Source organism: Lentzea sp. HUAS TT2 (assembly GCF_051853195.1).
Classification (GTDB): domain Bacteria; phylum Actinomycetota; class Actinomycetes; order Mycobacteriales; family Pseudonocardiaceae; genus Lentzea.
Genome location: NZ_CP196667.1, coordinates 8425386 through 8652248, shown reverse-complemented (window position 1 = coordinate 8652248; position 226863 = coordinate 8425386). Strand labels below are relative to the sequence as shown.

Here is a 226863-nt window from a genome sequence, read left to right as displayed (position 1 = left end):
TGCTTGGCCACGGCACCGTCCACATCGGACAGCAGCGGGTAGTCGAAGCCGTTGGCCGCGGAGAACCGGCGTTGCGTGCCCACGGCGTCGGGGCTGATGCCGAGGCGGTGGGCGCCGAACTCGGCGAACTCGTCGGCCAGGTCGCGGAAGTGACAGCTCTCCGCGGTGCAGCCGCCGGTCATCGCGGCCGGGTAGAAGAACAGCACGACCGGGCCGGAGGCCAGGAAGTCCGACAGGGTGCGGGGTGCGCCGGTGTCGTCGGGCAGCGTGAAGTCCGGGGCGGTGTCTCCTCGTTTCATGCCGGGTCTTCGTGCCCGAGGCCGGTGCGGATTGGTCTGAAGACGCCGGAAGGCCGCCCCGGAGCGCGGTCGGGGCGGCCTTCCGGACGTGGGGTCTAGAGGCTCAGGTCGAGGTCGTTCAGCACGCCGCCGACGTTGACGTCGCCGAGCTCGCCGGACAGGTCGCCGATCTTGCCGATGTCGCCGATGTGGCCGACACCGGTCACATCGCCGACGTTGCCCACGTGGGACACGACGTCGCCGACGTTGCCGACCTCGTGGAGCGACAGGTCGTTGCCGGTCACGTCGCCGACGACGGAGCCGATGTCGCCGACACCCAGGTCACCGGTGTGCGCGGTGCCGGTGACGTCGCCGACGACGTCGGTGATGTGGGTGGTGTCGAGCACGTCGGTGCCGTTGCTGATGTCGCCGACGGTGTCGGTCACCTCGAGGTCGGTGACGGTCCTGGTGACGTCGGTGACCGTGCTCGTGCCGACGACGTCCAGCGCGCCGGACGGGTCGCTGAGCACGTCGAACCCGGTGGTGACGCCGTGCACGGCGGCGGTCAGGCCCGAGACGGCGCCGAGGACCGTGTTGTCGTCGACCTGCTGGCCGACCGTGTTCTGCAGCGTGCTCATCAGGTCGAGCTGCTGGTCCAGGTCGAGGCCGGAGATCGTCGACCCGAAGTCGCCGAGGTGGGTGACCGGGGCGAAGTCGAGCACGAGCGGCAGCAGCTCCTGGATGTCCGCCGGGTGCACGTCACCGAGTCCGGCCGCGTCGAGCGAGCCCTGCGGGTCGAGCTGGAAGGCCGACCGGGCGTCGGGGTCGCCGAGCAGGTTGAGGGTGAAGTCGTGCAGCGTCTGCGGCAGGTCCACGTCGAACTCCTGGTGCGTCGTTGTGCTGATGCCACAGAAAGCTACGGAGAGCAGAGGTATCACCACATCGGGTGATGCGCAGGGTCTTGTTCGCCGGGGACCGATCGGGGATTGCTGCCACTCCGAGTAGGGGAATAGGGGTAACTCCCGATCTTGGTGCCGTGACCAAACCTGAACGGGTGATGCACCGAAGTAGAGATGCAGGAGTCGGTCACCAGGAGGTTCACGCGCTCATGTCCCCGATGTCGGACACGCCCTTGTTGCTCGACGGAGGGACCACCCGGACGCTGGAACGCGCGCGCACCGCAGACCACGTCGTGCTGACCGGACCGGCCGGGTGCGGCAAGACGACGTTGCTGCGCACCTTCGACCAGGCGATCGTCGTCGACGACGGGCACGCGCTCGCCGACGCCGAGGCCGACCGGTTGCTGGCCGAGGCGACCGCGGGCGGCCGGCTCGTCATCGCCCACCGGCTGTGGCCGGACAACCGGGCGCTGACCAGGCTCATCGGCGCACTGCCCGGCTCCGTGGGCCGGGTGCGGCTGCGGCCCCTGTCCCGCGAGCACGTCCGGTCCCTCGCCGCGCACGTCCTGGACGCCGAGGTGAGCGAGGAGCGCGCAACCCGCCTGCACGAACGGACCGGTGGCACGCCGGGGTTCGTGCTGGACGAGCTCTCACCGGATCCGCGCGCCGCGTTCGCCCGCCACTTCGACGACCTGCCGCCCGAGGCAGGCGATCTGCTGCTGGCCCGCGCTCTCGGCGCCCCGTTCGACGTGGGGCTGCTCGCGTCGGTGCTGGTGCTGGACCTGCACGCGGTCTCGGAGTCGATCGACGCGCTGAGGTCGGCCGGCCTGCTCCAGATCGACGGCGCCCCGCTGCCCGCCGCCGCCGACGCGATCGAGGCGCTCGCGCCCGTCGAACAGCGGGCCGGCCTGCTGCGCACGCTCGCGCTCACCCAGTTCGAACGCGCCCAGCCGGTGTCGGCCTACGCGCGGCCGTTGCTGGAGCTCGGGGTGCGGGATCCCGGTCTTCTCGACGTGTTCTCGTCGGCGGCCCACGAAGTGATCAACGACGACCCGGCGCTGGCGGCGCGGCTGTTCACCGCCGCGGGCACCGGGCCTTCCGCGCACCTGGCGCGGGCTCGCGCCCTCAGCGGTGACCTCGACGGCGCCGTGGACGCGGTGGACCTCGAACACGCCGACGCGGACGCGTTGCTGGTCGCCGCGACCGTGCTGACGTTGCGCGGGCAGGTCGGCCGCGGGGGAGAGCTGCTCCAGCGCTCGGACAGCGGACTCGCGCTCGGCTTCGCGGTCACCGGTCTGCTCGGCGCCGGACGGCTCGGCGAGGCCCGCACGGTCCAGCTCGGCGCGCGTTCGCAGCCGGCCAGGTCGCTGAACGACACCCTCGGGCACCGGCTGGCCGGCGTGGTGCTCGACACCGTCACCGGTCCGCCGATGGCCGCCGTCGCTGCCGCGGTGGCCACGGCGGGGGTGAACCGGACCGGGTCCCGCGCCTCGGTGCAGCCGGACAGCCCGACCGCGCTCGCCGCGCTGATCTGCGTCCACGCCGGTGAGCTGACCGTGGCGAAGTCGTTGCTGGCCAAAGCTGTCCAGGGCGACGAAGGCAGGGGACTGCACGCGGACCGGCACCAGTTGCTGCTCGCGAGCGCGGAACTCTTCGGCGGCGATGTCGAAGCGGCCCAACGACTCGTGCGCCCGGACGTGCCCAGAGAACCGCGCGAGGCCCTGTTCGCCGCGGCGCTGGAGCTCGGGATCACCCGCCGCGCAGGCGATCTGCGGGCACTGAGGTCGGCGTGGGAACCGGCCCAGCAGGCACTCGTCGTGCACCCCGTCGACCTCTACACCCTGGTCCCGCTGACCGAGATCGCCGTCGCCGCGGCCAGGATCGGCCAGTTCCACCGCATCGAGACGCACCTGGACGAGGCGTGGTCGCTGCTCGACGGGCTGGGCAACCCGCCGCTGTGGTCGGCGCTCCCGCGCTGGCACGCCTTCCACGCCGCGTTGCTCGTCGGCGACCACACCGCGGCCGAGAAACACCTGGCAGCACTGGAAGAAGCGGCGGACGCCATGCCGTTCGCCCGCGCGCTCACCGCCGCCGCGCGGTGCTGGAGCCTGGCCGGCCGCGGCGAGGTGGACCACGCGCAGGTCGAGTCGGCGGCGCAGGAGCTGCAGGCCCACGGCATGCCGGCGGACGCGGCGAGGCTCGCCGGGCACGCGGCCATGCACACCACCGACCGCAAGGCGATGACCCAGCTGCTCGACATCGCCCGGCAGTTCCAGGGCACGAACAGCGGGCAGGGCGGCGCGGAAGTCCTGAGCGACCGCGAGCAGGAGGTGGCCGCGCTGGTGCGCGACGGGCTCACCTACCGCGAGGTCGGCGACGCGCTGTTCATCTCGGCCAAGACCGTCGAGCACCACGTCACCCGCATCCGCAACAAGCTCGGCGCGAAGAACCGCCGGGAACTGGAGCGGGCGCTGGAGGACATGGCCACGAAGTAGCCACTCCATCAGGTGAATCGGCTCATCGCACCGATCCGCCGTGGTCGTTCGGTGCGGATGTAGAGGGCGCGGATCCGCCAGATGCGGTTCAGCCGGCTCGGGACGGCGCCACGCACGTCCCTGTGCGTCCGTGAAACTGACACCGGACGCACAGGGACGCGGCCGTCACTTCCTCCAGAAGAGGTGGTGCGTCACGCCGCTCGAACTCGGCACCACGTCGACGTGGAACCGGTCGAGCAGCTCGTCGGGCGACTTCCACAGCGGCACGCCGTGACCGAGCTCGACCGGCGCCACCGCGACGTGCAGGGTGTCGATCAGGTCGGCGTCGAGGAACGACCGGATCGTCGTGGCGCCGCCACCGATCCGCACGTCCTTGCCCTGCGCGGCCTCCTTCGCGAGCCGCAGCGCGTCGGCCGGCTCGCCGTTCACGAAGTGGAACGTCGTGTCGGAGAGCGTGAACGACGGCCGTTCGTGGTGGGTCATCACGAACACCGGGGTGTGGAACGGCGGCTCGTCGCCCCACCAGCCCTGCCAGTCGTGGTTCTCCCACGGACCGCGGTGCGGGCTGAACTTGTTGGCACCCATGATCTCCGCGCCGATGTTGTGCGCGAAGTCGCGGGTCAGGTAGTCGTCGAGGCCGCGGCTGCCACCGGGGTCAGTGCGGTTGGGCCAGCTCGCCGTCGCACCCGCCCACGCGAACATCGTGCCGGGATCGGCGTGGCCGAACGGCCTGTCGAGGGTCTGGTCCTCGCCGGCACCGAACCCGTCCCGCGACACGACGAAGTTCTGGACCTTCACCAGCTGGGTCATGGGGTTTCCTTCCGTTCTCGGTCGATGGTTGGACTGCGGCGGCAGCGTCAACTCATCGGCCTCACTCCTCCGGATCTGACCCAGAGCCCTACTGCGCGGTCGGGACGGGGTGACCCTCCGACGCCTGCACGACGACGATCCCCTGACCCGACAGCGCGAGCTGGTACGCCTCGCCGGAGCCGCGCCCGATGACGGCGCCGAGCTTGGCCGTCTTGCGGATCGAGGACTGCAGCGAGGTGGACCACAGCACGGCGGACTGCATGTCGACGTACGTCGGCACGTCCACGTTCAGCACGACCGGCGTCCCGTAGGCGGTGACGGCCAGCGCACCGGTGCCGGTGAAGGTGGTGTTGAACAGGCCGCCGCTGAGCATCGACGCGCCCTCGGTGCGGTTGATGTCCCACTTGAGCGAGCTGTCGAACGCGAGCACGTTCTTGCCGTTGACGGTGACGCCCTCGTTCTCGAGGTACAGCACGAAGATCTCGTCGGCGTCCTGGGCGAGGAACACGTCGCCGCTGCCCGACACCTTCATCAGCGACATGCCCTCACCCGTGAAGGCCTTCTTGAAGAGCTTGCCGAGACCGCCGCTGCCCTCGTAGGAGAAGTCGACGTCGCCCTGGTAGGCGACCATCGATCCCTGCTTGGCGAAGAAGTGCCCGCCGCTGCCGGTGAGGTCGACCTTGAGCATGCGGTCGTTCTGCAGTTGGAAGCTGCCCGGTTCGACGGACCGTTCCTGGTGGTTGAACAGTGAGCTGCGCATGCCCGGAATCATGCAGGTGATCATGGGCATGCGCATCCCTGGGGGTGTCTGCTCAGGCTTCTGGCAGGTGCACGTCGGCGACGCGGACGTCGACACCCGCGACGTCGAAGCCCAGGAACTCCTCGACGGCCTCGATCACGTCGATGCGGACCTGCTCGGCCAGCTTCCTGACCGCGTGCCCGAACTCGACCACCAGCGCGACCGTGATCGTGGCGACGTCACCGTCGACCTCGACCGCGATGCCGTCCGCGGCAAGGCTGTGCACACCTTCGACCTTGCCGGCGACGAGGGTGACGACCTTCGCGACGACGCCGTCGTCCACCGAGACGGTGCCGCGGGTGCCGGCGGCGGCGCGCAGCGGGGCGGCGGGTTCGGTCTCCGCGACCGGCTCGCTCGCGGGGGCGGTCAGAACGACAGCCTCGACCTCGGGTTCGGTCTCGGACTCGGGGGCGGACAGCACGATGGGCTCGACCTCGGCGACCGGCTCGACCTCGGGCTCGGCGTCTTCAACCGGCTCGACCTCGGCGACCGGCTCGGCGTCTTCAGCGGCCTCGGTCTCGGCGGCGGGTTCGGCCTCGTCCACTTCCTCGTCCACAACGGTTTCCGCCGTGTCGTCCTCGGTGTCGTCGTCGGTCTCGGCAGCGGCTTCCGCCTCGGTCTCCTCCGCCTCCGCGTCGTCAGCCTCGTCGGTCGCGGCCTCGTCGGTCACCTCCTCAGCACCCTCCTCGGTCTTCACCTCGGCGTCGGCAGCGGTGGCGTCGGTGGACTCGATCGCTTCGGTGCCAACGGTTTCGGTGGTGGCGTCCTCGGCGGGAGCCGTGTTCTCGGCCTCGTCGTTCCTGGGCCGGCCGAAGAAGGAGCTGATGATCTCGGTCATGGGGGTTCCCGTCTCGCGTGCGAAGGGGGCAGGGAAGGAGCGAACAGACGGGCGTGATGATAGGCAGCCGGCCGAAGCTGCCGATCATCATCGCCAATTCGAGATTTCCCTGTGTCCCAACAATGTTCAGCTCGTGACGAGAAGGTAAAGGTGATCATCACGACGTGGTAGGACGGGATCATCGGAGGTCTTGCCCTGCGCTACCTCTGCGGCAGCAGAACCGCGGACGGGTGCTCGGCGTCGTGGAAGATCTCCACCCTGGTGGCCAGCGGCTCGGCCGAGGTGCGCTGCGGCCCGCCGTCGCCCATGTTCCTGGCGAAGCGGGGGAACGCCCCTGCCGACACCTGCACCCGGATCCGGTGCCCGCGCCGGAACACGTGCGCGGTCGGTGACAGCTCCACGGTCACCTTCGTGATCCCGTCCGGCCGAACCTTGACCAGGTCGTCGCAGATGTTCACGGACTTGCCGCGTCCGTCCACATCGCACAGTCGGACGAACAGGTCGCACGACGGCCGGTCCGACCGCAGCCACACCTCGGCCGTGACCTCGCCGATCACCTCGACGTCGGCGTCCAGCACGGCCGAGGTGAAGACCAGGACGTCCGCGCGCGCTTCGAGCCTGCGGTTGTCGACGGGCCCTGCGCCGCGGCTCTCCAGCTTCGGCCCGCCCAGCGACGGCGTCGGGTCGGCGGGGTCGTAGGTGAACGACGTCGGAGCCGCCGGACCGGGCGCCGAACCGAGCTCGCCGCCGGGCGCGAGGTGCCAGCGCCGCGGGGTGTAGCCGGCGGGCGGCCACTGGTCGAAGTCACGCCATTCGTCCACGCCCATCACGAAAAGACGCACCGGCGGCTTGCGCGGCGGCTCGGTTCCGCGGGCGTGGGCTGCGGCCCAGCCGACGGTGTCACCGAGCACCGCCGCCATCCCGCCGGTGTGGGCGTGCCACCACGGCCCGACCGTCAGGTGCGCGTCGCGCCCGGCCTCCCTGAGCACCTGGAAGTCGCGGAGCTGGTCGGCGAGGAAGATGTCGTACCACCCCGCGATCGAGCTGACCGGCACGGTCACGTCACCGACGGAGGGGGAGTGGTCCTCGTTCTTCCAGAACGGGTCGTTCTGGTCGTGGTGCACGCAGTCCTGGTAGAACGGCCAAACGTGGCCCAGCGCGGCCGTGTCGGCGTCCACCAACGGCAACGTGCCCATGGCGGCCTTGACGCGCTTGCGCCCGAAACCCAGCAGCGTGCGCCAGACGTTGCCCGGCCGCTCCTGCGTCGCCGTGCTCACCGACCACCCCAGCAGCGTCTCCATCTCGACGCGCTCCGGCCTCAGGAAGGCGAGTGCGAGTCGCGCCGAAGTCACGTGCGGCACCATCGCCTTGACTCGCACGGGAGCCTCCGCGGCGATGGCCCACTGCGTGTACCCGAGATAACTGCTCCCGGTCAGCACCACGTCGTTCGCCCAAGGCTGCTCGGCGAGCCACTTCAACGTGGACAGGCCGTCCTCCCGCTCGTGCCGCATCGCCCGGAAGTCGCCGTCCGAACCGAACGTGCCCCGGCAGCTGACGGTCAGCACGTGCATCCCGCGCTCGGCGAGCGCCCGCCCGTACAGCCAGTCCAGCGGCCCGGAGCGGCCGTACGGCGTCCGCACCACGGCCGTGGGCGCGCCGGGCAGGTCGGCCGGCGCCCAGTGGTTCGCCAGCAAAGTCTGCCCGTCGTGGGTGGGGATCCGCAGATCCCGCTCCACGGTGACGTTGCGCGAAGTGGCAGGGGGAAGCTTCAGCAGGCGCTGGCCGAGCAGTCCGGCCGCCCTGCCCGCGAGGTCGAACCGAGGTCGTGTGGCCACGGTGATCTTTCCTATCAGGGCGAACGCCGGACGGCGAGCGCGACGCAACCCGCGGCAGGTCTGTCTTCAGTCACTATTGCTTCAGTGTTGACCAAAACAAACCGTCAGAACCGCTTCCCGGGATTGAGGATCCCGCGCGGGTCCAGGGCGGCCTTGATCGAGGCCTGCACGTCCGCCCCGGCCTCCCGCGCCAGGCAGTCCCGTGTCAGCAGCCCGATCCCGTGCTCGCCCGTGACGGTGCCGCCTAGCTCCAGCGCCAGGGCGAAGACGTCGTCACCAGCGAGCCGCACGGCTCCCGGCGGCGTCGCGCCGGGGTAGGAGATGATCGGGTGCACGTCGCTGTCGCGGGCGAAGGAGTAGATGTCGACGCCGCCGACCGCGCCACCGCCGATGATCACGTATCTCGTCATGTGCGGGTCTCCCGAGGCGGTCGCACAGTGCACTGTGGACGGAAGGGGTTCCTTTCCGGTCAGGGCAAGGCTTGTCGTGACCGGGGACGGTGTCAACGGCTTCCAGCTGCTGGGAGGGGCTTGGTCGGCGGTGCCGGGTAGCATCGCGGAAGCCTTGTCCTTCCTGGCTTCCCACCCAACTCCGGCGGAGAAGTGACATGCCTTTTGCCGACGAACTGATCGGTGCTCCCGCCGTTCGCGCCCTCGTGACCTCCCTGCGCGCGGTGACTCCGCGAGCCCGCCTGCCGCGGCTCAGCGCGGCCGAGACCGCGTTGGCGCCGCTGGCTCTGAGGGAGCGCAGCGACCTGATCCGTGACGCGCTGCTCGCCGACCTGCCGGGCGACTACGCGTCGTTCGCCCAGACCGTGCGCGCCGCGGCGGAGAAGGCGCCGTCCTTCACCGGATGGCTGATCTGGCCGGTCACCAGTGCCGTTGCCGCGAAGGCGATCGACGAGGGCGGGGTGGACGCGTTCGACGACGCGCTCGCGCTGCTGGCCGAACTGACGCCCCGGCTGACCTCCGAGTTCGCGCTGCGTTCCCTGCTCAACGCCGACCTCGGGCGGGCGCTGGGCGCGATCGTGCACTGGACCCGTTCGGAGTCGGCGGACGTGCGCCGCCTCGCCTCGGAGGGCACGCGCCCGGTGCTGCCCTGGGCGATCCGCGTGCCCGGCATCCTCGCCGACCCCAAGGCCACGCTGCCGATCCTCGACGCGCTGTACCGCGACGAGAGCGAGTACGTGCGGCGCTCGGTCGCCAACCACCTCAACGACATCAGCCGCAGCGACCCGGACCTCGTCGTCGCGACCGCGGGCGCGTGGCTGGCCGAGCCCGGCGAGAACACTGAACGCCTTGTGCGCCACGCGCTGCGCACGCTCGTCAAACAAGGCAATCCCGGCGCGCTGGCACTGCTGGGGTTCACCGCCGCGGAACTGGACGTCACGGGCCCGGTGCTCGGCGCCGACACGGTCGCGATCGGGGAGACGCTGTCGTTCACGGGTTCGGTGCGCAACCTCGGCCAGGAACCCGCGCGGTTGGTGATCGACTACGTCGTCCACCACCGCAAGGCCAACGGCACGCTCACCGGCAAGACCTTCAAGCTCACCACCCGGACCGTCGAACCGGGCGAGACCTACGAGCTCAGCCGCGAGCACTCGTTCCGGGTGATCACCACCCGCCGCTACCACCCCGGCCGGCACGCGGTCGAGCTGCAGGTCAACGGTGTGCGGTCCGGTCGCGCGGAGTTCACCGTGGTGGCCGGGTAGTTTGCGCTGGTGAGTCTCCTCGATGACGTGGCAGAGCGCGACGGCTGGCGCTGCTGGGTGTGCGACGAACCGGTCGACCCCGGCATGTCCGTGAACGACGCGCGCGGGCCCAGCGTCGACAGCCGCACCGCCGACCGCAAGGCCAAGATCGCCGAACGGCTCGCGCACCGCGGGTGCAACAGCCGCAAGGGCGCGGTGAAGATCGTCATCTCCTGGCCGGACCGCCTGCACGTCGCCGAACCCGCGCCGCTGATCACCGTGGCCGGGAGGCTGGAACGCAAGGGGGGCCGCGAGATGGTCGCCCGCTGTCCGTCCAGGCAGGACGCCCAGGAGACGGCGGAGTGGCTGGAGGACCGGTTCTCCCGGCTCGTGCCGGGGCTGCCGGTGACCGCCTCCGTCGAGGCGGGCGGCGGGCAGTTCCTCGTCGTGCTGGCCACCGGGCGCCGCTGACCGGAGCGCTGCCGAGCTCGTTCATGTGATCAGGAACATCGCCCGCGTTGTTGAAGTTTCAACATTGAAGTTGCACACTCGTATGTGAAACTTCAACAACGCGGAGGCACCGATGACGAGCACGGAGCTGAAGGCACCTGCGGCGACGGTGCGCACGCAGGTCACGGTGCCGCTGGAGTTCCCGGACGGGTACGCCACGACGGCGGAGGTCTTCACCTTCACCGGTCTGGGCGACGGCCTGGAGCACCTGGCACTGGGGCTGGGCGACTGGCGGGCCTCGGTGACCCGCGCCGCCGCCGGGGACGTCGCGCCGTTGGTGCGGCCGCACAGCGAGTGCCTCACCGGTGACGTGTTCGGGTCCCAGCGCTGCGACTGCGGTCCCCAGCTGCGCGAGGCCGTGGAACGCATCGCGGGCGAAGGCGGGTTCCTGCTGTACCTGCGGCAGGAAGGCCGCGGCATCGGGCTGTACGCCAAGCTCGACGCCTACGCGCTGCAGGACTCCGGGCTCGACACCTACGAGGCGAACCTGGCTCTCGGACGTGGTGAGGACGAGCGCGACTACACCGCGGCGGCGCAGATGCTGCACGCGCTCGGTGTCGACCGGGTCCGGTTGCTGAGCAACAACCCCGACAAGGCGCTGCAGCTCGACGCGCTCGGCGTCGAGGTCACCGACCGCGTTCCGACCGGGGTGCACCTGACCGGTGCCAACGCCGCCTACCTGACCGCCAAGGTCGCCCGCACCCACCACACCCTCGACCTGCCGCTGGCCGGCTGACCACCCTGAGAGGAAAGACATGACCCCGACCGTGGACAAGACCGCTTCGACGGTGGTGCCGCTGCACCCGCTGCTGGCCGACCGCTGGAGCTCGCGGGCGTTCGACCCCGATCACGAGGTCACGGACGAGCAGCTCACCGCGTTGCTGGAGGCTGCTCGCTGGGCGCCGAGCGCGTCCAACACCCAGCCGTGGCGCTTCGCGGTGACCAGGCGCGGCACCGCAGAGCACGCGGCGGTGCTCGAGACGCTGGCCGGCGGCAACCAGGTGTGGGCGCGGGCCGCGTCGGCGCTGGTCGTCGTGGCGGCACGGACCACGGGTGCCGACGGCGGCGCGGTGCCGTGGGCGGTCTACGACGCCGGCCAGGCCGTGGCGCACCTGTCCGTGCAGGCCCAGGCCGAGGGACTGGCGGTGCACCAGATGGGCGGGTTCGACCGCGACCGCCTCACCACCGTGCTCGCCGCTGCCGACGTGGTGCCGCTGGTCGTCGCCGCCGTCGGCCTGCGCGACGAGCCCTCCCGGCTCGCGGAGCCCTTCGCGCAACGGGAAACCGCCGCGCGCGTGCGCCTTTCCGTCGACGAACTGCTGCTGCCGGTGCGCACAGCTTCCGCGTGATCGAACCCGGCGCGGCCGGAGGAGGGAGGATGACGTGGTGACCGACGCTCGACCCGACGCCGTGACCGAACCGCGCTGGCTGACCGGCACCGAGATGGCCGCCTGGCTCAACGTCACGCAGCTGCTGATGCTGCTGCCCACCGCGCTCGACCGCCAGCTGCGTGACGACGCGGGCCTGCCGCACGCCCACTACCGCATCCTGACCATGCTCAGCGCCGAGCAGGACGGGAGCATGCGGATGACGCAGCTCGCGCGCAGGGCGGGCACCACCACGACCAGGCTCTCGCACGCGGTGTCCGTGCTGGAGGAACGGGGCTGGGTGGAGCGGTCCGCCTGCCCGACCGACAAACGCGGCCAGGTCGCGCGGCTCACCGACGAGGGCTGGGCCTTCCTGCGCGTCGCGGCGCCCGGTCACGTCGCCGAGGTCCGCCGGCTCGTCTTCGACCACCTGACCGACGACGACGTCACCCGCCTGCACGAGATCACCGCGAAGATCCTCCCGTCGCTCACCGACCAGTGAGCGCGGACCTAGGATGCGGACCATGCCGCGATATGTCGACGAGGACCTGCACGGTGCCGAGTTCCGCGAGTGCGACCTGACCGGCGCGCGCCTGATCGGCGTCGTCATGCAGGACGCCGTGATCGACGGCTTCGTCACCAACCTCGTGGTGAACGGCGTCGAGGTCACCGAGTACGTCGAGGCCGAGCTCGACCGGCGTCATCCGGTGCGGGTGCTCCTCCGCTCCGACGACCTCGCCGACCTGCGCGAGGCAGCGCGCCAGCTCCACGCCGGCTGGGCCGCCACGATCGAACGCATCCGCCGCACGCCCGGTATCGAGCGCCGCAGCGTGAACGACGAGTGGTCGGCCGCGCAGACGTTGCGCCACCTGGTCTTCGTCCACGACTCGTGGTTCCGCCGCTGCTGCCTGGGCTCGACAGAGCTGTTCACGCCGATGGGCATCGGTCCGGCGGTCGAGCCCTACCGTGAAGCGCACGGGCTGGACCTCTCCCTCGACCCGTCGCTCGACGAGATCGTGAGCGTGCGTGCCGCGCAGACCGCCGAGCTCGAAGCGTGGCTCGACGAGGTCACCGCCGAGCAGCTCGCCGCGGACGCCCCGGTGCCCGACGACGACGTCTGGCCGCCGTACGCGCGGGGCCGCTCAGTGCGGAAGTGCCTCGGCACGGTGCTCAACGAGACCTTCGAGCACCACGGCTTCTGCGTCCGCGACCTCGACCTGGCCGAGTGATCGAACGGGCAGATTTCCCCACCCTGACCACCGGTTATTCCTGAGGGCAATATCAGGGCGGAGGTCAGGGGGAAACCCTGATGGCAGCCGGCCGGAACACGGGCAGTCTGGAGTCGTCAGGGAGATCCGCAGTTCGAGGAGAGTCATGAGCGAATCCAAGCCCGAGTCCGCCCGTACCGCCGTCGACTCGGTGGTCGACGCCGTTCGCGGGTTGGTCAGCGAGGGCATCAACCGCCGTGTGGTGGTGCGGGACAGCAAGGACGACGTGGTGCTCGAGGTGCCGGTGGCACTCGGCCTGGTCGCGGCGTTCGCCGCCCCGGTGGCCACGACGATCGGTGCCGGTGTCGCGCTCGTCGGCAAGTGCGGTATCTCGGTGGAGGACCGCCGGCAGGCCGGCAGCGAGCCGTCGACGACGGTCGAGGCCGACGCCGAGCGGATCTAGTTGTCGCGGCGGTGCCGTTGCCAGGGGGCGACGGCACCGCGCCGGTGCCGGGCGTTACGGCGACGGGGTGAGGCGCGATAGCTTGGCTGGCCGCGACAGCGCCGGTGTCGAGCGGATGGGCAGCCTCGGGTGACGAAGAAGGCGGACGAGACCTACGACTTCGCGCTGTCGTTCGCCGGGCAGGACCGCGACTTCGCGCGCGATCTCGCGGAGGCGTTGGCGGCCAACGGGTTCACGGTGTTCTTCGACGAGAACTTCCAGGCCATGTTGTGGGGCAAGGACCTGTTCAAAGTGCTCCTGGAGGTCTACGGCAAAAAGGCGCGGTACATCGTGCTGATCGTGTCCGAGCACTACGTGCGCAGTCCCTGGACGACGTGGGAGCTGCTGTCCGCCCTCGAGACCAGGCTCCGCGGCAGGGACGACGCCGTGTTGCCGGTGCGTCTCGACGACACCGAGGTGCCGAGCCTGCCGAAGGGCATCGGCTGGATCGACGTGCGCCGGCACGAGGATCGGGCGATCGAGACCTTGGTGGGGTTGCTGACCGCCAAGAAGACCTCAATCGCACCAGCGCCCGCCCCGGTGAAGCGAAGACGGGTGTTGCTGCTCGGCTCCGGTGGCCTTCTCGCCGCCCTGGGGACCTACTTCGGGGCCAGCCTGTTCAGGCGTGCGGAGCCGGGGGACGAGCGGTGGCGCCGGGGTTTCGAGTCGGCGTGCTTTCCGGTGGTCAACGGGGACGACGTGGTGCTGTCGTTGCGCGACGGCAGTGTGGTCGGGCTGCGGCAGAGCGATGGTGTGCAGAGCTGGCGGGTCGATGCCGGTGGGGTGATGACAGGGCCGTGCACCGTCATCCGCGGGCTCGTGCTCGCCAGTGCGGCGACGACGCAGACCGAGGGACGGCTGACCGCGATCGACACGGGTGGTGCCGTGCGGTGGACGTTGGTCACGGAGGGAATGCCGTGGCGCCAAAGCGAAGCGGCCGACAACAAGATCCTCGTGGGCACGAGCGCGGGATGGGTGCTGAGCGTTGACGGCCGCACCGGTGAGGTGGTCGAACGCGTGCGGGTGTCCACACAGGTCAACGACGTCGTGGAACTGCAGGGGTTCGTGTACTCGGCGACGGACGTCGACGGGCTGCAGGTGCACCTGCGCGGGAAGCAGGCGTGGAGCCGCACCACCGCGGGGAACGTCGTCGGCCTCGCGACCGCCGCGAACCGCATCTTCCTGACGGTCAGCAACTCGAGGCAGCGCACCGGCCAGGTGCAGGCTCTCGACGCTGCCACAGGTGAGATCGAGTGGCAGCACAGCATCGACGCTCAGATGTCGACGGGACCAACGCTGGTGCGTGGTCAGGTCCTTGTGCCCGACATCCTCGGGGTGATGCACTCGCTGGACGCGACGAGCGGCGCGGTGCGGTGGCAGCAGGACGTTGGCGCCGTGTCCATCAACCGGGTCACCTGGGACGGGGACACGCTGTACGTCGGCACGCGACGTGGGCTCGCGGTGCTGGACGCGCGTTCCGGTGCGGTGAAGTGGACCAAGAACGTGACTTCGGCTTGGCCGTCGGATGCGTACGGGGGAGCGCAGCCGGTGCTGGGAGAGAAGACGGTCTTCCTCGGGTACGGCGACATGCAGGTCTCCAGCAAGAACGGTGACGTCTACGCGTTCGTCCGCTGAGCCTGGCTCAGGGCCGGGACATCCACTCGGTGAGCAGGGTGCGCTCGGCCTCCGTCAGTCGCAGCTCCGGCAGTCCTCGCCGGACCGCATCGGCAGCCGTCTCCTCCGGTAGCGACTCCTCGTGCAGGATCGACCGCAGGACCGTCTCGTACATCGCGTCGGCAAACCCGGGATCCTGCTCCTGAGGCGGCGTGGACAACAGGGTGAGCACCGTGCCGGTACCGGCGGCATGCAGCAGCTCGATGGCCCGCCGCTCAGTGACTCGAAGCCGTCCAGTGGCGGCAACGCGCTGCATCCGCGCCCTCAGAACCTCCATCCCGGTGTTCATCGACGGCGAACGGGCCGCGCGCACCGGGTCCAGCAGCAGGCTGATCAGGCCGGGGTTGGCCAGACCGAAGCCGAGGTGCGCCTCCCACCCCGCGCGGAGGTCGGCCAGCGGGTCGTCGCTGGGTTCGGCGGCCTCCTTCCCGGCCACGTACGCGGCGAAGACGTGCTCGGCGACCGCGTCGAGCAGCGCGTCCTTGTCCTCGAAGAACCGGTAGATCGTCGGCGCCTGGGTGTCCGCCTCCTGCGCCACCGCGCGGATGGTCACCGCGCCGGCGCCTCGTTCCCGCAGCAGCCTCGCCGCTACCTCCACGATGCTCGCGCGTGCCTTGCCGCGGGTGCTCTCCATCACGACGCCCACTCTATCGCAGCGTTGCTCACGTGGTTACTATCGCTGTTACTACCAACGTTAGCGAGGCGGGGAAATGATCATCATCACCGGAGTGACCGGCAAGCTGGGCTCCCAGGTCGTCGACCAGGTGCTGGCACGGGTGCCGGCGGAGCGCGTCGGCGTCAGCGTGCGGGACGTCGACGGGGCGGCCGCGGTGGCGGCACGCGGGGTGCGGGTGCGGCGCGGCGACTTCTCGGACCCGGACTCGCTCGCCGGGGCGTTCGAGGGCGCCACGCAGGTGCTCGTCGTCTCGACCAACGAGACCGGCCCGGCCGCGCTCGCCCAGCACGTCACCGCGATCGACGCCGCCTGCGCCGCGGGAGCGGATCGCGTGCTGTACACCAGCCACCAGGGCGCGGCGAGCGACTCGCTCTTCGCGCCGATGCCCGATCACGCGGCCACCGAGCAGCACCTGGCCCGCACCGGGCGGCCGTTCACCGCGCTGCGCAACGGTTTCTACGCGAGCACGGTGCCGCTGCTGCTCGGCCAGGCGCTGGCGACCGGCGAGCTCGTCGCACCCGAGGACGGCCCGGTGTCCTGGACCGCGCACGCCGACCTCGCCGAGGCCGCGGCGATCGTGCTGGCCGAGGGCGACCTGTTCGACGGACCGACCCCGCCGCTCACCGCGCCGGACGCGTTCGACCTCGGCGACGTCGCCGCGATGCTGACGGACCTCACCGGCCGCACGATCCGCCGGGTCGTCGTCGCGGACGAGGAGTGGGCCGCGTCCCTGGTCGGGCACGGCGTGCCCGAGGACCAGGCGAACCTGTTGCTCGGCATGTTCCGCGCCTCCCGCCGCGGCGAGTTCGCGACGACGGGGGACCAGCTGGAGAAGCTGCTGGAGCGCCCGGCGACCTCGTTGCGTTCGGTGCTGGAGGCGGCTGTCAGGGCGTGACGAGCTGGCTGACCGTGTCCACGACGGCGCGGCGGCGTTCCGCTCGCCGCTCTCCGCGACCAGGCCGCGGCCCGGTCGCGGGTCACGACGCCCCGGCACTGCCCGCGTGCCACTTCAGGTTGCATCTGGGGTCGATGTGACGATGTACCCGGCGAGGGAGGCGTGGTGGCGAAGTCGATCAAGGTGAAGTCGGGGACCGGCCGGTTCGTGTCGGGACTCGTGCTGGTGGGCGCGATCTGGGGGCTGACGCTCGTGATCGGCGCGTACACCGAGCAGAACTCCTGGGCCAGCAGTGAGGGGACCGTGCAGGAGCGGCTGAAGTCGGGCAAGAGCGCCTCGGTCAAGGTCGAGTACTCGCTGCCGGACGGCTCGAAGCAGACCGCGACCCTGTCCGAGAACGGCCCGATCCGGAACCCGGGCGACCGCGTGACGGTCCGCTACGACCTGGAGAACGGCAAGGTCGTCGACGCCGCGCTGGCCGACAACGACGAGGCGCTCTGGGTGACGGGCGTGATGCTGGGCGTCCTGGGGCTCGGCGCGCTCGTCATGAACCTCATGGCGTGGGTGCCCGCGTCACGACGGGAGTGAGCAAGCGCCCGTCTCGTACTTCGGGCTGGTCCGCCGCGTCTCGCGAACTCGTACGATGAGCCCGTGTTCGCCCTTCTGCGGTCGGTGTGGGAAGAACCGCCGCCGGCGCGCGCGGCGGCGAGACTGTGGTGGGACTGGGCGCTCGTCGCCGTGCTCCTCCTGGTCGCGGTGCTGGAGACGGTGCTGCGGACGGACCTGAGCTCGCGGGCCGGCGCGTTGGCCGTGACGGTGGTGCTGCTGCCCCTGCTGTTGCTGCGCCGCAGCAGGCCGCTGGTCGCCGTCGCCCTCGCGTTCGGCGTGGCCGCGGTCGCGTCGCTGGTGTTCTGGGGCGAGCCCGAGCTCAACGTGACGGTGTTCATGCTGCTCTTCCCGTTCTCGTTGTTCCGGTGGGGTTCCGGGCGCGAGGCGGTGATCGGGCTCGCGATCATGCTCGGCAAGGTCGGGCTGTCGGCGGCGCTCGGGTTCATCAGCGTGGGCGAGGCAGGGAGCGGAAGCGCCGTGCTGGGGACGGCCTGCGCGGTCGGAGCCGCTGTGCGGTACCGGGGCCGGGCGCGAGCCAGGGAACTCGACCAGGTCAAGCTGCTCGAACGGGAACGGCTGGCACGGGATCTGCACGACACGGTGGCGCACCACGTGTCGGCGATGGCGATCCGGGCCCAGGCGGGGCTCGCGACCGCGGCGTCCCGGCCGGAGGCGGCGACGGAGGCACTCGGGTTGATCGAGTCGGAGGCGTCGCGGGCGCTCGCCGAGATGCGCACGATGGTGCGTGCCTTGCGGCACAACGAGTCCGCGGACCTCGCACCCAGCCCGACCGTCGCCGACGTCGCACTGCTGGCGAGTCCCGGCAGGCCAGGACCCGAGGTGGACGTGCTGATCGACGGGCCGGTCGACGACCTCCCGAAGTCGGTGGGAACCGCGATCTACCGGCTCACCCAGGAGTCCGTCACCAACGCGCGGCGGCACGCCCGGCACGCCACCCGCATCGAGGTGCGGGTGGTCGTCGGTGACTCGTCGGTGCACGTGAGGGTGAGCGATGACGGGGACACCGGAGGCAATGTCGTGCCAGGGCACGGGTTGATCGGCATGACGGAGCGCGCCGAACTGCTCGGCGGCAGCTGCGAGGCGGGCCCGGACCCCGGCCGGGGCTGGACCGTCACGGCCGTGCTGCCGCTGGCGGTGGGCCGATGAGCGTCAGAGTCGTCGTCGCCGACGACCAGGAGATCGTCCGCACCGGACTGTCGATGATCCTCGACGCCCAGCCGGGCATCGAGGTCGTCGGCGCGGCGCCGGACGGACGACAGGCCGTGGAACTGGCCAGGAGCCTGCGTCCCGACGTGTGTCTGTTCGACATCCGGATGCCCGGCATCGACGGCATCGAGGCCACCCGCCTGCTCGCCGGGCCGGGTGTCGCCGACCCGATCGCCGTCGTCGTGATCACCACGTTCGACCTCGACGAGTACGTCTACGCCGCGCTTCGCGCCGGCGCCAGGGGTTTCCTGCTCAAGGACGCCGGACCCGCCCTGCTCGCCCAGGCCGTGCACGCCGCGGCGTCCGGTGACGCCCTGATCGCTCCCAGCGTCACCGCCCGGCTGATCGAGGCGTTCACGGACGTCGAGCCCGGCCGGGTGGTGCAGCCGATCGAGCCGCTCACCGAACGGGAGGAGCAGGTCCTCGCGGCCGTCGCGGGAGGGCGCACCAACAGCGAGGTCGCCAAGGAGCTCTACATCACGCTCAGCACGGTCAAGTCCCACATCGCCAGCCTGATGGCCAAGATCGGGGTCAGGAACCGCGTCGAGATGGCCATCTGGGCCTACGAGACCAAACGCGTCCGCAGCGGGTTCCGCACGTAGTCAGCCGAAAGTACGACGACCGCGGCGCACCATCGGCCAGGACGGTCGAAGCCCTTCTGCCGATGAGCCGGCACCCCTGCGCGCGCCACGATCTGTGCATGACCTCCTCGACCAAGTGGGACAAGCTGATCCCCGCCGCGATCATCCTGTTCAGCGTGATCCCGGTGCTCGGTGGCGCTCTCCGGCTGGGCGAGCTCGGCGGTGGCGCGGAGATCACGCCGGACAACGCGCGGTTCTTCGCCTCGCCCGTGCCCGTGGTGGTGCACGCCATCACCGCGAGCGTGTACTGCGTCCTCGGGGCCTTCCAGTTCTCTCCCGGCTTCCGCCGCAGCAGACCGTCCTGGCACCGAACGGCAGGGCGCATCCTGGTCCTTTGTGGACTTCTGGGAGCGTTGTCCGGTCTGTGGATGACCGTGTTCTACCCGAAGCCCGACGACGTGGGCGTCCTGCTCACCGGCACCCGGCTGGTGTTCGGCACGGCGTGGGTGGCGTTCATCGCCCTCGGGTTCGCCGCGATCCGCCGCCGGGACGTCACCGGGCACCGCGCCTGGATGATCCGCGGTTTCGCGATCGGGCTCGGCGCGGGCACCCAGGCCGTGACGCTCAGCGCGTGGCTCGTGGCCGTCGGCACGCCCGACCGGCTCAGCAAGGCGTTGCTGATGCTGGCTTCTTGGCTCATCAACCTCGCCGTGGCCGAGTGGATCATCCGCCGCCAGGTGAAACCGTCCCGCGCGACCGTCCAGGTCCGCGCCGCGCTCAGGGAGTCCCGATGAAGGCGATCGTCCAGGACCGGTACGGATCACCGGACGTGCTGGAGTTCCGCGACGTGGAGCCGCCCGCGGCCTCGGGCAGCGAGGTGCTCGTGCGGGTCCGCGCGGCCTCGGTCAACGCGTACGACTGGCACGTCATGCGTGGAGACCCCTACCTGGCACGGGTTTCCGGTATCGGGCTCACCGGTCCTAGAGCGAAGATCCGCGGCCGCGACTTCGCGGGCACGGTGGAGGCGGTGGGCCGCGACGTGCGGCGCTTCCGGCCCGGTGACGAGGTGTACGGCGACCTCGGCACCGCCGACGGGGCGTTCGCCGAGTACGTGTCCGTGCCGGAGGACCTGGTGGAGACCAAACCGGCCAACCTGACGTTCGAGCAGGCCGCCGCGGTGCCGCTGGCCGGTCTCACCGCGCTGAAAGGACTGCGCGACAGCGGAAAGCTCCGGCCGGGCCAGCACGTCCTGGTCAACGGGGCGTCCGGCGGTGTCGGCACGTTCGCCGTGCAGATCGCGAAGTCCATGGGCGCCACCGTGACCGGTGTGTGCCGCACGAGGAACGTCGAACTGGTTTCGTCGCTCGGTGCCGACCACGTCGTCGACTACACCGAGGCTGACTTCACCAGGAGCGGCCAGCGCTACGACCTCGTCCTCGACCTGGTCGGCAACCACTCGCTGACCGGGCTGCGGCGCGCGCTCGCCCCTGGCGGGACGATCGTGCTGTCCGGTGGGGGAGTGTTCAGCGGAGGCAGCCTCGCCGGGCCCATGTGGCTCATGGTCAGGGCGAAGCTGCAGGCTCCGTTCGTGCGCGACCGGGTGCTCGTGCTGACCACGGCGCCCGACGCGGAGATCCTCGCGACGCTGCGGCGCCTCGCTGAGTCGGGTGGCCTCACGCCGGTCGTCGACCGCACCTACTCGCTGGGCGAGGTGCCCGAGGCGATCCGGTACGTCGAGACCGAACACCCCCGCGCGAAGGTCGTCATCACCGTCTAAGCACACGGCGAGAAGTTCTGTCCCGGGCCCGTCGGGTCCAGTTCCCGATGGGTCACAAGGGGCCCGGCACGCCCTTTTTTGCGGTACGCGGGGTCCCCGCGTGTGCTCTGACAGTACGAAAGGTCCCCGCGTGCGGTTCTAGACTTGAGCCGGGCACGCTCAAGTTCGGGGTGGGCGTAGCCCGTGGTTTCGGACAGGACTTCCGGTCAGGTGCTTAGAAGGCGTCCTCGGTGAAGTCGCTCGGCATGTCGTCGTCGAAGTCACCACGTGACGGCCTGGTGCGCTGCTGACCCGCCGTGATGACGTCGTCGAGGTTCTGGCCCTCCTTGATCGCCGTGTACGCGCGCTTGAGCGACGGCATGCTGGTCTGCATCGCGCGTTGCACGTCGGGATCGTTGACGGCCCGGCCGGACGCGATGTCCTGCCAGGACATCGCGCCCGAGTCGACCTTGCGCTGCAGGTCCTTCAGCGCGTTCGGCGCGTCCTTCGACTTGGCGAACTTCTCGATCGCGGCGATGTCCGCGGGGGACAGGTCGGCGCCGCGGGTCTGCACCCTTGACGCCTCCAGCGCGACCTTCTCCAGCCGGGCGCCCCTGGCGTCGAGATCCTGTTGCCACGTCTGCAACTGCTGGCGCGCGCTGTCGTACGGGAACGTCATTCCCCACCGCCCGAGCTCGACGTGCTGGGTTCGGCCCAGCGCTCTTCCTTCGCCGCGTCGATGTACTTGCCGCGCGCCTTGTACCCGCTCTTGGCCATGCCCCACGCGCCGCTGCCCACGGCGGCCGTGCCGTCGCCGAACTTCTCCGTGCCGTCCTGCCACGTGTCGACCACGTCGAAGAAGTCGTTGACGTCGCGCACATCGGGGATCCGCGACAGTGCGGTGCCCATCAGCTTGATGCCGTTGATCATGCCCTGGACGCCCTCGATGAGCGTCTGCATGGACTGGATGAGCTTGCGCACCTGGTCGACGATGTTGACCACGTCGTAGACCATCCACACGGCACGGCCCCAGCCGACGAGCGGGATCCACGCCGTCATCGCGGCCTTCATCAGCTTGTCGCAGATCTTGTCGAGCAGGGTGAGCGCGAGCTTCGCGGCCGAACGGCAGGAGCTCGCCATGTTCTTGAAGCGGTCGCCGATGAACTTCGCGACCTGCGAGTCCCATTCGATGGCCGTGGTCCAGGTGCGGCGCATGCGGTTCTCGAAGCTCTGCGCGGCGCCACCGTCCCAGCTCGGCGAGAGCTCGCCGATGCCGTTGTTGACGTTGTGCCGCACGTTGTCCAGCGCCTTGGCGATCCGGTCCCACGCGGCGGCGTTCGCGTCGATCTTCTCGAAGTCGCCCGCCAGCGGCATGACCAGGTCGCGCACCAGGTCGTCGCCGGTGACCTGCTGGTAGATCCAGTTGACGCCCTGGATCTTCCACCCGGCGGCCTCGATCAGCTCCTTGACGGTCTGCCGGCCCGGCCGGTTGTCCGGCGTGGCGCGCAGAGCGACGTTCGGATCCTCGATGTCCTGGTAGCCGTTGCTGACCCCGCCGGTCATTCGTTCACCCCCAGGAACCGCTCGAGCCAGGACGGGGCCTCCATCTTGCCGCCCGCGGTGTCGATCAGGCAGACCCCGACCGCGTCCGCCTTCTCGTAGACGTCGGCCGACTTCACCAGCGACTCGGCGTCCTGGCCCATCTTCTTGCTGGCGGCGTCCAGCGTCTCGCCGTAGAGCTGCGCGACCCCGGTCACGACGGGGTCCAGCAGCGACAGCAGCCCGGTGAACCCGGACGTGTCCCCACCCTTGGAGATCGCGTGCTCCCGGATCGTCAGGAAGTGCTCTGCCTGACGTTCGAGCAGCCCGCTGTAGCCGCGCAGCTCATCCGGCACGACGTGGAACTTCTCACCCATGGCGGTCATGATGCATGACGGCAATGTGCGGATCCGTCGGATTTGGAGAAAAGGTTCCAATCACGTTGTCAGCGATCGCGCGTGCGCCGGGAGCACCTCCTCCAGTTCGCGCAGCAGCGGCAACGGAACCGTGGAGTACTCCGGAAAGCGGTGGTATGGCTTGATCATGGGATGAAAGCGCTCCGGCAGCTCGCCCGAACGGACCAGCGCCGCCAGTGCCGTGCCGATGCGCTGACCGGGGACCTTGAACGCCAGGTCGTATCCGTCCACTTCGGACACTTGGGGTAGCCACCCGTCGAGGAACGCCTCCGCCTGAATGCGATGAGCGCTCAGTGCGTCGGCGAAGACCGAGCACAGTGCGAGCGTCACCGCGTTCTCGCGTTCGTCGCCGTGGAAGTGGCGCACGGTCAGGCTGATCGACTCCTCGGTGCTGTCCGGCCGCCGACCGGCGAACACCTCGCCGAGCGCGGCCCACGCGTCCACCTCGGCCAGGGCGGCGAGTGCGGACTCCCTGTCGTCCCTGGCGAGCAGACCGTCCTCCAGCACGAACCACAGCAGACCCCGCGACGTGCGCCGGCTCAGTTCGCCGGTCGCGGTGCCGAGCAGCCGGTGTGCGGCGGCCACCGTCCCTGGCACGTCGACCCACAGGTAGTCCACGTCCGCGCCGGTGATCGTCTCCAGGGAGGAGCGCAGCGCGGTCTCCAGGGTCGTGCGCTGCGCCGCCGTCAGCTCGTCCGGCGACAGCGGGCGGTAGACCTCGCCACTGGGGCGGAACTGCCTTGCCACCCGTTCGAGCAGCCGCGAGTGCAGGTTCGGCCGACTGTTCCCCGGAGCCGTCAGCAACGCGTCGTCGCTCGTGCCGAAACTCCACGCCGAGGCGGCCAGGTCGGCGAGGTCGCCCGTCCACGCGTCGTGCACCGGGTACTCGCCCTGCGCGAGGTGGTGCAGCAGCGCGAGCGAGTCGTCGTTGGCGAATCCCGAGTAGACGACGCACGCCGCGGCGGCGCCCCGCACGTGCAGCGACGGGCTGTTCGCCATCAGATCTCGTGCCACAGCAACATGTTCCACCCTGGCGTCGGCTTGCTTCGTGGCGCCAGGGGTGACGCCGTTGTCCCGCGCGGCGAGGAAGCCGTGGGCCAGGCACAGACCCGCGGTCGCGTCCGGTGCGAGGGCAGGGAGTTCCTCCGGTTCGCGGCCCAGCAACACCAGCAGCCGCAACGCCTCGTCGTCGCGAGTGCGACTCCACATCGCCTCGACGTCGGCGGCGAACTCCGCGACCACGCCCGCGTACTGGCTGGTGGCCTTGGCGACGTCGTCGGGCCGTGCCACGAAATGCGTCTCGCCGACGGCGATCCTGGCCAGGAACGTCAACGCCATCGGGTTGTCCCGCCGGACCAGCTCGGCCAGGAACGGGATCGCGGCCTCGGACGCCGTGTAGACCGAACCCTGGTGCGTGGTGGCCGAATACAGGCCGTACACGCCGAAACTCTGGTCGCCGGCGTCGTCGCTCGTGAGCGCCTCGATGAACAACGGCGTCTCGTCGGCCGTGCCGTAGGCGTCCTCCAGGGCCGCCCAGTCCACGTCGTGCAGCCCGGCGGGCGGTGTCGTGGTGCCGAGCAACGGCGGCCGCTCCACGTCGCCCTCGTCCGGGTGCTCGTCGAACTGCGGCGGCTCGAAGGCAGGTAGGTCGTCAGCGTCGAACACGTGTCATCCCGCGAGGTCGAAGTGGAGTGGCGTGGAGGCTAGCAGGGCGGCCTCGGCGAGACGGCCCTGTCCACTGTGGATGATCCGGCTCACCGCGGGGGCCGGGGACGGCGACGCACTCCGAACACCGCGGCCGCCAGCACCACCACCAGCATCTCGATCACCCGCGCCGACAGCAACGAGGTCTCCACCGTGATCTGCATCGAGGTCTCCTGTCTCCTGGTCCTCCGGTGCTCTCACGATGGGGCTCGAGATACCCCGCGTCATCCTCCTGTTCAGGACGGTCCGGCACCGTTGCCCGTGCCCGGCCCCTGTGCTGCAATGAAAGTGATCTCCAGGGGGTCCTGTGCACTTCAACGACGAAGTCGACTGGCCGCAGGTGTTCGGGGAGCACATCTCCCGCTCCAGCCTCGCCGATCCGCGCAACCCGCGCCGGTCGGCCTACGTCAAGACCATGCTGCTGCTCGAAGGCGGGCTCAAGGAGATCGACGACCAGCTGTCCGGCCGCAACTCGCGCAGCCGTGACGAGCTCGCGGGCGCCCGGCTGACGCGGAAGATCGTGGTGCGCCGCGCCGGCGAGCTGCCCGGTGCCGCCCGCGTCGGCGAGGGTGCGTTCCGCGATCGCTGGCCCGGGTCGGGTGGCATGGCGAACTTCTTCATGTGCCTCATCAAGTACACGTGCACGGCACCGCGCTGGAGCAACTTCCTCGACTACGGTCCGCGCCGCGCGCTCGCCGAGCTGCCCGAGGTGCGCGAGGGCACGCTGGAGCTGACCGACCTCATCGCGAAGATCGCCACCCACGACCTGCGGATGCGCAGCCGGCTGGCGAAGTACTGGCTGTTCCAGCTCTCGCTCACGATCGACGCCAAGTGGCAGTCCGTTGCCACGAAGGCGTATCGCGAGATGATCGACGCCTATTCGACGCGATGGGTCCCGGTGTACGAGGAGGGCCTGCGGCTGCTGGGTGTGCGGTTCCGCCCGGGCGTCACGGCGCGCAAGCTCAGCCTGATGGTGTCCGCGCAGACGTCGGGTTTCGCGCAGCAGGTCGCCGGTGCCGGTGACGACACGAGGGAGAACCGCGACCTCTTCGTGGCGTCCGTGCAGGCGCTGATCTACGCCGCGCTCGACCCCGGCGACGGGCATCCGATCACGGAGGCGTTGCGCCGACGGCTGCAGGGGTGAGGCCGAACGGGCGAAGATCAGGACTGTCGGTGCACCGCGTTACGGTCCCGCCCGTGAACCCCAGGAACGAGAAGATCCTCGACCAGATCCGCACCGAGGCACTCGCGCGCGACATCCCGGAGCCCGACGTGGAGCGGTGGATGGGGCTCGTCCGGCCGGCGGCGCTGCTGACGCTGGACGGGGACGGGCCGGTCGTGGGCACGTTCGGCGGTCCGATCCTGCTTCCCGCCGACGTCGAGACGCACGACCTCCCCCTGGTCGCCACCATCGACTGCGCCGCCTTCCCGAGGGAGGCGACGGACCTCGCGCTGCCGGCCGACGGCAAGCTGATGTTCTTCGGTTATCCGGAAGAGCACGGCATGGGCCAGGTCGTGCTCGTGCCGGAAGGCGCGGCGGTCGTGGAACGGGAGCTGGACCCCGAGTCCTACCCGGCCTGCGACGACAGCTTCGAGGAGAACTACGACGAGTACCCCCAGGGCGACATCCACCTCACCTTCGACGTGTCGCTGCCGTTCGTCGGCACGGTCGACGCACCGGCGCCCGTCTACCGCGTGCCGATGCCGGGGCATCCCCACTCCGAGGTGCTGGCCGAGGTGTGGTCGGACCAGTGGGGTGGCGCGAGCATGCTGCTGGGCGGGTACGGCACGGACTGCAACGGGATCGACGCGACCGAGATGGCCGTCCTGTGCGCGGCCTCGGACGCGAAGCAGGGCCGGCGGCCCGGCGGTGGCACGCCGTCGTCCGACCCCGCCGACTGGGTGCTGCTGCTGGAGTTCAACGTCTACCGGACAGGCGGGGGCGCTGCCATGTTCTGGGTGATCGAACGCGAAGACCTGGCCGCGCAACGCTTCGAGCGCACCCAGGTCCTCGTGGACTGGAATCCCTGAGCCGCGATCAGGCCGAGTCGCGCAGCACCAGTTCCGTGGGCAGTATCAGCGACGTCGGCTGCTCGTTGTTCAGCAACCGCAGGAGCATCCGGGTCATCTCGCGGCCCAGTGCCTCGATCGGCTGCCGGACCGTGGTGAGCGCGGGCCGGGTGTGCGCGGCCGTGGCGACGTCGTTGAAGCCGATGACGGCCACGTCCTCGGGCACGCGCTTCCCGTTGTCCCGCAACACGCCCAGCGCCCCGGCGGCCATCGAGTCCGAGGCCGCGAACACCGCGTCCAGGTCCGGGTGGTCGTCGAGCAGCAGCTTCATCCCCGCCGCGCCGCTGTTCTCGCTGAAGTCGCCGTGCGCCACCCGCTGGTCGCCGAGCCCCGCCAGCACGACGGCCTCGCGGAAGCCGAGGTAGCGGGCCTGGCCGGCGTGCGTGTTGAGCTCGCCGGTGATGGTGGCGATGTTGTGGCGGCCCGTGGCGATCAGGTGCTCGACGGCCGTGCGGGCGCCTCCCCGGTTGTCCGCGTCGACGTACCACTGCGGGGTGCGGTCGAGCGAGCGGCCGCCGTGGACGGTGGGCAGGCCGCTGTCCTCCGCCAGCTTCGAGAGCGGGTCGTTCTCCTTGAGTGCCAGCAGCATCACGCCGTCCGCGCTGCGCGACTGCAGGATCTTCGCGAACCGTTCCCTGCCCCGTGCCGAGGCGGCCAGGACCAGCATGAGGTGCAGGTCGGTCTCCTCGAGAGCGGCGTTGACGCCGGTGACCGCCTCGGCGAAGAACAGGTTCGCGAACAGGGCCGGGTCGTCACTGGAGATCGCCAGCACGACGGCGCCCCTGCGCTGGGTGGCGAGGGAACGCGCCGCGGTGTTCGGTACGTAACCGAGCTCCGAGATGGCGCTCTGGACCGCGTTCTTCGCCTTGTCGCTGACATGGCGGGCGTTGTTGATGACGCGCGACACCGTGCCGGTGGACACCCCGGCACGCTGGGCCACCTCTTCGAGCGTGGGCGGGCGCGTGTTCATGGGCGCAGCCTATCAAGCCTGTAAGCGCTCACAGGCCACTCCTTCGAATGACGCCGGCGTACCAGCGGGCGCTGTCCTTGAGCGTGCGGCGCTGGGTCTCGTAGTCGATGTGGACCAGGCCGAACCGCTGGGCGTAACCGAAGGACCACTCGAAGTTGTCCAGCAACGACCACGCGAAGTAGCCCTTCAGCTGGACGCCCGCCGCGACGGCCTCCGCGCAGGCGAGGACATGTCCCTCCAGATAGGAGATGCGGCCGGCGTCGTGCTTCTCGTCGTCGAAGGCCGCGCCGTTCTCGGTGATGTACAACGGGATCGCGGGGTAGTCGCGGTGCAGGCGCACCAGCAGGTCGGACAGGCCCTGCGGATCGATCTCCCAGCCGATCGACGTGCGACTCCGGCCGCCGTCGGCGTGTTCGACGTGCTCGGAGCCCACGTACGCGGACGGGCCCGACGCCGTGCCGTGGCCGACGAGCATGGGGGAGTAGTAGTTCACGCCGAGGAAGTCGATCGGTGCGGCGATGGTCTTGAGGTCCTCGTCCTGCACGTGGCCGAAGTCGCTGATGTGGGCCAGGTCGTCGAGCACGTCCTGCGGGTACGCGGCGAGCAGGACGGGGTCGAGGAAGATCCGGTTCTGCAGACCGTCGATGCGGCGGGCGGCGTCGCGGTCCTGCCTGGCGGACGAGACGGGGGTGACGTGGGTGAGGTTCAGCGTGACGCCGACCTGCGCGCCGGGCATCGCGCGGGCGGCGAGTCCGTGGCCCAGCAGCAGGTGGTGGGCGGCGCGGAGGGCGGCCTCCGGTTCCTGGCGGCCCGGTGCGTGCCTGCCGGTGGCGTGGCCGAGGAACGCCGAGCACCACGGTTCGTTGAGCGTGGTCCAGTGCGTGACCCGGTCGGCCAGCGCCTCGTGGACGATCTGCGCGTACTCGGCGAAGCGGAGCGCGGTGTCGCGTTCCGGCCAGCCGCCCGCGTCTTCGAGAGACTGGGGCAGGTCCCAGTGGTAGAGCGTCGGCCACGGCTGGATGTCGTTGTCCAGCAACGTGTCCACGAGCCGCCGGTAGAAGTCGAGGCCTCGCTGCTCCGCCTTGCCCGTGCCGAGCGGCTGGACCCGCGGCCAGGCGACGGAGAACCGGTAGGCACCGAGCCCGAGCTCGCGCATGATCGCGACGTCCTCGGGGTAGCGGTGGTAGTGGTCGGCCGCCACGGCACCGGTGTCGCCGTTGTCGACCTTGCCCGGTGCCGCGCAGAACGTGTCCCAGATGGACGGTCCGCGTCCGTCCTCGGCCACCGCGCCCTCGATCTGGTAGCTGGACGTGGCCGCGCCCCAGAGGAAACCGGGTTCGAACGTGGTCATGCCTTGACCGCCCCTTCCATGATGCCGCCGATGATCTGGCGACCGAACGCGAGGAACACGAGCAGCAGCGGAACCGTGGCGATCAGCGCTCCGGTGAACATGAGCGTGTAGTCGGTGTAGTAGGTGGTGGAGAGCTGCGACAGCGAGAACTGGACCGTCGGGTTGTCCGCCTCGAGGACCGCGAGCGGCCACAGGAACTCGTTCCACGCGCCCATGAACGTGAACAGGCCGAGCACCGCTGCGCCGGGACGCAACGCCGGCAGCACGATGCTCCAGAACGTGCGGAACGTGCTGCACCCGTCGATGCGCGCGGCCTCGATCAGCTCGTCGGGCACCGCCTGCTCGGCGTACTGGCGCATCAGGAAGACGCCGAACGCGGACACCAGCGCCGGCACGATGATCGCTTCCATCCTGTTCTGCCAGCCCAGCTCCACCATGATCATGTACAGCGGGATGATGCCCATCTGCACCGGGATCATCATGGTGGCGAGGATGACGAGCAGCAGTCCGTTGCGGCCGCGGAACTTCAGCTTGGCGAACGCGAAACCGGCCAGCGACGAGAAGAACACCACCGAGACCGTGATGACCGTCGAGCTCAGCAGCGAGTTCCCCAGGCCGAGCAGGAAGTGCGCGTCCTCGGCGGCGAAGAGCCTGCCGATGTTGTCGCCGAGGTTGCCGCCGGGGGCGAGCGGCGGCGGCCAGTCGCCGACGACGTCGTTGGCGCGCGTGGCGACGACGAAGAGCCAGTACAGGGGGAAGGCGGAGAGCAGGATGCCCGCGAGGAGCGTGAAGTAGACGAGGGGATGGGTCTTGCGCATGGCTACCTCGACCTCCGCGTGATCAGGAAGTTGACGACGCCGAGCAGGGTGATCAGCAGGAAGATCATCCAGGCCACGGCGGAGCCGTAGCCGTAGTCGAAGTCCCGGAACGCCTTCTCGAACATGTACATCGACACGGTCTGGAACTGGCGCAGGCTGCCGCCGGAGATGGCGAAGCTGCCCTGGCCGAAGATCAGCGGCTCGGTGAAGAGCTGCATGCCCGCGATGGTGGACATGACGACGGTGAAGACGATCGCGGGCCGGATGTTCGGGACGGTGATGCTCCAGAACTGCCGGACCTTGCCCGCACCGTCCACGGTGGCCGCCTCGTACAGGTCCTTCGGGATCGCCTGCATCGCGGCGAGGTAGATCAGCGCGTTGTAGCCGGTCCAGCGCCAGTTGACCATGGTGGCGATGGCGGTCCAGGACGACCACTTGTCGGCGCGCCAGTCGACCGCGTCGACGTTCACCAGGCCCAGCAGGCCGTTCACCATGCCGGCGTCGCGGTCGAAGATCTGGCTGAACACGATGCCGACGGCCGCGACCGACGTGACGATCGGCAGCAGCACGCCCATCCGCAGGAACGTCACGGCGCGCAGCTTCTGGTTGAGCAGGCTCGCGAGCACCAGCGCCCCCAGCAGCTGCGGCACCGTGGCGAGCACGAGCATGCCGAGGGTGTTGTAGACCGAGTTCCAGAAGTCCGGGTCGCCGAAGAGCGCGACGTAGTTGTCGAGCCCGACGAACGCGCCCGCGCCGGTGATGTCCCAGTCGTGCAGGGACACCCAGGCCGTGTAGACCAGCGGGAACAGCCCGAAGACCGCGAAGATCACGAAGAACGGCGCGATGAACAGGTACGGCGACCACTTCACCTCGACGCGCGAGATCCGGTCGCGCAGCCGGGAGCGTGGCCGGCCGGGCGGCCTGTTCCCGGCCGCCGGGGTGCGTGGGGCCGTCCTCGGCCGCAGATCAGTCACCAACGTGTGTCCTCAGGTGGTGGGGATGGCGGCCGGGGCGGAGATCTCCGCAGCGCCCCGGCTGCCAAGTCGCTACTTGGCCAGGCGCTTGGCGTCGTCGACGGCCTTGGTCCAGGCGTCGGCGGGCTGGAGCTTGCCCTGCTCCACGGCGAGCAGCGCGTTGCCGACGCGGTCGCCGATGGCGTTGTTGTCCGGGCCGAGGTAGACCGGCTTGAGCGCCTTGACGCTCTCGCCGAAGATCTTGCCGACGGGCGCGTCGTTGAAGTACGGGTTCTTGAAGTCCTGCACGAGCGGGTCGTCGATGGCCTGCGGCGAGGACGGGAAGTTGTTCTTCGCCTTGAACGCGGCGGTCTGGCCCTTGGCGCTGGTCAGGAACTTCGCGAGCTCAGCGGCCTGCTTCTGGTGCGTGCTCTGCGTGGGTACCGCGAGGAACGAACCGCCGCGCACCGCGCCGTTGCCGGGGACCTTCGTGACGTCCCACTTGCCCTTGTTCTCCGGGCCTGCCTGCTTCTCGATCGTGCCGAGCATCCAGGACGGGCAGGGGATCGTGGCGAACGTGCCGTTCTTGAAGCCCGCGTTCCACTGTGGACTCCACATCTCGATGTTGGCCGAGAGTCCCGACTTCACCATCTCGATCGACTTGTCCCAGGTGTCCTTGACGGCGGAGTTCGAGTCGATGACGAGCTTGTTCGCGGAGTCGTAGTAGGTGTGGTCGCCGGACTGCATCAGCATGTTCAGGTAGACGCCGCCGGTCGAGTCGTAGAAGCCGACGGCCGGGGTCTTCGCCTTGAACCTCTTGCCGGTGGCGAGGTAGTCGTCCCAGGTGGGCCAGAGCTTGCCGACCTCGTCCCGGTCGGTGGGCAGGCCCGCCGCTTCGAAGAGGTCCTTGCGGTAGCACATGCCCTGGGCGCCGACGTCCGTGCCGAGGCCGATGACCTTGCCGCCGTCCGAAGTGGACGCCTGCTTCCACTTCCACGGCAGGAAGTTCCCCGACAGCTCCTTGGTGCCGTGGTCGAGCAGGTTCACGAACTGGTCGGGCTTCGCCATGAACTGCGAGAGGATGCCCTCCTCGATCGCCACGACGTCGCCCGCGCCCTTGCCGGTGGCGAGCCACTGCTGCAGCTTCGGCGTGTAGTCGCCGAGCTTGCCGATGTTCTCCTCCTTGATCTTGATGCCGGGATGGCTCGCCTCGTACTCCTTGTACAGCTCGTCGTAGCCGAACTGGCTGAACGTCTTGACGACCAGCGTGACGTCCCCCGACGACGCGGGGTCGGCGCCGCCACCACACGCGGACACGGCCACCAGCGAGCTGAGCAGGGTCGTGGCGAGCAGAGCGCGCCTCGGTCGAACACCCATCGAAGAACCTCCAGTTGGCGGATGGTCTGCAAGCGCTAACACTTGGAACTGGTTAGTTTTCAGACCACTGGAACACCGTTCACCTGCTGCGACGCTGCGGCTTCGGCCGGTGTGCGCCCATCGGGGTCGGGGGAGACTGTGAGCGCTTACAGGACTGTAACCACGAGGCCATCCGGATGTGAAGAGGTAGCGCCGGTCACATTTCGATGACGCGGGATCGTTGACACACGGGGTCGGGTGGGTGAACATTCGCTCGACGCTGCGGTCCCGCCGGGAGACCTTCGACTTGTAAAGGGCTCCGGTATGTCCGTGAAGACCAGGCTGGTGGCAACCGGCCTTCCGCTCGTGCTCCTCGCAGGTTTCGTGACGCCGGCGACTGCCGCCGACGCCTACGAGCGCGTGCTCAACGGCAAGTTCGACACCGTGAAGACTCCTTGGTGGAGCAGCGGAATCGCTCCGTCCACAGTGGTCGACGGCCGGCTCTGCGCGCAGATCCCCGGCGGCACGGCCAACCCGTGGACCGCGATGATCGGCCAGAACGACATCCCGCTCGAGGCAGGCCAGCCCTACACGCTGCGCTTCACCGCGACCGCGACGAAGAACGTCACGGTGCGGGCGGCGGTCGCGCTCGGCGTCGCGCCGAACACCACGGTGCTCAACAAGGCGGCCGCGCTCACCAGTACTCCCAAGACGTTTGAGTTCACCGGTACGTCCACAGTGGCCACCCGCACCGGTGGTCAGGTCGCGATCCAGGCGGGAGCGGTGTCCGCGGAGCCGTTCACGCTGTGCATCGACGACGTGTCGCTGACCGGCGGGATCGTGCCGCCCGGTGGTGGCTGGGACTACGGCTCGCCGGTGCGCACCAACCAGCACGCCTACCCCACCGCCGGCACCAAGCGCGCCTCGATCGTCTCCTCGTCCACCACGCCGCTCGACTGGCAGCTGCGCGACGCCGCCGGTGTGGTCGTGCAGACGGGGAAGACGCAGGTCAAGGGCCTGGACGCGATGACGCGCGACGACGTGCACATCGCCGACTTCTCGTCGTACAAGAAGGCTGGAAGCGGTTACAGCCTGACCGTCGGCGACCAGGCCGGCTACCCGTTCGACATCACCGACAAGCCCTACGACCAGCTGCGACGCGACTCGCTCGCGTACTTCTACCACAACCGCAGCGGCATCCCGATCGAGGCGAAGTACGTCGGCGACGCCTACGCGCGACCGGCGGGCCACGTCGGTGTGGCGCCGAACAAGGGCGACATCTCCGTGCCGTGCCTGCCGGGGGAGTGCGACTACTCGCTCGACGTGAGCGGCGGCTGGTACGACGCGGGTGACCACGGCAAGTACGTCGTCAACGGCGCTCTGGCCGCATGGCAGCTGATGGACACCTACGAGCGCTCGCTGTACACGTTCGACGTCGAGGGCTTCCGCGACGGCCTGCTGTCCATTCCCGAGCAGGACAACAGGCGGCCCGACGTACTCGACGAGGCGCGCTGGGAGATGGAGTTCCTGCTGAAGATGCAGGTGCCTGCGGGCAAGCCGCTCGCGGGCATGGCGCACCACAAGATCCACGACCTCGCCTGGACCGCGCACCCGATGCTGCCGGGCAACGACCCGCAGCCGCGTTACCTGCACGCCCCTTCGACGGCCGCCACGCTGAACCTCGCCGCCGCCGGCGCCCAGTGCGCCCGCGTCTACCGGATCTGGGACCGTGCGTTCTCCGACAAGTGCCTGGCCGCGGCCGAGACGGCGTGGAAGGCCGCGCTGGCCAACCCCGCGAAGTACGCCCCGCGGGAGGACGGCGTCGGCGGCGGTGCCTACGACGACACCAACGTCACCGACGAGTTCAGCTGGGCCGGCGCCGAGCTCTACGCGACGACCGGCAAGCGCGAGTACCTGAACAAGGTCACCACGAAGCTGACCGCGGCAGGGTTCTCCTGGAAGGACACCGGCGCGCTCGCCGATCTCACGATCATGCGCCTGCCGCTGAAGTTCCCGCTGGACCGCGTGATCACCGCCCGCGCGCGGCTCATCAACGTCGCCGACGGCCACCTGCGCGACCTGAGGTCGCAGGGCTACCCGAACCCGTCCAAGCCGGCCGACGGCCAGTACGCCTGGGGTTCGACCAGCGCCACGCTCACCGCGTCGATGATCATGGCGATGGCCTACGACACCACGTTCGACCGCAAGTACAGCGACGCCGTGATCGAGTCGATGGACTACCTGCTCGGCCGCAACGGCCTCAACCAGTCGTTCATCAGCGGCTACGGCGAGAAGGCCAGCAAGAACCAGCACCACCGCCACTGGGCCAACCAGGTCGACGCCCGCCTGCCCAACCCGCCTGCGGGCTCACTCGCCGGCGGCCCGAACTCCGGCCTGCAGGACCCCGTGGCCCAGCAGAACCTGCCGGGCTGCGCCCCCGCGAAGTGCTACCTCGACGAGCTGGGTTCGTGGTCCACCAACGAGGTCGCCGTCAACTGGAACTCGGCCCTCGCCTGGGTCGCGGCGTTCGCCGACAGCCGCTGACCCCCTGACAACTCCCACCGCCCCCGCCCGCACACCGCCGTGCGGGCCGGGGTGATGGGTGAGAACGGTCCCCATCCGAGAGGAGATCCACAGTGCGGTGGATAACCCGTTCCGCGGTCGCCGTCTGCGCGGTCATGTTGCTGTCACCCGCAACCCATGCCACAGCAGCCAGCCCGCTGGACCTGACCAGCGGCTTCTACGTCAACCCCAACTCCGCGCCCGCAACCTGGGCGCGCACCAACCCGAGTGACTCCAGGTCGTCCCGGATCCAGTCCTCGATCGGCTCGAAGCCGATCGCCCGCTGGTTCGGCAACGACGCCACCATCGGCTCGACCGTGGCCGACTACGCGGGCGCGGCCGACGGCCAGGACAAACTGCCGGTCCTCGTCGCCTACAACATCCCCAACAGGGACGCGTGCGGCGGCCACTCGGGCGGCGGCGCCGGCAGCGCGTCGGCCTACCGGACCTGGATCTCGGGCTTCGCGGCCGGCATCGGCACCAAGCCGGCCGTGGTGATCATCGAACCGGACGCGCTCGCCGCCTACGGCTGCCTGACCCAGGCACAGCGCGACGAGATGGCGGGCCTGCTGAAGTACGCCACCGAACAACTCAAGGCCAAGGCCCCCAACACCTACGCCTACCTCGACGCGGGCAACGCCGGCTGGGGCACCCCGTCGACCATGGCGTACCGGCTGAACGAAGCCGGCGTGGCCAACATCCGCGGGTTCTCGGTCAACGTGTCGAACTACTACACGACCAGCCAGTCGATCAGCTACGCCGGCGCGGTGAACAGCTTCCTGCCCGCCGCGAGGCCGTTCGTGGTCGACACCAGCCGCAACGCCAACGGCCGCAACTCCGATCCGAACGGCTGGTGCAACCCGGCCGGGGCGAAGCTCGGGGTCGCGGCTCAGGCCGGTGGTGGGGCCGACATGGTGTTGTGGGTGAAGACGCCCGGTGTGTCGGATGGACCCTGCGGGATCGCGCCCGGTACTCCTGCTGGGACGTTCAACCCGGATCTGGCGATTCGGTTGATCAACGGAACCTGACGAACTCGAGGGTCATGAGTTGGACTGGGAGGAGGCCGTCCGCGCACTGCGGACGGCCTTGCCTAGCGACTACCGCCGACTGGTCGAGCGGTACGGGGGTGGCCAAGCCGGCGTTGCTCGATGGTCCGAGGCCCGCGGCGAGGAGTGGGAGCACTTCGAGATGGGGTGCGCGGAGTTCCTCGCAGGGACGCTGACCGGTGAGGTGCGGTCGGACCTGCTCTGGTCGCGGCACCCGACCGACCCCACACGTTCCTGCCGAGCCGGCTGATCGAGTAAGTCCGGCTGTTCAACACCCGAAGTGCTCCTGGCCGTCCGACGCTCCACGGGTACCTCCCCGAAAACCGGGGTATAGTCCGCTTCGTAGGGATCGCGTCACGACTAAGGACACGAACATGCCTTTGACCGGTGAGTACGTACCGAGCACGTTCGACATGGCCCGCGAGCAGGTGGAGCTGATCGAACGGTCCGGCGGGACCGAGGGCACGGACAACCGGGGCAGGCCGGTGATCGTGCTGACCTCGTTGGGCGCCAAGAGCGGCAAGCTCCGCAAGACGCCCCTGATGCGGGTCGAGCACGACGGTGAGTACGCCGTCGTGGCGTCGCTGGGTGGTGCTCCCAAGCATCCGGTCTGGTACTTCAACCTCGTCGGGCACCCGCACGTCGAGCTGCAGGACGGCCCGGTGAAGAAGGACTACACGGCACGCGAGGTCGACGGTGCCGAGTACGACACGTGGTTCCAGCGTGCGGTGGAGGCGTGGCCGGACTACGCCGAGTACCAGAAGAACACCACCCGGAAGATGCCCATCTTCGTGCTGACGCCGGAGGTCTGAACGGCGCGGAGGTCACGCCGGCAGGATCAGCTGCCGGTCCTGACGCAGCTGCCGGGCCATGTTCCAGCCCAGCACGCCGACGACCCGGCCCTGCACCAGGTAGTGCGCCACGAACTTCCGCTCGGCGATCCCGCCGTGGGCGACCACCATCTCCGCCCCGGCCGGGAACACGCCGTACGCCTGGATCTTCGCGTCGAACTGGTCGGTCCAGAAGTACGGCACCGGGGCGAACGGCGTCCGTGCGCCGAGCAGGGTGCGGGCCACGGCCATGCCCTGCTCGGTGGCGTTCATCCGGTGCTCGACCCGCATCAGGCCGCCGAAGTGGGGGTTGAACCAGCGGGCCACGTCGCCGGCGGCGTACACGCCCTCGGCCGCGCGGCAGGTGGCGTCGCACACCACGCCGTCGTCCACCGGCACGCCGGAGCCGTCCAGCCAGGCGGTGGCGGGCGCGGCGCCGATCGCGACCAGCACGACGTCCGCCGGCAGCACGGTTCCGTCGGTCAGTTCGACGCCCGACACCGCGACCGAGCCGTGCAGTGCGGCCACTCCGACTCCGGCCAGCAGCCGCACCCCCTCTTCCTCGTGGAGTTCGGCGATCGCCGTGGCGACCCGATCGCCGAACTGGCGGACCAGGGGGAGTGGCAGCGGGTCGACCACCGTCACGTCCAGGCCCAGCCGACGGGCCGACGCCGCGGCTTCAGTACCGAGGAAGCCTGCGCCGACGACCACCACCGAGGACGACCGCAGGAGGTCGCTGCGCAACGCCAGTGCGTCGTCGATGGTCCGCAGCACGTGCACGCCGGCCAGATCATGGCCGAACGGCAACGAACGCGGGCTCGTGCCGGTGGCGATCACCAGCGCGTCGTAGCCGATCTCCTCGCCGCTCGACAGCGCCACCGTGCGCCGAGCGAGGTCGAGGCCGGTCGCCGCGCTGCCGAGTTTCAGCTCGATGTCGGATTCGACATACGCGGAATCGGGGCGCAGCAACGTCTTCGAGGGGTCCCAGGTGCCCGCCAGGACCTGTTTGGACAGTGGCGGGCGGTCGTAGGGGAGCGCCTTCTCGTCGCCGACCAGGGTGAGCCTGCCGGTGTAGCCCTCGCGGCGCAGCGTCTCGGCGGTGGTGACGCCTGCCGCCGAAGCGCCGACGACGACCACCCGTTCGAGGTGCCCCACTACTTGTCCACCACGATCGCCAGCGCCGGGCACAGCAGGGCGGCGTGCTCCGTGGCCGCTTCGAGGTGGGCGGGCGGCGACTCCAGCAGCAGGACCACCATGCCGTCCTCGTCGCGCTGGTCGAACACGTCCGGTGCCGCGAGCACGCACTGGCCCGCGCCCACGCAGGCGTCCACGTCGATGCGGACCTTCATCGGTTGTCAGCTCCGTCCCAGGTGACAGGCAACGAGCGCACGCCGTAGACCAGCGCGTCGTCCTTGAACTCGATCTCCTCGAACGGCACGGCGAGCCGCAGGGTCGGGATGCGCTGGTGCAGGCGGGCGAACACCTCCTGCAGCTCGACCCTGGCCAGCTGCTGGCCGAGGCACTGGTGGATGCCGTAGCCGAACGCCAGGTGCGCGGTCGCCTCGCGCCCCAGGTCGATGCGGTCGGGGTCGGGGAACACCGACTCGTCGCGGTTGCCGGCGGACAGCGCGGCCACGAGCCACTCGCCTGCCTTGATCGTCTCGTCGCCGATCGTCACGTCGCCGGTGGCCTGCCGCAGGACGCCGAACTGCACGATCGACAGGTACCGCAGCATCTCGTCGACGGCGGTGCCCGCGAGGCCGGGGTCGGCCCGCAGCGCGGCCAGCTGGTCCGGCTGGCGCAGCAGTGCCAGCGTGCTGAGGCCGATCATGTTCGCGGTGGTCTCGTGCCCGGCGATCAGCAGCGTGATGCCCAGGGTCACCAGTTCCTCGACCGACAGCTCCTGGCCACTTTCCCGGGCTCGCACGATCAGCCTGCCCAGCAGGTCGTCGCCCGGTGCCGCCAGCTTGGTCAGCACGAGCTGCGTCATGAACCCGACGACCTCGAGGTTGGCCTGCTCGAGCGCGGCGGGGTCGCTGTTGGTGCCGATGAGCACCGCGGTCTGCTCCTGGAACCGGTCGCGGTCGGCGTAGTCGACGCCCAGCAGCTCGCAGATCACCAGGGACGGGATCGGCAGCGCGAAGTCCGCGACCAGGTCGACCGGGCCGGTGCGGGCCAGCAGTGCGTCCAGGTGGTCGTCGACCAGGCCCTGGATGTACGGGCGCATGGCCTGGATCCGCTTGACGGTGAACTCCGGCGTCAGCAGGCGACGCAGCCGCGCGTGGCCGGCGCCGTCCATGTTCAGCAGGCTGCCGGGCGCCACCGGGCGGTCGAGCAGGCCACCCGCCACGACGTGCGTGGACGGTGCCGCGTGCGAGCTGAGGTTGGGGTCGCTCAGCGCCGCGCGCACGTCGGCGTAGCGGCTGACGACGCGGGCCTCGACGCCGACCGGACACGCCAGCGACGCCGTTCCCTCCTGGGCGCGCAGCTCCTTGTACTCGGCGGGCGGGTCGAACGGGCAGCCGGAGTCGCGTGCGGTGGGGAAGCCGGGAGCTAATTTGGCAGTCGCTGTCATGTGACCGAGACTGCCAGATGACATGGAGTGCCGCAACTGCGTGTCATATGGCAGTTACTGCCAAGTGGCAGTGCTACGGTTCGCGGGAGACCGGGGCAGGGAGGGCGCTGTGGGCTTGCGCGAGACGAAGATGGAACGCACGCGGCGGTTCATCGCCGAGTCGGCGTTCGACCTGTTCGTCGAGCAGGGGTACGACGCCACCACGATCGAGCAGATCGCCGCCGCGGCCGAGGTCGGCACCCGCACGCTGTACCGCTACTACGCCACCAAAGAGGCGCTGGTGGTCAGCTTCGTGGAGAACGGCCTGGACGCGGCGATGGACGCCTTCCTCGCCCAGTCCGACGAGACGCCGCTGTCCGAGGCGCTCTACGCCGTCATCGACAGCGTCGAGCGGACGATCAGGGCGAACCCGGCCCGTCTGCTCGCCCTGTACGACATCTTCGACAAGACCACGGGCCTGCGGGCGGGCCTGGCCGACCTGTGCTGGAGCTGGCGGCAGCGGCTGGCAGGGGAGATCCTGCGCCGCGAGGGCGGCACCGGGGACGTGTTGCACGCCGCGCTGACCGCCGCGGGCACCATGAACGTGATCGAGGTCGTCGTGCAGACGTGGACCGCGAACGCCGGCGGGGTGGAGGTCGCGGACATCACCCGCGACACGCTGGAACTGTTGCGCACCAAGGCGATCCCGTTTCCCACCCCCGCCGGCTGACCTCGGTCAGCTCTGCGCGGCGCGCGCCTTGAGCATGGGCGACATGTCGAACACGCTGATCACGTGGCTGATCTTGCCGTCGGTGACGGTGAGGTACTCGGCGCCGTGGAGGTTCTGCACGAACGGTAGATCGACGGAGTAGACGGTGACGGCGCGGGTGTCGTGGCCGAGCACGTCGAGGACCTCTCCCTTGACGAGCGTGCCCACGAACGGCGCCAGAAACCGCCGGTAGCCGTCGATGCCCTCGATCCGTCCGCTGGGGGCGTCGCACACGACGTCGTCGGCCACGAGGCTCAGCGCCTTCTCGGCGTCGCCGCTGGTCCAGGCCCGGACGTACTCGCCGGCGATCGTCTGTGCGGCACCGGTGATGGTGGTCATGACTGGTGGTTCCTCTCCGGAGGTGACTCGATGACCAGAGTGTCGTCGGGGATATATGTCACCTCCTGTCATGTACGTGGAGGAGATTTGAGGACATGAGGTCCGACCGCCTGCTCTCGATCCTGCTGCTCCTGCAGACCCACGGGCAGCTGTCCGCGGCCGCGCTGGCCGGACGGCTGGAGGTCTCCGCGCGCACGATCATGCGCGACGTCGAGGCCCTGTCCACGGCAGGCGTGCCCGTCTACACCGTGCGCGGTCCTCAGGGCGGCATCGCGCTGCTGCCCGGCTACCACACGGACGTCACGGGCCTGACCGCCGACGAGTCCCGCGCCCTGTTCGTGGTGCTGACCGGTTCCGCGCACGCCGAGCTTGGGCTCGGCCAGGCCCTCGGTTCCGCGCTGCGCAAGGTCATGGCCGCGCTGCCCGTCCCGCACCGCGACGGCGCCGACCTGACCAGCAGGCGCGTGCTGATCGACCCCGTTCGCTGGCGCGGCGCTCCCGGGGCCTCGGACCTGGAGGTCTACCAACGGGCCGTGTTCGCGGACCTGCGGCTGGAGCTGCGCTACCGGCACGGCCGCGACAACCGGGTGCGCACCTACACGGTCGATCCGTACGGCCTCGTCAACAAGGCAGGCGTCTGGTACCTGGTCGCCGACCACCAGGGCGAACCCCGCCTCTACCGCCTCGACCGGGCGCAGTCGGCCACCGTCCTCGGCGAACCCGTCCAGCGCCGCGACGGTGTGGAGCTCGACGACGCGTGGGAGGCCCTGCGCCGCCGCATCGACGACCTGCCGACGCTGGTGGCCGTCACCGCGCTCGTGCAGGACGACGTCCTGGCGCTGTTCCTGCGCGTGCACCAGGGCGACCTCGCCGAGCCTCCCGTGCCGCACAAACCCGGTTGGAGCGAGGTCGGACTGCGCTTCCGTTCCCTGCGCGCCGTCGAGACCCTGCTCGCCTTCGGCCCCGGCGTAGAGGTGCTCGCCCCGGACGAGGCGCGCGAGGCCCTCGCCCGGCAGGCCAGGGCGATCGCCGACCTCTACGAGCAGCGACGTTCGTCGCACGGCGAAGCAACCTGAACGCTTTCGGCGCGCGTTGGCAAAGACGGGGTGCAAGGGAGAAGCAGAAACCCCGAGGAGCTTCATGTCGTCAGACGCGGAACTGATCGACAGATCGCTGCGCGGAGACACCAACGCCTTCGTCGAGGTGATCAGTCGCCACGAGACCGCGATCGGGAACTACCTCGCGCGCAGGGTGGGGCGGCAGGCCGCCGAGGACGTCCTCGGCGACGTGTGGGTGGCGGCCTACGAGTCCCGTGCGAACTACGACAGTTCGTATCCCGAGGCCAGGCCTTGGTTGTACGGCGTCGCGCTGAACAGGTTGCGACGGCACTGGCGGTCGGAACCGGCCGAGGACCCGGCGCCGGACCTGACGCGCCTGGCGAGCGACTGGGACCCCTGGCCGGAGGTGGACGCCCGCGTGGACACGCAGGCCCCGCTGCGCAGGGCACTGGCCCGCCTCAAACCGGAGGAACGGGAAGTGCTGGGCCTGGTCGCCTGGGAGGACCTGACCGTCGCGGAGGCAGGGCGAGTGCTCGAGATCCCCGCGGGCACGGCCCGGCGCCTGCTGCACCAGGCGCGCAAGACGTTGCGTGAGACCCCCGAGGTGGCCGCGCTGCTGCAAGTCCCGACAACGTGAAAAGACACCCCATGGATGAAATGGACCTGATGAAGAATCTGCGTGAAGTGCCGACTCCGAGTCCGGAGGCCTATGACCGTGCCCGCACGGCGCTGCACACGGCGATGACCGAACCCGTGGCCGCGGTCGTGCGACCGAAGCGCTGGTTCTCCTGGCCGAGGGTCAGCGTCGCGGCGGTCGGCGCGGCAGCCGTCGCGGTGGCCGTGGTGCTGGGCACGACCGGCGGCACCGTCCCGGCCGGACCCTCCGTCGCGGCCCCGCAGGTGGTGGTCGAGTCGCCGCTGGTGAAGCTGGCCTCCGACATCACGGCCGCCGCGCAGCCCGGTGACTCGTCGCTGGTCATCACCAAGAAGGTCGCGCCGGACGGCTCGCTGTACGTCGTCTACACCGTCTACACCGACAAGGGCCAGGTGTTCACCGGGGACTCGGTGCGGACCCTGGCGGCCACGGCCGGCAAGAACGACGACGGCGCCCGCCCGTTCGACGGCAAGGTGATGGCCGCGGCCCGCCTCGCCGCGACCGGTGACGTGGAGAAGGCGCGGACCGCGATGGTCACCGCCGCCGGCAACTTCCTGGGAATCGGCCTGAGCCCCGCCGAGGCGGACAAGGCCTGGGCGGACGCCCAGGCAGAGGTCGCCGAGACGTTCCGCGAGCACGGCAAGCCGGTGCCCGCCCCCAGGCCACGCCCGACGGGTGCGGAACTCGAGAACCTCATCGGCAACCACCTGTGGAGCAACACCACGTACGCGTTGTTCGTCGGCGCCGCCAACGCCGAGGTCCGCTCGGGTGTGCTGAAGCTGCTCGCGACCATGAAGGACGTGACCGTCGGCGAGACCAGCGTGGGCGGTCAGCGCGCGCTGACCCTCACCGGCGGCCCGGCCATCCAGGGCGGCGGAGGGTCGCAGGTGATCACCGTCAACGCCGACAACGGCCTGCCGTTCAGCTCGGAGGTCGTCCCCGACAAGAACTCGGCCGACCCGTCGAAGCCGTCGATGGTGAAGTACGAGTCGTCGCGCGTGAACCTCGCCGACGTGGTGGCGGGCAAGATCTGATCGTCGCGCCGGAACGTCCTGGGAGGGCCGAGATCACGTCGGTCCTCCCAGGACGATGTTCAGGCGCAGACGTTCGAAGAGCTGTTGTTCAGCGTGAGGTTGCGGAACGTCGTGTTGGTCCCGCAGGGGCTCTCGCGCACCGACGAGTTCGTCACCGTCAGGTTCTGCACGGTGATGTCGCGGTTGTTCGGGAACTCCGAGCGCGCGGCCAGCCGGATCTCACCGCCGCCGGTCACCGTGCCGCTCTGCGCCGCGAGGGTCACGTTGGTGCAGTTCTCGATCAGGACCGCGTTGTTGCCGGTGTTCGCGAGGTCGATCCGGTCGATGGTCAGACCGCCGCTCTCGGACACGCAGAACACGCCGCGGCCGCCGCCGCGGGCGCGGACCGTGCCGACCCGGATGTTGGTGGGGTAGCCGGTGCCGATGCGGCCGTTGCGGTTGGCGGTGCGGAACGCCGCGTACCCGGTGCCGGCGCCCGCGTTCTCCGCGTCGACCGTGCCGACGGTGGCGTTGATGGTGTCGTTGAGCAGCAACCCGGACTCGCCGACGTTGCGAGCGGTCACCGTGCCGACCGTGAGGCCGTCCACGCCGTAGGTCTCGACGGCGTGGCTGCTCGCGCCGGACGCGAAGACGGTGTCGATCCTGATGTTGCGGCTGCGGACGCTGGTGTCGCCGCGGTTGTCGACGCGCACACCGAGGCCGCCGGACAGCCGCAGGTCGATCTGCCCGAGCACGACGTTGTCGACGTTGCGCAGGAAGATCCCGTACAGCGGACGGCCCGTCACGCTGAGGTGGCGCACCTCGACGTCGCGCGTGCCCCTGGAGTAGATCGGGGCCTGGTCGCCGGAGCCGGTGCCGGTCACGTTGACCGTGCCGCAGACGTCGATGCCGGTGTAGCTGGGCAACGAGATCCGCGAGTCCGCGCCGATCGACCCGCTGCCGCGCACCACGACCCACTGCTTCGAGGTGCGTCCGCTGGAGAGGCTGTTCACGGCGGCCTGGACGGCGGACCGCATGTCGGCGCCGGTGTAGACGGTCCGGCTGCCGTTGCGGGAGGTCCACGTGCCACCGTTCAGCACCGCCTCGGCGTTGAACGTCAGGTCACCGCAGGCCATGATCCGCGGCGTGGCGGTGGCAGGTGCGAGACCTCCGAGCACGGCCGCCACCGCCACTGCCGCGCCGATGCGCCATCTTGTCGAGAGCATGCGAGATCTCCTTTCGGTGGGTGCGGCGGCGGAGGGGTGCGTGCTGTCCTGCCGGAGATCACCCGGCCGGTTCGCCCGACGGCGCGGGGAGCTGCGCACCGAGCGGGACCGGGGTGCCGAAGTTCGGGGTGCCGTCCGAGTTCCAGGTGAACCTCTGCGCGCGCGTGGACCGTTCCATGCCGCAACCGGCCGACGCGCTCGTGTTGCCGTGGTAGACGATCCAGTCCTCGGAGCCGTCAGGGGACTTGAAGAAACCGTTGTGGCCGGGACCGAACACCCCGTGGGCGTCGTCGCGCTGGAAAACAGGGTTGGGCGACTTCGTCCAATGCGCGCGGTTGAGCGGATCGGACCCGGTGAGGGTGAGCAGGCCGAGCTTGTAGTCGGGGCCCCAGCAGGCGCTGGCCGAGTACACGATCATGGTGCGGCCGTTGCGGTACAACGGTTCCGCGCCCTCGTTGACCGGCGCGGTCTGCCGCTCCCACGCCAGGGTGGGCTGCGAGATGGTGCGCCGCGCACCGCTGATCGTGTAGGGGTTCGACAGCGGGGTGATGGTCAGGCTCTGGGTGCCGTCCATCGCGCTGCCCATCAGGTACAGCTTCCCGTTGTGCTGCAGGATGCTCGGGTCGAGCTCCCAGGTGCTGCCCAGGTCCGCCTTGAACGTGTACGGGCCCATCGGGTCGGTGCCCGCGCTCTCCAGCACGTGCAGGCGCTGCGTGGGGTTGTAGTCGGAGACGTTCTGCCCGGCGACGTAGTAGAGGTACCAGCGGCCGTTCAGCAGGTGGAACTCCGGCGCCCACATGTTGCAGCACCCGTTGGGTCGGCCTGACAGGGTGAACACCACGGTGTCCGCCGCGCTCGACAGACCCGCCAGCGTGCGGGAGCGGCGCATGGTGATCGTGGAGTTCCACGTCGTGGTGGCCAGGTGGTAGTAGCCGTTGTGGAACTGCAGCCACGGGTCGGGGCCGCTGCCCTTGATCGGGTTGGTGACGTTGCCGGGGGCGCCGATCCTCACCAGCCGCCACTGCTGGTTCGTGCCGCCGGTGTCGGGCCACTGGATCACCTGCGCGCCGTTGGCGGAGGAGAAGTCGAGGACGTCGACCGCCTTGCCGCTCGCACGGCTGACCAGCCGCACGTGCCCGTCCGGCGAGTCCGCCAGCCGGAACTGCTGCCCGGTGCGGCCTGCGTCGGTCGTCTGCACGAGCCCCGCCCGGTCCGCGGTCGAGCTGAAGTCCAGGACCTTGCCGCTGTGCCGGGACCTCACCCGGTAGTAGCCGCCGCCGGAGTCGACGAACTGCCACTGCTGCCACGCGCCGTCGTTGCGCGCGTACTGCGAGATCCGCGCTCCGTCCGCAGTGGACAGTTCGTAGACGTCCAACGCCTTGCCGCTGTTGCGGTTGACCAACGCGTACGACGCGCTGGTGTCCACGACCGCGGCGGCGGCCACTGCCGGGACGGCGGTGGTGAGGCCGATCAGCAGGGAGACGGTGGCGGCCAGGACGGTGCCACGCGAGTTGATCGAGGTCAAGGTCTGCTCCCTAGCGCAGGAACGGCCAGCCCGCGGAGTCGAAGGCCAGCAGGTTGATGCCGAGCCGCGACGCGCCGGTGTCCGTGTAGTAGTGGTAGACGAGGAGGTCGCCGTCGACGTCGGCGAGGACGTCCTGGTGCCCCGGCCCGTGCACGCTGCCCTGACCGGCCAGGATCTCCGTGCCACCGCCGGAGTTCAGGGCGGTGCCGTTGCGGGCGACGTAGGGGCCGGTGACGCTGCTCGAACGGCCGGCCATCACCCGGTAGGTGCTGGACGCGCCCCGGCAGCACAGGTCGAACGAGACGAAGAGGTAGTAGTAGCCGCCGCGTCTGACGATGTTCGGCGCCTCGATCGCGCCGCCGTTCCTGCTCGCGATGGAGCGGACGACCGAGTCGGACCGCAGGCCGGTGGACGGGTTCAGCGCGACCATCTTGATGCCGGACCAGAACGAGCCGAAACTCAGCCACCAGCGGCCCTGGTCGTCCACGACGAGATCCGGGTCGATGGCGTTGAAGTCGTCCGAGGTCCGGGTCTCGACGACCAGGCCGCGGTGGGTCCACGTGCCGGAGTCGCCGCTGGTGCTGGTGGCGAGGAAGATCGCCGACCGGTTCGAGCCGAACGTCGAAGCCGAGTAGTACAGCCAGTACCGTCCGTCGCGATAGGACAGATCAGGTGCCCAGAGGTTGGTGCCACCGCCGGTGTAGGGCGTGGTCCACGACGCGCCACCGGGGAAGGCGGAACCCGCGTTGCGGAACGCGATCCGGTCGGCGGAGGTCTTGAGCGCGACGTTGGGGCCGGTGTGCGCCACCAGGTAGCTGCCGTCGGAGCGCTTGACCACGCTCGGGTCGTGCACGCTGATGTCACCGGTGACCCGGCCCGGCAGGGGATAGGCCCACGCGGGCGGTGCGGTCGTGACAGTGGCCAGGACCACCGCCACGAGCAGTGCGATCTTCTTCATGCTCTCGTCACTCCAACACGAACGTCGCGTCCGCCCGTCCCTGCGCGTCACTGACCGCCTGCAGGTACAGCAGCCCGTTGCTGACGCGGATGTGGCGGCCGGGGAAGTTGACCGACTCGAACGACACGGCCGAGCTCGCGGCCAGCCCGGCGCGTTGCGAGAAGCTGGCGTCGTTGCGGAACAGTGTGCTGCCGTCGCTGCGCTCGACCCACAGCTCGTTGTTGCGGTGCCGCAGGTAGTAGCCGGGGAAGTTGACCGACTCCAGTGACACCGCGCCGGAACCGGTCAACCCCGTGACGAGCTTGAACTGGGAGTCGGCCAGCGGGGCCACGCCTGCCTCCATGCGCGCGCGGTACTCCCAGTGCCGCACGAAGCGGTCGGTGGCGGCGTAGGACCTGAGCCTGACGGGCGTCGGTCCGTCGGCGACCGGGATGCCGAAGTCCGGTGTGCCGTCGGCCTTGTAGTAGACCTTCTGCACGCGTGTGCGGCGGTTCGGGTCGTTGAGCGGGTCGCCGCTGATGTCCCGGTAGTTGCGGTCGTGGTAGACCATGACGTCGCTGCTGCCGTCCTCGGACACCGTGAACGAGTTGTGGCCGGGTCCGTACTGACCGGTCGCGTCGTTGCTGGTGAACACGGGGTTGGGGCTCTTGGTCCACGACGCCGGGTTGAGCAGGTCCGCCGACGCCGACGCGGACAGCAGGCCGAGGCAGTAGTTCGCGTCGGTGGCGCTGGCCGAGTAGGTCAGGAAGACCTTTCCGTTGCGCTGCAACACCGCCGGACCCTCCGCCACCTTGAACCCGCGGGTCTCCCAGGCGAGCGCCGGCACCACGAGCCGGGTCACCGTGCCGGTGATCGTCCACGGGTTCGCGCCCATGCGGGCGAGGTAGACGTTGGAGTTCGTGGAGATGCCCGGTTCCTGCTGCGCCCAGGTGAGGTAGCGGACCCCGTTGTGCACGAACGTCGAGGCGTCCAGGGAGAAGGTGTCCCACGGGGTCGTGATGCGGCCGCGCTCGGTCCACCCTCCGGCCAGCGGGTTGGCGCTCGAGGTCTCCAGCACGTACATCCGGATGCGCCAGATGTCGTCGCTGCGGCCCGCCGCGAAGTAGACGTACCACCTCCCGTTGATGAAGTGGATCTCCGGTGCCCAGATGTGGGCGGCCATCTCGCCACTGGAGTGCTTGCGCCAGATCACCGTCTCCTGTGCGGAGGCCAGTCCCTGGATCGTGGTCGCGCGGCGCAGGACGATCCGGTCGTACTCCGGCACGGTCGCGGTGAGGTAGTAGAAGCCGTCGGTGTGCTTGAAGACGTGCGGGTCGGCACGCCGTTCCGCGATCGGGTTGGTGTACCGCACCGCGGGCGACGCACCCGCCTGCGGTGCGGGCGATCCGGCCACGACGGTGACGGCGGCGAACACGAGTGCGGCCAGGCGGAGGAGAACCGTCTTCATCGACTGTCCTTTCAGGCCAGTGGCGCGGTGACGGTGAAGGACGCGTCGCCGGCGAACGCCGAGTCGGGGGTGCGCCAGTCGACGCGCAGTTCGTGGTTCAGGTGGCGCAGGTACCGGCCGGGGTGGGAGTAGGACTCGAACGACGTGCTCCCGCCGCCCGCGAGCCCTGCCCGGCCGCAGAAGGTGGCGTCGCGGGCGAACACCGCGTCACCGCTGTTGGTGTCCAGCCGGACGCGGAAGTCGTAGTGCCGCAGGTAGCGGTCCGGGAAGTTCACCGAGCGCAGCGAGTAGCAGCCCGCGTTGGCCAGGCCCGCCACGACGGTGAACGTCGCGTCCTGGCGCGCCGTCAGGGGGCTGGACGAGCTGACCGGTTCGACGTAGCCGAGGTTGTCGCGGTGGCGGGCGTACCGGTCGGGGAGGTTGGCCGAGCGCAGCGACCGGGTGCCCGTGGCCACCGCGGTGCCGTCGCCGGAGTCCTCCCGCAGCACGGTGAAGTGCCGTGCGACGCCGGACAGCCCTGCCAGCTCGACCTTGGCTCCGAAGCTGCCGAGGTTCGTGCTGTCGGCGTAGAAGTACCGCCGCTGGCCGTACTGGTCGAAGTAGATCCGCCACCGGCCGTCGGGCAGCCGCACCAGCGCGGGCCCTTCGAGCCCCGAGCCCCAGCCCGCCCAGTTGCCCGTGCCGACGAAGGTCCACGGCCCGTTCAGCGACGTGGCGGTGGCGTGCTCGACGTACTTCGTGGTCTCGTTCTTGAGGAAGTTGTGGTACGTCCCGCCGACCTTGACCAGGAAGCTGTCGATGAAGTTGGCCGGGATGCCGAGCGCGACCGGGCTGCTCCACGCAGACAGGTCCGCGTTCGTCGCGGTGATCCGGTACGGGCGGAACTGTCCCGCCGTTCCGCCCGTGGACGCGGAGAAGATCACGTGCACGCTGCCGTCGGAGTCCTTGAACCACTCCGGCGCCCACGTGCTGCCGGTGGCCCCGTTGAGTCCTACCCGGACGGTGCGCAGGAACGTCCAGTTCACGTAGTCGGCGCTGCGGGCGAAGCCGATGGTGTCGCCCGTCCAGTTCGTCGTGTGAACGATGTAGTAGTAGCCGTCGGTGTGCCGCAGGACGCTGGGATCCCGGATCAGTCCCGACGGCGGCGTGTAGGCGTTGGCTGTCACCTGGGTGAAGCCGGTCGCGTTCGCCGAGTCGAAGACGTACATGTTCGACTCGCTGCTGTTCGTGAACGCGGTCATCAGGTAGTGCGGCACCGGACCGGCGGCCGAAGCCACCGGTCCGGTGCCGACGAGACTCGCCCCGGCGGCGAACGCGGCTGTGACAGCGATCAGCACGCGCCTTCGGAGAGTGCGGACGCGCGGCAGGGTGAAACGCATGGACCGGCTCCTTGAGGCAGGGGAGGCTCCGGAGTGTGAGCGTTAACACTATGGCGGGACACGACCGTCGAAATCCCGTTCGAACCCGTAGTTCGATGATCGTTCGACAGTTCTCGCGCCCGGCGGCGGTCAGAGTGCGACGGTCTTCCCGCCGAGGGTGACGACGAGCCTGCCGTCGGAGGCGAACGACCAGCCGAGGGCCCCGGCGTAGCCGGAGCACCGGGAGCCGTTGGTGCCCGCCCAGAACTGGTTGGAGGAGTCGGAGTTGCCGACGACCTTGTCGTTGCTGCCGCTGCCGCCGCGGCAGGAGGTGTTGGTGCGGAACACCGAACTGCCCGCGTCGAAGGAGAAGTTGCGTTCGTCGTTGTCGATGCCGAGGTTGCTCGACACGGCCATGGAGCCGGGGTTGCGGTTGTACGTGAAGCCGTGTTTGCCGTTGTCGTAGGCGATCGTGCGGCTGATCGTGTGGTTGACGCCGATGTCCTCGCCGCCCAGCTTGAAGCCGTTGCGGTCGCCGTTGCCCGCCTGGCCGCCGTTGCTCAGGGTGCCGTTCTCGTAGGCCAGCGAGTCCTCGATGGTGACGGCACCGATCGCTCCGGTGTCCGGCTTGGTGTAGAGGTCCCAGCCGTCGTCGATGTTGTTGTGCGCGACGGAGTAGCGGAACACGTTGCCCGGCCCCGAGGTCAGCTTCGCCGCGAACCCGTCGGCGTCCTCGCCGTCCGAGTCGGCGTTGTCGTGCGACTCGGCGCTCAGGATCAGGTTGTTGGCCGGCCACTGCTCCTTCGGGGTGCTCGACAGCATCCGGGAGAGCTGGAGGCCGGTGTCGCGGTTGAAGCGGGTGATCGTGCGTTCGAAGATGTTGTTGCTGCCGCTGACGAAGATGCCGTTGTCGCCGGCGCGCTCGACGATGATGCCGTGGACGTGCCAGTACGAGCCGTTCACGGCCAGACCGCGGTTGGCTGGATCCTCGGACTGCGCCGAGAAGTTCAGCACCGGCTTCTCGCCCTGGTAGGCAGTCAGCTTCTTGCGGGCGCTGGACGTGCCGTTGTTGGTGGGTGGGATCGTCACCGTCTGCGAGAAGCTGTACGTGCCACCGCGCAGGAAGATCGTGCCGCCCGCGGCCACGCGGGAGAGTGCGGACGTCAGCGTGGTCGGGTCGGAGATCGTGCCGGCAGCGCTGTCACCCCCGGTCGGCGACACGTACAACGCGTTGGCCGGCGGCGTGCCGGTCGTCGTGGTCGTCGTCGGGCCCGTGGTCGTGGTGGTGGTGGTGGTCGTCGTGGTCGGGCCGCCGGGCGGTGTGAGCGTCCACTGCTTGGTCGCGGCGCTGTCGCAGGAGTTGGTCTGGATCAGCGCGCCCGCCGTGGTGGCGTTGTCCTTGACGTTGAGGCACTTGCCCCCGTTGGCGTTGGCCAGGCGGTAGTCACCGCCACTCGCCGTCAGTGCCCACACCTGGCTCGTGGCGCCGGTGCACGTCTCCAGTTGGACCGGCTTGCCCGCGCTGGTCGAGGCGTCGCGCACGCCGACGCACAGGCCTCCGGCGGTGATCCGGACCCCGCCGCTGACGTCGGTCAGCACCCACTCCTGGCCGGCGCACGCCTGTTGCCGCAGCTGCGTTCCGCTCGACGGGCTCGTTCCCGCGTCGAGGCACTGGCCGCTGCCGGCGTTCTTCAGCAGATAGGTGCCGGCGGCGTTCGCGTTCGCGGCGGCACCGGGCCACGCGGCGAGCGCGGTCACCAGTGCGACGACGGCGCCACCCGACACCAGCCCGGTGCGAACGCGGCGTTGTCGGGCCAGGCGCGCGGGCTGTTCTGGAATGCCCATGAGAACTCCACTTCTCAACGCTGAGAGAAAGGGTTTCCGGTCGGATGAGCGACGGGTTCTCGCCGGATGCTAGGAGCGTTCTCCGTGTGAGGTCAAACGTCGAAATTCAGCGCACCCCGTCGATTTGCATTGTCGAATCGATCGAATGTCCAGGTCGCTGCCGGTCGACTCGATCAACGGGTCTGAGCAGGAAATATCCTCTGGTCACACTCGTGAACAGAATGTGTGATTCCCGGGTTCACGACCATGAATCTTCTGGCATCCCGGTGTTCCGCATTGCGTATTTCTTGCGGCTGGCGTCAACGTGCAGACGAGTGCTAGCGGATCGCGCCAAACCCTGTCTGTCGACGAGTGGATCCACGGAGACTTCCCATGCGGGTAAAACCTCTTGTCATCTGTGCCGTCTTTTTCGCGGGTGCGCTGGCCGCGCCGGCCCGGTCCTGGACCGAGACCTCGCCGGAGGCCTGCTCGGGCACGGTCGATCGGCTACGCGGACTCCGATCCCGGCCGGCTGGTCGCGCGTGACAACTCGCTCACCGGCTCCGGTCCGTGCGAGGTCGACGGCACCGTGAAAGCATCCGTCACAGCGACTCAGGGGTGAGCGTCGATCCCTTCCCTGGGCAGCAAGACCTGGAACCGCGTGTCGCCGGGCACCGACTCCACCCTGATGGCGCCGTGGTGCTTGTTGACCACGATCCGCCACGAGATCTCCAGCCCGAGCCCGGTGCCCTCGCCGACCGGCTTGGTGGTGAAGAACGGTTCGAAGATCCGGTTCTGCACCGCCGCCGGGATGCCGGGGCCGGTGTCGCCGATCTCCACGACGAGATGCTTGTCCTCCAAGAAGGTCCGCACGGTCAGCGTGCCAGAACCGCCCATCGCGCTCAGGGCGTTGTCGATCATGTTCGTCCACACCTGGTTGAGCTCGCCTGCGTACGCGGGGATCTGGGGGAGCGTCCGGTCGTAGTCCTTGACCAGCCGGACGTCCCCGAGCTTCCCGCCGAACATGACCAGCGTGGAGTCGAGCAGCTCGTGCACGTCGACCACCTGGAACGGCGCGCGGTCCATCTGGGAGTACTGCTTGGCCGCACCGACCAGAGTGGATACCCTGGTGGTCGCGTCCTCGATCTCGTTCATCAGCATCTCGGTCTCGACCGTGTACCGGAGCCAGTGCACGGCGGATCCCGTGACCGCGGCCGGGCACGCGGTGAGCGAGTTCTCCAGCCACTCGACGTCCAGCCCGGCGGCGACGAGGACGGGCGCGACGTCCCAGCCACCGCTGATGCCGTGGTCGTCGAGCCAGTCGGAGACCTCGTCCTCGGCGTCGCTCGTCTCCAGCGGGCTCAGCTTCGGTGCCTTGGCGACCCGTTCGACCGCCTTCTCCTGCAGCTTGACCAGGGACGGCAGCACCTCCGGGTCGATCGCCCCCTGTGCCAGCAGGGCGAGCTTGTGCCGCATGCCCGCGACCCGTTCGCGCAGTGCCGCGGTCGCTCGGACGGCGGCCGCGGCCGGGTTGTTGAGCTCGTGGGTGAGGCCCGCGGACAACGCGCCGAGCGCCGTGAGCCGTTCGTGCTGACCCACCGTCGCCTGGGTGTTCCGCATGCCCCAGAACAGGCCCTCCAGCAGGTGCATCGCCATCGGGAACCACGCGCGGACCATCGGCCCGAACTCGTCGGCGTCGAACTGCAGCATCGACGTGGCGGTGATCGACTCGACGGTCATCTGGTAGGTCGGCTGGTCGAGCTCCAGGTAGGCCTGGGTGGCACCGAAGTACGAGCCGCGCAGGTTGCTGCGGCTCACCTCGATCCGCTGGCCGCCGATGGTGCGGCACAGGGCGACCGTGCCTTCGAGCAGCACGAAGAAACACGTCGCGGGCTCGCCCTCGGTGAGCACGGGCGTGCCGGCCTCACGTGTCTCGACGTGGCCGTGCGCGGCCAGCCAGTCCAGCTGTTCCTGGCCGAGCTTCTCGAACAGGAACAGTTCGCACAGCTCGGCTGCGGTGAGCTTCTCCATCACGACCTCGCCAGATAGCGGTGGACCAGGGTGACGGCCATGGCGCCCTCACCGACCGCGGACGCGACGCGCTTCACCGAGTCCGCCCGGACGTCGCCCGCCACGAACACGCCGGGCACGTTCGTCTCCAGGTGGTACGGCGCCCGCTCGAGGTCCCACCCGGGAGGTGAGCCGCCGAGGTCGGGGCCGGCCAGGAGGAACCCGTGGTCGTCGCGTTCCAGCGTGCCGTCCAGCCAGTCCGTGCGCGGGGCGGCGCCGATGAACGCGAACAGCCAGCTCGCCGGGACGGTCGTCGTCTCGCCGGTCTTGTTGTGCAGCAACGTCAGCGTCTCGAGGTGGTCCTCGCCGGCGCCGCCGCAGATCTCGGTGTGCGTGCGCACCTCCACGTTCGGGATCGCGTCGAGCTGGTCGATCAGGTACCGCGACATCGACTGCTCCAACGAGTCGCCCCGCACCAGGATCACCACCTTGCGCGCGTGCCCGGAGAAGTAGACGGCCGCCTGGCCGGCGGAGTTCGCGCCACCGACCAGGTAGACGTCCTGGCCGGCGCAGTTCGGGCCCTCGGTGGTCGAGGCGCCGTAGTACACGCCCCGCCCGGTCAGCTCGCCGAGTCCTGGCGCGTCGAGCAACCGGTACGACACCCCGGTGGCGAGGATGACGGTGTGGGCGGCGAGCTCGGTGCCGTCGCCGAACCGCACGATGCGTGCGGCACCCCGGCGTTCGAGTGCCACGACGTCACGGGTGGTGAGCAGCTCGACGCCGAACTTGACGGCCTGTCTGCGGGCCCGTTCGGTGAGCTGCCCGCCGGACACCCCGTCGGGGAAGCCGAGGTAGTTCTCGATGCGGCTGCTGGTCCCCGCCTGGCCACCCGTCGCGATCCGTTCGACCAGGACGGTCCGCAGTCCCTCCGACCCGCCGTACACCGCGGCACCGAGCCCGGCGGGCCCGCCGCCCACCACGATCAGGTCGTAGAACTCGGCCGACGGCTGCGTGCTCAGGCCCACCTCGGCCGCGAGCTCCGCGTCCGTCGGGTCGACCAGGGCCGTGCCGTGCGCCGTGACGACGACCGGCAGCGTCGTCCCGTCCTGATGCGCCGCCGTGAGCAGACAGCGGGCCTCCGGCTCGTCGAGCGCGTGCCAGCGGAACGGAACGCTGTTGCGCGCCAGGAAGTCCCGCACCTCGTAGGACCGCGGCGACCAGCGGTGCCCGATCACCCGCACCCGCTGCGGTGGCTGCCGATCGCTCACCGCCCACGCGCGCAGCTGCTCGTCGAGCACCGGGTAGAGGTTCTGCTCCGGCGGGTCCCACGGCTTGAGCAGGTAGTGGTCGAGGTCCACGACGTTGATCGCCTGGATCGCGGCGTCGGTGTCGGCGTACGCCGTGAGCAGCACCCGGCGTGCCTGCGGGAACACGTCCATGGCCTGTTCGAGGAACTCGATGCCGCTCATCTGCGGCATCCGGTAGTCCGCGAGCAGCGCCGCGACCTCCTCGCCGCGCAGCTTGATCTCGTGCAGGGCCTCGAGGGCCTGGGGCCCCGACTCCGCCCGCACGATGCGGTAGTGCTCGCCGTACATCCGGCGCAGGTCGCGCGCCACCGACCGGGACACGGCCGGATCGTCGTCCACCGTGAGGATCGAGGGCCGCGCGACGCGGTCGGCAGTCGTCATGTGCCCAGTCAAACACCAGAACTTGTCGATGACAGCAACAGAGGTACCGTCGTGCCGTGCCAACTACTTGCGAACACGTCGCCGAACTGGGCGCGGAGCCCACTCCCAGCACGCTGGAGGGCTGTGAGGACTGTCTGGCCGCCGGCGGCAGGTGGGTGCACCTGCGCCTGTGCCTGGGCTGCGGCAAGGTCGCCTGCTGCGACTCCTCGCCCGCCAAGCACGCCTCGAAGCACTTCGCCGACGAGGGCCACCCCGTCATCCGCTCGTTCGAGCCGGGGGAGACCTGGCGCTGGTGCTTCGTGGACAACACGCTCGTGTGACCTGCGGGCCGCCGGTGGAGCTGTGCACCACCGGCGGCACCTCATCGCCGCGCGGCCGCTCCTTCTGCGGCGATCCGCAGAGCGGTGGCCAGCCAGTGCAGTTCCTCGGTCGAGTCCGGGGCGCCTTCCCGCCCCCGCACGCGACTGACCAACCGGCGGTACCGTTCCGCGCCCGCGTCGATCCCCGCTTCCAGGGACACCAGCACCGCGCTCAGATCGGCGTTGCCGAACATGGTGGAGATCAGCTCCGCCGCGCCGGGATCGCCGGGGCCGACGCCTTCCTCCCTGGCCTGTGCGACGGTGTTCACCACCTGCCGGGCCCACCAGATGGTCGCGCCGGGTGGTTTCTCCCGCCCCGGCGCGGGCGTGTTCAGTTCCAGGAACGTTCCCAGCCGGGCGCGGAAGCCCGGGTCCTGCAGGAGTTCCGCCAGCTCGATCCAGGCGTCCACCTGGTCGGGCGTGGGATCCTCCGGCAGGTCGATGCTGAGCTCTCGTACCCGTTCGCGCAGTCCGGGGTCGATGTCGAGGCGACCGAACACGTCCGCCTTGAAGTCGTCGACGATCTGCGCGCGTTCGGCGGCGGAGAGCCGTGCCAACCGGTTCATCAGTGCTGTCTCCTCGGGAGTGGATCGACGTTGGGACACCGTGGACAGCACGGCCCTGCTCACCTTCAGGGCGCGGATCCGCGCGTCGATCGCGGCCACGTGCGCCGCGGCGACCTCGGCGACCGTCACCTCGCGTTCGAGCACCCGGCGCACGTCGTCGAGCCCGAAGTCCAGCTCCCGCAACGTGCGGATGAGCTCGACGCGGGCCACGCACGCGGCGTCGTAGAGCCGGTAGTCGCCCGATGTGCGACCTACCGGCGCGATGACGCCCTCGTTCGACCAGAAGCGCAAGGTACGAGCCGAGATGCCCGTACGGCGCGCGAGCTGGCCGATGGTGAGCAGGTCCGTGCTTTCGTCCATGGGTCGATCCTCAACGTTGCAGCCACTGGAAGGTCAAGCGCCGCTCAGCCCGGTACTTCGTCCAGATAGGCCTGTGCCTGCAACGTGAACAGCTCGGCGTACCCGGCCTTGGCCGCCATCAGCTCCTCGTGCGTGCCGTACTCGGCGACCTTCCCGTGCTCCAGCAACAGGATCCGCTCCGCCTGTCGCACGGTCGAGAACCGGTGCGAGATGTACAGCGTCGTCCGGCCCTCCGACAGCTCCCGCAGCCGCGAGAACAGGTCGTGCTCCGCCCGTGCGTCCAGCGCGGACGTCGGTTCGTCGAGCACCAGGATCGGTGCCTCCCGCTGGAACGCCCTGGCCAGCGCGATCTTCTGCCACTCGCCGCCGGACAGGCTGACGCCCTGGTCGAACCAGCGGCCGAGGGGACTGTCGTAGCCCTGCGGCAGCCGTTCGATCCGCTCGTCGGCACCGGCGCGGCGGGCCGAGTCCTCGACGTGCGCCCGGTCCTCGAGCCGGGTCAGGTCGCCGAGGCCGATGTTCTCCGCGGCCGTGCCCTGGTAGGTCACGTAGTCCTGGAACATCGCGCTGATCCGCGTGCGCAGCTCGACCGGGTCGTACTCGCGGATGTCGACGCCGTCGAGCAGGATGCGCCCGCCGGTCGGGTCGTAGAGCCTGCAGAGCAGCTTGAACAACGTCGACTTGCCCGCGCCGTTGCGGCCCACCACGGCCACCGTCTCGCCGGGCAGGATCTCGAAGGTGACGTCGTCCAGCGCGGGCTCCTCGGCGCCGGGATAGCTGAAGGTCACCGAGTCGAACCGGATGTGACCCTCCACTGTGGACGGCATCGGCCGTGGTGACGCCGGTGCCGTGATCTCCGGCTTCGTGTCCAGGAACTTGTACAGCGTGTCGAGGTAGAGGTTGTTCTCGTACATCCCCGAGAGCGCCGTGAACAGTCCGGACACCGAGGCCTGCACGGAGGCCGCGGCGGCCGTGTACAGCGCCAGGTCTCCCAGCGTGAGCCGCCCGCCGACCGCTTCCAGCGCGATGTACAACGTGATCGCCGACCCCGCGGCGGTGCTCAGCAGGCCCCAGGACGTCGAGCTGATGTTGCGGTTGACAGTCAGCTTCCGCTGCCGCTCGTAGGAGACGGTGCCGAGCCGGCGGAACCGGTCGACGAAGTACGGTCCGAGCCCGAAGAGCTTCGTCTCCTTGGCGTAGGTGTCCGTCGTGACCAAAGAGGACAGGTAGTCCATCCGCCGCTTGATCGGCGACATCATGAAGGTCAGCCAGAACGCGCGCGAGCCGTACTTCGACTGCGAGATGAACGCGGGGATCGGCGCCAGCAGCGCGACCAGGGCCAGCAGCGGGCTGATCGAGACGAGCAGCGCGATCATGCTGCCGAACGTGATGAGCGTCCGCAGGAGCCCCAGCGCGGAGTTCATCATCGACAACGGCCGCGTCGGCGCTTCCTGAGCGGCCTGGCGCAGCATGTCGTACGACGTCGAGCCCTCGAAGTAGGCGAGGTGCAGGTCGCTCGCGTGCCCCATCACCCGGTGGCGGATGGTCAGCGTCATGCGTTCCTGCAGCAGCGTCTGCGCGATCGACGTCAGCGCGCTGCTGACCGCCGTCGCGGCGAGCACGCCGAACTGGAACAGCGCGATCCTCGCGATGTCACCCGTGGTGCCGGTGTGCTGGATCGCCGCGACGACGGAGTCCAGCAGCAGCTTCGCGATGTACGCGGTCACCGTCGGCAGGAGTCCCGACAGGAGCGTGATCAGCGCGAGGACGACGGTCAGGACCGGACTGGCCTGCCACGTCAGCCGCACGACCTTCGGCAGGCCGCGGACGGTGCCCGCCACGGACGTCCTCAGGCGCTTCAGCCGGGAGCGCAGGTCCTGTGGTTCGTCGTCCTGCTTCGGTTCGGGGATGTCGACCGGTCCGGTGAGCCCGCTGTCCGGCACCGTCGTGGCACGCCGCCGGCGGCCGCGCCGGGCCATCACGAACTCCATGCCGCCCCCGCCGCCCGGCATCATCCAGCCTCCACGGCGCCGTGCAGGAAGAAGTCGACCACCTGGCGCGTGGTGGGCGCGTCGTCCGTCGCCAGCCGGCGGCCGCCGAACAGCAGGGTCAGGAAGAGGGCGGCGAGCTGTTCCGGTGGCAGCCGCAGCCGGTCCTTCTCCGGGGTGAACAGCTCGACCATCGCTCCTCGGATGGCGGTCATCGACTCGCGGCGCCCGCCCTTCCACGTGCCGCGGCGCTGCTCGGGGTCGCGCTTGGCCCGGCCGGACGCGTGCAGCGCGCTCATCAGCGCGCCCATCCGTTCGAGGTGTGCGCCGAGCGCTTCGGCGGCTTCGACGAGCCGGTCCTCGAGGGGCTGGTCGACGGGGATCTCGGCGATCGCGTCGAGCACGTGGTCGGGCCTGAGGGCCTCGGCCGTGCAGGCGTCGAACAGCTCGTCCTTGTCCTTGAACGCGCGGAAGATGGTGCCCTCGCCGATGCCGGCGGCGCGAGCGATCTGGCTGCTCGTCACGTTGGCGCCGTGCTCCACCAGGAGGGGCAGCACCGCGTGCACGATCATGGCGCGCCGGTCCTCGGCGCTCATGCTCGGCGCTCTGCGCCGAGTCTCGGGTGCTGGTGTCATGCTCCCATAGTGCGGAGTGAGCGCTCACTCCGTCAAGCGAGTATGGGCTCCGTCGCGTTTCGCGAATTCGTATTTCGTGCCCTCAGCCGCAGGTCGATAGCGTCGAGATCATGGAATGGAGCTTTCACCCGGCCGAAGGGCTCGTGGCCGCGTTGCGCGCCGGTGCGGTGACGTCGGTGGAGCTGACCGACGAGGCGATCGCCCGCATCGAGCGCGACGACGAGGTGGTCAACGCGATCTGCGTGCCGGACTTCGACCGGGCGCGGGCCGCCGCACACCACGCCGACCAGGCACGCGCACGTGGCGAGGACCGGCCGCTGCTCGGCGTGCCGGTGACGGTCAAGGAGTCGTACGACATGGCCGGGCTGCCCACGACGTGGGGCATGCCGCAGCACCGGGGCTTCGTGCCGGCCGAGGACGCGGTCCAGGTGTCGCGACTCCAGGCCGCGGGCGCGGTGGTGCTGGGCAAGACCAACGTCCCGTTGGGACTGCAGGACATCCAGAGCTTCAACGAGATCTACGGCACCACCACCAACCCGTGGGACCCCGGCCGCACGCCGGGCGGATCGTCCGGTGGATCGGCGGCGGCCCTGGCGTCCGGGTTCGGCGCGCTGTCCATCGGCTCCGACATCGCCGGCTCGCTGCGCACTCCCGCGCACTTCTGCGGCGTCTACGCGCACAAGCCGACGCTCGGACTGGCGGCCAGCCGCGGCATGGTCGCGCCGACCGAACCGGCGTTGCCGGTCGACCTCGACCTCGCCGTCGTCGGCCCGATGGCGCGCACCGCCCGCGACCTCACGCTCCTGCTCGACGTCATGGCCGGACCGGACCCGCTGACGTTCGGCGTGGCGCACCGGCTGGTCCTGCCGCCCGCACGCCACGAGCGGCTCAGCGACTTCCGGGTCCTGGTCCTCGACGACCACCCGCTCATTCCGACCGGCTCGGCCGTGCGGGCAGCCGTGAACCTGGTGGCCGGCGCGCTAGCGGACGGCGGCGCCCGCGTCGAACGCCACAGCCCGTTGCTGCCCGACCTGACCGAGGCCGCGACGCTCTACATGCAGTTGCTGGTCTCGGGCTCGGTCGTGCGCTTTCCCGTTGGACTGCACGAACTGCGCGCGGACGACCAGAGCCTTGACGCCGTGCGGCTGCGGGCCATGGCGTGCAGCCACAGCGACTGGATCGAGGCGAACAACCGCCGCGAGGTCCACCGCCAGGGCTGGCGGCGGCTGTTCGCCGAGTTCGACGCGGTGGTGTGCCCGATCACGCCGACGCCCGCGTTCCCGCACGACCACACCCCCGACCCGATGGCGCGGAAGATCGACATCGACGGCGTCGAGCACCCGTACTTCGACCAGCTCGTCTGGGCCGGTCTGGCCACCATGCCCGGCCTGCCCGCCACCGCCGCCCCCGCGGGCCGGTCACCCGAGGGCCTGCCGGTCGGAGTGCAGCTCATCGGTCCGATGTTCGAGGACCGCACCCCGTTGCGGCTGGCCGAACTGCTGGAGCAGGAGATCGGCGGCTTCGTGCGGGCCGGTGATCGCTGAGGTGGCCGTGCTGGAGATCTCGGACCTGGTGGCCCAGTGGGATGAACGCACTGGCGAGCGCGTTCCGGTCCGCCGGGCGGAGGTGGTGGACCGCCTGCACGCGGCCGGGGACGCACGGGCCGCCCGGATCGTGCGGCGGATGCCCGTGACGGGGGAGTTCCTGGACCCCGTCGCGGTGGACCGCCTGCTGATCCGCGTCCACACCGAACTGCAGCGGCTCAACGAGGAACTGCACATGGCGCAGCGGTTCGCCGAGCTGCTGGTGCCGATGCTCGACGTCATGCGGGCGCGCGGAAGCCGCCTGCGGGTGGTGGACATCGGGTGCGGGGTGGGGTTCACGGTGCGCAGCCTCGCCGCGTCCGGGGTGCTGGGACCGGACGTCGAGCTGGTGGGTGTGGACTTCAACCACGCCCTCGTGGCCGAGGCGTCCAGGTTGGCGCAGGACGAGCGGCTCCCGTGCACCTTCGTCCGCGCGGACGCGTTCGCGCTGGCCGAGGCGGCCACCGTCTACCTGTCGTGCGGGGTGCTGCACCACTTCGCGGCCGACCGGCTGCCCGCGTTCTTCCGCGCCCAGGACCGCGCCGGTGCGCTGGGGTTCGTCCACTACGACATCGCCGCGACCCGGCTGGCCCCGCTGGGCGCCTGGCTGTTCCACCGCGCCCGGATGCGGGAGCCGCTCGGCCGTCACGACGGCGTCGCGTCCGCCCGGCGCGCTCACGGCGACTCGGTGCTGTTGTCCGCTGCCGCCGCGGCGGAGGGGATGGACGCGTTCCTGTACGAGTCGTTCCGGCACACCAACCCGTTCTGCGCGGCGATGAGACCGGTCGTCGGCCTGCGCCCGGAACTGGTGGGCGACTTCCGCCGAGCCCTGGGCCGTCGCGCACGACGTCTGGTCGCCGGCTGATGGCCGTGGTGGTGCCGCTCGTGCTGGGCCTGCTCGCCCTGGCCGACGCAGGGCTCGCGGGTTTTCGCGCCGCGACCGGCCGCAACGCCCGGATCGACAAGCGCGCCTACTACCTGCGGGCGGCGCGCAGGGGCCTCGCGGGCGGGACGATCCTCCTGGGGCTTGTGGCGTTGCTCGTCGTGGTGACCCTGGGCAGTTCGGCCGACCCCGGCGCCCGTTACGACGAACTGGTCCGCGCGGGCACGCGCATGCTTCAGGTCGTGGTGCCGTTCGCGGCGCTCGTGATCGTCTCGCTGCTGGCGTACTGGCTGATGCCGATGAGGGAGAGCACGTTCGTGATCTTGATCGGCCTCGGCCCGTTCACCCTGGTACGGCCGGTGGTCGTGCTCGGCGCCGCGGTGTGGACGGTGCTGGGGTCGGCCGACGGACTCGCCTGGGCGGTCGCGATCGCGGCGGCCGTCGGCGTGCTGGCGGTCGAACCGGTCGTCCACCGCCGCTGGTACCGGGCTACCGAGGGGTCTTGACGGGTCCGGGGAAGAACATGTTGGTGGTGGCCTGGTACCGCGCGTAGTCAGGGCGTTTGCGCAGGCTGTAGTACTCGGCGGGGCGTGCGCCGGTGTGCTTGGTCAGCGTGACGTACAGCGTCCAGGAGGCGAAGAACAGGCCCAGGGTCAGCAGCACCCACACCACTGGCGAGGTGTCGTGGAACCGGGCCGGCAGTGCCGGCAGCGCGACCAGCACCAGGGCGTTCCACTGCATCCACTGGAAGAAGTAGTTGGGATGCCTGCTGTAGCGCCACAACCCCTGGTCGCAGGTACCCCGCTTGCCGAGCGCGGCGAACCGCTGCTTCTGCCGGTCGGCCACCGACTCCAGGACGTAGGACGCGGCCCACAGGACCAGCGCGACGCCGGACAGGACGGTCAACGACCCCTGGTCGTCGGCTGCGACGACGAACGCGGGGACGGCCAGCACCGACGCGTTCGCCAGGCCCTGCAACCAGATCTCGTACTGGACGGACCACGCCTCGCTGCGGAACCCCTGCCGCTCCCAGCGTCGCCGCTGGTACTGGTACCGGGGCAGTTCGACCTTGCGGGAACCGGGCGTCCACCAGCCGTGCTTCACGCTCAGCGCCAGGCCCCACAGTCCCATCCGCAGCCCCATGGCCAGGTAGGCGAGTGCGACCGCGACCGTCACGACGCCGAGGTCGTCGGCCGTGACCAGGGTGACCACGCCGATCGCCACCAGGCCCCACGGCCAGGCCACGTCGACGTACGACACGTGCCGCGTGAGGTGTCCGGGGATCGCCGCCGCGAGGGTGAACAGCACGACCTGCGCCCCCAGGTTCCACCAGGCGGGCCCCGCGGTGCCCGGATCCAGCAGCAACGCGACCCCGACCAGGGCGAACGGCAGCATCGACCAGACCCGCCGCATGCGGTCCTCCTCGCAGGGTGAGACATTCCTTCTGATTGTCTCAGTGAGACACTTTATACATGCTGTCTCACGCTGCGGCCACCGTGGACCTGACCACCGAGCCCGAGGTGGACCCGGTCATCGCTCACGCGCTGCGGCAGTTCCTGCGCGAGAGCCGCATCGACATGGGCGAGCTCGCCACCGAGGCCGGCATCGGCCGCGCCACCCTCTACCGCAGGTACGGCGATCGCGACCGGGTGCTGGGCGAGGTGCTGTGGGCCATCACGCAGCGGGCGTGGGCGCGCCTGTGGCGAGCCAGCCCGCAGCGCGGCATGGCCAGGGTGGTCGCGGTGCTGGACCAGGCGATGCGTGACACCGTCGCCTCCCCGGCCCTGCGTGCCCTGCTCGAACGCGACCCCGAGACCGCGCTGCGGGTGCTGACCTCCCAGCAGGGCGTGGTGCAGCACCGCCTGGTGACCGGGCTGGCCGACCTGATCCGTGCCGAACGAGGCGACTCGTCCGAGATCCCGCTGACCAAGCTCGCCTACGCCGTGGTCCGGCTCGCCGAGTCGTTCTGTTACTCCGACGTCATCACCGGTGCCCCGCCGGACATCGACACCGCCACCGAGATCATCCGGAAGCTCCTCGCCTAGGGACGGGAACCTTGCCGGTTCCCGATCGTTGGCCTTGGTGAAGCCCTGACCAGCCCACCGGGAGGACCGGACATGAGACTGCCGGACCGCGAGCAGCAGGAACTGGACGAGATCGAGCGCCGCCTCGCCGAGGACGACCCGAAACTGGCCGCCAAGCTCAACCGCCCCGCACCCAGGGTGCCCCGCAGGACCCTGGTCCTCGCCGGGCTGCTGCTGACCTACGCCGTCGGCCTGATCGTGGTGGTGGCGGGCGTCACCTTGTCCTCGGTGGTGCTCATCGCGCTCGGCGCCTGCGTGGTCCTCGGGGTGTTCGCCTGGTTCGCCGTGCGGGCCTGGCGCGAGCACCGGGAGTAGCGGGTCACCCTCCCACGTGCACGAACGGCTCGCACCGCACTGCCGGATAGGTGGCGCGGATCCTCAGGACGGCCGTGTGCAGCGCGACCGCGGGGGAGGAGGTCTCGGCCAGCGCGTCGTAGTAGTGGCTCGCGACCAGCTGGGCGGCGCGGTCGCCGACCCGCCAGAGCGTTCCGACGACGTGGCGGAAACCCGCCATGTGGAAGGCGCCGGTGATGTGCAGCGACTCGTCGGTCAGCTCCGGTGGCGCCGCGCCGGTCTCGCACGCCGACAGGAACGCGATCTCGGCGCCGGCCAGGCGCAGACGGGCGATGTCGTTGACGCTCAACGGGTTCTCGGCGTGGTCCCAGAGCACCAGGCGACCTTCGCCGCTGGCGCTTTTGGCATGACACGCGAAATGCACCCAGCGGTGGCGTGGCAGGGCTTTCAGCACTGACTGTCGCAGCGCGCGGTCCGCGGTGAGGACGTGCGGGCTCGCGAACTGCGCCGCGACGTGGTCCGCCTCTTCGCGGGCGGCGGGGAGGTCGGGCATGCCCGGCGCCGACGGCACGGCCACGATCAGCGGGTTCTCCGGCCGGGTGATCGCCGGCGCCTTCCACGCCGCGGCAAGGCTGCGCAGCGTTGGTGTGTAGGACGAGACGAACCTGTCCATCACGTCGCCGGCGGCGTGCAGGGGCAGCGCGGTCAACGGGCCCGTCGGCATCCACCACAGCCGCGCCGGAGCGCTGTCGCCGAGCGGCAGCCGGTCGACGATCACCCGTTCCAGCCAGGAGAGCACGGAGTCGATCTCGTCCGCCGGGTCGAGGCGGAACCGCTCCGCGCGGTTCGCGAGGTCGAACAGTTCCAGCTCCGGCAGGGCCACCGGCACGACGGCCGGTCCGGCGATGAGCAGCGCGTCGCACCGCAACGCGCTCACGTTCACCACGACCACCAGGCCGCGGGCCGGGTCCACGAGCTCCTCCACCGCGGGAGGCAACAGGAACCGCTCGAATCCCGGGAGCTCCCGGACGGAGCCGACCAGCTCGTGCCACTCCTCGGTCAGCGCGTGCCGGCGTTCGCCGCTGAGTCCGGTGTCCTGGGCGTACGACGCGCCGCTCGGGGCGTCGAGCACGGTCCGCAGCTCGTCCAGCCGCCGTGCGAGCTCTGGGTGCTGCTCCGCGAGGTCGGTCAGCTCGGTCCTGGCGTCGAGCGCGTGGCCGATCATCACGCCGCGGCCCTGTTCCAGCAACGCCACCGCGAGCAGCGGGTCACCGGCCTGGAGCGCGCAGGCGGCTGCGTCAGAGGCGAGCCCGGCGAACGCGGCGAGCGCCCGTTCCCGGTCGGCCTGGGTGACGTGCCGGGGAGCGGTGCGCGGCAACAGTTCGACGGCCAGCCGGAACGCCTCCAGCGCACCCTGCCAGTTCCGCTGCGTCACCATCTCGTACGCCCACAGCCGTGCCGCCTCCACGCGCGCACGCGGCGGGAAGTCGGCTTCCCCTGCGACCTGCCGGTACAGCGCGAGTGCCGCGAGACGATCGCCGACGAACGCGAGCGTGATGGCGTGTTTCAGCATCGCGTCGGCGCGGGTGGGATGTCCGTGCGGCGTGGACCGGACCGCGTCCTCTGTGGCGCGGGCCAGCCGCTTTCCCTTGCTTCGCAACAACAACGGCAGACCGCGAACCCGGGCGGCGGTCGTGAGCCGGTGCGGCTCCCCGCCGGTGCCGTACAACGACACCAGCGCCAGTCGTTCGCACTCCGCCAGCACCGCGGAGCGTTCCGCGCGGTTGGGATGACCGGGCGGACTCTCCTTCAGCGCCTGGCGCACGAGGCCGGTCGCGGTGCGAAGGTCCTGCCGCTGTCCGGTCGCGCTGTGGCGGGCGAGCAGGACGAGCGCGAGGTTGGACTGGAAACGGGCTCGCAGCGCGGGAGTCCGCGCCTGCGGCACCACCGTGCCGGCCAGCGTCACGGCCTCGTCGATCAGGGCGACGTCGCGCGTCGACTGGAACCGCAGCCGCAACGCCTCCGCCAGGTTGGACTTCGCGTTGACCCGGTCGTCGCTGCCCGCGTCGGCGGCGTCGAGCGCCTGGCGGAACAACGAGATCGCGTCGTCGAGCGCGGAACTGTCCCCCGAGTGCACGTGCACGGTGAGCAGTCCGTCGGCGTGGTTGTTCAGCCGCGCGGAACGTCGCCGGTGCCGTGCCGGTGTCACCTCCACCGCGCGACGGCTGGCCTCGGCCGACTCCGCGAGGTCGTCACCCGACCCCGTCGCCTTCCACCGCAGCCGCAACGCTCCCGCGAGGTTGGCCAGGTACGACGGCAGGCGCTCTGCGTCGTGGGGGTAGTTGTCGACCGTGTCGCGCAGTGCGGTGATGGCCTCGTCCAGGTCGTCCCGGGTGCCGAGCACCTCGTAGCGCGACCACAACGCGATGGCGAGCCCGTTCGCCACGGCTCCGTCCCACCGAGAAGACGCCAGCACGCGGAACACGCTGATCGCGGCCTCGAGCTCGGAGCGCAGTCCCGTCCGTTCGAAGGCGCGGAAGTGGGCGCACGCACGCTCGTAGTCGCTGTCCTCCCACAGGATCATGAGCGGCGGTGCCGGGCGCAGTCCGCCGCCGTGCCGGGGTCGCCGCGCCCGACGTGGCACTCGGCCATCCACCCGCCGACGCCGATCATCAGCGGCATCTCGCCGAACGGCGTGCTCATCGACGGCGACTTGCCGATCGCCGGACAGGGCAGCAGCCGTTGCCCGATCACCGACAGGTACTCGTGGCGCACCCGTTCGACCCTGTCGTCACCGAGCGGGAGCACCTCGCCGATCCGCGAGATCGCGAGCAGCACGGCGCAGTGCGGGCAGGCGTTGCCGTCCTCGTCCGCCACGATCCGGAACGGCTTCTTCCGGTCGCCGCGGCGTTCCTCCCACTTGACGATCACGGTGCCGCCCACCTGGTACATCAGGTAGAGGTGCGTCATGTCGGGCCGGATCCCCTGCGCCACCGCGTCCGCGAAGCCGCGCACGGTGACCTTCCGCGCTCCCCGTCCGAACATCGGCGGTCCCCTCTCGACACCGGCCAATCACACTACGTGACCGCCCGGGTCGTGCGGCACGAAACGGATGAAGCCGGTGCACACCAGCCGAATGGCCTACGCGGGCCTGCTATCGGTGGACAGTCGCTCTCCCGGAGGACGGATCCTTGACGCGCCACTCCTTCACGACGCTGGTGGAGCTCAACGGCAAGACCGCGACCGGGCAGGGCAGGAAGCCCAGGGTGCTGGTGACCATCGGCCCGCGCACCTACCGCAGCACGGTGGCGGTCTACGACGGCGACTTCATGCTGCCGCTGAGCGCCGCCAACCGGGAGGCCGCGGGGGGTCGGCGCCGGTGAGACCGTCGAGGTGACGCTGGAGCCGGACCTGGCGGAACGCGTCGTCGAACTGCCGGAGGACCTCGCCGCGGCACTGGACCGGTACGCCGTCCGCGCCGCGTTCAGCGCGCTCTCGTACAGCAACCAGCGGCAGCGGGCCGAGGCGGTGGCGGCGGCGAAACAACCCGAGACGCGTGCCCGGCGGATCGAGAAGATCATCGCCGAGCTAGCTGGTGGGAAGGATCTCGACGAACCCGTCGGTCCCGTTCACCCGGATCCGCTGACCGTCCTGGATCGTCCGGGTAGCCTGGGCGACGCCGACGACCGCCGGCAGGCCGTACTCCCGCGCGATCACGGCGCCGTGCGTCATCATGCCGCCGACCTCCGTCACCAGGCCCGAGATCGCCACGAACAGCGGTGACCAGCTCGGGTCGGTGTAGGCGGTGACGAGGACGTCGCCCGGCTCCAGGTCGGCGTCCGCCACGTTCAAGACGACCCGTGCCCGGCCTTCGACGGTCCCGCCGGAGACGGCCAGGCCGGACAGCGCACCGTCCGGCAGGTCGTCGCGCCGGTAGCTGCCGTTGATGGCCTCGCCGTCGGAGGTGAGCACGCGCGGGGGAGTGAGCACCTCGTAGGTCTTGAAGGCTTCCCTGCGCTCGCGGATGGCCTCGCCGTAGCTCTGGCCGGTTCGGGTCAGCTCGTGAAGTTCTTGCAGCGTGAGGAAGTAGGCGTCCTCTTCGGACTCGAGCAGGCCGGCGGCGGCGAGGCGTCCGGCTTCCTCCAGCAACGCCTGCTTGTGGACGAGGTAGCGGCTGATCATCCCGTACTTCGGGTACTCGCGGTAGCCGATGAACGTGCGCACGCGGTCGATCATCCGCTTGGTGTCGGCGGCCTTCTGCTCGCCGCCGGGCAGGAGGAGCAGGCGTTCCAGGACCTCCTGCTCCTTCTTCCACGCCTCCTGCCTGCCCTGTTCGAAGCGGTGCGCGGCGGCGCCCTGCTCGAAGTTCCTGACGTTCGTGAGGATCATCGGCAGGAGTGCCGCCGGGCGTTCGCTCCAGCGCGTCCTGGTGATGTCGATCTCGCCGACGCAGCGCATGCCGTACTTGCCGAGGTAGTGCTGGATGGCGTCGTAAGCCTCCTGCCCGCCCGCCAGCCCCGGCAGGTGGTCCAGGAAGTCGTCCCCGGCGTTCTGCAGGAACGCGACGACCTCGGGGTGCGGGCGGATCGCGTCCGCGACGTCGAGCAGCGCCAGGCCCATCTCGGACGTGACGTTGTGCGGCGCGGACAGCGTCAGGGTGTCGGCGGCGTTCTTCTCGCCGAGCCAGTCGAGCAGGTTCTCGTTGAGCCACCACGTCGCCTGCATCCCGGCCATGATCACCTGGTTGCTGCGCGGGTCGAACAGGATCCGGCGCAGCTCGCCGAAGTCCGCGAGCACGAACTCGACCAGGTCCGGTCCGGACTTCCCCTGGATCTCGCGCTTGAGCACGGCAACGGACGCCTCGGCGTTGCCGATCAGCTCGGTGACGAGGTCCGGGTCCGTGTCGATCTCGGCAGGGACGGTGCCGGGGAACGGCGGTCCCGCGCCCTCGCCCTCCGGCAGGAAACCCTTGCGGGCCAAGACGGTGCGCAGTGCGTCGCCCATCAGCGGATCGGCCTTGTCGGCGACGTCCAGGAACGCGGCGCTGCCCTGGGGCGTGGCGAGGATCCCGGTGACGTCGACGAAGAGGCGCCCCGCCGCCACGGCCATCGGCCTGGGTGTCGTGAGCTGCCAGACGGACAGGCCCAGCGGCTTCATCGCGTCGGTCATCATCTGCTGATGGCCGACCGAGACGTAGACGTGGTTGTCGTCGTCCGCGGTCTCGGGCACCGGGAACAGCGTCGTGATCGGCCTGCTCTGGACGAACTGGAACCCGCCTGCGGCCAGGCACCACTCGATGTCCTGCGGCCTGCCGAAGTGCTCCTCGATCCGCCGGCCGAGCCGCGTCAGGTGGACCGCCTGCTCGTCCGTGAGCACCGGTTGCCCGGTGGCGACCGTCTTCTCGATGATCTCGTCGTCGAGCACGCGGTACATGTCGGCGTTCACCAGACCGGACACGAAAGCCTCGCCGAGCCCGGGAACGGCCTCGACGCAGGAGATCCGGCGGCTGGACGTGACGGGGTCGGCGGTGAAGAGGACACCGGCCGAGTCCGCGGGGACCATCCGCTGCACGACGACGGCCATCCGCACCGCGCGGTGGTCGAAACCGTTGCGCAGCCGGTAGGTCACGGCGCGCTCGGTGAACAGCGAGGCCCAGCAGCGGCTGACGTGCCGCAAGATCTCCGCCGTCCCCACGACGTTGAGGTAGGAGTCCTGCTGGCCCGCGAACGACGCGGTCGGCAGGTCCTCCGCGGTGGCGCTCGACCGGACCGCGCAGGGAGTTTCTTCGCCGAGCAGGTGGAGTGCGTCCGTGATCGCCGCCGCCACGTCGTCGGGAACGCCCAGGCGCTCGATCTCCTCGCGCACCTCGGCACTCCGCGCGGCGATCTCCTTCTGGTCCGTCGCGAGGTCCAGCCGTTCGCCGAGCGACGGTGCGTCTCGCAGGACCCGGTCGAACGCCTCGGTCGTCACGCAGAAGCCGGGAGGCACCTGGACACCCTCGATTCGCGAAAGCTCTCCCAGGTGCGCTCCCTTGCCACCGCAGAGCGAAACCCGCGTGTCGTCGATTTCACCGAGACCGAGCACATAGCCGCTCATCCGGTCACTTCCCCCAATTCATCGCCCGCACCCGCGCAAGTTTTGCGTCAGGCGGGAGATTGTGCGCGACGAACTGGGTCTTGCCGCAAGCCCATGGGTGCGCTATATGTTGAAGTGGGAGAGGAGACCTCCCCACTTTGCGCCCCCGGTGTCGCGTGGCGTTGGTTTTCTCTCGATTACATCGGCACCTTCCTGCTGCCAACTCGTCCACGGCGACGACCCACGGGAAGTCGGCCGTCGCGAGCTTCGTTGTGCTGATGAGCGAAATCGGCGGTCTCGGGGCCGCCGCGCGCCACGACCTCCAGGTTTCGCCGGAAGCTGACCATCGCCATGCTTCTCGGGAGGTCGGGTCACCTGCACGCCGCGAACGGGTGCGTTGCCATGCCGGATCGCATCTGACGAGCCGAGGAGACGTAACGCTGGAGGACGATCGACGTCCGTCGACTGACCGGACAGCTGTGCGGGTGATCATGGCCCGGGGTTTCCCCGGGCCATCACCCTGCTACGACGGGATCTTGTGGGCGATGATGTCGATCTTCTCCACCTGCGGCTCCGAGAAGAGGACCCCGGTGTTGGGCCCGAGGGCCTGACCCACACCTCCGGCGAGGTGGGCGTCCCTGGCTTCGTCGTCGGGGAACACGTCGTACACGCCGAAGGTCGAAGGTCCGAACTGGATGGCGAACCACGCGACGGTGCCGGGCTCCTCCATGACGATCGCCCGCGCCTGGGTGAGGAACTCCGCGAGCTCGGCTTCCTTGCCCGGCAGTGCCTCGAGACGTACGAGAAGTGCTTTGGTCAACATGGTTCGGACTCCTTCGGTTGGGAGGTTCCCGGCTGGGGCGCGCGACCGTGGTTCTCAGGCGCACCGGTCGCCTGCATCCCGTGAACATGGGTGTGGTCGTCTTCGTCCACCTTGACCGTGGGGGACCGGATCGCCGCGGCGGAACGTGCACCAGCTGTGCACTCCGCAGAGGAACAGGTCATCGCGGCCGGGACGCCGGGCAGCACCCACCACACCTCGTCGGCGGCCCCGGGAAGGTCGAAGTCGTCCTCGATCGGCGCGTGTGCTCCGGGCCAGGGTGTCCCACGCCGCGATCCTGGACCGGCGCGGGCTTCACGTCGTGCATGAGGCACAGACACTCGTCGCCATGCCGCAGCCCCTCGTCCAGGAAGGGGAACAGCAGCGTTTCGCGCTCAGCGGGGCCTGAACAGAGGGCGCAGAAGCGGATTCCGGGGCTGCCCCGACTCCGGGATCCCGAGATTCGAACCGTTCACAGCGGCCTCCGTCAGCGGATCCGGGAGAAGGATCAGACGGTACGCCCATTGAGCGCAGGCTGCTTTCTCGACCTCGCGAGCACCTGCGGGTGGGCGGGCGACCGGCAGGTGCTCGCGAGGTCGAGTCGACGCCGGAGGCCCGCGAAGTGACCTCCAAGACCCGACGCCGGTACCGGCCGACCGCCACGGCGATCAGGCCGGTACCGAAGAGGTGGGAGAGGAGCGCACGACCCGGCACCACCTCGCGGGCATCGGGCGGCCCGGCTCGGCCTTGGCCGGTGTGCAGGCCATACCGATGGTGAACACCAGGCGGCACAAGCCGTTCACGATCGCCCGCAGCCGACACCGACGCTGCCGCAGCACGATTCGCCATGCCGCGTTCGGACAGTAACCCGACCGTGGAACGACCAACGACACGCGACGCTAGTAGACGACCACCCCGTAGGCCCTGAGCGCCTCGGTGACGGGCTGGTAGAACGAGCGGCCGCCGCTGGTGCAGTTCCCGCTCCCGCCGGACGTGAGGCCGAGCGCGGTGTTGCCGGCGAACAACGACCCGCCGCTGTCCCCTCCCTCGACGCACACCGTCGTCGCGATCATGCCGGTCACGGTCGTGCCGTCGACGTAGTTCACGGTGACGTTGAGGCCCGTGACCTCGCCCCGGTGGAACCCGGTGGTGCTGCCGCTGCGGCCGACCGTCTGCCCCACGACGGGGTCGCCCGCCCTGTCGATGCCGCGACGGGTGCCGTTGTAGAGGTTGACCTCGCCCGGCCGGTCGATGCCGGAGGTGTAGCGGAACAGCGCGTAGTCGTTGCCGGGGAAGCTGGTCCCCGTCCTGGACGCGATGACCTGCCCGCCCGAGGTGCTCCAGGTGGACGTGAGGTTGCCGCAGTGCCCGGCCGTCAGCAGGTACGCGGTGCTGGTACCGGGCGTCTTGACGTTGAAGCCGAGCGAACAGCGCACGCCGCCGCCGAGGATCGCGTCACCGCCCGCGATGGTGGCGCGGAAGGACCCGGCGACCTGCTCCAGCCGTGCGGTGCCGCCGAGACCCGCGACCACGGACTTCAGCTGTTCCAGCCGCGCGCCGGTCACCGTCGAGTCGGCGGACACGACGACCTGGTTGGTGGCCGGGTCGACGCCCCAGGACGTGCCGGGGATCTTCGCCTCGCGCTCCAGCACGCCGGTGCCGGCCTGCAACGCGGCGGCGCTGTGCGTGACGACCCGGGCCCGTGCGCCGGTCGCCTCCACCGTCCTGGCTGCGGCCTCGTCGGTCACGGTGACCACGAGCCGCCCGGCCTCGTCGAGGTAGGACCCCGCGGTGGTGGAGCCGAGCCGGGAGGCGAGAACACCGGCGAGCTGACCGGGCTCGGGAGCGGCCTGGGCGAGGGGAGCGTTGACGACGAAACTGGTCGTCAGAATCGCTATCGACATCAGCTTGAGGGTGGCGGTACAACGGCTCATCGATTCTCCTGGACTGTGCCACTGCAGGGGGCGGGCGGCTCGCCGGGTACGGAAAGACAGAGTGCTGGGCAGCGCGAATGTCGTCCAGGTGTCTAATATTATTTTTCAATTGAGATATCGGTTGATCGCCTGCGTGCGAACTTGGAAATAGTATTAGTCCGGCCGGGGAATCGTTCACTCGGCCGGGTACATCTGGCGCGAATGGGCCGGTGACGGCGATGTCCGGCCCTAACCTTGACCGCCGTGGGTTCCGGGAGAAGTTGGGGCGCGACGGGGTTGACGCTGGTGCTCACCCTCGCGTTGGTGCAGCAGGCTCAGGCGGAGGAGCGGCCACTGTTGCCTGATCTCCGCCAGGCACCGGTCGGATGCGCCGGTGGTTACGGCGGTGATCCCTCGCTGTGCCGCGACTGGGACGTCTGCCTGGTCGCCGATGCCCAGGCGCCCAACGGGGAGTGCGTGACGTCCGGCGAGATCCGGGCCGTCCGGATCCGGTTCACCACCGCGATGGACAACGTGGGCGAAGGCCCGTTGATGCTCCACGGCCGCCGGCCGAACCGGACCTCGGACGAGATGTCCGTGCGCCAGGCGTTCCAGACCCCGGGCGGCTCGATCCCCGGCACGTACGACGACGCCCGGCGCGCCACCGCCACCTCGATGTACTACGAGCCCACCCCGACACACCTGCACTGGCACCTCATGGGGTTCGCGCGGATGCAGCTGCGCACGCCGGGCGGCAAGACCGTGGTCGCCGACCGCAAGAACGGCTTCTGCCTGGGCGACCGCTACCGCAACGCCGACGCCTCCGCGCCACCCGACCCGGCCAGCCAGGAGGGACAGCTCGCCGAGCGGCTGAAGAAGAGCAACTGCGCCAGGAACGACCCGGACGCGCTGGAGGTGTTCGAGGGCATCTCGGTCGGCAGCGGCGACGACTACCGCAAGGGCGTCGACTTCCAGTGGCTCGACCTGACCAACGTCGTGTCCGGCACCTACGACCTGGTGAACACGGTCAACGCCGACCGCACGCTCGCGGAGTCCCGCTACGACAACAACTCCTCGTCGATCTCGATCTCGGTGCAGTGGCCTGGCGGGGCGAAGAGGCGGCCCGCGGTGATCACCGAGGCCCCCGCGGTCACGTTGCTGCAGAGCTGTCCTGGGCAGGAGCGGTGCTCGTCCCTGGTGCGGACGGGTGATCTGCTGCCACGCGGTCGCAGTGGGCCGATCCGGGAGCCCGCGCCGGGGCGGCCGGAGTGCACCACGGCCGAGCCGGGTTGCTGCTGTTGCGCCTGCCGCTGAGCCGGGTGTTCGCGGGATCCTGATCGGACGGTCGCGGCCTACACTCGTCCGTCATGTCCGTCCTCCTGCGACTGCACGGCGTGCGCCCGGCCGAGGTGTCGGCCCGGTGTTCGGCGACCGCCGAGCTCATGGCGTGCCTGCACGTGCTGGCGGAACCGGGCCACCACCCGGACCGGGGCACGTGGGTGCGCAGGGCGCTCGCCGACCTGCCGGGGCCGGCGGCGGCGGAGTGCGACGCGTTCGCCCCGCTGTGGGCGAGGTTCCGCACCCGGCTGATGTTGCCGCTCACGCCGGAGGGCTCTGGAGACCTGGAGGCCGAGCTCGCCCAGATCGCGGAGCTCGACCTCGGCGTGTTCATCCAGATGGCCGGGATGGCGATCTTCGGGCTCCGGCAGAACTTCGGCTGGCCGCTGGACGACGCCGCCAGTGCGCAGGAGTTCGTCCGTGCCTGCGGGGAACGGTCCACGCGGCGTGGTGTGCTGGCCGGTGAGCTCGTGGCGGATCCGGAGAGGTTCCGCGGCCGGCTGCTCGGGCTGCTGCACGTGACGTCGGAGACGTTCTTCGGGGTGCTGTGGCGCCGGCTGCGGCCCGCGCTCGAACGGTCGGCCGAGCGGGTCGGGGCGTCGTTGCGCACGGAGCCGTTGCCGCTGGTCGTGGGCTCGCTCTCGCCCAACGCCGTCATCGACGTCGCCGAGCACACCGTCGAGTTCAGCAAGCTCCAGCAGGCGGCCGTGACGGTGCGGGGACGCGGGCTGGTGCTCGTGCCCTCCCACTTCGGGCAACCACACCTGCTGGTGAAGGACGAGAAGCTCAAGAACTGGCCGCAGCAGCCGCCGGTCGTCGTGCAGTACCCGGCCGAGCAGCACGGGCCGCGCGGAGCGGACACCCTCGACAAGATCCGGGAGCGGATGCTCGTGCTCACCGACGCGGGCAGGCTCGAGATCTGCCGGCACCTGATCAACGAGCAGTGCACCACCACCGAGCTCGCCTGGCGGACGGGGATGACGCAGCCGCAGGTGTCCCGTCACCTGCGGCGCCTGCGCGAGGTCGGGCTGGTCGTCTCGGCACGGCACGGCCGCACCGTCCAGCACCGCATCCAGACCAGCAGGCTCTACGGCATCGGCTACGACCTGGTGTCCGGCATCGTCGGCTGACGATTACCGCACCCCCGGTAACTCACGGCTCCCCGGCGCGGGGACGGACGCATACTTGGCGCCACTCGCCGCCCGACGTCCCCAGGAGTGCCGATGAAGACGCTTCGCCTGCTGTTCGCCACGGTGCTCGTGGTGTCCACAGTGGCCGGATGTGCCGCGAAGGCCACTGTGGACACCACGACCCCTCGTCGCGGCGGGGAACTCGTGATCGCGAGCATGCCCACCGCGCTGGACCCCGTGTACTCGACGCTGCGGAGCAACTGGCTGGCCGCCGCGACGATGTGCGAGGGGCTCTGGGAGAACGACGCCCGCATGGTCGTGCACAACGGTCTGGCCCAGGACTACGAGTACGACGGCGCCACCACCTACACGGTCCGTCTGCGCGGGGGAGTCACGTTCCACGACGGCCAGCCGTTGCGCGCCGAGGACGTCGTCGCCTCACTGCGGCGCTACGCGGGCAGTAGCCCCGGCGCGACCTTCGGCAAGATCCTCGACTCGGTCTCCGCCTCCGGCGACCTGACCGTCGTCATCAAGCTCAAGCAGCCCAGCTCCGCCGTTCCCGCGCTGCTGTCCACTCCGGACACCGCCGCCTACGTCATGCCCGCACGCCTCGTGGCGGACGTGCCGCCGAACAAGCCGTTGCCGCGCATCGTCTGCACGGGCCCGTACCAGCTGCGTGACTTCGTTCCCGACCGCCAGGTGATCCTCGACCGCTTCGAGGGCTACCAGCCCCGTGCCGAACCGCCGGACGGCGCCAGCGGAGCGAAGACCGCCTACGCCGACCGCGTCAAGTTCGTGCCCTACAACGAGTCCAACGTCCTGAACCAGCTCAGGACCGACGCCGTGGACATCGCGCCGTCCGGTCCGTTGATGGACCAGCTGCCGAGCTACCGGCGCGACGACAAGCTGAACCCGGTCGTCGTGCCGGGCGGCCAGTTCCGGCTCGTGCAGTTCAACCTCAAACAGGGGCCCGCGACGAACCTCGCGTTGCGCCAGGCGGTTCAGCGCGCGCTCGACCCGAAGCAGATCGCCCTGCAGAGCCTCGGCTCCACCGAGAACTTCATCGACGACTCCGGCATGTTCCTGGACACCTCCCCGTGGCATTCGACCACGGGAAGCCAGGTCTACCGGGCCGCCCCGGACGTCGAGGGTGCGCGGAAGGCGCTGGCCGAGGCGGGGTACGACGGCACGCCGTTGCGGGTGCTCTACCGGCCGAGCCGCGACCCGCACGCCGAACTGGTCCGCCAGCAGCTCGCCGCGGCCGGGATCACCGTCGCACTCCAGGCCACCGACGAGACCAGCTTCACCTCGCGGCGTGCCGACCCCGCGCAGTGGGACATGTTCCTCGCCACCGGCACCAGCTACTCCGACCCGTTGACCGTGGTGTTCTTCAGCTCCGGCTTCCCCGGCTGGTGGAACACCCCTGCCAAGAACGCGCTCATGAACCGCGTCCTCACCGGCGCCGACGACGCCGCCCGGCAGGCCGCGTGGACCGAGCTGCAGGAGCTCGTCTGGACCGACCTCCCGTTCGTGAAGCTCGGTTTCGAGGGGAACCTCGCCGTCACCAGCACGCGCATCGGCGGGTTCACGCCGGCGCTCGGCACGGTCCGCGGCTTCTACAACGTCTGGCTCGGTCGTTAGCTCTCATCCGAAGGAACCCCATGCTGCGACAACGTTTCCGAGACCTGATGCGCGACCGGACCGCGATGGCGGGCGCGGCGCTGCTCGGGCTGATCGTGGTACTCGCCGTGCTCGCCCCGCTGCTCGGCGGCGACCCCTACCTCGTCGATCCCACCAGCACGTTGCGCCCGCCCAGCGCGAGCCACTGGTTCGGCACCGACGAGAAGGGCAGGGACCTCTGGACGATGGTGGTCCACGGAGCCCGCACGTCCCTGGGCATCGGCGCCGTCACCACCGTGCTCGCCGTCCTCACCGGCTACGTGCTGGGGGTGCTGTGCGGGTACTTCCGCTGGGTCGACGCCGTGGTGATGCGGGTGGTGGACGGCCTGATGTCGTTCCCCTCGATCGTGCTGGTGATCAGCCTGGTCGGGGTGCTCGGTGACGGCGTCGCCACGATGATCACCGGCTTGACGGTGGTGCTGATCCCGATGGTGACCCGCGTCGTGCGCGGTGCGGCGCTGGCGGTGAAGGCGATGCCGATGGTGGAGTCGACGACCTCGCTGGGATCGCGGACGAGCTGGGTGCTGCTGCGCTACGTCGCACCGGAGGCGTTGTCGGTGACGATCGTGCAGGCGGCGCTGGCGTTCTCGGTGACGGTCCTGTCCGTGGCGGCGCTGAGCTTCCTCGGCATCGGGCTGCCCCCGGACGTGCCGAGCTGGGGCACCAGCCTGTCCGCGGCCCAGCAGTACTTCTACTCGGCCTGGTGGATCGGGGTGTTCCCGGGCCTCGCGATCGTGCTGACCGTGCTCGGGCTCGTGCTGCTCGGCGACGGCCTCCGCGACGTGTTCGACCCCCGGTCGGCGAGGAAGTGAGAACCCCGTGACCAACTACCTGCTCAAACGCCTCGGTGCGCTGCTGCCCACCGTCGCCGTCCCGATGGTGCTCCTGTTCGTCATGCTGCGACTGGCCCCCGGCGACCCGGCCGCGGCCATCGCGGGTGACTCGGCGACCTCGGAGGAGATCGCCGAGGTCCGCACCAGGCTCGGGCTGGACGCCTCGCTCTGGGAGCAGTTCCTCACCTGGCTCGGCAGGGTCGTGCGGCTCGACTTCGGGAGCTCGCTGTTCTCGGACCAGGCGGTCTCGGGCCTCGTGTTCGAGCACGCGCTGGTCACGGTGCAGCTCACCGTTCTCGCGCTCGCCGTGGCCGTGCTGATCGGTCCTGCGCTCGGCATCGCGGCGGGGACCCGCAGGCACGGTCTCCTGGACCGGGTGCTGGTCTTCGGCTCGTCGATCGGCATCGCCCTGCCGAGCTTCTGGCTCGCCGTCCTGCTGATCGCGGTGCTCGGGGTGGTGTGGCGGGTCTTCCCGGTGGCGGGGTACGTGCCGTTCACCGAGGACCCCGTGCTGTTCCTGCACCACCTGGCGTTGCCGGCGATCTCGCTGGGACTGCTGGAGGCGGCCACGCTGTTCCGCTACAGCCGGGCGGGAGTGCTGGACTCGCTGCACCAGCCGTTCGTGACGACCGCCCGGTCGATGGGACTGCCCGAACGCACCGTGATCCGCAAGTACGTCTTCCGCGCGGCCGTGGTGCCGATGGTGACCGTCGTCGGCCTCACCACCGGCTCGCTGATGGGCGGGGCCGTGGTCACCGAGTCGATCTTCTCGATCCCCGGACTGGGGCAGCTGCTGCTGACCGCGGTGCAACGCCGCGACTACCCGGTGATCGAGGGCTGCATCTTCTTCATCGCCGTGGTCTACGTCCTGCTCAACCTCGTGATCGACCTGCTCTATTCGCTGCTCGACCCGCGCATCCGCTACTGAGGAGCCGACGTGCACACCACAACAGAGCCAGTACTGCGCGTGTCCGGGCTCTCGGCGCGCATCGGAGACCTCCCGCTCGTCAAGGACGTCGGCTTCGAGGTCCGCAGTGGACGGACGCTCGCCGTCGTCGGCGAGTCCGGATCGGGCAAGAGCATCACCGCCGCCGCCGTGATGGGCATCCTGCCGCCCCAGATCAGGGCGGAGGGCTCGGTGTACTTCGACGGCACGGAACTGCTCGCAGAACCGGCGAGACGACGCCGCGCCCGTGGGGGAGCGGAGATCGGTTACGTGTTCCAGGAACCGATGAGCGCCCTGCACCCGTTGCTGCGCATAGGAACCCAGATGATCCGGCCGCTGCGTCACCACCTCGGCCTGAGCCGGGGGGAAGCCCGTGACCGCGCTCTGGAACTGCTGGAGCAGGTCGGACTGGGCGGAGAGCGGAAGGTGCTCGACGCGTACGTGCACGAGCTGTCCGGCGGCATGCGGCAACGCGTCATGATCGCCATGGCGATCTCGTGCGGTCCCCGGTTGCTGCTGGCCGACGAACCGACGACGGCGCTCGATCCCACCGTGCAGCAACAGATCCTGCGGTTGCTCGTGCGACTGCGCGAGGAGCTCGACCTGGCCCTCGTGCTGATCAGCCACGACCTCGGCCTGGTCGCCCGCTACAGCGACGAGGTGCTGGTGATGTACGACGGACGGGTCGTCGAGCAGGGCCCCACCGCGCAGGTCATCGAGCAGCCCGGACAGCCCTACACCCGTGCGCTGATCGACGCGGCGCCCCGGCTCGGCCGCCGCGTCGACCGGTTGCCGACGATCGACCGCGCGGTGCTGGACCAGACCCGGGCGATGGCGGGAGGCGCGTGATGGACGTGGTGCTGGACCTCGACGGTGTCGGCAAGGACTTCTCCGCCGGCCCGTTCTTCGCACGCCGCCGCACGGCCGCCGTAACCGAGGTGAGCCTCCAGGTGCACGCGGGCAGGACCGTCGGCCTGGTGGGGGAGTCGGGCAGCGGCAAGTCGACGCTCGGCCGCATGGCCGTCGGCCTGCTGACGCCGGACCGCGGCCGGGTGACCGTGCACGGGCAGCCGTTGTCCTCGTTGACACCGAAGAAGATGCGCCCGTTCCGGCGGACGATGCAGATGGTCTTCCAGGACTCGTCCAACTCGCTCAACCCCCGGATGACCCTGGAGGACCTGCTCGTCGAACCGTTCCGGGCGCAGGACCTGCACACCCGCGCCGAACGCCGGAACCGTGCCGCCGCACTCGCCGACGAGGTGGGGCTCGCCCGCACCGGACTGGGCAGGCTGCCGCACGAGTTCTCCGGTGGTCAGCGGCAGCGCATCTCCATCGCCAGGGCCCTCGCGCTCGAACCGGACCTCCTCGTCGCCGACGAACCCGTCTCCGCCCTCGACGTGTCCGTCCAGGCGCAGATCCTCAACCTGTTCAAGGACATCCAGCAGGCGCGGGGCTTCGCGATGCTGTTCGTCTCCCACGACATGGCGGTGGTCGAGTTCATCAGCGACCAGGTCGCCGTGATGCGGGCCGGGGCGCTCGTCGAGTTCGGCACCCGTGACGAGGTCTTCGACTCCCCGCGCGATCCGTACACCCGAACCCTGCTCGACGCCGCACCTTCCCTGTGACGGCCCAGAAGAAAGGACCTGCATGACCGTCAACGCGGCCATCGTGACCGGCCCGCACCCCGACGTCCCCGGCTCCCGCGCCGTCGTGCTGGAGCCGTACGGCACCGACCGGCTGGCGCGCTACGACTACGTCCAGGAGGAGTACCTCGTCTCCGGCACGGCCGCCGGAACCCCTTACGGCACCAGGATCCTGATTCGCCGCCCTGCCGACCCGGCCCGGTTCAGCGGCACCGTGATCGCCGAGGCGAGCCACATCTGGGGCGGCACCTCGGTGTGGCGCGCGATCAACCGGTTCGTCATGCGGGGCAACCACGTCTGGGTCGAGATCGACTCGCAGGCGCCCTCCGCGATGGGCCTGATCGCCGCAGCCGACCCGCATCGGTACCGCACCTTCACCTTTGCGGAAAGCCCGCTCTCCCAGCAGTTCGCCGCCACCATCCCGTTCTCGCCGGACGCGGACTACGACGACGTCGTGGCGGAGTACGACAGCTTCATGCGGCGGTGGTGGGACGCGACACCGCAGTCGCCCGAGATCCTGGCGCAGGTCTCCGCGGCGTTGCGCGAAGGCCTGCCCGGCAGCGGGATCCGGGCTCGCAAGGTCTACCTCGGCGGCATCTCGCAGACCGGTGGCGTCGTGCGCGAGTTCATCCGTCACCACCACGACCGGCTGCGGCTGCCCGGCGACGCGCCCGCGTTCGACGGCTACCTGCCAGGGGCGTCCGGCGGCCCCGCCCTGCCCGACGTGGACGTCCCGGTGATCGAGGTGCTGGGCGAGGCCGAGTTCCAGAGCGTCCGCCGCGGCTGCGGGGTCGGCGGGCAGGTGCGCGGGCTGAGCCACCGCCGCGCCGACAGCGCGAGCTTCCGCTTGTACGAGGTGGCCGGCATGGCCCACCGGGAGACCAGGGAGATGTCCGCCGCGGACCGCGAACGGCTCGCCGGGTGCCCGCTGCCGTCCGGTGCGCGGTGGAGCACCTTCCCGAACAGCCACGTCCACCACGCGTTGTGGCAGGCGTTGCTGGACTGGTCGGACATGGGTCGGGCGCCCGCTCCGAGCAAGGTGCTCGCCACCGAGGGGGACACCGACGAGATCGTGCGCGACGAGCACGGCAACGCGCTCGGCGGCTGGCGCACCACCTACGTGGACGTGCCCACGTCCACCCTGACCGCCGCGACCCCGCTCGGCCGTCCCAGCTGGTACCACGGCAACGAGATTCCCTTTGACGCCAGCACGTTCTCGCGGTTGTACGGCGACGTCGAGCGGTGGCAGCGGAAGGTCGCGGACCGGCTGGAGCAGTACCTGCACGAGCAGACCTATCTCCCCGTCGACGCCGAGGAGCTGAGGCGCTGATCGTCTCCGCCTCGCGGGATTACGTTTGGATCCGTAACGCATCGCCCGGCTCAGGCGATCCGTCTCACGGAGCGGTTCGGCGGTCCGCACCGGTATGGCCCCTCATTCCGGCGACAGCATCGGAGCCCTTGGATGACGACGGCGCAGGCTGAACAGACCTACAACGTGCAGAGCGGGACGTTCCGGATCGGCGGGGACCGAGCCCCCAAGACCGCGTTCTTCACCATCGACAAGACGGTGACCGGTCGCCCCGGCACACCGCCCAAGCGCGAGGTCGGCGCCCAGATCGAGATCGCGTTCACGCCGGCGCGCGGCGCCGTGGACAACGAGATCCAGACCATCAGCCTCGTGCAGATCGTGCACGACCACGTGCAGCTCGCCGCGATCATGGGCGGGGCGGTGGCCCCACGGCAGCACAACATCGGGTTCGGCACGTTCGCGGTGACGGGCGGCGCCCACGCGGGCTGGACCATCGACCAGGACGTCTTCGACAAGGCGGGCACGGTCAAGAACCGCGACCCCCGCTACTCCCAGAGCCGGTTGACGCCCGGCGACAAGATCAACGTCGAGGACCCGAAGAAGGGCGTCCAGCAGACCGACGTCAGTTACCCGGGATCCGGCGGCGGAAGGACCTCGCCCGGCTACTCCGTCGGCCGCGGGATCGACGGGGCCTTCAAGGGCGCCGCGCTGCTGCGCGACCAGCCGACGGTCACCTACGACCCGGCCGTCCACACCGTCGCCGGCGGCATGTCCTTCGAGATCGCCGCGCTGGCCGATCCCACCGCCCGCCGGCCCGCGCAGTGGCTGGGCTCGGTGACCTGGGGCTTCACCCTCGGCCCCGCGGGCCCGGTCCTGGTGCCGGTCACCCCTGTCGGCAACGGCCCGTCGGCCGCGTTCGTGGCCGCGGTGGCGCAGTGGAACGTCACCCTGGCCGGCGGCGCGAACATGCTGCAGCTGCCCTGATCCCTCGGCCGTGCCAGGCGCCTGCCCGGCACGGCCGCCTAAGCTGGCGATCATGACCAAGCACGGGTGGACCGCTGCCGACCTTCCCGACCTGACCGGTCGCACCGTCGTCGTGACCGGCGCGGCCAGCGGGGTGGGCCGCGGCACGGCCACCGCGTTCGCCGCGGCAGGAGCGCGCACGGTGCTCGCGGTGCGCGACGTGGCCGCCGGCGAGCGCGTCGCCGCCGCCATGTCCGGCACCACCGAGGTCCGCGAGCTGGACCTGGCGAACCTGGCGTCGGTGCGCGCGTTCGCCGAGGGCTGGCAGGGCGAGCTGGACGTCCTGGTCAACAACGCCGGCGTGGCGATGACCCCGCACGGTCACACGGCGGACGGGTTCGAGCTGCAGTTCGGCACCAACCACCTCGGCCACTTCGCACTGACCAACCTGCTGCTGCCGTCGATCACCGGCCGCGTCGTGACCGTGGCCTCCGGCGCGCACAGGGCGGGCGTGCTCGATCTCGACGACCTCGACTTCGCCCGCTCCGGCTACTCCCCGGTGAAGGGCTACGGCCGGTCCAAGCTGGCGAACCTGCTGTTCACCCTCGAACTGGAACGGCGCTGCCGCGAGGCCGGGTCGCCGGTGCGCGCGCTGTCGTCGCACCCCGGCTACTCGGCGACCAACCTGGGCACCAAGGGCCGCAACCCGCAGCTGGTCAAGATCGTGCACCTGGCCGGTCGCTACCTGGCGCAGACCGAGGCGCAGGGTGCGCTGCCGACGTTGTACGCGGCGACCCAGGACCTGCCGGGCGCCAGCTACGTGGGCCCGGACGGGCGGTTCGAGCTGCACGGTCACCCCGCGCTGGTCGGACGGTCGGCGGCGGCCAGCGACCCGGTGCTGGCGCGGCGGCTGTGGGACGCGTCCGAGAAGCTGACCGGGGTGACCTTCCCGTTGACCGCGCGGTCCTGAGCCGTCAGAAGCCGGGGAACACCCGACGCAGGTCGTCGAGCGTGACGCCGCCCTCGACGGTGACGCCATCGTCGAACGGTGCCTTGAGACGGCCGCTGATCAGACGGACGACCGCTTCCTGCGGCCCGTTGAACGTCGCGGAAGGTGCCTCGAGGTGGTCGACCACGGTGACCGCGTCGTCGATCACCAGACCGGCGCCGGGAATCGCGACGGACACGGGCTCCGCGAGCTCGGCCGGCTTGGTGAGAAAGCCCAGCAGGAAGCCCAGGGGCCCGCTCAGGAGGTCGACGAGCACCGCGGCCGACTCGGCGTCCACTCCGGCCCGCGGGTCGAAGGCGACGCGCACGTCCCACGAGTGGTTGGCCACCTCGTTGAGGCGCATGCCCACGGCGGTCAGCAGCGGCACCGGCTCCGGCAGGAAACCGAGGTCGACGGTCAGCGACGAACGCTGCTCGGGCGTGAGCGCCTCGACCACGTCGAGCAGGTGGGCGTTGTGCTCCAGGAAACCCTCGGCCTGCGCACGCGGCGTGGCCGCGTCCCAGCGGGCCCAGATCGCCTGGTTGTCCTCGGCCGTCACGGTCTCGCCGGCGGCCCTGGCGATCGGCGCACGCCCGATCTCCGCGCCGCTGCCGAGGTGCGACAGGGCCTGGGCGACGGTCCACTCCGCCGCGCCGCTGGTGAGGGCCAGCTGTTCGTCGGTGAGGGTGCGGACCAGACCGGCAAGCACGTCGTGCTCGGTGCGCAGGGCGGTGATCGTGCGGTCGACGAGTTGACTCATACCGTTCCCAACTCGCGGGGTCGCGCGTGTGTTCCGCTGATCAACCCCGCGTTGCCCCGGCTCCAGCGCACGCCTGATCAGAGCGCTCGCGCGTACCCTGCCAGGAGGAGGCGAGCCCTGGGGAGACGCCGGATGCGTGGACGTTATTGGCTGCTGCTGTCGTACGTCCTGCTGGCGATCGGGTTGTGGCTCTGGACGGACTACTGGCCGTGGCTGCTCTGGGCGTTCCCGATCGCGCTCGTCCTCACGTTCTTGCTCGTCGTGTCCGGGTACGGCAGCGAGTTCACGGTCCGGCGGCGGTGGCGCGAGATGCGGGAACTCGCAGAGCAGATCGGCGCACGCGACGGCGAACTGGTGTACGAGAGACGGCAACGGTGGGCGGTCATCGTCCGCCAAGCTTCGATGATCCTGCAGACCATCCGCCCCGGCACCGAGGCCGAGGTCCAGCGGGCCCTCGCCGGCAGAATCAGGGCCGCCGGCTTCGTGTCCAACTCCACCGGATACCTGTGGAGAGGGCGCGGCAAGATCGCGCTCACCACCACCTTCCGCACCGAGGATTCCCGCCGCGTGATCCCCGAGGGCCACGTCCTCACCGAGATATCCATGACTGAGACGAAGTAGCACTGCAACGACAGTTGGGCGATCGGGTGCCGAACCTCGACTTCTACGCCGTTGACGACGACTGGTCCGCAGTCCTCGAGACCGTCTTCGATCTCGGCATGTTCCGCGTCTTCGAGTCCAACTCAGAACCGGACCGCGAGCTGCGCGAGTTCCACGCCCCCGCGGAGATCCCGGGCGGCTATCAGGGACGAAGCCTGGAGCTGTTCGCCATCGGGTCAGGACCGGATCCCATCGCGAAGCGGATCGATTTCCTTCCAGGAGTGCATCCCGACGCCACCTTCCGGTACTGCTGCGAAGGCTGGGGGCTCATCCAGCTCCACCACGGCGCGCCGGTCGGGGCACAGGAGCTGCGGCGGAGCCACACGAACCACAACACGGAGAGGCGGGCCGCGGCGTGGTCCGCGACTTTGCCGCGACTCGGCGACCCTGCCGAGTGGAACTGGGCGACGGTCACGAGCGCCTCCGGCAGGCTCAACCGGGCCATTCGCCGGATGGCCGTGAGCAAGATCGGCTCGCATCCGGTGCTGCCGCACGCGGCGGGTTTCATCGCGCAGTCCGGCTTGCAGTACGAGTACGGCATGGGCATCCATGCCACTCCGGTTTATGGCATTGGCCGTCGGTGACGGTGCGGCACTTTTGCCGCTGTGCGCGTTGGTCGAGCGCGCTCATACCGATGACAGAGCGTTGTCGGGGGACGACGCGGACGAGTCGGCTCGGATGGAGCGGCAGCCGATCAGGTGTTCGTGTTGAAAGGAGGATCATCGAGCGGAGAAAGGTCGATTACGACTGCCCCCTCAGACCATTCGTAGACAGCGGACCTGAGCTGGTTCCACTGCCCGCGGGTCAGTTGCTGCGCGTCCACCAGGTGCCGCTTGCTCGAGTCCTCGCCATTGCTCGTCGTCGCGTACAGAGCGAGAGCGGCATCGAACCTATCCGTGTCGAGGTACGCCTTGTGGATCTGCTCCCACTCGAGTTCGACGTACTTGTACCAGGAGCTGCCTTGTAGGCTGCGCACCAGCAGCCCATTGCCGTTCACCGTGACTTGCACTCGACGTCCGACCACGACGAACTCCGTGACAGGCGGCGCCGGTCGTCGCGCCCTTGGCGGAGATGAAGGCCGCTCATTCGGAGAACGCTTCATTGTGGCTTCAGGGGTGGCGGGTGTCCGCTGACGAATGCGATGAGCCTTACCGCCCAGTCGACGTCGACCGAGTACCGGCGCACTCAACAACGCCAGCACGACTCCGACGGCGATCACCACCAGCCACATGGAGCTCATGCACCACAGCATGACCCGCCCAACCGAGATCCGAGTCGCGTCACGAGTCCGAACACCCGGATGGCACAGATGTCGACACTTGTGGAGCATCGCCCCAAACTACGGACCGGGTCCATTCCCACCAGGACCGTGCGAACGCACTCTCATGCCGCGAGCCGAGCGACCTTGTCAGGTCGGCTGCGGGGCTCGTGGTCAGCCACTACCTTTGTTCTCTCGAACTGCGGCGCGGTACTGCCTGACTTCGGTTCGCCCAGCGAGACTTGGCTGTCGACCACATCGATCGGCCTTGTGCGACGAGTTCCTTGACTTCGACCACGATAGGTCGCACCAACAACACCGCCGTCATCCACTCGACCACATCCATCGGGCCTCCTCCGATCCGTACTTGTCCGAGCGTGGACGTCGCTGCGGCGGCGTTGACGTCTTTGCACGAACATTGACGCATCTCGACCAGCTCGTACGCTGAGGGCGTGGGAGTGCTCAGACGAGCGGCCACCCCGCCGGGGCCCATCAGCGACCTGTTCGATCGCCTACATGAACTGCACCTGCGCGCCGGAGAACCTGGGCTGCGACAGATCGCCGCCGATCTTGGCATCGGTGTTGTCAGTCATGCGACCGTGCACAACGTGTTCAGAGGTCCTCGCGTCCCGAAGTGGGGATATCTAGATCTCATCGTGGAGGTGCTGGGCGGTGATAGTGCAGAGTTCCACGCGCTGTGGCTGGCTGCCCGGCAGGTTGAACGGAGGCTCTCCTCCTCGACGGCGGCTGTGGCGGCTGGCGTCGCGAGCGGCTCGGCCGGAACGCCGTGGAACTGCACGGAGGTGCTAAGCGGACACGGCTGCGAGGTCACCGGGGTTGCGTTCAGCCCCAGCGGCCGCCTGCTCGCGACAGTGAGCGCGGACATGACAATCCGGCTCTGGGATGCGCGAACCGGTACGTCGGAGGGTGATCCGCTCATTGGCCACCACGGACCGATCTGGGGCGTGGCGTACAGCCCTACTGGTCGGATGTTGGCAACTGCGAGCGTGGACACCACCGTCCGGTTGTGGGACCCGGTGACGGGACAAATCGCATCAATCCCGCCGCTTGAGCACGACGGCTATGTGGTGGGTGTTGCGTTCTGCCTCAACGGCCGAGCCCTCGTTACCGGCGGCGGTGACGGTTTCGTGCGCGTCTGGGACCTCACCGACAATGGCGCGCTTGTCGCGGTGCTGCACGGTCACGCAGCCGCAATCAATGACTTGGCGGTCAATCCTCGCGGCGTGATCGCCTCCGCCAGCGTCGACGGCGACATACGGCTCTGGGATGCCGCCACCGGTGAGCCTGTCAGCACGTCATTCGCCGGGCACACCTCGTCGGTCGCATGTGTGGCATTCAGTCCCGATGGGCTATTGCTGGCCACTGGTGCAGACGACGGCACCGTCCGCGTGTGGATCACCGCAACGGGTACGTGCGTCTACGAAGCTCCAACCGGACATGATGGTCCGATCTGGGGTGTCGCTTTCGCGACGCCGGAAACGCTAGCCACCGCAAGCCGTGACCACACGGCTCGTCTGTGGGATGTCACCAGCGGTGCTCCACTGGGACCGCCGCTCACAGGGCACGGCGACGCGCTGACCCATCTCGCCGTCAGTCAACGCGGCAATGTCCTCGCCACCGCAAGCGACGACGGCACCGCTCGTCTGTGGCAGCCCTCCACCGAACCCTCATGACGGACGGCTGATCAAGGAGCAAGACGAGTTCGACACCGCAACACACGCTCATGCCGCAGCGGGTGCACTCAGAGTCGGATCTGCGGTTGTTCTTCACCTGGTGCGCCGAGCGTGATCCCCCTCCGCTCACGGCCCAACGGGCGCCGATCGAGCTGTACGTGCGCTGGATGCAGGAAGTACGCCGGTTCAAGCCTTCCACGGTCTCGCACTGCATAGCCGTCGTAACCGGGGTCTGCAGAACCTGCGTGATAGACACGGTGCTCGAGCACTCACCCGCCGACTACGTCCGCCGGCCACGAGTACCCAACAAATCGCCCGTGCTCGGGCTATCGCACCTGCAGTTCGAAGCCCTGCTCGGCCTGCTCATCTCCGAAACCACCCACGCCGATGCCGACGATCTCGGTGAAGAACACGGCCATCGCGTGCTACTCGTGCACGGCAAAGGCGGCAAGGAGACCCTCGTGCCCCTGCCTCCCGCGGTCGGACGAGCCATCGACCACGCCGTTGACAACCGTTCCGCGGGGCCGATCCTGCTCAACCGGCGCGCCAGGCGGATGGGTCGACACTGCGCCACCCGCCGGCTGCGACGACTGGTCGAAGCCGCCGTGGTGCGGCTGCCTCCACACCAACTACATCCTCGCCGCCTACACGGCCTCAGCAACCTGACAATGCACCCGCAACGAACCAGGTCGTCGTATCGCAGGCGCCCACGATGGGCGGCCACACTGGTAAGACAGGAAGGAGCGATTGAGGATGATCGTCCGAGGATGGAGCAACGGATCGCCGCGACTCTCCGGCGCGGGCTACGGGCTGTGGCTCTCCGCCGCGGACCGAGACCAGCACTTCCACCGCGAATGGACATCCGTCGAGATCGACCTCGACCCTTACGGCGTCACCAGCGTGGCCCTGTCCGCCTCGTTCTGGCGAACCTGCACCGAACTGCGAAGCGCGGACCTAGGCCGTTGGCTTGTCGCCCAACAGCTTGCGCCATGGCCGAAGGGTGCACCCCCGCACCTGAACCTCGAGCACCTCGGCGGCGCCCGCTTCCGGCTCACGCACAAGCTAGGCACGCGCTGGACGAACTTACGACCCTGCCGATGAGCGTGCGCCCGAAGGAGCGTAGGTACGACCTCGGTCGCGGTGGCGGATGATGACTCCGCTGCACGAGGATGCGGCTCGAACGAACTGGAGGTGTCCGATGTTCGAACTGAGCATCGAGGAGGTGGTCGCGGAGAGCAACCTCGAACTCTTCACGCGTGTTGACGGATTCAAGATCGAGCTGTTTCAGCGCGGCAGCAGTACCGCGCTGCGGTTCACCGATGACCAAGGCCAGGAGATCGCCAGCTTCCCCTGGTGGGACGACGTCGACCAGGATCTCCGTAGGTGGACTGTGGAAAACATCCCTCTGGGCAACGTCCTGCAGCCGCACACGGACTTCGACCAGGGCTGGGGCATCCTGATCTGGCGCCAAGCAGATCGGATGTACATCGCGGAGTGCGACGGCGAAAAACTGTTCCACAGCCTGCGCTGGGTCGTGGCAGAGGAGTACACCAACGCCTGGACTGATGCTCTGGCACAAGCACGCCGAACCCCCGAACCAACGGCTTGACCCGCTCTCGTGCCGCAGATCGCCCGCTCGCACCGATGAGCGGATGGTGTGGCGGAACTCCTCGTTGTCACTGACTCTTGCCGCTGGCGTGGGCCAGGAACGGGTGCGTTCCCCGGGCCCAGCCGAGGAACCGCCTGCCATTGCCGCGCCCCATCGTTCCGGCCGGTGTGAAACGCTCTCCTTCGAGCACTTGCAGGAGCCCTTCTACCGCGGGCACGAGCCGGATGTCGCGAAGCTCGGTGCCCAACCCCACCGCTAGCGACATCTGCACGCTGGGTTCACAGAAGCTGAGCAGGAAGAGGGCCTGGCGCCATGCGTACGCGGTGTTCTTCACCTGGATCAGCGCAGCGTGCAGGTGGTCCGTGCGCTGGGCCTGCCTGCGCACGATCCAGCTGAACGTGCGCCCCGCCAGTCCCGGCGCGCGTTCGCTCAGCTCCTCGGTCAGGTCCAGGGCGTCGACCAGCACGGCGAGGTTGTGCGTGGTCAGGATCTGGCTCTGTTCCAGCAGCATGCCGTTGGCCGCGGTGGAGCCACCGGTAGTGCCCGCCCGCTGCCGGCACAGCTCCGTGAAGTCCGCGGCGGTTTGCTTGCCCCAGCGCAGGAGGGTGCGTTGCGGCTCGGACCAGTCCGCGGGCAGGTCGTAGTAGTTCGCGTAGAGCGTGCCGGACAGCAGACGGCTCGCCACCGTGGCGGCGTCGCGCCACTTGGTGGTGAACGTGCCCATGAAGATGTCCACGGCCACCTCCTCCACGAGTGGCAGCTCCAGTTCCGCTTGCTTCGCCAGTGTCCTGATCTCGGTCACCAGCGGGTTCGGCAGCATTGCGTGCGGGAACGCGGTGAGTGCCAGCATCGTGATCTGCCGCAGGGCGCGGCGAGCGGCTTCGGCGTTGTCGGGCTGGGGTGACTTGCAGGGGGCGAGGGCCTGGACCCAGGGAAGCTCGGTGAACTGCACCTGGTGCTCGAGGTTGAGCAGGAGCAGGCCGCGGCGGCGCCGGAATGCCGTGTAGGTCTGCTCGTGCAGCCCCGCCACGACCGGGTCGTCGATCGCCGCGCTGAGCAGCCGCGAGGTGAGCTGCGGCAACACGGCCGCGAGGGTTTCCCCTGAGGTGATCACGCCGAGGCGCACCAACTCGTCCGCAGGTGCTTCGAGCGCCCGCGCCGCCTTGCGCACCAGACGGTCCGGCATCGTTGTGCCGCAAGGAATCTCGGCGGTCGTCTCGGCTTCGGACACCTCGGCAGTCGCGACGTCGAGCGACGGCAGACCGCCGTCAGCCGGGAACCGGTCCAGCCTGGACGCGAGCACACGGGCCAGCGCGGCGTTTGTCGGCGCCATGACGGTCGCCGCCTGAGCGGCGTGCCACGCGCCGCGTTGTTCCGTCTCCGGGGCACCCCGGCGGCTCACCGTGTTCGCGATGGCACGGCGGATCCAGCCGACCTCCCGCGCGGTGAGCCCGAGGCTGTCGTGAGGGCAGGACTCCAGTGCGCGACGCAGTCTCGCGAAGTTGTTCTTCGGGTTGGTCTGCCTTCCCGAGGGTGCCACGGTGCGGCACATGTCGGCGAAGTCCGCGAGCCACTGGGCCCTTTCCGCCGTCCAGTCCGCGGGCCACGTCCGGCACGGCCAGCCGCCGTGCACAGATCCGTCCTCCCCGAGCCGCGGCAGCTCACCGTCGACGGTGCGGCACCACAACGCCACCAGCCGGTCGTAGAGCGGATCCCACACCGTCACCGCGGCGCGCATCTTCGCAAGTTGCGCAGGCACCCGCACGGCACGCAGGGACGCGGCGGCATCCCGCACCGAAGCCACCCGCACGGCGGAGTCCGATGGCCGGGCAACCGGTTCGAAGCGCGGCGCCAACCGCAGCCGGTGCATCAGCGGCCGCAGCTCGGCGACCAGATCGAGAGCCTGCTCCGGGAAACCCCGGTCCAGCAGCAACGCCACCACGGGCAGCGCCGCGTCCTCGGGCACCTCGACCCGGAAACGCCCGGCGCGGACCGCGTCCAGGAGCTCGGCCTGACCGGCGTCGCCGAGATACCAGAGGTTGAGCCGTTCCCGCTCGTTGCCGCCTGGAACCTCGTCCGGGAGGGAAGCGACGCGGGCGGTCTCGTCTTCGGAGAGCGGCACCTCGGCCAGGTACCTGCCGGTCGCGAAGCCACCGTGCGCGACCTCGAGCGTCACCCACGCCGGGGTGTCCGCGACCGGGGTGCGGGAACCGACCGCAAGCGTGCCGCCGGCCATTCCGCTGACGACGTCCTCCCAGCGCCGCACCTTTCGCAGCGCCCGCTCGCGGTCGGCCTCGGTGCCCGCGGAGATCGCCGCGGCCAACGCCCGCGCCAACTGACCGGTGGCGAAACCCGGCGAAGCGGTGTGGATCTGGTCGGACACAGCGGACTCCACGGTTTGTCGGACATGGAGGCGGGAATCGAACCCGCGCCCTCCCCGTCCCGAGCGGGGTGATCTACCACTGATCTACTCCATGATGCGCGCGAATAGTATCGATCATGCACATCGGCGGCTTTCGAATTATCAGACGTCCGGTCATGCCGCAGAGCGGAAGCCAAGTCCAACAGGCCCATGTGCTGGTATGAAACAGCGATGGGGATGAAGTGGCTGGCTTCGTCGCGAGGGCTGGGCGACGCCGATCGGTCACGGGACGGTGCCGACACCTCCACGAGGACCCGCGTGCGGCTGGGCATCGTGGACGTGCGGCCCGGCCAGGAGGGAGTCGGCGTTCCGCGCGTGATGTGGTTGCGCTGCCTCGACTAGAGCTCACGAGCAGCCGCGTCACACCTCCTGCCGCAGCACCCTCAGATGCGCATCCCGCAGATCCCGCCGAGGCTCGACCCCCAGCTCGGCCGCGAGTCGGGAGCGGACCCGCTCGAACAACCGCAACGCCGACGCCTGCTGCCCGGTCCTGGCCAGGGCCAGCATCAGCCGCGCCTGCAGGCCTTCGTGCAACGGCTCGTCGTGCGCCAGCGTGATCAACGACGGCGAGAACGGCTCGCCCGTAGTGCGCAGTGCCAGGTCGGTGTGGGCGAGCACGGCGGCGATCCGGCGCTGGTGCAACGCGATCGCGGTCGGGTGCAGTCGCACCTCGGCAGGCAGGTCGGCGAGCACGGGGCCGCGCCACAACCCGACCGCCTCGCCGAGCCCAGCGAGGTCCGCACGGACCAGGAGTTCGTTGAACCGCACCAGATCCAGGCCTGCGGAATCGGCGACGAGGCGGTAGCCGCAGTGCACTCGTTCCACCGTGCTGAACGCCCGTAACCGCGTCACGTAGTTGTGCACCAGGTGGACGTGCGAGTCCGGTGGCGAGTCCTGCCACAGCGCGTCGATGATCTCCTCGCGGGCCACGACCTGGTTCGGGTGCAGCGCCAGCAGGCCGAGCAGGCGGCGTTGCATCAACGGCACCGGCACGCCTTCCACCTCCAGCGGGCCGAGGATCCTGATGCGTGCCAACGGTGTGCGGGTGAAGATCGCTGAGTCGAGTCCCACGGTCGACGCCAGGCGGCGCAGCAGGGCCGGGCGTGGCGCGGAGCCGTTCTCGATGTAGCGCAACGCGCGGACGCTGACCCGTGCTCGGTCGGCCACTTCGCGCTGGGTCAGGCCCAGCAGGGCTCGCTGGGCGCGCAGTGCGGCGCCGAAGGTTCTTGTTGATTCCCCCATGGTTGAACACCCCGGGTCCTATGAAACCGTGTCGCCGGTGGATTTTCAGCGCTTTCGCACAAACGGCGGCATGTCGTCGGAAGTCCGCGGAATTGCCGGTTGTGTTGACGTAACGCGGCTGTTCAGGGCGTTGTCGCTGGTCAGCTGGCTCGAACGGCTAATGGTGGGGGCGGGGTGCGGGTGGAGAATTGTTGGAGAGTCCGCTGAGTCGTTCCTCCTAGCATTCCCGGTACGCAGGAAATCCACAGCAGGGGGAGAACAGCATGTTCGCGAGGAAAGCAGCGGCGTTGCTCGCCGCGGCCGCCGCCGTGGTCGTGTCGGTCGTGGTCGCGCCGTCCGCCGGCGCTCACACGCCGGACCGGTGCAGTGGTTGGCGCACCGGGGTTTTCGACCTGAACAGCTACGCGGGACAGCATGCGTGCTTCAACAGCGGTGCGGGTGATCTCCGGCAGTTCGCGCTCAACAACAGGATCAGCTCGGCGTGGAGCCACGACACGGTGCCGTGGTGCCTTTACGACGACTTCAGCTTCCGCGTGCCGTTCTCGCAGATGGCGCCCGGCGGCCACTACCCGGTCTTCGACGCGTTCGCGACGAACCGGACGAGCTCGATCCAGCGCGGGGCCTGTCCGGCGAGCTTCGGGGTGCTGCCGGAGCCTGGGGTGTCCGTCAGCTGAAAGGCCGCGGAACGCTCGGCTGGGGTGTCCCAGCCGAGCGTTTCCGGTGCGACCACGGGAACCGCTCACGACCAGGCAACGCGTGGGCCGAGCCAGGGATGTCCGCGAGGGCGTTCGACTACCGGGCCACGGCCTGAAACGCCAGTTCGCGGTCAGATCAGACCTAGTCGCCGCGCGACGAGGACGGCGTCGCGCCGCTGGTTCACGCCCAGCTTGCGGTAGATGCCGCGCAGATGCGTCTTCACGGTGTTGACGGAGACGAACAGCGAGGTCGCGATCTCCTCGGTGGTGCGCATGGACGGCAGCTCGACCAGCAGATCGCGTTCGCGGGTCGTGAGCACGCCCGCGGAGTTCGGCGCCGCCGCCGGCAACGCCGTCATCGTGGTCGTGGCGAACCGGTCCAGCCTGCCGAACCGGCCGGCGCCGCGGGCGAGGAGTTCGCGGACCGGCTTGCCCGCGTGGACGAACGGCCGGATCGTGCCGACGGGCTCCGCGGCCGCCAGGGCTCGGGTGACGGCCTCGTGGGAACGCCGCTGGTCGCCGGTACGCTCCACCAGCACGGCCTCCAGCAGCCACGCGTCCACCACGGTCGGTGCCGCCACCGCGGGCAGATCCCCCGACAGCAACGGTTCCACCAGCTTGCGGGCCTGGTTGACGCGTGAGTGGTGGGAGTGCAGCACGGCCTGGAGCACCGCCTGCTCCCCGCACGGGCCGAACATCGCCTCGACCTGGCCGGGCATCGCCGCGGCCCACTGCTCGTCGCCGGTCCGCAGCGCCATCCGTTGCAGCGCAGGCGCTATGTGGGCGACGACCGGTGGTGTCACCTCGCGCCCGGCGACGTCCTGCCACTGCCGGCGCAGGCGGCCGGCGACGGCACGGGGGTCGCCGGCCGTGGTGAACGACACCGCCGCGTCCAGCGTGCGCACCGCGATCCCGACGCCGAGGTCGAGGCGGTCGCCCAGCGCCTCCGTCGCGCGCATGGCCAGGTCGCTCGCGTGCGCGTCCTCCATGCGCAGGTAGGCGTGCACGCCCAGCAGCGAGTAGGCGAGAGCGCAGGTGAAGTGCGTCTGCCAGCCCCTTCGTTCGGCGAACTCGACCGCCGCCTGGGCGAGCCGCGCTCCCTCCACGATGTCGCCCATCGCGCTCGCCAGCGCCGCCAGGTGCACCCGGGAGTCCAGTTCCGCGTGGGTGAAACCCTCCTTCCTGGCGAGCGTCGCCGCACGGACCAGGTCGGCCTCCGCGGCGCCGTGCTCGCCGCGCGACAACGCCGCGACACCGCGGTCGAGCAGGGCGGCGACGTCCGCGTCCGGTGTGCCGCTCAGCCCGGCGGACGTCCGAGCCATGATGTCGAGCGCCTCGCCGACGTGCGCGTTGAACCGGCCGCGGCGCAGCAACGCGGTGCCGTGCAGCACCCGGACCCGTTCCGGCCGCAGCGCGGGGGAGGAGCCGCCCATCCCGGCGAGCACCCGGTCCGCGGCGGGGAGGTCGCCGGCGTCGAGCGCGACGAGCGCGGCGACCGCACCGACCGCGGGCCTGGCCAGCACGTGGCCGGGCACCGCGCTCAGCACCGGCTGCACCTGCGCGCCACCCACGCGCAGCATCTCCCGCAGCACCGAGTGCTCGATGATCTCCGCGGCGAGCTGGTCCTCGCCGGCCGCGATGGCGTGCCGCAACGCCGTCAACGGCAGGCTGTGCTCGTGGTGCCAGCGCGCCGCTGTCCGGTTCAGCTCTCGCTCGTCGGCCGGACGGGTGCGGCGGAGCTCGGCGAGAAGATGCGCCCGCAGCACCGGATGGCACCGGTACCACTCGGGTGCGCTGCTCAGCCGGTTCACGAACGCGTTGGTGCGCTCGAGCTGGTCGAGCACGACACCGGGGCTCGGGTGCTCCGGTGTCAGCACGCCGGCGAGGCCCGCGCTCACCGCGTCGCAGACGCTGGTCGCGACCAGCAGGTCGCGCGTGCTCGCCGACTGGGCCGCGAGCACCTCCTCGACGAGGTAGCTGTTCACGATCTCGTCCTGCCCGGTGAGCATGAGCAGGTCGGCCGGCGGTGTGCCGGCCGTGTTCATCCGCATCGCCGCGAACGTCAGCCCGCCCGCCCAGCCCTCAGTGCTGGTGAGCAGCGCCCTGGTCTCCTGGGCCGAGAGCGAGACGTCGTGCGCGGCGAGCAGCGCCTCGGTCTCCGCCAGGTCGAACGCGAGCTCGTGGGGGAGCACCTCGCGCAACCTGCCCTCCAGGTGCAGCCTGGCGAGGTGCAGCGGCGGCGGGAACCGGCCGAGCAGCACCAGTCTCAGCCGGTCCGGTGGCTGCCGGGTGAGCAGGTCGATGGTGGCGAGGGCGTCGGGGTCGCGCAGTTCGTGCACGTTGTCCAGCACCAGGCACGCGGACGCGGGCAGGTGGTCGAACGCGGCCACGATCGCCGAGGAGAAACCCGGTTCCGACCACGGGATCGCGTCGAGGCGGGTCTGGTCCGGCCAGACGCCGGTGAGCGCGTCCCTCATCGCGATGCGCAGCCGCGCGGGCAGGCTGTCGTGCTCGTTCAGGGTCAGCCACGCGACCCGGCCGGGACGGCGTCTCGCCCACTCCGCGAGCAACGTGGTCTTGCCGCTGCCGGCGGGCCCGGTGACCAGGGTGACCGGTGCCGCCGCGACGTGACCGTCCACAGTGGATAGCAGCTGATCTCGTGCCACGAGCGGGACGGCGGAGACGGGAACTCTGAACCTGGGCGGACTGGTGTCGTGCGCTGGTCGCTCGCACTCCGAACTGTCGGACATGAAGGATGACACTCCCCGATGGAATTGCCTTGGATGATCATGTGATCGAACCGCATCACTCGGCCGCGCAGGGGGGCCGGATCGCCTTGCCCGGCTGGGCTGTCAGCACCAGCGCGCGACCGGCCACCCCGACCAGTCTGGGCAGCAGACCGGCGGCCGCGAGGACGCCGGTGACCACGAGCGGGGAGGTCTCCCCGCAGTCGTCGTCGCCGGTGGCGGAGACGACGAACGCGAACAGCACGACGGCGAGCACGATGCGACGGGAGCGGGAACGATCAGGTTGACGGCTCATGGAAGTCCGCACCTCCTTAGAGCTCCGACGCTGCTCGTCGCGCACGGGCCGGACCTCCCCCGGACGGGGCGAGCGCCGCACCCGTGCGCGCAGGCCGGTTCATCCGCGCCGGGTGAAGAAGCGGATCACCGGCTCCCCGGACTCTGTGGCCAGTCCACGACGGGGAAGAGGAGTCGCTGCTGTGCCCAAGACCTGCCTGCCCGCGCTGCGGGATCTGATCGACGTGGTCCGGCCCGCCCGGCCGGTCGCGTCCGTCTACATGGGATCGAGTCCGTTGCGTTCGTGGCGGTCGCGCTGGGTCCGTCTGGCCGACCAGCTGCGCAGTGACGGAGCGGGCGACGACGTGGTCGGTGCGATCGGTGCCGCGTTGCACCGGGCCCACGACGCCGATCCGGCCGCGGGAACGCTGGTGGGGTTCGCGGGCGGCGAGGTGCCGCCGCGCGTCTTCCGGGCGCCCGGACTGAGTCATCTGGACCTGGCGTGGTTCAGCTCGCCCGCGCACGTGCTGCCGTTGCTCGCGTGGGTGCAGGACCGCCCGCCGTGCGTGGTCGCCGCCGCCACCCGCGACACCGCCGAGCTCGGCACGCCCGGCGCGGAGTGGATGTCGTTGCACTACCCGGAAAAGGACTGGCACGAGGGTGTTCGGTCCGTCGCGTCGGCGGTCGCGGCGATGCTGGTCCGGCAGGACGCCAGGCTGCTGATCGTGGCGGGACAGGACGAGGTCGTGGCAGCGCTGTGGGCCGCGCTGCCCGCCCCCGTCCGGCGCGAGACGACGGCCCGCTGGGTCGGCACCGACCTGAGCCCGAGCAGGATCGAGGACGAGGTGCGCGCGGCCGCCCGCACGTGGACCGCGGGGGTGCTGGCGGACTTCCACGAACGCGGCAGGGCGCGGCGGCTGGGGGTCGAGGGCGTGGACGAGACCCTGGGCGCGCTGGCCGACGGGCGGGTGGACGAGCTGTTCGTGGGACAGCCGGAGGACGTCACCGCCACCGCCTGGTACGGCCTCGCGCCGACGGACGTGGCTCCTGGCGAGGCCGTGGGGTCCCGCCGCCGCTGCGGGCTGCTCGCGGACGTGGCGGTGCGGGCGGCGTTGCTGAGCGGCACGCGGGTGCACGTGATCAACGCGGGTGCCCGGCAGGCCCCCGAGGAGGGCATCGGCGCGCTGTGCCGCGTGCCGCTGACGCTGGTGCGGCCGTGACCGCGGAACTGGTGCCGCTGCGCACCGCGTTCGACGTCGCGTGGCTGGGCTTCCGGCGCGACCAGGTGTGGCACTACGTCCACGAGGCCGAGCACGACATCGAGACGCTCACCGCGGACCGCGACGCGGCGGAGGCCAGGGCGGAGTCGCTCGCCCGGCACCTGGAGTCCGAACGGGAGGACAACCGCGCGTTGCGGGAACGGCTCGACCGGCTGCGCGCCGTGCCGCAGTCCCCCTACGCCGTCGGGGAACGGCTTCGGTACGTCGTGGAGCGCACGCTCGCGCAGGCTGCGGAGATCACCGACCGGGCCACCGCGCTGGAGGACCACGCCTGGGAGTCCGCGCGACGCACGCACGCCGAGCACCGGGAGCTGCTGGCGCAGACCCGTGTGCGGATGGCGCGGATCCTGCGGGAGGGGGAGGCGGGCCGCCGTGCGCTCGACGACGCGGCGGCCCGTCACCGGGCGGAGGTCACCGAGGACTTCGAGCTCGCGCTCGCGTTGCGGCGCAAGCAGACCTGCCACGACGTGCGGCTGATGGAGGAGACCGCGCGCCGCCGGGCGGAGTACGTGGTGCGGGAGGCGACCCGCCGCGCCGAGCTGATCAACGAGCACCGCGACCACGTCGCGGACGTGCTGCGGATCGTCCACTCGCTGCTGGGCGACGCGGCCGCGCGGGTGCGGGTGGCGGGCCCCTCGCGGTGAAAGCGAACCGGCCGGAGCGCGGTGGTCCGCGCTCCGGCCGGCTCATCGGCGGGCGGTGTCAGGCCGGCATCGGCTCCCCGGCAGTCGTCACCGGCCCGGCACCGCCGAGATCATCGAGTGGTCAGGCGGAGAACGTCTCCCGCAGCAGCTCCTCCTGTTCCACGGTGAGGTTGGTGGTCAGCAGGGTGGCGCCGGTCTGCTTGAACCTCTCGGCCACCCGGTCGACGACGGCGCCCTCGGACATCACGAACAGCGCGGACGTGCCGGGCGTGACGGTGTCCCTGATCTCCTTCACGAAGTCGTCGTCGATGCCCGCGCGGGACAGCGAACCGGCCAGCGCGCCGACACCGGCCCCGATCGCCGCACCCAGCAGGGGCACGAAGAAGATCAGGCCGAACAACAGCCCCCAGAAGCCGCCGCCGAGCGCTCCCGCGCCGGTGAGCTTGCCGAGCTCCTTGGTCTTCGGTCGTTTCGCGTCCGGTTCCCAGTAGACGTAGGCCGCGTCCCGCACGACGATCAGCTGCTGGTCCTGCAGCCTCGTCAGCTCCTGCAGCGCGTTGTGCGCCCCTTCGGTCGTGTCGAACTTCCACACGGTCAATGTCGCCATGCCGATGACTGTGCGAGCCGGGCGCCGCCGCGTCCTCACCCGTCGCGAGTGAGCTGCTCGTCGAGGGTGACGGCGGCGTCGATGAGGGCCAGGTGGGTGAACGCCTGCGGGAAGTTGCCGAGCTGTTCCCCGGTCACCGCGATCTCCTCGGCGTAGAGGCCGACGTGGTTGCCGTAGGTCAGCATCTTCTCGAACACCAGCCGTGCCTCGCGGGCCCGTCCGGACAGCGCCAGCGCCGTCACGTAGTTGAAGGTGCACAACGAGAACGAGCCCTCCGAGCCCCGCAGTCCGTCGGGCGACGCGTCCGTGTCGTAGCGCCTCACGAGACTGTCGCTGACGAGGGACTCCATCGCGGCGAGGGCGTCCAGCCAGACCGGGTCCCGCGGCGCGACGAACCCCACCTGGGCCATCCGCAGCAACGACGCGTCGAGGACCTGCGAGCCGTAGCGCTGCACGAACGCTCCGGTGCGATGATCCCAGCCCTGGTCCCACACCTGGCCGTAGATCCGGTCGCGCTGCGAGCGCCACCTCGCCACCGGTGCGGGTTTCCCCTCGCTCTCGGCGATGCGGATCGCCCGGTCGAACGCGACCCAGCTCATCACCCTGCCGTAGGTGAAGTCCGCGCGTCCGCCCCGCGTCTCCCAGATCCCCTCCTCCGGCTGGTTCCAGTTCTCCGCCAGCCAGTCCAGCAGCTCGACCACCGCGTGCCAGCCGCGATGCCCGATGCGCACCCCGCGCAGGTGGGCGGCGTACACGCTGTCCAGCAGTTCGCCGTAGATGTCGAGCTGCAACTGGCAGGCCGCGTCGTTGCCGACCCGCACGGGCGACGACCCCCGGTGTCCCTCCCAGTGGTCGAGGACGTGCTCGGTGAGGTCGGTGGACCCGTCCACCGCGTACATCACCCGCAGTGGCTCACCCTCCACGAACCGCTCGGTGAGCCAGCCGCCGAACGCCGCCGCCTCGTCGGTGAACCCCAGCCGCAGCAACGAACCGACGGCGAACGAGGCGTCCCTGACCCAGGTGTAGCGGTAGTCCCAGTTCCGCTCGCCGCCGAGCTGTTCCGGCAGGCCGGCCGTGGGGGCGGCGACGATCGCCCCGGTCGGCGCGTAGGTGAGCAGCTTGAGGGTGATGGCCGAACGGTCGACCGCCTCGCGCCACCGGCCGCGGTAGGTGCCGCGGGCGAGCCACTCGTGCCAGAACCGCACGGTCTGTTCGAACATCGCCCGCGCCTCGGCCGCGGCGACGGCGCGCGGCGGACCGTCCACACCGGACTCCAGCACGATGCCGCGGGTCTGCCCCTCCTCCAGGCTGATCGTCGCGCGCAGGTCGCCGGTGTCGGTGATCTGCCCGGACACCAGCCGGGCGTCACCGGGTTCGCGCACGGCGTGCAGCACCAGGCCGAACTGGCCGCACGCGAAGACCACGCCGTCGTCGGTGAGGTGCGCGCGGTGCGCCCGGCGGCCGTAGCCGAAGCGCGGGGCAACGTCGAGCTCGAACGTGACCCGCCCCCGGACGCACCGCACCAGGCGCACGAGCCGGTGCCGTTCGGTCGGGCCCTCGTCGGGCAGCGGCGGCATGAAGTCGACGACCTCCCCGGTGCCGTCCTCGGTCATGAAACGGGTGATCAGCACCGCAGTGTCCGGGAAGTACAGCTGTTTGCCCGTGCCGGTGAACCCGGCCGGCCGGATCCGGCAGAACCCGCCGCGCTTGCGGTCCAGCAGCGAGGCGAACACCGACGGCGAGTCGAACCGCGGGCAGCAGAACCAGTCCACCGTGCCGTCGGTGGACACCAGTGCGGTGGTCTGGAGGTCGCCGATCAGCCCGTGATCGGCGATCGGCGCATACGGGGGTGTGGTCATGGTGACGACGCTCGTCCGCCGAACGGACCAGGTCTTCACCCGCCGGAGCGGACACGTGCCCTGGTACTCACACGCGGCGGGTGAAGATCCACCGGGCGGCGCGGGGGCACGGTGGGCCGGACCAACGCTTCGCGACACAACGGAGGCACGATGCAGGACACAGGCTGGCTCGGCTGGATCTGGTTCGCGGGCATCATGATGATCGTCATGGGGGCGTTCAACGCCATCGAGGGGCTCGTCGGGTTGTTCCGCGGCGAGTACTACGTCGCCAACGGCGAGCAGGTGATCGTCTTCGACCTCACCACCTGGGGCTGGATCACCCTGCTGCTCGGCGTGCTGGTGGCGCTGGCGGGCGCCGCGCTGCTCTCCGGCTCCGCGTGGGCCAGGGTGCTCACGGTGATCCTCGCCGCGGTGAACGCGGTGGCACAACTGGCATTCGTCTCGGTGCACCCGGTGTGGTCCACGATCGTCATCACCTTGTGCGTGGTGGTGATCTGGGCCGTGGTGGTGCACGGCAACGAGGCGGCGGCAGCGCTCGAGCCGTCCTCTCGTTGATGCCACGCGCTTTGACGATTCTGCTCGGTGCCGCGTCGGCGGTGGTCGTGGTCGCCGGGCTGAAGGCGGTCGCGTGGCTGGTGGCGCCCACCGTGCTGGCGGGGCTGATCGTGATCGCGATCAGCCCCGCGCACCGGTGGCTGCGCGGCCGGGGCGCACCGTCGTGGCTCGCGACCACGGGCGTCGTCGTGCTCGTGTACGCGGTGCTGGGCGCGATCGCCATGACGGTGGTGGTGTCCGGTGTGCGGCTCGCCGGGATGCTGCCGGAGTACGCGGCCCACCACCTGGTGCAGCAGGCGGAGCACGTGCTCGCCGGCCTGGACCGGGGCAAGGTGCTCGCGTCGATCACCGGGCTGCTCTCCGACCTGACCGGGCTCACCACCAGCCTGGTGTTCCTGCTGGCGCTGCTGTTGTTCCTGGGCGTCGAGGTGCACTGGACCGACAGCAGGCTGGCCGAGATCGCGGACCAGCGGCCGCAGTTGACGGTGGCGTTGCGGGAGTTCGCCCGCCGCACCCGGCGCTACCTGTTGATCACAACGGTGTTCGGAGCGGTCGTGGCGGTGCTGGACACGGTGGCGCTGGCGTTGCTGGGCGTGCCGCTGGCCCTGTTGTGGGGCGTGTTGTCGTTCGTCACCAACTACGTCCCCACCGTCGGGTTCGTGCTCGGGGTGCTGCCGCCCGCCGCGCTCGCCCTGCTGCAGCACGGCCCGCGCCGCGCACTGGCGGTGCTGGCCGTGTACGGGCTGCTGAACTTCGTGGTGCAGTCGCTGGTGCAGCCGCGCTACACCGGGGACGCCGCGGGGTTGTCGACGACCACGACGTTCCTGTCGCTCGCGTTCTGGGCGTGGGTGCTCGGCCCGCTCGGCGCGTTGCTGGCGGTGCCGCTCACCGTGCTGGTGAAGGTGTTGCTGGTGGACGCGGACCCGCGCGCGGGCTGGGCAGCCGCCCTGCTCCGCGCGCGGGCTCGATCAGGCCACCGACAACACGTGGAAACCCCACGGGCGCAATGACACGAAGAGTCCCTCGGCGGTGAGGTCGCGGTCGAAGACCTCACCGCCGAGCAGGTCCGTGAACCGCCACGGTCGCGGTTCCCAGTCGAGTGGAATCCTTGCCTGTGCTGGTGAATCGGAGAAGTTGACCACCACGACGTGCCTGGGCCCACCGACCTCGATCCACTCCCACGCGAGCAGCGAGCGGTGCGACTGGTTGTCCGGCCAGCCCTCGGTGCCGAGCAGGAACCACTCGCCGCACCGGAGGCGGTGCTCCCGCACGGTCGCGAGCAGGTGCCGGTACCAGGCGGCCAGGTCGTGGTCGGGCGTTTCCTCCGGACGGCGGTTGAGGAACACCGGTGGCCGGACCGTCCTGCCCTCGAACTGGCCCTCGTGCCACAGCGTCGCACCGGGCAGGGTGGCGATGACGACCGCGGCGGCCCTGGCGGCGTCCGGCGGGAGGGTGGCCGCCAGCCGCGGTTCGTCCTGGTTCTCCAGGAACCGCACCAGTTTCGCCTGGTAGCCGATGTCGGCACGCAGATGCGCGCGCACCCCTTCGACGTCCCGCGAGACGAGCCGGTCGTAGAGGCGTTTGTCGTAGCAGAAGGCGAAACCCTGCTGCTGCAACGTCCATTCCATGTCCCAGTACGCCTCGGCGATCAGCACGGTCTCGGCGTGCTGGTCGCGCAGGCCGTCGATGATCTCGGGCCAGAACTCGCGTTCGGGCGCCTCGCGGCCCCAGGTGCGCGCGAACACGTCGTTGGTCATGAGCATCGCCATGTCGCACCGGATGCCGTCGCAGCGGGCCGCGATGCCCGCGAGCGTCGTCGCGGCCACGGCCCGCAGCGCGGGGGAGAAGGCGTCGAGCTGCACGACGTCCGGCCACGGCGGGAAGTACGGGTCGCGGCCGCGCGCGAAGACGTGTTCGCCGATCGCGAGCCAGCGTTCGGGGTTCTCGGCGTAGTCGTCCACGTCGCCGCGGACGAACAGCTCCGGGCGGTCGATCACCCACGGGTGGTCCGGTGCCACGTGGTTCGGCACGAAGTCGAGCACCAGCCGCACGCCGCGTGACGCGAGCTCCGCCCGTGCCTTCGCGAGACCTTCGTCGCCGCCGAACTCGTCGGCCACGACGTAGCGCCGCACGCAGTACGGCGACCCGCTGACGTCCTGGGGGCGCAGGTCCGGCAGCGCCGCCTGGAACGAGGCCCGCAACCCGCTCCGCGCGTTGGCGAGCGCCAGCCCGGTCATGCTGCGTTCCCACACGCCCATCAGCCACACCGCGTCGACGCCGGGCGGTGCCACCGCGTCCCAGACCGCGGCGGGCACCTCGGCGAGGGTGACCGGGCGTTCGGCGTCTCGCGCCAGCTCGCCCAGCCACACCGCGGTGTTGATCTCGTAGACGACGGGCCGGTCCGGCCATCCGTTCATCGCACGTCCTCCCTCGCGGGCACGCGGGACAGCAGCGCCACGAGCGCCGTCCAGCCGGTCTGGTGGCTCGCGCCGATGCCCGCCCCGTTGTCGCCGTGGAAGTACTCGTAGAACAGCGGCAGGTCCCGCCAGTGCGGGTCGTCCCGGTAGCGCGTCTGTCCACCGTGGACCGGACGGCGGCCGTCCTCGCCTGGCAGGAACGTCGCGAGCAGCCGATCGCTGATCTCGCCCGCCACCTGGTCGAGCGTGAGGTTCCGCCCCGACCCGGTCGGGCACTCGACGGTGAAGCCGTCCCCGTAGTAGGTGTGCAGGTGCAGCAACGCGCGCACGACCATCGCGTTGATCGGGAACCACACCGGGCCGCGCCAGTTGGAGTTGCCGCCGAACATGGAGCTGTCCGACTCCGCCGGCTGGTAGCCGACGCGGTGCTCCACGCCGTCCACCGTGAGCACGTACGGATGCTCGGCGTGCCACCGCGAGAGCGACCGGATGCCGTACGGCCCCAGGAACTCGTCCTCGTCGAGCACCCTGGTGAGGATGCGGCGCAGCCGGCTCTCGTCGAACAACGCGAACAGCACCGGCCCGTCGCCGTCGGTCTGCGCGCCGTGGCCCCACAACGCCGCTCGCACCGCGGGATGCCGGTCGAGGAACTCCCGCATGCCGTCGACGAGCCCGGGGTGGTCGCGCCGCAGTCCGGCCCCGACCACGGTCGCGGCGGCGAGCGGGATCAGCCCGACCGCCGACTGCACGCGCAGCGGCGTCGACGTGCCGTCCGGATGCCGCAGCACGTCGTGGAAGAAGCCGTCCTCCTCGTCCCACAGCCCGTTGCCGACGTGGTTGGTCGCCGCCGCGATCCACGCGAGGTTCTCCAGCAACGTCGCCGCGTGCTCCAGGTACGCCGGGTCCTCGCGTGCCAGTTCGAGCGCCATCTGCACCAGGTTCTGGCAGAACAGCGCCATCCACGCGGTGCCGTCCGCCTGGTCGGTCCGCCCACCGGTCGGCAGCGGGGCGTTGCGGTCGAACACGCCGATGTTGTCCAGCCCCAGGAACCCGCCCTGGAACAGGTTGCGGCCGTCGGCGTCCTTGCGGTTGAGCCACCAGCCGAAGTTGCGCAGCAGCGGCGGGAACACCCGTGCCAGGAACGCCCGGTCACCGGTCCCGGTGGTGTCGCGGTCGTACTGGTAGACGAACCAGGCCGCCCACGCGTGCACCGGCGGGTTGACGTCCCCGAAGTTCCACTCGTAGGCGGGCAACTGCCCGTCCGGGTGCAGGTAACGACGCCCGAGCAACAGCTCCACCTGCTGCTTCGCCGCCGCCGGGTCCACCACCGCGAGCGGCACCGCGTGGAACGCGAGGTCCCACGCGGCGAACCACGGGTACTCCCACTTGTCCGGCATGACGACGACGTCCCCGGCCGCCAGATGCCGCCAGTCCTCATTGGACAGACCGGTCGGCGCACCGATCGGGTCCGCGCCGCGCTCGGTGAGCCACCGCTCCACGTCGAGCCCGTAGTACTGCCGCGACCACAGCAGCCCTGCCAGCGCCTGCCGGCACACCAGCCGTTCGCCACTCGCCGGATCACCGCCGAGCACCTCGTCGTAGAAGTCGTCGGCCTCCTCGCGGCGGGCGGAGATCGCCGCGTCGAAGCGGCGGAACGGCTCGTCCACGGCCTCAGTGGTGAAGCGGACGCGAACGGTTTTGCTGCCACCCGGCGGAATCGTCAGGACGTGGTGGGCTGCGGCCTTCGTGCCGACGCCGTCCGGCGCGAGTGCCGTGAGATCTCCCTGCAGCACAGCGCGTTCGATGCCGTCCTTGACGTACGGGGTGGTGTTGGGAGTGCCGAAGACCCGTTCGTCGTCGGTCTCGTTGCCGGTGACCATCAGCTGGCCCTCCGCGTACCACCACCACACGCCGAGCTCCGGGTGCGCGGCCCGAACCGTGCCCGTGCCCAGCGTGTGCAGTGAGGGTTCGATGGTGCCCGCCCACGACCACGTGTGTCGGAACCACAGCTGCGGCACCACGTGCAGCGTCGCCTCGTCCGGGCCGCGGTTGTGCGCGGTGACCCGCATCAGGATGTCCTCAGGCCCTGCCTTGGCGTACTCCACGACGACGTCGAAGTACCGGTCGTCGTCGAACACGCCGGTGTCGAGCAGCTCGTACTCGGGGTCTTCGCGGCCGCGTTTCCCGTTGGTGGCTACGAGATCGTCGTAGGGGAAGGCCCGCTGCGGGTACTTGTAGAGCATTCGCTGGTACGACGAGGTGGGCGTGGCGTCCAGGTAGAAGTAGCACTCCTTGACGTCCTCGCCGTGGTTGCCCTCGCCGTTGGTCAGGCCGAACAGCCGCTCCTTGAGGATCGGGTCGGCCCCGTTCCACAACGCCAGCGCCAGACACACCCGCTGCCGGTCATCGCTGAAGCCCGCCAGCCCGTCCTCGCCCCAGCGGTAGGCGCGGTAGCGGGCCTGGTCGTGGGTGAACGACGTCCAGGCGTCGTCGCCGTTCGACGCCTCCCGGACCGTGCCCCACTGGCGTTCGCCGAGGTACGGGCCCCAGCGTCGCCATTCGTCCGGTTCTCGCAGCCTTTCCTTCTCCGCACCGGCCATGTCGTTCGCCTTTCGGTTGGCACGTCAGGTGATCGCCAGGCTGGTGGTGGGCGGGGTGTGGCGGGTCACCCGGCGCGGGTGGTTCGGAGGGGGTGGGGAACTGGCCCCTCGTGAGCCGCCCCGCCCGGCGGCAGAATGGTTCGATGAAGACCGCGTTCGTGTTCGCCGGCGGCGGCAGCCTGGGCGCGGTCGAGGTGGGCATGCTCGCGGCGCTCGTCGGCGAGGGCATCCAGCCCGACTTGGTCGTCGGCACATCGGTTGGCGCTGTCAACGGTGTCTGGCACGCGGCCCACCCCGGCCCCGAGGGGGTCGGCACCCTCACGGAGCTGTGGACGTCGTTGTCCCGCAAGGACGTCTTCCCGATCCGGCCGGTGCGCGGCCTCCTCGGTGTCCTCGGGCTGAGCGACCACCTCGTGCCCAGCACGGCGCTGCGGCGCCTGCTGCGGACCCACCTCTCCGGCATCACGCTCGGCACCACGCCGACGCCCGCGCACGTCGGCGCCACGGACGTGTTGTCCGGAGAGGAGGTGTTGCTGTCCGAGGGCGACGCGGTGGACGCGTTGATGGCCAGCACTGCCATCCCCGCGGTGTTCCCGCCGGTGTCGCTCGGCGGCCGGTTCCTGATGGACGGCGGTGCGGTGAACAACAACCCCGTGTCGCACGCGGTGGCGCTGGGTGCGGAACGGGTGTGGGTGCTGCCGACCGGGTACGCGTGCGACCTCGCGCAGCCGCCGCGCAGCGCTCTCGGGATGGCGCTGCACGCGTTGACGTTGCTGGTGAACCACCGGCTCGCGGTCGACGTCGAGCGTTACCGGGACGAGGTCGACCTGCGCGTGGTGCCGCCGTTGTGCCCGCTCAGCGTGTCGCCGGCCGACTTCAGCCGGTCCCGGGAGCTGATCGACGCCGCGCGTCGGAGCACCCAGGAGTGGCTCGCGGCCGGTCGGCCCGAACGCGGCCTCGTCCACCCCGTCACCGGATGAGGCCGGCCCGCCGGTCCGCCGAGGTCACGATCACCAACGGGCACGGGGCGTGCGAGACGAGGGCCTGGCTCGTCGAGCCGAGCAGCATGCCGTCGAACCCACCGCGGCCGTGACTGCCCACCACCAGGAGCTGTGCCTCGGCGCCGTACCGCATGAGTGCGCGCACGGGACGGTCGCGCGGCAGCACGCGTTCCACCCGCACGTCGGGATAGCGGCTCTGCCAGCGCTGAAGCACCTCGCGGGCGTCGTCGTCCGCCTCGTCGCGGGCTGCGGCGAAACGCGCCCTGCGGTAGGCGCTCTCCACGGTGACGCCGGGCCTGCACAGCAGGACCGTGAGCCGGGCGGCGCGCAGTGAGGCGGCCCCGAAGGCGAACGCCAGCGCGGCCTCGCTCGCGACGGAACCGTCGTGGCCCACCACTACCGGGCCGTCGGTGGCCGCCAGGCCCCGCACGATCACCAGCGGGCATCGAGCGTGCGAGGCGAGGGCGGCCGCGGTCGAGCCGATCAGCAGGCCCCGGACGTTGCCGATGCCCTGCGAACCGAGCACCAGCAGCCATCCGTGCCGGGACTCCTCGATCAGCACGCTCGTCGCGCCACCGCTGACCGGTTCGGTCGTGAACTCCACGTCCGGACCCACCGCACGGGCGGCGATGGCGGCCTCGGCCAGGCACGCCGAGACGCCGGCACCGTCGGACACGAGATGTCCTGCGGAGGCGTGCACCAGCCGCAGCGGGGTGTTGCGCCGGGCGCACTCGTCGGCGGCCCACATGACCGCGGCCAGGGCGGACGACGAGCCGTCGACACCGGCCACCACCGGCGCCGTCATCGGAGCGGACCGAACGGGAGGAGCTCCTCGACGCCGCCGCGCGCGACGACGCAGGTCGACTCGGGCACCTCGCGCCAGGCGCCGTGCAGGTCGCCCAGCGGTTCCGACACGACGAGCCGCGTGTCGGGGGAGAGGCCGTGCAGTGTCGGGTTGTCCGGGTACTGCTGCCGCAGCGTCGTGATGTCGTTGCTGTGGAACAGGGTGCGCGAGCGGCGTTCGCTGGAGTAGCGGAACGCCCAGGTGGTCTCGCCGTCGGTCGTGGCGACCGTCATCTGCAGCGGGTGCGCGATGCCGTGGTTCCTGCCGATCGCCTCGACGAACCCGGCGGTGCGGGCGACGGCGGTCGGCGGGTCGTGCTCCAGGCCGAAGGTCAGCGCGAGGAAGAACAGGATCTCCGAGTCGGTCGACCCCTCGATCTCCGCGTAGAGCGAGGGGTCGACCACCAGCGAGAGTTCCCTGCGCAGCAAGGGGAAACCGGCGATGAGCCCGTTGTGCATCCACAGCCGGCGGCCGTGCCGGAACGGATGGCAGTTGGTCTGCTGGACCGCGCTGCCGGTGGACGCGCGAACGTGCGCGAAGACGAGGCCCGCCGTGGTCTGCGCGGACAGCTCCCGCAGGTTGCGGTCGTTCCACGCGGGTTCGGTGCTCAGGAACAGACCCGGCAACGGCGCGGCCGCGTACCAGCCGACCCCGAAGCCGTCACCGTTGGTGGTCTCCACTCCCAGCCGCGAGTGCTTGCTCTGGGTGACGAGCGAGTTCGCCGGCACGTAGAGGAGCTCCTCCAGCAGAACCGGGGAACCGGAATACGCGAGCCATCGGCACATCGAGTCTCCTCAGAAGATGTTCTGGTACAGATCAGAGTCCACTTAGGACCGTGATGCGCCCGGCCCGCGCCGCCTCCGAGACGAGCCGGTAGTCCTGCTCGTTGCGGTCCGCGTAGCGCTCGGCGAACTCGGCGAGCGCGGCGTCGAACGCCCTGCCGTCGTCGAGGTACGCGGCCATCGCGATCCGGTCGCCGGTGCGCGCGTGCGCTCGGGCCAGCGTCCACCCGCACAGCGCGCCGTACAGCCGCAGGCCCGCCGCGTCCATGGTCTCGACCGACGCCGAGCCCTTCCAGTCGCGCAGCTGCCGGACGTGGAAGTCCCTGGTGAGCCCGTCGATGCCCTCGGCGGTCTCCCAGCCGAGGAAGATGTCGCCGGCGGCCTGCATCAACCGCTGCCCGGCCACGACGCGTTCGCCCTCGCTGCGGTGGTTCGTGCGCACGCCGCCGGGAACGTGGTCCGCGAGAACCGACCGCGACGCCTCCTTCACCTGCAGCAGCAACGGGTCGTTCTCGTCCCGCCCGTACAGCAGCACGATCCAGCACCGGGTCCCGACGCTGCCGACACCGACGACCTTGCGCGCCATGTCGACGAACCGGAACCCGTTCATCAGATGACGCCGATCGGCGGACAAGGTGCCGGCGTACCCGGCGAGCAGGTCCTGGATCATGAACTCCAGGTCCGCGCGGTCCGCGTCGGGCAGCAGATGCCCGACCGGCACGAGAAGTGGCGGATCCGCCGTGATGCGACGGCATCCGTCGACGACGGACGTCAGCTTGCGGTAGGCCTGCAGGCTGTCCCGCGCACGGGCTTTCGCCTGCTGTTGCGCGAAACGGCGCTGTTTGGTCTTGTCCGCCCGTGCCTTGAGCAGGATCTCGATCTCGTCGGCACCGGCGTGGGCGTACCAGACGTCGAGGTCACCCCGTCCGGCGAAGCGGATCATCGCCGACCGGTAGCGGCCGGCGGCGGTGCGCACGGCGGCCGCGCGGGCCTTGCGCCCCAGCCCGTTCTCCCGCCCGGCGACGGCGATGCTGGCCGCGAGGCGTTTGACGTCCCACTCCCACGGACCGGGCAGCGTCTCGTCGAAGTCGTTGAGGTCGAACACCAGCCGCCGCTCCGGGGAGGCGAAGACCCCGAAGTTGCCCACGTGCGCGTCCCCGCTGAGCTGGCAGGTCAGTCCGGAGAACGGCGTCCTGGCCAGGTCGCCGGCCATCACCGCGGCGGCACCGCGGAAGAACGCGAACGGCGAGGCCAGCATCCGCCCGTACCGGATCGGCACGAGCTCCGGCAGCCGCGTGCCGTCCTGCCCGGTGAGGACCTCCACCGGGTCAGGACGGTCACGGCCGGTGGGCAGGTCCGCGTGGCCGGCGAGCGGAACCTCCTTGCGGGCAGCCAGACCCGAGGCGATCCTCGCGGCCACTGAACCGGTCATCGCGCACCTCCCCGCCGACGGGACCGGTGGGGCCCCGGTCCACCAGCGACGCAACACCCCCGCGGTCGCCGGCACACCACCCGCCGCGGGGGAGCACCGTCACGGCACCTCATCCGCGGCGCGTGAAGCGCTCGGGACGCGGCCGCCGGAGTCTGCGTGAGTGGACTCCAACGCCTTGCGCAGAGTGCTCGTGCCCCTCGCCCTCGCCCAGTTCATCTGCAGCTTCGCCGGCTCCAACATGAACGTGATGATCAACGACATCAGCCGGGACCTGGACACCACCGTCCAGGGCGTCCAGCTCGCGATCACGATCTTCCTGCTGGTCATGGCGGCGCTGATGATCCCCGGCGGCAAGCTGACCGACCGCTACGGCCGCAAGCGGTGCCTCACCGCCGGTCTCGCCGTGTACGGGCTCGGCGCGGTGCTGAGCGCGTTCGCGCCCGGTCTGCCCGTCCTCATCGTCGGCAACTCGATCCTGGAGGGCGTCGGCACCGCGTTGCTGATCCCGCCCGTCTACATCCTGGCGACGATGCTGTTCACCGGCGTCACCTCACGCGCCCGTGCCTTCGGCGTGATCAACGGCATGGCGGGCGTCGGCGCCGCGACCGGGCCGTTGATCGGCGGGCTGATCACGACGGTGCTCAGCTGGCGGGTGGCGTTCCTGTTCCAGGCGCTGGTCGTCGCGGTGATCTTCGTGTTGAGCCGCAAGCACGTCCAGGACCCGCGGCCACCGGATCCGAGCCGCCCGTTCGACCTCCGCGGCGCGGTGCTGTCGTCGGTCGGGCTCGTCCTGGTCGTGTCGGGCGTGTTGGCCGCGGACAACAACCTCTGGCTGATGCTGGGGTTGCTCGCCGCCGGAGTCCTCACGCTCGTGTGGTTCTTCCACTCCGTGCGCGCCAAGGAACGTGCCGGCGTGGAACCGTTGCTGTCGACGGAGTTGTTCCGCAGTCGCACGTCCAACCTCGGCCTGGTCACGCAGAACGTGCAGTGGCTGGTGCTCATGGGAATCTCGTTCGTGGTCTCGGCCTACCTCCAGGTCGTGCGCGGCTACAACGCGATCGAGACCGGCCTGATCCTCACGGCGGCGACAGCGGGTGTGCTGCTCGCATCTCTGTCAGCGGAGCGTCTTGCGCGCCGGCACGCCCAGCGCAGCCTCGTGCTGACCGGGTTCGCCGTGACGGTCGGAGGTATCGGGCTCTTCCTCGCGCTGCTCGCCCTTTCGCCACAGCCGTGGACCTTCCTGCCCGGACTGTTCCTGATCGGGCTCGGCATCGGCGCGATGCTGACGCCGTCGGTGAACGTCGTGCAGTCGAGCTTCCCGGACGCGCTGCAGGGCGAGATCTCCGGCCTGTCCCGCAGCGTGTCCAACCTCGGGTCGTCCCTCGGCGCCGCGATCGCGGGCACCATCCTCGTCGCGGGCATCACCAGGACACCCGAACGTTCCTACGCGCTGGCGTTGGTGGTGCTGGCGTTGATCGCACTCGGCGGCATGGCGGCCGCCGCGTTCCTGCCGCGGGCCGTGCGATGACCGGCGAACCCGACGAGTTGCCCCGGTTGCGGGCACAGGTCTACGCGCTGCAGGCACGGCTGGACCGGCGGCAGCGGCGCGAGGTCACAGTGCGGATGCTCCGCCGGATCGGTGCCGCCGTGCTGATAGCGGTGACGGCGTTCGCGCTCGTGATGAGCGTGGTCGGCATCTGGAGTGCGCGCACCGCGCTCAACACCGACCGGTGGGTCGCCACAGTCGCGCCCCTGCCCCAAGATCCGGAGGTCGCCCTGGCGGTGGCGGACTTCGCGACCGTCAAGCTGTTCGAGGCCGTCGACGTCGAACAGCGGTTGCGCGCGGTGCTGCCCGAGCAGGCCGCGTTCGTCGCCGGGCCGCTGGCGAGCCAGCTGCACGCCCCGGTGCGGGCGACGGCCGCCGAGGTCCTTGCCAGCGAGCAGTTCCAGCGCGTCTGGATCGAGCTCAACCGCCGTGCCCACCAGCGTGCGCTCGCGGTCATCGAGGGCGACAGCGAACTCGTGTCCGTCCACCGGGACCGGGTCGAGATCGACCTGCTGCCGTTGATCAACGAGATGCTCCGGACGCTCAGCGCGCAGCTGCCCACCCTGTTCGGCAGGCAGCTCTCGTTGCCGGACCTGAGCAGTGGTGAGATCCCGGCGGATCTGCGGGTCCGGGTGCAGGACTCGCTCGGCGTCACGCTGCCGGAGAACTTCGCGCGGTTCACCGTCTACGACTCCGGCCAGCTGTGGGCGGCCCAGCAGGCGGTGGCGACGGCCAAGAGAAGCCTCGTTCTGTTCCTGCTCAGCACACTCGTGCTGCTCGTGCTCGCTTTGCTCGTCTCGCTCGATCGCCGGCGCACGGCGCTGCAACTCGGTCTGTGGCTGGTGATCGCGGCCGTGGCGGTCACGGCGGTGCTGCGCGCGGTCCGCGACCAGATCCTCCAGAGCATGCCGGAAGGGCTCTACCGCGACGGCGCCGCGGATGTGCTGACGGCGGTCTTCAGCCAGCTGCGCACACGGGGCTGGCAGATGCTGTGGACAGGCGCGCTGCTGGCCCTGCTGATGTACGTGATCGGACCGGGCAGAGGACCGATGTGGTTGCGCCGCAAAACGGTCAAGGCTTGGAGCGCGATCCGCGTTGGCGTGCAGGCGGTCGCCGCGCATGGTCCACATTGGACGGCGCAGCACCTCGACGCCGTGCGCGTGGGCGGTGTCGCCGTGGCCGTCGTGCTCGCGCTGCTGCTCTCGTCGTGGACGGCCCTGCTGTCGATCGTGGTGGTGCTGGCGGCCTACGAGCTGCTCGTGACCGTGTTCGCCCTGCGTGCCACCCGTACCGGATGACGTGACCGAACAAAGGAGGAGTCGTATGGCCATCGGGCCGATTCAACTGATCGTGCTGGGCTTCACCCACCCGGACTTCCGCGGTGAGGTGATCGCCGAACTGGAGAAGCTCCGCAGGTCCGGCACCGTTCGCGTGATCGACGCCATCGCCGTCCACAAGGACCCGAAGGGCGCCATCGCGGTCGAGCACCTGAGCACCCTCGCACCGGAGGAAGCGGTCGAGCTGGGCAGCAAGATCGGCGCGCTGATCGGCCTCGGCGCGGCGGGGCGGGAGGGCGCCGAGGAAGGCATGGCCAGGGGAGCGGAGTCGGCGCGGGAGAAGGGAGGCGTCCACCCGTTCAGCGACGCGGACGCGTGGGACGTGCTCGCCGAGATCCCCGACGACAGCGCGGCGGCACTGCTGCTCATCGAGCACCACTGGGCCGTGCCGCTGCGCGACGCCGTGGCCCGTGCCAAGGGTTTCCGCATCTCCGACGGCTTCATCAGCCCGTTCGACCTGATCGCCCTCGGGATGGTGAGCGCGGAGGAGGCCCAGCAGCTGCACGACCTGGAGACAGCAGGATCGACTCGATGAGGAGGCAGACGTGTTCGGATCACGCCGCGTGGCCCGCCGCACCGCACGACGCACGGCGCGGCGGACCGCGGGAGTTCCCGGGATGTTCAGGTCACGCCGGATAGTCCGCCGGGTGTCACGCCGCCGCTGACCCGTGCTTCAGGACAGGGCCAGCGCACGCAGCCGCGCCCAGTCCAGCTCGGGCCGGAGCGGTGGAACGCCAGGCCGGTGGCGCGGCACCCGCACCCGCAGCGCCCCCGGCCTGACCACGCACCGCACGGGAGTCGTCAGCATGACCGCCTCGCCGTCCACGCCGCACGGCAGCAACGGTGCGTCCGCCGTGATGACGACCTCCGTCGCGGCCTGCAGGAGCACGGACTCCGATCGCCGCCGGCCTCGCAGCAGGCCGGCGGCCTCGGCCGCGTCCCGCACCGTCACGGCGAGCACGCCCAGCACGCCGCCGTCCAGTCGCGGCCTGCGTCCCAGCCCGGCCAGGTCGCCCGACCCGTACGGGTTGTTGCTGACCAGCACCGCCTGCGCGCCGGCCAGCCAGGAGCCGCCCACCCGCAGCCGCAGCGCCGCGGAGCGCGGCCCGGTCAGCAGGCCCGGCAACAGGTTCAGCGTCGTCCGCGTCCTGCCCTCGCGGTAGGCGGGACTCCGCACGACCTCGGCGTACGCGCCGAACGACGCGTTGTTGACGAAGGTGCGGTCGCCGGCCATGCCGAGATCGACCCGCACCTCGACACCGTCGGCGAGCGCGTCGAGGCAGCGGCGGGGATCGTCGCGGTCCAGCCCGAGGTCGAGCGCGAAGTGGTTGCGGGTGCCCGCCGAGATGACCATGAACGGCACCCCGCGCTCCGCCGCGACCCCGGCCACGACCGCCTGGGTGCCGTCACCCCCGGCCACGCCGAGCAGGTCGGCGCCGTCGTCCAACGCCCGCCGGGCGAGCGCGGCGACGTCCTGCGCACCGTCGAGCACGCAGACCTCCGCGCCCAGATCCGTTGCCAGCTCAGGTAGTCCGAACCGGCCGACCTTCCCGTCACCGGACCTCGGGTTCATGATCAGGTACGGCCGCCGTGGCCGTGGCACCTCGAGTTCGGCCGGACGCTCCGCCCCGCCGTTCGCGGTGAGCGCGCGCCGTCCGCAGACCACCGCGGCGAACCACAGCAAGCCGCACACCACGACCACCCACACCAGCCGGGCCTGCACGTACAGGACGACCACGGTCAGCGGCGCGAGCACCACGAGCACCCCGCCGAGCCACCGCACGAGGCCGCGGTGGGCGAGGAACCACCAGGCACCCGCCAGCGCGACCGCCGTCCCCACCGCGGCGGTCAGCACCAATCCGGCGCCGGCCCGCACACCGGCCGCCACCAGCACGACCACGACGGCCGTACCCGCGGCCAGGAACGCGAGCCGGGCCATCCGGCGTTGTTTCGGCGTTGTCACAACGGTCACGGCAGCCTCCAAAGTGGAATGTGCCTCCAACCTGGCCGCACCCGGCGCGAACGGCCTCACCCCGGCCGGATGAACGGGCCAGGCCGGCTCACCCGCGACGGCGGAAGCGCCCCGGTCAGATCACCACGAGGCTCGGTGCGGTGAAACCGTTGCGCGTCAACAGAGTTCTCTGCCCGATGGTCGCGGGGCTGCTGGCTCTCGCCGGCTGCGCGGCTCCCCAGCGGGTCGCCCAGGTCAGCTCCGCGCCGCCCACTCCCGTGCCGATCGCCACTGGCTCCACCTCGCGGCACTTCCACGCCCAGGTCCTCGCGCGAGTCCCGACCGACCGTGCCGACGCCCGCGGCCTGGAACTGGTCGGCGACCTCCTGGTGGAGAACACGGGACCGGTGATCCGCGCGGTGGCACCCGCCACCGGCGAGGTCCAGGCCCAGCAGGCCGTCCCGCCGGGCAGCGGAACCGCGCTGACCCCGGCCGGGTTGTGGCACACCGGTGACGAAGGCGCGGTGTTGCTGGACCCGCGCTCACTGGCCGAACGGCGCCGGACCACGATCACCGATCAGGTCTGGGGGCTGTGTTACGACGGAACAAACCTGGTGCAGTCCGACGGCACCACCAGGCTGCTGCTGCGCGACCGCGACACCGCGGAGCTGATCCGCGAACTCCGCGTCGACGCCCGCGAATGGGCGGCCGCACGGCTCGGCGAGCTCCACTGCGCGACCATCGACGGCCGCCCGCAGGTGTGGGCGGCCGTCACCGGAACGGACTGGATGATCCGCGTGGACCTGGCCTCGGGCACCGTCACCGCGGACGCCGACCTCACCGCCGTCACCGTCGCCGAGGTGCCGACGGGCCGCAACCAGGTGATCGGGGGCATCGCGGCGGTGGCGAACGCGGCGGGGGAGCTGTGGCTCACCGGCAGGCACTACCAGCACCGCTACCGGGTCCGGCTGCAGCCGCGGGTGTGACGGCTGCCTCTATAGCTTCAGTGTTGACCAAAATCAAGTCACGTCACGGGGCTCACGTGGTCGATCTACGTGCAGACGGATGGCGGGACGTCCGAGGACGCCCCGCCACCCGCAGTTCAGCGCCGGCGACTCATCACGGGTCCGAGGTGCACGTGCTGGACACGAAGCCAGCCCAGGGATAGCCGTGGAACCCGAAGACGTCGGGCATCAGGATCCAGCCGTTGGCGTTGGAGTAACCGCAGGCGTTGTAACGCCCGCCCAGGGTCAGGTTGCGGCACGGGGCGTAGCCGGCCGAGACGTAGCCCATGATGTAGGCGGGATTCGGGTCGGCGTGGTCGAAGTACCCGAGCGAGGCGTTCAGGAAGATCCACGAACCCGAGCACTGGCCGGTCGCCGCGGCCCTCGGCATCTTGCCCTCGACCGCTTTCATGACTTCGGCGGTCGCGGCGTCGGCCTCCGCTTTGGTGGCGAAACCGCGGGCCATCGGACCGGGGGCACCACCGGCGGTCGCCGCGACCGGGGACTGCTCCGGTGCGGAGGCCGCGGCGGCCGAGAGCACCGGAACCAAGACGACCAACGCCGCTATGGCGGCTGAAACGATCGGTCTGGACTTTCTCACAGATCCTCGCTTTCGCAATGACGCGGACTAAGGAACGTCTGTCGAGTACAGCGATCGAGAAGGTTGTCCAGTAGGGGGCTTGTTGGTGGACAACGCTTCTCGGCGGTCGCATCCCACGTGCTCGGCTGTCCCCGTGAACTTTTTGCCGTTATTGGCTGTCCGTCTCCCCGCGCTGGTATCACCGCAGTGGAGAAAGTCCGGCGTCCTCGGGCGTCGGCGGGTGGAATTGCGTCGGGGGAGATGCGAATGCCACGTCCTGAACGTCCGGTGGATCCCGCTGACGGGCCGATCGCGGCGTTCGCCGCGGACCTGCGGAAGTTGCGCGCGGAGGCGGGTGGTCCGGGATATCGGGAGTTGGCCGTGCGGGCGGGTTACTCGGCGGCCGCGCTGGCGAACGCGGCGAACGGGCGGCGGTTGCCGAGTCTGGCCGTGACGCTGGCGTTCGTCCGTGCGTGCGACGGGGACTGCGTGGAATGGGAGCAACGGTGGCGGTGTGAGGCCGCCGCGACCACCACGCCCGACGAGGGCGGCGCGCCTTACCTGGGACTGGCCGCATACGGGGTCGACGACGCTGACCGGTTCTGCGGGCGTGCTGACATGACGGCCCGGCTGGTGGACCTGCTGCTGTGCCACCGGTTCGTCGCCGTGTTCGGTGTTTCCGGCAGTGGGAAGTCCTCGTTGTTGCGGGCTGGGCTGGTCCCGGCCCTGCGCGACCGGTTCCGCGGCACTCCCGTCGTCGTGGTCACACCGGAGAGCAGGCCGGGGAGGCTGGCGGATGTGGTGGTGCAGAAGAACTTCCTGGTCGTGGACCAGTTCGAGGAACTGTTCACGCTGTGCGCGGACGAGGAGGAGCGAGGCGGGTTCGTCGAGGCCTTGATCGCCCGTGCGGCGTGGCAGGACGGCGCCACGGTGATCGGCGTGCGTGCCGACTTCTACGTCCGCTGCATCGAACAGCCGGGGCTCTCCCGGTTGCTGGCGGCCGCGAGCGTGCCGGTGGAACCGTTGAGCGAGAACGACGTGCGGGAGGTGATCACCAAGCCGGCGCACCAGGCGGGGATGACGGTGGAGCGGGCGCTGGTGACCAAGATCCTCGCCGACGTGCAAGGGCAGCCGGGTGCGTTGCCGTTCTTGTCGCACGCCCTGCTGGAGACGTGGCGGCAACGGCGTGGCGACGTCCTCACGGTCACCGGGTACGAGGCGGCCGGTGGGGTCGCTTCCGCTGTCGCCTGGACGGCGGAGACCGTGCACCGGCGGTTCACCGCGGACCAGGCGGACGCACTGCGCGCGGTGCTGGTGCGACTGGTCGTCCTCGGCGAGGGCGGGATGCCGGACACCCGCCGTCGGATCACCAGGGAAGAGGTCGATCTCCCCGGCGTGGACGTCGTGCTCCGCGAGCTCGCGGCCGCCCGTCTGGTGGTGCTGGGGGAGAACACGGTCGAACTCGCGCACGAGGCGTTGATCGGTGCGTGGCCGCGGTTGCACGACTGGTTGCACCAGGACCGGGAGACGTTGCGGCTGCATCGGCAGCTCACCCACGACAGCGGTACCTGGGACAGCCATGGCCGCGACTCCGACCTGCTGTACCGGGGCGCGCGGCTGGCGGCCTGGGACGGACGCGCGGTGCACGCGTTGAACGAGCGCGAACGGACGTTCCTCGAGTCGAGCCGGCACCGCGCCGCGCGGGAGACCCGGTCGCGGCGCAGGAGGCTGCGGCTGGCGGTGACCGGACTGGCCGCCGGCCTGGTCGTGACCACCGTGCTCGCACTGGTCGCCGTCGCGCAGGCGGACCGGGCCCGCGACGAACGGGACCGGGCGCTCGCGCGACAACTGGTGGCCAACGCCCGCGACCAGCTGCAACTCGACCAGGAGGTGGCGGTGTTGCTGGCGCGGGAGGCCTTCGACACCAAGCCGATCGACGAGGCAGCAGCGGTGTTGCGGCAGGCGGTGGCCGACTCGCGCATCCGGTCCGTGCACCCGTCCGGGCAGACCCAGGTCTACGGGGTGGGCTACCACCCCGGCGGGCGGCGGCTGGCCAGCGGCGGAGCCGACGGCACCATCCGGGTGTGGGAGGTGGACGGCCAGGACCGGCCGGCCGAGCCGCCGCTGGTGCTGCGCGGGCACGTCGGACAGGTGTGGACCCCGGTCTTCAGCCGCGACGGGCGCTGGCTCGCGGCAGGAGGTGACGACGAGACGGTGACGGTGTGGGATCTCGCGACCGGTGCCGAACCGCTCGTGTTGCGCGGTGGAGGCGGCGACGTGGCCGCCGTCGCGATCAGCCCGTCCGCCGACCGGATCGCCGCGGCGAGCGCCGACGGTGTCGTCCGGCTCTGGGACCGCGCCGACCCGCGGCGGCCGGTGGAGCTGCCGCTCGGCGGTGGTGCCGCACTCGCGGTGGCGTTCAGTGCTGACGGGACACAGCTGGCCGCAGGGGGTGCCGGTCGCGAGGTGCGGGTGTGGCGAGGTGACCTGTCGGACCCTCCCGTGGTGTTGCGCGGGCACGAGAGCGATGTCGAGCAGGTCGCCTTCAGCCCCGACGGACTGCGGCTCGCCAGCGGCAGCCACGACACGACCGTGCGGATCTGGCAGACCTCCGGTGAGGGCGAGGCGTTCGTCCTGCGCGCGAACGACGGCAGCGTCGAGACGGTGGCGTTCAGCCCGGACGGCAGGCGGCTGGCCAGCGGGCACAGCGGCAGCGACACCATCCGCGTGTGGAACACCGTCGAGGGCCATCTCGCCAACCCGCTGGAGCTGCGCGGTCATGACGGTCCTGTGTGGAGCGTCGCGTTCAGCCCCGACGGCCGGCACCTGGCCAGTGGCAGCGGTGACGGCACGATCCGGCTGTGGGACCCGGCCTATCCCGGCAACGCCGAGGTGACGCACGGCCACGAGGGTGGTGCGTGGTCGGTGGCCGTCAGCCGGGACGGGCGGACGATCGCGAGCAGCGGACTGGACGGCACGGTCCGCCTCTGGCGCTCCCCGGACCGCGCCGAGCCCCTGGTGCTGCGCGGCCACGACGGCTCGGTCCGGATGGTCACCGCGACCGCGGACGGCCGGCGGCTCGCGAGCGCGGGGAGAGACCGCACGGTGCGGATCTGGGACGTCACCGAAGGCAGGGCCGTCGCCGTCCTGCCGCACGACGAACCGGTCAGATCCGTGGCTCTCAGCCCGGACGGCCGGCACGTGGTGAGCGGCAGCCGTGACGGCACGGTGCTGCTCTGGTCCACCGACGGCAGCGGCGGACCGGTCAAGCTCCGCGGCCACGACTCCGAGGTCTGGTCGGTGCGGTTCAGCGCGGACGGCCGGCACGTGGCCAGCACCGGTCAGGACAGCGTGGTGCGGATCCAGCGCGTCGACGGCTCCGGCGAGCCCCGTGTCCTGCGCGGCGGCCCCGGCCTCGTGTGGTGCGTCGCCTTCACCCCGGACGAGCAGCTGGTCACCTGCGGCGACGACGGCTCGATCCGGATCTGGGCCGGCGCGGACGCCGATCAACCGCGGCTGGTCCTGCGCGGCCACCGCGGCCCGGTGTGGGGCATGGCCATCAGCCCGGACGGTCGCCGGCTCGCCACCACCGGGGCGGACGGCACGTTGCGCATCCGCGCTCTGCCCGACGGCGCGGAACTGGTGGCACTGCGCGGTCACGGTGCCTCCGTCGAGCACGTCGCGTTCAGCGCGGACGGCGCCGGTGTGTACACGGCGCATGGGGACGGCACGGTGCGCTTCACCCGGTGCGAGGTGTGCGGAGCCGTCGAGGAGGTTCGCGCGATGGCCGACTCGCGGGTGACTCGTGAGCTGACTGCCGAGGAACGGGAGACGTATCTGGGCGCACCGCGCTGATCCTGGCGCCTGCCGGGTTGTCCATCGCAGGTCACCGCTACTGGACAACCCGGCCGGCTGGTCTGGTTGGCGAAGACCGCCGGATTCGACGGCGGCAGGCGTTCCAGGGAGGAATCACCACCATGGCTCGAAAACTGGTCTCGCTGACCTTGGCGTTGCTGACCGGCGCGATCACCACGGCCGGCGTCGCGAGTGCGACCCCCAGGCCGGCCGAGGAGATCGGCGTCCTGATCCGCGACTGCGTCGACGTCCCGAACCGCGACGTCGGGCTCGGCGACACGGGCGACTACGTCCGTGAGGTGCAGTGCCTGCTCAACTGGGCGATCAACCCGTCGACCCACGCTCGGATCGCCGTCGACGGCCGGTTCGGCACCGCCACCGAGAGCAAGGTCAAGACGTTCCAGCGGTGTGCCAACGCCCTTGGCGCCGGTCTGGTCGTCGACGGCCGGGTCGGTTCGCGGACCGCGCCGCACCTCGAGTGGTGGGCGGGCCACAGCGCGTACATCTGCTGAACCGCGGTTCAGCTCGTTTCGCGGACGTCCGTTCCGTGCTCGGCGAACGCTTTGAAGTCCTGCATGTGCTGCAGGGACTGCTTGCGGAAGGTGCCGGGCATCAGGAGACCGACCAGCCGCATCATGAGGCCGCTGAACCGGTACTCGTTCTCACTGACCCAGAGCGTCGTCTCCGGGCCGGCTTCGGTCAGGCGTTCGCGCGCGGCGTTCCACATGCCCTTGCCGACGATCTCGCGTTCGAAGTGGACGACGACGTCCGCCGGGATCCCTTGCAGGTTCTGGGGTTCCCGGCGCGTGATGGTCTCGGTGGCCTCGAACTCCTGCTGTCCCATCCGCAGCACCACGCGCGACTTGGTGCCGACCTGCCCGTGCTCCCCGTTCAGCGGCTCGTGCAGTACCAGGCCCCGCAGCCACATCGGCAGGTGTTGCGGGTCGGCGAGCAGCTTGGCCACCCGTTCCCGCGGCTGGGCGATCTCCAGGGAGACGGTGTACTTCATGGCGGAGCGCTCCGGTTCTCGAGTGAACGGAGGCCCACTCTTGCACGACGACCCACGTCACCAGGGCACAACCGTGCCGTCCCACGAGAAGAAGCCGCCGGTGGGCCCGTCGTCCGCCAGCAGGGCCAGCCGCACGGCTCCCTCGGCGGCCTCGGCCGGGTCACCACCGGCCGCGGCGCGTGCGGTGAGGTCGGTCGCCCGCAGGCCGGGGGCGAGCGCGTTCACCTTGAAGCCGTCCTCGGCCAGCGTCTGGGCGTAGAAGACGGTGAGGGCGTTGAGGGCGGTCTTCGACGACCGGTAGGCGGCGCCGGAGCCCGCACCGGGGGTGAACTGCGGGTTGGGGTTCGTGCTCCAGGTCAGCGAGCTGGTGCCGCTGGAGACGTTGACGATCCGGGGGTGCGGGGAGCGGCGCAGGGCAGGCAGGAAGGCGTTGGTCACCGCCATCACCGCGAACACGTTGGTCTCGAAGGTCCGTCGCATCTCGTCGAGGCCGGTCTCGGCGGGCGGGGCGAGCGAGAGGGCGATGCCGGCGTTGTTCACCAGCACGTCCAGGCTGCCCACCTCGGACGCGGCGCGGGCGATGCCGTCGGCGTCCGTCACGTCGAGGAGCAACGGGCGGGCGCCGATCTCCTCGGCGGCCAGGCGGCCGCGTTCGGCGTCGCGTGCCGCGGCGTGGACGGTGAAGCCCTCGGCGACGAGCAGGCGGGCGATGTGCTTGCCGATGCCCTTGTTGGCGCCGGTGACCAGAGCGGTGCGTTCGTTCATGCCCGCCACGGTCGTCCGCCGCCGGGGGCGCTGCCAGGGATAACCTGGGCCAGTCAGTGGAGGAGGTGCGCATGGCGCGGCAGGAACTGGCCCGCTTCCTGCGGGACCGCCGGACGGCACTGCGTCCGCACGAGCTCGGGTTCGCGGCGACGGGCACCGACCGTCGCACGCCGGGACTGCGCCGCGAGGAGGTCGCGGAGCTCGCCCACATGTCGGTCGACTACTACACGCGGCTGGAGCAGGCGCGGGGCTCGCGTCCGTCGGCGCGGATCCTGGAAGCGCTGTCGCAGGCGTTGCGGCTCACGCCGGCCGAGCGCAGCCACCTGTTCGGTCTGGCGGGGTCGAGCACCCCGCCTCGCATGAGCGCCGTGCGGGAGGTGCGTCCGCACGTGACGCGGATGCTGAAGCGGTTGCCCGGTACCGCCGCCATCGTCACGGACGCGGCGTACGGCGTCGTCGCCTGGAACCCGCTGGCCGAGATGCTGCTCGGGGATCTGGGCAGCGGGACGGTCAACCTAGCCAGGCGACGGTTCCTGGGCCGGAGCTACGAGAGTTCCAGCTCCGAGGAGTTCGGGCACGTCGTGGTCGCCAGGCTGAGGCGTGCCGCCGACCGCTACCCGCACGACCCGCGGCTGACGGCCCTGCTGGACGAGCTGCACGCCGGCAGCGAGGAGTTCCGGCGGATCTGGCGGACGCGCCCGGTGCACGCTCCCGGCCACCGCACCAAGACCGTCCAGCACCCGGAGCTCGGCGCGCTGCGGCTGAACTGCGACGTGCTCCTGGTGCCCGAGGACGACCAGGAGGTCGTGCTGATCACGGCCGACGCGGGCTCGTCCGCCGCGCGAACCCTGGAGCGGCTGGCCAGGCAGGCGGTCTGACGCCGAGCCGCGTCACCAGTAGCTGCACGGCTGCCGCCACCACGACGCCGAGCGCGAACGCGCCCATGCCGAGCGGGACCGTGAACACGGCGAGCACGAAGCAGAAGGACGCGAAGGCGAACAGTCCGGTGAGCACGCCGGCCAGCGCCTTTACCGCGGTCCCTTGTTGCGCGTGCAGGAAACCGGCCAGCACGCTGGTGGCGATCGGGAACGGCGCGAGCAGCCCGGTCCAGCCGGGACCGAGCGCGGCGGACGCCGTCGTGATGACGAGCACCAGGACCCCGGTGGCCACCGCACGGGCAGGCAGGTCCCACGCCGGCGGCGGCCTGGGTTCGTTGTGAGCGCCGGGTTTCGGCATGAGCAGCATCGCGACGCCGGTCGCGGCCAGGGTGCACGCGAACGAGACGAGCGCCGGAACGTGCACGAACGACAGCGCGAAATCCGCGCACAGCACGGCGATCCAGGTCGTGGCGGTCGTGACGACCCAACCTGCGCGGCGGCCGGCGTGGGCGAACACGACGGCGAACACCGCGAGCGAGACGAGCCCGAGCAGTGAGGAACCGGCAGCCCGCGCCGCGAACTCCGCGCCGTGCTGCCGGTAGGTGATGAACAGGATCGGCCCGGCCACGATCGGAAGGCCGACGAGCACACCGGCGACCGCGGGTCCCCAGCGGCGGCCCGCGAGGGACGAGACCACGACCAGCGCGGGCGCCAGGAAGAGAGCTTGAGCAGCAGAACGTCCACTTGCGGGCAGTCTGCCAGAGCGGACGGTGTCGCGGCGATCACCGCGACACCGCCGGTGCCACTAGGAGACGCCGCAGTTCGGCGCGGACCAGAAGCGGCTGGACTTGTGCGCGACGTGCACGTGGTCGTTGTGGCCGGTGTAGCCCGGTCCGAGGATCTCGTTGAAGCCGTGGTTGCGCGCCTGCTTGGCCAGCGCGCAGAAGCCCTGCGCCCCGGCACCCAGGTCGACCGCGTCGCCGTACAGGTGACGGCTCCCGGCCGCGCCGCCGACGGCGTTGTTGCAGGAGACGCTGCGGAAGCCGCCGTTGACGTCGATCGGCCGGTCACCCATGGCGTGCCGCATGGCCTGCAGCTTCCACATGGACACCAGGGCGTTGGCGCGCGCGGTCGCCGCGGAGACGTTGCCGCCGGACCAGTCGGAGTTGCAGTTGTTCAGCTCGTCGTAGGTGAAGTTGATCGGCGTGCAGTCGTTGTCCTGCAAGGCGTACAGCTTCGAGAACGTCGCGGAGCCGGCGACACCGTCCGCGCCGAGACCGTAGGCCTGCTGGAACCGCGTCACGGCCGCCTTCGTGGCGGGACCGAACTGCCCGTCGATGCCGAGCACGGCACCGTAGCCGGGGTAGCCGGCCACCCGGATCTGCAGCTGACGCACGTCCTCACCGGACGCCCCTTGCGAGAGCGTGCGGTTCCAGGTGTAGCACGCGTCGGCCGCCGACACGGGGTCCGCTTGCGCCACGGCGGGGGTGACGAGGACGCCGGTGACCAAGGCGAGCGCCGGTAAGAGAAAACGGAGTTTCACGACAAGTGCACCTTTCGATCGCAGGGAACGTGCAGCCTGTCGAGTGCGTGCCGACTCTGTCAATGAGCAACCAAATGAACGCCTAGTAAGACGAAGGGAAACACCCGGACGGCCCTGGCCGAGCGACCAGGTAGAGCCTGCTCCACCTCCGATCCGGCAGTGGAGGGGATCTTCACGGGGTCACGCGATCACTAGCGTTCTGGGCATGACGAACAACATCGCAACTGACACCCGCACCCGTGCTCTCCTGTGGACCGGCCTGGTGCTGAGCGCTCTTGTCAACGCCGCGGTGCAGACCGCGGGGATCAGCACCGTTCTCGGCATCGTGTTCGGGGTGCTGACGCTGCTGTTCGGCGCCGGTCTGGTCATGAACTACCGGAAGCGCTGACGCTCACAGCACCGGGCGGCCTCCGTCGTGAACTCCTCCAGGCTCATGCTCCGGTGGTACGTCGCGAACGAGAATGCCTGGTACTCGTGACCTGCCTTCGTGTACGGCGGCACCATGCCCGCGGCAGATCTCGCCCGCGTTGACGCCGGGGATGAACTCCATCGGTGAGGAAGGCGTATCCCTCTGCGGGGCGCCGTGCACCGCGCGGCGCCGGTGCCTTCCGGCCGTCGAACGAGGAGCACGGATGAACCCCGCCGCTCACATCGCCTTCCGCGTGGCCGCCGCGTTCGTCGCGCTCGGACTGGGCGGAGCGTTGATCGCCGCGCTCGTCGGCCTGGTCCTGTCGAACATGGGGCCTGTGGCGGGCGCGAGCCTCTCCCTCTGTGCCAAGGACGCCGTTGTTCCGGCCGGAGGCAAGGACTACCTCGCCCAGAACAACGTGTGGAACGCCGAGACACCCCAGTGCATCACCGTGGGGGACCAGTCGTTGCGGATCGAGAGCGCCGGGCACGACGCGTCGCCGGACGGTGCTCCCGCGGCCACGCCGTCGTTGCTCAAGGGGTGTCACTGGCAGGAGTGCACCGATGTCGGTGGCCTGCCGGTGCAGGTGTCGGCGATGCCGCGCGTCACCAGTAACTGGGTCAGCAGCCAGGTCGACACCGGGGTCTTCAACGCCGCCTACGTGGTGTGGTTCCACCGCGGTCCTGTCGCCGAGGGCACGCCGGACGGCGCCGAGATGGTGATCTGGCTGCGCAGCCGTGGAGGTGTGCGGCCGGGTGGGGTGCTGCTGGCCCGCGAGATCACGATCTCGGACGCCCGGTGGAACGTGTGGCTGGCGCGGGACCAGGGCCGGGTGCGGATCACCTACGAGCGCATCGACGAGGCCACCGCCGTCAAGGACCTCGACATCAGCGCGTTCACCGGGGACTCCGTCGAACGAGGCCTGGTCTCGCCGGACTGGTACCTGATCGCCGTCGAGGCCGGGTTCAACCTGTGGCGCGGGGGCGCGGGCAACGCCATCGAGAACTTCTCCGTCTCCGTGGACGGCCAGAAGCCCAAGTAGGCACCAGTTTCGACGTCGTCGGCAGCAGGGGTCTCGCCCGGCATCGTGGCGGTCAGCTGCTCACCTGCCTGAGCGTGCCGTCGTGGACCTCGGCGATCTGGTCGACGGCGACGAGGTGGCCGCGGTCGTGGGTGACCAGGACGGTGGCGGTGGCCTGCTGGTGGGTGAGGCGGGTGAGGAGGTCGACGACCGCTGCTCCTCGTTCGTGGTCGAGGGCGCTGGTGGGCTCGTCGACCAGCAGGACGGTGGGGTCGTTCATCAGGGCGCGGGCGATGTTCACGCGCTGACGCTGGCCGCCGGAGAGCTGGTGCGGGCGGCGTTCTGCCTGCGGTGCCAGGCCTACGGCGTCGAGCAGGTCCATCGCGCGGGTGCGGGCCTTGGCGGGGGAGCGGCCGTCGATCTGGGCCATGACCTGGAGCTGTTCGCAGGCGGTGAGGGCGGGCAGCAGGCTGGGGTGCTGGAAGACGATGCCGATCTTCTGGCGACGCAGGTCCGTGAGCTCGCCGCGGGTCATGCCGGTGGTCGTGGTGCCGTCGACGGTGACCGTGCCGGTGTCCGGGTTGATGAGGGTGGCGGCGACCGCGAGCAGGCTGGACTTGCCGGAACCGGAGGGGCCGACCACGGCGGTCAGGCTGCCGCGGGGGACGTCCAGGGTGACCTGGTCCAGCGCGGTGAGGCGGGAGTCGCCGTCGGGATAGGTGAGCGTGACGTCGGTCAGGGTGAGGCTCATCGGGTGCTCCCCAGTGCGGTCAGCGGGTCGACGGACGTGATGCGGCGGACCGCGAGCGCGGCTCCCAGCGCGCCGAGCACGACCATCACGGCGGCCGGCACGAGCACGGTGGCGGGGGTGAGCACGAACGGCACCGCGGAGCCGGCGAGCGCGGCGCCGACGGCGGCGGCGAGGCCGGTTCCGACGAGGGTCCCGCCCGCGAGCAGGACGACGGCCTGGCCCAGCGCGTCCGTGAGCACCCCGGCCGTGGTGGCGCCCAGCGCCTTGAGCACGGCGATGTCACCACTGCGCTGGATCGTCCAGACGGTGAAGAACGCACCGATGACCAGGGCGGAGATGGCGAACAGGAAACCGCGCATCAGCTGCAGCGAGCCGTTCTCCGAGGTGTAGGAGCCGATCGCGGACAGCGAGTCGTCCGTGGAGACCGTTTTCGTGCCCGCGGCCTGGTCCGTGGCGGCGAGATCGGCACCGGAGGTGGTCAGGGCGATCACGGTCGCCAGCCCGCCGCCCGGGGGCGCGGAGGCGTGCCAGACGTCGAGGGTGGTCCAGATGACCGGGGTGTGGCTGAAGAACGCGTCGCCGGACACCGCGGCCACGGTCAGCTGACGCCCGCCCACCGCGAGGCTGTCCCCGGACTCGACGCCCAGTTCGGCGGCGGCCGCGGCCGACAGCACCGCGGAGTTCCCGGTGATCTTCCCGCTGTCCGGGGCGAGCAGGGATCCGGTCCGGACGCCGAAGGTCGAGACCCCGGTGCTCCGGTCACCCGCGGTGGCCTTGGTGGTGGTGATGCCCAGGGGTTCGGCGGCGGTGACCCCAGGGGTGGTCGCCCAACGCTGCCACTGCGCCTCGGTGACGGTGGAGTTGGCGTAGGACAGCCCCTGACCACCGCTGGGCGCGGCGAAGACGATCTGGTCGGCGGGGAGGCCGGTGATGGCGGAGACGTTCTGCCGGCCGAGCCCCGCTGTCAGCCCGGACAGCAGCCCGACCAGCAGGGTGATCAGCACGATCACGGTTCCCATCAGAGCGAAGCGCCCCTTGGCGAACCGGAGTTCTCTCCAGGCGACGAACAAGGTCTCGACCTGTCCTTTCCAGCGGGTGGTTCGGTACGTCCCCACGGTCGTCGCCGGAGCCCCGCCGAGGCATCTGGCCGGAGATGGCACTTCACGAGCTGGAAGACACCACGCCGGTTCCAACTTTCGACAGAGGTGACGTGACCGCGGCCGACGTAGCCTGGACACACCGTGAACGCCGCCGCTCTGACACCGACCAACCGGGTCCTGACCTGGTGCCTGCACCTCCTGCTCATCGCCCTGCTCGTGCTGGCGATGGCACGGGCCGTGACCGGGGGACACCCGCAGGCCGTGACGGTCGTCGCGGTCGCGCTGGCCTGCGCGGCGGTCTACGTGGCCGGACCGGTGCTTCCTCGCGTCCGCACGTCCCGGCGCGCCGCCGCGTGGTGGCTGGGTGCAGTCGGTGCCGTGTGGCTGGTCCTGGTGGTGCTGACCGCCGACGCCGTGTGGGTGGCGTTCCCCCTGTACTTCCTCCAGCTCCACCTGCTCCCACGCCGGGCGGGCCTGGTCGCGGTGATCGCCACGGCACTGGCCGCGGTCACCGCCTTCGCCTCGCACCAGGGCGTCTTCAGCCCGGTCGCCGCGATCGGCCCGCTGCTCGGCGCCGCCGTCGCGGTCGCCGTGGTCTGGGGCTACCAGGCGCTGTACCGGGAGAGCGAGCAGCGCAGGCGGCTGATCGAGGAGCTCACCGCGACGCGTGCCGACCTGGCCCGCGCCGAGCACACCGCCGGGGTGCTGGCCGAACGGGAACGCCTGGCCCACGAGATCCACGACACCCTCGCCCAGGGCCTGTCGAGCATCCAGCTGCTGTTGAGGGCCGCGGAACGGCTGCTGCCGGACGCCTCGGGCAACGCCGCCCGCTACGTGGGCCAGGCACGCCAGGCCGCCGCCGACAACCTCGCCGAGGCACGCCGTTTCGTCGCCGCCCTCACCCCGCCCGCCCTCGACGGCACCACGCTGGCCGACGCCCTGGAACGCCTGTGCGCCACCACCAGCGCCCGCCACCAGATCACCGCGCGGTTCCACCCCACCGCAGAACCAGCCCCGCTGCCGACGGCACACGAGGTCGCCCTGCTGCGCATCGCCCAGGCCGCCATCGCGAACACCATCCGCCACGCCGAGGCCACCACCGCCGAGATCACCCTGAGCCACCTCGGCGACGAGGTCGAGCTCCGCATCGTCGACGACGGCACCGGCTTCGACCCCGAGAACCTTCCCGCTCCCGATCCCGGCGAGGGAGGGTTCGGCCTGGCCGCCATGCACACCCGCGCCCGTTCGCTGGGCGGCTCCCTCACCGTCGAGTCGGCCCCCGGCCGCACCGCCCTGACCGCCCGGCTTCCCCTGCCGCGATCCACCGAGGCGCGCACATGACCGACACCCCGATCCGCCTCCTCCTGGCCGACGACCACCCCGTGGTGCGCGCGGGTCTGCGGGCCGTGCTGGAGACCGAACCCGGCCTCGTCGTGGTCGCCGAGGCCGCCACCGCCGAAGCCGCCGTGGCGCGCGCCGGCGAGGGCGACATCGACGTCGTCCTGATGGACCTGCGGTTCGGCCCCGGGATGACCGGCGCCGAGGCGACCGCCGCGATCACCGCTCGTCCCGGCGCACCCCGCGTTCTCATCGTCACCACCTACGACACCGACGCCGACACGCTGCCCGCCATCGAGTCCGGCGCCACCGGGTACCTGCTCAAGGACGCCCCTCCCGACGACCTGGCCGCCGCCGTCCGCACCGCCGCGGCGGGACGGACCACCCTGGCCCCCACCGTCGCCGACCGGCTCCTCAACCGGATGCGCACGCCCGACACCGCGCTGACCCGGCGGGAGATCGAGGTGCTCGTGCTGGTCGCCGACGGGTTGTCCAACCGGGCCATCGGGGAGCGGCTGCACCTCACCGAAGGCACCGTGAAGTCGCACCTGGCCCGTTGCTACACCAAGCTCGGCGTCGACTCACGCACCGCCGCCGTCGCGACCGCCACCGACATCGGCCTGATCCGCAGGCGCTGACCAGGTCCCGATCGTGTCCAGCAGGTGGTCGATCACCGCGTCGGTGACCGGGCGCCGCTCGAACATGCTCCGGAACACCATGGGGCCGATGAGCAACGCCGGGGCGTCCGCAAGATCGGCCGCGGCCCGCAGTTCGCCAGTGCGCGCCGCCGACTCCAGGGCCGTGCCGAGCTGACCGCTGATCGTGGCGATGAGCTGCTCGCGCCGGTCGGGTTCGTCCGGTGCTCCGTGGAACAGCGCCGCGGTCACCGCCTGGATCTCGGGCAACGCCAGCTCGTCGGCGAGCGTCCGCATCTGCCGCGCCAGCCAGGGGCGGACGGGCGGCACGGGGTCCCGGAAGAACGGCATGCGGACGCCGGACATCGTGTCGTCGAGCAGCATCCGCGGCTGCGGCCAGTGGCGATACACGGTCGCGCGCCCGACCCCCGCGCGTTTGGCGACGTTCTGGTGGGTCACCGCGGCCGGACCGTCCTCGCGGAGGAGCTCCCGTGCGGCGGACAGGATCGCCTCGCGGCTGCGGGTGACGCGCGGGTCGGTGGAGTCGGCCATGACGACATCTTATGAGACAACTTGACTCAGAAGCACGCGGGACGGCAGAGTGGAACTTATGAGACAGAGTGACTCACAAGTTTCCCGGCTGCTGGTGCTCGGTGCGAGCGGCGGCACGGGACGGGCCGTCGTCGACGTCGCGCTGCGAGCCGGGCACACCGTCACGGCCGTCGTGCGCCGCGCCGACGCGATCCCACCCGCGCCCGGCCTGACCGTGGCGGTCCTGCCGGTGCTGACCGAACTGGCCCACGTCGTCGCCGGCCACGACGCGGTCATCAGCGCGCTCGGCACCAACGACCGCGGCCCGTCCACGGTCTGCTCGGACGGCATCCGTGCCGCGTTGTCAGCGATGAAAGAGACGAACGTGCGCCGCCTCGTGGCCGTCAGCGCACACGGCGCGGCGGAGAGCCGTGACCGGTCGCTGTACTCGCTGCTGCTCTGGGCGTCGGTCAAGCACAAGATGCAGGACAAGGAGGTGATGGAGGCGCTCATCCGGCAGTCCGATGTGGACTGGACGATCGTCCGCCCGCCCGCGCTGAAGGACACCCCGCCGACAGGCGGCTACCGCACGGGCAACGACCTGCGCATCACCGTGACCTCCTCGGTGTCGCGCGCCGACCTGGCCGACTTCCTCGTGTGCGAGGCCGTGCGACCGTCGTTCGTCCGCCAGACCCCGAGGATCGCGGCATGAGCGTCCACAGTGGCCAGATCGCGCTGGTGACCGGCGGCGCAGGCGGAATGGGCAGGGTCATCACCGCGGAACTGCTCCGCGCCGGCGCCCACGTCGTCATCACGAGCCGCGACGCGGAACGCGGCGAAGCCCTGCGGCGCGAGCTCGGCACCGACCGGCTGGAGGTGCTCACCGGCGACCTGGGCGTCCGCCGCGACCTGCACCGGATCGCCGCCGAGTTCTCCGAGCGCCACGACCGGCTGCACCTGCTGATCAACAACGCCGGCGCGCACTACCGCGACCGCAGGCTGACCACCGACGGCGTAGAAGCGCACCTGGCCGTGAACCACCTGGCCGGGTTCACGCTCACCTACCTCCTGCAGGACCGCCTCCGGGCCGCCGCCCCCAGCCGCGTCGTCAACGTCGTCTCGGCGACCATGTCCGACACCCGCACCGTGCCGCTGCCCGGCAGACCACGCCCGGTCTCACTCGACCTGACCGGCGTCACCGACCTGCGCGAGCTCAACCCGGCCGAGGGCTTCGTCCCGTTCACCGCCTACGCGAGGGCGAAGCTGCTGAGCACGATCTGCGGCTACGTCTTCGCCGACCGCTGGCACGACGAGGGCGTGACGGTGAACGCCGTGCACCCGGGACTCGTGAGCACGAGCATCGTCGACGACATCACGCCCGCCGCGCTCAAACCCTTCCGGTCACTGATCCACAGCCGTCTGCTGACGCCGGAAGAAGGTGCGGCGGCCGCACTGCGCCTGGCCACGGACCCCGGCCTTGCGACGGTGACGGGCCGCTATTTCGTGCGCGACAAGGAAGAACGGTCGCCCAGCGTGTCCTACGACCCGGCCACTCGCGCGAAGGCCTGGCAGCTCAGCGCCGACTGGGCGGAGCTCGGCGGATGAGGTACCGCGTCAGCGCTCGTCGACCACGATGATCGACTTCCCGCCGCCGCGTCCCGCACCGAACGCGGTCGCCGCCTCGGCCAGCGGGTACCGCGACCCGACCAGCACGCGCAGGCTTCCCTCGCGGACGAGCTGCGCGAGGTCCGCCAGCCTGCCTCGGTCCGCCTCGACCACGAAGAAGATCGTCCGGCCGTCGCGCGGCCTGGCCTTCGCGGGCTCGCTGATGGTGACCAGGGTGCCGCCGGCCCGGACCAGCGCGGCGGAGCGTTCGAGGACCTCCCCGCCGAAGACGTCCAGGACCACGTCCCACTCTGCCCGCCGCACCGTGGACCAGGACGGTCTGTCCTGGCTCGAGGCGACCGTGGTCGAACAGCGCCTGCCACGCGGTCAGGCCGGAGATCGGCAGGGCGGCGCCGACGACGTGGTCGACGTCCGCCGGGAGGGCTGCGAGGTTGCGGGCCTCGACGGCGGTGAACTCGGCGAGCGACCCGTCCCGGGTCCAGTCGGCGAGCCCGAACACCCGCTGTCCGATCGTGAGCCCGGTGGTGCCGTACCCGAGTTCCGCCACCACGCCGGACAACTCGTGTCCGGGCACGCTGGGCGTCCGGTCACGGCCGGCCCGGTCCGTCCACGTGCCCGGCCAGTCCAGCTCGCCGGGGGTGAAGCCGGCCGCGCACACCCGCACGACGACGTCGTTCTCCGCGGCGTGCGGGTAGGGGCGGTCGGTCAGGGTCAGACCACCGAGACCGGCTGACCGGTCCTGGACGGTGATGGCTTTCATGGCCGAGTCCTCTGTCCGGCAGTCGGTTGTGCTCCGAAGCCAGCCCGGTTCCGGCTCGGAGCAGGGGACCACTTGGCGCCTGGAAGAGAGAACCAGTCGGGCCTAGTCGGCGGTCCGGCGTTCGAGGAACACGGTGTCGCGCCACACGCCGTGGTGCTGCGCGATGCGTTCGCGGACGCCGAGGGTGCGGAAGCCCGCGGAGTGGTGCAGGGCGAGGCTGGCGCGGTTCTCGGGGAAGATCGAGGTCTGCAACGTCCACAGGCCGGTCTCGTCGGCGGCGTTGACCTGCTTGTGCACCAACGCCTTGCCGACGCCTCGGCCGCGGAAGTCCGCGCCCACGTACACGGAGGTCTCCACGACGCCGGCGTAGCAGTCCCTTGTGGACACCGCGGTGGCGGCGGCCCAGCCGGCGACCTGACCGTCGACCTCGGCGACCCAGCGGTGGTCCGGGAGCCACTTGGCGTCGAGCGCCCTGCGCAGCGGCACCTCGGTCTCGAAGGTCGCGTCGCCGGTGCTGATGCCCTCGCCGTAGATGCGGCGCACGGCGTTCCAGTCGGCGGTCTCCAGCGGTCGGACCAGGACGTCCGCCGGGAGATCGGTCGGGCAGCAGGGTCGCGGTGCGAGCACGCCCATGACGACGTCGGCGGCGTGCGGGAGGCCGGTGCAGCAAGACGGGTTGACGCTGACGTGCGTGGCGGTGCCTTCCTTGTGCTGGCGCAGGAAACCGACCTCGACCAGCTTGCGCACGTGGTGCGAGCAGGTGGACTGGCTGATGCCGAGCAGGTCGGTGAGCTCGCCGACGGTCATCGAGCGGGACGCGGTGGCGACGGCGTGCAGCAGGCGCACGCGGGTCGGTTCGGCCAGGCACGCGAACCACTCCGCGTAGGTCGCGGCGTCGTCGGTGGGCAGCACGGCGGGCGTGGCCGCTGCGATCGTCATGGCTGAAGTATCGACGCAAATCGATGGTTGCGTCAATCGATCCGGGTCGATAGAGTCCGCCGTGTTGATTTGAAATCCTTCGATTCAAGGGGTGTGCGGTGAGCGAGTTCCCTGTCGTCGTGGTGGGTGCTGGACCTGCGGGTTTGTCCGCGGCGGCGAACTTGGTCGAACGGGGCGAGCAGGTGCTCGTGCTGGAAGCGGGGGACCGTGCCGGTGCAGCCGTGTCGCAGTGGAACCACGTCAGGCTGTTCTCGCGGTGGAGCGAGCTCGTCGACCCCGCGGCGGAGCGGCTGTTGAAGGAGGCCGGGTGGGTGCGGCCGGACGGTGCCGCCTACCCGACAGGCGGGGAGTGGGCGGAGGCCTACCTGCGTCCGCTGGCCGAGGCGCTGGGCGACCGGGTGCGGTTCGGCGCCCGCGTGGTGGGTCTCGCGCGGCGCGGGCGGGACCGGATCGTCGACTCCGGACGTGAGGACGAGCCGCTGACCGTGCACGTGGAGACGGCGGCAGGGGAGGAGCGGATCACCGCGCGTGCGGTGATCGACGCGTCCGGCACGTGGGGCACGCCGAACCCGCTCGGCGGCGACGGCCTTCCGGCGGTGGGGGAGAAGGCGGCGGCCGCGCAGATCACCTACCGGGTGCCGGACCTCGTGGCCGAACGCGCCCGGTACGCGGGCAAGCGGATCGCGGTCGCCGGCAGCGGTCACTCGGCGCTGACAGCGCTGGTCGTGCTGGCGGACCTCGCGGAACAGGAGCCCGGCACGGAGATCGTGTGGCTGCTGCGCCGCGGTGCCGTCGGCAACGCGTTCGGCGGTGGCGACGCGGACCAGCTGCCGGCGCGGGGTGCGCTGGGCCTGCGGGCCAAGAAGGCCGCCGAGGCCGGGCACATCACGACCGCGACCGGGTTCCGCACCGCGGCCGTCGCACGGGCGGAGGACGGTCGCCTCACGCTGGAGTCGTTCGACGGCTACCAGGTCGAGGGCGTCGACGAGGTCGTGGTGCTGACGGGGTTCCGGCCGGACCTGTCGTGGCTGTCGGAGGTCCGGCTGGAGCTCGACCCGGTGCTGCAGGCCCCGGTGAGGCTCGCGCCGTTGATCGACCCGAACGTCCACTCGTGCGGCACCGTCTACCCACATGGTGAAAAGGAGCTGCGGCACCCCGAGCCGGGTGTTTACCTGGTCGGCATGAAGAGCTACGGCCGGGCGCCGACGTTCCTGTCGCTGACGGGCTACGAGCAGGCGCGGTCCGTCGTGGCCGCGATCGCCGGTGACCACGAGGCGGCGGGCCGCGTCGAGCTCGTGCTGCCCGAGACCGGGGTGTGCGGCGGCGCGGGCGTGTTCGACGCACCGGCGGCGCAGAAGAACGAGGGCGGCTGCTGCGGCTCGCCGGAACCGGAAGTGCTGACGATCGGCCTCGCGCCCAGTGCGCGCTGACACCACGACGGCGCGGCCCGGCACCGATGCCGGGCCGCGCCGAGTGCTGATCGTCCTGTGCACCACGGAGATCATCAGCTGGGGGATCCTGTACTACGCGTTCCCCGTGCTGCTGCCGACGATCGGCGAGCGCACGGGCTGGTCGAACGCCGCGATCACCGCCGGGTTCTCCGCGAGCCAGATCGTCGCGGGCCTGGTCGGCATCCCGGTGGGCAAGCTGCTCGACCGCCACGGACCGCGCGCCATCATGACGACCGGCTCGGTCGTCGCCGTGTTCGCACTGGTCGCGCTGGCGACCGCGGAGTCGCTGGTGTGGTTCACCGCCGCGTGGTTGCTGGCCGGTGTCGCGATGGCCGGCATCTTCTACGCCCCGGCGTTCGCGGCGCTCACCCGCTGGTACGGGCCGCGCCGCGTGTCCGCCCTGACCGTGCTCACCCTGGTCGCGGGCCTGGCGAGCACGGTGTTCGCGCCGCTGACCGCTGTGCTCAACGACCACCTGGACTGGCGCGGCACCTACCTCGTGCTCGCCGGGTTCCTCGCCGTGACGACGATCCCGCTGCACCTGTTCGGTCTGCGGCTGCCGTGGCCCGCGATCGAACACGAGACCGTCCACACGCCGTCGGCGGTGGCGCGCAGCAGGCCGTTCCTGGTCCTCGTCGTCGCGATGAGCCTGGCCGCGTTCAGCGTGTACGCCGTCGTGATCAACCTCGTCCCGCTGCTGACCGAACGCGGCATGACCACCTCGGCCGCCGCGATCGCGCTCGGTCTCGGCGGGGTCGGGCAGGTGCTCGGCCGGCTCGGCTACGCCAGACTCACCGCGAGGACCACGGTGCGCACCCGCACCCTGCTGGTCCTCCTGGTCAGCGCGGCCGTGACCGCACTGCTGGGTGTCGTGCCCGGCCCGGCGTTGCTGCTGATCGCGGGCGCGGTCCTCGCGGGCGTGACGCGCGGCATCTTCACATTGGTGCAGGCGACGGCGATCACGGACCGGTGGGGAGCCGTCCACTACGGACAGCTCAACGGCCTGCTCACCGCGCCCGTCATGCTCACGGCCGCGATCGCACCGTGGGCGGGCAGCGCCATGGCGGCGTGGCTCGGCGGCTATCCGGCGGTGTTCGTGGTGCTGGGCCTGGTCGGGGTGCTGGCGGCCGCGTTGTCGACCGCCAGCGTGCCACGCCGTTAGCCGAGCAGTTCGGCGACGAGACCGCGCACCCGGCGGTCGATGTCGTCGCGGATCGGCCGCACCGCGTCGATGCCCTGGCCGGCCGGGTCTTCGAGCTGCCAGTCCAGGTAGCGCTTGCCGGGGAAGACCGGGCAGGTGTCGCCGCAGCCCATCGTGATCACCACGTCCGACGCCTCGACGTCGGAGGTCGTGAGCTTCGACGGGACCTCGGCGGTGATGTCGAGGCCCCACTCGGCGAGCGCCGCGGCGGCGGCCGGGTTGACCTTCTCCGCGGGCTCGGAACCGGCCGAACGGACGGCGATGCGGCCCATGCCGTAGTGCTGCAGCAGTGCCGCGGCCATCTGGGAACGGCCCGCGTTGTGCACGCAGACGAACAGCACCTCGGGGGTCTTGGACACGGCGGTTCTCCTTGTTCCCAGCGGGATTCTCAGTCGTGGAGCAGTTCGGACAGCAGGCCGCGGACGCGGCGGTCGATGTCGTCGCGCACCTCGCGGACGGTGGTGAGCGAGGCGCCGGCCGGGTCGGCGACGTCCCAGTCGAGGTAGCGCTTGCCCGGGTACACCGGGCACGCGTCGCCGCAGCCCATGGTGACGACGACGTCGGCCGCGCGCACGACCTCGTCGGTCAGCGGCTTCGGGAACGCCTCGGTCAGCTCGACGCCGAGCTCGGCGAGCGCGTCGGTCACGGTCCGGGGGATGGTGCCCGTGGGCCTGCTGCCCGCCGAACGCACGGAGACCTTGCCGAACGCGTGGTGCTCCAGCAGCGCGGCGGCGATCTGGGAGCGGCCCGCGTTGTGCACGCAGAGGAACAGCACCTGCGGCACGGTGATGGTGGTCAGGCCGTCGGCGCGGCCCTGGTCGGTCAGCCTCTGCCTGGCGAACCGCGCGGTCAGGACCGGCAGGTAGGTGTTGATGGTCGCGTTGTCGGAGAGCAGGTCGTAGGTCTCGTCCACGACCTTCGCGACGGTCTCGCGGCCGAACACGCCGTGGAACCTGTCGGAGAGTTCATCGGTGATCCGGAGCAGCTGGGCGCTGAGCTCGTGCTGGGGGAGTCCGCTGGTGCGGGACATCAGATCTCCTTGGACCGAACTATGTCGATGCAGATCACACTCCTTGTATCGACTTCTGTCAATCCAAGCCGCTATGGTCTTGCTCATGACGAGCCCTGACCGGACGCTGCTCGACTCGGCGACCGCCGCACGCCTGTTCAAGGCGCTCGGCGACCCGATCCGCGTCGACCTGGTCAGCCTCGTGCGCCGGACCGAGGGGCAGGAAGCGTGCTTCTGCGACCTCGCCGACCAGTTCGGCATGCCGCAGTCGTCGCTGAGCCACCACCTCAAGATCCTCGTGCAGGCCGGTGTGCTCAGCCGCGAACGCCGCGGCACCTGGAGCTGGTACCGCATCGACAACGCCGCCATCGACACCCTCGCCGCCGTCCTCGCGCCGGGCGGGCCGCTGCGCGCCAGCAGTGCCTGCTGCGACTGAACTGCCCTCACTTCAGGAGAACCCGTTGAGCACCAAGGAAACTGCGGCGCCGGACGTCCTGCATCGTCTGTCCTTTTTGGACAGACTGCTGCCGGTGTGGATCGGTGTCGCCATGGTCGCCGGCCTGCTGCTCGGCCGGTTCGTGCCCGGCCTGCAGGGCGTGCTGGACGCGGTGAAGATCGGCGAGGTGTCGCTGCCGATCGCCCTCGGTCTGCTGCTGATGATGTACCCGGTGCTCGCGAAGGTCCGCTACGACGAGCTCGGCACCGTCACCCGCGACAGGCGCACGATGGTGCTGTCACTCGTGCTGAACTGGGTGCTCGGCCCGGCGCTGATGTTCGCGCTGGCCTGGATCTTCCTGGCCGATCTGCCCGAGTACCGCACCGGCCTGATCATCGTCGGCCTCGCACGCTGCATCGCCATGGTCATCATCTGGAACGACCTCGCGTGCGGCGACCGCGAGGCCGCCGCGGTGCTCGTCGCGCTGAACTCCGTCTTCCAGGTGGTCATGTTCGGCGTGCTCGGCTGGTTCTACCTCGACCTGCTGCCCGGCTGGCTGGGCCTCGACACCACGTCGGCCGACTTCTCCGCCTGGGAGATCGCCAAGTCCGTGCTGATCTTCCTCGGCATCCCGCTGCTCGCCGGCTACCTCAGCCGCAAACTGGGGGAGCGCTCCAAGGGCCGCGACTGGTACGAGTCGAGGTTCCTGCCGCGCGTCGGCCCGATCGCGTTGTACGGCCTGCTGTTCACGATCGTCGTCCTGTTCGCGTTGCAGGGCGAGACGATCACGGACCGCCCGCTGGACGTCGTCCGGATCGCGCTGCCGCTGCTGGTCTACTTCGCGATCATGTGGGCCGGGTCGTACGCGCTCGGCAAGGCGTCCGGGCTGTCGTACGAGCGGACCACGACGTTGGCGTTCACCGCCGCCGGCAACAACTTCGAGCTGGCCATCGCCGTCGCGATCGGCGTGTTCGGCGTGACCTCCGGGCAGGCGCTCGCCGGTGTGGTCGGGCCGCTGATCGAGGTGCCGGTGCTCGTCGGGCTCGTCTACGTGAGCCTGTGGCTGCGGCGCCGCTGGGCTAGGCCGGAGCGGGAGCTCCGCTGACGCTGGCCAGCAGTGCGGCCATCCGGTCCGTGGTCTCCGGGCGGACCCGGTAGTAGACCCACGTGCCGCGGCGCTCCGAGTCGACCAGGCCGGCCTGCCGCAGCAGCTTGAGGTGGTGCGAGATCGTCGGCTGCGACAGCTCGAACGCGGGTGTCAGCTCGCACACGCAGACCTCGCCGGACGGCCGCGACGCGATCATCGAGAACAGGCGCAGGCGCACCGGGTCGCCGAGCGCCTTGAACACCGTCGCCATCTCCGCGGCCAGCTCCTGCGCGAGCGGCTCCTCGGACAGCGGCTCGCAGCCGCCTTCGCCCTGGTTCGACATCTTTCAATACTGGCGCGCTGCCGCCTCCGGTGCAAACACCCGCGAGGGGTGACGGAGTTGTAGAGTGTCGAATTGAAGAATTCTTCAAGTCGACAGGTCGTGGGCCCGTGAACGAGTTCGAGGACAGCCTTCTCCTGCGCGTCGGGCAGGCGGAACAAGCGGTGCGGCAGGCGGTGGAGCAGCAGGACGAGTACGCGGCGGACGTGCACCGCGCGGATCTCGCCAACCTGCGGCGGCTGGCGGCGGAGCACGGGGTGCCGGTCGACGCGCCCGAGGAGGACTGAGCGGTGCCGGTTCCGCTGTACCAGGCGAAGGCCGAGTTCTTCCGGATGCTGGGCCACCCGGTGCGCATCCGGGTGCTGGAGTTGCTGCAGGACGGCCCGAAGGCGGTGCGGGACCTGCTGGCCGAGATCGAGGTCGAGCCGTCGAACCTCTCCGCGCAGCTCGCCGTGCTGCGCAGGTCCGGCATCGTGACGGCGACCCGTGAGGGGTCGACGGTGGTGTACGCGCTCGCGGGTGCGGACGTGGCCGACCTGATGAAGGCGGCCAGGAGGATCCTCACCGAGCTGCTGGTCGGGCAGAACGAGTTGCTGGCGCAGCTGCGTGCGGACTCGGCGTGAGAGCGTTCCTGCCCGCGAAGGCGGACTGGTCCGCCGCGACATCGCGAGACGTCGTCGCAGGTCTGACGGTCGCGGTCGTGGCGTTGCCGCTCGCACTGGGGTTCGGCGTGGCGTCCGGCCTCGGCGCCGCCGCGGGGCTGGCGACCGCGATCATCGCGGGCGCTCTGGCCGCGGTCTTCGGCGGGTCGAGTCTGCAGGTGTCCGGGCCCACCGGCGCGATGACGGTGGTGCTGGTGCCGATCGTCGCCACGTTCGGGCCGGGCGGCGTGCTGACCGTCGGCCTGCTCGCGGGCCTGTTGCTGCTCGCCCTCGCACTGGCCAGGGCCGGGCGCTACATGCGGTACGTGCCGGCTCCGGTGGTCGAGGGCTTCACCCTCGGGATCGCCGCGGTCATCGCGCTGCAGCAGATCCCCGCGGCACTCGGCGTGCCCACCCCCGACGGCCACAACGTCGTGGTGAACGCCGTGAGAGCGTTCGGGTCCGGCCCCGCTCTGCCCGCTGTCGCCCTCGCGGCCGGGGTCGTCGTGATCATGCTCGCCGGTGCGCGCTGGAAACCGGCGATCCCGTTCTCACTGCTGGCCGTCGCGGCGGGCACGGCGGTGGCGGAGATCTCGTCCCTCCCCGTTCCCCGCATCGGCGCGTTACCCGCGTTGCTGCCGGCGCCGTCACTGTCCTTTCTGGACTTGGACGCGCTGTGGACGCTGCTGCCGTCCGCGATCGCCGTGGCCGCGCTCGCCGCCCTGGAGAGCCTGCTGTCCGCGACGGTCGCCGACGGCATGAGCGTGAACCAGCGGCACGACCCCGACCGCGAGCTCTTCGGTCAGGGCATCGCGAACGTCATCACGCCGATGTTCGGTGGCGTGCCCGCGACCGCGGCGATCGCCAGGACGGCGGTCAACGTCCGCTCCGGTGCGGGCTCACGACTGGCGGCGCTGGTGCACGCGGTGACGCTGGCCGTGATCATGCTCGCCGCGGCGCCGGTCGTCGGGCGCATCCCGCTGGCCGTGCTCGCCGGAGTCCTGCTCGCCACCGCGGTGCGGATGGTCGAGGTCGGTTCCGTCCGGGTCCTGATGCGCGCGAACCGTTCCGACGCGGTGGTGCTCGCCCTCACCGCGGTCGCGACACTGGCCCTCGACCTCGTCACCGCCGTCATCCTCGGCCTGGTCGTGGCGGGCGCGCTGGCGTTGCGGGCCGTCGCCAGGTCCGCGCGGATCGACGAGGAACCGCTCGAACCCGGCGATCACACCCTGGAGGAGCACGAGCTGCTCGCCCAGCACATCGTCGCCTACCGGCTGGACGGGCCGCTGTTCTTCGCGGCGGCCCATCGCTTCCTGCTGGAGCTCACCGAGATCGCGGCGGTCTCCGTGGTGATCCTGCGGATGTCCCGCGTGTCCACAATGGACGGAACCGGGGTGCTGGTCCTGCGCGACGCCGTGGAAAGGCTGGAGCGCAGGGGAGTCACCGTGCTCCTCTCCGGCGTGCGCGACGAGCACCGCCGCCAGCTGGAGACCCACGGCGTGCGCACGTTCGCCAGCACACCCGAGGCCATCGAGCACGCGCGGAACCACCTGCGCCGCAACGGCACCCTGCCGTGAGGGTCAGGAAAGGCCGCGGAGGAACGTGCGGATGTCGTCCGCCAGCAGCTTCGGCTCCTCCATCGCGGGGAAGTGACCGCCCTCGGTGAACTCGCTCCAGTGGCCGACCGCCTTCCACGGGTCCATCGCGCGGCGCACGAGCGGGTGGGTGTCGAACACGGCCCATCCGGACGGCACCTCGGCGGCCATGACCAGTTCGAGTCCGGAGTGCTCCGACTCGTAGTAGAACTGCGCGCTCGACGCACCGCTGCGGGTGAACCAGTACAGGCTGATGTTCGTGAGCAGCTGGTCGCGGTCGACCGACTCGTCCGGCGTCCGGTAGGTGCCGCCGGTCCCGGTCCTGAACTTCTCCGCGATCCACGCGAGCTGGGCGACGGGCGAGTCCGTGAGCGCCGGGCCGATCGTGTCGGGACGGTGGTCCTGCATCAGGAGATAGCCGCGGTCGGCCGTGTGCTCGGCGCGCCGTGCCTCGATCTGGGCGACCTCGTCCTCGGCCAGGCCTTCGGGGAACGGGAACTTGTCGCCGAGCAATCCGAGCAGCCGCTGGTCGACGCCGGTGTGCGTGCCGATGACGCGCTCGGGGTAGATCGCCGCGAGACGCCCGGTGGTGCCCGCGCCGACGTCGGTGCCGTGGCCCGCGAACCTCTCGTAGCCCAGCCGCGTCATGATCTCGGCGTAGGCGTCCGCCGTCCGCGCCAGCTCCCAGCCGGTCCCCGACAGCGGGGTGGAGAACCCGAAGCCGGGCAGCGACGGCACGATCACGTGGAAGTCGTCGGTCAGCAGCGGGATGAGCCGCTGGTAGTCGACGAACGAGCTCGGCCAGCCGTGGTTCAGGACCAGCGGGACGGCGTCCGGATTCGCTGATCGAACGTGGATGACGTGGAACGTCTGGCCGTCCACGACGGTCGTGAACTGCTCGTGCTCGTTGAGCTTCTCCTCCTGCGCACGCCAGTCGAACTCGTCGCGCCAGTACTCGGCGAGCTCCTTCAGGTACACCAGCGGGATGCCGCGACTGAAGTCGGCGCGGTCGTCGCGGCCCGGCACGGGGAGCGGCCAGCGCGTGCGTGCCAGCCGGTCGCGCAGGTCGTCGACATCCGCCTGCGGGATGTCGACGCGGAACGGCGTGAGTGCGTTGTTCTGGTTCATGACGCAGACGTTTTCAGGCAATGCGGCAGGATGACTTCCGCAATTGCTGCCATGATCGAGAACATGCTGGAGACCTCGGCCCGACTGCTCGAACTGCTGTCGTTGCTGCAGCTCAAGCGCGACTGGACGAGCACGGAACTCGCCGCCCGGCTCGACGTGAGCACGAGGACCGTGCGCGCCGACATCGGCAAGCTGCGGTCGCTCGGGTATCCCGTGGACGCACGCCCCGGTGTCGCCGGCGGGTACCGGCTGGCCGCAGGGACGGCGATGCCCCCGCTGCTGCTCGACGACGACGAGGCCGTGGCCGTGGCCGTCGCACTGGGTGCGGTCGCTACCCAAAAGCTTGGTGTGGAGGAAACCTCGCTCACCGCGCTCGCGAAGCTGGAGCAGGTGCTGCCCTCGCGGCTGCGCCGGCGCGTGGAGGCGGTGCGTGAGGCGACCAGCGTCGTGCCGGGGATCGGGCCGTCGCTCGATCTCTCGGTCCTCGGCGCGGTCGCCGCCGCGATCCGCGGCCACGAACGGCTGCGGTTCGGGTACACGAAGCCCGGGGGAGACGAAGAGGCGCGCCACGCCGAACCGCAGCGGCTGGTGAGCTGGGGAGCGCTCTGGTACCTGCTCGCGTGGGATCTCGACCGCGACGACTGGCGCGTCTTCCGCGTCGACCGCATGGTCCCGCGCGCCCCGACGGGAGCGCGGTTCCGGCCGCGCGCGATCCCCGCGGACGACGTCGTCGAGTACGTCGTCGCCCGCGTCAGCAAGGGCGCCTGGAAGTACCGCGCCGAGGTGCTGATGCACGCTTCCGCGGCCGAGATCGCCGCGAAGATCCACATCCCGGTCGACATCGAGGTGGTCGACGAGTCCACGTGCCGCGTCCAGGTGGGATCCGACGACCCCGACCGGCTCGCGCTGTGGATGGCGCAGCTCGACGTGGACGTCGAGGTGATCCGCGGCGATGAGCTCGCGGTGGCGTTCGAGCGGCTCGCGACGAGGTTCCGGCAAGCGGGGGCGCGTGTGAGCCGCACCGATTAGGTTCTCCCGCCGCGCCCGTCTGTACGTGTGAGATCCACTCACGAGAGGCTGGCACGATGCGGAAACTGATCTTCGCCATGAACGCGACCCTGGACGGCTACACCGCCGCGACCGGCGACGACATCGGCTGGAGCGGGCCGCGCAACGACGAGCTGTTCCAGTGGTGGCTCGAGCGGGAGCAGGCGATCGAGCTGTCGCTGTACGGGCGCAAGCTGTGGGAGGAGATGAGCTCCTTCTGGCCGACCGGCGACCAGCGGCCCGGTGCCACCCCCACGGAGATCGAGTACGCGAAGAACTGGCGGGACACGCCGAAGGTGGTGTTCTCCTCGTCGGCCGTCGAGGTCGACTGGAACACCCGCGTGGTCACCGGCGACGCGGTCGCCGAGATCACCCGGCTCAAGGCAGGCGACGGCGGCCCGATGGCCATCGCCGGCGCGACGCTCGCCGCGACCGCCATGCGAGCCGGGCTGATCGACGAGTACGCCGTGGTCACCTACCCGGTCCTGGTGGGCGGCGGCACGCCGTTCTTCACGGCCCTGGACGGCTGGGTGAACCTGGACCTCGTGGAGACGCGGACGTTCTCCGGCGGCGTGGTGCTGACCCGCTACGAGACGAGGCGCTGAGCACGGTCACAGCGTCGGGGACAGGTCCAGCCAGGGTGTGCCGGCGGCGTCGAAGCCGATGAGCTCGGCGATCCTGCCGTCGACGACGCGCAGGACCGCGACGGCGAAGAGCCGGTGCTCCGGGGAGTCGGCGGTGCGGAGGTACAGCACGGCGGCAGGCATGCGGTTGATCGTCGTGATGGTGCCGCGCCAGTCGTCGTGCCCTGGCTGGAAGAGCCCGCCGGAGATCCAGCCCTCGACCGCGTCCTTGGCAGTCGTGCTCAAGGTGCCGGCCTCGGGCAGCATCGCGAAGCGCAGGTCGTCGCGCAGCAGGGACGTCAGCGCGTCGAGGTCGTTGCGCTCGTGGGCGTCGATGTACGACCTCACCACGCTGCGCTCGTCGTCCGACAGCTCGTAGGTGCCGAGGCTGCGCCAGTCCAGGCGGCGGCCGGGCAGCTGTTCGCGCATCGTCACGCGCGCCCGTTGCAGCGCGCTGGTCACCGAGGCGACGGTCAGTTCGAGTACGTCGGCGGCCTTGGGCGCGGGCCAGCCGAGGACGTCGCGCAGGACGAACACCGCCCGCTGCCGCGGCGGGAGGTGCTGGACGGCGACGATGAACGCCAGCTCGATCGTCTCCCGCGCCACCACCGACTCCTGCGGGTCCTCCGGAAGCATCCGGTCGGGGTAGGGCTGCAGGTAGAGCAGTTCGGAGTCCGACAGCTCGGACTGCACGGGTGTGCGGTCGCCGCGCTTCTCCAGGAAGTCGAGGCATGCGTTCGTCGCGATCCGGTACAGCCAGGTCCGCAGCGCGGCGTGGCCCCTGAACGACTCCCGCTTGTGCCAGGCGCGCAGGAACGTCTCCTGCGTCAGGTCCTGGGCGTCCTCGTAGTTCGCGAGCATCCGGTAGCAGTGCACCTGCAGCTCACGCCGGTGGCGTTCGGTCATGACCGCGAACCGCGCCGCGTCGCCTGAACGGACCGCCTCGATGAACGTGGCCTCGTCGGTGCCCAGCGGTCGAGCGTCGGTCATGGTCATCAATCCTTCCACCGGGGTGAGGGGGCTGCCACAACTGACGGCGTGGCGGAGGATTTCTGATCGGTGGGTCTCCCGGCCAGCTCCGGACGCGGGTGATGAGCTCGCGGACCGCGGCGAGCCGGTCGTGGGAGCGGCACCTGCTCGACAGCCACCAGCGCGGCGAGGACGAGGTGCGGCTGCTGCTCACGTTCGTCCGGCCCGGCTTCGACGTCGCCAGGCTGGCTGCCGTGCGCCGCGAACCGGTCGAGAAGCTCCAGTTGGGCGGGCAGGCCGCGACCGACGCGCTGACCGAGGACATCGACCACACCGGGCGGGCCGCGTTGCTGACGGCGCTGCGCCGCGCGGAGGAGTCCTCCCGCCTGCTCGGGCACTGATCGCGGCTTCGGTAGTCTCGTACCGCCTGACGGAAGGACACGGGTGGACGACTCGTCGAAGGTCGGTAGGCATGCTCGCGCGGTGCTGGCCGCAGCGAAGGCGTTCCGCGCCGAGGCGGCCGGGGTGCGCGCGGAACCGGAACGGCTGCACGCGCTCGCCGCCACGCAGTACCAGGCGATCCAGGACTCGCAGGTCGCCGACCAGCTCCGGGCCATGCCGGTGGACAAGCTGCGGGACAGCAAGGCGAACCTGCGGCTGAGCAAGCTGAAGGCCGCCGGCTACCGGACCGTCGCCGACGTCGCCAGGGCGCGCCCGGAACAGCTCGACGGCGTGCCCGGCGTCGGCAGGCAGTCCGCAGAGCAGATCGTGCGGGCCGCCCGCGCCGTCGCCGAGGGTGTCGCGCGTGAGACGACGGTCCGGCTGAACCCCGACCGCGCCGACCGTGCCCAGACCGAGCTGCTGCAGCTGATGTCCAAGCTGCGCAGGGCGAACCAGCTCGTCGGTCCGCTGCGCGAGCCGATCTCGGACGTGCTGGGCAGGGTCGACGCGGACGTGCGCGCCGCGTCCCGTGCCTGGAGCAGGCTGCGGATGTTCTTCTCGTTGCGGAAGAACCGGCAGGCCGCCCTCGACTCGCTCGGCCGGCTCGAGACGCTGCTGTCCAGCCGGGACGTGGCGGCGTTGCGCGCGGTCGGCACGCAGCTGCGCGTGCCGGACCTGGACCACCGCGCGCTGTGGCGCGACTACGAGCTCGACGCGGCCGCCTACAACACGCTCCTGGCCGACCTCGCCGGTGCGGACGCGGTGCCGGATCGCAGTGCCGCCAACGGTTTCGTGCCGGCCGAGATCGAGCACGAGGTCGACGCGACCCCGCTCGACACCAGCCTGCTGAAGGTGTCGCTGCGCGGCTACCAGGTGTTCGGGGCGAAGTTCGCGCTGGCCCGCAAACGCGTGATCATCGGCGACGAGATGGGGCTGGGCAAGACGATCGAGGCCATCGCGGTGATGGCCAGCCTCGCCGCCGGTGGCAGGCGTGGCTTCCTGGTGGTCTGCCCGGCGAGCGTCGTCGTCAACTGGGTCAACGAGATCGCCAGGCACAGCGACCTCGTGCCGCACCGGATGCACGGCACCGGCCGCGACGGCGCGGTAGGCGAGTGGCTGGCGCAGGGCGGTGTCGGCGTGACGACGTTCGGCACGTTGCCGAAACTGGTGCTGCCGAAGAGGTTCCGCCCGGCGATGGTCGTGGTCGACGAGGCGCACTACGTGAAGAACCCGGACACGCAGCGCTCGCAGGCGGTCAACAAGATCGTGCAGCGCGCGGAACGGGCGGTGCTCCTCACCGGCACGCCGATGGAGAACCGCGTCGAGGAGTTCCGCAACCTGGTCGCCTACCTCCAGCCGGGCGTCGCGGCCCGCACGGGCGCCACCGACGCCGTGGTGGGGGCGAAGGCCTTCCGCCGCGTCGTCGCACCGGTGTACCTGCGGCGCAACCAGGAGGACGTGCTGGGGGAGCTGCCGGAGCTGCTCGAGATGGAGGACTGGGTCGAGTTCGGCAAGCAGGACCGTGGCGCGTACCTGGACGCGGTGCGCGCGGGGAACCTGATGGCGATGCGCCGCGCCGCCTACGCACCGGGCACACCCCGCGGCTCGGCGAAGCTGGAACGTCTGCTGGAGATCATCGAGGAGTCGCGGGACAACGGCTGGAAGGTCGTGGTGTTCTCGTACTTCCACGACGTGCTGGACGCGGTCGCGGACCACGTCGAGGTCTTCGGCCCGCTGACCGGCGCGACGTCCGCGGAGGGCCGTCAGGAGCTGGTGGACGCGTTCACGGCGAGCGAGGACCACGCGGTGCTGGTGGCCCAGATCGAGGCGGGCGGCGTGGGCCTCAACATCCAGGCCGCGTCCGTGGTGATCATCGCAGAGCCGCAGTGGAAGCCGAGCACTGAGGACCAGGCGATCGCCCGGTGTCACCGGATGGGCCAGGTCCGCAAGGTCCACGTGCACCGGTTGCTGGTCAAGGACAGTGTGGACGCGCGGGTCCAGGAGATCCGCGACCACAAGACCCTGCTGTTCGACCACTACGCGCGCGAGAGCGACACGAAGCACTCGCACGCCAGCGCACTGGACTCGGCGGTGTCGGTGGAGCAGCGGGTGGTGCAGGCCGAGCAGCAGCGTCTCGGCCTCTGAGCACCTGGCCAGAAGTCTTGTCCGAAACCTCGGTTCCCTGTTGGTGCCGAGGCGTCTGCAAGTACCACCAACTCTTGATCGAATCGCCGTCAACCACATCCAACCTGTTCGCCGTCTGGCGAACAGGCGCCGCGCTCTCCGGGGCTCGCCAGCCTGTTGGTAGTAGGAAAGTGCCTGTTGATGTTGAGTTGGTGGTACTTGCAGACGCCATCAGGGACAGGCGAAGGGTTGCTCGGGCGAGTAGCGGACACAACTTCTGGCAACAGGCTTAGGAACTCATCCGGAGCGCCACACCCATGACATTGACTATGGTCTCTGCCATACTCCCGAGTCAGGGAGAAGGTGTCGATGAGCGAACAGGGCAGGCGGGGCACCAAACAGCGGATGCTGGACAGCGCGGTGCTGCTGCTGCGCGAACGCGGCGCGGCCGGCGTCACGGTCGACGCGGTCCTGGCCCACAGCGGTGCGCCGCGCGGGTCCGTCTACCACCACTTCCCGGGTGGCCGGAACGAGATGGTCCTGGGCGCGGTGCGCCAGGCCGGGGACTACATCGCCGCCATGGTCAGCGAGTCGGCGGCCGAGGGCGACGTCCAGCAGATGGTGGAACGGCTCGTCGCCTTCTGGAAGCGTGCGCTGACCAAGACCGGCTACCGGGCGGGCTGCCCGGTCGCCGCGATGGCCATGGACAGCCGCGAGGTGATCCCCGACGCCGGTGAGCTGGTCCGGGAGATCTTCAGCCGGTGGCAGGCCAGCCTCGCGGAGGCGTTGTCCGCCAACGGGTTCGATGCACCACGCGCACAACGGCTGGCGACCGTGGTCGTGTCCGTGATCGAGGGCGCGATCATCCTCTGCCGTGCCCACCGTGACCTGGGCCCGCTCGACGACGTGCTCGTCGAGATCGCGCCCCTGCTGGAGCGACGAGACTAGGAGCCTTGCCCATGTGGAAGCCCAGCGCGTGCATCCTCTGCGAGTGCAACTGCGGGATCGAGGTCCTCGTCGGTGACGACGGCCGGTCGTTCGACAAGATCCGCGGCGACAAGCTCCACCCCGCGTCGGCCGGGTACACCTGCAACAAGGCGCTGCGCCTCGACCTGCACCAGAACGGCGACACCGGCCGGATCACGCACCCGTTGCGGCGGCGGCCGGACGGCGGTTTCGAGGAGATCGACTGGGACACCGCGATCAGCGAGGTCGCGGCGCGGCTGGGGGCCGTGCGCGACACGTTCGGCGGGGAGACGATCTTCTACTACGGCGGGGGCGGTCAGGGGAACCACCTCGGCGGCGCGTACTCGCCCGCCACCCTGGCGGCGTTCGGCGCGAAGTACCGCTCGTCCGCGCTCGCGCAGGAGAAGACCGGCGAGTTCTGGGTTAGCGCCCGCATGATCGGCAACATGACCCGCGCGGACTTCGAGCACTGCGAGGTCGCGCTGTTCGTCGGCAAGAACCCTTACCAGTCGCACGGTTTCCCGCGCGCCCGGTCGGTGCTCAAGGAGATCGGCAAGGACCCGGCCCGGTCGATGATCGTGATCGACCCCGTGCGGACCGAGACGGCGGAGCTCGCCGACTTCCACCTCCAGGTCCGGCCCGGCACCGACCTCTACCTGCTGACCGCGCTCGCCGCGGTGCTCGTGCAGGAGGACCTGATCGCCGCGGAGTGGCTCGCCGAGCACGCGGACGGCCTCGACGCCGTCACCGACGTCCTGCGCCAGGTGCCGGTCGCTGACTACTGCGCTGTCGCCGACGTCGAGGAGACGCTGGTGCGCGCTGTCGCCGCCCGGATAGCCGCCGCCGGCTCGGTCGCCGTGTTCGAGGACCTCGGCGTCCAGATGAACCGCGACTCCACGCTGGTGAGCTACGTCGAGAAGCTGGTCTGGCTGCTCACCGGCAACTTCGGCAAACGAGGCGCCCAGTACGTGCCCTCCAGCCTGGTGCCGATCGGTCGCGACCGCGGGCACGCGCACGGCGAGGGTCCGCTCAGCCCGGTCGTGGGCGCGCAGATCATCAGCGGTCTGGTGCCGTGCAACGTGATCGCCGAGGAGATCCTCACCGACCACCCGGCCCGCTACCGCGCGATGCTGGTCGAGAGCGCGAACCCGGCGCACTCCCTGGCCGACTCGGCCCGGATGCGGGAAGCACTGGCAGCACTGGAACTCGTGGTCGTCATCGACATCGCGATGACCGAGACCGCGCGCCTGGCCGACTACGTGCTGCCCGCGCCCACGCAGTTCGAGAAGTTCGAGGCCACGTTCTTCAACTTCGACTTCCCGCGCAACGTCTTCCACCTGCGCCACCCCGTCGTGTCCGCACCGGACGGCGTGCTGCCGGAACCGGAGATCCACGCCCGGCTGGTCGAGGCGTCCGGCGCGCTCACCGAACAGGACTACGCACCGCTGCGCGCGGCCGCGGCTGCCGGACGCGCCGAGTTCGCGCAGGCGTTCCTCACCGCCCTCGCGGACCCGGCGAAGCGGCGGCTCGCCTCCGTCCTGCTGTACCGCACCCTCGGCCCCACGCTGCCGCACGACGCCTCCGCGGCCGCCGTGCTGTGGATGGCCGCGCACGAGTGCGCCCGCAAGAACCCTGCGGGCGTGGAGAAGGCGGGCTACGGGTCCGGGCTCGCGGCGGGGGAGCGGCTCTTCGACGCGATCGTCGAGGGCAGCCACGGCGTGCACATCACCGACGACGAGGACGACGCGTCGTGGCAGCGCATGTCCGGCGACCGGATCAACCTCGACGTGCCGGAACTCCTTGCCGCGGTGGCCGCGTTGGGGGATCGGCCCGTTCCGCAGCAGGACCCGGAGTGGCCCTTCGTGCTGTCCGCGGGGGAGCGCCGCGCGTTCACGGCCAACACGATCATGCGCGACCCCAGCTGGCGGCGGCGCGACCCGGACGGCCGGCTGCGCATCAGCGTCACCGACGCGGCACGGCTGGGCGTCACCACGGGCGACCTGGTCAGGCTCACCACCCGGCGCGGCACCGCGGAGGTGTCCGTGGACGCCACCGACACCATGCGCTCCGGCCACGTCTCGCTGCCCAACGGTCTCGGGCTCACGGTGAAGGAACGCACGGGCGTCGCGCCCAACGAGCTCACCGCCGCCGAGGACCGCGACGAATGGGCCGGCACACCGTGGCACAAGCACGTACCGGCCCGGATCGAACCGCTGGGAATACCGGCGAAGTAGATTCTTCGCTGTTCGACAGGCTCCCCAGTCGAATGCGTTCGACAATTCTTGACCGGACGGAGATCCTCCTTCAGAGTCTGACGGACGCGACCGGTAACCGCAGTAGTGGCACCTCTGTGACGTATTCAGTGTTCGTTCAGAAAACGCGATGGGCCACTCGGCGCAAGTGGTCGATCGAATGGTGCCCTGGTCGTGTTTCTCCTTCACCTCACCGAAGAGGAGCACGCTCATGGCCGAATCAGGCCATCACCCGCCCACCTCCGTCCTCCGCGCCGGCAGACGTCGAGTGGCCGGCGTCGTCGCCGCAGTGGCCGTCCTGCTCGGCGGCCTCCTGGCGGCGTTCAACGCGACGCCCGTGTCGGCGGCGACCGTCGACACCTCCGCCTGGTACGTGCTGGTCAACCGCAACAGCGGCAAGGCGTTGGACGTCTACAACCTCGCCACGAACGACGGCGCGCGCATCACCCAGTGGGCGCGCAACGACGGCAACCAGCAGCAGTGGCAGTTCGTCGACTCGGGCGGCGGCTACTACCGGCTGAAGTCACGGCTGTCGGGCAAAGTGCTCGACGTCTACAACTTCTCGACCGCTGACGGCGGCAACATCGTCCAGTGGTCCGACGGCAACGGCACCAACCAGCAGTTCCGCCTCGCCGACTCCGACAGCGGTTATGTGCGGCTGATCAACCGCAACAGCAACAAGAGCGTCGAGGTCCAGGGGGCTTCGACCGCCGACGGCGCCAATGTCGTCCAGTACAGCGACTGGAACGGTGCCAACCAGCAATGGCAGCTCGTTCGCGTCGGCGGCGGCACGAATCCCACCACCACGACGACCACACCGCCAGGCGGCACGTGTCAGCTCCCGTCGACCTATCGCTGGTCGTCGACCGGCTCGCTCGCGAACCCGAAGCAGGGATGGGTGTCGCTCAAGGACTTCACCCACGTCCTGTACAACGGCAGGCACCTGGTCTACGCGACGACGCACGACACGGGCACGACGTGGGGTTCGATGAACTTCGGGACCTTCGCGAACTGGTCGGACATGGCCTCGGCCAGCCAGAACGGGATGAGCCAGGGCGCCGTCGCCTCGACGCTGTTCTACTTCGCGCCGAAGAACATCTGGGTGCTCACCTACCAGTGGGGTCCGACCGCGTTCAGCTACCGGACGTCGAACGACCCCACCAACGCGAACGGGTGGTCGTCGGCGCAGACCCTGTTCACCGGAAGCATTCCCAACTCCGGCACGGGCCCGATCGACCAGACGCTCATCGGCGACGACACGAACATGTACCTGTTCTTCGCCGGTGACAACGGCAAGATCTACCGGGCGACCATGCCGATCGGGAACTTCCCCGGCAGCTTCGGCTCGTCCTGGACGCAGATCATGAGCGACACGACGAACAACCTGTTCGAGGGCGTCGAGGTCTACAAGGTCCAGGGCCAGAACCAGTACCTCATGATCGTCGAGGCGATCGGGAACAACGGGCGCTACTTCCGCTCGTTCACGTCGAGCAGCCTCAACGGTTCCTGGACCCCGCAGGCCGCCACCGAGAGCAACCCGTTCGCCGGCAAGGCCAACAGCGGAGCCAGCTGGACCAACGACATCAGCCACGGCGACATCATCCGCACCAACCCCGACCAGACCAAGACCATCGACCCCTGCAACCTCCAGCTCCTCTACCAGGGCCGCAGTCCCAACTCCGGCGGCGACTACGGTCTCCTGCCGTACCGGCCGGGCCTGCTGACGCTGCAACGCTGATCGCCTGAGTCAGCCGATCGCGTCGTACACGGCGGAAACGTAGTCCTCGCTGCGGTTCGAGCCGATGATCCCGGGCGCCATGCGGTTCATCGCGTACGAGATGGTGAGCCGGCGTCCGAGGTCCATGATGATCATCGACCCGCCCCACCCGCCCCAGAAGCAGACCCTTCCCGCGGGGATCCAGGGAAGGGTCTCCTTCCGGGGCAACGCGAAACCCGTTCCCCAGCGGATCGGGATGCCGAGGACCAGGTCGACCCCGTCGGCCTGGTCCTCGAAGATCAGGTCCAGGGTCGCGTCGCCGAGGAGGCGGGTGCCGTCGACGCTGCCGCCCCGCGCGATCACGGACAGCAGCCGCGCCACCGAACGTGCGTTGCCGTGTCCGTTGAGCGCGCCGATCTCCGCCCGGCGCCAGTCGGCCGTGTTGGCCGCACGGGCGTCCACGGCGGGGCCGGCGAACGTCCGGGCCGCGATGCTGCCGGGCTCGGGCAACACGGTCGGCGGAGGCGGCGGGACGATCTCGGCGACGCGAGCCCAGTCCTCCTCCGCCACGCCCAGCTGGAAGTCCGCGGCGAGCGGACCGCTCAGTTCAGAAGCGATGAACTCGCGCAGCGTGCTGCCGGTGACCCGCCGGACCAGTTCGCCGAGCAGGTGGCCGTAGGTCGCCGCGTGGTAACCCGCCGCGGTTCCTGGTTCCCACCAAGGTTCCTGGCTCGCGAAGAGCGCCGCCGTGTCGGCCGGGTCGTAGAGATCGGTGAGCCGCACCGGTTGCTCGAGTCCGGAAAGGCCGGAGGTGTGCGACAGGAGGTGGCGGACCTCGACGGCCTCCTTGCCGCCGCCGGCGAACTCGGGCCAGTACCGGGCGACCGGGACGCGGGGGTCCAGCAGCCCGCGATCGATCAGCACCAGGACCGCGAGACTGGTGACGGTCTTCGTCGTCGACCAGACGTTGACGATGGTGTCCCGTTCCCAGGCGGCGGTGCGGGCGGCGTCGCGGTAGCCGCCCCAGACGTCCACAACGGACTCACCGTCGACGTCCACGACGAGCGAGGCGCCGAGTTCCTCGCCGGTGGCGAGGTTGTTCTCGAACGCGGCGCGAACGCCGTCGAAGCGACCGTCGTGCGTGCCGGAGGAGAAGGTCATGCCACGAGGCTAGAACCTGACGCCGGTGTCAGGGGCAAGGAGCGATTCGAGATCTGAATCGCTCAACTGGCAGACACGACAACGACTTCACGTCTTGGCTTGATTCGGCCAAGTTCGCTTGTTAACGTCCACATCCGCTTGTGGCGCGGGTCACACCGAAGCCGCGATTTCGGCCTGCCTCGAACCGTGGCGACCGTCCATGTCGATCCACGCGAGGAGCAGCAATGGGATTACCGAGGTTCGCTGTGCTGGCGGTCGCGCTGTTGGCGGCGGCGTGCGGCGGGCCGGCGGCAGGGCAGCAGCCCAAGCCCGCCGACAACGCGCTCGTCGGCGTCACCATGCCGACGACCAAGTCGGAGCGCTGGATCAGCGACGGCGAGAACATCAAGCGCGACCTGGAGTCGCGGGGGCACCGGGTCGACCTGCAGTACGCCGAGAACGACGTGCCCACGCAGGTGAAGCAGATCGAGAGCCAGATCGCCAAGGGCGCGAAGCTCCTGATCATCGCGTCGGTGGACGGCTCGGCGCTGACCCAGCCGCTCGACACGGCCGCGAACGCCAGGATCCCGGTGATCGCCTACGACCGGCTGCTGCGCGGCAGCCCGAACGTCGACTTCTACGCGACGTTCGAGAACTTCCGGGTCGGCATCTACCAGGCGGAGTCGCTGCTGACCGGGCTGGGCCTGCGCAACCCCGACGGCAGCCCCGGAGCTGCGGCGGGCCCGTTCAACATCGAGCTGTTCGCCGGTTCGGCGGACGACAACAACTCGGCGTTCTTCTTCAACGGCGCCATGTCCGTGCTCAAGCCGTACCTCGACAACGGCAAGCTGGTGGTGCGCAGCGGTCAGACGGAGTTCCAAGCCGTCACGACCCTCCGGTGGGACGGCGAGACCGCCCGCAAGCGCCTGGAGGAGATCCTGGGCACGAGCTACCGCAAGGCCAAGGTGAACGGCGTGCTCTCGCCCTACGACGGCATCTCCCTCGGCATCCTCACCGCGCTGAAGAACGCGGGCTACGGGCCCACCTTCCCGGTCGTGACCGGCCAGGACGCCGAACTCGGTTCGGTGAAGTCCATTCTCGCCGGCGAGCAGTACTCGACGATCTACAAGGACACCCGCGAACTGGCGAAGGCCACGGCGTTGATGGCAGAGGCCGTGTTGAAGGACCGCACGCCACCGCAGCTGAACAACCTCAACGACTACGACAACGGCGTGAAGGTCGTACCGGCCTTCCTGCTGAACCCGGTGAGCGTCGACAAAGCCAACTACCGCAAGGTTCTTGTGGAATCCGGGTACTACACCGACGACCAACTCCGCTAGCCGCGTGAGCGTGGCGGTGACGACGCCGCCACGCTCACGTGCCGGGTGACGATCAGGGATTCCAGTACCGCGTGACGAAGACGCGGTCGAAGCGCCGGGCGACCAGGTCCTCGCGCTGCATCGCCCAGTGGACGGTGGCGCCCTCCCAGCCGTCGATGTCGGTGTGCCAGTCGGCCAGCAGCACCCAGTCCGCGAAGTGCTCCGAGATCTCGCCGTCCACTTTGCCCGCCTGCTGGGCGCGCAGGGCCGTGCGGATGACAGACTCGAGCGGGTCGCTCAGATCCGTCACCTCCTCGGAGGCGCACCCTCCGATCTGGAGCGTCCCCCAGTCACCCGCGTCGTCACGGGCCTCGCGCAGGAGCCCGACCAGGCCGGCCGAGTACGGGGGCCACTTCGAGTCCTTCCACAGGTCGACGGAGAAGTCGTCTTCGCAGAAGTGGGGCAGCGACACGTCGGCCGCCACCCGCAGCGGTCCCTGCGGGTACAGGTCGACCATGTCGCGGTAGTCGTCCACATCGGCCCACCAGGACAGGTACCTGCCCCGCTCGGTCACGGCGGTTCCCGCCGGGACGTGGACCGCGCTGCCGACCTCGCCGTAGCAGTCGTCGTCCTCGGGGAAGGCGAACAGCAACAGGTGACCGTCGGAAGGCAGGGGGAGCCCCGCGGCCTCGGCGGGCAGCGCCGCCAGGTCGAGGGACGCGACGAACGGGTGTGTGGGGTCGGGGGCGTCGGCGGGGAGCAGCAGCGGACCGCCGAACCGGCCGACGACAGGCCCGTCCCCGCCGAGGTTCAACCTCAGGCAGGGACGGGCGACCGCCGCCCACCGCTCCACCTCCTCGGCGGAGAACCCTTGTGTGACAGCCTTTTCACGGAAAGCGTCCAATCGATCTCGCGTCGGCGAACTCACCCCGGAGATCGTAGGGCCACCCCGTTCGGGCTCCTCCAGCTGTTACTCGAACACCCCGTAACCGGCGACGGCGTGTGCCCGCACGCCGTCCATGTCGAGCTCCACGCCGACGCCAGGCGTGTCGGGCAGCGTGATGTACCCGTCCTTCACGATCGAGCCGCTCCCGTCTGCGGCATGGACGTAGCTGTCCCACACCTCGCGTTCCTCGAGGGCGTGCCATTCCTGGACGAAGAAGTTGGGGATGGCCCCGCACAGGTGCGACGTGGCCATCGTGCCCAGCGGTGTCGACACCAGGTGCGGCGCGAACGGGATGTAGTGCAGCTCCGCCAGGTTGGCGATCTTCTTGGCTTCGGCGAGGCCACCGCACTTCGGCACGTCCGGCTCGATGACGTCCACGGCCCCGCGTTCGAGCAGGTCGCGGAAACCCCACCGCAGATAGAGGTTCTCGCCCGCGCAGATCGGTGTGCGGGTCTGCGCGCGCACCCGTGCCAGCGCGTCGACGTTCTCCGCCGGCAGCGGTTCCTCCAGCCACATCAGGCGGAACGGTTCGAGCTCCCACGAGATCCGGCAGGCGCTCGGCACGTCGTAGCGGGCGTGCAGGTCGATGGCCAGGTCGACGTCCGGTCCGATCGCCTCCCGCACGGCGGCCACGCGCTCGGTCATCGAGCGCAGCTCGGCGTTGTTGATCGTGTGGTTGAAGGAGTCGAACTTGGCCGGGTGGTGGAGGTTGTCGATGTCGAACTTGATCGCGGTGAAGCCCTCGGCGACCATCCGCTGGGCCCGGTCGACGCAACCGGCGACCGAGCCCGCCGGGTCGTCGCCGTCGCCGCAGTCGGCGTAGAGGCGGATCCGGTCGCGGAACTTCCCGCCGAGCATCCGGTAGACCGGCTGACCCGCGGCCTTGCCCGCGAGGTCCCACAGCGCGAGCTCGATGCCGGACAGGGCGATCACGAACACCCCGCCCTGCGGGCCCGCGAAGACCTTGTTGCGCCGCAGCTTCTCCCAGCACCGCTCGACGTTGCGCGGGTCCTCGCCGATCAGGAGGGGCTTGAGATGGTTGATCATTCCGACCACCGCGCCCGCACCCGCGTCGGGGTTGGCCTCGCCGAACCCGCTGATGCCCTCGTCGGTGTCGATCCGCACCAGGGTGGCCTCGCCGTGGTAGGCCACCACCGCCGTCGTGACGTTCACAATCCGCATTTGCTCTCCCAGCGCTGGGTCGTGCATATGAGACGGACTGTCGCTTTCTCCAACTTGTCCTATAAGCTGATGACATGCAAAGGGGACAAGAGTCTCCGGATCCTGTCAAGGTCCGCACTCTTCCGGTCCAGGTGGCGGCACACCTGACCCGCCGCATCGTCAGCGGCGGGATGGAGGACGGCCGGGCCCCGTCGGAGCTCGACATCGCCCAGGAGTTCGGGGTGTCCCGCGTGGTGGCGCGGGAGACGCTCAAGATCCTCGCCTCGCTCGACATCGTGGACGTCGCACAGGGCAAGCGCGTCGTCGTGCGTCCCCCCGCGGAGTGGGACTACCTGAGTCCGTTGCTGATCGAGTGGCTGCCGACGGAGATCGTGGGCGAGCTGTTGCAGGAGCTGCACCAGATGCGGGTGCTGCTCGAACCGGAACTCGCCGCGATGGCCGCGGCCAGTGCCTCCGACGAGGCGCTGGACCGGCTCAGGGGCGAGATCGACCGCATGTCGGCGCTCGAGGCGGATCCCAACGCGTACCTCGAGGTCGACCACGAGTTCCACATGGAGATCTGCCGGGCGGCGGACAACCGCCTCCTCGACCGGATCATGTACTCGGCCCGCTGGCTCGGCACGGCCAGCCGGCGCATCACCAACGAGGCGCCGGCCGCGCTGCGCAAGGCCACCGCCGACCACACCGAGATCTACGAAGCGCTCGTGGCGCGCGATCCCGACCGTGCCCGCGCGGCGATGCGCAAACACCTCGCCAACAACTCCAACCTCCTCGCGGAGAAGGAGCAGCAGACCAGGAGGGCCCGGCGGCGTTGACGCGCCGCACGGCCATCTCGCCAGACAACGCTTCAGCAGTTCGGCGTCCTTCGCCGCATGAACGACCCGGCAGCGCGGCTCGCGCCCCGCTGTCCCGCCGGTTGCAACGTCGCCCCGTCGGTACGCGTCCGCTTGGCCGGACGCGAGAGGAGTTGTTGTTGTCATGGAAGACAATTCAGGCTTATCGAGGCGCACCTTCCTCGGCGTGAGCGCGCTGGGCGTGCTCGGTCTCGCCGGCTGTGGAGGCGGCAGTCCCGCAGCGCCGCAAGTCGATGTCCAAGTACCCCAGGCACTGATCGACCAGGCCGCCTCGCTGCGCGGCGGACAGGTCGGGATGCTCTCGCAGAAGCTGTACTCGGAGTCCGCCAACAAGGCCCTGGACAAGTCGCTGCAGGTGTTCGCGCAGGCGACCGGCACCACGGTCCGCAACGACCTGGTCTCCGGTGACGCCGGGGACATGGTCGCGAAGATGGACGCCGAGGTGAAAGCGGGCACCAGCCGCGACTTCGCCTTCGTGAGCGACCGGCGGTTCGTCGGCCAGCTCCACAACCTCGGCGCCCTCACCGACGTCACCGACGTGGTCGAGGAGATGCGCAAGCTCTACGGGGAGCCCGCGACGGAGGCGAGCACCTACTGCGTGTTCGGCGGGCGCTGGTTCGCTATCCCGTACCACTTCATCGCGTCCGCGATGTACCTGCGCAAGGACTGGTACAAGGAGAAGGGACTGGAGCTCAAACCCCACTACACGTGGGAAGAGCTGCGCGACAACGCGTTGGAGGTCTCCGACCCGGCGAAGAGGCGCTTCGGCTGGGGCCTCACGGTGAACCGGTCCGGCGACGCCAACGGCTTCATCGCGAACGTCATCAACTGCTACGGCGGCGCGATCGCGGACAACACCGGCACGAAGGTGGTGTTCAACTCGCCCGAGACCGTCGCGGCGGTCACGTTCATCGGCGACATCTACACGAACCCGAAGTACACGCCGATGCTGCCGCCGGGGATCGGCAGCTGGACCGACTCGAGCAACAACGAGAACTGGCTGGCCCAGATCCTGGGGCTCACGCTCAACCAGTTCAGCGTCTACGCCGACTCGAAGACCAAGAACAACCCGGTCTACGGCAACACCCACCCGTTCAACGGCGCCACCGGACCGGCGCTCGACAAGCCGCTCGCGTTCGGCGAGTCCAACTCGTTCGTCGTGTTCAAGGGTGCGAAGAACCCCGATCTCGCCAAGCTGGTCGCGAAGTACATGGTGAGCGGGACCGCGCTGCTCGGTGTCGCGAAGGGAGCGCCGTGCCTGGTGAACCCCTCGTGGGACAAGGTGTGGGACTCCGATCCGTACTACACGAGCGGCGACCAGGCGTTCCCCGCCCTGCGGGAGCAGACCCGCACGAAGCTGCCGGTGACCACCAAGACCGGTTTCGCGTTCCCCCAGGCGCCGAGCCCCGGTGAACAGGCCGCCACCGCCGCGTACGTGCTGACGGACATGATGCAGTCGGTCATCCAGGGCACCAAACCGGCCGACGCCGTCGCCGCGACCCACGCCAGGATCGTGCAGGTCTTCGAGCAGCAGGGCTACAAGCAGTGACCGTCGTCCGTGAGCGACCGGCGCCGGCCAGCCCGGCGCCGAGCGCGCCCTCGATCAGCCGGTCGCAGCGGGTGCTCGGGCGTGACTGGCGCCTCGCGGCGGTGTTCATCGGGCCGACGCTGGTGCTGGTCGCGGGCCTCATCCTGTTCCCGATCGTCGACTCGATCTTCACCAGCACCACGGAACGGCACGGTGCGGAGACGGTCTTCGTCGGGCTGGACAACTACACCGCCCTCGTCGGCGACTCCCTGTTCCACAAGGGAGTCCTCAACTCCTTCGTCTTCACCGCGTACGCCGAGATCTTCAAGGTCGTTCTCGGCCTGATCGCGGCGATGATGCTGCACCACATGCGCCGCGGCAGGGCGTTCCTCGCCGGGGTGATCCTGCTGCCGTGGGTGGTGCCGACGGTCGTCACGGCCTTCACCTGGCGGTCGCTGTTCGACCCGATCTTCGGCAGCATCAACGTCCTGCTCACCGACTCCGGCATCGGGCCCGTCCTCGCCTCGATCGGGCTGGTCGACCGCTGGCCCGCGGAGTGGCTGTCCGACCCCGCGCTCGCGATGCCGTCGGTCATCCTGGTCAACGTCTGGAAGGGCATCCCGTTCTTCACGGTGACGTTCCTCGCGGGGCTCAAGGCCATCGACAGCCACCTCTACGAGGCGGCGATGGTGGACGGTGCCTCGCCGTGGCAACGCTTCGTGCACATCACGCTGCCCGGCCTGCGGCACGTGATGATCGTGACGGTGCTGCTGTCGTCGATCTGGACGTTCAACAACTTCGACCTGATCTGGCTGATGACCCAGGGCGGGCCGGGCGATGCCACCGCTCCGTACGTGATGGTGGCCTACTCCAAGGCCATCCAGCAGTTGCAGCTGGGCGCGGGTGCCGCGGTCACGCTGGTGATGCTGCCGGTCGTCGCGATCCTCGTGGTGATCCTCGTGCGGATGATGCGCCGCAACGACCTGCCGGACGCGGGCGATCTGGGGCGCAGGCGGCTGACTCCCGCGCAGCGCAGGGCGATGCCGTGGGTGATCGTCCTGGTCTCGGTGCTGCTGCTGGTCTGGGCGTCGCCGCACATCGTGTGGAAGGCCGCTCTCGTGCTCGGCGTGTTCGTGGTGCTCGCGGCCGCAGTCGGCCGGGTCGTCTCGATGCTCGCCGCGCGGGGCAACCAGCTGGCGGCGCGTCTGGTGAGCGGCACCGGCAGCGGGGTCGCGCTCCTGGCGCTGCTGGCCTTCGTCCTCGCCCCGCTCTACTGGATGACGGTCACGGCCTTCAAGTCCGACGACCAGATCGTCGCGCGCACGGACGACCTCTGGCCGACCCCGTGGACCACCCAGCAGTTCACCAACCTGTTCACCGACAGGGCGTTCGGCACCTGGTACGTCAACACGATCCTGGTGTCGGTGGCGTCCACGGCGATCGCACTGGTCTGCGCGGCGCTGGCCGGTTATGCGTTGGCACGGCTGAAGTTCCGGGGTTCGGAGAGCTTCACGGTGACGATCCTGCTCACCTACGTGATGCCGGGTGCGCTGCTGTTCATCCCGCTGTACCAGATGATGAGCGGGATCGGGCTCAACGACTCGTTGTGGTCGCTCGTGCTCGCGTACCCGACGTTCACGCTGCCGTTCGCGACGTGGCTGCTCGTCGGCTACTTCAAGTCGATCCCGGCCGATCTGGAGGAGGCCGCGCTGGTCGACGGCTGCACGCGGTTCGGGGCGTTCATCCGGATCGTGCTGCCGCTGGCCAAACCGGGGCTGCTCGCGGTCGCGCTGTTCACGCTCACCAACGCGTGGAACGAGTTCCTGTTCGCCTTCGTGTTCATCACCAAGGACGACTACAAGACGCTGCCCGTCGGCATGCAGTCGATGATCTTCGGTGACGTCGTGCCGCAAGGACAGCTGGCCGCTGCCTCGCTGCTGATCAGCATCCCGGTCGTGACCATGTACGCGTTCGGGCAGCGGTTCCTGACCGAGGGCCTCACCGCGGGGGCCGTGAAGGGATGAGCGAGACGATCACGGAGGAGCACGTCGCCACGGCGTCCCGGCCGAGCGACCTGCGGATCACCGACCTGCGGGTGGCCAACGTGGACGGTGTGCCGTTCCGCTCGTCGATCATCCGGATCGACACGAACCAGGGGCTCGTGGGCTACGGCGAGGTGCGCGACCAGGCCAGCGCCACCTACGCGCTCATGCTCAAGAGCCGGCTCGTCGGCGAGAACCCGTGCAACGTCGACAAGATCTTCCGCAAGATCAAGCAGTTCGGGCACCACGGCCGTCAGGGCGGCGGGGTCTCCGGCGTCGAGATGGCGCTGATGGACCTCGCCGGCAAGGCGTACGGGGTGCCCGCCTACGCGCTGATCGGGGGCCGGTTCCGCGACGAGATCCGTTGCTACGCCGACACTCCGTCGCTGCCGGACCCGCACGCGATGGGCGCCCGGTTGCTGGAGCGCAAGCAGCGAGGGTTCACGATGCTGAAGATGGACGTGGGCATCGACCTGCTGTGGGACGTGCCGGGGGCGCTGATCGCGCCGCCGGGCGCCCGCGCCGACCTGACGACGATGCACCCGTTCACCGGTATCCAGGTCACCGCTCTGGGTGTCGAGCATCTGGCGTCCTATGTGGACGCCGTGCGTTCCGTGGTCGGCTACGACGTCGCGCTCGCCGCCGACCACTTCGGCCACATCGCCCTGGACTCGTGCATCCGGATCGGCCGTGCGCTGGAGCCGTTCACCCTGGCGTGGATCGAGGACCTGATCCCGTGGCAGCTGACCGACCAGTGGCGTCAGCTCACCGCGGCCGTCGCCGTCCCGACGTGCACGGGGGAGGACATCTACCTGCTGGAAGGTTTCCGGCCGTTGCTCGACGCCGGCGCGATCCGCGTGGTGCACCCGGATCCGGCGACGGCGGGCGGGATCGCGGAGACCAAGCGGCTCGGCGACTACGCGCAGGAGCGCGGGATCGCGATGGCGCTGCACCTTGCCGCGTCACCGATCGCGACGATGGCGTGCGTGCACCTGGCCGCTGCCACGGAGAACTTCCTGGCCCTCGAACACCATGCGGCCGAAGTGGACTTCTGGAGCGACCTCGTCACCGGCCTGCCCCGGCCGTTGATCCAGAACGGCCACATCACGGTGCCGGACACACCGGGACTGGGGTTCGGCGACCTCGACGAGGAACTCCTGCAGCGCCAACTCGACCCGCGCGACCCGGTGTTCTTCGCCGAGACGAAGCACTGGGACGCGGAGTCGAGTCACGACCGGTTGTGGAGCTGAGTCATGCCTTCCCTTGTTCTGCGCGCCACCGTTCGTACTCGGGCCGGGCCTCGTCCGACAGCGGGTAGTACCGCCGAAGATCGCCGCCCTCGGACAGCCGGATGCGGGAGAACTCCTCCCATTCCGCGTGTTCCTGGGCGACGGCGACAAGAGCGGGCGCGAGCGCGACCGGCACCACCACCGCCCCGTCGTCGTCGGCGACCACGATGTCACCCGGCACGACGAGCGTGCCCCCGCACGCCACCGGGACGTTGACGGCGGCCGGGACGATGTCGGTCTGGGCGTGGTAGTTCGGTGTGGCGCCACGGATCCACAGCCCGAGACCGAGCTTCTTGGCCTCGCCGGTGTCGCGCAGGCACCCGTCGATCACCACGCCGGCGCCGCCACGGCCCTTGAAGTAGGTCAGCATCATCTCGCCGAACACGCCGCTGCTCATGTCACCGCGCGCGTCGACGACGATCATGTCGCCGGGCTGGGCGTGGTACATGACGTGGCGGTGCAGCTGCTTCTCCGGCTCCTCGTACTCGTCGACGGGGTAGAGGTCCTCCCGTTTCGGCAGGAACTGCAACGTCAGAGCCGGTCCGGCCACCCGCATGCCGGGGGTCACCGAGACCGGCCCGCAGAGGAACGCGCTGCGGATGCCCATGCGACTGAGCTCGGCGCTGGCCGTCGCACTGCCGAGGAGCGCGAGGGCCGCGCTGAGTTCTGCAGGCGGGCGAACGATGTCGTGCGTCTCGACCACGTCGGTAGCTCCTCGAATCCGCGCTGATGATCGGAGAGTTCGGTTCGAGCCTAGTCCAGTTCTCCCTGTGGCGTAAGGAAAGTCGGCTGTCCGATATGAACTGCGGCCTCCTGCAACGCGCGCAACGTCACCCGGCACGCGGGACGGTTCGTGGTGCTGGTGCGCCACAAGGCGAACACGCGTCGCGTTGGCGCAGGCAGCAGCGGCACGAACCGGACACCCTCTGGTGAGGGACCGCGGCCGAGCCGGGGGACGATCGCGGCGCCGAGCCCCGCCGCCACCAGGGCGAGCTGGGTTGAGTGCTCCGACGCGGTGTGCAGGACCCGGCGCTGGATCCCGCTGCGCCGCAGGGTGTTCTCGAGCCAGCCGTGGCAGATCTCGTCGCTGGGCCAGCCCACCCAGTCCTCGCCGCCCAGCTCGTCCAGGGTGACGGTGTCCCGGTCCGCGAAGGGATGCCGGGCGGGCAGGGCCACGTCGAGAACGTCCTCCAGCAGCAGGGCGCAGGAGATCCCGCCGGGCACCGCGAGCGGTTCCTCCGGCCAGTCCTGCACCACCGCGATGTCGACGTCGCCGTGGCGCAGCTGCGCGATCGACTCGGTGGGCTCCAGTTCCGCGAGCCGCGCCGACAGGTCTGGATGCTGCTGCCGCAGCGTGTGCAGCACCGCCGGCAGCAGGCCGCGGGCGGCCGTGGCGAATGCGGCGACGGTGAGCGTCCCGGCCACCGCGCCGCGATGGCCGGCGAGGTCGGTCTCGACGAGCTCGACCTGTTGCAGCAGCCTGCCGGCGTGCTCGGCGAGCAGCTCTCCGGCGTCGGTGAGCCGGATGCCCCGCCCCTGCTTCTCCAGCAGGCGCTGGCCGACCTCGCGCTCGAGCCTGGACAGCTGCTGCGACACCGCCGAGGTGGTCACGTGCAGTGCTTCGGCGGCGCCGCGGACCGATCCCGTGGTGGACACCGCGTGGAGGGTCCGCAGGCGTTCCAGGTTCAACACATCAGCGATGCTACGCGGTTGAGCGAAGAAGGTTTCGATTGTCTTAGCAACGCCGCGGCGGCAGTGTCGGTGGCGCAGGAACCGACACTCGCGAGGAGACCCCCGTGCATTCCGATCACCACCTCGTCCTCGGCGGCGACCTCCCGGTCCACCGGCTGGGCTTCGGCGCCATGCGGATGCCCGAGGACGACCCGGCCGCGGCGCACGTCCTGGCGCGCCGCGCGGTCGAGCTCGGCATCACCTTCATCGACACCGCCGACTCCTACAGCCTCGGCCGCAACGAGGAACTCCTGGCCGAGGCGCTGTATCCGTACCCGGACGACGTCGTGGTGGCCACCAAGGCGGGCCAGTGCCACCCCGGCGACGAGTGGATCCCGCTCGGCCGGCCGGAGTACCTGCGCCAGCAGGCCGAGCTGAGCCTGCGCCGGCTGCGGGTCGAGCGCATCGACCTGTTCCAGCTCCACCGGGTCGACCCCGCGGTCCCGCTGGCCGACCAGATCGGCGCCTTGAAGCAGCTGCAGGACGAGGGGAAGGTGCGGCACGTCGGGCTGTCCGAGGTCTCCGTCGACCAGATCGTCGAAGCGGGGCGGATCACGCCGATCGTGAGCGTGCAGAACCGGTACAACCTCGCTGATCGGCGTTCGGAGCACGTGCTGGAGCACTGCGAGCGGCACGGCATCGCGTTCCTGCCCTGGTTGCCGATCGCGCCGAGCGTCCGGCCGGACTCGCCCGTGGCCGAGGTGGCCCGCCGGCTCGGCGCCACCGCGGCACAGGTCGCACTGGCGTGGTTGCTGCGCCGGTCGGAGGTCATGCTGCCCATCCCCGGCACGTCCTCCGTGCGCCACCTGGAGGAGAACGCCGGTGCGGTGGGGGTCGATCTGTCCGAAGAGGACTTCGACGGGCTGACCGGGAGCCGTGAGGTGGCGCGCGCCTGAGCCGCCGTCACAGCAACCCGCACGGTGGACTCCGGGTACTCGTTCGGCAGTAGCGGTCGCTCCGGCACCCACCCAGGGTCGTCCTCGGCCCGCACGACACCCGCTTGTTGGCGGTGTCGCGCCACGCCCGCTGATCGAGACGCTGGACAACCGCGTGCGGAGCCCAGGGGAGCGGCACCGGCGCGGTTATGGGGAGGAACGACATCTCATGCTGAAACGATTCCAGACCACGCTGTGCGCGAGTGCGATCGCGCTGGGCCTCGTGCTCGTGTCCACGGCGCCGGCCAACGCACACACGCAGAGCGAGGCGATCGCGAACGGCTGCGGCTCCGGGTTCGCCGCGGCCAGCGACGGCACCCGTGCGGTCACCACCGGCTCGTCCACCTGGGGCTACGTGCACCTGGCCTACAACAACTCGACCGGTGTCAACTGCGTCGTGACGCGCAAGACCTCCTACCACGGCACCGCGTCGCGGGTGAGCGTCGAACTGATCGTGCAGAACACGGGCACCTACTACAAGTCGGACCCCGACGCCGGGCACTGGGAGTCGGTCTCGCACGCCGCCGCCGGACGCTGCGTCCAGTACTACGGCTGGGTGTGGAACCCCGCGGGCACGGTCGTGTCGGGCGGTGGCCGTCAGACCTGGGGCAACTGCGGCTGATCCACGTGCTGCGGTGGCAGGGGCGACGCCTCTGCCACCGCAGGGCCGGCGCTGCTCAGCCGCCGACGACGCCGGTGCGCCACGCCCAGGCCGCGACCTCGACCCGGTTGCGGACGGCGAGCTTGCGCTGCGCGTTCGCCAGATGCGTCTTCACGGTGGCGACGGAGACGTACAGCCTGGCGCCGATCTCGTCGTTCGTGTGACCGTTCGCGACGAGCTTCACGACGTCGAGCTCGCGGTCGGTCAGCGGCTCCGGCAACGGCCTGTCCACAGTGGAGTCCTGCCGTGCCGGCGCCAGCTTCGACAGCAGCCGCACTGTGATGGCGGGGGAGATGAGGCTGGTGCCGGTGGAGGCGGCGCGGACCGCCTCGATCAGCAACGCCGGTGACATGTCCTTGAGCAGGAACCCGCACGCGCCGTTGCGCAGCGCGCGGTACACGTACTCGTCGAGGTCGAACGTGGTCGCGATGAGCACGTTGAGGGGCGCGTCCACGCCCGGTCCGGCGAGCAGGCGCGTCGCTTCCAGACCGTCGAGCGCGGGCATCCTGATGTCGAGCAGGCAGACGTCGGGGCGCAGCCTGCGGGCCTGCTCGACCGCGCTCTCGCCGTCCGCGACGCTCGCCACGACCTCCATGTCGGGCTGCGTGCCGAGGATCATCCCGAACGCCGAGCGGATCATCTCCTGGTCGTCGGCGATCAGCACCCGGATTGTCATGCGGTGGAGGATGGCAGAAGCGCTGTGACCGTCCACCCGCGACCCGTCGGGCCGGCGGAGAGGCTGCCACCGGCCGACTCCACCCGTTCGGCCAGGCCGACCAGGCCGAAACCGCCCTTGGGCAGGCCGTTGTCGCCCGCCTGGCCGTCGTTGGTGACGCTGATCTCCACCTCCTGACCCCTGGCACGGGCGCTGATCGTCACCTCGTTGACGCGGATAGCGTGCCGCAGCACGTTGGTGAGCGCCTCCTGCACCACGTGCCTCGCGGCGTCCACAGTGGAGTTGGGCAGGTCGAGCGAGGCGATAGCCGGGTCGACGTTCGTGCTCACCGGCGCACCCGTGAAGCTGGTCGCGAGGTCGTTCACCATCAGCGTGAGCGCCTGGTGGGGGTGCATCGGGGTGTTGTCGTCGCGCAGGACGTCGACCATGGTCCGCATCGACGTCAACGCCTGCGAGCCCGCCCGTTCGATGCCGTCGAGCATCTTGTCCAGCACCACCGGGTCGGGCAGTTGCCCGCTGCCCGTGGCGAAGCGGACCGCCTGGGTCTGCACGACGATCGCGGTCACGTGGTGGGCCACGAAGTCGTGCAGATCGCGGGCGTACTCCAGCCGTTGCGCCTGCCGGGACAGCTGGAACGAGTCGGTGCGGCTGCGGTCGTAGAGCCGCATGACCAGGCCGAGCAGCAGGACGAACGCGAGCACCACGGCGATGAGGAAGGCCATCGCGGGGGTGAGGACGGTGTCCAAGCCCTCCAGACGCAACGGCAGCGTGGTCGCGGCGACGCCCAGCAGCGCACACAGGCCCGCCGCGCGCCAGGCCGGGAACACCAGCAGGGTCCGGACGCTGAGACAGGCGAGCCCGACGAGCTCGAACAACCCGAACGTGTTGTCGAGGTGACCGGGCAGCACGGTCGCGCACACGACGGTGAACGCGATCGACAGCGTCCCGATGCCCGCCACGGCACGTGCGGGCAGGTCTCGCGTGAACAAAGCCGCCGACGGCAGGATCCCGCAGAGCAGCACGCCCACGGCGCCGTACGCGCTCGGTGAGCTGAACGCCTCGACGACCAGCACGGCGCCCCCGGCCGCGACGATCAGCCAGAAGACGACGCGCTGCCACCAGGTGAGCCGCGTCAGGATGCCTGTCATACCGGCGACGGTAGGTCAGAGCCGCGGCCAGACGCCTCAACCTTTTGGTGGAGCCGCGCCGAGATCACTCAGCAGTGCGATGGATCCGCGCGGCGTCCTGCGCCAGCAGGCTCTGGACCGTTCCCCGAAGTCGACGAGAACGGTGTCAGATGGATCAGCGAACGGTGGCGGTGGCCGACCGGCTGGGCAAGGTGTACGGGTCCGGGCAGGCCGCGGTGACGGCGCTGGCCGAGGTGTCCGCGCAGTTCCGGCGTGGTGAGTTCACCGCGGTGATGGGGCCCTCCGGCTCCGGCAAGTCCACCCTCATGCACTGCCTGGCAGGGCTCGACACGCCGACCTCGGGCAAGGCGTGGGTCGGTGGCGCGGACCTCGGCTCGCTGAAGGAGGCCGAGCTGACGCGGCTGCGGCGGGACAAGATCGGGTTCGTCTTCCAGTCCTTCAACCTGCTACCCACGCTGACTGCCTGGGAGAACATCGTCCTGCCGCTGACTCTCGCCGGGACGAAACCGGACCAGGACTGGACGCGGCGGGTGGTCGACGCGGTCGGGCTCGGCGACCGGCTCGGGCACCGGCCCTCCGAACTGTCCGGCGGCCAGCAGCAGCGCGTGGCCTGCGCGCGGGCGCTCGTGTCGCGGCCGGAGATCGTGGTGGCCGACGAACCGACCGGCAACCTCGACTCCCGCAGCGGCGCGCAGATCCTCGGGTTGCTGCGCCGGTGCGCGAAGGAGTGGGGCCAGACGGTGCTGATGGTCACGCACGACCCGATCGCCGCCGGCTACGCGGACCGCGTGCTGTTCCTCGCCGACGGCCGGATCGTCGACGAGATGGCCGGCCCCACAGCGGATCTGGTGCTGGACCGGATGCGCCGCTTCGACGGCCAGGCGGTGCGCTGATGATCCGCGTCGCCTGGCGGTCCATGACGGACAACCGCATGCGCTTCCTCCTGCCGGCGATCGCGATCGTGTTCGGCGTCGCGTTCGTCACCGGGTCGCTGGTCTACGGCGACACCGTGCGCGCGGCCGTGCAAGGCGTGCCCAAGGACTTCGACGTCCAGGTCGATCAACGGGACAACAACGCGATGTCCCCCGCGACGATCGAACAGCTGCGCGGCGTGGCCGGGGTGGGCGGCGTGCGCCCGGTCGCGGAAGGCCCGGCGTTCCTGGTCGGCAAGGACGGAAAGCTCGTCGGCACACCGGGATCCGACGGCGGGATCGGCTTCGACCCGCAACGGCACAAGCTGATCGGCGGCACTGCGCCTGCCGGACCGGACGAGGTCGCGCTCGACAAGTGGGCCGCGCAACGCACCGGCTACCAGGTCGGCGACAAGGTGCGGGTCGTCGTGGCGGGCACGGCGCGCAACGTCCGGCTGGCCGGTGTGTTCGACTTCGAGAACACCCGGATCGTGCAGGGTGGCACGCTCGTCGCGTTCGCCGACGCCACGGCGCGTGAGCTGTTCGACCCCGGCAAAGGCGGCTACACCTCGGCGTTGCTCACGGTGGCACCGGGCACCAGCCAGCAAGCACTGGCAACCGCGGTCGTGAAGGCGTTGCCCGGCCTTCGTTCCTACACCGCAGACGAGCTGACCAGGCTCGAGGCGAGCGACGGCGACAAGCTGACCATGATCCTGCTGATCTTCGCTGGCGTGGCGCTGTTCTCGTCGGCCTTCCTGGTGGCCAACACCTTCACGATGCTCGCCGCCGCCAGGGCACGCGAACACGCGCTGCTGCGGGCGATCGGTGCCGGGCGGCGGTACGTGCTGCGGATGGTCCTCACCGAGGCGACCCTGCTGGGAGTCGCCGCGACCGTGCTCGGCTACCTGCTGGGCGTGGGTGGCGCGGCCGTGCTGAAGTCGCAGTTCGCCGTCTTCGACGGATCACCGGTCCCGTTGCAGCCGTTCACTCCGACGACGCTTTTCGCGGCGTTCGGCGTCGGACTCGGCGTGACCCTGCTGGCCGCCTACCTCCCGGCTCGCCGGGCCGCCGCGATCCCGCCGATCGCGGCGCTGCGCACCGGCCTGCCCCCGACGGGGAAGTCGTTGCGCCGCAGGAACATCGCGGGCCTCGTGGTCACCACGATCGGCACCCTGATGGTGGTGCTCGGGCGAGGTGAGCAGACCATGATCTACCTCGGCGCCCCGACCATGCTGATCGGCCTGATCATCCTCACGCCGTTGCTCGCCTCGGGGCTGACGTCCGTGCTGCGCGGTCCGTTGACCCGGATCGCCGGACTCGCCGGCACTTTGGCCGTGGAGAACACGCGCCGCAACCCGCGCCGCACCGGTGCGACGGCGAGCGCACTGATGATCGGCCTGTCGGTCTGCGCCGCCGTCACCGTGCCGATCGCCTCGATCTCGGCGAAGAGCGCGGAGACCGCGAAGTCCTGGAACAACGCGGACGTCCGGGTGGAGGCGCTCCCGTTCGCGGACATCGGCCCCGGCGTGGCCGACGAGATCGCGAAGGTGCCCGGCGTCGAGCACGTCACGGCGCTGCGGCGGGCTTTGCTGCCGCTGGACAAGGGCGACCTGGAGGTGACCGCGGTGAACGCCGGAGCGATCGGCGCGCTCGTGCCGCTGACGATCCGCGAGGGTTCGCTGGACCAGCTCGGCACGGGCGTCGCGGTGGCGAGCAGTGTCGCTGCGGAGCGCGGCTGGACGGTCGGTTCGAAGGTGGGCAAGGAGAAACCGCTCACGCTCGTGGCCACCTTCGACGCACCGGAGGAGTTCGGCGCCGAGGCCCTCGTCGACACGGCGAACATCCCGGCGGACGAGCTCTGGAACCGCGAGGTGCTGATCAAGGCCAGTGGACCCGCGGAGAAGGTGCGCGACGGCATCCGCAGTGCGTTGGACAACCCGGTCCTCGTGGTGCAGACGCGCGACGAGTACGTCGAGTCACAGGCCGCGCAGTTCGACCTGTACCTCAACCTCCTCTACGCGATGCTGAGCGTCTCGGTCCTGATCGGTGCGATGTCCGTGGTCAACACCATGACGATGTCCACAATGGAACGCATCCGCGAGATCGGGCTGCTGCGCGCGGTCGGGCTCGGCCGGTCCCAGGTGGGTGCCGTGCTGCGGATCGAGTCGGTGATCATCGCGGTGATCGGTGCGCTCGCCGGCGTCGTGTCGGGCTGCGTGATCGGCGCGATGACGGTGAGCGGCCAGGCCAACACCACCCCCGTGCTCCCGTGGGACCGGCTGGCCGTGTTCATGGCGATCACCGTGGCGATCGGTGTCGCCGCGGCCTTCGTCCCGGCCCGCCGCGCCGTGCGGATCCCGATCCTGACGGCGATCAAGACGGACACCGAATAGCCCATGTCCGCCAACCTGAGGAGGAAACCCTTGCGTCCCATGCTGTCCGTGGTCGTGCTGATGGGCTCCGTGCTCTGCACCAGCGGTGTCGCCTCCGCCGCGGAGCGTCCGGACTGGAAACCGTGCTCGGCGGTGGCCGCCGGGTGGAACAAGGACGACCAGCGCACCGAATGCGCGATGGTCTCGGTGCCGCTCGACCACGCGAACCCCGGCGGGCGGCGGATCGAGATAGCCGTCAGCAGGCTCAAGGCCACCGGTGACCTGACCGGTGCGATCCTGGTGAACCCCGGAGGCCCCGGCCAGCAGGGCGTGACGATGCCGGGTCATCTCGCCGCGAGCAAGGCAGGCGGGCTCAACGCCCGGCACGACCTCGTCGGCTTCGACCCGCGCGGCATCGGTTACAGCACAGCCGTTCCGTGCGAACGCGACGAGACGCAGCCGGACCCGTCGTTGTCCCCGAAGGAACGCGCCAGGTTCGCCGCCGAACGCGACGCGAAGCGCAACCGCGAGTGCTTCGACCGCGACCCGGACCTCGTCCGCTCCATGACGACCGAGAACGTCGCCCGCGACATGGACGTGATCCGCGAGGCACTCGGCGAGACGAAGATCGGCTACTACGGGATCTCGTGGGGCACCGGGCTCGGCGCGCTGTACCGGACCCTGTTCGACGACCACGTGAGCCGGATGCTGCTCGACTCGGTCGTGCCGCCGGTGCTCGACGTGAAGACGATGGACGACGGCCAGGCCAACGCGGGCGAGAACACCTTCCACGAGTTCGCCGCCTGGATCGCCCGCTACGACACCGTCTACCACCTCGGTTCGACCCAGACCGTTGTCGCGCAGGCACTGCTGGACCTGCGGGCCGAGCTGACCGCACACCCGCGCACGATGCCCGACGGCAGCGTCGTCGACGGCGACACCGTGAACATGATGTACGCCAACCCCCTCAAGGAATGGGCCGGCCTCGCCGCCCAGCTCAAGTCCATCAAGGACACCGGGGCGGCGCCTGCTCAGAACCGGCCGGGCGGCCTCGGCTGGGACGCGGACGTCCAACGCTACGACCCGTTCCCGCAGACCGCCTTGCTGTGCAACGACTCGCCCAGCCCACGCGACTTCGAGACCGTGTGGCGCCACCACGAGGAGCGCGTCGAACACTTCCCCGTGGCCGGCCGGTTCGGACTCTACGAACAGCGCTGTGTCGGCTGGCCGACCGAGGGCAGGCCGTGGGACCTCAAGGCGGGCAAGAGCCCTGTGCAGCTCGTCGGCCACCTGTACGAGCCGGTGACGCCGATCGGCTGGGCCCTGGAGATGCGCGGTCGCATCGGCGGGGACCTGATGACGATCGAGGACGACGCCCACGGCTCGTTGCAGGACCTGCCGTGTGCCGAGGCCGCGGTGACGTTCTTCGACACCGGCCGCACGTCGAGGAGCAGCTGCGCGGGTGCGCCGGTTCCAGCCCCTTAGGCTCGTTCCCACACCCGCCTTTCCGCGCCGCGCGGGTCGTCGACGGTGCCGCTGTCCACGTCGAACCGCATGGTGGTGCGCCTGTCCGGGGTGTAGCGCGGCCAGCCGGGATCCCCGGTGCGGGCGAAGCGGACCCAGCTGTCGTGGACCCGCGTGACGAGGGACGGCGGCACTTCGCCCTCGCCGAGCAGCCTGTTCGGCCCGTGCAGCGAGGGCAGGCCGGTCAGCCCGAACACGAACGGGAGCTCGACGGTGTGCGTGGCGCCGAGCGCGCCGTCGAGCGCGGGTGACCGCCACGCGAACTCGTAGGCGAAAGCCCGTGAGCGACGGGCGTACGCCTCGGCGAGCGCCCAGGTGCCCGCGCCGAACAGGGCGTCACCGAGGACGGCCGACCGGATCTCCCCGTCGGTGGCCGCCGGACGTTGCTCGCGGTAGGTCTTGGCCAGCCGCACGGGGTCGGGGTGCGCCCTGGCCGCGACGGCGTCCACGTCCGCGCTGGTCGAGCTGTCGTACGTGCCGAACGGGACCAGGTAGAGGTTGCCCTCCTCGGTGTTCGCGCCGATCAGCAGGTCGACCTCGGCGACGGTGGCGTCCGCGGGTTGCGTGTCGAGCACGAGGCTGAACGGGCTCAGCCCGACCAGCGGATCGGTGTGCGTCGCGGTGCGCAGGTCGATGCCCGCGAGCCGGGACGCCGTCTCGACGAGACGCTCGTCGGAGATCTCCGCGAATGCTCGAGCGCTCGCCTCGATGCCGAGGAGATCGGCGGCGGCACGGGTGACGCGGGACGCCTGCTCGGGGGAGAAGGCACCCAGGCCGCTTCCACTTTGGACGATCGCGCGCTGGAACAGCCCGGTGGCCTCCGGTGTGGCCAGCAGTCCGCCGACGATGGTCGCCCCGGCGGACTGGCCGAACACCGTGACGGTGCCGGGGTCGCCGCCGAACCCGGCGATGTTCTCCCGCACCCAGCGCAGTGCCGCGACCACGTCGAGCAGGCCGCGGTTGGCCGGTGCGCCGGGAACGTCGAGGAACCCCGCGACACCGAGGCGGTAGTTCAGGGTGACGAGCACGACGCCGTCACGGGCGAACGCCGACCCGTCGTACGACTCGGCGCGTCCCGAGCCCGCGACGAAACCGCCGCCGTGCACGAACACCATGACGGGCAGGCCGGTGGCGGTGGGATCCGGCGTCCAGACGTTGACGGTGAGGTAGTCCTCGCCGCGGTGCCAGCCGTCACCGAAGTAGGCGCGCAGGTCCATGGAGCCGAGCAGGCGCGGCGCCTGCGGGGCGGTGGGCCCGAACTCGGTGGCGTCGCGCACGTCCCGCCACGGCTCGTGCTCCACGGGTGCCGCGAACCGGCCGGCGCCGATGGGTGCGGCGGCGTACGGGATGCCGAGGAACGCGGTGATCCCGTCCCGGCTCAGCCCGCGCACGGGGCCTCGGGTGGTGACTACCTCCATCGGCTTCACCTCTGTCCGTACGAGGAGAAGGGCGCCCAGTCCTTGATGGCGAACGTGTCCGCGTCGCGTGCGACCTCGACGGCGCCGCCGCCGGGGAAGTGTGCCGGGAACACCAGCGTGCGGGTGTCCGCGGCCTCGCCCAGGATCCTGCGGCGGGTGGCGCGGGCCTCGGCGGGGTTCTCGCAGAAGCAGCTGTTGGCGTCCGGTTCGAGGACCTGCACCGGCGCGTGCATCAGGTCGCCCACGAACACCGCGCGGTCCGTGCCGGAGGCGAGGGTCAGGACGCTGGAGCCCGGGGTGTGGCCGGGTGCCGGTTCCAGGCGCAGGTTGGCGTCGATCTGGTGGCCGTGCTCCCACAGGTGCGTCAGACCGGCCTCGTGCACGGGGGCGACGCTGTCCTCGAAGACGTTCTGGTTGCCGCGGCCGAGCAGGGCGGGCCTGTTGTTGGCGGGGTTCCAGAAGTCGAAGTCGTCCTTCGGCATCAGGTAGGTGGCGTTGGGGAAGGTCGGCACCCAGGTGCGTCCTTCGAGGCGGGTGTTCCAGCCGACGTGGTCGATGTGCAGGTGGGTGTTGACGACGACGTCCACGTCCTCGGGGCGGACGCCGGCGCGGGCGAGGTCGCCGAGGAAGTCCGTGGCGAGATGGCTCCACACCGGGGCGTAGGGGCGCTCCTTGTGGTTGCCGACGCCGGTGTCGACCAGGATCGTCCTGCCCTCGCTGCGCACCAGCCACGTCTGGATCGCGGCGCGCACGTGCCCGGTCGCGGGGTCGAGGAACTCCGGCGCCACGCCCTCCCAGACCTGTTCCGAGCTCTCGGGGAAGAAGACCTCGGGCGTCATCTCCACCGAGCCGTAGTACTCCCAGACGCGGGTGACGGAGACGTCTCCCAGTTCGATCGTGTCCATGCCGTCGATCCTGCGAACCCCGGCCGCGGGCAACCAGACCCGCCCTTGCCTACCACTGACGTGGTCAGGCTCGGCGGGACCGATCTGCGCATACTGGCTGGATGAGCGGACAGGGACAGCTCGCCGAGTACCTCCAGGCCTGCCGGGCGCGCCTGCAGCCAGAACAGGTCGGTCTGCCGACCTACGGCGAACGGCGCCGGGTCCCCGGCCTGCGCCGCGAGGAGGTCGCCGGCCTGGCCGGTGTCAGCGCCTCCTACTACGTCCGGCTGGAACAAGGACAGGCGCTGCACGCGTCGCAGGAGGTCGTGGCCGCACTGGCCCGAGCGTTGCAACTGACCCCCGACGAACACGCCCACCTGCGCGAACTGGCCCAGCCACGACGCCACCGCACCGCGCCGAAGCCACCACCGGAACGCGTCTCGCCCGACACCGCCGAGCTCGTCGCCACGCTGGCCCAACCGGCGATCCTGCTGGGCAGGCGCGGCGACGTGCTGGCGTGGAACCCGCTGGGCCACGCCTTCCTGGCCGGCCACCTCGAGTACTCCAGCCCGCAACGCCCCGCGGACCGCCCCAACATGACTCGGCTGATCTTCCTCGACGCGCACACCCGCGCCCTCTACCGGAACTGGGCGGTCAAGGCCCGTGCCGTGGTCGGCAACCTCCGCCTCACCACCGGCAAGTACCCGGAGGACCAGGAACTGAGCGCCCTCGTGGGCGAGCTGGCGACCCGCAGCCCCGAGTTCGCGACGATGTGGGCAGGCCACCGCGTCCGCGCCTGCGACAGCACCGTGCACCACATGCACCACCCCGTCGCGGGGGAGGTCGTGGTGAAGCAGCAGACGCTCCGCATCCCGCACGCCCCGGACCAGACGCTGACCGTCGTGACGGCGGAACCCGGTTCGGCCGCGGAGGCCGCGCTCACGTTGCTCGGGCAGGCCGTGGCGATGGGACGGGCGCCTGCCGGCTACCTGACGACCCGGTAGCGCTGGTGGTCCGCGTCGAACGCGTGGAGCCGTTTTCGGCAGCCGAGCCGGAACAGGGCGATGACCTCGGTGGACAGTGCGACATGACCGGGTACGTGCACGGGGCTGGAATGGTTCAATCGCCAGGGGAGATGTGAGCATGAGCACTTGGCCGTGATGTTCTCGTGTTCGTTTCGTAATATCGCGCCGCGTATGAGCATGCCCCGTCCCCAACGCAAGGTGTTCCCGAATGCCGGGCCGACATAGTACGAAGCCAGCCAGCCGTACGCTGCCCATCGCAGTCGCCGTCACCCTCGGCGCGGCCTTGGCCGCGACCACCTGGGTGGTCCGCTCTTCCGACCAGCCGGTCGATCCGGCCGGCGCGGCCGCTTTCCTGGGCGCCTCGTCGAGCTCCGTGAGCCAGGACCTGCGGCCTGCCACGTCCTCGAGCTCCGCGCCGTCGTCCTCGGAAGCCCCGGTGACCACCACGCCGCCTCCGGTGACCACGACGACGTCCGAGGCCCCGCCGCCCCCGCCGCCTCCACCTCCACCTCCACCGCCGCCCTGCCCGACCACGCTGGAAGGCACCAAGCCGCACGTGGCGCAGGTGGGCCACCACATCGCGGGCAAGTTCGGCGTCGAGGACATCGGTGGTGCCGTCGGCCGCGGTGGCTCCGGTGAGCATCCCCAGGGCCTCGCGCTGGACTTCATGGTCAACACCGCCACCGGCAACGCCCTGGCCGACTACGTGCTGGCCAACCAGAAGGCGTTCGGCGTCACCTACGTGATCTGGCGCCAGCGCTACAACGACGGCAGCGGCTTCACGCCGATGGAGGACCGCGGTAGCCCCACGGCCAACCACATGGACCACGTGCACGTGTCGTTCAAGGCGAGTGCGACCGTCAACGTCACCTGCTGACCTCGTGGAGCGGCGTTCTCAGGCTCTGCCGTCCCGCGGACCGGCAGGCGTGTCCCCGCCGCACAACGCGATACCCGCCGTCGCACGGGACTGCTCGTCCTTGTCGCCGGTCTCGGTCGCGAGCGCCAACGCCTCCCGATAGGCGGCGGGCGCACCCGGCCTGCCGGTCGCGCGCAGGGCCTCGGCGAGGCTGTTCAGCGTGTTCGCCTCGCCGTAGCGGTGCCCGGTCGCCCGGAAGATCTCCAGCGCCTCCTCGAGCAGCCCGATCGCCTCCTCCTCGCGGCCCAGGTGCACGTGGAGCTGGCCCAGGGTGGACAGCGCCGAGGCCTCCCCGTAGCGGTGCCCCAGGTCGCGGAAGTGGGCGAGCGCGTCGTGCAGGTGCGCCACGGCCGTGGCCTGGCGGCCGAGGTGCGTGTACGCCTCGGCCAGGTTGGTCAGCGCGGCCGCCTCACCGGCGCGGTCACCGAGCTCGCGGAACAGGTCCCTGCCCGCGTTCAGGGCCTCGGACGCACCCGCGTGGTCGCCCGTCTGGCCCTGCACGGTGCCGAGGTTGGTCAGCACCGAGGCCGTGCCGTGCCGGTCGCCCAGCTCGCGGTACCGGGTGAGCGCCTGGCGGAGGTACCCGATCGAGGCGCCGACGTCGCCGAGCCGGTCCTCGATGATGCCGAGGTGCGACAACGCGCGGGCCTCGCCGGCGCGGTCGGAGCCGTTGCGGTGCAGGCGCAGTGACTGGCGCAGGCGGGCCGCCGCGGGGCCGTAGCGGCCGAGTAGCCGGTGCACCGCGCCCAGGTTCGTCAACGCGCGCGCCTCGCCCTCGCGGTCGCCGACCAGGCGTGCCGCGCGCAAACCGTTGGTGTGCACGACAAGTGCCTCGGAGTGGTACCCGGCCTCGAGGTAGCGGTACAGCATCTCGGCCAGCCGCATCGCCTGTCGTGGGCGGTCGTGACCGGCGGCGAACGCGCAGAGGTCGGTCAGGTTGGGCCGTTCCGCGTCGAGCCACGCGCGCATCCTGGCCGGGTCGGCCACCGGTGCGGCCGCCTGGCCGGTGGGGTAGACGATCTCCATCGCCGCGGCCGTGGAAGTCAGGTAGTGGTCGAGCAACCGGTCGAACGCCGCGGGCCGTTCGGGTTCGTCCTGTGCCAGGTCGACGGCGTAGGCGCGGAGCAGGTCGTGCATGCCGTGCCGCCCGGCCGGACCGCGGTCGACCAGGTGCGCGCGGACGAGCACGTCCAGCAGCCGGCCCGCGACGTCCGGGCGCCGGTCGGCGAGGGCGGCGGCGCAGGGCACGTCGAAGTCATGGCCGGGGTGCGCGCCCAGTAGCCGGAACAGCCGCGCGGCCTCGGCCGGAAGGTGCTTGTAGGACCAGGAAAGCACCTCGCGCACCGCCGCCCGGTCGTCACCGCCGGCGTCGAGCAGGCGCAGTCTCCGCTGCCGGTCGCCGAGCTCTCGGATCAGCTCGGCCGGCGCGGTCTCCGGCCGGCTGACCACGAGCTCGGCGGCCACCCGCAACGGCAACGGTAGGAACGCGCACTGTTCGGCGAGCTCCGCCACCACCGCGGGCTCGGCCCGCACCCGGTCACCGATCAGCTTGCGCAGCAACACGATCGCGTCACCCCGCCGCAACGGCCTGAGGTCCAGCCGCCGCGCGCCGTGCACCGCGACCAGACTCGCCAGGCTGTCCCTGCTCGTCACGACGACCACGCACGACGGCGCACCGGGCAGCAGCAGCCGCACCTGCTCGGTCGCCGCCGCGTTGTCCAGCACGATCAGCAGCCGCCGGTCGGCCACCTCGGTCCGGTACCGGGCGGCACGCGCGTCCACGTCGACGGGGATCGCGGCCGCGGCGACCCCCAGCGCTTCCAGGAACCCTCCCAGCACGTCCGCGGTGGCCACCGGCTTCCCGGACTCGTAACCGCGCAGGTTCACGTACAACTGGCCGTCCGGGAACCCGGAGCGCAACCGGTGTCCCCAATGGACGGCCAGTGCCGTCTTGCCCACCCCGGCCGTCCCGCACACCGCGATCACCGCCGTGGCCGCCGGGTCGCGTTCGGCGAGCAGCCCGTCGAGCGCGGCCAGTTCCGTTGCCCGGCCCAGGAAACCGGGCGCGTTACCGGGCAACTGCGCCGGCGCCGGACCTGCACGATGAGACCGGACCGGTGGTTCGTCAAGCAACGCCGCATGCGCACCAACGAGTTCCGCCCCCGGACCGATCGCGAGTTCCTCCCGCAGCGCCCGCCGAGTGCTGTCGTAAACGGCGAACGCGTCCGCACGCCGACCAGCTGCCGCGTAGGCGCGTACGAGAACCGCCTGCACCACTTCGTCCAACGGGTGGTCGGCCGCGTGCTCCACCAGCAGTGGCAACAGGTCCACCGCCCGGCCGAGCCCGATCATCGTCTCGGCGTGGGCGAGCAACGCGGTGCGTCGTTCGCCCAGCAACGCGACGACTTTCGCGTGCCCGGTCAGTCCGGGTTGGTCGGCGAGCGGCCGCCCCTGCCACAGCCCGAGCGCCGTGCCGAGCAGTTCGGCGACCTCCTCCGCGACGCTGGTCCGACCGGCCGCCGACACGAGTTCGCGGAACCGGTCCACGTCGACCTCGTCGTCCGCGATGCGCAACGCATAGCCGTCACCGACGAACGGAATGCTGGTGCTGCGCGCATACCGGTGCCGCTCAGGGTCGAACAACCGGCGCAGGTGCTTGACGTGCGTCTGGATCACGTTGGTGGCGCTGGGCGGCGGGTTCTCACCCCACAGCGCGTCGACCAGGTCCGCCCGCGGCACCACCCGCCCGCCGGACAGGGCCAGCAGCCCGAGCACCGCGCGCCTCCCCGCCGGACCGAGTTCGATCTCCCGGCCGTCCTGCCAGGCCCGCACCGGGCCGAGAACCTGGACGCGCAACAACACCCCCCGTGCCATCGCCATGCTGGCACAGGCCGTTCGATCACGGCAACGGCCGAATCCTGTTGGTAAGCGGTCGAATCCAGCGTCCGTTCAGTCCACGTCCAGTCGTCCGGAGCAGCGTCGGCTCCTGACCCCCGGCCACGCCCGAATTCTGTTCCAGGTGGAATTCGCCTACGACGATCGAGTGAGAAGTGCGCGAACCCTCGCACGTCCGAACGACCAGGAGAACCCTCTGCTGGGGCCGATCTTCGCGGGTCGAGGAGCGTTCAGTGCCGCTGCGGGGAGGTCGGCGATGACAGAGGCGCATGGCGTGCCTGCAGGGACGACAACGCGGTTCACGCTGCTGATCGCGGTGGTCGCGGCCACGAGCTCGACCATGTTCATGCTCCTGCACCTGCTGGTGCCGGCGAACGCGGCTCGTCAGGTGGAGGCCCAGAAGCGCTGCTTCGCGGAGGTGTCCGGCCTGCCGGAGGACGTGTCGTGGCGCGCGCAGGCCGCCTCGCGCGTGAAGCGGTGCCTGGCGCCTGTGTACCTCGACGAGGTGTCGTGGGCGGGATATGGGCTCGCGCTGCTGTTCGGCTTGGCGGTGGTCCTGTACTGGCTGCACCCGTGGTGGATCATCCGCCGGAGCCGATCGGTCCCGTTGTCCGCTGGGGGCAGCCCGGAGTTGCTTGCCTACCTCGGCGACGTGAGCCGGCAGGTCGGACTGGCCCGCTCCCCGGAGTGGCTGCTCGCGCCGTACGCCACGGCCGGTGGGCGGGCGTTCGGTCACGTCCGGCGCCGCCGCGTGCAGCTCAACGCGGGGCTGGTGGTCCTGTACGCCACCGATCGGGCGGCGTTTCGCGCGGTGGTGCTGCACGAGCTGGCGCACCTGTGGCACCGGGACGTGGACAAGACCTACCTGACCATGGCGATCTGGCGGGCGTTCGTGGTCGTCGCCCTGATCCCGTTCGTGGTCGGCCTGCTGCTCGCCGTTCCACTCGGCTGGCCCGTGACGGCCCTGACGAGCCACTGGACGGGAACGCTGGCCGTACTCGTCTCGCTGCTGGCGCTCACCGTGCTGGTGTACCTGACCCGCAACGCGATCCTGCGCGTCCGGGAACTGCACGCCGACGCGATCGCCGCCGTCCACGACGGACCGGACGGCGCTCTCCGTGGCCTCGTCGGCCGCCTCCGGATACCGACCGGCCCGCGGTGGCGGGCGTTGCTGAGCACGCATCCCGATCCCCGGCAGCGGCTGGCCGTGCTCGACGACCCGGCCGTCCTGGCGCGCCCCAGCCTGTGGGTGCTGGCCGGTGCCGGGATCGCGGCGGGCATGCTCGCCACCAACTTCAGCTTCGTGCTCGATCTCCTGTTCGTGACGACCGCGGCCCTCAACAGGGGCCTGGTCGGGCTGGTGGTCGCGCTGGTCCTCACCGGGTTGCTCGCCGTCACGCTGTGGCACGCCGTTGACCTGCCCCGGCGGACGTTGTTGCTCTGCCCGGTGGTTCTCGCTGCCGGGTTCGTGCTCGGCGAGTCCCTGTCGCTGCTCCACGCGACCGTCGGGTGGGACCAGCCGTTCGCCGGTCTGGGCGGAGTCGCGGCCGTTGTCGTCACCACGCTGCTGCTGGTGGCCGGCGGGGTGCTGCTGTCCGGATGGACGCTGTCCGTCCTGCGCCTCGCACTGACGCCGCGTCGGTGGGCGCCTTTGGCGGTGGTCGCGGCTGCCGGAATCGTTGCCGCGCCCTGGTTCGCCGCGTGGTTCGTCCTCCGCGACCTCGGATTGGCGCTGTGGACGCCGATCTTCGGTTCCGTCCCCGGTACCGGTGCGGAGATCGGCTGGTACCGCACGCTCGCCTGGTGGACCGACATCACCTGGCCCCCGCTGCAGTACGTGACCGGCAACCCGCTCACCCTGCCCGGCCTGACCCTGCTCTGGCTCGTGCCGATCGTCATCACGTTCCGCCGCCATGGAACTGCCCTGCGTCTCCGCCAGGCGTTGACCATCGGACTGGGCGGTGGCGTCGCCGTGATGATCATCGGTGTGGCCCTGTCCTACGTGGCCAAGTCCGCCTTGCCGCTGAACGTTCGGCAGGACACCACCTTCACGACCGAGACCACCTACTTCGGCTACGTGCAGCTGTGCACGTACATCACCGTGGCAGTGCTCGCACAAGCCGTAGTCGCCGGTCTCGTCGCCGCCCGCGTCCGCCGGTACCGTCCCGCCCTCATCGCGCTCGCGGTGTCCGTGACGGGAACACTCGCCACCATCGGCTGGCTCGCCGTCCTCCTGTTCAGCCGCTGCATCGACCTGTACGGAACCGCCCCGGCGAGTTGTGCCCCGGTCGTCGGCCTCACCGATCTCACCGGCTACCTGCACACGATTCTGGTCAAGGGCTTGATTCTGGCGGTTCCGGGCGCGCTGCTCGGCGCGGCGATCGCTGCCCTGCTGCGGCGACGCACCCCGGAACCCGCCGATGCCCCTGGTGTGCCCACGTCCGCTCTGCCCGTCGCTCTGCTGGCAGTGGTCATGATCGTGGCCGCGCTACCCGGACTTCCGGGAGACTGGAACACGTGGACCGGGTACGTGAACTCGTCCACCGCCGCACCCGACGACGAGAAGCCGCCGCCCACCAACCCGCCAGAGACCACAGTGGACACTTGTGTGGTCGGGACGTGGGTCGAGACCTCCAACGAGTCGCACGTGAAGTCTCCCGCCGGGGTCGACGTGCGGTTCACCAGCAGCGGCCGGGTCCAACGGTTCCGCGCGGACGGCACCGCGGTTCTCGACTTCGGCACCGAGAACGTCACGACCGGAACGCTCAACGGGAAGACGCTTCGATCGGTCAGCTCAGGAACGATCACCTTCACGTACGACACCGAAGCCGGCCAGATCCTGTACAGCAACCCGACGGCCAGCGGAACCACCACGGTGACGATGGACGGTGTGGTGCAGCAAACCGGTCCACTCGAGGCGGGCGTGGAGCCGGAGCAGTACACCTGTCAGGGCGACACCATGACGCAGACCGGCGCCGCGTTCACCATCCGGCTGACCCGCACCGGCTAGGCGGAGTGCCAGGTCACGGCGGCGTCGGTGTTCGCACGGGTGGTGCGGAAACCGTTGGCCGGATGCGCCGTGTCGGGGTACCCGAACGAGACCCCGACGACGACCCGCCGGGACTCCGGAAGCCCGAAGTGGTCGCGCAGGAAGCCGGAGTACCCCGCGAGCGCGGCCTGCGGCGCCGTGGCGATGCCAAGGCTCTGCGCGGCGAGCAGGAACGAGTTGAGGTAAAGCCCGCAGTCGATAGCGCCGTACACGCCGAGGTCGGCCTCGGTGGTGATGATCGCGACGTGCGGCGCGTCGAACAGCTCGAAGTTGCGCAGCATCTGCCGGCCCGCGCCCTCGTGATCGCCGCGCTCGATGCCGAGGCTGGTGTAGAGCTGCTTGCCGCACTCCCGCCGGCGTTCCTGGTAGACGCCCGTGTACTGGGTGGGGAAGGGGAAGTCCGGCTGGCCCGGGTTGTTCTGCAGGTGCTCGAGCAACTGCGTGCGCAGCCTGTCCGTCGCGGCGCCTTCGGTGACGGTCACGTGCCACGGCTGCGTGTTGCACCAGGACGGCGTGCGCTGGGCGAGGGCGAGCACCTGCTCGATGGCGTCCCGCGGGACCGCCTCGGGCAGGAACTGCCGGCAGGTCCACCTCTCGGCGAGCAACCGCTGCAGCGTCTCGTGCAGGTCAGGGGGCGTGACGGTGGCCGCGCTCACGGGAACCTCCAAGGCAGTCTCTTTTCGAGACTGAAACTAGCACGAAGACGGTCTCGAAAAGAGACCATCTTCGGTAGCATCCGTTCATGCGGTACGAACAGCTCGCCGACCTGCCCTGCTCGATCACCCGCCCGCTGGTGGTGCTGGGGGACAGGTGGACGTTGCTGATCCTGAAGGAGGCGTTCGCGGGCGTGAGGCGCTTCAACGCGTTCCAAAGCGGCCTGGGAATCCCGCGCAGCCGCCTGCAGGACCGCCTCGGCCGCCTGGTGGACCACGGCATCCTGGTGCGCCAGCAGGCCGCCGACGGGGACCACGCCGAGTACCGGCTCAGCCGCAAGGGGCACGACCTCTACCCGATCCTGATGGCGATCAGGGACTGGGGCGACACCCACATGGCACCGGACGGGCCTCCCGTGCACTACCGGCATCGCGACTGCCCCGGCGAAGCACGGGTCACCCTGGCGTGCGACTGCTGCGGAGAACGAATGACAGCGCACGACGTCGTGCCCGAGGCCGGTCCCGGTCTTCTGGTCCACGTCGCCGAGTCGTAGGCAACTTCAGGACGCGCCCGTGCGCGCAGCATGATGCGCCTCGCCGTTCATGATCCCTTGCTGTCGAACGATCTCGAGCGTCTGCAGGACGAACTGCCAAGGCCCGACGTCGAGCTGCCGCAGTCCCTGCGCGTGGTCGTGCGCGACCGTCACCACGGCCCCGACGAACAGCAACCACCAGAACGCCCGAGCAGGCCACCAGACCCGGCCGAGCCGGGCCTGGTGGAACGGAACGTGCCGCTCCTCGTCCTGCAGGATCCGATCCGCGACGGCAGCGGTGAGCGGGTCGCGACAGCCGTCCCGCAACGCCCGGTAGTACCGCAGCGCCACGGTCTCGGCGATGAGTAGCATCATCAGTTCCAGCCGCAGCCCCAGCGCACGACGCAGCCGCACGAACACCGCGTCCGTCCAATGTGAACTGATCGTCGGCTGACCGGCCGCCCGCAGCAGGTGCTCCAGCATCCGCGCGTGGTTCTGCTCCTCGGCGACGAACAACCGCACCGCCGCGCCGTACGCACCGCCACCTGCCTTGGCGATCAGGTTGGCGCCGTCGCCGGACTCGCCGACCTGGAACCGCTGCACGCTCTTGACGACGTCGGGGTGCAGCCGGGCGCCGACGGCCCAGTCGGGATCACCGATCCGCTCCCGGCGTGCCGCTTCGGCCTCGAAGCTCTCGACCCATGTGGTGAACATGAAGGGAGGACGGCCGGGTCGCCGCATTCGTTGGCCGGGTTGTGGGGAGGTTCTGTGAAGGTTCGGTGTGCGCGACCTTGCCTTCGATGTTCTTGCGCGGGACGCCGTCCACGTCCACGCAGAGCCCGAAGACGCGGTCCCTGGTGGTCCAGCCGTTGATCCGACCTCGGTTGTTCCCGATCTGCACCCGTTGTCCGGCGATCGCGGTCACCCGGTGCAAGTAGGTCGTTCCGGCGACCCGCACTAGCACGATGTCGTCCACGTCGAGCTTCGCCGTGTCGACCCGGTCGGGCGGAACTGCACCTTTTCGCCCCGCGCGACCCTAGCCGCGATGGCGTCCAACATCCCCACGAGTCGAAGCTTCGACGGCGGGCTGGGTCTGTGCAATGCATTTTCGGTTGACGATGACAACGATTCCGTGTGGCGCAGGCTGCTCCCGCGGCGATATTCGATCGCTGCCACCCGGCCATCTGCGGCAGCATGAGGAACCTGAGCGCGCACGGAAGGGGGTGGGACGTTCGTGCCAGAACCGGAAAGGCCTGTACGCAAGAACGCGGTACCACTAGCTCTACGCCTGTACGGAAAAGAACTGCGCCGCCACGGTTTCATGACCGTGGGCGCACTAGTGCTACCCGCGCTGGGCGTCACGTCCCAGCTCTACCTGGCCCCGTTGGCCATAGGTGCGCTAGTCGGAAAGCTGGCAAGCGGAGGCGGCACAAATCCAGGCACCGTCCTCCCGTACGTGCTGGCCTTCGGCGGCTTCATGCTGCTGTCGGAACTGTTGTGGCGCATCGGCCTGCACTGCCTCAACCGCGTGGACGGCCGAGGGATCGAACACCTGTCCGCCCTCGCGATGGACGAGCTGCTGGGCAAGGACGCGGCGTTCTTCCACGACAACTTCGCCGGCTCGCTCACCAAACGGGTGCTGAGCTTCGCGTTCCGCTTCGAGGACTTCGTGGACGCGATGGCGTTCAAGGTCTTCGCCAACCTCATCCCGCTGGGGTTCGCCTGCGTCGTGCTGTGGAGCTACCACCCGTTGCTCGTCGCGGTGCTGATCGGCCTGATCGTCATCACGGGATGTGTGGTCGCGCCGCTCATCCGCCACCGCCAGCGGCTGGTCGACCAACGAGAGGCCGCTATCGCCCAGGTGTCCGGGCACGTCTCGGACACGCTCACGAACATGGAGACGGTGCGGGCGTTCGCGGCCGAGCATCGAGAAGGCGCGGAGCACCGGAGCCGTGCCGCCAAGCAGCGGACGCTGGCGCTGCGGTCGTGGGACTACAACAACCTGCGCATCGACACCGTGATCGCGCCGCTGTCCGTGCTCACCAACGTGCTCGGCCTCGTGGTGGCGATCGGGGTCAGTGACGGGCTCGGTGTGGAGGCGATCGTGGTCACGTTCGCGTACTTCGGGAACGCGACGCGGATCATGTTCGAGTTCAACCAGATCTACCGGCAGGTGGAGAGCGCGCTGACCGAGGCGGCGCAGTTCACCGAACTGCTGCTCGACCCGCCGACGGTGCTGGACCCGAAGAGCCCGGAACCGTTGCGGGTGAAGGATTCGCAGGTGCGGTTCGAGAACGTCGTGTTCACGCACGGCGGCGGCGAGCCGTTGTTCGACGGGCTCGACCTGGACATCCCGGCGGGCACGCGGATCGGGCTCGTCGGCCGGTCCGGCGGCGGTAAGACCACGCTCACCCGCTTGCTGCTGCGACTGATGGACGTCGATCGGGGGCGCGTCCTCATCGGCGGGCAGGACATCGCCCGGCTGAGCCAGGCCGATCTGCGCGGGCTGATCGGGTACGTGCCGCAGGACCCGGCCATGTTCCACCGGACGTTGCGCGAGAACATCGCGTTCGCGCGGCCGGGCGCTACCGACGCCGAGATCTACGGTGCCGCGCATGCCGCGCACGTGACGGAGTTCGTGGATGCGCTACCCGACGGGTTCGACACGATGGTCGGGGAACGCGGTATCAAGTTGTCCGGTGGGCAGCGGCAACGGGTCGCGCTGGCTCGCGCCATCCTGCGGGACGCGCCGATCCTGCTGCTGGACGAGGCGACCAGCGCGCTGGACTCGGAGAGCGAGGTGCTGGTCCAGGAGGCGCTGTGGCGGCTCATGGAGGGACGTACCGCGATCGTGGTGGCACACCGGCTGAGCACGGTCGTGCGGATGGACCGGCTGATCGTGCTCGACCGGGGCCGGATCGTCGAACAGGGCACGCACGCGGAACTGCTCGACGCCGAGGGGACCTACGCGAAGCTCTGGCGCCACCAGTCCGGCGGCTTCCTCGACGAGGCGGTCAGCACTCGTTGATCAGTCCACAAGGGACTGATCAACGAGTGACCGAATCAGACTACTTCAGGGTGTACGCCTGGATCACCGTCTGGTCGACGGAGCCCTGGGCGTCACCGGTCTTCGCCTTGAACGACACCGACTTCGCGTTCTTCGGGTGAGGCAGCGTTAGCAGCCACTTGCCGCCGGCCTTGAACACGGTCGTCCGCTGCCAGGTCTTGCCCTCGTCGTAGGAGACCTCGACCTGGGGCGTGCGGACGTCGGTGACATCGGCCTTGGCACCGTTGCGCTGCACCGTCACCGGGATGGTGAGCACACTGCCCGCGCGGCCCTGGTTCTGCTCGTCCAGCCTCGGCTCGAACCGGACCGCGAGCAGCGGCAACGCCTTGGCGAGGTCGCCCGGCACGGTCTCCGAGCTGAACGTCCAGTCCGCCGTCACCTTCGACGAGAGCGGGTCGCGGTTGCCCTCGGTGTGCAGCTGGTAGGTGGCCTTCGCCGCGGGCACCGGGGTGAACAGGTAACCCGGTTCCCCGGACTCGGCGATCACCTTGCCGTTCGCGGACAGCCTGGTGCTGCCCTTGCTGTTGCCGAAGTCGATCGTCTGGTGCTCACCGGTGCCGTCGGCGAACAGCTGCGTGTTCGCGAACAGCTGGTCACCCTGCCGTCCCGCCCAGGACCCGGTCACCTCGGCCGGGAACGCCGGGAAGGCCGGCCCGAACACGGCGGTGTTCCACTGCTCCGTGCTCTTGGCGCCACGCTTGAACGTCTTCGCGTTCACGTCGACCACGACGCTCGGCGGCACCGCCGGGCCGAAGTCCTCGAACAACGACCGGCTCCACGCCACGCCGGGCGTGTAGAACTCCTTGAGCTTGAAGGGGAGCGGGCCGTAGACGCCGTTGTTGCGACTACCGCTCGAGCCGGGGACGCGGGCCTTCAGCGTGGCGTCGACCTGGGCCATGTCCCGTTCGCGTTCGCTGTGCCTGATCGCGGCGGGGAGCCCGTTCTTGCCCGCGGTCTGCGAGTGGAACTGGTACGGGCTGCCGTAGAACGTGCCTTCGGTGTTCTGCTTGGCGAACACGCTGGCCGCGGACCACGTGAAGCCCTCGGCCGACGTGGCCGACGGGTGGACGTAGAAGTCCTTCCAGCTCCGGGTGCCCCAGCCGCTGCCGTAACCGAAGTCGCCGGTGTCGAGTTGCACGGTCAGCGACCCGTCCGCCTGCGTGACGTCCTGGCGGTCGACGGTGATCGACGGCTCCTTGGCCGTGCGGGCGTCGAAGGTCAGGGTCTTGGTGCCGGTGATCTCGACGGACGGTTCGTACGCCACGGTGAGCTTGTTGCGCACGGCCGGATCGCCGGAAGGCGTGTCGAAGAACGTGCTCACGAGGTACTTCCCCTTGGGCACGCGGATCTTCGCGGTACCGGTCGGGGCCGCGCCCTCGACGAACGTGCGGCGGTCGTAGCCCAGCAGCAGGTACCGCCACGCGTCGGCGGGCTTGCCGTCGTGACCGATGTAGGTGAGCGTCACTTCGTAGCTCTCGGGCTCCTTGTGCACGCCGATCGGCACGCGGACGCCGTTGGACGCGACGATCGCGGCGCCGTACACGCCGTCCGGGACCGCCACGCGGGTGTCGGCGGTGACCGCGGCCTCCGCGGTGCCTCCCGCCGGGACGGTCAACTGAGCAGGGGACACGCTGAACAGGCCGTCCGCCGCCGGCTTCTGCTCGGCGACGGTCAGGTCGAGCGTGAGCGGCTCGGTGCCGGTGTTGCGGTAGGTGATCTTCTTGGTGATCGGCTGGTCGTCGTCGTGCGGCCACTGCGCCGTGCCGAAGCCGACGCTGGCCGGGGTGGCGACCGGGCTGCTGGTGACCGCGCGGGCCACGTCGACGCGTCCGGCGCCCTGGTCGAACACACCGGAGTCGGCGTAGGGCTTGGCGGAGTTCATCAGCGTGGTCTTGATGTCCTGCGCGGACCACGCGGGGTTCTTCGCCGCGAGGATCGCCGCCGCCCCCGCGACGTGCGGTGCCGCCATCGACGTGCCGGACAGGGACACGTGCCCCTCGTCGACCGGGGTACCGATGACACCGTTCTTCGCCTTCGCCGCGACGATGTCCACACCGGGCGCCGTGATGTCCGGCTTGATCGCCCCGTCGCCGACGCGAGGGCCGCGGCTCGAGAAGGTGGCCAGCTTCTCGGTGCGGTCGACCGCACCGACGGTCAGCGCGGCGTCCGCGGCCGCGGGGGAGGCGACCGGGCCGCCCGAGTTGCCCGCCGAGACCACGAACAGCGCGCCGTGCTCCGCGGTGAGCCGGTTGACGGCCTGCGACACGAGGTCGGTGCCGTCGCTCGGTGCGTTGGTGCCGAGGCTCATGTTGACGACGTCGGCCTTGGCCGCGGCCCACTCCATGCCCTCGATGACGCCGGACTCGCTGCCGCTGCCGTTGTCGTCGAGCACCTTGCCGTTGAACAGCTTCGCGTCCGGCGCGATGCCCTTGTACCTGCCGTCACCGGTGATCGTCGACGCGACGTGCGTGCCGTGGCCGAACTTGTCGTCGGTGGTGGCAGCCGGCGTGAAGTTCTTCTCCTCCACCACAGAGCCCTGCAGGTCGGGGTGCGTGGTGTCGATGCCGGTGTCGAGCACGGCGATCGTGGCGCCGGACCCGGTGAAGCCCTGCTGCCACGCCTGAGGTGCCCCGATCTGGGCGGCACTGCGGTCGAGCGAGGCGGTGATCTTCCCGTCGAGCCACACCTTGGCCGCGCCGGTGGTGCGCGCCGCCGACCAGAAGCCGCCCTTCTTGTCGGCCTTCACGGCGTGGGCGCCGATGCTCGGCAACGACTTCGCGTCCGCCGAACGCAGCGCGGCCCCGCCCTCGACGATCAACGGGATCGTGTCGCGCGCGGCGTCGTCGTACCCGGACCGCGCGAGCAGCGAGACGTCGAACAGCCGCTGGTCGAGCGCACCCGACGTGATCTGCTGCTGGACGTCGAGCGGGATGACGTGCAGATCGCCCCGGTCGTCCGTGTAGTGGTGGAACCGGACGCCTTCGCGGCCCTTCGCCGCGTGCGTCTGCACCTGCCCGTTGGACACGTGCACGAGGTCACCGGTGATCAGCGTGACCGTTGTCGTCAGACCACCCGCGTCGACGTGCTGCGCTGCGGTGGTTTCCCCCATGGCCGGAGGTACGGCCGCCGTGGTGACACCCACGGCGGCCGCGAGTCCTGCGGCGAGAATCGATTTCTTCAACGCGAACTCCCCATGTTCTGCGTTACCGAAAGGGCGATGTTGCCCTCAGTAACAGAGATACCGCAGAGAGTTGCCCTGTTGCGTCGTTTGAGGTCATCTGCCCGAATCGGGGTGTTCTACTCCGATTCGGCCACGCGGCGCGGCCGCTTCAGGGACCATGTCCGGCCGAGCTAGCGCAGGTGCCTGCCGATCCGCTCGAACTCGGCCGCCATCTCCGGGGACGCGAGGAAGTCGTCCAGGCGCGCGGAGACCTCGAAGTCCACCGACTCCAGCGACCGGATCGCCAGCTGCTCGACGAACTCGGGGTCGCGGTCGGCGAGGAAACCCGCCCAGTGCTCCAGGGCCTCCAGCGCCCACAGCACCTGCGGGTCCATGTCGCCGTCGGACAGCGTGCCCTCGTCGATCGTGTCCAGCCACGCGCGCAGCTGGTCCGGCGTGCTGCCCGCGGGGTCCGTGCGCGCCTGTTCGAACGCCTGCCGGGCGTCGTCGTCGAACTCGGTCTCGGCCGCGTCCGCGAGGTCGTCGCCCGTGGTCAGCCGGACCACGGTCTCCGCGCAGAACCGGTGGCGTCTCTCGTCGTCGGCGGCCGCGACCAATTCGTGGACGGCCTGCTCAACCTCGTTGTAGTGCACGGCGTCATCCAACCAGGGCTAGGAGGGGAACCGCTTCCACTGTCCCTCGGAGACGACCTCGACGGTGCCGTCCGCAACCTTGACGGCCGTCTGGTCGTCGATCGCGTACGCCGGCCCCGCGATCTCGGCCGCCCACCGCTCGGCAGCGGCCATGGTGTTGTCCGGCAGGAGACCCAGATGCGGGAAGATCGAGAAATCGACGACCCCGAGGGTGCTGTCGTCCCCACCGGGGGACGTCCACCCGACGAAGTCGTCACCGATCCTGGGGGTCATCACCATGCTTCCCGCACTCAGCCCCACCCAGACCTTGTCCTGCAGCGAGGGCAGCAGGTCCGCCAGCCCGGACTGCCGCATCCAGTGGCACAGGTACAGCGGGTCACCGCCGCCCACCAGCAGCACGTCGGCCTCCCGCACCCAGGGAACCCACCGGTCCTCGCCGACGCTGGGCAGCGCCGTCAACTCCAGGACGCCCAGCGACTTCCACCCCAGGTCGCACATGGGCAGCGGCGACTCGCCGGTGATGAAGCTCCAGGCCGACGCCGGCCCGCCGTACGAGCTGCCGTACGTCGCCGTGGGGATGCACAGGGCGGTGGAGCCGGCGATCGGCCTGCCCAGCAGGTCGACCAACGCATCGCGGATGCTCGGGTTGCTGACACCTGCGGACGTGAGAAGAAGCCTCACGCTTGCCTCCTGTACCTGGTCGTCATGACGCTCTGCTTGAAAAATCGTGTGTGCAGGAGGACAGACTGGATACCACAGCGAAACTCATCGGCGGCCGCCTGCCGACCCCGTTGCGGGAACGACGCTTCGCGCTGTACCTCGCCGGCCAGCTGCTCTCCCAGATCGGCGACGGCATCTACCTCGTCACGTTGCCGTTCGTCATGCTCGACCAGGGCGGCGGTCCAGCGAACCTAGGCGTGGTGCTGGCCTGCTACGGAGCGGCCAGGCTGGCCTTCCTCCCGGTCGGCGGAGCGCTCGCCGACCGTCTAGGAGCCCGGCCGGTGATGCTTGCCGCGGACGCACTCCGTGCCGTCGTCGTGCTCGGTTTCGTCGTACTCACCGCCTATGAACGCATTCCACTGTGGACCATGATCGCGGTCGCGGTTCCGTTCGGCGCGCTGGGCGGGATCTTCATGCCGGCCTCGTTCGCCGTGTTGCCGCAGATCGTGCGTCCCGAGTCGCTCGCGGCGGGCAACTCCCTGATCCAGATCATGCAGAGCACCTCGCGCATCGCGGGGCCGGCGCTGGGCGGAACGCTCGTCGGGTCGCTCAGGAGCGGTGTGGGGCTGCTGATCGACGCGATCACGTTCCTGGTGTCCAGCCTGACCCTGCTGGCGATCCGTCCGTCGCAGCAGCCGGTCGAAGCAGCGGTACAGCACCGCGACGGGCTGCGGACCTGGCGATCGGTGCTGCGGTACGCCTCCAGCACTCCGCTGGTGAGGATGACCCTGCTGACCACGCTCGTGTTCAACCTCGCCGCAGTCGGACTGATCGAGGTCGCACTGCCGATCTTCGCCCAGGACTCGCTGGGCCGGGGAGCCCTCGGGTTCGGGGTCATGATGGCCGGTCTCGGTGCCGGCTCGGTCGCGGGAGCTCTGCTGGGACCGGCACTGCTTCGCCTGCGGCGTCGCGGGCTGGTCGCGCTCTGCCTCGGCACCGCGGAGGGACTGGCGATGACGGGTATCCCGGTGGGGTCCTCGTTGGTGATGGCGACCGCTGCGTTGTTCACCGCCGCTTCCTTGCAGGCCACGGTGAACGTCTTCTACATGACGATGTTGCAGCAGGCAGTGCCTGCTGGAGCGCTCGGTCGAGTCATGAGCCTGCTGGCGACCTGTGCCGGTCTCGCCTATCCGGCGTCCGCTCTGCTCGCCGGGACGGCCCTGCGCACGGTCGACCCGCACATCGTGATCATCGTCGCCGGACTGGGGGTGTCGGCGGCGTTCTCGGTCGGATTCTTCAGCGGTCCGTACCGGAATCTCTGATTCGCGCCCGCCCACATGTTCATATCGCTGAAACCAACGGGCGCCCGCGCCGACATACTGTCTCGGCATCCTAAACGAGATTGATCCATTCATCGGAACGGCTGCCACCTCCCTGCCCGCGGCGCAAGGGCTGGCGGCCACTTGGTGGTGGCCGAAAGCGCAGGTCGGCAACACCCACCCCGGCGCGACGTCGCCGCTGGGCATGGTGTCCGCCTGCGCCTACTCCGGTGCCTATCCGACCGGCTACGGCCTCTACATGAAGAACACCGAGGGCCAGCCCGAGGAGTTGTTCGACCGGCTGCAGGCCTCCGGGTTCACGCACTTCCAGCAGTCCGGCACCGGCGCGATCCGCAAGTACTACAACTACGTGCGGGTAACGCCGATGGTGCAGCAGCTGGACGTCCTCGGCGAGGCCTGGCCGCTGCACGACGAGACGGCCGAAGCCGGGTACTACGCGGCCACCCTCGACACGAACATCCGGTGTGAGGTCACGGTCGGCGCCAAGGTCGCCGTCCACCGGTACACCTTTCCCGAACACCGCAGCGCGCGGCTCGTCGTCGACCTGTCGTGCGGCGGGCTGGCCATCGACCTCGGCCGCACGGTCCCGCTACGAGCGCACGTGGAAAGCCTGGGCAACGGCCGCGCTCAAGGCACGGTGGTCGTCGAGGGCGTGCCGTTGTCGGTGTACATCAGGGTCGACAGTCCTGGCTGGCGGCAGATGCTCTGGCACGACCGCCGGCTGATCGAGGGCGGCACGCGGCTCGACTTCGACCGCATCAGGCAGACCACGTTGCGCCCCTTCGGGATGCTCTACATGGGACCGACCACCGCGGGGCAGAGCGTCGAGATCCAGATCGGGTTCTCCCTGCGCGGCTGCGATCAGGCTAGGGAGAACCTGTACCGCGAGTGTGGTGACGGGGCGACGGCGTTCGACGTCGTCCGGGAGCAGACCACCGAGAGGTGGCGCGACCACGTGGGGCGGGTCGAGGTCGAGGGCGGGTCGCCCGCGCGGCGGCAGGTGTTCGCCACGGCGCTGTACCACTCGCTGGTCAAGCCGTGTTTCGCCGACGACGAGAGTCCGTTCTGGCCGTCGTCCGGGCCGTTCGTGTTCGACATCTGCACGATGTGGGACATCTACAAGACGCAGCTGCCGTTGCTCATGGCCATCTGCCCTGACCGGGCGGTCGATCTGCTGGAGTCGCTGATCCGGGTGTGCGAGGAGGAGGGCAACTTCCCCATCGGGTACCGGATGGCGCGCGGCGCGGACAGGTTCTTCCGGCAGGCGAGCGCGTTGGTCCACACCGCGCTGGCCGATGTGCACGCGCTCGGTCTCGGCGACCTGGACTGGACCTGGGCTCTTGTACACATGTACGACGACCTGCGCCGGATGTACGGCGAGGACTTCTACGAGCACGGCGTCGTGCACCCGATCTCGCACACGCTCGACCTCGCCTACGCCTGCCACTGCACGGCCGGTGTCGCACGGACGCTGAACGACGTCCAGCTCGCCGACGACCTCGACGCGCGCAGTCGCCTGTGGTCCAACGCTTTCGACCCGGAGACCGGGCTGCTGCTCGACTCGTCGTTCTACGAGGGCGGGAAGTGGAACTACTCGTTCCGGCTGCTGCACGACATGGCCGCGCGAATCGCGATGGTCGGCGGGAACGAGGCCTTCGTCAGCACGCTCGACGCGTTCTTCGGTTACGGCGCACCGCGGGTGACACAGCCCGGCAGGAAGCCGGACCCGGCGGAGATGGCGGCCGGCTACCTGCTGAACCGGTTCGAGGGGCTCAACAACGAGCCGGACATGGAAGCGCCGTGGTCCTACCACTACGCGGCCCGGCCGGACCGCACGGCCGAGATCGTGCACGCGGCGCTGACGTGGCAGTTCGGCACCGGTCGCGGTGGCCTGCCGGGCAACGACGACTCGGGCGGGCTGAGCTCCTGGTACGTCTGGGCTTCACTCGGCCTGTTCCCGGTCGCCGGGCAGAACCTGTTCCTCGTCAACGCGCCCGCGTTCAGCCACGCCACCCTGCACCTCGGGGACCGCGACTTCGTCATCGAGACGCGAGGGCACCGCGAGACGTCCATCAGTTCCGACGGGCTGGAAGAGCACCCGCCGCCGCAGTACGTGCAGTCCGCCCGGCTGAACGGCAAACCGTTGGACGCGGCGCATCTGCGCGCGACCGACGTCCACGCCGGCGGCCGGCTGCTGCTCGAGCTCGGCCCGCAGCCCTCCGAGTGGGGACGCAAGATCCTGCCGCCGTCCGTGTCCGATCCGCTCGGAAAGGGGGCTCGCACATGAGCAGGCCAAGCCGTCGTCTCGTCATCGTGGTCCGGGCCGACCCAGTCATCTGCGGTCACTCCGGAGAAGCCCGCAACCTGGCAGAGGCCGCGCTCACCCGTGGTTTCGACGACGTCCGGTTGCTGACGTGGCCGATACCCGTGCTGCAGGCGGCAGGTCTGCCGCTCAAGCCGCTGGACCGGATCCTGCCGTACAGCAAGGGAATCACCGTGGAACGGCCGGAGCCGGTCGGCGACTACCGGGTGCCCGACGGCCGTTACCTGGCCGGGTTGACGGGACGCCTGGTCGAGCTGCTCGCCGAACCGGTCCGCACCACCTGCGTCTCGATGTACCTCGCTCCGCACGACGCCGTGGTGCGCGACGCCGTCGACGCGGCCCGCGCGGCCGGCTACGCACCGGACGTCCACACCATCGCGAAGGCGGTCGGCTCGGACGTCACCAACGTGATCCGCTCCTGCCTGCGCGAGAGGCGGTTCGGGGCGGCCGTGGTCCTGTTCACCCGGTTCCTCGCCAACGACCAGGTGATCGCCGTGTCGGAGTACACCAGGCAGGAGATCATCGCCTGCGCGGAGGCCGTCGACTCCCACTGCGGCACCAGGTTCGCCCGCCAGTGCGTGCGCCGGCTCACGGTCAGCTACCCGCCGATCGACACCTCGGCCTACCTCGACCTCGATCCGGCGCTGGTGGACGCAGCCCTGAAACGACGCGGCCTGGAACGCGACGGCTACGTGTTGTTCCTGTCCAGGGTGACGCGCGCCAAGGGCATCTACGACCTGGTGGAGGCGTTCGCCCAGAGCCGGGCGCGGTCACGGCTGAAGCTCGTGATCGCCGGCAACGGCCCCGAACTGGAGCACCTGCAGGCGATCACCCGGCACGACGACCGGATCCTGTTCCTCACCGACGTGGAGGACGAGGAGAAGCCGTTGCTGATGAACGGCTGCGCCGCGTACGCGTTGCCGACCAAGCCGGAACCGGACTTCGTCGAGACGTTCGGCATCGCGCTGACCGAGAAGATGCTCGCGGGCGGCGGGCCGGTGATCACGACCACCACCGGAGGTGTCGGCGAGGCGGTGGGCGGGACGGCCGTCCTCGTCGAGGCGGGGAACGCCGCCCACATCGCCGCCGCGATCGACCGGGTGGTGTTCGACCTGTCGGCGGAGGAACGGCGGCTCATGGAGGACCGGGCACGCGAGCACGCCCTGTCCTTCGACCGCGTCCGGGTGTTCGACAGCCTCTTCGCCACGTCCGACGCACCTGTCGTCCTGACGGGATGAGTCCGGGCGGACAGGCCGGGGTCCGGGTGGGGGTGGAGCCTGCTCCGCCCCCACGCGCGGGCCGGGTCAGGAGATCCGGACGAAGCGGCCGATGGGGTAGACCCAGCCGGGGGTGAACTCGAGTCCCAGCAGGTGCTGGTACGTCTGGCACGCGCTGGGCCGGGGCAGGTCGGGGCAGAAGACCACTTCGAGTTCCGAGTAGGTGTACACGTCGTTCGGGGTGGACGGGTTGCCGACCGGGACGATCGTGTTCCTGATGGTGTACCTCACCGAGGCCAGTCGCACGTCCGGCTGGCCGTTCGGGTAGTACAGCGCCGAATCGGGGTCGTACACGAAGATGCGGTCAGAGAAGATGCACACGTTCGCCTCGAAGAAGAACTCGTACATCAGCGTGCCCTGGCTGGTCTCGTAGACCGGCTCTATGACCTCCTCGTGATAGCAGGGAGTGTTGGCGGGAAACCCGTTGGGCGGGTCGATCCGCGTCGCGTTGGTCTTGAAACTCGTCGAGCTGTGGGACGAGTCCGCGTTCAGTCCGGGCTTGGAGGACGGCGCTGACGCCGACGCCGCCGGAGCCGCGATCACGATCATGAGCGTGACGGCCGCGGCCGATGTGAGCAGGTGTTTGAAGCGTGCGAACACTGGAACACCCCTTTGGTCGTGTTGGCTGCCGGACCAGGCTCACCGAGCGGACTGGACACAGATTGGACGGAGACTGAACACAGCGGAGCCGACCTCGCGAAGGCGGCTGGACAGGGGTCGTGTGTGCCTCGACCTTATGGCCAATTGGTATGTACCACTTGGTGCGACGTCGCCGTAGCGTTTGCGCGCAATCACCCTGCACGCAAGGAGCGGACATGAACCGCAAGCTCATCGCCGCCGCTACAGCGGCGGTCACAGCGGCCGGGCTGGCCATCGCGGTGGCGCTGACGACCAGCGCCACCGCGGCCAACACGGCTGACCCAGTCATGCTCGCCGCGATGGCCCGTGACCTCGGCATCTCCTCGGAGCAGGCGCGTGAACGCCTCGACGCCGAGAAGGTCGCGGGCCAGACCGACGCCGCACTGAAGTCCCGTCTCGGCTCGGCGTACGCCGGGTCCTGGCTGGACAACACCGGCCGCACGCTCACCGTCGCGGTCACCGACCCGGCGCTGGCGAGCGCGGTGCGTTCGCGTGGCGCCGTTGCCACCACGGTGAAGCACAGTGCGTCCGCTCTGGACAGCGCGAAGATCAAGCTGGACGCCAAGGCCACCAAGGCACCCGACGCGGTCCCCGGCTGGTACGTAGACGTGCGCGCCAACAAGATCGTCGTGCTCGCGCACGCCGGCGGTGAGGCGCAGGCCAGGGCGTGGACGGCGGAGGCGGGCCTGCAGAGCGACGTCGTCGCCTTCGAGGCCAGCACCGAGGACCCCAAGCCGCTGATCGACATCATCGGCGGCAACGCCTACGGCCTCCCCGGCGGCGGCCGCTGCTCCATCGGCTTCGCGGTCGAGGGCGGCTTCGTCACGGCGGGCCACTGCGGATCCACCGGCGGCCGCACCTCCAACCCCGGCGGCACGATCCAGGGCAGCAGCTTCCCCGGCAACGACTACGCGTGGGTCCGCGCCGACGCGGGCAACACCCCGCGCGCCCTGGTCAACCGCTACCCGGGCACCGTCCCTGTCGCGGGCTCGCAGGAGGCCCCGGTGGGCTCCTCGGTCTGCCGCTCCGGCTCCACCACCGGCTGGCGCTGCGGCACCATCCAGCAGAAGAACGCCTCCGTCACCTACCCCGAGGGCACCATCACCGGCCTGACCCGCACCAACGCCTGCGCCGAGCCCGGTGACTCCGGAGGCTCTTGGCTGACCGGTGACCAGGCCCAGGGCGTCACCTCCGGCGGGTCCGGCAACTGCCAGTCCGGCGGCACCATCTACTTCCAGCCGGTCACCGAGATCCTGCAGGCCTACAACCTGCGCCTGGTGACCTCCGCCGGTCCGACCACGACCACCCAGCCGACCGGCACGACCACGACGACGACCACGCCGCCCGGTGGCGGCACGTGGGCCCCGTACACCAACTACGGCAACGGTGCCGAGGTCACCTACGGCGGCGCGACCTACCGCGTCATCCAGCCGCACACGTCCGTTCCCGGATGGGAGCCGCCGAACACCCCTGCCCTCTGGCAGCGGGTCTGACGGCAGAGCTTTCCCCCGACGGCTGCCTCCGTCGGGGGAAAGGCTTGCCACGCCGGGGATTCACGGCCGGTTCATGCAGTCCACCCAGGACTCGGTGCTGACGATGATGTCGGTGGGAAGTGTCTCGGTCACGTTCCCGTCCGACACCCAGATGTGTGCGTGGTAGGTCGCGATCGGCACGGACGCGGGTCCTTGCACACCAACGAACCCGTTGACGGTGATCGAGCCGTCAGGCCGGTGGAAGTTGGAGCCAGGTGGAAGGCTGGACTCGGTGGCGGTCCAGCCGGGCGGCAGGTCGCGCATCCCGTACTTGAGATCGGTGGTCCACTTCCCGCTCACCACGAAGATGAAGTACGAGCCGTGGGTCCGGTCAGGGCCGTGGTACACGCACATCCGACTGGTGCGATCGAACTGCTCCAGGTGCCACGTCTGGGTCTGCGCCGACGCGACTGCTGCTGTACCGACCAGGGACAGCAGGAGCACCGAGGCCAGGACGAGCACCGATCTGGCGATCCGAAACGTCACTTTCACCGAAACCCCTCCTGAGACTGGCGCGAACACGCTGCGGTGCACGCTAGCGATCTGATCTCAGAGCGCTCTGAGAATCGTCGGACCCAGATCGTCGTGGTCGACCTGGTCATGCGAGCCGGTGACTTCCTGTTTCGCGGTCCCACAGCAGTTCGGTCAGCTGTGCGACCGCCTTGTCCCGATGCCGCCGGTAGGTGTTGAACGACAGGTGCAAAGACTCCGCGACGCGCTCCTGCACGCCTACCGGTCGCAGGAACGTGCGGTCGATCAACAAGCCGAAGTCGGGCTTCAGCACGACGACGGCGTCATCGAGCAGGTCGCGCAGGGCTTCGGCGTGCGTGCGTCCTGCCCGCTTGTGCCGCCGGACCATCCGAGTCCGCAACAGCGGGTTGGACCGGAGGAGTTCGGGAGTGTGCAAGGCGCGCAGGGCGGAGCGGACGGCTTCGGTGAACTCCTGCCGGGACAGCACCGCATCGCCGGATCGTGCCGGTGTGCCCAACTGATTGGCGTGCAACAGATCCGTGTACTCCTCGACGTCGGTTCGGCGCCAGTCGTGGGCGAACACCGGGTACGGCGACCCGTCGACGGCCCGGAACCCGAAGGACTCCAGGGCAGGCGCCCACAGCTCGACATCGTCGAAAGCGCCCACGAGGGTCCACGCCGTGTCGTCGTCGATCAGGACGATCTCCAGCATCTGCCACGCGACGAACAGCGTCAGTGACGGGGACGGGCGCTGGCCGTGGTCGCGGTCGAGGAAGAAGCGCCAGGCGCGGACCCGTTCACCGGCGCGCGGCGGCCCGTACTCCGCGGCGTGGCCCCACATCGCGTCGGTGCCGGGGTCCACACCGAGGTCGGCCTCGGTCAGGTCCAGGCAGGCGCCGTAGCCCCGCGGTTCGCTGGTCTCGGTGCGGAAGACGCGGAACGCCTCGGGCCGGCGCTGCATCCAGTGCGCCACCAACTCGGCCTGTTCGGATCCCTGCCACCGCGTGGTCATGGCGACGATCTCCGGCTTGTCGCCGTCGTGCAGCGCGTCGACGTGCACCTGCATCGTCGGCGGCAGCGACGCCAGCGCGGCGAACCGGGACCGGGCGCCGTTCAGCACGACCGTCATGACCATCAGGTCGAGCCGCTCCCGTTCGCTCGCCATCGCGCGGACCTGGCCGTGGAACAGGGCCAGTTTCCTGCGGTAGAGGTCGGCGTGGCGGGCGGGGTCGCGCCAGCGCAGGTCGGCGACGATGGCGTCGCGGACCACGTCGTGCGGGTACAGCCCGTACGGGGACTCGTCGACGAACACCTGCGCCCGCAGCCAGGCGAACAGCTCGCCGGTGGCGTCGCCGGCCATGGAGCGCAACAGGTCCTCGGTCGTGACGAGCAACAGCGCGCACACTTCCAGCGCCGTGCGGTGGCGCTTGCTCGGCACCTCGCCGATCAGCTGCGCCAGCAACGTGCCCGCCCCACCTGGTAGATCGGACAGGGTGCGCGGCGCGGCACCGCGGCGCACGGCGTCCACCATCATCGACAGGGTGAGGGGGTGGCCGCTGCTGATCTTCACCAGCCGTTCGTGCGCCTCCTCGGGAACGTCCTGGGCGCACAGGTAGGCGAGGGATTCCCGCGGTGACAGGTTCCCGAGCGCGACGACCCTCATCAACGTCCGCCAGGCCGGGTCCGCGCGCCACCGGGGTCCCGGACCGCGCCGTCCGGCGATCACCACCAGGCAGGACGCCGGGAGCGACGGCAGGTAGTGCTCGCGGACCCAGTCGTCGAGCGGCTCCAGCAACTCGTAGGTGTCGATGAGGAGGATCTCGTCGCCGACGGGCAGCGGCAACGCGTTGCGGCCGAGGGTCAGGTGGCGGGCGTCGACCCGGACCGGTTCGAAGCCCTTCTCGGCGGCGATGTCGGCGAACACGTCGAGCAACGCGCTCTTGCCCACCCCGCCGGGCCCGTGCACGAAGACCACGCCGGGGCCGCCCAGCGCGTCCCGGAACACGGCGACCTCGTCGTCGCGGCCGGTGAAGGACCGCCGCCGCAGCTCCCGCAGGGTGTCTCCGAGTGAGGGCATGCGCCCGACAGTAACCAGGCCGCCGGGTTGGGCACCGGATGGGCAGCGGCTGGGCTGTCGGCGGGGGACCGGTGCCGTGACGATCTTGGTGCGGCGTGGTCGTCGCGAGTTCTGTCCTCATCGCGGAAACGAAGGAAAGCCATCATGGACGAGAGCCCTGCCGAGTTCCCGAGCAACTGGGGGCGTTGGGGCGACGCGGACCAGCTCGGCACCGTCAACCTGATCACCGCGGAGTCCCGTGCGCGTGGCGCCGCGCAGGTGCGCACGGGGTTGTCGGTGTCGCTGGCCCGCAAGACCCCGACCGCGCCGCTGATGGGCGGTCCGATGGCGGCCCTTCAAGCGGACACCACGGGCGTGCAGACCATCATGTCGTTCACCGGCGCACCGCCGACCGCGATGGCCGAGCTGATGCTCATCACGACCCATCATCCCGAGGTGACCCACCTCGACGCGTTGTCGCACATGGTGATCGACGGTCAGGTCTACCCCGGGATCGCGCAGGCGGAGAGCTCAGGGCCCGCGGGGGTGACCCACGGCGCCGCCGACGTGTTCGCCGGCGGCATCGTGACCAGGGGAGTGCTGCTCGACCTGGCTCCTGGCGGCAAGCTGCCCGACGGGCACGCCGTCACCGCCGACGACCTGGAGGCCGCGGCGGAACGGGCGGGCGTCGTGGTGGAGTCGGGTGACGCCCTCGTGGTGCGGGCGGGCTGGGACCGGGTGCCCGACCACGGCCGGGCGTTGCCGGGCATGACCTCGGGCGCGGTCCGGTGGATGCACGACCGCGGGATCTCCATCTACGCGGGGGACATCGGCGACGCGTCCCCGCCGGTGAAGGACGACGTCCCCGGCGCGCTGCACCGGCTGGGGCTCCTCCGGCTCGGGCTGGTGCTGATCGACGGCGCCCAGTGCGAGGAACTCGTCGCGGTCTGCGAGGAGCAGGGCCGTCACACGTTCCTCTTCGTGGCCGCCGTTCCCCGGATCCTCGGCACCACCGGGCTGCCGGTGAACCCGCTGGCGGTCTTCTGATCCCGGGCGAAGAGCGGTTCCGCCGCCTCCAGCCGCGGTGCCGGGACGCCCAGCCGTCGTGCCTCGGCCAGGGTGTCCCGGCAGACCTCGCGCGGCTCCTCGGCGTCAGGGTCGGAGTGCGCCGCGAGACTCAGGCGCGCGATCGGGACGTGGGTGGTCAGCCAGGCGATCGCGGTGGCCGTCAGCCAGGTGGGCGCCCGGAACGGCAGCGTGCCGCCCCGATGACGGCGCAGGTCGACGCCGCGGGCCTGCAGGAGCGGCAGCAGTTCCCGGCCGGCCAGCAGCCCCTCGCGCAGGTCTCGCCTCGCCCCGACGAGCTTCGACAGGGAACCTCTCTTCAGGCCCTGGGTGAACAGGCCGGCGTCCGACACGAAGTGGACCCACAGCCAGCCGCGGAAGTCGGGCCGCTCCTTGAGCTTCAGCCCGGCCTGGCCGAACGCCTGGCGCACGGCCCGTTCCCGATCGGTCGGGGGCTGGCCGAGGGTGCCGAAGAACACCGACGGCAGCAGCGCTCCTTTCAGCACGCCGTCCGCGTCGAAACCGCCGCCGGCCTGGGGAAAGCCCCAGGCGACCTGGTCGGCGGGCAGATCGCCGATCGCGTCCAGCGGCTCGGCCCAGAGGTTGCTGAAGACCAGCACCGTGGCCCGCCCGGCACGCGGGGCCAGAAAGGTCGTCGCCTCCGGGAGGCGGTGGTGCGGCACGCTGAGCACGATCAGGTCGAAGTCGTGGTCCGGCTCCAGCGCCTCGCGCAGGCGCACCGGCCACTTCTCGACGACGCGCTGCCCCCACACCCGCCGCCGCGCGTCGAGCAGGTCGAGGTCCACCGCGTCCCCGTACGTCGCCGCGCGGCCGGGCCGGACGTAGAACTCGACCTCGTGCCCCGCGTTCTGCAGGGCCCAGCCGTAGATGGTGGCGATCACGCCTCGCCCGAACATCAGGATCTTCACACTGCACCTCGTCGGGTACGATCTATCTGGAGGTCATCTCCACTTTCCAAAATATGGAGACCATCTCCACTTGTCAACGCGAGGGAGTGCATGACCGCCGACAGGCCGCTGCGGGCCGACGCCCAGCGCAAACGCGACGCCCTGCTCGCCACGGCCCGCGAGGTCTTCGACTCCGGTGGCTTCTTCGACCTGCGCTTCGACGACTTCGCCCGGCTGGCCGGGGTGGGCACGGGCACGCTGTACCGCCATTTCCCCACCAGGGAGGCGCTGGCCGAGGCGGTCTACCACGGCGAGATCGCCGCGATGTGCGACCGCATCCGCCGGCTGCGGGCCGAGATGCCCGCGGCGGAGGCCCTGGCGACGTTCCTGCGCGGCATGGTCGACCACATGAAGGCCCACGAGGGCCTCGCCCGGACGCTGTCCACGCTCATGGCCACCCGCTCGGACGCCCTCGCCGAAGGCAGCCGGGCGCTGGAGGACGCCGTCACCGACCTGGTGGCCGCCGCCGTGCGGGAAGGCACCGTTCGCGCCGACGTGGACGCCGGTGCCGTGATGATGGTGCTGCACGGCATCGGCGCGGCCCACAACCGTCCTGGCTGGCGGGCCGAGGCCGACGACGTCATCACCCTCGTGCTGGACGGGCTGCGCCGCCCGGTGTGACGGTGTGTGTCCAACGTGGACGGTAGGGTGCGTTCCTGTGCGAGTGCTCCTCGTCGAAGACGACCACGAGTTGGGTGACCAGGTGTCACGCCGCTTGCGGGCACGTGGGTTCGCGGTCGACCGCGCGGCCGACCTCGGCGAGGCGGACCTGAAGCAGTCCGTGCACCGCTACGACTGCGTGGTCCTGGACCGCGGTCTGCCCGACGGTGACGGACTCGACCTGCTCGCGGCGTGGCGCCGTGCCGGGGTGCGCGTGCCGGTGCTCGTGCTGACCGCGCTCGGTGCGGTGACCGAGCGGGTGGCGGGCTTCACCGTCGGCGCCGACGACTACCTCGGCAAGCCGTTCGCCGTGGAGGAGCTGGAGGTCCGGGTGGTCGCGTTGTGCCGCAGGGGAGAGGCGCCGCGGCACACGCTGCTGGGCGCGGCCGGCGTGGAGATGGACCTGCCGCGCAGGCGCGTCACCCGTGACGGCGTCGTGCTCACGTTGACCGGCAAGGAGTTCGCGGTGCTGGAGCTGTTGCTCACCTACGCCACCGCCCAGCTGCTGCTGGCCCAACGCGACGGCGCGACGGACGAACGTCTTGCCGCCGAAGCGATGCACAGCATCAGGTGGCTCGGCAAGATGTGGACGGGCGACGTCCTGCACGTCCAGGTCGGCATCGGCGTCGGCAACGAGGGACTGCGCACCGACCACGACGTGTGGCGGCTGCCGGAGGACGACGACGCGCTCGACGTGCGGCCCGGCGACCGCGACTTCCACATCAAGCACCGACCGGTGTTCCCGGCGAACAACCCCGGCGAGCCCGTGAGCCCCAACCTCGCCGGACGGGTCGCCGCCGCCTTCGCGCTGGCCGCCCAGGTGACCGGTGAACGCCACTACCTCGACCTCGCGGCAGCCGTGTACGCCCGCGCCGACCACAATCCCCGCGCGCTCGTCACCGCCTACCCGCCCGAGTACTACCCGGAGACCGGGTGGCGTGACGACATGGAGTTCGGCGCGACCGAGCTCGCGCTGGCAGCGCGGCGGTTCGGGGACGACCGGGCGGCCGGCTGGTTCGCCGAGGCCGCCGACTGGGCCACGTCGTACCTCGACGGCGACGTGCGGGGTTCGCTCGGCATCGCCGACGTGAGTGCGATGGCGCACGCGGACCTCGCCCCGCACGTCGACGGGCAGCTCCGCGACCGCCTGGTGGAGGACCTGCGCGGTCATCTGCGCGATGCCGTCACCCTCGCCGGCAAGGACCCGTTCGGTTCCGGTGTCGTCTGCTGGGAGTGGGACTCGGTGCCGAAGACGTTCGGTCTTGTGCTCACCGAGGCGTACTACCGCGGGCTCACCGGCGATCGGGAGTTCACGGCCTTCGCCGGGCGCCAGCGGGGCTGGGTGCTGGGCGCGAACCCGTGGGGCAGGTCGTTCGTCATCGGGGCCGGCACCCGATCGCTCGACTGCCCGTCCCACGCGATCGCGAACCTCACCGGGCAGTCGCCGGTCGGGGCCGTGGTCAACGGCCCCAACGCGGCCGAGCAGTTCAAGGAGCTCAACACCTTCCCGACGATGCGCGCCTGTCCGTCGGACGGGTCCAACGCGCTGGCGGAGTTCGACGGCGCCGGCGCGCGGTTCCTGGACCACGTGGGCGCCTGGGCGAGCGCCGAGGTCGCGATCGACTTCACCTCCACGGCGCTGCTGGCGTTCGCGCTGTCCGCACGCTAGGCGAGGCACTTCCAGCTGTACGGGTCGGACATGGTGGCAGACCGGGAGAAGACGGCCTGCTCGTGCGGGTTCTGGCGCTGGCAGGCGTCGTCCAGGTCCATGGCCACCTGCGCGCCGGTGCCCGTGACGCAGCGCCAGTCGTGGGCGGTCGTGCCCGCGAGGACGACCCCGTTCACGGCGCCGGTGGACGTGCAGTAGCCCTGCAGGTCGAGGCCGCCCTTCTCGGTGAACACCGGCGGCTGCGCGAGGGTCACGGTGACCGAGGTGGTGCCGGCCGGCAGCCGGACGGTCCCCTTGGCGCTGTCGACGGTGCCCGCGCTCGCCCTGGAGATGTTCCCGAGGAACGTGGGCACCTCGAAGCTCACGCCGCCCGCGGGTGCGGCACCGGACAGGGTGAGGGTGACGTTCGCCCCGGAGGCGGTGATCGCCGCACCCATGCGCCTGCCGCCCGCGATGGGGAAGTTGCCGACGCTGGTGGTGGCGCCGTCACGCAGCCACTGCTTCGGCAGGCCGCGGCCGACGACCACCGTGCCGTCGAGCTTCTCGGCGAGCAGCGAGTCCAGCAACACCTTGGAGGCGTTGGCCTGGCCCCACATGTGCGGACTCGAGCCGCTGCCCGCGGTGCTGTGGGTGCCGGGGGACCAGTTGCTCGTTCCCACCGACTGAATTCCTTCCCACCACGAGAAGGGAGCGCTCTGCGCGTTCTGGATCAGGTACTGGTAGCCGTAGATGCCCTCGGAGCGGTAACGGGAGGAGGCCAGTCCGGCCGACCCGTAGCCCGCGTTGTAGGAGCTGCTCACGCCGGGGTAGCCGCCGAAGGTGTGCTTGGGCAGGCCCGACAGGCGGCTGAAGCCGTTGTCGTAGGTGGAGTCGATCAGGTCGATCATCGGGCCGGCCGGGCTGCTGCCCCACAGCTGGCCGTCCCACGCCCACCGTCCGAACAGGAACATCGAGGCCCAGTTGCCGTTGTTGGTCTGGCCGCAGACGTTCGCGCTGCTGTTGGGAACGTCCATGGCACAAGGCAGATACGACAGGCCGTTGGACGAGATCGTGGTGTTCAGCCGTGCGTTGACCGCGCGCAGGAGGGTGTCGTAGGTGCGGCCGGCCCAGGACGCCTCGGCCGTCTCGCCGAGGGTGGTGGCGATGTACCGGTAGGTGAGCAGGGCGAGCAACGCCGACTGGTTGTCGACGGTCCAGTACCCGGTGTGGTCCACCGCGATGGTGGCCTTCATGATGCCGCCGGGGCCGGTGGCGTCGGACTCGATCCTGTGGGCGGTCTGCTTGATCGTGGCGAAGTTCGCGCGGACGAAGGCGGCGTCGCCGGTCTTGCGCAGGTACACCGCCCACGGCCAGTTGTACTTCCACGTCCCGTCCGGGTACATCCTGGTGATGTCGTTCGGGTCGTCCTGGGAGATCAACGTCGGCAGGTAGTCCTTGGCGCGGTTCAGGTCGCCCGCCTCCAGCAGCTGCACCAGCATGCCGACGAGGTCGTGGTTGAAGATCGCGTCGTAGCCGTTCTCGCCGACGTTGAGGCGGTTGCCGTCCTTGACGAGGTTCGTGGTGATGTACCCGGCCCGGAAGGCGTTGGCCAGCTGCGGGTCGGGCACCTGGATCTGGGCGATCTGCGCGAGTTTGCCGTCCCAATAGGACGTCATGTGGGCGTAATGGGCGTCGTAACCGCCTGCCGCCGTCAGTTCGGCGGCCGTGGGCCAGGTGTACCCCTGGCCGAACCTGTCGGCCGCGATCACGTAGTCGAAGTCGGTGGTCTGTCCTGGTTGGACGGTCGTCGACGGTCGGTTGAGCGGGAGGGTCCCGCCGGACGGCGCCGGGTCCAGCACGTGCGCGACCGTGTCGTGGTTGACGACGCGCACCCGCGAGTAGATCGCGACGAAGTCCCGGTTGCCGATCCTCACCTGGTCACCGAAGTTGGTGATGGTGACGGTGCTGTTGTCGCGCTCGAACTGCGTTGTCAGGGCGGGGTAGTAGCCCCCGGCGTTGAACCACTGCACGCGTCCGGGGTTGTTGTAGATCCCGAACCGGACCGTGGTGTTCGGTCCTGAGTGGACGTCGAAGCTGCCGTCCTTGTGCGTGAGGACGCCGTAGTAGTCGCCCTCCCAGCCGATCGCCGCGCTGTCGTGCTGCGTCACCGCGGCTCGCGCGTCGCTGGAGTGCCACACCGGGGAACTCCCGGCCAGGACCAGCGTGGCGGTGACGATCACGGCCGGCCACCCGCGCCGCCGTCGGCTGTGCGTCTTCATGATGGGTCTTCCCCTCCGAGCGCGCCCCGGTGATGGACCTCTGCCGAATTTGATCGTTAAAATTGGCGTGGACCAGACCCAACCACAGGCCCGCTCGGACTGTCAACGCTGGGAGAACTCCCCGCAACGCCCAGGTTTCGGCGTGCTCAGGCCCGAGGCCGGGACGAACCGCGCACGACCAGTTCCGGCGCCAGCAATGCCGCCACGGGCAGCACCGTCCCGTCGGGCGGGCACAGGGCCTCCACGATCCGCCGCCCGATCTCGGGGATCGGCTGGCGCACGCTGGACAGGTCGAGGACCTCCGCCGAGGGCGTGTCGTCGTACCCCACCAGGGCCACGTCCTCCCCGGGAGTCAGCCCGAGATCGCGAACGGCCTGCAGGGCGCCCGCCGCCAGGGTGTCGGAGGCCGCGACGAGGGCGGTCGGCGCATCGGCCCGGTCCAGCAGACCGCGGGCCATCCTCGCGCCGCTGATCCAGGTGTCCTCGCCCCGCACGTCGAGCCGGTGGCTGCCGGCCAGCAGACCGTGCCGGTCCATGGCCGTCACCCAGCCCCTGGCCCGATCGTCACCGACCCGGTGGCCCTCCGGGAAACCGAGGAACCCGATCCGCTGATGGCCGCACGCGGCCAGGTGCTCGACGACACCGGCGATGCCCGCCGCGTTGTCGACGTCCACCCAGCCGGTCGCGTCGGCGGAGAACCGCCCGAAGGACACGAACGGCACCCCGGCGTCCAGCAGCAACGACGGCCGCGGGTCGTCAGGCACCACGTTGTACAGCACGACACCCTCGACCGACCCGCTGCGCACCAGCCGCACGCAGGTGGCCACCTCGTCCTCCGCGTCGTCCACCGCGAACAGCATCAGGTGCCTGCCCACCGCCTGACCGGCCTCGGCCAGCGCGTGCAGGAACCGGTCGTGCAGGTGGGCGAGCGAGTGGGAGGAGACGGGCTCGATGCGGCAGGCGATCATGCCGGCCGAGCTGGAGCGCAACGCCCGAGCCGCCCGGTTCGGCTGGAACCCCAGGTCCGCCACGGCGGACAGCACGCGGTCCCGAGTCCCCGGTCGCACCTTCTCGGGGTAGTTCATCACGTTCGAGACCGTCTGCTTGGACACCCCGGCGGCCACGGCGACGTCGGCGATCGTGACCGGACCCGACTTCGCCACGACGAGCACCCCTGACCGAGTTGAACGTTAAAAATCCGCCTGACCGGTGCCATCCTAAGGTAAGCCCTGGTCGTCGCAGGTGTCGTCGGGATTGCCGGCGGTGTCGCCCTCTGACAGGACCGGACAGGAACCTCGCCCGCCCAGGTGCGTGAGAGCGATTCCATGGTGCACTGCCCACTCGGCTCCGGTCGGGTCCGGGTGCCGGGAAAGGTGCCACGGATGATTCCCCGGCGGCGGATCGGTCGTGTCCTTCTGGCTCTGCTGACGATGTTGGGCGTGGTCACCGGCGCCTCACCGGCGACAGCGGCCACCACACCGACACTCAGATTCGCGAACCCGCTCACCCAGGCGCTGTACGGCAACGCCTACGCGGCCGCGCTGGACAACCTGTTGCGCATCAACACGATGGGCTACGACGCGGGCTACAACAAGAGCGGCCTGCTGGACCCGTCCGTCGGCTTCGTCCGCGCGGGCGGTGGCTACCACCAGCCGTGGACGCGCGACGCGTCGGTCAACAGCTGGAACGCGACCAGCCTGCTCTCGCCCGCTCTGGCCAAGAACACGCTGTGGGCCGTCGTGGACAAGGACTCCGCCGGAGCGTTGCGCGTCCAGCAGGACGACCAGCAGTGGGACCAGGTCATCTGGCTCACCGCCGCCTGGCACCACTACCTCGTGACGGGCGACCAGGAGTTCCTCGGCAACGCCTACCGCACGGCCAAGAACACCCTGGCGATCCGCGAACGCGCCACCACGGCGGGCTTCAACGCCACGTACGGCCTGTTCACCGGAGCCTCGTTCTTCAACGACGGCATCGCCGGCTACCCGGCACCGCCCGCCGACGCGACCGAGTCGGTCAGCACCGGCAGCATGCCGTGGCCGGGCGTCGCGAGCGGGATGTACCTGAGCACCAACGAGGTCTACTACGCCGCGTACGTCAACGCGGCGAACATGGCAGCCAGGCTGGGACAAGCTCAGGAAGCCGCCGGTTACCGCACGAAGGCCGCCGCGCTGAAGACCGCGATCAACCGCTACTTCTGGAACGCGCAAACGGGCCTGTACGACTACCAGTTGCTCGCCAACGGAACTCGTGGCGCTTACCAGGAAGGCACTGGCCTGGCGTTCGCGATCCTGTTCGACATCGCGAGCCCGGCGCAGGCGCAGTCGATCATCGCGCGCACCCGCACGATGACCTGGGGCCTGCCCGACACCTACCCGCACTGGGACCGCTACTCCGACGCGCAGCCCGGCCGCCACAACGCGATCGTCTGGCCGCTCGTCCAGGGCCTGTGGGCCAAAGCGCTGGCAAGGCAGGGAAACCAGAACCTCTTCGCCGCCGAGACGACCCGCCTGGCGAAGCTCGCGAACAACAACAGCGGCTTCTGGGAGATCTACAACGGCAACACCGGCGTGGTCGACGGCGGCTACCAGCGACTGGGCGACACGGTGAAGTTCCACTGGGGCTCCGAACCCGACCAGACCTGGTCCGCCACGGCGTTCCTGGACATGGTCCACACAGGACTGTTCGGGCTGCGCCACACCGACCAGGCCCTCACGTTCGCACCGAACCTGCCGACGGGCTGGGGCGATGTGACCCTGCAGAACCTGCGCTACCGCGAAGCCGACCTCACGATCACCCTGCGCGGCGCCGGCACGACGATCAGCTCCGTCAGGGTCGACGGCCAGCCGTCCCGCGCCGAGATCCCCGCCACGCTCAAGGGTGCGCACACCGTGGAGATCACGCTGACGGGAGCGACCGCCGGCGACCGGGACGGCGACGGCACGGCCGACGCCCAGGACCGCTGCCCCGACATCGGGGGACCGGTCTCCGGCTGTCCCGCCCCCGCCCGCCTGGACGCGGAGGACGCGCGCAACACCGGCGGCGTCAAGACGAACGTCAACCACACCGGCTACTCCGGCAGGGCCTTCGTCGACGGCCTGTGGGCCCAGGGTGCCGCGTCGTCGTTCACGGTGCACCGCGCGTCGGCAGCGCAAGGAACCGGCGCGATCACCTTGCGGTACGCGAACGCCAACAGCGACGCGCGCACGATGACGCTGTCGGTGGACGGACGCGCTGTGCGGCAGGTGAGCTTCCCGAAGGTCTCCGACAGCTGGGACGCTTGGGGAACGGTGACCTTCGACGGCGTTCCGGTCAGCGGCCGCGACCCGGTGGTGACGATCTCCTACGGTCAGGGCGACAACGGCTCGATCAACCTGGACTGGCTCAGCTACAGCGGTTCCTAGGAACGCGCGGCGAGCTCATCGGCGAACGCGATGAGCTCGCCGTCGTCCAGGTCACGACCAGCGCTGACCTGCTCGGCCCAGCGAACCCCGAGCACACCCAGCGCATGCTCCCGTGCGGCCGCCACGAACGGCGTGATCTTCTTGCGCCGCAGGCGATCCGCCGCCCCCAGCAGCACAGCGGCCGTCAGCGGACCGCGAGCGCAGAGGTGACGGGCGTGCAGGGTCAGGGCCTCCGAGACCGAGTCGCGGTCGCGGGTCGTGTGGCCCAGCGAGATCCGGACGGCGTCCGCCAGCTCCCGCCACGCCGCTCCGTCGCCGAGTGCGTGCCGGACCACGCTGGCGCGCAGGTGCACGGTGGCCTCGACGCGGTCGTTCCCGTTGTCCACCACGGTGTCCGCGACCAGGCGGTCGGCGTTTCTCAGGTGCGCTGACGCCGCGGCGGGGTCCTGCTCGACCAGCGCCAGCGCGGCGGTGACCTCGGCGAACGCCGCCAGCAGGGTGTGGCCGCCCTCGGTGAGCAGGGGCAGGGCCTGGGCCGCGTGGTCCACGGCCGCAGTGGTGTCGTCGAGGTCCAGGGCCAGGAAGGCGAGGTTGAACAGCGTGCGCCCGAGTTCGAACGGTCCGGCGCCGGCTCTTCGTTTCGCTGCGAGCGCCGATTCCAGCTGGCGGAAGGCGTCCTGCGGGCGGCCGATCTCGGAGGAGACCGACGAGAAGTTGTTCAGGACGCGGCCGAGCGTCGCGTCGTCGCCGGAGAGTCGTGCGGCGGCGAGTGCCTTGCGCAGGTGGGCCATGGCGGCGCCGGGGTTGCCCCGCTCCACCGCGATCATGCCGAGCAGGCTCAGGCCGGCGGTCTGGGTGCCGTGGTCGTCGTCCGCCGCCACGGCCAGCGCGCGCTCCGCCGACTCGCTCGCCGCGTCCAGGTCGCCGCGCAACGCCGCCAGCTGGCCCGACCTGATCAGCAACGGCGGGATCCCGCCCGTGCCCGCCTGGTTGAGCAGTTCCGCGCCCTCGCCGAGCCGTCCGGTGGCCTCGTAGAAACGGGTCAGCGCCATCGCGGCGTCCGCGTCGAGTCGCGCGGGCTCCTCGGCCACCGCCCAGCGCACCGCGGCCCGGATGTTGGCCGCGTCGAGGGCGCCGAACGTCGCACCGGCGCGCAACCGGTCGAGGTAGTGCGCGGCGATCATTGCGCGGGCGGCGGGGGAGTCGAGCTGTTCTGCGGCCAGTTCGGCGACGGTGTCCGGCAGCGTGTAGCGCGACGTGCCGCCGTCCGGGACCAGCCGGACCAGGTTGATGTCGACGAGCTCGGTCAGTTCCGGCAACGGTTGTCCCAGCAGCGTTTCGAGGTCGTCCAGCCGGACGCCGCCGTGGAAACCGCCCAGGAAGCGGAACGTGGTGCGCGCCTCGGCGGTCACCAGGTCCAGCGTGGCCTCGATCGCCGCGCGCAGCGAACGGTGCCGGGCGGGCAGGTCGCGCGGCCCGTCGGTGAGGTAGCGCAACCGGTGTGTGAGGCGCGTGGCCAGGTCCGCTGGGCTCATCAGCCGCACCCAGCCCGCCGCCAGTTCGATCGCCAACGGCAGGTGCTCGACCTTCTGGCAGATGGCGTGCACCGCGTCGTCGGCGTGCTCCAGCCCGGCCCGTCGCACGAACAGCGCTGCCGCCGCGTCACGGGGTAAGCCGCTCAACGCGAGCACGTGTTCGTCACGCACCCGCAGCGGCCGCTGGCTCGTGACCACGACGGTCAGGCCGGGGCACCGGCGCGGCAGGGCGGCGAGGTCCGCCGCGGCCTCCACCAGCTGCTCGAACCGGTCGACCACCAGCACCACCCGCCGGTCGCGCAGGTGCGCGGCCACCCGGTCCAGCGGCGCCAGCCGGGACGGGCCGCAGCCCAGCGCGTCCGCCACGAGGTCACCGACCAGCGCCACATCGCCGACGGCGGACAGGTCGAGCGTGCTGACCATCAGATCGGTGCGCCCGCCCAGCAACGCGGCGAGCTCGGCGGCGAGGCGCGACTTGCCGGCACCCGCCGGCCCGGTGATCGAGATGAGCCGGTGCCGTGCCTGGAGCACCAGGTCCAGCAACGAACGCAGCTCGTCACCCCGCCCGACCAGCCCGTCCGTGCTGACCGGCGCCGACGGGGCGGGCGTGGCCGAGGGCCGTGCCGAGGCGAGGAACGCGCTCAGATCGTCGCCGGTCAGCTTCAGCGCCGTGGCCATCAACCGTGCCGACTGCGCCCGCGGCACCCTCCTGCCCTGCTCCAGATCCCGCAACGCGCGGTCGCTGATCCCGCTGAGCCGCGCGAGCTCCACCTGGCTCAGCCCGGCCGCCGCCCGATGACGGCGCAGCAGCTCGGCGAACGCGGACATCGGGCGACCGTAGCGGAAGTTCACCGGAAACTCCGGCGGTTTCGCTGGCTTCCGCCCGGTGCGGGCAGCGACCTTGGGTGCCGGACGTCGGGGGACCTGTCCGGGAGATTTCGTTGGGAGGACGGAATTGTCGTACTCATCCAGACGGGTGCTGCTCACGGTCGTCATAGCGGCGGTCACGTTCGCGGGGCTGGCCACGCCCGCGACGGCGGCACAGGGGGAGATCCGTGTCGGAGCGGGCGCGAAGACCATCGCGGGCCGATACGTCGTGGTGCTCAAGGAGAACGCCGACGTGGCCGACATCGTCACCAAGAACGGTGGCGGCCAGGTGCGGGAGACCTGGCGGCACGCGCTCAAGGGGTTCGCGCTCGAGGCGGACGAGACCACGGCCAGGCGGATCGCGGCGGACCCGCGCGTCGACTACGTCGAGCAGGACGCCGAGATCACCGCGGACACGGCCCAGGCGACGCCGCCGGCGTTGTGGGGCCTCGACCGGCTCGACCAGATCACCGGCCGTTCCAACGGCCAGTACGTCTCCGCCGGATCCGGTGCGGGCAACGTGCGCGCGTACGTGATCGACACCGGCATCCGCACGACGCACACGGACTTCGGCGGGCGTGCGAGCTGGGGCACGAACACCACCGGGGACAACAACAACACCGACTGCAACGGCCACGGCACCCACGTGGCGGGCACCATCGGCGGCGCCACGCACGGCGTCGCGAAGGCCGTGCGGCTGGTCGCGGTGAAGGTCCTCAACTGCTTCGGTTCGGGCAGCACGGCCGGTGTCATCAGCGGCGTCGACTGGGTCACCCAGAACGCCGTGCGCCCCGCCGTCGCGAACATGAGCCTCGGCGGCGGCGTCAGCGCGACGCTGGACGCCGCGGTCGAGGCCTCGATCGCCGCGGGCATCACGTACACGGTCGCCGCGGGCAACTCGAACCGCGACGCCTGCACGACCTCGCCCGCCCGCACGCCGAACGCGATCACGGTGGGAGCCACCGACCGCAGCGACGTGCGGCCGACGAACTGGACCAGCGGCGGCAGCAACTTCGGCGCCTGCGTGGACGTCTTCGCCCCCGGCGACGACATCACCTCGGCGTCGAACACCGGCGACACCGCCACCAGGGCGCTCAGCGGGACGTCGATGGCCGCACCACACGCCGCCGGTGTCGCCGCGCTCTACCTGCAGCGCAACAGGAACGCCTCACCGACCACCGTCTGGTTCGAGATGGCGTTCGCCGAGTCCACGAAGGACGTCGTGGTGAACCCGGGAGCGGGCTCGCCGAACCTGCTGCTCAACTCCCGCTACACCTTCGGCGGGCCGGACGGCGACTACAGCGACGACCAGCGCACGGACACCACGGTGTGGCGCCCGTCGACCGGCCAGTGGTTCGTGCGCAACATCAGCACGACCCAGTGGGGCCAGCAGGGCGACATCCCGGTGCCCGGTGACTACAACGGCGACGGCGTGTCCGACGTGGCGGTGTGGCGCCCGTCCTCTGGTCAGTGGTTCGTGAACGGCCAGTTCACCGTCGCGTGGGGCCAGGTGGGCGACGTCCCGGTGCCCGGTGACTACAACGGTGACGAGATCACCGACGTCGCGGTGTGGCGTCCGTCCACCGGCCAGTGGTTCGTGCGCAACCAGTTCACCCAGCAATGGGGCCAGCAGGGCGACGTCCCGGTGCCCGCGGACTACGACGGGGACGGCGCGGCGCAGGCCGCCGTGTGGCGTCCGTCCACCGGGACCTGGCACTACATCGGCGCGTTCGGCGTCGTCGTGTCCGTGCCGTGGGGACAGAGCGGTGACGTTCCCGTGGTGGGCGACTACGACGGTGACGGCGGGTTCGACCTGACCGTGTGGCGTCCGTCGACCGGCGAGTGGCACGTCCGCGGCGTCAGCTCGACGCAGTGGGGTCAGCAGGGCGACATCCCGGTGCCCGGCGACTACAACGGCGACGGGGTCGGCGACCTGGCGGTGTGGCGTCCGTCCACCGGGCAGTGGTTCGTGCGCAACCAGTTCAGCGTCGCGTGGGGTGTGCAGGGGGACCAGCCCTTGGCGTCCTGACGAAGCAGCCGGGGCCGCCTTCCTCGTGAAGGCGGCCCCGGCGTGACGTCAGGCGGTGCGGGGACGGCGGAGAACGCGGCGAACGTGGCTCAGGGCCGTGGTCACCGCCGTGAACGCCACGGCCGCCTTCGCGACGACCGGGAGAAGTGCGAACAGGACGGCCCCTGCCAGGAGCGAGCCCCGCGGCAGCAGGTCGTTGACCGGCTGGAGCGTGTAGGCGGTCGCGCTCGCGATCAGCGCGGTGGTGAGCAGGCCACGGCTTCCGTGCCAGCGCAGGAACGGGACGACGGTGACGACGAGCGCGACGATCATGCCGATCGGGATGGCCTGCGAGTCCAGGTACATCGGGAGGGACTGCCTGCTGTGGGCGGGCACCTGCATCCCGGAGGTGGCGGCCGCGAACACCAGGCAGACCGGTGCGGCGAGCGCCACGACGCGCCTGGCGACCAGGAGTTCGCCCCGGCCGGGCCGGAGGGCGGGCGCGAGCAGCACGAGCAGGGCACCGATGACCACGGAGAGGTGGGCGTCGGAGCCGTTGCCCACGTCCGGCGTGAGGGACGCGGTGAGGGCCGTCGCGGCCGCGAAGACCCTGGCCGACCGGGTGTGGTCCAGCAGTACCGACACCACCACGCCGAGCCAGAACGTCGTGGTGATCGCGAGTGCCAGGCAGTCGATTATCGTGCCGGCGATCATGGTGCTGGTCAGGTCCGTGGCGTCGAGGGCGATCAGCGCCCAGACCGCGAGGAGGTAGCCGGTCACCAGGGCCGCGATCGGGACCGTGGCCGCGGCCACGACGTCGCGAACCCCGTCACCCGCTGCGCGCACGTGGGCCCGGACGGCGCCGCGGAGCAGGCTGGTGCGCTCCCGTGCGGTGGGCCGGGTCTGGCCTGGCTCCGCCATCTCGCACAGGGTCCCCAGCATCTCCTGCTCGCGCTCGGCGCGGTAGGTGGCGGGGTACCAGCGGAGCAGCCTGCGGTAGGCCTGCTCCAGGCGGGACGCGGGGTCGGGGAGGGTCACGAACGGGCTCCTTCGAGGGCTCGGGGTGGGTCAGGCCAGGCCGGCGGCGGGACCGAAGCCGAGGCCTCGGTCGGCACGGGCGCGAAGCCCCGCGGCGGCGGCGTCGGCGTTGGCGCGCAGCCGTGCGGTCTCGCCGGTGAGGACCTCGGCACCCGTGTCGGTGAGCCGGTAGTAGCGCCGCAGACGCCCGTCGACGACCTCTTCGCGGTCGAGTTCGATCCAGCCGTCGTCCTTGAGCCGGTCGAGCGCGCCGTACAACGTGCCCGCCTGCAGCCGGACGCGATCACCCGACAGCGCCGCGACGGCCTGGACGATGCCGTAGCCGTGCAGCGGTTCGGTCGTCAGCGAGGTGAGGATGAAGAACGTGGGTTCGCGCAGCGGCAGTGGCACGCCGCGAAACTACAGCGTCCGACATATATCGTCAACCGACCCATAGAGCCGCCCGCTGCCCGCAGCGAGCGGCTCCAGGTCCCCCTAAGCACCTGACCGGAAGTCCTGTCCGAAACGACGGGCTACGCCCACCCCAAACTTGAGCGTGCCCGGCTCAAGTCTAGAACCGCACGCGGGGACCTTTCGTACTGTCAGAGCACACGCGGGGACCCCGCGTACCGCAAAAAGAGAGGGTGCCGGGCCCCTTGTGACCCATGGGAACTGGACCCGACGGGCCGGGGACAGGACTTCTGGCCAGGTGCTTAGACGCGGTCGCCCACCTGGTCGACGAACCCGGCCGCCTCCTGCGGCCTGTTCTTCAGGCCGAGGTACTCGTAGGTCTTCTTGTCGAACACCATCACGATCGGCTCGGCCCACGACGCCGAGCCCTCCGGCACCGGCCAGCTGATCCCGACCCCGGGGCGGCCGGACGAGACGTTCTCCACCACCGTCAGCCCCGGCACGCGGGTCGCCGCCTCGAACAGCGCCGCCTGCTGCGGTCCCGGCAGGTACGAGTGGATGACCATGGACAGCACGTCCTTGCCGTACGAGTTCACCGACCGGTCCTTGTCCTTGCCCTGCAGGACCTTCAGCATCTCGTCCGCGGTGGTGGGCAGGTCGTCGCGGTACGCGCGGGTGGGCACGCACTCCTCGAACGCGCCGGTCGGCTTGTCGTACTTGTCGAGCACCTTCCTGCGCCCGCCGACGCAGCCGGGCGTGGTGGTCGGATCGGAGCCCGTGGACGCGATGATCCGGCCGTCCCTGGTGCCGTCGACGGAGAACCAGGCTTCCCAGCCGCCGTTGCGGACGTAGTAGAACTGGTCTGGCCGAGGCACCTCGGCGGGCTTCGAACGTGCCGCAGCGGCGGCGTGGTGCAGCAGCTGCACCGCGGTGTCCACCGGGGTCGATGTCTCGACGAGCGCGGTGTCGTTCTGGGGAGTTCCTGACGGCAGCAGCACCGCCACGGCGGCGACCGCGGCGGCGGTGGCGAGCGTGGCGACGGCGATGATCCCCGCGCGGCCGCGCCGGGGGGACTTCATGCCGGCCACGAGCTGGGCGCGTGCGGCGGCGAGGTGGTCGGCGGACTGCAGCGGGGTGTCGTCCAGGTCCTGCACGAGCTTGAGGTCATCCATTGTTGAGCAGCTCCTCGACTTCGGTGTGGTTGCGGGTTCCCAACGCTTCCCTGACCTTGCGGCGGGCGCGGTTCAGCCGTGACCGCACCGTGCCCACCGGGATCGCCAGCGCCTCGGCGACCTCGAGGTAGCTGAGCTGCTCCCACGCGACCAGCAGCAGCACGTCCCTGTCCTCGGCGGACAACGCCGCCAGCGCGCCGGTGAGCACCGACCGCATGGCCTGGGCGGTGACGTCGGCCGCCACCCGGTCGGCGTGGTCGTGCACGTCGGAACCGGCTGACGGCATCCGCTGCCGGCGCACCTCCTCGCGCCGGTGCTGACCGACCAGGTTGGTCGCGATGCCGTACAACCACGGCCGGGCGTCGGGGCGGGAGGTGTCGTAGCGGTCCCGTTTGGAGAACGCCACGAGGAACGCCTCGGCGAGCAGGTCGTCGGCGGCCTGCTGCCCGAGACGCCGTGCGAGGTAGCGCTGGATGTGGGGCGCGTGCCGGTCGAAGATCAGGGCGAACTGCTCCGGCACTCGCCGCGACGCCTCGATGAGCTCCGCGTCGGTCGCTGTCATGGTGGCCTTTCGAGCGAAGGGTCTTCGCCCTGTTATCAGCAGAACCCCCGGATCGGGTTCACGGCAGGGGAACGCTCGTGAGGCTGAGAAGGGGTGAGGCGCTCCACTGCAGGGGGTAGCGCCTCACGCCGGACGCGAAGGAACTGAGCGAGCTGCGGAGCGTCCACAACGGAAGTCTGCACCCACGGAGGGGCCGTAGGCAGGGACGACCTCGCTCTGCCCAGCGCGCGTCGAACCGCCGACTTCATGTTCCCCACCGACCTGGCCACCGCCTTCCCGCAGACGCAGTCCGACCCGGCCTGCACCCACGCCCGCGAAGCCCTCCACGGCGGCGCGACGCGAGCGGCTTCACCCCCGGCGACCCGTCCGCGACCTCCGCGGCACTGCTCGCGATCGCCGACGCCCCCACCCCGCCTGGCTGGAGGAGCGGGACCACGTCTCCCGCCTCGCCCAAGGCTCTGACGTGCAGGTTCGATGGCGTCGTGCCGGAAAATTCGCACTCGCCGGGGATGTTGAACGTGCCTCAGCCACCGGCTGACACAATGGACGAATGGCTCTGGGTTACATCCTCGCTGTGCTGGCGACCCTGGCGTCAGGCAGCGGTTCGATCCTGGAGGCCATCGGTATCCGGCGTGCGGGGGCGTACGGCGGCAGGTCGCTCGATCTCATCGCTCTCCGGCGGCAGTGGCTTTACTTCCTCGGTCTCGGCGTGGACATGCTGGGATTCGCGTTCGCGGCCGCCGCGCTGCACCGGCTGCCGCTGTTCCTCGTGCAGTCGATGCTCGCGTTCAGCGTCGGCGTGACCGCCACGATCAGCGTCGTCTTCATGGGCGCCCGCCTGGGTGCCGCGGGATGGGGATCGCTGCTGGTCGGCGCGATCGGCCTGGTCCTGCTGGGCGTGTCCGCGGAGCCGGGCCCCGCGCAGTCCCTTCCGCCGCAGTGGCGCTGGGTCCTCGTGGCCATGACGATCCCGGTGTTCGCGATCGCGGTGTACGCCCGCCGCCACAAGCACGTCTGGGCAACGGTCGCACTGGCGTTCGGCGCCGGCGTCTCCTACAGCGTCGTCGGCATCTCGGCACGCACGCTCGACTTCCCGGACGACACGTGGCGACTCGTCCTGGAACCGGCTGCCTGGTCCATCGTCCTCAACGGACTCGCCGCGGCCGTGGTGTTCGCGATGGCGCTGCAGAAGGGCGGCCCGACCGGCGTCACCGCGATCATGTTCACCACCAACACGGTGCTCTCGTCGTTCGTCGGCCTGGTCTACCTCGACGACCACGTCCACGAGGGCTACGTGACCGTCGCGGCCCTCGGCTTCCTGCTGGCGATCGGCGGAGCGATCGCGCTCGCCCACTACGCGGCCGACTCCCGGCAGCACGAGCTCGCGGCGGCACGGTGATGAGGCCGCTGACCTTCAGCGACGACAAGGACAACGAGCAGGAGTGGCTCCCCGGCGGTGACCAGTCCGCCGCGGACGCCTTCCTGGAGTTCGTCGCCCGGCACCGTGCCGCGGACAACACGTCGTTCAGCATGGAGGACGCGGCCGGCGAAGAGGCACTGGTGTTCATGGTGGACATCGGCGCCATCTGCCGGGTCAAGGGGTGGCAGGACTCGCACACCGAATACCGCGTCGTCACGAACAGCGGCGACCACCGAACCCATGCGGTCGAGTTCGCCCGCGGCGGCTTCACCGCACTGGACCCCCACGGCCCCTGGCTGCCGGACGCCGACAGCTTCCTGCAGGCCCGATCCGCCCACCTCGAACAACGAGCCACGCGCCGCGCTCCCCGAGCCGACGACCTCCGATCCGAGTTCGACCGGTCCGTGCTGCGGCGCACCCACCCACGCGAACTGCGCCGCCGCCTGGAGATCCTGACCCGCATCGACGGACGCGAGCCGGTCACGGCCTCCGGCGTCACCCACTACGGCTACGGCGCCGGCGACACCGTCAACGCCTGGTTCACGGCCGACGGTCGCGGCCTGGTGCTCACGTTCGACCACTCCAGCGCTCTTGGTTCCCCAGAGGACGCGCACGCGGCGCTGTACGAAGGAGTCCCGGCTGACCTGCTCGCCCTGGTGAGGGACGGCGGCACCCTGGTCGCCGCCACCGGGATCTTCACCTTCTCCGGCCCGTGCGCGATGGCGGACGGCCTGGTGACGCGCTTGCAGGACGACGGGCTGGGCATCGAGGCCACCGGGGTCCGGCTGCTCGAACGCTTCCTGGCGGTGCGGGACTTCACTCCCGAGGCGGTCGCGGAGGCAGGGGAGTGGAGCGCGGAGGATATCGCGAAGGGTTTCGCGGCGACCCCGGCGCCGGAGCACGCCGGACCACTCGACCCTGAGGCGCTGACCAGCTTCTGCAAGATCTGGGCCGACTCCGGCTACAACGACCGCTGGGACGTGCACTACGTCCTCTTCGACAGCCGCACGATCGAGGAGACGGGTACGGCCCGGGACACCCTCCTGGAGCTGGTCCGGAGCCTCGGACTCGAACTCGTCGACAGCCCACCGGGCGCGGCCACCGGCGAGGTGTGGGTCCGCAGCGACCCCCGTGTCGACGCGGAACTCGGCAACTGGGCCTAGCAGTCCAGTTCGAAGTCGCGGTGGTCCTCGGGGTCGACCGTCGCCGCGAGCTCGTTGCCCGGCTTCGGGCCGGGGTCGTACCTGGCGTCGCGCTCGATCACGAACTCGGGCACGTCCGGGCCCTTGATCAGGAGCCGGACCCGTTCCACGGTGCCGCCGTCGTTGGCCGCGTAGGCGATCGGTCCGCTGACCATCGACGCCACGGCCAAGAGGCGCATGATCACGTTGTCGCCCAGGTTGGCTCCGCGTACTTCGACGAACCCGTCCTGTGCCACTCCGGCACCCTGAGCGGGTCATCTCGGGCCCCAGGTCAGGCCGGCCGGTCGGAGGTGCTCGCCGAGGTCACGGCCTCTACGGTGGCGTCAGAGGTGGGGCAGGGAGCGTTCGCATGGTGAGGCTGGACCGGCTGGTCAACGTGCTGGGCGGGTACGGGGTCCGGCTGTGTTGCTGCCCGGTGCCGCGATCCGCAGAGCTGCGTGGGGTCGTGCTGCGGGATGCCGCGGACGACCGAGCCGAGGTCGGCGACGTGTACCTCGCCGTCGGTGCCGGGTCCGTGGCCGAGGCCGTGCGCGCGGCGGTGTCGGCGCGGTCCGTCGTGGTGCTCGTCCGGGGCGGCGAGGAGTTCCTGGCGGACGCCGTCGCGGTGGGGGAGTCCGAGGGGGTCGCGGTGATGCTGGCGGACCCGGCGCTGTCGTGGAGCCAGCTGGCGGGGGTGGTCTACGGCCTGGTGCTCGAAGGCCGCGAGACCGAGTCGGGACGGGGTCCCACCGACCTGTTCGCGCTGGCGGACAGCCTGGCCGCGGCCACCGGTGGCGCGGTGACGATCGAGGACCGGCTGTCACGCGTGCTGGCCTACTCCGGCCCTCAGCAGGAGGTCGACGCGGCCCGGCTGGAGACCATCATGGGCCGGGAGGTGCCCGCGTGGGTTCGCGAGCTGTTCGACGCGGCGGGTGTGCGGACGCACCTGCTCGGGTCCGATGAGCCGCTCTTCGTCCTCGGGGAGCCCGCGCGCGGACTGACCGGGCGGATGGTGGTCGCGGTCAGGGTGGGCAGGGAGTTGCTCGGGGCGATCTGGGTCGCGTGCCCGGCCCCGCTGGAAGGTGCCCGGCGCACCGCGTTGACCGACGGCGCCCGGATCGTGGCGCTGCACCTGTTGCGACTGCGGGCCAGTGCCGATCTGGAACGCCAGGTGGAGTCGGAGTGGGTGATCCGGTTGCTGGAGGGCACGGCGGACGCCGCGACGGTGATCAGCCAGCTCGGGCTGCCTCCCGGACCCGCCAGAGTGGTCGCGGTGCGGGCGCACGTCGGGGACGAGCGGCACGCGGCGGTGTTGCTGGCGTTCGAACAGGCGACCGTCGGGTTCGGCTGGTCGCGGCCGGGACGAAGCACGGTGGCGGGCAACACCGTCTACACGATCCTGCCGGGCGAGAAGGTCTCCGCGGCGAGGGAGTGGCTGGAGGCGTTGCGGTCGGCGCTCCCCGAGAACGTCACCACGTCGGCGGGGATCAGCGCGATCGCCGAGCCCGCGGACCTGCCCGCCGGTCGGCAGGAGGCGGACGAGTGCCTGGCGTTGCACGAGATGCGGGCCGCGGACACGGCTCCGCCCGCCTACGACGAGTCGTGGGACGAGATCCTGCTGCAACGTCTGCGCACAGCGGCACGGGTCGGCCGGGCGCCGGCCCGCGGTCCCGTGGCCGACCTGCGCAAGCACGACGCTGAACACGGCACCGACCACGTCGCGACGTTGCGCGCCTGGCTGGAGGCACAGGGCGATCTGGCGGTGGCCGGCGAGCGGCTCGGCGTGCACGGCAACACGGTGCGCAACCGGCTGCGCAAGATGGGCGAGGTGACGAACCTCGGGGTGGACGACGCCGCCAAGCGGGTCGCGATGCTGATCGACCTCGCGGCGACGGTGTCGGAAACCGACAATCGCTGAGCGGCGATTGTGGAGAACGGACAACCGGTTCGACCCCTGTCCGCCGCATCCTGGAATCGGGACGAGCGATGACAGGAGGTCGGGATGGACGAGCGCCTTGACGGCGGTCCGCGTTCAGCGGTGGTGGTCGGTGCGGGCGTTGTGGGCCTGTCCACGGCGTGGTTCCTGCAGGAGCGCGGTGTCGAGGTGACCGTCGTCGACCGGACCGGGGTCGCGGCCGGCGCGTCCTGGGGCAACGCCGGGTGGATCGCACCCGGACTGGCGATCCCGCTGAACGAACCGTCGGTGCTGCGCTACGGGCTGCGGTCCCTGTTCAAACCGGACGCACCGCTGCACATCCCGCTGACCGCGGATCCGAGACTCTGGTCGTTCCTGGTGCGCTTCGGCGCGCACTGCCGGTGGCCGTCGTGGACCAGGGCGGTGAAGGCGAACCTGCCCCTCAACGAGGAGAGCATCGAAGCCTACGACGTGATGACCGCCAACGGCGTCGAAGCGCCCACGATCGATGCCCCGATCACCGCGGTCTTCACCTCTCCCGCTCAGGCGCGAGGTCTGCTGCGCGAGCTGGAAAGGCTTGCGGAGGCCGGACAACAGGTCGACCACACCGAACTGTCCACATCGGACTTGCGGGAACAGGTCCCACTGGCGTCGACCGCCCTCGTCACCGGTGTGCGCATCGACGGGCAGCGTTTCGCCGACCCCGGCGGCTTCGTGCAGGCACTGGGTCGTGCCGTGGTCGCCCGTGGTGCCACGATCCGTTCTCTGGAGGTGGCCGACATCCTGCCGGACAACGGCGGTGTCACCGTGCGTGCGAAGGACGGCGACGCCGTCTCCGCGGACGTGGCGGTGCTGGCCACCGGTGCCTGGCTGCCGAAACTCGCCGCACGAGCCGGTGTTCGCACACCGGTCCAGGCAGGCCGCGGGTATTCGTTCACCGTGCCCACGCGGAGACCTGTCCACGGCCCGGTCTACCTGCCGGAGGTGCGCGTGGCGTGCACTCCTTACCAGGGCGGCCTTCGCGTCGCGGGCACCATGGAGTTCCGCGGGCCGGACGCGCCGTTGGACGAGGCGCGGGTGGACGCGATCATCGCCTCCGTCCGGCCGTTGCTCGACGAGGTGTGGTGGGAGGACCGGACCGACGTCTGGGTGGGTCCCCGTCCGGTCACCCCGGACGGTCGCGCGCTCATCGGTGCGACCCGCACACCGGGCGTCTACGTCGCGGGCGGGCACGGCATGTGGGGCCTGGCCCAGGGGCCGGTCACCGGACGGTTGCTGGCGGAGCAGATCACCACCGGCAAACAGCCCGCCGCCCTGCGCGAGTTCGACCCGCTCCGGTGACCGCCGCGTGGAACCCGACCACCCCGATCCGCCGCTGACCGGCGGCGAGCGAGCCGAACTCCTGTGGCTGCGCAAGGAGAACGACTTCCTCCGCGTGCAGCGCGACATCCTCATGGGCGTTGCCACCGGTTACGCCCACGACTTCGAGGCGATGCGGCGCCGCGACGACGGCCGGCGCCACCACTGACCCCTTTCCTGTCCGTGCGGGTCGCGGGTCGACGAACCCGGCCCGCACGGACGCCCCGCCGTCAGGGCGGCACCTCCCCCCCAGGCCGCCCTGACGGCACTTCTTCCTGCCACGGAGGCACAACATGACGCGTACGACCCCGCGCGTGTGGCTGACCCCGCAGGCGCACCACCGGCTCCGCAACGAACTGATGACCCTGCTCTCGCCGGTGCGCAGCCGCCTGGGCGAGGAGTCCGGCGAGTCCGGCTTCCTGTCCCAGCGGGACCGGGAGGCGCGCATCCACCAGATCAAGGACCTGCTCACCGACGCGATCGTGGGCCAGGATCCGCCGGACGACGGCATCGCCGAACCCGGCATGGTGCTCACCGTCAGTTTCGACGACACGGGGGAGACCGAGACGTTCCTGCTGGGCGCCCGCGGTGCGGAGCACGGCACGATCGAGGTCTACTCGCCGGACTCCCCACTGGGAGCGGCCGTGAACGGTGCCCGCCGAGGAGAGCAGCGCGCCTACCGGACTCCCAGCGGCACCACCGTCCGCGTCACCGTGCTGAACGCGGTGCCCTACGGCCGGGCGCGAGAAGTGGGGCCGTGACGGGACTTCTGGTCAGCGCGTGCGCTGGTACTCCTCCCACGTCCGGATCGTGATCCGGGGACCGTCGTCGGGACGGTGGTTGGCGAGGCCGTTGAAGCCGAGGTAGTAGTCACCGACCTGGTTCTGGGCCTGGGTGGCCTGGTCGGTGTCGTTGATCGCCACCGCGTGGATGTGCCACGGCCAGTCGCCCTGGGACGGGCTGCGGACCCAGGCGGCGAAGCCGACCTGGCGCAGTGCACGGGCGACGGCGGTGCGGGTGTCGGCGGACATGCCCTCGACGTGGATGTCCACGACGCCGCCGCCGTCGTGCGTGCCCGCGGAGGTCGGGTCGCCGCCGGGGTTGTAGGAACCCTGCGACAGCACGAGGCGGCGCCCCAGCAGCCGTTCGGCCTCGGTGAGCATCGCCTGGGTGCGGGTGTTGACCACGTACCCGTCGCGCTGGACCTTCGCGCCTGGTTTGAGCACGTTGGAGACGGTGAACCTGTTCTGCCCGAGCGTGGTCAGCGAGCTCGGCCCGGGCAGCCCGTTCGCGGCCAGTCCGGTGTATCCGAGCGAACGCTGGTAGGCCGCGTACGCCGAGATGGTGGTGGTGCCGAAGTAGCCGTCGACCCAGCGGGCGTCCAGCAGGTTGCGTGCCTGGAGCGCCCGCTCGACGGCCAGCACGGAGTCCTTTGCGCCTGGCGTCAGCGTGTCGTCGGCGCGCCGGGGGTCGATCTGGGCGGCCAGGACGGTGGCCTCCATGTTGACCACGGGCAGCG

The 226863-nt window shown here is 70.4% G+C and carries 204 protein-coding genes, 1 tRNA gene and 2 pseudogenes (2 of these 207 running past the window's edge); 111 read left to right on the top strand and 96 right to left on the bottom strand.

Annotated elements, in window-relative coordinates; genetic code table 11:
* A protein-coding gene (locus ACSHWB_RS40970; RefSeq protein WP_439658701.1) for a peroxiredoxin crosses the window boundary here: on the bottom strand, window positions 1-299 show its 5' portion. 166 nt of this gene lie to the left of the window's left edge; the window shows 299 of its 465 coding nt (coding positions 1-299); it begins with the start codon at window positions 297-299; its stop codon lies off the left edge, out of view.
* Window positions 300-394: 95 nt separating this feature from the next.
* Window positions 395-1153 (bottom strand): IniB N-terminal domain-containing protein, encoded by a 759-nt coding sequence (locus tag ACSHWB_RS40965; RefSeq protein ID WP_439658700.1) that lies wholly within the window; start codon window positions 1151-1153, stop codon window positions 395-397.
* 242 nt (window positions 1154-1395) lie between these two features.
* Between ACSHWB_RS40965 and ACSHWB_RS40960 the strand changes: the two genes are divergently transcribed.
* Window positions 1396-3672, top strand: a complete 2277-nt coding sequence (locus tag ACSHWB_RS40960) for a LuxR C-terminal-related transcriptional regulator (protein WP_439658699.1) — start codon at window positions 1396-1398, stop codon at window positions 3670-3672.
* A gap of 165 nt (window positions 3673-3837) precedes the next feature.
* Here the strand turns inward: ACSHWB_RS40960 and ACSHWB_RS40955 are convergent, their stop codons facing one another.
* The 5 genes from ACSHWB_RS40955 to ACSHWB_RS40935 form a co-directional block, all read right to left on the bottom strand.
* Complete coding sequence (locus ACSHWB_RS40955) at window positions 3838-4482, bottom strand: dihydrofolate reductase family protein (RefSeq protein ID WP_439658698.1); 645 nt, start codon at window positions 4480-4482, stop codon at window positions 3838-3840.
* 88 nt (window positions 4483-4570) lie between these two features.
* Complete coding sequence (locus ACSHWB_RS40950; RefSeq protein ID WP_439658697.1) at window positions 4571-5242, bottom strand: AIM24 family protein; 672 nt, start codon at window positions 5240-5242, stop codon at window positions 4571-4573.
* Between the two features lie 52 nt (window positions 5243-5294).
* Window positions 5295-6119, bottom strand: a complete 825-nt coding sequence (locus ACSHWB_RS40945) for an Asp23/Gls24 family envelope stress response protein (RefSeq protein ID WP_439658696.1) — start codon at window positions 6117-6119, stop codon at window positions 5295-5297.
* Window positions 6120-6319: 200 nt separating this feature from the next.
* Complete coding sequence (locus ACSHWB_RS40940; protein WP_439658695.1) at window positions 6320-7954, bottom strand: CocE/NonD family hydrolase; 1635 nt, start codon at window positions 7952-7954, stop codon at window positions 6320-6322.
* A gap of 104 nt (window positions 7955-8058) precedes the next feature.
* The gene (locus ACSHWB_RS40935) at window positions 8059-8364 is read right to left on the bottom strand and encodes an FAD-linked oxidase C-terminal domain-containing protein (protein ID WP_439658694.1); all 306 of its coding nucleotides are present in this window, start codon (window positions 8362-8364) and stop codon (window positions 8059-8061) included.
* 197 nt (window positions 8365-8561) lie between these two features.
* On the opposite strand from ACSHWB_RS40935, the gene ACSHWB_RS40930 reads away from it, so the two are divergent.
* From ACSHWB_RS40930 to ACSHWB_RS40895, 8 genes are all read left to right on the top strand, one after another.
* Entirely contained in the window at window positions 8562-9665 is a 1104-nt protein-coding gene (locus ACSHWB_RS40930; RefSeq protein WP_439658693.1) for a DNA alkylation repair protein, read from the top strand.
* Window positions 9666-9674: 9 nt separating this feature from the next.
* Window positions 9675-10115: a hypothetical protein gene (locus ACSHWB_RS40925; protein ID WP_439658692.1), complete on the top strand. Its 441-nt coding sequence runs from the start codon at window positions 9675-9677 to the stop codon at window positions 10113-10115.
* A 112-nt stretch (window positions 10116-10227) separates the two neighbouring features.
* Complete coding sequence (locus ACSHWB_RS40920) at window positions 10228-10890, top strand: GTP cyclohydrolase II (RefSeq protein WP_439658691.1); 663 nt, start codon at window positions 10228-10230, stop codon at window positions 10888-10890.
* Window positions 10891-10909: 19 nt separating this feature from the next.
* The gene (locus tag ACSHWB_RS40915) at window positions 10910-11503 is read left to right on the top strand and encodes a nitroreductase family protein (protein WP_439658690.1); all 594 of its coding nucleotides are present in this window, start codon (window positions 10910-10912) and stop codon (window positions 11501-11503) included.
* A 37-nt stretch (window positions 11504-11540) separates the two neighbouring features.
* A complete protein-coding gene (locus ACSHWB_RS40910) occupies window positions 11541-12023 on the top strand; it encodes a MarR family winged helix-turn-helix transcriptional regulator (RefSeq protein WP_439658689.1) in 483 nt (160 codons plus the stop codon).
* A gap of 22 nt (window positions 12024-12045) precedes the next feature.
* The gene (locus ACSHWB_RS40905) at window positions 12046-12750 is read left to right on the top strand and encodes a DinB family protein (protein WP_439658688.1); all 705 of its coding nucleotides are present in this window, start codon (window positions 12046-12048) and stop codon (window positions 12748-12750) included.
* Between the two features lie 145 nt (window positions 12751-12895).
* A complete protein-coding gene (locus tag ACSHWB_RS40900) occupies window positions 12896-13192 on the top strand; it encodes a DUF4342 domain-containing protein (RefSeq protein ID WP_439658687.1) in 297 nt (98 codons plus the stop codon).
* 129 nt (window positions 13193-13321) lie between these two features.
* The gene (locus ACSHWB_RS40895; protein WP_439658686.1) at window positions 13322-14866 is read left to right on the top strand and encodes an outer membrane protein assembly factor BamB family protein; all 1545 of its coding nucleotides are present in this window, start codon (window positions 13322-13324) and stop codon (window positions 14864-14866) included.
* A gap of 7 nt (window positions 14867-14873) precedes the next feature.
* Here the strand turns inward: ACSHWB_RS40895 and ACSHWB_RS40890 are convergent, their stop codons facing one another.
* On the bottom strand, window positions 14874-15539 hold the full coding sequence (locus tag ACSHWB_RS40890; protein WP_439664757.1) for a TetR/AcrR family transcriptional regulator: 666 nt from the start codon (window positions 15537-15539) through the stop codon (window positions 14874-14876).
* Between the two features lie 76 nt (window positions 15540-15615).
* Here ACSHWB_RS40890 and ACSHWB_RS40885 point away from each other — a divergent pair, with 76 nt between their 5' ends.
* The 6 genes from ACSHWB_RS40885 to ACSHWB_RS40860 all read left to right on the top strand — a co-directional run bounded on the left by ACSHWB_RS40885 (window position 15616) and on the right by ACSHWB_RS40860 (window position 20670).
* Window positions 15616-16476, top strand: coding sequence for an NAD(P)H-binding protein (locus tag ACSHWB_RS40885; protein ID WP_439658685.1), 861 nt, complete (start codon window positions 15616-15618; stop codon window positions 16474-16476).
* A gap of 165 nt (window positions 16477-16641) precedes the next feature.
* The gene (locus ACSHWB_RS40880) at window positions 16642-17064 is read left to right on the top strand and encodes a hypothetical protein (RefSeq protein WP_439658684.1); all 423 of its coding nucleotides are present in this window, start codon (window positions 16642-16644) and stop codon (window positions 17062-17064) included.
* A gap of 63 nt (window positions 17065-17127) precedes the next feature.
* Window positions 17128-18252: a sensor histidine kinase gene (locus ACSHWB_RS40875; protein WP_439658683.1), complete on the top strand. Its 1125-nt coding sequence runs from the start codon at window positions 17128-17130 to the stop codon at window positions 18250-18252.
* Window positions 18249-18914 carry a response regulator gene (locus tag ACSHWB_RS40870; protein ID WP_439658682.1) on the top strand — a complete coding sequence of 222 codons (666 nt, stop codon included), beginning with the start codon at window positions 18249-18251 and terminating at the stop codon, window positions 18912-18914. Before ACSHWB_RS40875 ends, ACSHWB_RS40870 begins: the two co-directional genes overlap by 4 nt.
* 98 nt (window positions 18915-19012) lie before the next feature.
* A complete protein-coding gene (locus tag ACSHWB_RS40865; protein WP_439658681.1) occupies window positions 19013-19687 on the top strand; it encodes a DUF2306 domain-containing protein in 675 nt (224 codons plus the stop codon).
* Entirely contained in the window at window positions 19684-20670 is a 987-nt protein-coding gene (locus ACSHWB_RS40860; RefSeq protein ID WP_439658680.1) for an NAD(P)-dependent alcohol dehydrogenase, read from the top strand. The genes ACSHWB_RS40865 and ACSHWB_RS40860 overlap by 4 nt, the downstream gene beginning before the upstream one ends.
* A 214-nt stretch (window positions 20671-20884) precedes the next feature.
* Here ACSHWB_RS40860 and ACSHWB_RS40855 read toward each other — a convergent pair whose 3' ends face one another.
* The 4 genes from ACSHWB_RS40855 to ACSHWB_RS40840 are packed head-to-tail and all read right to left on the bottom strand — an operon-like array spanning window position 20885 to window position 24269.
* On the bottom strand, window positions 20885-21328 hold the full coding sequence (locus ACSHWB_RS40855) for a hypothetical protein (protein ID WP_439658679.1): 444 nt from the start codon (window positions 21326-21328) through the stop codon (window positions 20885-20887).
* Window positions 21325-22212, bottom strand: a complete 888-nt coding sequence (locus tag ACSHWB_RS40850; protein ID WP_439658678.1) for a WXG100 family type VII secretion target — start codon at window positions 22210-22212, stop codon at window positions 21325-21327. The genes ACSHWB_RS40855 and ACSHWB_RS40850 overlap by 4 nt, the downstream gene beginning before the upstream one ends.
* A complete protein-coding gene (locus tag ACSHWB_RS40845) occupies window positions 22209-22565 on the bottom strand; it encodes a hypothetical protein (RefSeq protein ID WP_439658677.1) in 357 nt (118 codons plus the stop codon). Before ACSHWB_RS40845 ends, ACSHWB_RS40850 begins: the two co-directional genes overlap by 4 nt.
* Window positions 22566-22625: 60 nt before the next feature.
* Complete coding sequence (locus tag ACSHWB_RS40840; protein ID WP_439658676.1) at window positions 22626-24269, bottom strand: hypothetical protein; 1644 nt, start codon at window positions 24267-24269, stop codon at window positions 22626-22628.
* A gap of 346 nt (window positions 24270-24615) precedes the next feature.
* Here ACSHWB_RS40840 and ACSHWB_RS40835 point away from each other — a divergent pair, with 346 nt between their 5' ends.
* Window positions 24616-25452 (top strand): hypothetical protein, encoded by an 837-nt coding sequence (locus ACSHWB_RS40835; protein WP_439658675.1) that lies wholly within the window; start codon window positions 24616-24618, stop codon window positions 25450-25452.
* A gap of 53 nt (window positions 25453-25505) precedes the next feature.
* Entirely contained in the window at window positions 25506-26339 is an 834-nt protein-coding gene (locus tag ACSHWB_RS40830) for a DUF1963 domain-containing protein (RefSeq protein WP_439658674.1), read from the top strand.
* Window positions 26340-26346: 7 nt separating this feature from the next.
* Here the strand turns inward: ACSHWB_RS40830 and ACSHWB_RS40825 are convergent, their stop codons facing one another.
* The 5 genes from ACSHWB_RS40825 to ACSHWB_RS40805 all read right to left on the bottom strand — a co-directional run bounded on the left by ACSHWB_RS40825 (window position 26347) and on the right by ACSHWB_RS40805 (window position 31847).
* Window positions 26347-27348, bottom strand: coding sequence for a LacI family DNA-binding transcriptional regulator (locus ACSHWB_RS40825; protein WP_439658673.1), 1002 nt, complete (start codon window positions 27346-27348; stop codon window positions 26347-26349).
* A 28-nt stretch (window positions 27349-27376) separates the two neighbouring features.
* The gene (locus tag ACSHWB_RS40820; RefSeq protein ID WP_439658672.1) at window positions 27377-28699 is read right to left on the bottom strand and encodes a GH1 family beta-glucosidase; all 1323 of its coding nucleotides are present in this window, start codon (window positions 28697-28699) and stop codon (window positions 27377-27379) included.
* Window positions 28696-29517, bottom strand: coding sequence for a carbohydrate ABC transporter permease (locus ACSHWB_RS40815; RefSeq protein WP_439658671.1), 822 nt, complete (start codon window positions 29515-29517; stop codon window positions 28696-28698). Before ACSHWB_RS40815 ends, ACSHWB_RS40820 begins: the two co-directional genes overlap by 4 nt.
* Before the next feature lie 2 nt (window positions 29518-29519).
* A complete protein-coding gene (locus ACSHWB_RS40810) occupies window positions 29520-30491 on the bottom strand; it encodes a carbohydrate ABC transporter permease (RefSeq protein WP_439658670.1) in 972 nt (323 codons plus the stop codon).
* A gap of 72 nt (window positions 30492-30563) precedes the next feature.
* Entirely contained in the window at window positions 30564-31847 is a 1284-nt protein-coding gene (locus ACSHWB_RS40805; RefSeq protein WP_439658669.1) for an ABC transporter substrate-binding protein, read from the bottom strand.
* 309 nt (window positions 31848-32156) lie between these two features.
* Between ACSHWB_RS40805 and ACSHWB_RS40800 the strand changes: the two genes are divergently transcribed.
* The 4 genes from ACSHWB_RS40800 to ACSHWB_RS40785 all read left to right on the top strand — a co-directional run bounded on the left by ACSHWB_RS40800 (window position 32157) and on the right by ACSHWB_RS40785 (window position 36246).
* Window positions 32157-34370 carry a glycoside hydrolase family 9 protein gene (locus tag ACSHWB_RS40800; RefSeq protein ID WP_439658668.1) on the top strand — a complete coding sequence of 738 codons (2214 nt, stop codon included), beginning with the start codon at window positions 32157-32159 and terminating at the stop codon, window positions 34368-34370.
* 92 nt (window positions 34371-34462) lie between these two features.
* On the top strand, window positions 34463-35416 hold the full coding sequence (locus tag ACSHWB_RS40795) for a glycoside hydrolase family 6 protein (RefSeq protein ID WP_439658667.1): 954 nt from the start codon (window positions 34463-34465) through the stop codon (window positions 35414-35416).
* 19 nt (window positions 35417-35435) lie between these two features.
* Window positions 35436-35684, top strand: a complete 249-nt coding sequence (locus tag ACSHWB_RS40790) for a hypothetical protein (RefSeq protein ID WP_439658666.1) — start codon at window positions 35436-35438, stop codon at window positions 35682-35684.
* Window positions 35685-35808: 124 nt separating this feature from the next.
* On the top strand, window positions 35809-36246 hold the full coding sequence (locus ACSHWB_RS40785; protein WP_439658665.1) for a nitroreductase family deazaflavin-dependent oxidoreductase: 438 nt from the start codon (window positions 35809-35811) through the stop codon (window positions 36244-36246).
* A 12-nt stretch (window positions 36247-36258) separates the two neighbouring features.
* Here ACSHWB_RS40785 and ACSHWB_RS40780 read toward each other — a convergent pair whose 3' ends face one another.
* From ACSHWB_RS40780 to ACSHWB_RS40770, 3 genes are read right to left on the bottom strand one after another with little or no spacing between them, the layout of a single operon-like run.
* Entirely contained in the window at window positions 36259-37419 is a 1161-nt protein-coding gene (locus tag ACSHWB_RS40780) for an NAD(P)/FAD-dependent oxidoreductase (RefSeq protein ID WP_439658664.1), read from the bottom strand.
* Complete coding sequence (locus ACSHWB_RS40775) at window positions 37419-37613, bottom strand: ferredoxin (protein ID WP_439658663.1); 195 nt, start codon at window positions 37611-37613, stop codon at window positions 37419-37421. The genes ACSHWB_RS40780 and ACSHWB_RS40775 overlap by 1 nt, the downstream gene beginning before the upstream one ends.
* Window positions 37610-38674 carry a cytochrome P450 gene (locus ACSHWB_RS40770; protein WP_439658662.1) on the bottom strand — a complete coding sequence of 355 codons (1065 nt, stop codon included), beginning with the start codon at window positions 38672-38674 and terminating at the stop codon, window positions 37610-37612. The genes ACSHWB_RS40775 and ACSHWB_RS40770 overlap by 4 nt, the downstream gene beginning before the upstream one ends.
* A gap of 274 nt (window positions 38675-38948) precedes the next feature.
* Here ACSHWB_RS40770 and ACSHWB_RS40765 point away from each other — a divergent pair, with 274 nt between their 5' ends.
* On the top strand, window positions 38949-39548 hold the full coding sequence (locus ACSHWB_RS40765) for a TetR/AcrR family transcriptional regulator (RefSeq protein WP_439658661.1): 600 nt from the start codon (window positions 38949-38951) through the stop codon (window positions 39546-39548).
* A 6-nt stretch (window positions 39549-39554) separates the two neighbouring features.
* Here ACSHWB_RS40765 and ACSHWB_RS40760 read toward each other — a convergent pair whose 3' ends face one another.
* The gene (locus ACSHWB_RS40760; RefSeq protein ID WP_439658660.1) at window positions 39555-39926 is read right to left on the bottom strand and encodes a nuclear transport factor 2 family protein; all 372 of its coding nucleotides are present in this window, start codon (window positions 39924-39926) and stop codon (window positions 39555-39557) included.
* A 95-nt stretch (window positions 39927-40021) separates the two neighbouring features.
* Here ACSHWB_RS40760 and ACSHWB_RS40755 point away from each other — a divergent pair, with 95 nt between their 5' ends.
* From ACSHWB_RS40755 to ACSHWB_RS40745, 3 genes are all read left to right on the top strand, one after another.
* A complete protein-coding gene (locus tag ACSHWB_RS40755) occupies window positions 40022-41002 on the top strand; it encodes a helix-turn-helix transcriptional regulator (RefSeq protein ID WP_439658659.1) in 981 nt (326 codons plus the stop codon).
* A 64-nt stretch (window positions 41003-41066) separates the two neighbouring features.
* Window positions 41067-41621: an RNA polymerase sigma factor gene (locus tag ACSHWB_RS40750; protein ID WP_439658658.1), complete on the top strand. Its 555-nt coding sequence runs from the start codon at window positions 41067-41069 to the stop codon at window positions 41619-41621.
* 29 nt (window positions 41622-41650) lie between these two features.
* Window positions 41651-42673: a hypothetical protein gene (locus tag ACSHWB_RS40745; RefSeq protein ID WP_439658657.1), complete on the top strand. Its 1023-nt coding sequence runs from the start codon at window positions 41651-41653 to the stop codon at window positions 42671-42673.
* A 59-nt stretch (window positions 42674-42732) separates the two neighbouring features.
* On the opposite strand, the gene ACSHWB_RS40740 is transcribed toward ACSHWB_RS40745, so the two are convergent.
* The 8 genes from ACSHWB_RS40740 to ACSHWB_RS40705 all read right to left on the bottom strand — a co-directional run bounded on the left by ACSHWB_RS40740 (window position 42733) and on the right by ACSHWB_RS40705 (window position 54688).
* Window positions 42733-43878 carry a hypothetical protein gene (locus ACSHWB_RS40740; protein WP_439658656.1) on the bottom strand — a complete coding sequence of 382 codons (1146 nt, stop codon included), beginning with the start codon at window positions 43876-43878 and terminating at the stop codon, window positions 42733-42735.
* A gap of 58 nt (window positions 43879-43936) precedes the next feature.
* Entirely contained in the window at window positions 43937-45403 is a 1467-nt protein-coding gene (locus tag ACSHWB_RS40735) for a family 43 glycosylhydrolase (RefSeq protein WP_439658655.1), read from the bottom strand.
* A gap of 10 nt (window positions 45404-45413) precedes the next feature.
* On the bottom strand, window positions 45414-46361 hold the full coding sequence (locus tag ACSHWB_RS40730) for an arabinan endo-1,5-alpha-L-arabinosidase (protein WP_439658654.1): 948 nt from the start codon (window positions 46359-46361) through the stop codon (window positions 45414-45416).
* Between the two features lie 7 nt (window positions 46362-46368).
* On the bottom strand, window positions 46369-47808 hold the full coding sequence (locus ACSHWB_RS40725) for a family 43 glycosylhydrolase (RefSeq protein ID WP_439658653.1): 1440 nt from the start codon (window positions 47806-47808) through the stop codon (window positions 46369-46371).
* A gap of 11 nt (window positions 47809-47819) precedes the next feature.
* Window positions 47820-49187: a glycoside hydrolase family 43 protein gene (locus tag ACSHWB_RS40720; protein WP_439658652.1), complete on the bottom strand. Its 1368-nt coding sequence runs from the start codon at window positions 49185-49187 to the stop codon at window positions 47820-47822.
* Window positions 49188-49316: 129 nt separating this feature from the next.
* Window positions 49317-51011 carry an RICIN domain-containing protein gene (locus ACSHWB_RS40715; RefSeq protein WP_439658651.1) on the bottom strand — a complete coding sequence of 565 codons (1695 nt, stop codon included), beginning with the start codon at window positions 51009-51011 and terminating at the stop codon, window positions 49317-49319.
* Window positions 51012-51602: 591 nt separating this feature from the next.
* Complete coding sequence (locus ACSHWB_RS40710; RefSeq protein WP_439658650.1) at window positions 51603-53021, bottom strand: ATP-binding protein; 1419 nt, start codon at window positions 53019-53021, stop codon at window positions 51603-51605.
* Window positions 53021-54688: an FAD-dependent oxidoreductase gene (locus tag ACSHWB_RS40705; RefSeq protein ID WP_439658649.1), complete on the bottom strand. Its 1668-nt coding sequence runs from the start codon at window positions 54686-54688 to the stop codon at window positions 53021-53023. Before ACSHWB_RS40705 ends, ACSHWB_RS40710 begins: the two co-directional genes overlap by 1 nt.
* A 56-nt stretch (window positions 54689-54744) precedes the next feature.
* Here ACSHWB_RS40705 and ACSHWB_RS40700 point away from each other — a divergent pair, with 56 nt between their 5' ends.
* Window positions 54745-55008: a UBP-type zinc finger domain-containing protein gene (locus ACSHWB_RS40700; protein ID WP_439658648.1), complete on the top strand. Its 264-nt coding sequence runs from the start codon at window positions 54745-54747 to the stop codon at window positions 55006-55008.
* 41 nt (window positions 55009-55049) lie between these two features.
* Here the strand turns inward: ACSHWB_RS40700 and ACSHWB_RS40695 are convergent, their stop codons facing one another.
* Genes ACSHWB_RS40695 through ACSHWB_RS40685 form a run of 3 tightly spaced genes read right to left on the bottom strand, consistent with a single transcriptional unit; the run spans window position 55050 to window position 58557 of the window.
* Window positions 55050-55973: a MerR family transcriptional regulator gene (locus tag ACSHWB_RS40695; protein ID WP_439658647.1), complete on the bottom strand. Its 924-nt coding sequence runs from the start codon at window positions 55971-55973 to the stop codon at window positions 55050-55052.
* A 44-nt stretch (window positions 55974-56017) separates the two neighbouring features.
* Window positions 56018-57964: an ABC transporter ATP-binding protein gene (locus ACSHWB_RS40690; RefSeq protein ID WP_439664756.1), complete on the bottom strand. Its 1947-nt coding sequence runs from the start codon at window positions 57962-57964 to the stop codon at window positions 56018-56020.
* 20 nt (window positions 57965-57984) lie between these two features.
* A complete protein-coding gene (locus ACSHWB_RS40685) occupies window positions 57985-58557 on the bottom strand; it encodes a TetR/AcrR family transcriptional regulator (RefSeq protein WP_439664755.1) in 573 nt (190 codons plus the stop codon).
* Between the two features lie 149 nt (window positions 58558-58706).
* On the opposite strand from ACSHWB_RS40685, the gene ACSHWB_RS40680 reads away from it, so the two are divergent.
* Genes ACSHWB_RS40680 through ACSHWB_RS40670 form a run of 3 tightly spaced genes read left to right on the top strand, consistent with a single transcriptional unit; the run spans window position 58707 to window position 61568 of the window.
* On the top strand, window positions 58707-60140 hold the full coding sequence (locus ACSHWB_RS40680) for an amidase (protein WP_439658646.1): 1434 nt from the start codon (window positions 58707-58709) through the stop codon (window positions 60138-60140).
* Window positions 60130-61044, top strand: a complete 915-nt coding sequence (locus ACSHWB_RS40675; protein WP_439658645.1) for a class I SAM-dependent methyltransferase — start codon at window positions 60130-60132, stop codon at window positions 61042-61044. The genes ACSHWB_RS40680 and ACSHWB_RS40675 overlap by 11 nt, the downstream gene beginning before the upstream one ends.
* On the top strand, window positions 61044-61568 hold the full coding sequence (locus tag ACSHWB_RS40670) for an oxidoreductase (protein WP_439658644.1): 525 nt from the start codon (window positions 61044-61046) through the stop codon (window positions 61566-61568). The genes ACSHWB_RS40675 and ACSHWB_RS40670 overlap by 1 nt, the downstream gene beginning before the upstream one ends.
* On the opposite strand, the gene ACSHWB_RS40665 is transcribed toward ACSHWB_RS40670, so the two are convergent.
* On the bottom strand, window positions 61552-62475 hold the full coding sequence (locus tag ACSHWB_RS40665) for a DUF1295 domain-containing protein (protein ID WP_439658643.1): 924 nt from the start codon (window positions 62473-62475) through the stop codon (window positions 61552-61554). The two genes, ACSHWB_RS40670 and ACSHWB_RS40665, sit on opposite strands and share 17 nt — an antisense overlap.
* Window positions 62476-62534: 59 nt before the next feature.
* Here ACSHWB_RS40665 and ACSHWB_RS40660 point away from each other — a divergent pair, with 59 nt between their 5' ends.
* Both ACSHWB_RS40660 and ACSHWB_RS40655 read left to right on the top strand, forming a co-directional pair.
* Window positions 62535-63107, top strand: coding sequence for a QsdR family transcriptional regulator (locus ACSHWB_RS40660; RefSeq protein ID WP_439658642.1), 573 nt, complete (start codon window positions 62535-62537; stop codon window positions 63105-63107).
* A 72-nt stretch (window positions 63108-63179) separates the two neighbouring features.
* Window positions 63180-63461, top strand: a complete 282-nt coding sequence (locus ACSHWB_RS40655; RefSeq protein WP_439658641.1) for a DUF3040 domain-containing protein — start codon at window positions 63180-63182, stop codon at window positions 63459-63461.
* 4 nt (window positions 63462-63465) lie between these two features.
* Here the strand turns inward: ACSHWB_RS40655 and ACSHWB_RS40650 are convergent, their stop codons facing one another.
* Together ACSHWB_RS40650 and ACSHWB_RS40645 are read right to left on the bottom strand one after the other, a co-directional pair.
* Window positions 63466-66024 (bottom strand): CHAT domain-containing protein, encoded by a 2559-nt coding sequence (locus ACSHWB_RS40650; RefSeq protein WP_439658640.1) that lies wholly within the window; start codon window positions 66022-66024, stop codon window positions 63466-63468.
* Complete coding sequence (locus ACSHWB_RS40645) at window positions 66021-66485, bottom strand: hypothetical protein (protein WP_439658639.1); 465 nt, start codon at window positions 66483-66485, stop codon at window positions 66021-66023. The genes ACSHWB_RS40650 and ACSHWB_RS40645 overlap by 4 nt, the downstream gene beginning before the upstream one ends.
* 146 nt (window positions 66486-66631) lie before the next feature.
* Here ACSHWB_RS40645 and ACSHWB_RS40640 point away from each other — a divergent pair, with 146 nt between their 5' ends.
* Entirely contained in the window at window positions 66632-66823 is a 192-nt protein-coding gene (locus ACSHWB_RS40640; protein ID WP_439658638.1) for a DUF1905 domain-containing protein, read from the top strand.
* A gap of 10 nt (window positions 66824-66833) precedes the next feature.
* Window positions 66834-66977: pseudogene (locus tag ACSHWB_RS40635) on the top strand (YdeI/OmpD-associated family protein); the annotation flags it as partial.
* 51 nt (window positions 66978-67028) lie between these two features.
* Here the strand turns inward: ACSHWB_RS40635 and rph are convergent.
* The 3 genes from rph to ACSHWB_RS40620 form a co-directional block, all read right to left on the bottom strand.
* Window positions 67029-69536, bottom strand: coding sequence for a rifamycin-inactivating phosphotransferase (gene rph, locus ACSHWB_RS40630; RefSeq protein ID WP_439658637.1), 2508 nt, complete (start codon window positions 69534-69536; stop codon window positions 67029-67031).
* A gap of 502 nt (window positions 69537-70038) precedes the next feature.
* Entirely contained in the window at window positions 70039-70338 is a 300-nt protein-coding gene (locus tag ACSHWB_RS40625) for a putative quinol monooxygenase (protein WP_439658636.1), read from the bottom strand.
* Window positions 70339-71234: 896 nt separating this feature from the next.
* A complete protein-coding gene (locus tag ACSHWB_RS40620; RefSeq protein WP_439658635.1) occupies window positions 71235-72239 on the bottom strand; it encodes a S1 family peptidase in 1005 nt (334 codons plus the stop codon).
* 273 nt (window positions 72240-72512) lie between these two features.
* On the opposite strand from ACSHWB_RS40620, the gene ACSHWB_RS40615 reads away from it, so the two are divergent.
* The 10 genes from ACSHWB_RS40615 to ACSHWB_RS40570 all read left to right on the top strand — a co-directional run bounded on the left by ACSHWB_RS40615 (window position 72513) and on the right by ACSHWB_RS40570 (window position 83060).
* Window positions 72513-73562, top strand: a complete 1050-nt coding sequence (locus tag ACSHWB_RS40615; protein WP_439658634.1) for a lysyl oxidase family protein — start codon at window positions 72513-72515, stop codon at window positions 73560-73562.
* Between the two features lie 53 nt (window positions 73563-73615).
* Window positions 73616-74716 (top strand): DUF5937 family protein, encoded by a 1101-nt coding sequence (locus ACSHWB_RS40610; protein ID WP_439658633.1) that lies wholly within the window; start codon window positions 73616-73618, stop codon window positions 74714-74716.
* A 93-nt stretch (window positions 74717-74809) separates the two neighbouring features.
* Window positions 74810-76357 carry an ABC transporter substrate-binding protein gene (locus ACSHWB_RS40605; RefSeq protein ID WP_439658632.1) on the top strand — a complete coding sequence of 516 codons (1548 nt, stop codon included), beginning with the start codon at window positions 74810-74812 and terminating at the stop codon, window positions 76355-76357.
* A 20-nt stretch (window positions 76358-76377) separates the two neighbouring features.
* Window positions 76378-77208 (top strand): ABC transporter permease, encoded by an 831-nt coding sequence (locus ACSHWB_RS40600; protein ID WP_439658631.1) that lies wholly within the window; start codon window positions 76378-76380, stop codon window positions 77206-77208.
* A gap of 7 nt (window positions 77209-77215) precedes the next feature.
* Window positions 77216-78157 (top strand): ABC transporter permease, encoded by a 942-nt coding sequence (locus tag ACSHWB_RS40595; RefSeq protein WP_439658630.1) that lies wholly within the window; start codon window positions 77216-77218, stop codon window positions 78155-78157.
* A gap of 9 nt (window positions 78158-78166) precedes the next feature.
* Window positions 78167-79024, top strand: coding sequence for an ABC transporter ATP-binding protein (locus ACSHWB_RS40590; protein WP_439658629.1), 858 nt, complete (start codon window positions 78167-78169; stop codon window positions 79022-79024).
* Window positions 79024-79800 (top strand): ATP-binding cassette domain-containing protein, encoded by a 777-nt coding sequence (locus ACSHWB_RS40585; protein ID WP_439658628.1) that lies wholly within the window; start codon window positions 79024-79026, stop codon window positions 79798-79800. Before ACSHWB_RS40590 ends, ACSHWB_RS40585 begins: the two co-directional genes overlap by 1 nt.
* A gap of 22 nt (window positions 79801-79822) precedes the next feature.
* Window positions 79823-81148: an alpha/beta hydrolase domain-containing protein gene (locus ACSHWB_RS40580; RefSeq protein WP_439658627.1), complete on the top strand. Its 1326-nt coding sequence runs from the start codon at window positions 79823-79825 to the stop codon at window positions 81146-81148.
* A 132-nt stretch (window positions 81149-81280) separates the two neighbouring features.
* Window positions 81281-82111, top strand: a complete 831-nt coding sequence (locus ACSHWB_RS40575) for a hypothetical protein (protein ID WP_439658626.1) — start codon at window positions 81281-81283, stop codon at window positions 82109-82111.
* Between the two features lie 52 nt (window positions 82112-82163).
* On the top strand, window positions 82164-83060 hold the full coding sequence (locus ACSHWB_RS40570) for an oxidoreductase (protein WP_439658625.1): 897 nt from the start codon (window positions 82164-82166) through the stop codon (window positions 83058-83060).
* Between the two features lie 4 nt (window positions 83061-83064).
* Here the strand turns inward: ACSHWB_RS40570 and ACSHWB_RS40565 are convergent, their stop codons facing one another.
* Entirely contained in the window at window positions 83065-83838 is a 774-nt protein-coding gene (locus ACSHWB_RS40565) for a maleylpyruvate isomerase family mycothiol-dependent enzyme (protein ID WP_439658624.1), read from the bottom strand.
* A 132-nt stretch (window positions 83839-83970) separates the two neighbouring features.
* Here ACSHWB_RS40565 and ACSHWB_RS40560 point away from each other — a divergent pair, with 132 nt between their 5' ends.
* Window positions 83971-84459 (top strand): hypothetical protein, encoded by a 489-nt coding sequence (locus ACSHWB_RS40560; RefSeq protein WP_439658623.1) that lies wholly within the window; start codon window positions 83971-83973, stop codon window positions 84457-84459.
* A 14-nt stretch (window positions 84460-84473) separates the two neighbouring features.
* Window positions 84474-85082 (top strand): hypothetical protein, encoded by a 609-nt coding sequence (locus ACSHWB_RS40555; RefSeq protein WP_439658622.1) that lies wholly within the window; start codon window positions 84474-84476, stop codon window positions 85080-85082.
* 110 nt (window positions 85083-85192) lie between these two features.
* Here the strand turns inward: ACSHWB_RS40555 and ACSHWB_RS40550 are convergent, their stop codons facing one another.
* Entirely contained in the window at window positions 85193-85738 is a 546-nt protein-coding gene (locus ACSHWB_RS40550; RefSeq protein WP_439658621.1) for a hypothetical protein, read from the bottom strand.
* 470 nt (window positions 85739-86208) lie between these two features.
* Here ACSHWB_RS40550 and ACSHWB_RS40545 point away from each other — a divergent pair, with 470 nt between their 5' ends.
* Complete coding sequence (locus ACSHWB_RS40545) at window positions 86209-87450, top strand: WD40 repeat domain-containing protein (protein ID WP_439658620.1); 1242 nt, start codon at window positions 86209-86211, stop codon at window positions 87448-87450.
* A gap of 1198 nt (window positions 87451-88648) precedes the next feature.
* Window positions 88649-89059, top strand: coding sequence for a hypothetical protein (locus ACSHWB_RS40540; RefSeq protein ID WP_439658619.1), 411 nt, complete (start codon window positions 88649-88651; stop codon window positions 89057-89059).
* Between the two features lie 67 nt (window positions 89060-89126).
* On the opposite strand, the gene ACSHWB_RS40535 is transcribed toward ACSHWB_RS40540, so the two are convergent.
* Together ACSHWB_RS40535 and ACSHWB_RS40530 are read right to left on the bottom strand one after the other, a co-directional pair.
* Window positions 89127-91442, bottom strand: a complete 2316-nt coding sequence (locus ACSHWB_RS40535; RefSeq protein WP_439658618.1) for a hypothetical protein — start codon at window positions 91440-91442, stop codon at window positions 89127-89129.
* Window positions 91443-91464: 22 nt separating this feature from the next.
* Window positions 91465-91536, bottom strand: a tRNA-Pro gene (locus ACSHWB_RS40530).
* A gap of 116 nt (window positions 91537-91652) precedes the next feature.
* Between ACSHWB_RS40530 and ACSHWB_RS40525 the strand changes: the two genes are divergently transcribed.
* On the top strand, window positions 91653-91823 hold the full coding sequence (locus tag ACSHWB_RS40525; RefSeq protein ID WP_439658617.1) for a hypothetical protein: 171 nt from the start codon (window positions 91653-91655) through the stop codon (window positions 91821-91823).
* 18 nt (window positions 91824-91841) lie between these two features.
* On the opposite strand, the gene ACSHWB_RS40520 is transcribed toward ACSHWB_RS40525, so the two are convergent.
* Window positions 91842-92723: a BTAD domain-containing putative transcriptional regulator gene (locus ACSHWB_RS40520; protein WP_439658616.1), complete on the bottom strand. Its 882-nt coding sequence runs from the start codon at window positions 92721-92723 to the stop codon at window positions 91842-91844.
* Window positions 92724-92986: 263 nt separating this feature from the next.
* Here ACSHWB_RS40520 and ACSHWB_RS40515 point away from each other — a divergent pair, with 263 nt between their 5' ends.
* A complete protein-coding gene (locus ACSHWB_RS40515; RefSeq protein ID WP_439658615.1) occupies window positions 92987-93397 on the top strand; it encodes a hypothetical protein in 411 nt (136 codons plus the stop codon).
* Between the two features lie 152 nt (window positions 93398-93549).
* Here ACSHWB_RS40515 and ACSHWB_RS40510 read toward each other — a convergent pair whose 3' ends face one another.
* Window positions 93550-96084, bottom strand: coding sequence for a LuxR C-terminal-related transcriptional regulator (locus ACSHWB_RS40510; RefSeq protein WP_439658614.1), 2535 nt, complete (start codon window positions 96082-96084; stop codon window positions 93550-93552).
* Window positions 96085-96223: 139 nt separating this feature from the next.
* Window positions 96224-96460 (bottom strand): hypothetical protein, encoded by a 237-nt coding sequence (locus tag ACSHWB_RS40505; protein WP_439658613.1) that lies wholly within the window; start codon window positions 96458-96460, stop codon window positions 96224-96226.
* Window positions 96461-96641: 181 nt separating this feature from the next.
* Here ACSHWB_RS40505 and ACSHWB_RS40500 point away from each other — a divergent pair, with 181 nt between their 5' ends.
* Both ACSHWB_RS40500 and ACSHWB_RS40495 read left to right on the top strand, forming a co-directional pair.
* Window positions 96642-97658 carry a hypothetical protein gene (locus ACSHWB_RS40500; protein WP_439658612.1) on the top strand — a complete coding sequence of 339 codons (1017 nt, stop codon included), beginning with the start codon at window positions 96642-96644 and terminating at the stop codon, window positions 97656-97658.
* The gene (locus tag ACSHWB_RS40495) at window positions 97655-98362 is read left to right on the top strand and encodes a hypothetical protein (RefSeq protein WP_439658611.1); all 708 of its coding nucleotides are present in this window, start codon (window positions 97655-97657) and stop codon (window positions 98360-98362) included. Before ACSHWB_RS40500 ends, ACSHWB_RS40495 begins: the two co-directional genes overlap by 4 nt.
* Window positions 98363-98483: 121 nt before the next feature.
* Here ACSHWB_RS40495 and ACSHWB_RS40490 read toward each other — a convergent pair whose 3' ends face one another.
* Both ACSHWB_RS40490 and ACSHWB_RS40485 read right to left on the bottom strand, forming a co-directional pair.
* Window positions 98484-98969, bottom strand: a complete 486-nt coding sequence (locus ACSHWB_RS40490) for a DUF1269 domain-containing protein (RefSeq protein ID WP_439658610.1) — start codon at window positions 98967-98969, stop codon at window positions 98484-98486.
* Between the two features lie 35 nt (window positions 98970-99004).
* Window positions 99005-100828: a glycoside hydrolase family 15 protein gene (locus tag ACSHWB_RS40485; RefSeq protein WP_439658609.1), complete on the bottom strand. Its 1824-nt coding sequence runs from the start codon at window positions 100826-100828 to the stop codon at window positions 99005-99007.
* A gap of 150 nt (window positions 100829-100978) precedes the next feature.
* Here ACSHWB_RS40485 and ACSHWB_RS40480 point away from each other — a divergent pair, with 150 nt between their 5' ends.
* Window positions 100979-101383, top strand: coding sequence for a DUF7144 family membrane protein (locus tag ACSHWB_RS40480; protein WP_439658608.1), 405 nt, complete (start codon window positions 100979-100981; stop codon window positions 101381-101383).
* Window positions 101383-102393, top strand: a complete 1011-nt coding sequence (locus ACSHWB_RS40475) for an AI-2E family transporter (RefSeq protein ID WP_439658607.1) — start codon at window positions 101383-101385, stop codon at window positions 102391-102393. Before ACSHWB_RS40480 ends, ACSHWB_RS40475 begins: the two co-directional genes overlap by 1 nt.
* Here ACSHWB_RS40475 and ACSHWB_RS40470 read toward each other — a convergent pair.
* Both ACSHWB_RS40470 and ACSHWB_RS40465 read right to left on the bottom strand, forming a co-directional pair.
* Window positions 102352-103800: an alpha-amylase family glycosyl hydrolase gene (locus tag ACSHWB_RS40470; RefSeq protein WP_439658606.1), complete on the bottom strand. Its 1449-nt coding sequence runs from the start codon at window positions 103798-103800 to the stop codon at window positions 102352-102354. The genes ACSHWB_RS40475 and ACSHWB_RS40470 overlap by 42 nt on opposite strands.
* Window positions 103797-106400 (bottom strand): MGH1-like glycoside hydrolase domain-containing protein, encoded by a 2604-nt coding sequence (locus ACSHWB_RS40465; RefSeq protein WP_439658605.1) that lies wholly within the window; start codon window positions 106398-106400, stop codon window positions 103797-103799. Before ACSHWB_RS40465 ends, ACSHWB_RS40470 begins: the two co-directional genes overlap by 4 nt.
* Window positions 106401-106543: 143 nt before the next feature.
* Here ACSHWB_RS40465 and ACSHWB_RS40460 point away from each other — a divergent pair, with 143 nt between their 5' ends.
* The gene (locus tag ACSHWB_RS40460) at window positions 106544-107380 is read left to right on the top strand and encodes a patatin-like phospholipase family protein (RefSeq protein WP_439658604.1); all 837 of its coding nucleotides are present in this window, start codon (window positions 106544-106546) and stop codon (window positions 107378-107380) included.
* Here the strand turns inward: ACSHWB_RS40460 and ACSHWB_RS40455 are convergent.
* Genes ACSHWB_RS40455 through ACSHWB_RS40445 form a run of 3 tightly spaced genes read right to left on the bottom strand, consistent with a single transcriptional unit; the run spans window position 107370 to window position 110459 of the window.
* Window positions 107370-108206 carry a universal stress protein gene (locus tag ACSHWB_RS40455; RefSeq protein ID WP_439658603.1) on the bottom strand — a complete coding sequence of 279 codons (837 nt, stop codon included), beginning with the start codon at window positions 108204-108206 and terminating at the stop codon, window positions 107370-107372. The genes ACSHWB_RS40460 and ACSHWB_RS40455 overlap by 11 nt on opposite strands.
* Window positions 108203-109030 carry a class II glutamine amidotransferase gene (locus ACSHWB_RS40450; RefSeq protein WP_439658602.1) on the bottom strand — a complete coding sequence of 276 codons (828 nt, stop codon included), beginning with the start codon at window positions 109028-109030 and terminating at the stop codon, window positions 108203-108205. The genes ACSHWB_RS40455 and ACSHWB_RS40450 overlap by 4 nt, the downstream gene beginning before the upstream one ends.
* A gap of 31 nt (window positions 109031-109061) precedes the next feature.
* Complete coding sequence (locus tag ACSHWB_RS40445) at window positions 109062-110459, bottom strand: DUF2252 domain-containing protein (protein ID WP_439658601.1); 1398 nt, start codon at window positions 110457-110459, stop codon at window positions 109062-109064.
* Between the two features lie 160 nt (window positions 110460-110619).
* Between ACSHWB_RS40445 and ACSHWB_RS40440 the strand changes: the two genes are divergently transcribed.
* Genes ACSHWB_RS40440 through ACSHWB_RS40430 form a run of 3 tightly spaced genes read left to right on the top strand, consistent with a single transcriptional unit; the run spans window position 110620 to window position 113877 of the window.
* Window positions 110620-111987, top strand: a complete 1368-nt coding sequence (locus ACSHWB_RS40440) for an MFS transporter (protein ID WP_439658600.1) — start codon at window positions 110620-110622, stop codon at window positions 111985-111987.
* Window positions 111984-113303 carry a hypothetical protein gene (locus tag ACSHWB_RS40435; RefSeq protein ID WP_439658599.1) on the top strand — a complete coding sequence of 440 codons (1320 nt, stop codon included), beginning with the start codon at window positions 111984-111986 and terminating at the stop codon, window positions 113301-113303. Before ACSHWB_RS40440 ends, ACSHWB_RS40435 begins: the two co-directional genes overlap by 4 nt.
* 25 nt (window positions 113304-113328) lie before the next feature.
* The gene (locus ACSHWB_RS40430; RefSeq protein ID WP_439658598.1) at window positions 113329-113877 is read left to right on the top strand and encodes a hypothetical protein; all 549 of its coding nucleotides are present in this window, start codon (window positions 113329-113331) and stop codon (window positions 113875-113877) included.
* A gap of 138 nt (window positions 113878-114015) precedes the next feature.
* On the opposite strand, the gene ACSHWB_RS40425 is transcribed toward ACSHWB_RS40430, so the two are convergent.
* Entirely contained in the window at window positions 114016-115314 is a 1299-nt protein-coding gene (locus ACSHWB_RS40425) for a diacylglycerol/lipid kinase family protein (protein WP_439658597.1), read from the bottom strand.
* 140 nt (window positions 115315-115454) lie between these two features.
* On the opposite strand from ACSHWB_RS40425, the gene ACSHWB_RS40420 reads away from it, so the two are divergent.
* On the top strand, window positions 115455-116279 hold the full coding sequence (locus ACSHWB_RS40420; protein WP_439658596.1) for a glutaminyl-peptide cyclotransferase: 825 nt from the start codon (window positions 115455-115457) through the stop codon (window positions 116277-116279).
* A gap of 133 nt (window positions 116280-116412) precedes the next feature.
* Here the strand turns inward: ACSHWB_RS40420 and ACSHWB_RS40415 are convergent, their stop codons facing one another.
* The gene (locus ACSHWB_RS40415; protein ID WP_439658595.1) at window positions 116413-116856 is read right to left on the bottom strand and encodes a hypothetical protein; all 444 of its coding nucleotides are present in this window, start codon (window positions 116854-116856) and stop codon (window positions 116413-116415) included.
* A 288-nt stretch (window positions 116857-117144) separates the two neighbouring features.
* Between ACSHWB_RS40415 and ACSHWB_RS40410 the strand changes: the two genes are divergently transcribed.
* Window positions 117145-120732, top strand: coding sequence for an nSTAND1 domain-containing NTPase (locus ACSHWB_RS40410; protein WP_439658594.1), 3588 nt, complete (start codon window positions 117145-117147; stop codon window positions 120730-120732).
* Window positions 120733-120854: 122 nt separating this feature from the next.
* The gene (locus ACSHWB_RS40405) at window positions 120855-121244 is read left to right on the top strand and encodes a peptidoglycan-binding domain-containing protein (protein WP_439658593.1); all 390 of its coding nucleotides are present in this window, start codon (window positions 120855-120857) and stop codon (window positions 121242-121244) included.
* A gap of 8 nt (window positions 121245-121252) precedes the next feature.
* Here the strand turns inward: ACSHWB_RS40405 and ACSHWB_RS40400 are convergent, their stop codons facing one another.
* On the bottom strand, window positions 121253-121741 hold the full coding sequence (locus ACSHWB_RS40400; protein ID WP_439658592.1) for an SRPBCC family protein: 489 nt from the start codon (window positions 121739-121741) through the stop codon (window positions 121253-121255).
* A 57-nt stretch (window positions 121742-121798) separates the two neighbouring features.
* A complete protein-coding gene (locus ACSHWB_RS40395; protein WP_439658591.1) occupies window positions 121799-122506 on the bottom strand; it encodes an SDR family oxidoreductase in 708 nt (235 codons plus the stop codon).
* Window positions 122507-122577: 71 nt separating this feature from the next.
* Here ACSHWB_RS40395 and ACSHWB_RS40390 point away from each other — a divergent pair, with 71 nt between their 5' ends.
* Window positions 122578-123384, top strand: a complete 807-nt coding sequence (locus ACSHWB_RS40390) for a helix-turn-helix transcriptional regulator (RefSeq protein ID WP_439658590.1) — start codon at window positions 122578-122580, stop codon at window positions 123382-123384.
* Here the strand turns inward: ACSHWB_RS40390 and ACSHWB_RS40385 are convergent.
* Together ACSHWB_RS40385 and ACSHWB_RS40380 are read right to left on the bottom strand one after the other, a co-directional pair.
* Complete coding sequence (locus ACSHWB_RS40385) at window positions 123320-124081, bottom strand: hypothetical protein (protein ID WP_439658589.1); 762 nt, start codon at window positions 124079-124081, stop codon at window positions 123320-123322. The two genes, ACSHWB_RS40390 and ACSHWB_RS40385, sit on opposite strands and share 65 nt — an antisense overlap.
* 108 nt (window positions 124082-124189) lie before the next feature.
* Window positions 124190-124927: a D-Ala-D-Ala carboxypeptidase family metallohydrolase gene (locus tag ACSHWB_RS40380; RefSeq protein ID WP_439658588.1), complete on the bottom strand. Its 738-nt coding sequence runs from the start codon at window positions 124925-124927 to the stop codon at window positions 124190-124192.
* A gap of 205 nt (window positions 124928-125132) precedes the next feature.
* Here ACSHWB_RS40380 and ACSHWB_RS40375 point away from each other — a divergent pair, with 205 nt between their 5' ends.
* Window positions 125133-125315, top strand: a complete 183-nt coding sequence (locus ACSHWB_RS40375; protein WP_439658587.1) for a hypothetical protein — start codon at window positions 125133-125135, stop codon at window positions 125313-125315.
* Window positions 125316-125559: 244 nt separating this feature from the next.
* Complete coding sequence (locus ACSHWB_RS40370; RefSeq protein WP_439658586.1) at window positions 125560-126378, top strand: GH12 family glycosyl hydrolase domain-containing protein; 819 nt, start codon at window positions 125560-125562, stop codon at window positions 126376-126378.
* Between the two features lie 52 nt (window positions 126379-126430).
* Here ACSHWB_RS40370 and ACSHWB_RS40365 read toward each other — a convergent pair whose 3' ends face one another.
* Together ACSHWB_RS40365 and ACSHWB_RS40360 are read right to left on the bottom strand one after the other, a co-directional pair.
* Window positions 126431-127108: an ABC transporter ATP-binding protein gene (locus ACSHWB_RS40365; RefSeq protein ID WP_439658585.1), complete on the bottom strand. Its 678-nt coding sequence runs from the start codon at window positions 127106-127108 to the stop codon at window positions 126431-126433.
* Window positions 127105-128178: an ABC transporter permease gene (locus ACSHWB_RS40360; protein WP_439664754.1), complete on the bottom strand. Its 1074-nt coding sequence runs from the start codon at window positions 128176-128178 to the stop codon at window positions 127105-127107. Before ACSHWB_RS40360 ends, ACSHWB_RS40365 begins: the two co-directional genes overlap by 4 nt.
* Window positions 128179-128349: 171 nt before the next feature.
* Between ACSHWB_RS40360 and ACSHWB_RS40355 the strand changes: the two genes are divergently transcribed.
* Window positions 128350-129549, top strand: a complete 1200-nt coding sequence (locus ACSHWB_RS40355) for a sensor histidine kinase (RefSeq protein WP_439658584.1) — start codon at window positions 128350-128352, stop codon at window positions 129547-129549.
* Window positions 129546-130184 (top strand): response regulator, encoded by a 639-nt coding sequence (locus ACSHWB_RS40350; RefSeq protein WP_439658583.1) that lies wholly within the window; start codon window positions 129546-129548, stop codon window positions 130182-130184. The genes ACSHWB_RS40355 and ACSHWB_RS40350 overlap by 4 nt, the downstream gene beginning before the upstream one ends.
* Here ACSHWB_RS40350 and ACSHWB_RS40345 read toward each other — a convergent pair.
* Window positions 130128-130733, bottom strand: coding sequence for a TetR/AcrR family transcriptional regulator (locus tag ACSHWB_RS40345; protein WP_439658582.1), 606 nt, complete (start codon window positions 130731-130733; stop codon window positions 130128-130130). The two genes, ACSHWB_RS40350 and ACSHWB_RS40345, sit on opposite strands and share 57 nt — an antisense overlap.
* A 58-nt stretch (window positions 130734-130791) precedes the next feature.
* Between ACSHWB_RS40345 and ACSHWB_RS40340 the strand changes: the two genes are divergently transcribed.
* Complete coding sequence (locus ACSHWB_RS40340) at window positions 130792-131424, top strand: NAD(P)-dependent oxidoreductase (protein WP_439658581.1); 633 nt, start codon at window positions 130792-130794, stop codon at window positions 131422-131424.
* Window positions 131421-132317: an SDR family NAD(P)-dependent oxidoreductase gene (locus tag ACSHWB_RS40335; RefSeq protein ID WP_439658580.1), complete on the top strand. Its 897-nt coding sequence runs from the start codon at window positions 131421-131423 to the stop codon at window positions 132315-132317. The genes ACSHWB_RS40340 and ACSHWB_RS40335 overlap by 4 nt, the downstream gene beginning before the upstream one ends.
* A gap of 9 nt (window positions 132318-132326) precedes the next feature.
* On the opposite strand, the pseudogene ACSHWB_RS40330 reads toward ACSHWB_RS40335, so the two are convergent.
* Together ACSHWB_RS40330 and ACSHWB_RS40325 are read right to left on the bottom strand one after the other, a co-directional pair.
* A pseudogene (locus ACSHWB_RS40330) lies at window positions 132327-133098 on the bottom strand (NADP-dependent oxidoreductase).
* Between the two features lie 102 nt (window positions 133099-133200).
* Window positions 133201-134037, bottom strand: coding sequence for a helix-turn-helix domain-containing GNAT family N-acetyltransferase (locus tag ACSHWB_RS40325; protein ID WP_439658579.1), 837 nt, complete (start codon window positions 134035-134037; stop codon window positions 133201-133203).
* A gap of 98 nt (window positions 134038-134135) precedes the next feature.
* Between ACSHWB_RS40325 and ACSHWB_RS40320 the strand changes: the two genes are divergently transcribed.
* Together ACSHWB_RS40320 and ACSHWB_RS40315 are read left to right on the top strand one after the other, a co-directional pair.
* A complete protein-coding gene (locus tag ACSHWB_RS40320) occupies window positions 134136-135467 on the top strand; it encodes an FAD-dependent oxidoreductase (RefSeq protein ID WP_439658578.1) in 1332 nt (443 codons plus the stop codon).
* Window positions 135457-136650 carry an MFS transporter gene (locus tag ACSHWB_RS40315; protein WP_439658577.1) on the top strand — a complete coding sequence of 398 codons (1194 nt, stop codon included), beginning with the start codon at window positions 135457-135459 and terminating at the stop codon, window positions 136648-136650. The genes ACSHWB_RS40320 and ACSHWB_RS40315 overlap by 11 nt, the downstream gene beginning before the upstream one ends.
* Here the strand turns inward: ACSHWB_RS40315 and ACSHWB_RS40310 are convergent.
* Entirely contained in the window at window positions 136647-137048 is a 402-nt protein-coding gene (locus ACSHWB_RS40310; protein WP_093590767.1) for an arsenate reductase ArsC, read from the bottom strand. The two genes, ACSHWB_RS40315 and ACSHWB_RS40310, sit on opposite strands and share 4 nt — an antisense overlap.
* 29 nt (window positions 137049-137077) lie before the next feature.
* On the bottom strand, window positions 137078-137719 hold the full coding sequence (locus ACSHWB_RS40305; protein ID WP_439658576.1) for an arsenate reductase ArsC: 642 nt from the start codon (window positions 137717-137719) through the stop codon (window positions 137078-137080).
* An 85-nt stretch (window positions 137720-137804) separates the two neighbouring features.
* On the opposite strand from ACSHWB_RS40305, the gene ACSHWB_RS40300 reads away from it, so the two are divergent.
* Both ACSHWB_RS40300 and arsB read left to right on the top strand, forming a co-directional pair.
* Entirely contained in the window at window positions 137805-138134 is a 330-nt protein-coding gene (locus ACSHWB_RS40300; RefSeq protein ID WP_439658575.1) for an ArsR/SmtB family transcription factor, read from the top strand.
* A 25-nt stretch (window positions 138135-138159) separates the two neighbouring features.
* Window positions 138160-139239, top strand: a complete 1080-nt coding sequence (gene arsB / locus ACSHWB_RS40295; protein WP_439658574.1) for an ACR3 family arsenite efflux transporter — start codon at window positions 138160-138162, stop codon at window positions 139237-139239.
* Here the strand turns inward: arsB and ACSHWB_RS40290 are convergent.
* A complete protein-coding gene (locus ACSHWB_RS40290; protein ID WP_439658573.1) occupies window positions 139214-139564 on the bottom strand; it encodes an ArsR/SmtB family transcription factor in 351 nt (116 codons plus the stop codon). The genes arsB and ACSHWB_RS40290 overlap by 26 nt on opposite strands.
* 107 nt (window positions 139565-139671) lie before the next feature.
* On the opposite strand from ACSHWB_RS40290, the gene ACSHWB_RS40285 reads away from it, so the two are divergent.
* The 3 genes from ACSHWB_RS40285 to ACSHWB_RS40275 are packed head-to-tail and all read left to right on the top strand — an operon-like array spanning window position 139672 to window position 141779.
* On the top strand, window positions 139672-139848 hold the full coding sequence (locus ACSHWB_RS40285; protein WP_439658572.1) for a hypothetical protein: 177 nt from the start codon (window positions 139672-139674) through the stop codon (window positions 139846-139848).
* Between the two features lie 3 nt (window positions 139849-139851).
* A complete protein-coding gene (locus ACSHWB_RS40280) occupies window positions 139852-140184 on the top strand; it encodes an ArsR/SmtB family transcription factor (protein WP_439658571.1) in 333 nt (110 codons plus the stop codon).
* Window positions 140181-141779, top strand: a complete 1599-nt coding sequence (locus tag ACSHWB_RS40275; protein WP_439658570.1) for a SulP family inorganic anion transporter — start codon at window positions 140181-140183, stop codon at window positions 141777-141779. Before ACSHWB_RS40280 ends, ACSHWB_RS40275 begins: the two co-directional genes overlap by 4 nt.
* Before the next feature lie 3 nt (window positions 141780-141782).
* Here the strand turns inward: ACSHWB_RS40275 and ACSHWB_RS40270 are convergent, their stop codons facing one another.
* Window positions 141783-142925: an epoxide hydrolase family protein gene (locus ACSHWB_RS40270; RefSeq protein ID WP_439658569.1), complete on the bottom strand. Its 1143-nt coding sequence runs from the start codon at window positions 142923-142925 to the stop codon at window positions 141783-141785.
* 63 nt (window positions 142926-142988) lie between these two features.
* Here ACSHWB_RS40270 and ACSHWB_RS40265 point away from each other — a divergent pair, with 63 nt between their 5' ends.
* Both ACSHWB_RS40265 and ACSHWB_RS40260 read left to right on the top strand, forming a co-directional pair.
* Window positions 142989-143954 carry a helix-turn-helix transcriptional regulator gene (locus ACSHWB_RS40265; protein ID WP_439664753.1) on the top strand — a complete coding sequence of 322 codons (966 nt, stop codon included), beginning with the start codon at window positions 142989-142991 and terminating at the stop codon, window positions 143952-143954.
* A gap of 56 nt (window positions 143955-144010) precedes the next feature.
* Window positions 144011-144577, top strand: coding sequence for a dihydrofolate reductase family protein (locus tag ACSHWB_RS40260; RefSeq protein WP_439658568.1), 567 nt, complete (start codon window positions 144011-144013; stop codon window positions 144575-144577).
* Window positions 144578-144583: 6 nt separating this feature from the next.
* Here ACSHWB_RS40260 and ACSHWB_RS40255 read toward each other — a convergent pair whose 3' ends face one another.
* Window positions 144584-145585 carry an RNA polymerase subunit sigma-70 gene (locus tag ACSHWB_RS40255; protein ID WP_439658567.1) on the bottom strand — a complete coding sequence of 334 codons (1002 nt, stop codon included), beginning with the start codon at window positions 145583-145585 and terminating at the stop codon, window positions 144584-144586.
* 101 nt (window positions 145586-145686) lie between these two features.
* Here ACSHWB_RS40255 and ACSHWB_RS40250 point away from each other — a divergent pair, with 101 nt between their 5' ends.
* The 5 genes from ACSHWB_RS40250 to ACSHWB_RS40230 all read left to right on the top strand — a co-directional run bounded on the left by ACSHWB_RS40250 (window position 145687) and on the right by ACSHWB_RS40230 (window position 153085).
* Entirely contained in the window at window positions 145687-145965 is a 279-nt protein-coding gene (locus tag ACSHWB_RS40250; protein WP_439658566.1) for a hypothetical protein, read from the top strand.
* Between the two features lie 82 nt (window positions 145966-146047).
* Complete coding sequence (locus ACSHWB_RS40245; protein ID WP_439658565.1) at window positions 146048-148150, top strand: SNF2-related protein; 2103 nt, start codon at window positions 146048-146050, stop codon at window positions 148148-148150.
* A gap of 348 nt (window positions 148151-148498) precedes the next feature.
* On the top strand, window positions 148499-149077 hold the full coding sequence (locus ACSHWB_RS40240) for a TetR/AcrR family transcriptional regulator (RefSeq protein WP_439658564.1): 579 nt from the start codon (window positions 148499-148501) through the stop codon (window positions 149075-149077).
* An 11-nt stretch (window positions 149078-149088) separates the two neighbouring features.
* Complete coding sequence (locus tag ACSHWB_RS40235; protein ID WP_439658563.1) at window positions 149089-151329, top strand: molybdopterin-dependent oxidoreductase; 2241 nt, start codon at window positions 149089-149091, stop codon at window positions 151327-151329.
* 229 nt (window positions 151330-151558) lie between these two features.
* Window positions 151559-153085 carry a non-reducing end alpha-L-arabinofuranosidase family hydrolase gene (locus ACSHWB_RS40230; RefSeq protein WP_439658562.1) on the top strand — a complete coding sequence of 509 codons (1527 nt, stop codon included), beginning with the start codon at window positions 151559-151561 and terminating at the stop codon, window positions 153083-153085.
* A gap of 9 nt (window positions 153086-153094) precedes the next feature.
* On the opposite strand, the gene ACSHWB_RS40225 is transcribed toward ACSHWB_RS40230, so the two are convergent.
* Window positions 153095-154225: a serine hydrolase domain-containing protein gene (locus ACSHWB_RS40225; RefSeq protein ID WP_439658561.1), complete on the bottom strand. Its 1131-nt coding sequence runs from the start codon at window positions 154223-154225 to the stop codon at window positions 153095-153097.
* Window positions 154226-154449: 224 nt separating this feature from the next.
* Here ACSHWB_RS40225 and chvE point away from each other — a divergent pair, with 224 nt between their 5' ends.
* Entirely contained in the window at window positions 154450-155544 is a 1095-nt protein-coding gene (chvE, locus tag ACSHWB_RS40220) for a multiple monosaccharide ABC transporter substrate-binding protein (protein ID WP_439658560.1), read from the top strand.
* A 52-nt stretch (window positions 155545-155596) separates the two neighbouring features.
* Here the strand turns inward: chvE and ACSHWB_RS40215 are convergent, their stop codons facing one another.
* Both ACSHWB_RS40215 and ACSHWB_RS40210 read right to left on the bottom strand, forming a co-directional pair.
* A complete protein-coding gene (locus tag ACSHWB_RS40215) occupies window positions 155597-156376 on the bottom strand; it encodes a DUF1963 domain-containing protein (protein WP_439658559.1) in 780 nt (259 codons plus the stop codon).
* Between the two features lie 117 nt (window positions 156377-156493).
* Window positions 156494-157651: a mandelate racemase/muconate lactonizing enzyme family protein gene (locus ACSHWB_RS40210; protein ID WP_439658558.1), complete on the bottom strand. Its 1158-nt coding sequence runs from the start codon at window positions 157649-157651 to the stop codon at window positions 156494-156496.
* Between the two features lie 74 nt (window positions 157652-157725).
* Here ACSHWB_RS40210 and ACSHWB_RS40205 point away from each other — a divergent pair, with 74 nt between their 5' ends.
* The 4 genes from ACSHWB_RS40205 (at window position 157726) to ACSHWB_RS40190 (ending at window position 163325) form a co-directional block, all read left to right on the top strand.
* On the top strand, window positions 157726-158466 hold the full coding sequence (locus tag ACSHWB_RS40205) for a FadR/GntR family transcriptional regulator (RefSeq protein ID WP_439658557.1): 741 nt from the start codon (window positions 157726-157728) through the stop codon (window positions 158464-158466).
* Window positions 158467-158671: 205 nt separating this feature from the next.
* On the top strand, window positions 158672-160054 hold the full coding sequence (locus tag ACSHWB_RS40200) for an extracellular solute-binding protein (RefSeq protein WP_439658556.1): 1383 nt from the start codon (window positions 158672-158674) through the stop codon (window positions 160052-160054).
* The gene (locus ACSHWB_RS40195) at window positions 160051-162057 is read left to right on the top strand and encodes an ABC transporter permease (RefSeq protein ID WP_439658555.1); all 2007 of its coding nucleotides are present in this window, start codon (window positions 160051-160053) and stop codon (window positions 162055-162057) included. Before ACSHWB_RS40200 ends, ACSHWB_RS40195 begins: the two co-directional genes overlap by 4 nt.
* Window positions 162054-163325 carry a mandelate racemase/muconate lactonizing enzyme family protein gene (locus tag ACSHWB_RS40190; protein WP_439658554.1) on the top strand — a complete coding sequence of 424 codons (1272 nt, stop codon included), beginning with the start codon at window positions 162054-162056 and terminating at the stop codon, window positions 163323-163325. Before ACSHWB_RS40195 ends, ACSHWB_RS40190 begins: the two co-directional genes overlap by 4 nt.
* 1 nt (window position 163326) lies before the next feature.
* Here the strand turns inward: ACSHWB_RS40190 and ACSHWB_RS40185 are convergent, their stop codons facing one another.
* The gene (locus ACSHWB_RS40185) at window positions 163327-164067 is read right to left on the bottom strand and encodes a ribonuclease activity regulator RraA (RefSeq protein WP_439658553.1); all 741 of its coding nucleotides are present in this window, start codon (window positions 164065-164067) and stop codon (window positions 163327-163329) included.
* A 50-nt stretch (window positions 164068-164117) separates the two neighbouring features.
* The gene (locus ACSHWB_RS40180; RefSeq protein ID WP_439658552.1) at window positions 164118-165056 is read right to left on the bottom strand and encodes a LysR family transcriptional regulator; all 939 of its coding nucleotides are present in this window, start codon (window positions 165054-165056) and stop codon (window positions 164118-164120) included.
* A 170-nt stretch (window positions 165057-165226) separates the two neighbouring features.
* On the opposite strand from ACSHWB_RS40180, the gene ACSHWB_RS40175 reads away from it, so the two are divergent.
* The gene (locus ACSHWB_RS40175; protein WP_439664752.1) at window positions 165227-165991 is read left to right on the top strand and encodes an aldo/keto reductase; all 765 of its coding nucleotides are present in this window, start codon (window positions 165227-165229) and stop codon (window positions 165989-165991) included.
* Between the two features lie 208 nt (window positions 165992-166199).
* Window positions 166200-166652: a hypothetical protein gene (locus ACSHWB_RS40170; protein ID WP_439658551.1), complete on the top strand. Its 453-nt coding sequence runs from the start codon at window positions 166200-166202 to the stop codon at window positions 166650-166652.
* Window positions 166653-166707: 55 nt separating this feature from the next.
* On the opposite strand, the gene ACSHWB_RS40165 is transcribed toward ACSHWB_RS40170, so the two are convergent.
* Both ACSHWB_RS40165 and ACSHWB_RS40160 read right to left on the bottom strand, forming a co-directional pair.
* Complete coding sequence (locus tag ACSHWB_RS40165) at window positions 166708-167367, bottom strand: response regulator (protein WP_439658550.1); 660 nt, start codon at window positions 167365-167367, stop codon at window positions 166708-166710.
* Complete coding sequence (locus ACSHWB_RS40160; RefSeq protein ID WP_439658549.1) at window positions 167364-168515, bottom strand: sensor histidine kinase; 1152 nt, start codon at window positions 168513-168515, stop codon at window positions 167364-167366. Before ACSHWB_RS40160 ends, ACSHWB_RS40165 begins: the two co-directional genes overlap by 4 nt.
* A gap of 149 nt (window positions 168516-168664) precedes the next feature.
* On the opposite strand from ACSHWB_RS40160, the gene ACSHWB_RS40155 reads away from it, so the two are divergent.
* From ACSHWB_RS40155 to ACSHWB_RS40145, 3 genes are read left to right on the top strand one after another with little or no spacing between them, the layout of a single operon-like run.
* Window positions 168665-169408 (top strand): ABC transporter ATP-binding protein, encoded by a 744-nt coding sequence (locus tag ACSHWB_RS40155; protein ID WP_439658548.1) that lies wholly within the window; start codon window positions 168665-168667, stop codon window positions 169406-169408.
* The gene (locus ACSHWB_RS40150; protein ID WP_439658547.1) at window positions 169408-171819 is read left to right on the top strand and encodes an ABC transporter permease; all 2412 of its coding nucleotides are present in this window, start codon (window positions 169408-169410) and stop codon (window positions 171817-171819) included. Before ACSHWB_RS40155 ends, ACSHWB_RS40150 begins: the two co-directional genes overlap by 1 nt.
* Before the next feature lie 39 nt (window positions 171820-171858).
* Window positions 171859-173283 (top strand): alpha/beta fold hydrolase, encoded by a 1425-nt coding sequence (locus ACSHWB_RS40145; RefSeq protein ID WP_439664751.1) that lies wholly within the window; start codon window positions 171859-171861, stop codon window positions 173281-173283.
* Here ACSHWB_RS40145 and ACSHWB_RS40140 read toward each other — a convergent pair.
* Both ACSHWB_RS40140 and ACSHWB_RS40135 read right to left on the bottom strand, forming a co-directional pair.
* Entirely contained in the window at window positions 173280-174740 is a 1461-nt protein-coding gene (locus tag ACSHWB_RS40140; protein ID WP_439658546.1) for a carboxylesterase/lipase family protein, read from the bottom strand. The genes ACSHWB_RS40145 and ACSHWB_RS40140 overlap by 4 nt on opposite strands.
* A gap of 5 nt (window positions 174741-174745) precedes the next feature.
* Window positions 174746-175645: an MBL fold metallo-hydrolase gene (locus ACSHWB_RS40135; protein ID WP_439658545.1), complete on the bottom strand. Its 900-nt coding sequence runs from the start codon at window positions 175643-175645 to the stop codon at window positions 174746-174748.
* 101 nt (window positions 175646-175746) lie between these two features.
* Between ACSHWB_RS40135 and ACSHWB_RS40130 the strand changes: the two genes are divergently transcribed.
* Together ACSHWB_RS40130 and ACSHWB_RS40125 are read left to right on the top strand one after the other, a co-directional pair.
* Window positions 175747-176628 (top strand): helix-turn-helix transcriptional regulator, encoded by an 882-nt coding sequence (locus ACSHWB_RS40130; protein ID WP_439658544.1) that lies wholly within the window; start codon window positions 175747-175749, stop codon window positions 176626-176628.
* Between the two features lie 304 nt (window positions 176629-176932).
* The gene (locus ACSHWB_RS40125; RefSeq protein ID WP_439658543.1) at window positions 176933-177526 is read left to right on the top strand and encodes a hypothetical protein; all 594 of its coding nucleotides are present in this window, start codon (window positions 176933-176935) and stop codon (window positions 177524-177526) included.
* Window positions 177527-177544: 18 nt separating this feature from the next.
* Here the strand turns inward: ACSHWB_RS40125 and ACSHWB_RS40120 are convergent, their stop codons facing one another.
* Window positions 177545-180445 (bottom strand): tetratricopeptide repeat protein, encoded by a 2901-nt coding sequence (locus ACSHWB_RS40120; protein ID WP_439658542.1) that lies wholly within the window; start codon window positions 180443-180445, stop codon window positions 177545-177547.
* A 271-nt stretch (window positions 180446-180716) separates the two neighbouring features.
* Between ACSHWB_RS40120 and ACSHWB_RS40115 the strand changes: the two genes are divergently transcribed.
* Window positions 180717-183470, top strand: coding sequence for a M48 family metalloprotease (locus ACSHWB_RS40115; protein WP_439658541.1), 2754 nt, complete (start codon window positions 180717-180719; stop codon window positions 183468-183470).
* Here the strand turns inward: ACSHWB_RS40115 and ACSHWB_RS40110 are convergent.
* On the bottom strand, window positions 183467-184165 hold the full coding sequence (locus tag ACSHWB_RS40110; protein ID WP_439658540.1) for a nitroreductase: 699 nt from the start codon (window positions 184163-184165) through the stop codon (window positions 183467-183469). The two genes, ACSHWB_RS40115 and ACSHWB_RS40110, sit on opposite strands and share 4 nt — an antisense overlap.
* A gap of 86 nt (window positions 184166-184251) precedes the next feature.
* Here ACSHWB_RS40110 and ACSHWB_RS40105 point away from each other — a divergent pair, with 86 nt between their 5' ends.
* Window positions 184252-184716, top strand: coding sequence for a winged helix-turn-helix transcriptional regulator (locus tag ACSHWB_RS40105; RefSeq protein WP_439658539.1), 465 nt, complete (start codon window positions 184252-184254; stop codon window positions 184714-184716).
* A 6-nt stretch (window positions 184717-184722) separates the two neighbouring features.
* Here the strand turns inward: ACSHWB_RS40105 and ACSHWB_RS40100 are convergent, their stop codons facing one another.
* The gene (locus ACSHWB_RS40100; protein ID WP_439658538.1) at window positions 184723-185409 is read right to left on the bottom strand and encodes a ferritin-like domain-containing protein; all 687 of its coding nucleotides are present in this window, start codon (window positions 185407-185409) and stop codon (window positions 184723-184725) included.
* Window positions 185410-185929: 520 nt separating this feature from the next.
* Between ACSHWB_RS40100 and ACSHWB_RS40095 the strand changes: the two genes are divergently transcribed.
* Window positions 185930-187723 carry an ABC transporter ATP-binding protein gene (locus ACSHWB_RS40095; protein ID WP_439658537.1) on the top strand — a complete coding sequence of 598 codons (1794 nt, stop codon included), beginning with the start codon at window positions 185930-185932 and terminating at the stop codon, window positions 187721-187723.
* Between the two features lie 40 nt (window positions 187724-187763).
* Here the strand turns inward: ACSHWB_RS40095 and ACSHWB_RS40090 are convergent, their stop codons facing one another.
* From ACSHWB_RS40090 to ACSHWB_RS40080, 3 genes are all read right to left on the bottom strand, one after another.
* Window positions 187764-190943, bottom strand: a complete 3180-nt coding sequence (locus ACSHWB_RS40090) for a S8 family serine peptidase (RefSeq protein ID WP_439658536.1) — start codon at window positions 190941-190943, stop codon at window positions 187764-187766.
* Window positions 190944-191113: 170 nt separating this feature from the next.
* A complete protein-coding gene (locus ACSHWB_RS40085; protein WP_439658535.1) occupies window positions 191114-191575 on the bottom strand; it encodes a hypothetical protein in 462 nt (153 codons plus the stop codon).
* Between the two features lie 18 nt (window positions 191576-191593).
* Window positions 191594-192256 carry a Type 1 glutamine amidotransferase-like domain-containing protein gene (locus ACSHWB_RS40080; protein WP_439658534.1) on the bottom strand — a complete coding sequence of 221 codons (663 nt, stop codon included), beginning with the start codon at window positions 192254-192256 and terminating at the stop codon, window positions 191594-191596.
* Window positions 192257-192306: 50 nt separating this feature from the next.
* Here ACSHWB_RS40080 and ACSHWB_RS40075 point away from each other — a divergent pair, with 50 nt between their 5' ends.
* The 3 genes from ACSHWB_RS40075 (at window position 192307) to ACSHWB_RS40065 (ending at window position 197136) form a co-directional block, all read left to right on the top strand.
* Window positions 192307-193557 (top strand): MFS transporter, encoded by a 1251-nt coding sequence (locus tag ACSHWB_RS40075; protein ID WP_439658533.1) that lies wholly within the window; start codon window positions 192307-192309, stop codon window positions 193555-193557.
* 67 nt (window positions 193558-193624) lie between these two features.
* Window positions 193625-195862 carry a glycoside hydrolase domain-containing protein gene (locus tag ACSHWB_RS40070; protein ID WP_439664750.1) on the top strand — a complete coding sequence of 746 codons (2238 nt, stop codon included), beginning with the start codon at window positions 193625-193627 and terminating at the stop codon, window positions 195860-195862.
* The gene (locus ACSHWB_RS40065) at window positions 195859-197136 is read left to right on the top strand and encodes a glycosyltransferase (RefSeq protein WP_439658532.1); all 1278 of its coding nucleotides are present in this window, start codon (window positions 195859-195861) and stop codon (window positions 197134-197136) included. The genes ACSHWB_RS40070 and ACSHWB_RS40065 overlap by 4 nt, the downstream gene beginning before the upstream one ends.
* A 66-nt stretch (window positions 197137-197202) precedes the next feature.
* Here the strand turns inward: ACSHWB_RS40065 and ACSHWB_RS40060 are convergent, their stop codons facing one another.
* Window positions 197203-197775: a hypothetical protein gene (locus tag ACSHWB_RS40060; protein WP_439658531.1), complete on the bottom strand. Its 573-nt coding sequence runs from the start codon at window positions 197773-197775 to the stop codon at window positions 197203-197205.
* A 215-nt stretch (window positions 197776-197990) separates the two neighbouring features.
* On the opposite strand from ACSHWB_RS40060, the gene ACSHWB_RS40055 reads away from it, so the two are divergent.
* Complete coding sequence (locus ACSHWB_RS40055; RefSeq protein WP_439658530.1) at window positions 197991-199307, top strand: alpha-lytic protease prodomain-containing protein; 1317 nt, start codon at window positions 197991-197993, stop codon at window positions 199305-199307.
* Between the two features lie 60 nt (window positions 199308-199367).
* Here the strand turns inward: ACSHWB_RS40055 and ACSHWB_RS40050 are convergent, their stop codons facing one another.
* On the bottom strand, window positions 199368-199838 hold the full coding sequence (locus ACSHWB_RS40050; RefSeq protein WP_439658529.1) for a DUF5980 family protein: 471 nt from the start codon (window positions 199836-199838) through the stop codon (window positions 199368-199370).
* A 106-nt stretch (window positions 199839-199944) separates the two neighbouring features.
* Window positions 199945-201894 (bottom strand): ATP-binding protein, encoded by a 1950-nt coding sequence (locus ACSHWB_RS40045; RefSeq protein ID WP_439658528.1) that lies wholly within the window; start codon window positions 201892-201894, stop codon window positions 199945-199947.
* 144 nt (window positions 201895-202038) lie between these two features.
* Between ACSHWB_RS40045 and ACSHWB_RS40040 the strand changes: the two genes are divergently transcribed.
* Window positions 202039-202920: a cyclase family protein gene (locus tag ACSHWB_RS40040; protein ID WP_439658527.1), complete on the top strand. Its 882-nt coding sequence runs from the start codon at window positions 202039-202041 to the stop codon at window positions 202918-202920.
* Here the strand turns inward: ACSHWB_RS40040 and ACSHWB_RS40035 are convergent.
* Entirely contained in the window at window positions 202839-203867 is a 1029-nt protein-coding gene (locus ACSHWB_RS40035) for a ketopantoate reductase family protein (RefSeq protein WP_439658526.1), read from the bottom strand. The genes ACSHWB_RS40040 and ACSHWB_RS40035 overlap by 82 nt on opposite strands.
* Window positions 203868-203957: 90 nt before the next feature.
* Between ACSHWB_RS40035 and ACSHWB_RS40030 the strand changes: the two genes are divergently transcribed.
* Complete coding sequence (locus ACSHWB_RS40030) at window positions 203958-204527, top strand: TetR/AcrR family transcriptional regulator (RefSeq protein WP_439658525.1); 570 nt, start codon at window positions 203958-203960, stop codon at window positions 204525-204527.
* Between the two features lie 37 nt (window positions 204528-204564).
* Window positions 204565-206235, top strand: a complete 1671-nt coding sequence (locus ACSHWB_RS40025) for a glycoside hydrolase family 9 protein (protein WP_439658524.1) — start codon at window positions 204565-204567, stop codon at window positions 206233-206235.
* Here the strand turns inward: ACSHWB_RS40025 and ACSHWB_RS40020 are convergent.
* Window positions 206232-208493, bottom strand: coding sequence for a hypothetical protein (locus tag ACSHWB_RS40020; protein WP_439658523.1), 2262 nt, complete (start codon window positions 208491-208493; stop codon window positions 206232-206234). The two genes, ACSHWB_RS40025 and ACSHWB_RS40020, sit on opposite strands and share 4 nt — an antisense overlap.
* A gap of 146 nt (window positions 208494-208639) precedes the next feature.
* On the bottom strand, window positions 208640-209656 hold the full coding sequence (locus tag ACSHWB_RS40015; RefSeq protein ID WP_439658522.1) for a LacI family DNA-binding transcriptional regulator: 1017 nt from the start codon (window positions 209654-209656) through the stop codon (window positions 208640-208642).
* A 219-nt stretch (window positions 209657-209875) separates the two neighbouring features.
* Here ACSHWB_RS40015 and ACSHWB_RS40010 point away from each other — a divergent pair, with 219 nt between their 5' ends.
* On the top strand, window positions 209876-211897 hold the full coding sequence (locus ACSHWB_RS40010) for an MGH1-like glycoside hydrolase domain-containing protein (protein ID WP_439658521.1): 2022 nt from the start codon (window positions 209876-209878) through the stop codon (window positions 211895-211897).
* On the opposite strand, the gene ACSHWB_RS40005 is transcribed toward ACSHWB_RS40010, so the two are convergent.
* On the bottom strand, window positions 211894-214260 hold the full coding sequence (locus ACSHWB_RS40005; protein WP_439658520.1) for an ATP-binding protein: 2367 nt from the start codon (window positions 214258-214260) through the stop codon (window positions 211894-211896). The genes ACSHWB_RS40010 and ACSHWB_RS40005 overlap by 4 nt on opposite strands.
* 127 nt (window positions 214261-214387) lie before the next feature.
* Here ACSHWB_RS40005 and ACSHWB_RS40000 point away from each other — a divergent pair, with 127 nt between their 5' ends.
* A complete protein-coding gene (locus ACSHWB_RS40000) occupies window positions 214388-216328 on the top strand; it encodes a S8 family serine peptidase (protein ID WP_439658519.1) in 1941 nt (646 codons plus the stop codon).
* Window positions 216329-216376: 48 nt separating this feature from the next.
* Here ACSHWB_RS40000 and ACSHWB_RS39995 read toward each other — a convergent pair whose 3' ends face one another.
* The 4 genes from ACSHWB_RS39995 to ACSHWB_RS39980 form a co-directional block, all read right to left on the bottom strand.
* Window positions 216377-217345 (bottom strand): hypothetical protein, encoded by a 969-nt coding sequence (locus ACSHWB_RS39995; RefSeq protein WP_439658518.1) that lies wholly within the window; start codon window positions 217343-217345, stop codon window positions 216377-216379.
* 30 nt (window positions 217346-217375) lie between these two features.
* The gene (locus ACSHWB_RS39990; protein WP_439658517.1) at window positions 217376-217735 is read right to left on the bottom strand and encodes a PadR family transcriptional regulator; all 360 of its coding nucleotides are present in this window, start codon (window positions 217733-217735) and stop codon (window positions 217376-217378) included.
* Window positions 217736-218037: 302 nt separating this feature from the next.
* Window positions 218038-218907, bottom strand: a complete 870-nt coding sequence (locus tag ACSHWB_RS39985; RefSeq protein ID WP_439658516.1) for a CU044_5270 family protein — start codon at window positions 218905-218907, stop codon at window positions 218038-218040.
* Window positions 218900-219469 (bottom strand): RNA polymerase sigma factor, encoded by a 570-nt coding sequence (locus tag ACSHWB_RS39980; RefSeq protein ID WP_439658515.1) that lies wholly within the window; start codon window positions 219467-219469, stop codon window positions 218900-218902. Before ACSHWB_RS39980 ends, ACSHWB_RS39985 begins: the two co-directional genes overlap by 8 nt.
* Window positions 219470-220019: 550 nt before the next feature.
* On the opposite strand from ACSHWB_RS39980, the gene ACSHWB_RS39975 reads away from it, so the two are divergent.
* A complete protein-coding gene (locus ACSHWB_RS39975; protein WP_439658514.1) occupies window positions 220020-220868 on the top strand; it encodes a hypothetical protein in 849 nt (282 codons plus the stop codon).
* Complete coding sequence (locus tag ACSHWB_RS39970; RefSeq protein ID WP_439658513.1) at window positions 220868-222052, top strand: DUF6357 family protein; 1185 nt, start codon at window positions 220868-220870, stop codon at window positions 222050-222052. Before ACSHWB_RS39975 ends, ACSHWB_RS39970 begins: the two co-directional genes overlap by 1 nt.
* On the opposite strand, the gene ACSHWB_RS39965 is transcribed toward ACSHWB_RS39970, so the two are convergent.
* Entirely contained in the window at window positions 222049-222327 is a 279-nt protein-coding gene (locus ACSHWB_RS39965; protein ID WP_439658512.1) for a hypothetical protein, read from the bottom strand. The genes ACSHWB_RS39970 and ACSHWB_RS39965 overlap by 4 nt on opposite strands.
* Before the next feature lie 113 nt (window positions 222328-222440).
* Here ACSHWB_RS39965 and ACSHWB_RS39960 point away from each other — a divergent pair, with 113 nt between their 5' ends.
* The 4 genes from ACSHWB_RS39960 to ACSHWB_RS39945 all read left to right on the top strand — a co-directional run bounded on the left by ACSHWB_RS39960 (window position 222441) and on the right by ACSHWB_RS39945 (window position 226105).
* Window positions 222441-223988 carry a PucR family transcriptional regulator gene (locus tag ACSHWB_RS39960; RefSeq protein ID WP_439658511.1) on the top strand — a complete coding sequence of 516 codons (1548 nt, stop codon included), beginning with the start codon at window positions 222441-222443 and terminating at the stop codon, window positions 223986-223988.
* A gap of 84 nt (window positions 223989-224072) precedes the next feature.
* Entirely contained in the window at window positions 224073-225326 is a 1254-nt protein-coding gene (locus tag ACSHWB_RS39955; protein WP_439658510.1) for an NAD(P)/FAD-dependent oxidoreductase, read from the top strand.
* Between the two features lie 7 nt (window positions 225327-225333).
* On the top strand, window positions 225334-225513 hold the full coding sequence (locus tag ACSHWB_RS39950; RefSeq protein ID WP_439658509.1) for a hypothetical protein: 180 nt from the start codon (window positions 225334-225336) through the stop codon (window positions 225511-225513).
* Between the two features lie 124 nt (window positions 225514-225637).
* Window positions 225638-226105: a GreA/GreB family elongation factor gene (locus tag ACSHWB_RS39945; protein WP_439658508.1), complete on the top strand. Its 468-nt coding sequence runs from the start codon at window positions 225638-225640 to the stop codon at window positions 226103-226105.
* A gap of 12 nt (window positions 226106-226117) precedes the next feature.
* Here the strand turns inward: ACSHWB_RS39945 and ACSHWB_RS39940 are convergent, their stop codons facing one another.
* Window positions 226118-226863 carry the 3' portion of a peptidoglycan-binding domain-containing protein gene (locus ACSHWB_RS39940; RefSeq protein ID WP_439658507.1) on the bottom strand. 100 nt of this gene lie beyond the right edge of the window, so 746 of the gene's 846 nt are visible here — the last part of the coding sequence; its start codon lies off the right edge, out of view — the gene reads right to left on this strand; the stop codon is at window positions 226118-226120.

Excerpts from the sequence above, each read along its gene's own strand:
- ACSHWB_RS40400 (WP_439658592.1), bottom strand. The coding sequence starts at position 121,741 with ATGAAGTACACCGTCTCCCTGGAGATCGCCCAGCCGCGGGAACGGGTG.
- ACSHWB_RS40375 (WP_439658587.1), top strand. The coding sequence starts at position 125,133 with ATGACGAACAACATCGCAACTGACACCCGCACCCGTGCTCTCCTGTGG.
- ACSHWB_RS40350 (WP_439658583.1), top strand. The coding sequence starts at position 129,546 with ATGACCGACACCCCGATCCGCCTCCTCCTGGCCGACGACCACCCCGTG.
- ACSHWB_RS40100 (WP_439658538.1), bottom strand. The coding sequence starts at position 185,409 with ATGTTCACCACATGGGTCGAGAGCTTCGAGGCCGAAGCGGCACGCCGG.
- ACSHWB_RS40600 (WP_439658631.1), top strand. The coding sequence starts at position 76,378 with ATGCTGCGACAACGTTTCCGAGACCTGATGCGCGACCGGACCGCGATG.
- ACSHWB_RS40005 (WP_439658520.1), bottom strand. The coding sequence starts at position 214,260 with ATGTCCGCGTTCGCCGAGCTGCTGCGCCGTCATCGGGCGGCGGCCGGG.
- ACSHWB_RS40230 (WP_439658562.1), top strand. The coding sequence starts at position 151,559 with ATGGCCGAATCAGGCCATCACCCGCCCACCTCCGTCCTCCGCGCCGGC.
- ACSHWB_RS40395 (WP_439658591.1), bottom strand. The coding sequence starts at position 122,506 with ATGAACGAACGCACCGCTCTGGTCACCGGCGCCAACAAGGGCATCGGC.
- ACSHWB_RS40020 (WP_439658523.1), bottom strand. The coding sequence starts at position 208,493 with ATGAAGACGCACAGCCGACGGCGGCGCGGGTGGCCGGCCGTGATCGTC.
- ACSHWB_RS40055 (WP_439658530.1), top strand. The coding sequence starts at position 197,991 with ATGAACCGCAAGCTCATCGCCGCCGCTACAGCGGCGGTCACAGCGGCC.
- ACSHWB_RS40235 (WP_439658563.1), top strand. The coding sequence starts at position 149,089 with ATGTGGAAGCCCAGCGCGTGCATCCTCTGCGAGTGCAACTGCGGGATC.
- ACSHWB_RS40890 (WP_439664757.1), bottom strand. The coding sequence starts at position 15,539 with ATGGAGAGCACCCGCGGCAAGGCACGCGCGAGCATCGTGGAGGTAGCG.
- ACSHWB_RS40955 (WP_439658698.1), bottom strand. The coding sequence starts at position 4,482 with ATGACCCAGCTGGTGAAGGTCCAGAACTTCGTCGTGTCGCGGGACGGG.
- ACSHWB_RS40815 (WP_439658671.1), bottom strand. The coding sequence starts at position 29,517 with ATGCGCAAGACCCATCCCCTCGTCTACTTCACGCTCCTCGCGGGCATC.
- ACSHWB_RS40620 (WP_439658635.1), bottom strand. The coding sequence starts at position 72,239 with ATGTCGATAGCGATTCTGACGACCAGTTTCGTCGTCAACGCTCCCCTC.
- ACSHWB_RS40540 (WP_439658619.1), top strand. The coding sequence starts at position 88,649 with ATGTTCGAACTGAGCATCGAGGAGGTGGTCGCGGAGAGCAACCTCGAA.
- ACSHWB_RS40405 (WP_439658593.1), top strand. The coding sequence starts at position 120,855 with ATGGCTCGAAAACTGGTCTCGCTGACCTTGGCGTTGCTGACCGGCGCG.
- ACSHWB_RS39945 (WP_439658508.1), top strand. The coding sequence starts at position 225,638 with ATGACGCGTACGACCCCGCGCGTGTGGCTGACCCCGCAGGCGCACCAC.
- ACSHWB_RS40010 (WP_439658521.1), top strand. The coding sequence starts at position 209,876 with ATGATTCCCCGGCGGCGGATCGGTCGTGTCCTTCTGGCTCTGCTGACG.
- ACSHWB_RS40575 (WP_439658626.1), top strand. The coding sequence starts at position 81,281 with ATGACGACGGCGCAGGCTGAACAGACCTACAACGTGCAGAGCGGGACG.
- ACSHWB_RS40725 (WP_439658653.1), bottom strand. The coding sequence starts at position 47,808 with ATGAAGACGGTTCTCCTCCGCCTGGCCGCACTCGTGTTCGCCGCCGTC.
- ACSHWB_RS40610 (WP_439658633.1), top strand. The coding sequence starts at position 73,616 with ATGTCCGTCCTCCTGCGACTGCACGGCGTGCGCCCGGCCGAGGTGTCG.
- ACSHWB_RS40585 (WP_439658628.1), top strand. The coding sequence starts at position 79,024 with ATGGACGTGGTGCTGGACCTCGACGGTGTCGGCAAGGACTTCTCCGCC.
- ACSHWB_RS40370 (WP_439658586.1), top strand. The coding sequence starts at position 125,560 with ATGAACCCCGCCGCTCACATCGCCTTCCGCGTGGCCGCCGCGTTCGTC.
- ACSHWB_RS40165 (WP_439658550.1), bottom strand. The coding sequence starts at position 167,367 with ATGACAATCCGGGTGCTGATCGCCGACGACCAGGAGATGATCCGCTCG.
- ACSHWB_RS40680 (WP_439658646.1), top strand. The coding sequence starts at position 58,707 with ATGGAATGGAGCTTTCACCCGGCCGAAGGGCTCGTGGCCGCGTTGCGC.
- ACSHWB_RS40465 (WP_439658605.1), bottom strand. The coding sequence starts at position 106,400 with ATGGCCGGTGCGGAGAAGGAAAGGCTGCGAGAACCGGACGAATGGCGA.
- ACSHWB_RS40335 (WP_439658580.1), top strand. The coding sequence starts at position 131,421 with ATGAGCGTCCACAGTGGCCAGATCGCGCTGGTGACCGGCGGCGCAGGC.
- ACSHWB_RS40745 (WP_439658657.1), top strand. The coding sequence starts at position 41,651 with ATGAAGAATCTGCGTGAAGTGCCGACTCCGAGTCCGGAGGCCTATGAC.
- ACSHWB_RS40730 (WP_439658654.1), bottom strand. The coding sequence starts at position 46,361 with ATGAAGAAGATCGCACTGCTCGTGGCGGTGGTCCTGGCCACTGTCACG.
- ACSHWB_RS40470 (WP_439658606.1), bottom strand. The coding sequence starts at position 103,800 with ATGAACGGATGGCCGGACCGGCCCGTCGTCTACGAGATCAACACCGCG.
- ACSHWB_RS40130 (WP_439658544.1), top strand. The coding sequence starts at position 175,747 with ATGAGCGGACAGGGACAGCTCGCCGAGTACCTCCAGGCCTGCCGGGCG.
- ACSHWB_RS40710 (WP_439658650.1), bottom strand. The coding sequence starts at position 53,021 with ATGGAGAAGCTCACCGCAGCCGAGCTGTGCGAACTGTTCCTGTTCGAG.
- ACSHWB_RS40160 (WP_439658549.1), bottom strand. The coding sequence starts at position 168,515 with ATGACAGGCATCCTGACGCGGCTCACCTGGTGGCAGCGCGTCGTCTTC.
- ACSHWB_RS40480 (WP_439658608.1), top strand. The coding sequence starts at position 100,979 with ATGCAGGACACAGGCTGGCTCGGCTGGATCTGGTTCGCGGGCATCATG.
- ACSHWB_RS40240 (WP_439658564.1), top strand. The coding sequence starts at position 148,499 with ATGAGCGAACAGGGCAGGCGGGGCACCAAACAGCGGATGCTGGACAGC.
- ACSHWB_RS40560 (WP_439658623.1), top strand. The coding sequence starts at position 83,971 with ATGCGTGGACGTTATTGGCTGCTGCTGTCGTACGTCCTGCTGGCGATC.
- ACSHWB_RS40720 (WP_439658652.1), bottom strand. The coding sequence starts at position 49,187 with ATGCGTTTCACCCTGCCGCGCGTCCGCACTCTCCGAAGGCGCGTGCTG.
- ACSHWB_RS40030 (WP_439658525.1), top strand. The coding sequence starts at position 203,958 with ATGACCGCCGACAGGCCGCTGCGGGCCGACGCCCAGCGCAAACGCGAC.
- ACSHWB_RS40645 (WP_439658639.1), bottom strand. The coding sequence starts at position 66,485 with ATGTTCGGACGGGGAGCGCGGAAGGTCACCGTGCGCGGCTTCGCGGAC.
- ACSHWB_RS40145 (WP_439664751.1), top strand. The coding sequence starts at position 171,859 with ATGCTGTCCGTGGTCGTGCTGATGGGCTCCGTGCTCTGCACCAGCGGT.
- ACSHWB_RS40650 (WP_439658640.1), bottom strand. The coding sequence starts at position 66,024 with ATGATCCTGTGGGAGGACAGCGACTACGAGCGTGCGTGCGCCCACTTC.
- ACSHWB_RS40065 (WP_439658532.1), top strand. The coding sequence starts at position 195,859 with ATGAGCAGGCCAAGCCGTCGTCTCGTCATCGTGGTCCGGGCCGACCCA.
- ACSHWB_RS40945 (WP_439658696.1), bottom strand. The coding sequence starts at position 6,119 with ATGACCGAGATCATCAGCTCCTTCTTCGGCCGGCCCAGGAACGACGAG.
- ACSHWB_RS39955 (WP_439658510.1), top strand. The coding sequence starts at position 224,073 with ATGGACGAGCGCCTTGACGGCGGTCCGCGTTCAGCGGTGGTGGTCGGT.
- ACSHWB_RS40175 (WP_439664752.1), top strand. The coding sequence starts at position 165,227 with ATGCGGATGCCCGAGGACGACCCGGCCGCGGCGCACGTCCTGGCGCGC.
- ACSHWB_RS40755 (WP_439658659.1), top strand. The coding sequence starts at position 40,022 with ATGAGGTCCGACCGCCTGCTCTCGATCCTGCTGCTCCTGCAGACCCAC.
- ACSHWB_RS39960 (WP_439658511.1), top strand. The coding sequence starts at position 222,441 with ATGGTGAGGCTGGACCGGCTGGTCAACGTGCTGGGCGGGTACGGGGTC.
- ACSHWB_RS40915 (WP_439658690.1), top strand. The coding sequence starts at position 10,910 with ATGACCCCGACCGTGGACAAGACCGCTTCGACGGTGGTGCCGCTGCAC.
- ACSHWB_RS40155 (WP_439658548.1), top strand. The coding sequence starts at position 168,665 with ATGGATCAGCGAACGGTGGCGGTGGCCGACCGGCTGGGCAAGGTGTAC.
- ACSHWB_RS40960 (WP_439658699.1), top strand. The coding sequence starts at position 1,396 with ATGTCGGACACGCCCTTGTTGCTCGACGGAGGGACCACCCGGACGCTG.
- ACSHWB_RS40565 (WP_439658624.1), bottom strand. The coding sequence starts at position 83,838 with ATGAGTCAACTCGTCGACCGCACGATCACCGCCCTGCGCACCGAGCAC.
- ACSHWB_RS40250 (WP_439658566.1), top strand. The coding sequence starts at position 145,687 with ATGAGCTCGCGGACCGCGGCGAGCCGGTCGTGGGAGCGGCACCTGCTC.
- chvE (WP_439658560.1), top strand. The coding sequence starts at position 154,450 with ATGGGATTACCGAGGTTCGCTGTGCTGGCGGTCGCGCTGTTGGCGGCG.
- ACSHWB_RS40860 (WP_439658680.1), top strand. The coding sequence starts at position 19,684 with ATGAAGGCGATCGTCCAGGACCGGTACGGATCACCGGACGTGCTGGAG.
- ACSHWB_RS40900 (WP_439658687.1), top strand. The coding sequence starts at position 12,896 with ATGAGCGAATCCAAGCCCGAGTCCGCCCGTACCGCCGTCGACTCGGTG.
- ACSHWB_RS40715 (WP_439658651.1), bottom strand. The coding sequence starts at position 51,011 with ATGGGCATTCCAGAACAGCCCGCGCGCCTGGCCCGACAACGCCGCGTT.
- ACSHWB_RS40225 (WP_439658561.1), bottom strand. The coding sequence starts at position 154,225 with ATGACCTTCTCCTCCGGCACGCACGACGGTCGCTTCGACGGCGTTCGC.
- ACSHWB_RS40430 (WP_439658598.1), top strand. The coding sequence starts at position 113,329 with ATGGCCATCGGGCCGATTCAACTGATCGTGCTGGGCTTCACCCACCCG.
- ACSHWB_RS40490 (WP_439658610.1), bottom strand. The coding sequence starts at position 98,969 with ATGGCGACATTGACCGTGTGGAAGTTCGACACGACCGAAGGGGCGCAC.
- ACSHWB_RS40105 (WP_439658539.1), top strand. The coding sequence starts at position 184,252 with ATGCGGTACGAACAGCTCGCCGACCTGCCCTGCTCGATCACCCGCCCG.
- ACSHWB_RS40450 (WP_439658602.1), bottom strand. The coding sequence starts at position 109,030 with ATGTGCCGATGGCTCGCGTATTCCGGTTCCCCGGTTCTGCTGGAGGAG.
- ACSHWB_RS40515 (WP_439658615.1), top strand. The coding sequence starts at position 92,987 with ATGTTCGCGAGGAAAGCAGCGGCGTTGCTCGCCGCGGCCGCCGCCGTG.
- ACSHWB_RS40115 (WP_439658541.1), top strand. The coding sequence starts at position 180,717 with ATGACAGAGGCGCATGGCGTGCCTGCAGGGACGACAACGCGGTTCACG.
- ACSHWB_RS40390 (WP_439658590.1), top strand. The coding sequence starts at position 122,578 with ATGGCGCGGCAGGAACTGGCCCGCTTCCTGCGGGACCGCCGGACGGCA.
- ACSHWB_RS40785 (WP_439658665.1), top strand. The coding sequence starts at position 35,809 with ATGCCTTTGACCGGTGAGTACGTACCGAGCACGTTCGACATGGCCCGC.
- ACSHWB_RS40705 (WP_439658649.1), bottom strand. The coding sequence starts at position 54,688 with ATGACGACTGCCGACCGCGTCGCGCGGCCCTCGATCCTCACGGTGGAC.
- ACSHWB_RS40435 (WP_439658599.1), top strand. The coding sequence starts at position 111,984 with ATGACCGGCGAACCCGACGAGTTGCCCCGGTTGCGGGCACAGGTCTAC.
- ACSHWB_RS40695 (WP_439658647.1), bottom strand. The coding sequence starts at position 55,973 with ATGGACGAAAGCACGGACCTGCTCACCATCGGCCAGCTCGCGCGCCGT.
- ACSHWB_RS40750 (WP_439658658.1), top strand. The coding sequence starts at position 41,067 with ATGTCGTCAGACGCGGAACTGATCGACAGATCGCTGCGCGGAGACACC.
- ACSHWB_RS40665 (WP_439658643.1), bottom strand. The coding sequence starts at position 62,475 with ATGCGGCGGGTCTGGTCGATGCTGCCGTTCGCCCTGGTCGGGGTCGCG.
- ACSHWB_RS40040 (WP_439658527.1), top strand. The coding sequence starts at position 202,039 with ATGGACGAGAGCCCTGCCGAGTTCCCGAGCAACTGGGGGCGTTGGGGC.
- ACSHWB_RS40660 (WP_439658642.1), top strand. The coding sequence starts at position 62,535 with ATGCTGTCTCACGCTGCGGCCACCGTGGACCTGACCACCGAGCCCGAG.
- ACSHWB_RS40950 (WP_439658697.1), bottom strand. The coding sequence starts at position 5,242 with ATGCGCAGCTCACTGTTCAACCACCAGGAACGGTCCGTCGAACCGGGC.
- ACSHWB_RS40855 (WP_439658679.1), bottom strand. The coding sequence starts at position 21,328 with ATGACGTTCCCGTACGACAGCGCGCGCCAGCAGTTGCAGACGTGGCAA.
- ACSHWB_RS40685 (WP_439664755.1), bottom strand. The coding sequence starts at position 58,557 with ATGAGCGCCGAGGACCGGCGCGCCATGATCGTGCACGCGGTGCTGCCC.
- ACSHWB_RS40340 (WP_439658581.1), top strand. The coding sequence starts at position 130,792 with ATGAGACAGAGTGACTCACAAGTTTCCCGGCTGCTGGTGCTCGGTGCG.
- ACSHWB_RS40265 (WP_439664753.1), top strand. The coding sequence starts at position 142,989 with ATGCTGGAGACCTCGGCCCGACTGCTCGAACTGCTGTCGTTGCTGCAG.
- ACSHWB_RS40140 (WP_439658546.1), bottom strand. The coding sequence starts at position 174,740 with ATGGAGGTAGTCACCACCCGAGGCCCCGTGCGCGGGCTGAGCCGGGAC.
- ACSHWB_RS40270 (WP_439658569.1), bottom strand. The coding sequence starts at position 142,925 with ATGAACCAGAACAACGCACTCACGCCGTTCCGCGTCGACATCCCGCAG.
- ACSHWB_RS40120 (WP_439658542.1), bottom strand. The coding sequence starts at position 180,445 with ATGGCGATGGCACGGGGGGTGTTGTTGCGCGTCCAGGTTCTCGGCCCG.
- ACSHWB_RS40885 (WP_439658685.1), top strand. The coding sequence starts at position 15,616 with ATGATCATCATCACCGGAGTGACCGGCAAGCTGGGCTCCCAGGTCGTC.
- ACSHWB_RS40845 (WP_439658677.1), bottom strand. The coding sequence starts at position 22,565 with ATGGGTGAGAAGTTCCACGTCGTGCCGGATGAGCTGCGCGGCTACAGC.
- ACSHWB_RS40655 (WP_439658641.1), top strand. The coding sequence starts at position 63,180 with ATGAGACTGCCGGACCGCGAGCAGCAGGAACTGGACGAGATCGAGCGC.
- ACSHWB_RS40485 (WP_439658609.1), bottom strand. The coding sequence starts at position 100,828 with ATGACCACACCCCCGTATGCGCCGATCGCCGATCACGGGCTGATCGGC.
- ACSHWB_RS40260 (WP_439658568.1), top strand. The coding sequence starts at position 144,011 with ATGCGGAAACTGATCTTCGCCATGAACGCGACCCTGGACGGCTACACC.
- ACSHWB_RS40825 (WP_439658673.1), bottom strand. The coding sequence starts at position 27,348 with ATGAACACGCGCCCGCCCACGCTCGAAGAGGTGGCCCAGCGTGCCGGG.
- ACSHWB_RS40805 (WP_439658669.1), bottom strand. The coding sequence starts at position 31,847 with ATGGGTGTTCGACCGAGGCGCGCTCTGCTCGCCACGACCCTGCTCAGC.
- ACSHWB_RS40760 (WP_439658660.1), bottom strand. The coding sequence starts at position 39,926 with ATGACCACCATCACCGGTGCCGCACAGACGATCGCCGGCGAGTACGTC.
- ACSHWB_RS40625 (WP_439658636.1), bottom strand. The coding sequence starts at position 70,338 with ATGTTGACCAAAGCACTTCTCGTACGTCTCGAGGCACTGCCGGGCAAG.
- ACSHWB_RS40505 (WP_439658613.1), bottom strand. The coding sequence starts at position 96,460 with ATGAGCCGTCAACCTGATCGTTCCCGCTCCCGTCGCATCGTGCTCGCC.
- ACSHWB_RS40135 (WP_439658545.1), bottom strand. The coding sequence starts at position 175,645 with ATGGACACGATCGAACTGGGAGACGTCTCCGTCACCCGCGTCTGGGAG.
- ACSHWB_RS40850 (WP_439658678.1), bottom strand. The coding sequence starts at position 22,212 with ATGACCGGCGGGGTCAGCAACGGCTACCAGGACATCGAGGATCCGAAC.
- ACSHWB_RS39975 (WP_439658514.1), top strand. The coding sequence starts at position 220,020 with ATGGCTCTGGGTTACATCCTCGCTGTGCTGGCGACCCTGGCGTCAGGC.
- ACSHWB_RS40170 (WP_439658551.1), top strand. The coding sequence starts at position 166,200 with ATGCTGAAACGATTCCAGACCACGCTGTGCGCGAGTGCGATCGCGCTG.
- ACSHWB_RS40520 (WP_439658616.1), bottom strand. The coding sequence starts at position 92,723 with ATGGGGGAATCAACAAGAACCTTCGGCGCCGCACTGCGCGCCCAGCGA.
- ACSHWB_RS40690 (WP_439664756.1), bottom strand. The coding sequence starts at position 57,964 with ATGGAGTTCGTGATGGCCCGGCGCGGCCGCCGGCGGCGTGCCACGACG.
- ACSHWB_RS39970 (WP_439658513.1), top strand. The coding sequence starts at position 220,868 with ATGAGGCCGCTGACCTTCAGCGACGACAAGGACAACGAGCAGGAGTGG.
- ACSHWB_RS40550 (WP_439658621.1), bottom strand. The coding sequence starts at position 85,738 with ATGAGCTCCATGTGGCTGGTGGTGATCGCCGTCGGAGTCGTGCTGGCG.
- ACSHWB_RS40305 (WP_439658576.1), bottom strand. The coding sequence starts at position 137,719 with ATGTCCCGCACCAGCGGACTCCCCCAGCACGAGCTCAGCGCCCAGCTG.
- ACSHWB_RS40920 (WP_439658691.1), top strand. The coding sequence starts at position 10,228 with ATGACGAGCACGGAGCTGAAGGCACCTGCGGCGACGGTGCGCACGCAG.
- ACSHWB_RS40300 (WP_439658575.1), top strand. The coding sequence starts at position 137,805 with ATGACGAGCCCTGACCGGACGCTGCTCGACTCGGCGACCGCCGCACGC.
- ACSHWB_RS40460 (WP_439658604.1), top strand. The coding sequence starts at position 106,544 with ATGAAGACCGCGTTCGTGTTCGCCGGCGGCGGCAGCCTGGGCGCGGTC.
- ACSHWB_RS40210 (WP_439658558.1), bottom strand. The coding sequence starts at position 157,651 with ATGCGGATTGTGAACGTCACGACGGCGGTGGTGGCCTACCACGGCGAG.
- ACSHWB_RS39985 (WP_439658516.1), bottom strand. The coding sequence starts at position 218,907 with ATGGATGACCTCAAGCTCGTGCAGGACCTGGACGACACCCCGCTGCAG.
- ACSHWB_RS40570 (WP_439658625.1), top strand. The coding sequence starts at position 82,164 with ATGACCAAGCACGGGTGGACCGCTGCCGACCTTCCCGACCTGACCGGT.
- ACSHWB_RS40045 (WP_439658528.1), bottom strand. The coding sequence starts at position 201,894 with ATGCCCTCACTCGGAGACACCCTGCGGGAGCTGCGGCGGCGGTCCTTC.
- ACSHWB_RS40775 (WP_439658663.1), bottom strand. The coding sequence starts at position 37,613 with ATGAAGGTCCGCATCGACGTGGACGCCTGCGTGGGCGCGGGCCAGTGC.
- ACSHWB_RS40290 (WP_439658573.1), bottom strand. The coding sequence starts at position 139,564 with ATGTCGAACCAGGGCGAAGGCGGCTGCGAGCCGCTGTCCGAGGAGCCG.
- ACSHWB_RS40445 (WP_439658601.1), bottom strand. The coding sequence starts at position 110,459 with ATGACCGGTTCAGTGGCCGCGAGGATCGCCTCGGGTCTGGCTGCCCGC.
- ACSHWB_RS40255 (WP_439658567.1), bottom strand. The coding sequence starts at position 145,585 with ATGACCGACGCTCGACCGCTGGGCACCGACGAGGCCACGTTCATCGAG.
- ACSHWB_RS40870 (WP_439658682.1), top strand. The coding sequence starts at position 18,249 with ATGAGCGTCAGAGTCGTCGTCGCCGACGACCAGGAGATCGTCCGCACC.
- ACSHWB_RS40820 (WP_439658672.1), bottom strand. The coding sequence starts at position 28,699 with ATGACCACGTTCGAACCCGGTTTCCTCTGGGGCGCGGCCACGTCCAGC.
- ACSHWB_RS40930 (WP_439658693.1), top strand. The coding sequence starts at position 8,562 with ATGCCTTTTGCCGACGAACTGATCGGTGCTCCCGCCGTTCGCGCCCTC.
- ACSHWB_RS40150 (WP_439658547.1), top strand. The coding sequence starts at position 169,408 with ATGATCCGCGTCGCCTGGCGGTCCATGACGGACAACCGCATGCGCTTC.
- ACSHWB_RS40410 (WP_439658594.1), top strand. The coding sequence starts at position 117,145 with ATGCCACGTCCTGAACGTCCGGTGGATCCCGCTGACGGGCCGATCGCG.
- ACSHWB_RS40865 (WP_439658681.1), top strand. The coding sequence starts at position 19,013 with ATGACCTCCTCGACCAAGTGGGACAAGCTGATCCCCGCCGCGATCATC.
- ACSHWB_RS40205 (WP_439658557.1), top strand. The coding sequence starts at position 157,726 with ATGCAAAGGGGACAAGAGTCTCCGGATCCTGTCAAGGTCCGCACTCTT.
- ACSHWB_RS40740 (WP_439658656.1), bottom strand. The coding sequence starts at position 43,878 with ATGCTCTCGACAAGATGGCGCATCGGCGCGGCAGTGGCGGTGGCGGCC.
- ACSHWB_RS40605 (WP_439658632.1), top strand. The coding sequence starts at position 74,810 with ATGAAGACGCTTCGCCTGCTGTTCGCCACGGTGCTCGTGGTGTCCACA.
- ACSHWB_RS40365 (WP_439658585.1), bottom strand. The coding sequence starts at position 127,108 with ATGAGCCTCACCCTGACCGACGTCACGCTCACCTATCCCGACGGCGAC.
- ACSHWB_RS40580 (WP_439658627.1), top strand. The coding sequence starts at position 79,823 with ATGACCGTCAACGCGGCCATCGTGACCGGCCCGCACCCCGACGTCCCC.
- ACSHWB_RS40905 (WP_439658688.1), top strand. The coding sequence starts at position 12,046 with ATGCCGCGATATGTCGACGAGGACCTGCACGGTGCCGAGTTCCGCGAG.
- ACSHWB_RS40455 (WP_439658603.1), bottom strand. The coding sequence starts at position 108,206 with ATGACGGCGCCGGTGGTGGCCGGTGTCGACGGCTCGTCGTCCGCCCTG.
- ACSHWB_RS40325 (WP_439658579.1), bottom strand. The coding sequence starts at position 134,037 with ATGACGATCGCAGCGGCCACGCCCGCCGTGCTGCCCACCGACGACGCC.
- ACSHWB_RS40670 (WP_439658644.1), top strand. The coding sequence starts at position 61,044 with ATGGCCGTGGTGGTGCCGCTCGTGCTGGGCCTGCTCGCCCTGGCCGAC.
- ACSHWB_RS40935 (WP_439658694.1), bottom strand. The coding sequence starts at position 8,364 with ATGACGAGATACGTGATCATCGGCGGTGGCGCGGTCGGCGGCGTCGAC.
- ACSHWB_RS40525 (WP_439658617.1), top strand. The coding sequence starts at position 91,653 with ATGGGGATGAAGTGGCTGGCTTCGTCGCGAGGGCTGGGCGACGCCGAT.
- ACSHWB_RS40345 (WP_439658582.1), bottom strand. The coding sequence starts at position 130,733 with ATGGCCGACTCCACCGACCCGCGCGTCACCCGCAGCCGCGAGGCGATC.
- rph (WP_439658637.1), bottom strand. The coding sequence starts at position 69,536 with ATGAGCGGCTATGTGCTCGGTCTCGGTGAAATCGACGACACGCGGGTT.
- ACSHWB_RS39980 (WP_439658515.1), bottom strand. The coding sequence starts at position 219,469 with ATGACAGCGACCGACGCGGAGCTCATCGAGGCGTCGCGGCGAGTGCCG.
- ACSHWB_RS40190 (WP_439658554.1), top strand. The coding sequence starts at position 162,054 with ATGAGCGAGACGATCACGGAGGAGCACGTCGCCACGGCGTCCCGGCCG.
- ACSHWB_RS40475 (WP_439658607.1), top strand. The coding sequence starts at position 101,383 with ATGCCACGCGCTTTGACGATTCTGCTCGGTGCCGCGTCGGCGGTGGTC.